At 71.3% G+C, this 224,889-nt stretch carries 212 protein-coding genes, 1 rRNA gene, 2 pseudogenes and 1 riboswitch (1 of these 216 only partly in view); of the genes and pseudogenes, 128 read left to right on the top strand and 87 right to left on the bottom strand.

All coding sequences use genetic code 11. The annotated features are described in order from the left end of the window. The 3 genes from ACIQJT_RS13570 to ACIQJT_RS13560 form a co-directional block, all read left to right on the top strand. On the top strand, positions 1-334 hold the 3' portion of the coding sequence (locus ACIQJT_RS13570; RefSeq protein WP_365451604.1) for a uridine kinase. It extends 299 nt beyond the left edge of the window; only the last 334 of its 633 coding nucleotides appear in the window; the start codon falls outside the window, past its left edge; the stop codon is at positions 332-334. Then, entirely contained in the window at positions 322-498 is a 177-nt protein-coding gene (locus tag ACIQJT_RS13565; RefSeq protein ID WP_402642971.1) for a hypothetical protein, read from the top strand. Before ACIQJT_RS13570 ends, ACIQJT_RS13565 begins: the two co-directional genes overlap by 13 nt. Before the next feature lie 61 nt (positions 499-559). Beyond that, on the top strand, positions 560-991 hold the full coding sequence (locus ACIQJT_RS13560) for a CBS domain-containing protein (protein WP_053853404.1): 432 nt from the start codon (positions 560-562) through the stop codon (positions 989-991). 34 nt (positions 992-1,025) lie between these two features. On the opposite strand, the gene ACIQJT_RS13555 is transcribed toward ACIQJT_RS13560, so the two are convergent. Then, the gene (locus tag ACIQJT_RS13555; RefSeq protein WP_402642967.1) at positions 1,026-2,153 is read right to left on the bottom strand and encodes a magnesium and cobalt transport protein CorA; all 1,128 of its coding nucleotides are present in this window, start codon (positions 2,151-2,153) and stop codon (positions 1,026-1,028) included. 250 nt (positions 2,154-2,403) lie between these two features. Between ACIQJT_RS13555 and ACIQJT_RS13550 the strand changes: the two genes are divergently transcribed. Further along, the gene (locus tag ACIQJT_RS13550) at positions 2,404-3,198 is read left to right on the top strand and encodes a methyltransferase domain-containing protein (protein ID WP_402642965.1); all 795 of its coding nucleotides are present in this window, start codon (positions 2,404-2,406) and stop codon (positions 3,196-3,198) included. A gap of 543 nt (positions 3,199-3,741) precedes the next feature. Here the strand turns inward: ACIQJT_RS13550 and ACIQJT_RS13545 are convergent. Then, complete coding sequence (locus ACIQJT_RS13545; RefSeq protein ID WP_402642962.1) at positions 3,742-4,680, bottom strand: carbohydrate kinase family protein; 939 nt, start codon at positions 4,678-4,680, stop codon at positions 3,742-3,744. After that, on the bottom strand, positions 4,677-5,585 hold the full coding sequence (locus tag ACIQJT_RS13540; RefSeq protein WP_402643702.1) for a pseudouridine-5'-phosphate glycosidase: 909 nt from the start codon (positions 5,583-5,585) through the stop codon (positions 4,677-4,679). Before ACIQJT_RS13540 ends, ACIQJT_RS13545 begins: the two co-directional genes overlap by 4 nt. 99 nt (positions 5,586-5,684) lie before the next feature. Here ACIQJT_RS13540 and ACIQJT_RS13535 point away from each other — a divergent pair, with 99 nt between their 5' ends. Then, positions 5,685-6,113 (top strand): VOC family protein, encoded by a 429-nt coding sequence (locus tag ACIQJT_RS13535; RefSeq protein ID WP_402642960.1) that lies wholly within the window; start codon positions 5,685-5,687, stop codon positions 6,111-6,113. Positions 6,114-6,318: 205 nt separating this feature from the next. Here ACIQJT_RS13535 and ACIQJT_RS13530 read toward each other — a convergent pair whose 3' ends face one another. Both ACIQJT_RS13530 and ACIQJT_RS13525 read right to left on the bottom strand, forming a co-directional pair. After that, on the bottom strand, positions 6,319-6,873 hold the full coding sequence (locus ACIQJT_RS13530) for a methylated-DNA--[protein]-cysteine S-methyltransferase (RefSeq protein WP_365451614.1): 555 nt from the start codon (positions 6,871-6,873) through the stop codon (positions 6,319-6,321). A gap of 56 nt (positions 6,874-6,929) precedes the next feature. Next, positions 6,930-7,799 (bottom strand): glycerophosphodiester phosphodiesterase, encoded by an 870-nt coding sequence (locus ACIQJT_RS13525; RefSeq protein WP_402642958.1) that lies wholly within the window; start codon positions 7,797-7,799, stop codon positions 6,930-6,932. Between the two features lie 280 nt (positions 7,800-8,079). On the opposite strand from ACIQJT_RS13525, the gene ACIQJT_RS13520 reads away from it, so the two are divergent. The 7 genes from ACIQJT_RS13520 (at position 8,080) to ACIQJT_RS13490 (ending at position 17,240) form a co-directional block, all read left to right on the top strand. Next, a complete protein-coding gene (locus ACIQJT_RS13520; protein ID WP_402642956.1) occupies positions 8,080-8,949 on the top strand; it encodes an MHYT domain-containing protein in 870 nt (289 codons plus the stop codon). A 500-nt stretch (positions 8,950-9,449) separates the two neighbouring features. Further along, a complete protein-coding gene (gene uvrB / locus ACIQJT_RS13515; protein ID WP_402642953.1) occupies positions 9,450-11,585 on the top strand; it encodes an excinuclease ABC subunit UvrB in 2,136 nt (711 codons plus the stop codon). A 130-nt stretch (positions 11,586-11,715) separates the two neighbouring features. Beyond that, on the top strand, positions 11,716-12,294 hold the full coding sequence (locus ACIQJT_RS13510; protein WP_053853069.1) for a TerD family protein: 579 nt from the start codon (positions 11,716-11,718) through the stop codon (positions 12,292-12,294). A gap of 52 nt (positions 12,295-12,346) precedes the next feature. After that, positions 12,347-14,443 carry a TerD family protein gene (locus ACIQJT_RS13505; RefSeq protein WP_402642950.1) on the top strand — a complete coding sequence of 699 codons (2,097 nt, stop codon included), beginning with the start codon at positions 12,347-12,349 and terminating at the stop codon, positions 14,441-14,443. Between the two features lie 227 nt (positions 14,444-14,670). Then, positions 14,671-15,672 (top strand): TerC family protein, encoded by a 1,002-nt coding sequence (locus ACIQJT_RS13500; protein WP_365451624.1) that lies wholly within the window; start codon positions 14,671-14,673, stop codon positions 15,670-15,672. A gap of 130 nt (positions 15,673-15,802) precedes the next feature. Continuing rightward, positions 15,803-16,105 (top strand): hypothetical protein, encoded by a 303-nt coding sequence (locus ACIQJT_RS13495; protein ID WP_402642947.1) that lies wholly within the window; start codon positions 15,803-15,805, stop codon positions 16,103-16,105. A gap of 10 nt (positions 16,106-16,115) precedes the next feature. Then, complete coding sequence (locus ACIQJT_RS13490) at positions 16,116-17,240, top strand: calcium:proton antiporter (RefSeq protein ID WP_402642944.1); 1,125 nt, start codon at positions 16,116-16,118, stop codon at positions 17,238-17,240. Here the strand turns inward: ACIQJT_RS13490 and ACIQJT_RS13485 are convergent. Further along, positions 17,230-18,516 carry an MFS transporter gene (locus ACIQJT_RS13485; protein WP_402642942.1) on the bottom strand — a complete coding sequence of 429 codons (1,287 nt, stop codon included), beginning with the start codon at positions 18,514-18,516 and terminating at the stop codon, positions 17,230-17,232. The genes ACIQJT_RS13490 and ACIQJT_RS13485 overlap by 11 nt on opposite strands. A 95-nt stretch (positions 18,517-18,611) precedes the next feature. Further along, positions 18,612-19,658 (bottom strand): S66 peptidase family protein, encoded by a 1,047-nt coding sequence (locus ACIQJT_RS13480; RefSeq protein ID WP_402642938.1) that lies wholly within the window; start codon positions 19,656-19,658, stop codon positions 18,612-18,614. A gap of 83 nt (positions 19,659-19,741) precedes the next feature. Here ACIQJT_RS13480 and aroQ point away from each other — a divergent pair, with 83 nt between their 5' ends. After that, positions 19,742-20,215, top strand: a complete 474-nt coding sequence (aroQ, locus tag ACIQJT_RS13475) for a type II 3-dehydroquinate dehydratase (RefSeq protein WP_365451631.1) — start codon at positions 19,742-19,744, stop codon at positions 20,213-20,215. A 44-nt stretch (positions 20,216-20,259) separates the two neighbouring features. Here aroQ and ACIQJT_RS13470 read toward each other — a convergent pair whose 3' ends face one another. The 5 genes from ACIQJT_RS13470 to ACIQJT_RS13450 form a co-directional block, all read right to left on the bottom strand. After that, the gene (locus tag ACIQJT_RS13470) at positions 20,260-21,018 is read right to left on the bottom strand and encodes an amino acid ABC transporter ATP-binding protein (RefSeq protein ID WP_402642935.1); all 759 of its coding nucleotides are present in this window, start codon (positions 21,016-21,018) and stop codon (positions 20,260-20,262) included. Next, entirely contained in the window at positions 21,015-21,905 is an 891-nt protein-coding gene (locus ACIQJT_RS13465; protein ID WP_365451635.1) for an amino acid ABC transporter permease, read from the bottom strand. The genes ACIQJT_RS13470 and ACIQJT_RS13465 overlap by 4 nt, the downstream gene beginning before the upstream one ends. After that, positions 21,902-22,786, bottom strand: coding sequence for an ABC transporter substrate-binding protein (locus tag ACIQJT_RS13460; protein WP_365451637.1), 885 nt, complete (start codon positions 22,784-22,786; stop codon positions 21,902-21,904). The genes ACIQJT_RS13465 and ACIQJT_RS13460 overlap by 4 nt, the downstream gene beginning before the upstream one ends. 290 nt (positions 22,787-23,076) lie before the next feature. Further along, positions 23,077-23,733 (bottom strand): MBL fold metallo-hydrolase, encoded by a 657-nt coding sequence (locus ACIQJT_RS13455; RefSeq protein WP_402642931.1) that lies wholly within the window; start codon positions 23,731-23,733, stop codon positions 23,077-23,079. A gap of 9 nt (positions 23,734-23,742) precedes the next feature. Further along, positions 23,743-24,429 (bottom strand): maleylpyruvate isomerase family mycothiol-dependent enzyme, encoded by a 687-nt coding sequence (locus ACIQJT_RS13450; protein WP_402642928.1) that lies wholly within the window; start codon positions 24,427-24,429, stop codon positions 23,743-23,745. 228 nt (positions 24,430-24,657) lie between these two features. On the opposite strand from ACIQJT_RS13450, the gene uvrA reads away from it, so the two are divergent. After that, positions 24,658-27,696, top strand: a complete 3,039-nt coding sequence (uvrA, locus tag ACIQJT_RS13445) for an excinuclease ABC subunit UvrA (protein WP_402642925.1) — start codon at positions 24,658-24,660, stop codon at positions 27,694-27,696. A gap of 63 nt (positions 27,697-27,759) precedes the next feature. On the opposite strand, the gene ACIQJT_RS13440 is transcribed toward uvrA, so the two are convergent. The 3 genes from ACIQJT_RS13440 to ACIQJT_RS13430 form a co-directional block, all read right to left on the bottom strand. Continuing rightward, complete coding sequence (locus ACIQJT_RS13440; RefSeq protein ID WP_402642922.1) at positions 27,760-28,671, bottom strand: carbohydrate kinase; 912 nt, start codon at positions 28,669-28,671, stop codon at positions 27,760-27,762. Between the two features lie 62 nt (positions 28,672-28,733). Then, on the bottom strand, positions 28,734-29,846 hold the full coding sequence (locus tag ACIQJT_RS13435; protein ID WP_402642919.1) for a LacI family DNA-binding transcriptional regulator: 1,113 nt from the start codon (positions 29,844-29,846) through the stop codon (positions 28,734-28,736). 137 nt (positions 29,847-29,983) lie between these two features. Further along, a complete protein-coding gene (locus tag ACIQJT_RS13430; protein WP_402642916.1) occupies positions 29,984-30,940 on the bottom strand; it encodes a hypothetical protein in 957 nt (318 codons plus the stop codon). A 391-nt stretch (positions 30,941-31,331) separates the two neighbouring features. Here ACIQJT_RS13430 and uvrC point away from each other — a divergent pair, with 391 nt between their 5' ends. From uvrC to pgi, 11 genes are all read left to right on the top strand, one after another. Beyond that, positions 31,332-33,437, top strand: a complete 2,106-nt coding sequence (gene uvrC, locus ACIQJT_RS13425) for an excinuclease ABC subunit UvrC (protein WP_365462386.1) — start codon at positions 31,332-31,334, stop codon at positions 33,435-33,437. Next, complete coding sequence (rapZ, locus tag ACIQJT_RS13420; protein ID WP_365462384.1) at positions 33,434-34,393, top strand: RNase adapter RapZ; 960 nt, start codon at positions 33,434-33,436, stop codon at positions 34,391-34,393. Before uvrC ends, rapZ begins: the two co-directional genes overlap by 4 nt. After that, entirely contained in the window at positions 34,390-35,457 is a 1,068-nt protein-coding gene (gene yvcK / locus ACIQJT_RS13415; RefSeq protein ID WP_053847424.1) for a uridine diphosphate-N-acetylglucosamine-binding protein YvcK, read from the top strand. Before rapZ ends, yvcK begins: the two co-directional genes overlap by 4 nt. Continuing rightward, a complete protein-coding gene (whiA, locus tag ACIQJT_RS13410) occupies positions 35,448-36,437 on the top strand; it encodes a DNA-binding protein WhiA (RefSeq protein ID WP_031057649.1) in 990 nt (329 codons plus the stop codon). The genes yvcK and whiA overlap by 10 nt, the downstream gene beginning before the upstream one ends. Positions 36,438-36,613: 176 nt before the next feature. Continuing rightward, the gene (locus ACIQJT_RS13405; RefSeq protein ID WP_402642912.1) at positions 36,614-39,565 is read left to right on the top strand and encodes a M14 family zinc carboxypeptidase; all 2,952 of its coding nucleotides are present in this window, start codon (positions 36,614-36,616) and stop codon (positions 39,563-39,565) included. A 213-nt stretch (positions 39,566-39,778) separates the two neighbouring features. Next, a complete protein-coding gene (gap, locus tag ACIQJT_RS13400) occupies positions 39,779-40,786 on the top strand; it encodes a type I glyceraldehyde-3-phosphate dehydrogenase (protein WP_053847426.1) in 1,008 nt (335 codons plus the stop codon). A 125-nt stretch (positions 40,787-40,911) separates the two neighbouring features. Continuing rightward, a complete protein-coding gene (locus ACIQJT_RS13395; protein ID WP_402642909.1) occupies positions 40,912-42,123 on the top strand; it encodes a phosphoglycerate kinase in 1,212 nt (403 codons plus the stop codon). Positions 42,124-42,129: 6 nt separating this feature from the next. After that, complete coding sequence (tpiA, locus tag ACIQJT_RS13390) at positions 42,130-42,906, top strand: triose-phosphate isomerase (protein ID WP_053847428.1); 777 nt, start codon at positions 42,130-42,132, stop codon at positions 42,904-42,906. Between the two features lie 103 nt (positions 42,907-43,009). After that, complete coding sequence (gene secG, locus ACIQJT_RS13385) at positions 43,010-43,240, top strand: preprotein translocase subunit SecG (protein ID WP_053847429.1); 231 nt, start codon at positions 43,010-43,012, stop codon at positions 43,238-43,240. A gap of 214 nt (positions 43,241-43,454) precedes the next feature. Beyond that, the gene (locus tag ACIQJT_RS13380; RefSeq protein ID WP_003976875.1) at positions 43,455-43,790 is read left to right on the top strand and encodes an RNA polymerase-binding protein RbpA; all 336 of its coding nucleotides are present in this window, start codon (positions 43,455-43,457) and stop codon (positions 43,788-43,790) included. A 266-nt stretch (positions 43,791-44,056) separates the two neighbouring features. Further along, on the top strand, positions 44,057-45,712 hold the full coding sequence (pgi, locus tag ACIQJT_RS13375; RefSeq protein ID WP_365462377.1) for a glucose-6-phosphate isomerase: 1,656 nt from the start codon (positions 44,057-44,059) through the stop codon (positions 45,710-45,712). Between the two features lie 72 nt (positions 45,713-45,784). On the opposite strand, the gene pgl is transcribed toward pgi, so the two are convergent. From pgl to tkt, 5 genes are read right to left on the bottom strand one after another with little or no spacing between them, the layout of a single operon-like run. Beyond that, a complete protein-coding gene (gene pgl, locus ACIQJT_RS13370) occupies positions 45,785-46,567 on the bottom strand; it encodes a 6-phosphogluconolactonase (protein WP_402642906.1) in 783 nt (260 codons plus the stop codon). Beyond that, the gene (gene opcA, locus ACIQJT_RS13365) at positions 46,564-47,691 is read right to left on the bottom strand and encodes a glucose-6-phosphate dehydrogenase assembly protein OpcA (RefSeq protein WP_402642903.1); all 1,128 of its coding nucleotides are present in this window, start codon (positions 47,689-47,691) and stop codon (positions 46,564-46,566) included. The genes pgl and opcA overlap by 4 nt, the downstream gene beginning before the upstream one ends. After that, on the bottom strand, positions 47,688-49,211 hold the full coding sequence (zwf, locus tag ACIQJT_RS13360; protein ID WP_053847433.1) for a glucose-6-phosphate dehydrogenase: 1,524 nt from the start codon (positions 49,209-49,211) through the stop codon (positions 47,688-47,690). The genes opcA and zwf overlap by 4 nt, the downstream gene beginning before the upstream one ends. 3 nt (positions 49,212-49,214) lie before the next feature. Beyond that, a complete protein-coding gene (tal, locus tag ACIQJT_RS13355; RefSeq protein ID WP_365462371.1) occupies positions 49,215-50,333 on the bottom strand; it encodes a transaldolase in 1,119 nt (372 codons plus the stop codon). Positions 50,334-50,366: 33 nt separating this feature from the next. After that, positions 50,367-52,469, bottom strand: coding sequence for a transketolase (gene tkt, locus ACIQJT_RS13350; RefSeq protein ID WP_365462369.1), 2,103 nt, complete (start codon positions 52,467-52,469; stop codon positions 50,367-50,369). A 354-nt stretch (positions 52,470-52,823) separates the two neighbouring features. On the opposite strand from tkt, the gene ACIQJT_RS13345 reads away from it, so the two are divergent. From ACIQJT_RS13345 to ACIQJT_RS13330, 4 genes are all read left to right on the top strand, one after another. Further along, the gene (locus ACIQJT_RS13345) at positions 52,824-53,777 is read left to right on the top strand and encodes a heme o synthase (protein WP_356585889.1); all 954 of its coding nucleotides are present in this window, start codon (positions 52,824-52,826) and stop codon (positions 53,775-53,777) included. A gap of 44 nt (positions 53,778-53,821) precedes the next feature. Then, a complete protein-coding gene (locus ACIQJT_RS13340) occupies positions 53,822-54,154 on the top strand; it encodes a hypothetical protein (RefSeq protein ID WP_365462367.1) in 333 nt (110 codons plus the stop codon). 104 nt (positions 54,155-54,258) lie between these two features. Then, entirely contained in the window at positions 54,259-55,365 is a 1,107-nt protein-coding gene (locus ACIQJT_RS13335) for an amidohydrolase family protein (protein WP_053847438.1), read from the top strand. Between the two features lie 18 nt (positions 55,366-55,383). After that, positions 55,384-56,097 carry a nucleotidyltransferase domain-containing protein gene (locus tag ACIQJT_RS13330; RefSeq protein ID WP_402642897.1) on the top strand — a complete coding sequence of 238 codons (714 nt, stop codon included), beginning with the start codon at positions 55,384-55,386 and terminating at the stop codon, positions 56,095-56,097. Here the strand turns inward: ACIQJT_RS13330 and ACIQJT_RS13325 are convergent. From ACIQJT_RS13325 to ACIQJT_RS13310, 4 genes are all read right to left on the bottom strand, one after another. After that, positions 56,055-57,074, bottom strand: coding sequence for a heme A synthase (locus tag ACIQJT_RS13325; RefSeq protein ID WP_402642894.1), 1,020 nt, complete (start codon positions 57,072-57,074; stop codon positions 56,055-56,057). The two genes, ACIQJT_RS13330 and ACIQJT_RS13325, sit on opposite strands and share 43 nt — an antisense overlap. Before the next feature lie 49 nt (positions 57,075-57,123). Continuing rightward, positions 57,124-57,894, bottom strand: coding sequence for an ABC transporter permease (locus ACIQJT_RS13320; protein ID WP_402642892.1), 771 nt, complete (start codon positions 57,892-57,894; stop codon positions 57,124-57,126). Next, positions 57,891-58,814, bottom strand: coding sequence for an ABC transporter ATP-binding protein (locus tag ACIQJT_RS13315; RefSeq protein WP_365462360.1), 924 nt, complete (start codon positions 58,812-58,814; stop codon positions 57,891-57,893). The genes ACIQJT_RS13320 and ACIQJT_RS13315 overlap by 4 nt, the downstream gene beginning before the upstream one ends. Positions 58,815-59,105: 291 nt before the next feature. After that, positions 59,106-59,960 (bottom strand): aminoglycoside N(3)-acetyltransferase, encoded by an 855-nt coding sequence (locus tag ACIQJT_RS13310; protein ID WP_402642889.1) that lies wholly within the window; start codon positions 59,958-59,960, stop codon positions 59,106-59,108. Between the two features lie 161 nt (positions 59,961-60,121). Between ACIQJT_RS13310 and ACIQJT_RS13305 the strand changes: the two genes are divergently transcribed. From ACIQJT_RS13305 to ACIQJT_RS13270, 8 genes are read left to right on the top strand one after another with little or no spacing between them, the layout of a single operon-like run. Then, positions 60,122-60,865, top strand: a complete 744-nt coding sequence (locus tag ACIQJT_RS13305) for a metalloregulator ArsR/SmtB family transcription factor (protein ID WP_053847443.1) — start codon at positions 60,122-60,124, stop codon at positions 60,863-60,865. After that, positions 60,862-62,283 (top strand): Fe-S cluster assembly protein SufB, encoded by a 1,422-nt coding sequence (gene sufB, locus ACIQJT_RS13300; protein ID WP_280852203.1) that lies wholly within the window; start codon positions 60,862-60,864, stop codon positions 62,281-62,283. Before ACIQJT_RS13305 ends, sufB begins: the two co-directional genes overlap by 4 nt. 56 nt (positions 62,284-62,339) lie before the next feature. Continuing rightward, on the top strand, positions 62,340-63,521 hold the full coding sequence (sufD, locus tag ACIQJT_RS13295) for a Fe-S cluster assembly protein SufD (protein WP_365462354.1): 1,182 nt from the start codon (positions 62,340-62,342) through the stop codon (positions 63,519-63,521). Next, positions 63,521-63,841: a non-heme iron oxygenase ferredoxin subunit gene (locus tag ACIQJT_RS13290; protein WP_053847446.1), complete on the top strand. Its 321-nt coding sequence runs from the start codon at positions 63,521-63,523 to the stop codon at positions 63,839-63,841. Before sufD ends, ACIQJT_RS13290 begins: the two co-directional genes overlap by 1 nt. 7 nt (positions 63,842-63,848) lie before the next feature. Beyond that, positions 63,849-64,613 (top strand): Fe-S cluster assembly ATPase SufC, encoded by a 765-nt coding sequence (gene sufC / locus ACIQJT_RS13285; RefSeq protein ID WP_359029635.1) that lies wholly within the window; start codon positions 63,849-63,851, stop codon positions 64,611-64,613. Next, positions 64,610-65,866, top strand: coding sequence for a cysteine desulfurase (locus ACIQJT_RS13280; RefSeq protein WP_402642884.1), 1,257 nt, complete (start codon positions 64,610-64,612; stop codon positions 65,864-65,866). The genes sufC and ACIQJT_RS13280 overlap by 4 nt, the downstream gene beginning before the upstream one ends. A gap of 17 nt (positions 65,867-65,883) precedes the next feature. Beyond that, on the top strand, positions 65,884-66,354 hold the full coding sequence (gene sufU / locus ACIQJT_RS13275) for a Fe-S cluster assembly sulfur transfer protein SufU (RefSeq protein ID WP_053847449.1): 471 nt from the start codon (positions 65,884-65,886) through the stop codon (positions 66,352-66,354). Beyond that, a complete protein-coding gene (locus ACIQJT_RS13270; protein ID WP_037708299.1) occupies positions 66,351-66,683 on the top strand; it encodes a metal-sulfur cluster assembly factor in 333 nt (110 codons plus the stop codon). Before sufU ends, ACIQJT_RS13270 begins: the two co-directional genes overlap by 4 nt. A gap of 66 nt (positions 66,684-66,749) precedes the next feature. On the opposite strand, the gene ACIQJT_RS13265 is transcribed toward ACIQJT_RS13270, so the two are convergent. Continuing rightward, positions 66,750-67,565 carry an AbfB domain-containing protein gene (locus tag ACIQJT_RS13265; protein ID WP_402642881.1) on the bottom strand — a complete coding sequence of 272 codons (816 nt, stop codon included), beginning with the start codon at positions 67,563-67,565 and terminating at the stop codon, positions 66,750-66,752. A gap of 335 nt (positions 67,566-67,900) precedes the next feature. Here ACIQJT_RS13265 and ACIQJT_RS13260 point away from each other — a divergent pair, with 335 nt between their 5' ends. The 6 genes from ACIQJT_RS13260 to ACIQJT_RS13235 all read left to right on the top strand — a co-directional run bounded on the left by ACIQJT_RS13260 (position 67,901) and on the right by ACIQJT_RS13235 (position 72,591). Further along, complete coding sequence (locus ACIQJT_RS13260) at positions 67,901-68,221, top strand: DMT family transporter (RefSeq protein ID WP_402642878.1); 321 nt, start codon at positions 67,901-67,903, stop codon at positions 68,219-68,221. After that, positions 68,221-68,766, top strand: a complete 546-nt coding sequence (locus ACIQJT_RS13255) for a TetR/AcrR family transcriptional regulator (protein ID WP_402642876.1) — start codon at positions 68,221-68,223, stop codon at positions 68,764-68,766. The genes ACIQJT_RS13260 and ACIQJT_RS13255 overlap by 1 nt, the downstream gene beginning before the upstream one ends. 581 nt (positions 68,767-69,347) lie before the next feature. After that, positions 69,348-70,337 carry a 2,3,4,5-tetrahydropyridine-2,6-dicarboxylate N-succinyltransferase gene (dapD, locus tag ACIQJT_RS13250; protein ID WP_365462344.1) on the top strand — a complete coding sequence of 330 codons (990 nt, stop codon included), beginning with the start codon at positions 69,348-69,350 and terminating at the stop codon, positions 70,335-70,337. A gap of 114 nt (positions 70,338-70,451) precedes the next feature. After that, positions 70,452-70,667 (top strand): hypothetical protein, encoded by a 216-nt coding sequence (locus ACIQJT_RS13245; protein WP_402642873.1) that lies wholly within the window; start codon positions 70,452-70,454, stop codon positions 70,665-70,667. Between the two features lie 143 nt (positions 70,668-70,810). Next, the gene (locus tag ACIQJT_RS13240) at positions 70,811-71,380 is read left to right on the top strand and encodes a SigE family RNA polymerase sigma factor (protein ID WP_365462340.1); all 570 of its coding nucleotides are present in this window, start codon (positions 70,811-70,813) and stop codon (positions 71,378-71,380) included. Beyond that, complete coding sequence (locus tag ACIQJT_RS13235) at positions 71,377-72,591, top strand: WD40 repeat domain-containing protein (RefSeq protein WP_402642871.1); 1,215 nt, start codon at positions 71,377-71,379, stop codon at positions 72,589-72,591. Before ACIQJT_RS13240 ends, ACIQJT_RS13235 begins: the two co-directional genes overlap by 4 nt. Here the strand turns inward: ACIQJT_RS13235 and dapA are convergent, their stop codons facing one another. Continuing rightward, complete coding sequence (gene dapA / locus ACIQJT_RS13230; RefSeq protein WP_365462336.1) at positions 72,592-73,485, bottom strand: 4-hydroxy-tetrahydrodipicolinate synthase; 894 nt, start codon at positions 73,483-73,485, stop codon at positions 72,592-72,594. A 152-nt stretch (positions 73,486-73,637) separates the two neighbouring features. Here dapA and ACIQJT_RS13225 point away from each other — a divergent pair, with 152 nt between their 5' ends. Genes ACIQJT_RS13225 through ACIQJT_RS13210 form a run of 4 tightly spaced genes read left to right on the top strand, consistent with a single transcriptional unit; the run spans position 73,638 to position 75,430 of the window. Then, positions 73,638-73,766, top strand: coding sequence for a hypothetical protein (locus tag ACIQJT_RS13225; protein WP_272920813.1), 129 nt, complete (start codon positions 73,638-73,640; stop codon positions 73,764-73,766). Continuing rightward, entirely contained in the window at positions 73,763-74,458 is a 696-nt protein-coding gene (locus ACIQJT_RS13220) for a hypothetical protein (RefSeq protein ID WP_365462334.1), read from the top strand. The genes ACIQJT_RS13225 and ACIQJT_RS13220 overlap by 4 nt, the downstream gene beginning before the upstream one ends. A 52-nt stretch (positions 74,459-74,510) precedes the next feature. Further along, complete coding sequence (locus ACIQJT_RS13215; RefSeq protein ID WP_053852730.1) at positions 74,511-74,930, top strand: phage holin family protein; 420 nt, start codon at positions 74,511-74,513, stop codon at positions 74,928-74,930. Then, the gene (locus ACIQJT_RS13210) at positions 74,927-75,430 is read left to right on the top strand and encodes a DUF3618 domain-containing protein (protein WP_365462332.1); all 504 of its coding nucleotides are present in this window, start codon (positions 74,927-74,929) and stop codon (positions 75,428-75,430) included. Before ACIQJT_RS13215 ends, ACIQJT_RS13210 begins: the two co-directional genes overlap by 4 nt. 246 nt (positions 75,431-75,676) lie before the next feature. Here the strand turns inward: ACIQJT_RS13210 and ACIQJT_RS13205 are convergent, their stop codons facing one another. After that, positions 75,677-76,660 carry a YihY/virulence factor BrkB family protein gene (locus ACIQJT_RS13205; protein WP_365462330.1) on the bottom strand — a complete coding sequence of 328 codons (984 nt, stop codon included), beginning with the start codon at positions 76,658-76,660 and terminating at the stop codon, positions 75,677-75,679. Positions 76,661-76,775: 115 nt separating this feature from the next. On the opposite strand from ACIQJT_RS13205, the gene ACIQJT_RS13200 reads away from it, so the two are divergent. The 3 genes from ACIQJT_RS13200 to ACIQJT_RS13190 all read left to right on the top strand — a co-directional run bounded on the left by ACIQJT_RS13200 (position 76,776) and on the right by ACIQJT_RS13190 (position 78,889). Further along, complete coding sequence (locus ACIQJT_RS13200) at positions 76,776-77,474, top strand: antibiotic biosynthesis monooxygenase (RefSeq protein WP_402642866.1); 699 nt, start codon at positions 76,776-76,778, stop codon at positions 77,472-77,474. Between the two features lie 62 nt (positions 77,475-77,536). Next, on the top strand, positions 77,537-78,151 hold the full coding sequence (locus ACIQJT_RS13195; RefSeq protein WP_365462326.1) for a helix-turn-helix domain-containing protein: 615 nt from the start codon (positions 77,537-77,539) through the stop codon (positions 78,149-78,151). A gap of 3 nt (positions 78,152-78,154) precedes the next feature. Further along, the gene (locus tag ACIQJT_RS13190; RefSeq protein WP_402642864.1) at positions 78,155-78,889 is read left to right on the top strand and encodes an SRPBCC domain-containing protein; all 735 of its coding nucleotides are present in this window, start codon (positions 78,155-78,157) and stop codon (positions 78,887-78,889) included. A 10-nt stretch (positions 78,890-78,899) separates the two neighbouring features. Here the strand turns inward: ACIQJT_RS13190 and ACIQJT_RS13185 are convergent, their stop codons facing one another. Further along, complete coding sequence (locus ACIQJT_RS13185) at positions 78,900-80,723, bottom strand: endonuclease/exonuclease/phosphatase family protein (protein WP_402642861.1); 1,824 nt, start codon at positions 80,721-80,723, stop codon at positions 78,900-78,902. A gap of 292 nt (positions 80,724-81,015) precedes the next feature. On the opposite strand from ACIQJT_RS13185, the gene ACIQJT_RS13180 reads away from it, so the two are divergent. From ACIQJT_RS13180 to ACIQJT_RS13160, 5 genes are all read left to right on the top strand, one after another. Beyond that, complete coding sequence (locus tag ACIQJT_RS13180; protein WP_402642859.1) at positions 81,016-82,449, top strand: hypothetical protein; 1,434 nt, start codon at positions 81,016-81,018, stop codon at positions 82,447-82,449. Between the two features lie 220 nt (positions 82,450-82,669). Beyond that, positions 82,670-84,115 (top strand): alkaline phosphatase PhoX, encoded by a 1,446-nt coding sequence (locus ACIQJT_RS13175; protein ID WP_402642856.1) that lies wholly within the window; start codon positions 82,670-82,672, stop codon positions 84,113-84,115. Between the two features lie 451 nt (positions 84,116-84,566). Continuing rightward, complete coding sequence (locus ACIQJT_RS13170) at positions 84,567-86,147, top strand: TROVE domain-containing protein (RefSeq protein ID WP_402642853.1); 1,581 nt, start codon at positions 84,567-84,569, stop codon at positions 86,145-86,147. Positions 86,148-86,239: 92 nt separating this feature from the next. Continuing rightward, positions 86,240-86,887 carry a GntR family transcriptional regulator gene (locus ACIQJT_RS13165; RefSeq protein WP_365462314.1) on the top strand — a complete coding sequence of 216 codons (648 nt, stop codon included), beginning with the start codon at positions 86,240-86,242 and terminating at the stop codon, positions 86,885-86,887. Between the two features lie 29 nt (positions 86,888-86,916). After that, complete coding sequence (locus tag ACIQJT_RS13160) at positions 86,917-87,933, top strand: 1-aminocyclopropane-1-carboxylate deaminase (protein ID WP_402642850.1); 1,017 nt, start codon at positions 86,917-86,919, stop codon at positions 87,931-87,933. A 76-nt stretch (positions 87,934-88,009) separates the two neighbouring features. On the opposite strand, the gene ACIQJT_RS13155 is transcribed toward ACIQJT_RS13160, so the two are convergent. From ACIQJT_RS13155 to ACIQJT_RS13125, 7 genes are all read right to left on the bottom strand, one after another. Continuing rightward, entirely contained in the window at positions 88,010-89,230 is a 1,221-nt protein-coding gene (locus tag ACIQJT_RS13155) for a TerD family protein (RefSeq protein WP_402643699.1), read from the bottom strand. Between the two features lie 52 nt (positions 89,231-89,282). Then, on the bottom strand, positions 89,283-90,272 hold the full coding sequence (locus tag ACIQJT_RS13150; protein ID WP_365462310.1) for a zinc-dependent alcohol dehydrogenase family protein: 990 nt from the start codon (positions 90,270-90,272) through the stop codon (positions 89,283-89,285). After that, the gene (locus ACIQJT_RS13145) at positions 90,269-91,108 is read right to left on the bottom strand and encodes a carbohydrate ABC transporter permease (RefSeq protein ID WP_280852232.1); all 840 of its coding nucleotides are present in this window, start codon (positions 91,106-91,108) and stop codon (positions 90,269-90,271) included. The genes ACIQJT_RS13150 and ACIQJT_RS13145 overlap by 4 nt, the downstream gene beginning before the upstream one ends. After that, positions 91,105-92,043, bottom strand: coding sequence for a carbohydrate ABC transporter permease (locus ACIQJT_RS13140; protein WP_402642845.1), 939 nt, complete (start codon positions 92,041-92,043; stop codon positions 91,105-91,107). The genes ACIQJT_RS13145 and ACIQJT_RS13140 overlap by 4 nt, the downstream gene beginning before the upstream one ends. Then, complete coding sequence (locus tag ACIQJT_RS13135; protein WP_365462306.1) at positions 92,040-93,413, bottom strand: sugar ABC transporter substrate-binding protein; 1,374 nt, start codon at positions 93,411-93,413, stop codon at positions 92,040-92,042. Before ACIQJT_RS13135 ends, ACIQJT_RS13140 begins: the two co-directional genes overlap by 4 nt. A 76-nt stretch (positions 93,414-93,489) precedes the next feature. Continuing rightward, positions 93,490-94,257 carry a DeoR/GlpR family DNA-binding transcription regulator gene (locus ACIQJT_RS13130; protein WP_053852744.1) on the bottom strand — a complete coding sequence of 256 codons (768 nt, stop codon included), beginning with the start codon at positions 94,255-94,257 and terminating at the stop codon, positions 93,490-93,492. Positions 94,258-94,563: 306 nt separating this feature from the next. Next, entirely contained in the window at positions 94,564-95,373 is an 810-nt protein-coding gene (locus ACIQJT_RS13125; RefSeq protein ID WP_365462304.1) for an NAD(P)-dependent oxidoreductase, read from the bottom strand. 154 nt (positions 95,374-95,527) lie between these two features. Between ACIQJT_RS13125 and ACIQJT_RS13120 the strand changes: the two genes are divergently transcribed. Then, a complete protein-coding gene (locus ACIQJT_RS13120; RefSeq protein ID WP_365462302.1) occupies positions 95,528-96,469 on the top strand; it encodes a 5-dehydro-4-deoxyglucarate dehydratase in 942 nt (313 codons plus the stop codon). Continuing rightward, entirely contained in the window at positions 96,466-97,626 is a 1,161-nt protein-coding gene (locus tag ACIQJT_RS13115; RefSeq protein WP_402642839.1) for a hypothetical protein, read from the top strand. The genes ACIQJT_RS13120 and ACIQJT_RS13115 overlap by 4 nt, the downstream gene beginning before the upstream one ends. Here ACIQJT_RS13115 and ACIQJT_RS13110 read toward each other — a convergent pair. Beyond that, positions 97,563-98,765 carry an MFS transporter gene (locus tag ACIQJT_RS13110; protein WP_402642836.1) on the bottom strand — a complete coding sequence of 401 codons (1,203 nt, stop codon included), beginning with the start codon at positions 98,763-98,765 and terminating at the stop codon, positions 97,563-97,565. The genes ACIQJT_RS13115 and ACIQJT_RS13110 overlap by 64 nt on opposite strands. Positions 98,766-98,891: 126 nt before the next feature. Between ACIQJT_RS13110 and ACIQJT_RS13105 the strand changes: the two genes are divergently transcribed. From ACIQJT_RS13105 to ACIQJT_RS13005, 21 genes and pseudogenes are all read left to right on the top strand, one after another. Then, on the top strand, positions 98,892-99,476 hold the full coding sequence (locus ACIQJT_RS13105; RefSeq protein ID WP_365462296.1) for a TIGR03086 family metal-binding protein: 585 nt from the start codon (positions 98,892-98,894) through the stop codon (positions 99,474-99,476). Between the two features lie 28 nt (positions 99,477-99,504). Next, a pseudogene (locus ACIQJT_RS13100) lies at positions 99,505-99,606 on the top strand (MBL fold metallo-hydrolase); the annotation flags it as partial. Positions 99,607-99,697: 91 nt separating this feature from the next. Next, a pseudogene (locus ACIQJT_RS13095) lies at positions 99,698-99,942 on the top strand (MBL fold metallo-hydrolase); the annotation flags it as partial. 214 nt (positions 99,943-100,156) lie between these two features. After that, the gene (locus ACIQJT_RS13090) at positions 100,157-100,813 is read left to right on the top strand and encodes a GntR family transcriptional regulator (RefSeq protein ID WP_365462292.1); all 657 of its coding nucleotides are present in this window, start codon (positions 100,157-100,159) and stop codon (positions 100,811-100,813) included. After that, positions 100,810-101,721, top strand: a complete 912-nt coding sequence (locus ACIQJT_RS13085) for a dihydrodipicolinate synthase family protein (protein ID WP_365462290.1) — start codon at positions 100,810-100,812, stop codon at positions 101,719-101,721. The genes ACIQJT_RS13090 and ACIQJT_RS13085 overlap by 4 nt, the downstream gene beginning before the upstream one ends. After that, positions 101,718-103,448, top strand: coding sequence for an L-arabinonate dehydratase (araD, locus tag ACIQJT_RS13080; RefSeq protein WP_402642832.1), 1,731 nt, complete (start codon positions 101,718-101,720; stop codon positions 103,446-103,448). Before ACIQJT_RS13085 ends, araD begins: the two co-directional genes overlap by 4 nt. Before the next feature lie 149 nt (positions 103,449-103,597). Next, positions 103,598-104,533 carry a sugar ABC transporter permease gene (locus ACIQJT_RS13075; protein WP_365462286.1) on the top strand — a complete coding sequence of 312 codons (936 nt, stop codon included), beginning with the start codon at positions 103,598-103,600 and terminating at the stop codon, positions 104,531-104,533. Further along, positions 104,530-105,426, top strand: coding sequence for a carbohydrate ABC transporter permease (locus tag ACIQJT_RS13070; protein WP_402642830.1), 897 nt, complete (start codon positions 104,530-104,532; stop codon positions 105,424-105,426). Before ACIQJT_RS13075 ends, ACIQJT_RS13070 begins: the two co-directional genes overlap by 4 nt. Before the next feature lie 352 nt (positions 105,427-105,778). Beyond that, complete coding sequence (locus ACIQJT_RS13065; protein WP_402642827.1) at positions 105,779-106,138, top strand: hypothetical protein; 360 nt, start codon at positions 105,779-105,781, stop codon at positions 106,136-106,138. Then, positions 106,135-107,307: a Gfo/Idh/MocA family protein gene (locus ACIQJT_RS13060; protein ID WP_402642824.1), complete on the top strand. Its 1,173-nt coding sequence runs from the start codon at positions 106,135-106,137 to the stop codon at positions 107,305-107,307. The genes ACIQJT_RS13065 and ACIQJT_RS13060 overlap by 4 nt, the downstream gene beginning before the upstream one ends. Beyond that, positions 107,304-108,149 carry a PmoA family protein gene (locus ACIQJT_RS13055; RefSeq protein ID WP_402642821.1) on the top strand — a complete coding sequence of 282 codons (846 nt, stop codon included), beginning with the start codon at positions 107,304-107,306 and terminating at the stop codon, positions 108,147-108,149. Before ACIQJT_RS13060 ends, ACIQJT_RS13055 begins: the two co-directional genes overlap by 4 nt. Beyond that, on the top strand, positions 108,146-109,672 hold the full coding sequence (locus ACIQJT_RS13050) for a family 43 glycosylhydrolase (RefSeq protein WP_365462276.1): 1,527 nt from the start codon (positions 108,146-108,148) through the stop codon (positions 109,670-109,672). Before ACIQJT_RS13055 ends, ACIQJT_RS13050 begins: the two co-directional genes overlap by 4 nt. Before the next feature lie 33 nt (positions 109,673-109,705). Next, positions 109,706-111,700 (top strand): pectinesterase family protein, encoded by a 1,995-nt coding sequence (locus ACIQJT_RS13045; protein ID WP_402642817.1) that lies wholly within the window; start codon positions 109,706-109,708, stop codon positions 111,698-111,700. A gap of 56 nt (positions 111,701-111,756) precedes the next feature. Next, positions 111,757-113,100, top strand: a complete 1,344-nt coding sequence (locus tag ACIQJT_RS13040; RefSeq protein WP_365462272.1) for a sugar ABC transporter substrate-binding protein — start codon at positions 111,757-111,759, stop codon at positions 113,098-113,100. A 93-nt stretch (positions 113,101-113,193) separates the two neighbouring features. Beyond that, positions 113,194-113,988, top strand: a complete 795-nt coding sequence (locus ACIQJT_RS13035; protein ID WP_402642814.1) for a rhamnogalacturonan acetylesterase — start codon at positions 113,194-113,196, stop codon at positions 113,986-113,988. A 35-nt stretch (positions 113,989-114,023) separates the two neighbouring features. After that, on the top strand, positions 114,024-115,343 hold the full coding sequence (locus ACIQJT_RS13030; protein ID WP_402642812.1) for a polysaccharide lyase family 1 protein: 1,320 nt from the start codon (positions 114,024-114,026) through the stop codon (positions 115,341-115,343). Positions 115,344-115,758: 415 nt separating this feature from the next. Next, complete coding sequence (locus ACIQJT_RS13025) at positions 115,759-116,889, top strand: pectinesterase family protein (RefSeq protein WP_402642809.1); 1,131 nt, start codon at positions 115,759-115,761, stop codon at positions 116,887-116,889. Between the two features lies 1 nt (position 116,890). Next, on the top strand, positions 116,891-117,919 hold the full coding sequence (locus ACIQJT_RS13020) for a pectinesterase family protein (RefSeq protein WP_402642806.1): 1,029 nt from the start codon (positions 116,891-116,893) through the stop codon (positions 117,917-117,919). Beyond that, positions 117,906-119,063: a dienelactone hydrolase family protein gene (locus ACIQJT_RS13015; protein ID WP_402642804.1), complete on the top strand. Its 1,158-nt coding sequence runs from the start codon at positions 117,906-117,908 to the stop codon at positions 119,061-119,063. Before ACIQJT_RS13020 ends, ACIQJT_RS13015 begins: the two co-directional genes overlap by 14 nt. A 38-nt stretch (positions 119,064-119,101) precedes the next feature. Further along, the gene (locus ACIQJT_RS13010) at positions 119,102-120,214 is read left to right on the top strand and encodes a chondroitinase-B domain-containing protein (protein ID WP_402642801.1); all 1,113 of its coding nucleotides are present in this window, start codon (positions 119,102-119,104) and stop codon (positions 120,212-120,214) included. Positions 120,215-120,291: 77 nt separating this feature from the next. Continuing rightward, positions 120,292-121,089, top strand: a complete 798-nt coding sequence (locus ACIQJT_RS13005) for an HAD family acid phosphatase (RefSeq protein ID WP_402642798.1) — start codon at positions 120,292-120,294, stop codon at positions 121,087-121,089. A 316-nt stretch (positions 121,090-121,405) separates the two neighbouring features. Here the strand turns inward: ACIQJT_RS13005 and ACIQJT_RS13000 are convergent, their stop codons facing one another. Together ACIQJT_RS13000 and ACIQJT_RS12995 are read right to left on the bottom strand one after the other, a co-directional pair. After that, on the bottom strand, positions 121,406-122,260 hold the full coding sequence (locus ACIQJT_RS13000) for a hypothetical protein (protein ID WP_402642796.1): 855 nt from the start codon (positions 122,258-122,260) through the stop codon (positions 121,406-121,408). After that, positions 122,257-122,823, bottom strand: a complete 567-nt coding sequence (locus tag ACIQJT_RS12995) for a SigE family RNA polymerase sigma factor (protein WP_402642793.1) — start codon at positions 122,821-122,823, stop codon at positions 122,257-122,259. The genes ACIQJT_RS13000 and ACIQJT_RS12995 overlap by 4 nt, the downstream gene beginning before the upstream one ends. 236 nt (positions 122,824-123,059) lie before the next feature. On the opposite strand from ACIQJT_RS12995, the gene ACIQJT_RS12990 reads away from it, so the two are divergent. Beyond that, the gene (locus ACIQJT_RS12990; RefSeq protein ID WP_402642791.1) at positions 123,060-124,463 is read left to right on the top strand and encodes an NCS2 family permease; all 1,404 of its coding nucleotides are present in this window, start codon (positions 123,060-123,062) and stop codon (positions 124,461-124,463) included. A gap of 13 nt (positions 124,464-124,476) precedes the next feature. Here the strand turns inward: ACIQJT_RS12990 and ACIQJT_RS12985 are convergent, their stop codons facing one another. The 3 genes from ACIQJT_RS12985 to ACIQJT_RS12975 form a co-directional block, all read right to left on the bottom strand. After that, a complete protein-coding gene (locus tag ACIQJT_RS12985; RefSeq protein WP_402642788.1) occupies positions 124,477-125,928 on the bottom strand; it encodes a peptidoglycan D,D-transpeptidase FtsI family protein in 1,452 nt (483 codons plus the stop codon). Positions 125,929-126,012: 84 nt separating this feature from the next. Beyond that, the gene (locus ACIQJT_RS12980; protein ID WP_365462248.1) at positions 126,013-126,483 is read right to left on the bottom strand and encodes a GNAT family N-acetyltransferase; all 471 of its coding nucleotides are present in this window, start codon (positions 126,481-126,483) and stop codon (positions 126,013-126,015) included. A 191-nt stretch (positions 126,484-126,674) separates the two neighbouring features. Then, a complete protein-coding gene (locus ACIQJT_RS12975; protein WP_007381154.1) occupies positions 126,675-127,448 on the bottom strand; it encodes an IclR family transcriptional regulator in 774 nt (257 codons plus the stop codon). Positions 127,449-127,569: 121 nt separating this feature from the next. Between ACIQJT_RS12975 and ACIQJT_RS12970 the strand changes: the two genes are divergently transcribed. The 6 genes from ACIQJT_RS12970 to ACIQJT_RS12945 all read left to right on the top strand — a co-directional run bounded on the left by ACIQJT_RS12970 (position 127,570) and on the right by ACIQJT_RS12945 (position 133,513). Beyond that, entirely contained in the window at positions 127,570-129,099 is a 1,530-nt protein-coding gene (locus tag ACIQJT_RS12970; protein WP_365462246.1) for an aldehyde dehydrogenase (NADP(+)), read from the top strand. 104 nt (positions 129,100-129,203) lie between these two features. Beyond that, positions 129,204-129,812: a DUF1349 domain-containing protein gene (locus ACIQJT_RS12965; protein WP_365462244.1), complete on the top strand. Its 609-nt coding sequence runs from the start codon at positions 129,204-129,206 to the stop codon at positions 129,810-129,812. 99 nt (positions 129,813-129,911) lie between these two features. Continuing rightward, positions 129,912-130,637: a DsbA family oxidoreductase gene (locus tag ACIQJT_RS12960; RefSeq protein ID WP_402642785.1), complete on the top strand. Its 726-nt coding sequence runs from the start codon at positions 129,912-129,914 to the stop codon at positions 130,635-130,637. 97 nt (positions 130,638-130,734) lie between these two features. After that, a complete protein-coding gene (locus tag ACIQJT_RS12955) occupies positions 130,735-131,787 on the top strand; it encodes an aminotransferase class V-fold PLP-dependent enzyme (protein WP_402642782.1) in 1,053 nt (350 codons plus the stop codon). A gap of 57 nt (positions 131,788-131,844) precedes the next feature. Next, positions 131,845-132,480: a sigma-70 family RNA polymerase sigma factor gene (locus ACIQJT_RS12950; protein ID WP_365462238.1), complete on the top strand. Its 636-nt coding sequence runs from the start codon at positions 131,845-131,847 to the stop codon at positions 132,478-132,480. 34 nt (positions 132,481-132,514) lie between these two features. Then, the gene (locus ACIQJT_RS12945; protein ID WP_402642779.1) at positions 132,515-133,513 is read left to right on the top strand and encodes a maleylpyruvate isomerase family mycothiol-dependent enzyme; all 999 of its coding nucleotides are present in this window, start codon (positions 132,515-132,517) and stop codon (positions 133,511-133,513) included. A gap of 16 nt (positions 133,514-133,529) precedes the next feature. On the opposite strand, the gene thpD is transcribed toward ACIQJT_RS12945, so the two are convergent. The 5 genes from thpD to ACIQJT_RS12920 all read right to left on the bottom strand — a co-directional run bounded on the left by thpD (position 133,530) and on the right by ACIQJT_RS12920 (position 138,147). Further along, positions 133,530-134,426 carry an ectoine hydroxylase gene (gene thpD, locus ACIQJT_RS12940; protein WP_402642777.1) on the bottom strand — a complete coding sequence of 299 codons (897 nt, stop codon included), beginning with the start codon at positions 134,424-134,426 and terminating at the stop codon, positions 133,530-133,532. 4 nt (positions 134,427-134,430) lie between these two features. After that, positions 134,431-134,835, bottom strand: coding sequence for an ectoine synthase (locus ACIQJT_RS12935; protein WP_365462232.1), 405 nt, complete (start codon positions 134,833-134,835; stop codon positions 134,431-134,433). Positions 134,836-134,880: 45 nt separating this feature from the next. Then, complete coding sequence (ectB, locus tag ACIQJT_RS12930) at positions 134,881-136,152, bottom strand: diaminobutyrate--2-oxoglutarate transaminase (RefSeq protein WP_402642774.1); 1,272 nt, start codon at positions 136,150-136,152, stop codon at positions 134,881-134,883. A 30-nt stretch (positions 136,153-136,182) separates the two neighbouring features. After that, a complete protein-coding gene (gene ectA / locus ACIQJT_RS12925; RefSeq protein ID WP_365462228.1) occupies positions 136,183-136,710 on the bottom strand; it encodes a diaminobutyrate acetyltransferase in 528 nt (175 codons plus the stop codon). Between the two features lie 306 nt (positions 136,711-137,016). Next, positions 137,017-138,147, bottom strand: a complete 1,131-nt coding sequence (locus ACIQJT_RS12920; RefSeq protein ID WP_402643696.1) for an aminotransferase class V-fold PLP-dependent enzyme — start codon at positions 138,145-138,147, stop codon at positions 137,017-137,019. Between the two features lie 175 nt (positions 138,148-138,322). Between ACIQJT_RS12920 and ACIQJT_RS12915 the strand changes: the two genes are divergently transcribed. The 6 genes from ACIQJT_RS12915 to ACIQJT_RS12890 all read left to right on the top strand — a co-directional run bounded on the left by ACIQJT_RS12915 (position 138,323) and on the right by ACIQJT_RS12890 (position 143,813). Next, a complete protein-coding gene (locus ACIQJT_RS12915; protein WP_402642770.1) occupies positions 138,323-139,174 on the top strand; it encodes a transporter substrate-binding domain-containing protein in 852 nt (283 codons plus the stop codon). Continuing rightward, positions 139,171-140,004: an amino acid ABC transporter permease gene (locus ACIQJT_RS12910; RefSeq protein WP_365462224.1), complete on the top strand. Its 834-nt coding sequence runs from the start codon at positions 139,171-139,173 to the stop codon at positions 140,002-140,004. The genes ACIQJT_RS12915 and ACIQJT_RS12910 overlap by 4 nt, the downstream gene beginning before the upstream one ends. Further along, positions 140,001-140,789 carry an amino acid ABC transporter ATP-binding protein gene (locus ACIQJT_RS12905; RefSeq protein WP_402642768.1) on the top strand — a complete coding sequence of 263 codons (789 nt, stop codon included), beginning with the start codon at positions 140,001-140,003 and terminating at the stop codon, positions 140,787-140,789. Before ACIQJT_RS12910 ends, ACIQJT_RS12905 begins: the two co-directional genes overlap by 4 nt. A gap of 83 nt (positions 140,790-140,872) precedes the next feature. Next, a complete protein-coding gene (locus tag ACIQJT_RS12900; protein ID WP_402642765.1) occupies positions 140,873-141,664 on the top strand; it encodes a PIG-L deacetylase family protein in 792 nt (263 codons plus the stop codon). 24 nt (positions 141,665-141,688) lie between these two features. After that, on the top strand, positions 141,689-142,780 hold the full coding sequence (locus tag ACIQJT_RS12895; protein WP_402642763.1) for an amidohydrolase family protein: 1,092 nt from the start codon (positions 141,689-141,691) through the stop codon (positions 142,778-142,780). Positions 142,781-142,916: 136 nt separating this feature from the next. Further along, positions 142,917-143,813, top strand: a complete 897-nt coding sequence (locus ACIQJT_RS12890; protein ID WP_402642761.1) for an SCO1860 family LAETG-anchored protein — start codon at positions 142,917-142,919, stop codon at positions 143,811-143,813. Between the two features lie 154 nt (positions 143,814-143,967). On the opposite strand, the gene cobC is transcribed toward ACIQJT_RS12890, so the two are convergent. From cobC to cobM, 6 genes are read right to left on the bottom strand one after another with little or no spacing between them, the layout of a single operon-like run. Then, positions 143,968-145,047 (bottom strand): Rv2231c family pyridoxal phosphate-dependent protein CobC, encoded by a 1,080-nt coding sequence (gene cobC, locus ACIQJT_RS12885; protein WP_402642758.1) that lies wholly within the window; start codon positions 145,045-145,047, stop codon positions 143,968-143,970. Continuing rightward, on the bottom strand, positions 145,037-145,954 hold the full coding sequence (locus tag ACIQJT_RS12880) for a sirohydrochlorin chelatase (protein ID WP_402642755.1): 918 nt from the start codon (positions 145,952-145,954) through the stop codon (positions 145,037-145,039). Before ACIQJT_RS12880 ends, cobC begins: the two co-directional genes overlap by 11 nt. Beyond that, positions 145,951-146,541, bottom strand: a complete 591-nt coding sequence (locus tag ACIQJT_RS12875; protein ID WP_365462211.1) for a precorrin-8X methylmutase — start codon at positions 146,539-146,541, stop codon at positions 145,951-145,953. The genes ACIQJT_RS12880 and ACIQJT_RS12875 overlap by 4 nt, the downstream gene beginning before the upstream one ends. Continuing rightward, on the bottom strand, positions 146,538-148,229 hold the full coding sequence (gene cobJ / locus ACIQJT_RS12870; RefSeq protein ID WP_402642752.1) for a precorrin-3B C(17)-methyltransferase: 1,692 nt from the start codon (positions 148,227-148,229) through the stop codon (positions 146,538-146,540). Before cobJ ends, ACIQJT_RS12875 begins: the two co-directional genes overlap by 4 nt. After that, positions 148,226-149,518 carry a precorrin-6y C5,15-methyltransferase (decarboxylating) subunit CbiE gene (gene cbiE / locus ACIQJT_RS12865; RefSeq protein ID WP_402642751.1) on the bottom strand — a complete coding sequence of 431 codons (1,293 nt, stop codon included), beginning with the start codon at positions 149,516-149,518 and terminating at the stop codon, positions 148,226-148,228. The genes cobJ and cbiE overlap by 4 nt, the downstream gene beginning before the upstream one ends. Next, a complete protein-coding gene (gene cobM / locus ACIQJT_RS12860; protein ID WP_402642749.1) occupies positions 149,515-150,336 on the bottom strand; it encodes a precorrin-4 C(11)-methyltransferase in 822 nt (273 codons plus the stop codon). Before cobM ends, cbiE begins: the two co-directional genes overlap by 4 nt. Before the next feature lie 106 nt (positions 150,337-150,442). Between cobM and ACIQJT_RS12855 the strand changes: the two genes are divergently transcribed. Further along, complete coding sequence (locus ACIQJT_RS12855) at positions 150,443-151,171, top strand: ZIP family metal transporter (protein WP_365462203.1); 729 nt, start codon at positions 150,443-150,445, stop codon at positions 151,169-151,171. A 26-nt stretch (positions 151,172-151,197) separates the two neighbouring features. On the opposite strand, the gene cobI is transcribed toward ACIQJT_RS12855, so the two are convergent. From cobI to ACIQJT_RS12805, 10 genes are all read right to left on the bottom strand, one after another. After that, a complete protein-coding gene (gene cobI / locus ACIQJT_RS12850; RefSeq protein ID WP_402642747.1) occupies positions 151,198-151,950 on the bottom strand; it encodes a precorrin-2 C(20)-methyltransferase in 753 nt (250 codons plus the stop codon). Further along, positions 151,947-153,431, bottom strand: a complete 1,485-nt coding sequence (locus tag ACIQJT_RS12845; RefSeq protein ID WP_402642744.1) for a cobyrinate a,c-diamide synthase — start codon at positions 153,429-153,431, stop codon at positions 151,947-151,949. The genes cobI and ACIQJT_RS12845 overlap by 4 nt, the downstream gene beginning before the upstream one ends. Positions 153,432-153,438: 7 nt before the next feature. Continuing rightward, positions 153,439-154,038 carry a cob(I)yrinic acid a,c-diamide adenosyltransferase gene (gene cobO / locus ACIQJT_RS12840; protein WP_402642742.1) on the bottom strand — a complete coding sequence of 200 codons (600 nt, stop codon included), beginning with the start codon at positions 154,036-154,038 and terminating at the stop codon, positions 153,439-153,441. Beyond that, positions 154,038-156,032, bottom strand: a complete 1,995-nt coding sequence (locus tag ACIQJT_RS12835; protein WP_402642739.1) for a putative cobaltochelatase — start codon at positions 156,030-156,032, stop codon at positions 154,038-154,040. Before ACIQJT_RS12835 ends, cobO begins: the two co-directional genes overlap by 1 nt. After that, entirely contained in the window at positions 156,029-159,685 is a 3,657-nt protein-coding gene (cobN, locus tag ACIQJT_RS12830; protein WP_402642737.1) for a cobaltochelatase subunit CobN, read from the bottom strand. Before cobN ends, ACIQJT_RS12835 begins: the two co-directional genes overlap by 4 nt. After that, complete coding sequence (locus ACIQJT_RS12825) at positions 159,682-161,193, bottom strand: cobyric acid synthase (RefSeq protein ID WP_402642735.1); 1,512 nt, start codon at positions 161,191-161,193, stop codon at positions 159,682-159,684. The genes cobN and ACIQJT_RS12825 overlap by 4 nt, the downstream gene beginning before the upstream one ends. Then, positions 161,190-162,131, bottom strand: a complete 942-nt coding sequence (locus ACIQJT_RS12820; protein ID WP_402642733.1) for a cobalamin biosynthesis protein — start codon at positions 162,129-162,131, stop codon at positions 161,190-161,192. Before ACIQJT_RS12820 ends, ACIQJT_RS12825 begins: the two co-directional genes overlap by 4 nt. Before the next feature lie 97 nt (positions 162,132-162,228). After that, a riboswitch (cobalamin riboswitch) is annotated at positions 162,229-162,372 on the bottom strand. Between the two features lie 130 nt (positions 162,373-162,502). Continuing rightward, a complete protein-coding gene (locus ACIQJT_RS12815; protein ID WP_402642730.1) occupies positions 162,503-162,724 on the bottom strand; it encodes a hypothetical protein in 222 nt (73 codons plus the stop codon). A 26-nt stretch (positions 162,725-162,750) separates the two neighbouring features. Next, positions 162,751-163,989 (bottom strand): anion permease, encoded by a 1,239-nt coding sequence (locus ACIQJT_RS12810; RefSeq protein WP_402642728.1) that lies wholly within the window; start codon positions 163,987-163,989, stop codon positions 162,751-162,753. Between the two features lie 153 nt (positions 163,990-164,142). Continuing rightward, complete coding sequence (locus ACIQJT_RS12805) at positions 164,143-164,871, bottom strand: lysozyme (protein WP_402642725.1); 729 nt, start codon at positions 164,869-164,871, stop codon at positions 164,143-164,145. Positions 164,872-165,018: 147 nt separating this feature from the next. Between ACIQJT_RS12805 and ACIQJT_RS12800 the strand changes: the two genes are divergently transcribed. The 3 genes from ACIQJT_RS12800 (at position 165,019) to ACIQJT_RS12790 (ending at position 168,790) form a co-directional block, all read left to right on the top strand. After that, entirely contained in the window at positions 165,019-165,714 is a 696-nt protein-coding gene (locus tag ACIQJT_RS12800; protein WP_365462181.1) for a class II aldolase/adducin family protein, read from the top strand. Between the two features lie 345 nt (positions 165,715-166,059). Continuing rightward, a complete protein-coding gene (locus ACIQJT_RS12795; protein ID WP_365465386.1) occupies positions 166,060-167,235 on the top strand; it encodes an alpha/beta hydrolase in 1,176 nt (391 codons plus the stop codon). Between the two features lie 157 nt (positions 167,236-167,392). Continuing rightward, complete coding sequence (locus ACIQJT_RS12790; protein WP_365465383.1) at positions 167,393-168,790, top strand: hypothetical protein; 1,398 nt, start codon at positions 167,393-167,395, stop codon at positions 168,788-168,790. A gap of 1 nt (position 168,791) precedes the next feature. Here the strand turns inward: ACIQJT_RS12790 and ACIQJT_RS12785 are convergent, their stop codons facing one another. Both ACIQJT_RS12785 and ACIQJT_RS12780 read right to left on the bottom strand, forming a co-directional pair. Further along, positions 168,792-169,205 carry a VOC family protein gene (locus ACIQJT_RS12785; protein WP_365465380.1) on the bottom strand — a complete coding sequence of 138 codons (414 nt, stop codon included), beginning with the start codon at positions 169,203-169,205 and terminating at the stop codon, positions 168,792-168,794. Between the two features lie 96 nt (positions 169,206-169,301). Further along, complete coding sequence (locus ACIQJT_RS12780; RefSeq protein WP_402642722.1) at positions 169,302-170,192, bottom strand: neutral zinc metallopeptidase; 891 nt, start codon at positions 170,190-170,192, stop codon at positions 169,302-169,304. A 267-nt stretch (positions 170,193-170,459) separates the two neighbouring features. Here ACIQJT_RS12780 and ACIQJT_RS12775 point away from each other — a divergent pair, with 267 nt between their 5' ends. From ACIQJT_RS12775 to ACIQJT_RS12765, 3 genes are all read left to right on the top strand, one after another. After that, on the top strand, positions 170,460-172,058 hold the full coding sequence (locus tag ACIQJT_RS12775) for an ABC-F family ATP-binding cassette domain-containing protein (RefSeq protein ID WP_053849807.1): 1,599 nt from the start codon (positions 170,460-170,462) through the stop codon (positions 172,056-172,058). A 352-nt stretch (positions 172,059-172,410) separates the two neighbouring features. Then, entirely contained in the window at positions 172,411-172,632 is a 222-nt protein-coding gene (locus ACIQJT_RS12770; protein WP_004002281.1) for a helix-turn-helix domain-containing protein, read from the top strand. Positions 172,633-172,762: 130 nt separating this feature from the next. Further along, on the top strand, positions 172,763-173,575 hold the full coding sequence (locus ACIQJT_RS12765) for an enoyl-CoA hydratase/isomerase family protein (RefSeq protein ID WP_365465374.1): 813 nt from the start codon (positions 172,763-172,765) through the stop codon (positions 173,573-173,575). Here ACIQJT_RS12765 and ACIQJT_RS12760 read toward each other — a convergent pair. After that, positions 173,572-174,288, bottom strand: coding sequence for a nucleopolyhedrovirus P10 family protein (locus ACIQJT_RS12760; RefSeq protein WP_365465371.1), 717 nt, complete (start codon positions 174,286-174,288; stop codon positions 173,572-173,574). The genes ACIQJT_RS12765 and ACIQJT_RS12760 overlap by 4 nt on opposite strands. 86 nt (positions 174,289-174,374) lie before the next feature. On the opposite strand from ACIQJT_RS12760, the gene ACIQJT_RS12755 reads away from it, so the two are divergent. The 5 genes from ACIQJT_RS12755 to amaP are packed head-to-tail and all read left to right on the top strand — an operon-like array spanning position 174,375 to position 176,714. Next, the gene (locus tag ACIQJT_RS12755) at positions 174,375-174,833 is read left to right on the top strand and encodes an Asp23/Gls24 family envelope stress response protein (RefSeq protein ID WP_365465369.1); all 459 of its coding nucleotides are present in this window, start codon (positions 174,375-174,377) and stop codon (positions 174,831-174,833) included. A 36-nt stretch (positions 174,834-174,869) separates the two neighbouring features. Continuing rightward, the gene (locus tag ACIQJT_RS12750) at positions 174,870-175,055 is read left to right on the top strand and encodes a hypothetical protein (RefSeq protein ID WP_053849811.1); all 186 of its coding nucleotides are present in this window, start codon (positions 174,870-174,872) and stop codon (positions 175,053-175,055) included. Next, entirely contained in the window at positions 175,052-175,450 is a 399-nt protein-coding gene (locus ACIQJT_RS12745) for a hypothetical protein (RefSeq protein WP_365465365.1), read from the top strand. The genes ACIQJT_RS12750 and ACIQJT_RS12745 overlap by 4 nt, the downstream gene beginning before the upstream one ends. Further along, positions 175,447-176,130, top strand: a complete 684-nt coding sequence (locus ACIQJT_RS12740) for a DUF6286 domain-containing protein (RefSeq protein WP_402642717.1) — start codon at positions 175,447-175,449, stop codon at positions 176,128-176,130. The genes ACIQJT_RS12745 and ACIQJT_RS12740 overlap by 4 nt, the downstream gene beginning before the upstream one ends. Positions 176,131-176,135: 5 nt before the next feature. Beyond that, on the top strand, positions 176,136-176,714 hold the full coding sequence (gene amaP, locus ACIQJT_RS12735) for an alkaline shock response membrane anchor protein AmaP (protein ID WP_402642714.1): 579 nt from the start codon (positions 176,136-176,138) through the stop codon (positions 176,712-176,714). 16 nt (positions 176,715-176,730) lie between these two features. Here amaP and ACIQJT_RS12730 read toward each other — a convergent pair whose 3' ends face one another. From ACIQJT_RS12730 to ACIQJT_RS12720, 3 genes are all read right to left on the bottom strand, one after another. After that, complete coding sequence (locus ACIQJT_RS12730) at positions 176,731-177,486, bottom strand: SDR family oxidoreductase (protein ID WP_365465357.1); 756 nt, start codon at positions 177,484-177,486, stop codon at positions 176,731-176,733. 5 nt (positions 177,487-177,491) lie between these two features. Continuing rightward, positions 177,492-179,276 carry a glycoside hydrolase family 15 protein gene (locus ACIQJT_RS12725; protein WP_402642710.1) on the bottom strand — a complete coding sequence of 595 codons (1,785 nt, stop codon included), beginning with the start codon at positions 179,274-179,276 and terminating at the stop codon, positions 177,492-177,494. 224 nt (positions 179,277-179,500) lie between these two features. Beyond that, on the bottom strand, positions 179,501-180,298 hold the full coding sequence (locus ACIQJT_RS12720; protein WP_365465351.1) for an SURF1 family protein: 798 nt from the start codon (positions 180,296-180,298) through the stop codon (positions 179,501-179,503). A 127-nt stretch (positions 180,299-180,425) separates the two neighbouring features. Between ACIQJT_RS12720 and ACIQJT_RS12715 the strand changes: the two genes are divergently transcribed. After that, positions 180,426-180,674: a hypothetical protein gene (locus tag ACIQJT_RS12715; protein ID WP_356585642.1), complete on the top strand. Its 249-nt coding sequence runs from the start codon at positions 180,426-180,428 to the stop codon at positions 180,672-180,674. 276 nt (positions 180,675-180,950) lie between these two features. On the opposite strand, the gene ACIQJT_RS12710 is transcribed toward ACIQJT_RS12715, so the two are convergent. After that, complete coding sequence (locus ACIQJT_RS12710) at positions 180,951-181,934, bottom strand: DEDDh family exonuclease (RefSeq protein ID WP_365465348.1); 984 nt, start codon at positions 181,932-181,934, stop codon at positions 180,951-180,953. A gap of 88 nt (positions 181,935-182,022) precedes the next feature. On the opposite strand from ACIQJT_RS12710, the gene ACIQJT_RS12705 reads away from it, so the two are divergent. The 4 genes from ACIQJT_RS12705 to ACIQJT_RS12690 all read left to right on the top strand — a co-directional run bounded on the left by ACIQJT_RS12705 (position 182,023) and on the right by ACIQJT_RS12690 (position 185,658). Then, on the top strand, positions 182,023-182,751 hold the full coding sequence (locus tag ACIQJT_RS12705) for a VIT family protein (RefSeq protein WP_402642706.1): 729 nt from the start codon (positions 182,023-182,025) through the stop codon (positions 182,749-182,751). A 187-nt stretch (positions 182,752-182,938) separates the two neighbouring features. Beyond that, a complete protein-coding gene (locus ACIQJT_RS12700) occupies positions 182,939-183,853 on the top strand; it encodes a sterol desaturase family protein (protein ID WP_402642703.1) in 915 nt (304 codons plus the stop codon). After that, positions 183,850-184,578 (top strand): lysoplasmalogenase, encoded by a 729-nt coding sequence (locus ACIQJT_RS12695; RefSeq protein WP_402642701.1) that lies wholly within the window; start codon positions 183,850-183,852, stop codon positions 184,576-184,578. The genes ACIQJT_RS12700 and ACIQJT_RS12695 overlap by 4 nt, the downstream gene beginning before the upstream one ends. A 36-nt stretch (positions 184,579-184,614) precedes the next feature. Beyond that, positions 184,615-185,658, top strand: a complete 1,044-nt coding sequence (locus ACIQJT_RS12690; RefSeq protein ID WP_365465339.1) for a zinc-dependent alcohol dehydrogenase family protein — start codon at positions 184,615-184,617, stop codon at positions 185,656-185,658. Positions 185,659-185,739: 81 nt separating this feature from the next. Here ACIQJT_RS12690 and ACIQJT_RS12685 read toward each other — a convergent pair whose 3' ends face one another. From ACIQJT_RS12685 to ACIQJT_RS12675, 3 genes are all read right to left on the bottom strand, one after another. Then, on the bottom strand, positions 185,740-187,077 hold the full coding sequence (locus ACIQJT_RS12685) for a CoA transferase (RefSeq protein ID WP_402642697.1): 1,338 nt from the start codon (positions 187,075-187,077) through the stop codon (positions 185,740-185,742). 61 nt (positions 187,078-187,138) lie between these two features. Beyond that, complete coding sequence (locus ACIQJT_RS12680) at positions 187,139-188,701, bottom strand: S8 family peptidase (RefSeq protein ID WP_402642695.1); 1,563 nt, start codon at positions 188,699-188,701, stop codon at positions 187,139-187,141. Between the two features lie 83 nt (positions 188,702-188,784). Continuing rightward, the gene (locus ACIQJT_RS12675) at positions 188,785-190,323 is read right to left on the bottom strand and encodes a S8 family peptidase (RefSeq protein ID WP_402642693.1); all 1,539 of its coding nucleotides are present in this window, start codon (positions 190,321-190,323) and stop codon (positions 188,785-188,787) included. Between the two features lie 252 nt (positions 190,324-190,575). Here ACIQJT_RS12675 and ACIQJT_RS12670 point away from each other — a divergent pair, with 252 nt between their 5' ends. From ACIQJT_RS12670 to moaA, 3 genes are all read left to right on the top strand, one after another. Further along, positions 190,576-190,932, top strand: a complete 357-nt coding sequence (locus ACIQJT_RS12670) for a DUF485 domain-containing protein (RefSeq protein ID WP_365465328.1) — start codon at positions 190,576-190,578, stop codon at positions 190,930-190,932. Continuing rightward, positions 190,929-192,548 carry a cation acetate symporter gene (locus ACIQJT_RS12665; protein ID WP_053851422.1) on the top strand — a complete coding sequence of 540 codons (1,620 nt, stop codon included), beginning with the start codon at positions 190,929-190,931 and terminating at the stop codon, positions 192,546-192,548. Before ACIQJT_RS12670 ends, ACIQJT_RS12665 begins: the two co-directional genes overlap by 4 nt. 155 nt (positions 192,549-192,703) lie before the next feature. Further along, a complete protein-coding gene (gene moaA, locus ACIQJT_RS12660) occupies positions 192,704-193,693 on the top strand; it encodes a GTP 3',8-cyclase MoaA (protein WP_365465325.1) in 990 nt (329 codons plus the stop codon). 14 nt (positions 193,694-193,707) lie between these two features. On the opposite strand, the gene ACIQJT_RS12655 is transcribed toward moaA, so the two are convergent. After that, positions 193,708-193,926, bottom strand: coding sequence for a hypothetical protein (locus tag ACIQJT_RS12655; RefSeq protein WP_053851424.1), 219 nt, complete (start codon positions 193,924-193,926; stop codon positions 193,708-193,710). Positions 193,927-194,117: 191 nt separating this feature from the next. Beyond that, positions 194,118-194,516, bottom strand: a complete 399-nt coding sequence (locus ACIQJT_RS12650; protein WP_365465322.1) for a DUF3099 domain-containing protein — start codon at positions 194,514-194,516, stop codon at positions 194,118-194,120. Between the two features lie 245 nt (positions 194,517-194,761). Here ACIQJT_RS12650 and ACIQJT_RS12645 point away from each other — a divergent pair, with 245 nt between their 5' ends. Next, entirely contained in the window at positions 194,762-195,040 is a 279-nt protein-coding gene (locus ACIQJT_RS12645) for a GlsB/YeaQ/YmgE family stress response membrane protein (protein ID WP_365465319.1), read from the top strand. A 62-nt stretch (positions 195,041-195,102) separates the two neighbouring features. Here the strand turns inward: ACIQJT_RS12645 and tyrS are convergent, their stop codons facing one another. From tyrS to ACIQJT_RS12630, 3 genes are read right to left on the bottom strand one after another with little or no spacing between them, the layout of a single operon-like run. Further along, positions 195,103-196,371 (bottom strand): tyrosine--tRNA ligase, encoded by a 1,269-nt coding sequence (gene tyrS / locus ACIQJT_RS12640; protein WP_402642687.1) that lies wholly within the window; start codon positions 196,369-196,371, stop codon positions 195,103-195,105. Between the two features lie 57 nt (positions 196,372-196,428). Beyond that, a complete protein-coding gene (locus tag ACIQJT_RS12635) occupies positions 196,429-197,823 on the bottom strand; it encodes a metallopeptidase TldD-related protein (protein WP_402642684.1) in 1,395 nt (464 codons plus the stop codon). Continuing rightward, positions 197,820-199,343: a TldD/PmbA family protein gene (locus ACIQJT_RS12630; protein WP_402642680.1), complete on the bottom strand. Its 1,524-nt coding sequence runs from the start codon at positions 199,341-199,343 to the stop codon at positions 197,820-197,822. Before ACIQJT_RS12630 ends, ACIQJT_RS12635 begins: the two co-directional genes overlap by 4 nt. Positions 199,344-199,591: 248 nt before the next feature. Here ACIQJT_RS12630 and fabG point away from each other — a divergent pair, with 248 nt between their 5' ends. From fabG to ACIQJT_RS12615, 3 genes are all read left to right on the top strand, one after another. Next, the gene (gene fabG / locus ACIQJT_RS12625) at positions 199,592-200,311 is read left to right on the top strand and encodes a 3-oxoacyl-[acyl-carrier-protein] reductase (RefSeq protein WP_053851429.1); all 720 of its coding nucleotides are present in this window, start codon (positions 199,592-199,594) and stop codon (positions 200,309-200,311) included. Positions 200,312-200,316: 5 nt separating this feature from the next. After that, the gene (gene fabI, locus ACIQJT_RS12620) at positions 200,317-201,084 is read left to right on the top strand and encodes an enoyl-ACP reductase FabI (protein ID WP_053851430.1); all 768 of its coding nucleotides are present in this window, start codon (positions 200,317-200,319) and stop codon (positions 201,082-201,084) included. A 151-nt stretch (positions 201,085-201,235) separates the two neighbouring features. Further along, a complete protein-coding gene (locus tag ACIQJT_RS12615) occupies positions 201,236-201,589 on the top strand; it encodes a hypothetical protein (protein ID WP_365465304.1) in 354 nt (117 codons plus the stop codon). Here the strand turns inward: ACIQJT_RS12615 and ACIQJT_RS12610 are convergent. Continuing rightward, positions 201,564-202,259 carry a FadR/GntR family transcriptional regulator gene (locus ACIQJT_RS12610; protein WP_053851432.1) on the bottom strand — a complete coding sequence of 232 codons (696 nt, stop codon included), beginning with the start codon at positions 202,257-202,259 and terminating at the stop codon, positions 201,564-201,566. The genes ACIQJT_RS12615 and ACIQJT_RS12610 overlap by 26 nt on opposite strands. 70 nt (positions 202,260-202,329) lie before the next feature. Here ACIQJT_RS12610 and ACIQJT_RS12605 point away from each other — a divergent pair, with 70 nt between their 5' ends. The 4 genes from ACIQJT_RS12605 to ACIQJT_RS12590 all read left to right on the top strand — a co-directional run bounded on the left by ACIQJT_RS12605 (position 202,330) and on the right by ACIQJT_RS12590 (position 204,831). Beyond that, on the top strand, positions 202,330-203,667 hold the full coding sequence (locus ACIQJT_RS12605; RefSeq protein ID WP_402642674.1) for a CynX/NimT family MFS transporter: 1,338 nt from the start codon (positions 202,330-202,332) through the stop codon (positions 203,665-203,667). A gap of 48 nt (positions 203,668-203,715) precedes the next feature. Continuing rightward, positions 203,716-203,832 (top strand): SGM_5486 family transporter-associated protein, encoded by a 117-nt coding sequence (locus ACIQJT_RS12600; protein ID WP_086724758.1) that lies wholly within the window; start codon positions 203,716-203,718, stop codon positions 203,830-203,832. Positions 203,833-204,040: 208 nt separating this feature from the next. Beyond that, positions 204,041-204,247, top strand: a complete 207-nt coding sequence (locus ACIQJT_RS12595) for a hypothetical protein (protein WP_365465294.1) — start codon at positions 204,041-204,043, stop codon at positions 204,245-204,247. A gap of 65 nt (positions 204,248-204,312) precedes the next feature. Next, complete coding sequence (locus ACIQJT_RS12590) at positions 204,313-204,831, top strand: SixA phosphatase family protein (RefSeq protein WP_402642670.1); 519 nt, start codon at positions 204,313-204,315, stop codon at positions 204,829-204,831. 82 nt (positions 204,832-204,913) lie between these two features. On the opposite strand, the gene serB is transcribed toward ACIQJT_RS12590, so the two are convergent. Together serB and ACIQJT_RS12580 are read right to left on the bottom strand one after the other, a co-directional pair. After that, the gene (serB, locus tag ACIQJT_RS12585; RefSeq protein ID WP_053852658.1) at positions 204,914-206,128 is read right to left on the bottom strand and encodes a phosphoserine phosphatase SerB; all 1,215 of its coding nucleotides are present in this window, start codon (positions 206,126-206,128) and stop codon (positions 204,914-204,916) included. Between the two features lie 429 nt (positions 206,129-206,557). Continuing rightward, positions 206,558-208,897: a streptophobe family protein gene (locus ACIQJT_RS12580; RefSeq protein WP_402642667.1), complete on the bottom strand. Its 2,340-nt coding sequence runs from the start codon at positions 208,895-208,897 to the stop codon at positions 206,558-206,560. Positions 208,898-209,135: 238 nt separating this feature from the next. Between ACIQJT_RS12580 and ACIQJT_RS12575 the strand changes: the two genes are divergently transcribed. After that, positions 209,136-211,742 carry an FHA domain-containing protein gene (locus ACIQJT_RS12575; protein ID WP_402642665.1) on the top strand — a complete coding sequence of 869 codons (2,607 nt, stop codon included), beginning with the start codon at positions 209,136-209,138 and terminating at the stop codon, positions 211,740-211,742. Between the two features lie 75 nt (positions 211,743-211,817). Here the strand turns inward: ACIQJT_RS12575 and ACIQJT_RS12570 are convergent, their stop codons facing one another. From ACIQJT_RS12570 to ACIQJT_RS12560, 3 genes are all read right to left on the bottom strand, one after another. Then, positions 211,818-212,567, bottom strand: a complete 750-nt coding sequence (locus ACIQJT_RS12570) for a transglycosylase SLT domain-containing protein (RefSeq protein WP_402642663.1) — start codon at positions 212,565-212,567, stop codon at positions 211,818-211,820. 299 nt (positions 212,568-212,866) lie between these two features. Beyond that, positions 212,867-213,943 (bottom strand): S-adenosylmethionine:tRNA ribosyltransferase-isomerase, encoded by a 1,077-nt coding sequence (locus ACIQJT_RS12565; RefSeq protein ID WP_402642660.1) that lies wholly within the window; start codon positions 213,941-213,943, stop codon positions 212,867-212,869. Continuing rightward, entirely contained in the window at positions 213,940-214,635 is a 696-nt protein-coding gene (locus ACIQJT_RS12560) for an SDR family NAD(P)-dependent oxidoreductase (RefSeq protein ID WP_402642658.1), read from the bottom strand. The genes ACIQJT_RS12565 and ACIQJT_RS12560 overlap by 4 nt, the downstream gene beginning before the upstream one ends. Positions 214,636-214,821: 186 nt before the next feature. On the opposite strand from ACIQJT_RS12560, the gene ACIQJT_RS12555 reads away from it, so the two are divergent. From ACIQJT_RS12555 to chpE, 3 genes are all read left to right on the top strand, one after another. After that, positions 214,822-215,967, top strand: coding sequence for a GAF domain-containing sensor histidine kinase (locus tag ACIQJT_RS12555; RefSeq protein WP_365465273.1), 1,146 nt, complete (start codon positions 214,822-214,824; stop codon positions 215,965-215,967). Then, a complete protein-coding gene (locus ACIQJT_RS12550; protein ID WP_402642654.1) occupies positions 215,960-216,601 on the top strand; it encodes a response regulator in 642 nt (213 codons plus the stop codon). Before ACIQJT_RS12555 ends, ACIQJT_RS12550 begins: the two co-directional genes overlap by 8 nt. 156 nt (positions 216,602-216,757) lie before the next feature. Then, positions 216,758-217,003 carry a chaplin ChpE gene (chpE, locus tag ACIQJT_RS12545; protein ID WP_031060399.1) on the top strand — a complete coding sequence of 82 codons (246 nt, stop codon included), beginning with the start codon at positions 216,758-216,760 and terminating at the stop codon, positions 217,001-217,003. Between the two features lie 855 nt (positions 217,004-217,858). On the opposite strand, the gene ACIQJT_RS12540 is transcribed toward chpE, so the two are convergent. Next, complete coding sequence (locus ACIQJT_RS12540) at positions 217,859-218,647, bottom strand: hypothetical protein (protein WP_402642652.1); 789 nt, start codon at positions 218,645-218,647, stop codon at positions 217,859-217,861. Between the two features lie 140 nt (positions 218,648-218,787). Between ACIQJT_RS12540 and ACIQJT_RS12535 the strand changes: the two genes are divergently transcribed. The 3 genes from ACIQJT_RS12535 (at position 218,788) to ACIQJT_RS12525 (ending at position 221,180) form a co-directional block, all read left to right on the top strand. Further along, entirely contained in the window at positions 218,788-219,585 is a 798-nt protein-coding gene (locus ACIQJT_RS12535) for an ABC transporter ATP-binding protein (RefSeq protein ID WP_053850429.1), read from the top strand. A 94-nt stretch (positions 219,586-219,679) separates the two neighbouring features. Continuing rightward, positions 219,680-220,111 carry an NfeD family protein gene (locus ACIQJT_RS12530; protein WP_365465264.1) on the top strand — a complete coding sequence of 144 codons (432 nt, stop codon included), beginning with the start codon at positions 219,680-219,682 and terminating at the stop codon, positions 220,109-220,111. Positions 220,112-220,241: 130 nt separating this feature from the next. Continuing rightward, positions 220,242-221,180, top strand: a complete 939-nt coding sequence (locus ACIQJT_RS12525; RefSeq protein ID WP_053850431.1) for an SPFH domain-containing protein — start codon at positions 220,242-220,244, stop codon at positions 221,178-221,180. A gap of 134 nt (positions 221,181-221,314) precedes the next feature. Here ACIQJT_RS12525 and ACIQJT_RS12520 read toward each other — a convergent pair whose 3' ends face one another. From ACIQJT_RS12520 to ACIQJT_RS12510, 3 genes are all read right to left on the bottom strand, one after another. After that, positions 221,315-221,821, bottom strand: coding sequence for an HNH endonuclease (locus ACIQJT_RS12520; RefSeq protein ID WP_365465261.1), 507 nt, complete (start codon positions 221,819-221,821; stop codon positions 221,315-221,317). Between the two features lie 151 nt (positions 221,822-221,972). Then, the gene (locus ACIQJT_RS12515) at positions 221,973-222,512 is read right to left on the bottom strand and encodes a YbhB/YbcL family Raf kinase inhibitor-like protein (protein WP_365465258.1); all 540 of its coding nucleotides are present in this window, start codon (positions 222,510-222,512) and stop codon (positions 221,973-221,975) included. A 43-nt stretch (positions 222,513-222,555) separates the two neighbouring features. Further along, positions 222,556-223,338: a sporulation protein gene (locus tag ACIQJT_RS12510; RefSeq protein WP_053850433.1), complete on the bottom strand. Its 783-nt coding sequence runs from the start codon at positions 223,336-223,338 to the stop codon at positions 222,556-222,558. Positions 223,339-223,479: 141 nt separating this feature from the next. Between ACIQJT_RS12510 and ACIQJT_RS12505 the strand changes: the two genes are divergently transcribed. Together ACIQJT_RS12505 and ACIQJT_RS12500 are read left to right on the top strand one after the other, a co-directional pair. Further along, a complete protein-coding gene (locus tag ACIQJT_RS12505) occupies positions 223,480-224,121 on the top strand; it encodes a DNA-3-methyladenine glycosylase (protein ID WP_402642646.1) in 642 nt (213 codons plus the stop codon). 492 nt (positions 224,122-224,613) lie between these two features. Continuing rightward, positions 224,614-224,889: ribosomal RNA gene (locus ACIQJT_RS12500) — 16S ribosomal RNA — on the top strand; the annotation flags it as partial.

Genomic DNA, 224,889 nt, shown 5'->3' with positions numbered 1-224,889 from the left:
GGTCTTCGGCCCCCTCGAACCCGGCGGCGACGGACGAGTCCTGCCCGACCTGTGGGACCCGGTCACCGACCGCGCCACCCGCAGTCCCTACGTCCACCTCCCGCCCGGCGGCGTCCTGTTGCTCCACGGCCCCCTCCTGCTGCGTCACTGGTTCCCCTTCGACCTGACCGTCCACGTCCTCCTCTCCGAGGGCGCCCTCCGTCGCCGGACCCCCGAGCCCGACCACTGGACCCTCCCCGCCTACCAGCGCTACGGCGACGAGACCGACCCGGCGGGCACGGCCGACGTCCTCGTCCGCGCCGACGACCCCCGCCACCCGGCGTGGAACGGCTGACCCGGCACGCCCTGCCGATCCGCCGCTTCGGGCTGATCCGGCTGATCCGGCTGATCCGGCGGATCCTGGCGATCCCAGGGCGGTGGTGCCGCCGCTGCCCGGACCCGGCCGCCGCTACCGCCGGGTTCCGGGTGCGGGCCCCCTCCGGCGCGGCGAGAATGTAGGGCGCCGGGACTTGCGGTGCCGCCCGCGCCGCGCCGGCCGTCCGGCACCGGGAGGTACTCCATGACCACCGCCGGAGACATCATGCATCGGGGTGCCCAGTGGATCCCCGCCCACGAGACCCTCGACCGCGCCGCCCAGTTGATGCGTGAACTCGGCGTCGGAGCCCTGCCCATCAGCGACGCGAACGAACGGCTGTGCGGCATCCTCACCGACCGCGACATCGTCATCGGCTGTGTGGCCGTCGGCCGCGACCCGGCCGAGGTCACCGCCGGCGAGATGGCCCAGGGCACGCCCCGCTGGATCGACGCGGGCGCCGACGTGACCGACGTCCTCCACGAGATGCAGGAGCACCGGATCCGCAGGCTCCCCGTCATCGAGAACAAGCGCCTGGTGGGCATGATCAGCGAGTCCGACCTGGCCCGGCACCTGACGGACGAGCAGATCGCCGGCTGGGCCGAGAGCGTCTACGCGCGCTCCTCGACCACCCACTGACCCGTTCACGGCCCCGTCCCCCGTACGCCCCGGGTCACAGCCAGCCGTTGCGCCGGAAGCCGCGGTACAGGACACCGCAGCCGACGGCTATCACGCCTATGACCAACGGGTAGCCGAACGTCCAGTGCAGCTCCGGCATGTGGTCGAAGTTCATGCCGTACACCCCGCAGACCATCGTCGGGACGGCGATCACCGCGGCCCAGGCCGTGATCTTCCGCATGTCCTCGTTCTGCGCGACCGTCACCTGCGCGAGATGCGCCTGGAGGATCGAGTTGAGCAGCTCGTCGAACGCGGCGATCTGCTCCTTGGCGCGCAGCAGATGGTCTGCGACGTCCCGGAAGTACGCCTGTATCTCCGGGGCGATGACGTGGATCGGCCGGGCGGACAGCTCCTCCAGCGGGCGGCTGAGCGGGGCCACCGCCCGCTTCAGCTCCAGGAGTTCACGCTTGAGCTGGTAGATGCGGCCCGGATCGACCCGCGCGCCGTTGTCCGCGAACACCGCCGTCTCGACCAGGTCGATGTCCGACTGGATGGAATCGGTGACGTCCAGATAGTCGTCGACCACATGGTCCGCGATCGCGTGCAGCACCGCGGCCGGACCCTTGGCGAGCTGCGCGGGATCGGACTCCAGCTCCTCGCGCAGCGGGCCCAGTGACCCGTGGCTGCCGTGCCGCACCGTGATCACGAAGTCCTCGCCGACGAACACCATGATCTCGCCGGTGTTGACCACCTCACTGGTCGCCGTGAGCTCCTCGTGCTCGACGTAGCAGACCGTCTTGAACACCGCGAACAGCGTCTCGCCGTAGCGCTCCACCTTCGGGCGCTGATGGGCCTCGACCGCGTCCTCGACGGCCAGCGGATGCAGGTCGAAGAGGTCCGCGATGCCCTCGAACTCGATGTCCGACGGCTCGTGCAGACCGAGCCAGACGAACCCGTCACGGCTCCTGCGCACCCGCTCCACGGTGTCGACCAGGTCGCCGTCGACGGGGATACGGGCCCCCTCCTTGTACGTCACGCAGTTGACCACCGAGGTGCCCAGCGGGGAGCGGGCGTGATGGCTGAGGTCGACGCGCGGACGCCGCCGGGCCAGCCGGGCCACCTTGCGCAGGCCGCCGACCCTGCCGAGGCTCGTGACCTTTCGCAGATTCCCTGCCATGGACATCTGGATCTCCTCGTGTGGATCTCCGTGTGACGCGCTTCTGCGTCCTGGCGCGCCAGTTTGCCAGGTCGGCGCAAGCGCCGGGTGAGCCTGTGGACAGGGGTGGTTCCGCTTGGTTCCCGCCTGTGGAAAACCGGTGGAAAACCGTCGCGCCGGCTGCCGGGCCGCGCACCCGGTGGACGGACCGCGGCGCTCTCCTCGTGAAGCCGCGTCGTCCGTTTCGGACAAGCCCGACGACTGGGATCATCGCGGCATGACACGAACCGACGGGTATCTCCTCGACAACCGGCAGGCGGAGGCGGCAGAGCGCTTCGACGCCTTCGCCACCCTCTTCGACCCCACGACCTTCCGGCACCTCGAAGGATTCGGCATCGGATCCGGCTGGCGCTGCTGGGAGGTCGGCGCGGGCGGCACTTCCGTGGTGTCCTGGCTGGCGAAGAAGGTCGGCCCGACCGGGAAGGTCGTCGCGACGGACATCGACACCACCCTTCTCGCCGCGGCGGCCCGCCCGCCGGTGGACGTACGCGTCCACGACGTGAGTGCCGAGGAACCCCCCGGGGACGGCTTCGACCTGGTGCACGCCCGGCTCGTCCTGGTCCATGTGCCGGACCGGGAACGGGCCTTGCGGTCGATGATCAAGGCGCTGCGTCCCGGCGGACGCCTCCTGCTGGAGGACGCCGACCCCGCCCTGCAACCCCTGACCTGCCCCGACGAGCACGGCCCCGAGCAACAGCTCGCCAACCGGCTGCGCCAGGGCTTTCGCCGACTGCTCGCCGACCGCGGCGCAGACCTCTGTTACGGCCGCACGCTCCCGCGCCTGCTGCGCGAGGCCGGTCTGCGTCAGGTGGCCGCCGACGCGTACTTCCCGCTCGCCTCGCCGGCCTGCGCCGCTCTGGAGTCCGCCACCATCCGCCAGATCCGCGCCCAGTTGGTCACGGCGGGCCTCGCCACGGACGAGGACATCGACCGTCACCTCGCCAACGTCGCCACCGGCACGATGGATCTGGCCACGGCACCGATGATCTCGGCATGGGGGCGCAAGGCGTAGCGGGGGAGCGGGAGTCGGCCATGGGTGCCGGTGACCGGCTGGAGCTCGAAGGCACATCCGCCGGCCCGGCTCGATCACTGACCGGCTTGCAGTCCAGCGCCGGCAGCCGACAGACCGACCGCCCGTCAGGCCGACCCCGCCCGCCACGAACCGGCCCTCGGTCCCACCCTGCCAGCCAGGGAGGGGCTGTCAGTCCGGTGCCGTCGGCTCGGCGGCCGACTGTCACCCCGCCGCCGGCGACCCACCGACCAGCCGTCGGGCCGATTCCGCGCGTTTGCTGACCGGCAGGCGGTCCGACAGAGGTTGCCGCACCTGTGAGGCCGTCGGGCGAACGGTGGCCATCGGGGCCGACGCGGACCGGCAGCAGCCCACTCCCGTCCGCTGACCGACCCCGGCCGGGTGACAGCCCGGCCGCGAACCTAATGCCGCCCGCGCACTGTCCGACCGCCCTGCCGCGAAACCGACGCCCCCGCCACCGCCCGGCCGCGCCCGCCTTCCCCCACTCGTCAACTCGGCGACACCGACCCCTCGATCACCCACCCCTCATTCCGGCGCCGGTGGTCTCCCGCCCACCCGTTCCACCGCCAGCGCGCCCGCCCGGCATCCTTCCGCTGCTGCCTCCTCGGGCGTCGCGCCAGCCAGCAGAGACGCGAGGAACGCGCCCGTGAAGGCGTCACCCGCCCCCGTGGTGTCCCGGGGCGTCGCCGCCACGGCGGGCACGTGGGCGTACACGGCTCCGGACCGGGCGAGCAGCGCACCCTCTGCCCCCTGCTTCGCCACCACCAGTGGGAAGAGGCGGCTCAACTCGCCTGCCGCGTCCGCCAAGTCGGACAAACCGGTGAGCAGACACGCCTCGTCCCGGCTCGGCAGCAGGACGTCCACCCCCTCGACCAGGGAGAGGAAACGGTCTGCTCCCACTTCCCGGAGGAAGCCCGCCGACGCCGGGTCGAGGCTGACCTGCACTCCACGCGCGCGCGCCGACTTCACGGCCACCGCCACCAGCGCCCGGCTGGGCTCCGAGAACAGCAGGTAGCCCGACACGTGCAGCCTCGTCACCCCGCCGAGCAGCGCGTCCGACCAGTCGCCCGGCTCCAGCCGCAGTGTCGCGCCGCTGTCGGTGAGAAACGTCCGCTCGGCGGCCTCTCCGTTGTCCACGAGGCAGATCACCGTCCCGGTCGGCGCCTTCGGATCGACGACCAGGCGGGGCCGCACTCCGCATGCGGCCAACTCCCGCTCGTGCCAGGCGGCCGAGTCCGCGCCCACCCGCCCCAGCAGCCGCACCTCCGCACCGCCCCCACAGGCGGCCCAGCAGGCCACATTGGCCCCCGCCCCGCCCGGCACCGTACGGATCGCGGCGGCGGTGTCCGTGCCGGTGGCGAGCGGCCCCCGATACCGGGCGACGACGTCCGTGATGACGTCCCCGACGACCAGGAGCCCGCCGCCCCGGGCGGCCGCGGCCTGACCGAGCCCGTCCGTCGTCACGCCCCGGCCCGGGCGGCCGCGATGCGCGCCGCCAGCCGTACATTGCCCCGCACCGCCGCCAGATTGGCGCTCAGGGAGGCGCCGTCGGTGTGCCGCACCAGGTGGTCCAGCAGGAACGGCGTGACCCCCTGACCGGTGACTCCCGCCTCCTCGCAGGCCTGGAGCGCTTCCGCGAGCACGCGCGCGTGCAGCTCGGGATCCAGTTGCTCCTCCTCGGGCACCGGGTTGGCGACGATCAGTGCCGAGCCGGGCGCGCCGAGCGCTTCACGCGCGCGCATGACCTGCGCCACCTGCTCGGGGGTGTCCAGCCGCCACTCCACCGGGAAGCCGGAGTCGGACAGGTAGAAGCCGGGGAAGCGGTCCGTGCCGTAACCGGCGACCGCGACCCCCAGCGTCTCCAGCCGCTGGAGCGTCGCGGGCACGTCCAGGATGGACTTCACGCCCGCGCACACCACGGTGATCGCCGTACGGGCCAGCAGGCCGAGGTCGGCCGACTCGTCCTGGGTCGTCGTCCACTCCCGGTGCACCCCGCCGAGCCCGCCCGTGGCGAACACCTCGACCCCGGCCAGCGCCGCGAGCTGGGCCGTGGCCGACACCGTGGTCGCCCCGCTCACCCCGGCGGCCACCGCGAGCGGCAGATCCCGGTGCCCCAGCTTGCGGATCCCGTCCTCGTTCGCGACCCGCTCCAACTGCTGCTTGTCCAGGCCGACATGGGGCCGCCCGTCCAGCACGGCGATCGTCGCCGGTACGGCCCCCTCCTGCCGTACGACGTCCTCCAGCTCCAGCGCCACCTGCAGATTGCGGGGACGCGGCAGACCGTGCGCGATGATCGTGGACTCCAGAGCCACCACGGGTCGACGCGCGTCGATCGCCTCGCGCACCTCTTCGGACACCACCAGCACCACGGGCCTGCCTCCTGTCATTCGGTTCTCCCTCATCTCTGGCGGGCGGCGGGGCAGGCCAAACCCTTGCGAGCCGTGGCGGAGGACACCAGCCTTGGGTGCATGACGGACAACTCGATACGTCTCGACCATGTCGTCCTGTGGGTGAGCGACCCGGTGGCATCGGCGGACTTCTACGAGAAGACCCTGGGCACGGAACCCGTGCGGCTCACCGACTTCGCCGCGGGAGTGGTGTCCTTCCCCTCCGTACGGCTCAACGACGAGACCATCCTCGACCTCATGCCGCTCACCCTGGCGTCCGGCATGAAAATGGTCCCCGGCGCTGCCGAAAGCGCGGGACACCCCGTCAACCATGTCTGCCTGGCCATGCCGGCCGCCGAGTTCGAGACACTCCGTGCCCGCCTGGAGGAACGCTCCGTGCCCGTCTCGGACGTCTCCCACGACTCCTTCGGCGCCCGTGGAATGGCCCGGCGCAGCTTCTACTTCCGCGACCCTGACGGCAATGTCTTCGAGGCGCGTCACTACGACTGACCGCGCCAGGGGCCACGCGCGCACGTGCCGCGCGGCCCCCTCGCTCGCGGAGTCAGACCGGCCGTACGCAGTTCAACGGCCGTACGCGTTCAGCGCCCCGTGCGGGTCGGGCATGTGCTTGCGGCTCGCCCCGGTCGATCACCGTCGCTTCGGACCGCCTCGGGGCGCCGGACGGGACCGCCTCGGAAACGCGGACGGGACCGCCTCAGAACAGCGGCTCGGGCAGCACACCCTCCAGCGCGAGCAGTCGCCGCTTGGTCTCCAGACCGCCGCCGAAGCCCCCGATGCCGCCGTCGCTCTCGACGACCCGGTGGCAGGGCACGACGACCGGCAGCGGGTTGGAGCCCATGGCCATCCCGACGGCCTGTGCGGCACCCGGCTGGCCGACCCGCCCGGCCAGCTCGCCGTACCCCACGACCTGGCCGAACCGCACGCCGGACGCCAGCTCGCGCAGCACCTGCCGGTTGAAGCCGGAGATCAGCGACCAGTCCAGGGGCAGCTCGAAATCGTGCCGCTCGCCCGCGAAATAGGCCTCGACCTGGCGTATCGCCTCGGCCAGGAGCGGTGAGCCGGGCGCCTCGACGGGCTCGGTGCCCAGCCGGGACGCGAGCCGCTCCAGTGCCTTGTCGCGGACCGGGTCGGTGGCGTGGAAGACCACGTTGACCAGACCCTCGTCGGTCGCGGCCAGCAGCAGCGGGCCGATCTCCGTGCCGACGACGGCCCACACGAGCCGCTGCTCGTCCTGCCCATGGCTGTTCATGCCACCACCGTACGATCCGGCACTGACAACATCCGCTGACCTGCACGAACGGCCCGCTAGCCGGACAGTGCGTCCCGCACCACGTCCGGCTTGTCGGTGATGATGCCGTCGACGCCGTACCCGGCGACCCTGCGCGCGGCCTCCACGGTGTTGACGGTCCATGTTGAGACCTCCAGCGGTTTGCCGTGCGGACCGGTGAAGGCGTGGACGGCGGAGACATAGGCCGTGGAGACGGTGGTGTACGACGGGTTGATCTGGTCCACGAAGGGCGCGTATGTGTGCAGGTCCGCCACGGACGGCGTGCCGAGGAAACCGGTCCTCACCGCGGGCTCGAGGTCGTGGACGGTCCGCAGACTGGCCGCGCTGAAACTCTGCACGACCAGCCGGCCCCGGTGCTTCCGGTCGAGCCACCCCTCGTTGGCCAGAAGCTTGAGGGTCTCCCGCTCGATGCCCGGGTACAGCTCCGGGTTCTTGAGTTCGAGGAGCAGTTTCTGATGGTGGAGATCGATGCGGTGCACATACTGCTCCAGCGTCGGCACGCGCGCGCCCGCGTAGGCGGCACCGAACCAGCTGCCCGCGTCAAGCCGGGCGATCTCGGCGGCCGTGAAGTCCTTCACCTTCCAGGGTGCCCGCCCGGGGAAGACCTGCTCCACGTCGGTGGTGCGCTGGAGGCTGTCGTCGTGGAGGACGACGAGTTCGCCGTCCTTGGTGCGCTGGACGTCGTTCTCGACCCAGACGGCGCCGAGCCTGGCGGCCTTGTCGACCGCGGCCAGGGTGTTCTCGGGGGCGTGGGCGGAACCGCCCCGGTGGGCGATGACCGTGGGGGGTGTGCCGTCCTCGACGGCCCGGACGTCGGTGGCGGGAAGCAGGAGGGCGGCGGTCCCCAGGAGCGCGGTGGTCAGGGCGGCTGCGGCGCGCGCGTGCATACGTACTCCTCGCGTCGGGCGATCACGTACAGCACAACTCTGACAGCACTGGGTCAACGGCAACGGGGTACAGAATGGACACATCCTGAACGGGCGTGTCCCGAGACCGCTCACTGGTGCCGCACAACTGGGGCAAGGGCGTGTTTCTTTGCCGGAAAATCGTTCGACCATTCCGGTGGCAGTCATACTCTCTGCCTCGGCCCTGACCGTTCGGTCAGCGCTGGGAAGGGGCACTTTTCAGGGAATTCCAGGACGTAAGAGGGCGGAAGGGCAGCCGCACATGCAAGGCACGGTCGACGGATTCAGCTACGGACTCGTCACACCGCTGGTGGCCTACCTCATGGCCTGTCTCGGCGGTGCCCTCGGCCTGCGTTGCACCACCAGATCCATGCTGGTCAGCAGATCCTGGCGACCCGGCTGGCTGGCTCTCGGCTCGACCGCGATCGGCTCCGGCATCTGGACCATGCACTTCGTCGCCATGATGGGGTTCAAGGTCGAGCAGGCGCCGATCCACTACGACAGGTCCATCACGTTCGCGAGCCTTGCCGTCGCCATCGTCATGGTGGGCATCGGGGTCTTCATCGTCGGATACCGGGGCGCGACCGGCACCCCCCTGATGACCGGCGGTGCCGTCACCGGGCTCGGCATCGCCTCGATGCACTACATGGGTATGGCCGGCATGCGCCTGAACGGGCAACTGGAGTACAACACGGTCACCGTCGCCATCTCCGTGGTCATAGCCGTCGTCGCCGCCACCGCAGCCCTGTGGGCCGCCGGGCAGGTCAGGGGATTCCTGTGGAGCGTGGGCGCCAGCCTCGTCATGGGTCTCGCTGTCACGGGCATGCACTACACCGGCATGGCCGCCCTCAGTGTCCATCTGCACAACACGTCCGCGCCGGTCTCCGGTGACTCGCCCGCGTCCCTGCTCGCGCCGATGATGATCGGCCCGCTGGCCTTCCTGCTGCTCGCGGGTGTCGTCGTGATGTTCGATCCGCTGATGGTCATGGGCAAGCCCGTGTGGTCCCCCACCGAGAACAAGCCCGGCGTCCCCGCCCGCGAGGTGGTCCACCACCCCCCGGCCCGCCGCCCGTCGCTCCGCCCCCACCGCAACACCCACCACCACGACTCCCGCACTCCCCAGAACCGCTGACCCCCAGTACCGCTGCCCTCCCGGGACGACCGCCCCCTCTCGCAGCCTGGCCCACCGCTTGCCCTGCCTCTGCCGGCACCCACCGGCCTTGCCTCGTTGCCAGGCCGACAGGCTGCCGCGGCCCCCCGGCCCCGCCCGGCCCGTAAGCCGCCGGCTTCGGCGTGCGCCGCTGTGCATCCCCCAGCTCCGCCCGCCGCCGTTCCGCTCCGCCCGCGCATCGCTCCTGCCGCAGCGGACCGCCCGCCCGACGCCACGTACAGGACCGTCAGCGCGACCGGGGCACCCCCGCGAGCTGGAACAACACCGGCGCCATCAGCGAGTCATCGCCCAGGACGTACACCGCGATCCGCGCCCCGAAGTTGCCCCCTTCGCGGTCCGTCGACTCCGCCGGGCCCGGCCCCAGCCCTGAGCCCCCCGCCCCCAGTCCCCACCCCCCCCCGCCATCGCCCCGAACCCCTGATCCGACCGCGTTGTCAGTGGGGAGTCGTACCGTGGACTCCATGCGGCCCGTTTCCCACATCGAACGTACGGTGGCGCCCTTCGAGGTCGTCAGCCCCTACCAGCCCAGCGGCGACCAGCCCGCGGCGATCGCCGAGCTGGCCAAGCGCATCGAGGCAGGTGAGAAGGACGTCGTCCTGCTCGGCGCGACCGGCACCGGAAAGTCCGCCACCACCGCGTGGATGATCGAGAAGCTCCAGCGCCCCACCCTCGTCATGGCCCCGAACAAGACGCTGGCCGCCCAGCTCGCGAACGAGTTCCGGGAGCTGCTGCCGAACAACGCCGTCGAGTACTTCGTCTCGTACTACGACTACTACCAGCCCGAGGCCTACGTCCCGCAGTCGGACACCTACATCGAGAAGGACTCCTCGATCAACGAGGAGGTCGAGCGGCTGCGCCACTCCGCGACCAACTCACTGCTCACCCGCCGCGACGTCGTCGTGGTCGCCTCCGTCTCCTGCATCTATGGCCTCGGTACCCCCCAGGAGTACGTGGACCGCATGGTCCCCCTCAGGGTCGGCGACGAGATCGACCGCGACCAGCTCCTGCGCCGCTTCGTGGACATCCAGTACACGCGCAACGACCTGGCCTTCAGCCGGGGCACCTTCCGCGTCCGCGGCGACACCATCGAGATCTTCCCGGTCTACGAGGAGCTCGCCGTCCGTATCGAGATGTTCGGCGACGAGATCGAGGCCCTCTCGACGCTCCACCCGCTCACCGGCGAGATCATCAGCGACGACGAACAGCTCTACGTCTTCCCTGCCTCCCACTACGTCGCGGGCCCCGAGCGCATGGAGCGGGCCGTCAACGACATCGAGAAGGAGCTCGGGGAGCGCCTGGCCGAACTGGAGAAGCAGGGCAAGCTCCTGGAGGCCCAGCGCCTGAGGATGCGCACCACCTACGACCTGGAGATGCTCCGCCAGATCGGCTCCTGCTCCGGCGTGGAGAACTACTCGATGCACTTCGACGGCCGCCTGCCCGGCTCCCCGCCGAACACCCTGCTGGACTACTTCCCGGACGACTTCCTGCTCGTCATCGACGAGTCGCACGTCACCGTGCCCCAGATCGGCGCGATGTACGAGGGCGACGCCTCCCGCAAGCGCACCCTCGTCGACCACGGCTTCCGCCTCCCGTCCGCCCTGGACAACCGCCCCTTGAAGTGGGAGGAGTTCACGGAGCGCATCGGCCAGACCGTCTACCTGTCGGCCACGCCCGGCAAGTACGAGCTCTCGCGCGGGAACGGCTTCGTCGAGCAGATCATCCGCCCCACCGGCCTGGTCGACCCCGAGGTCGTCGTCAAGCCCACCGAGGGCCAGATCGACGACCTCGTGCACGAGATCCGCACCCGCACCGAGAAGGACGAGCGTGTCCTGGTCACCACGCTCACCAAGAAGATGGCCGAGGACCTCACCGACTACTTCCTGGAGCTCGGCATCCAGGTCCGCTATCTCCACAGCGACGTCGACACCCTGCGCCGCGTGGAGCTGCTGCGCGAGCTGCGCTCCGGCGAGTTCGACGTCCTGGTCGGCATCAACCTCCTCCGGGAGGGCCTCGACCTGCCCGAGGTCTCCCTGGTCGCGATCCTCGACGCCGACAAGGAGGGCTTCCTGCGCTCCGGCACCTCCCTGATCCAGACCATCGGCCGTGCCGCGCGCAATGTCTCCGGCCAGGTCCACATGTACGCCGACAAGATCACCCCGGCGATGGAGAAGGCCATCGAGGAGACCAACCGCCGCCGGGAGAAGCAGGTCGCGTACAACAAGGAGCGGGGCATCGACCCCCAGCCGCTGCGCAAGAAGATCAACGACATCGTCGCGCAGATCGCCCGCGAGGACGTGGACACCGAGCAGCTGCTCGGCTCCGGCTACCGCAAGAGCAAGGACGGCAAACCGGCCAAGGCCCCCGTGCCCGCCCTCGGCGGCAAGGCGGCCGGCACCAAGGCCGCCAAGGGCAGGGCCAAGGAGACCGTCCCGACCGACCGTCCCGCCGCCGAACTCGCCGAGCAGATCGAGGAGATGACGGCCCGCATGCGTGCCGCCGCCGCGGACCTCCAGTTCGAGATCGCGGCCCGGCTGCGCGACGAGGTCTCCGAGATGAAGAAGGAGCTGAGGCAGATGAAGGAGGCGGGCCTGGCCTGAGCGCAACGCGGTGTGTTGCAAGACCGACACAAAGTGCGCTTCGGGGTGCGTCACCGTCAGCGGCCCTGCGTAGGGTTCTGGACAACCGCGGGGGCCGCGGCAACAGGGGACAGTGAGAGGGGTTCGGCGCGTGACCGTCAACATGACCAAGGGTCAGGCCATCAGTCTGCAGAAGAACGACGGAGGCAGCCTGACCGCGGTGCGCATGGGCCTCGGCTGGCAGGCGGCTCCCCGGCGCGGCCTGTTCGGCTCGCGCACGCGGGAGGTCGACCTGGACGCCTCCGCCGTCCTGTTCGCGGACAAGCAGCCCGTCGACGTCGTCTTCTTCCGCCACCTGGTGAGCGACGACGGTTCGGTCAAGCACACCGGTGACAACCTGGTCGGCGGCGTCGGCCAGGGCGGGGACGACGAGGCGATCCTCGTCGACCTCTCCCGCGTCCCGGTCCACATCGACCAGATCGTCTTCACCGTGAACTCCTTCACGGGCCAGACCTTCCAGGAGGTGCAGAACGCCTTCTGCCGGCTGGTCGACGAGACCAACGGCGACGAGCTCGCCCGCTACACGCTCGCAGGCGGCGGCGCCTACACCGCCCAGATCATGGCGAAGGTGCACCGGGCGGGTTCGGGGTGGAGCATGACGGCCCTCGGCACCCCGGCCAACGGCCGCACCTTCCAGGACCTGATGCCGGCGATCCTGCCGCACCTGTAACCGGCCCGCCGAGCGGCATCCGACCGACACCACGACACGGGGGGAGAAGGCGATGACGGCGGAGCTGGTGCGGGGGCAGAACCACCCGCTCTCCCAGGCCCGACTCGAGATCCGGATCGCGGCCGGCACGCCGGTCGTGGCCGGAGCCACGCTCGGCGACGAGCAGGGCCGGGTGCACGGCGTCGAATGGGTGCTGCACCCGGGCGCGCCCACCCTGCCGGGGCTGGAGGTCTCCCGGCAGGCGGCCGCCGACCACCGCCTCGCGGTCGACCTCGGCGCGGTGCCCGAGGCCGTCCACCGGGTCCATGTGCTGCTCGCCCTGCCCGCGGCGGGCGGCCCCGTGCGCTTCGGTGCCGTCGCCGCCCCCTTCGTCGCGGTCACCGGCCTGGACGGCACCGAGCTCGCCAGCTACACCCTCACCGGCCTGGACGCCGAGTCGGCGGTCGTCGCGCTGGAGCTCTACCGTCACCAGGGCGCCTGGAAGGTACGCGCCGTGGGGCAGGGCTACGCCGGCGGCCTCGCCGAACTCCTCGCCGACCAGGGACTTCCCCAGGCCCAGCAGCTCGCCCACGACATCCACGAGGCCGTGGCCCGGGGTCTGGCCCGCGCGGTGCCGATGCCACCTCCGCTCACGGCGGACGGCGACCGCACCCGGCAGACGGCCACCCCGGCGCCGGCCCCCGACCAGGGAGCACCCGCGGCCCAGGGCGGCCCCGGCGCCGTACCACCGCAGTCACCGCCCCCGAGCAGTGGCAGTACGCAGCCGCTGTCGCCGTTCGGCACACAGCCCCCGAGCGGCGGTCCGGTGCCCGGCACACCGCAGCCCGCCTCCCCCTACGGTGCTCAGGGCACCCCGGCGGCAGGCGCGCCGCAGCAGGGAGCTGCCCCGGGCCCCGCGGACACCACCGCCCAGCAGCCAGGCGTGGGTGGCCCGATCGACTACAGCCACCCCCGACGGCAGACCACCGCCCCGCCGCCGCCCCCGCCCGTCGCACCGCCCGCCCAGCCGGGGCAGCCCGCGCAGCCCGTCGCCGGTGACGCCACCGGCTGGTCCATGGAGGAGCGCCTCTACAACCAGGTGTGGGGCATGTTCGAGGACCTGGCCCGCTCCACGGCCGCTTACCGCAGTGCCGTGGACTTCGCGGACTCGCGCATGGAGAAGGAGCTGGACGCGGCCCTCGCCGACCCGCGCAGCCGGATCGGCGGGCAGGGCGACGCCGCACGGGAGGCGGCCCGCGCCAAGCACGCCCAGCTCGTCGAACAGGCCCGCGCGGCCTACGACCGGGATCTCGGCCAGCTCACCGCCGAGTCGGACGTGGTCGAACCCGCCCTGCCACCGGCGTACGCCCGCTGGGACAACCCGGTCTGGCACGGCTACCGGGTGCCGTTCGAGGTGCCCATGGCCGTGCGCCTGGGCGACCTGCATCTGCCCGAGTGCGCCGAACTGCGCATCCCGATGCTCGTCCGGCTGCCCCTGGAGCGCGGACTGTGGATCGACAGCGGGGCCGCCGGATCCCTCGACGGCTCGTTCCTCGACTCCCACGAACTGCACCGCCTCGCCATGGACACGGCCGTGGCGCTCGCGGCCCGCCTCCTCGCCGTCCACCCGGCCGGGGACTACACCCTGCACGTCATCGACCCGGCAGGCTCGGGATCGCAGGCGCTCGCCCCGCTGGTGTGGTCCGGCGTGCTCGCCGCCCCGCCCGCCGTCGGCGCCGCCGGCGTGACGGACGTCCTGGCCCGGCTCACCGAGCGCGTCGACCTCGTGCAGATGGCGGTGCGCGGCGGCGCGGCCGACGCCCTCCCGCCCGGCCTCGACACCGCCGAGCAGCTCCTGATCGTCAACGACTTCCCGCACGGTTTCGACGACCGTGCCGTGACCCGGCTCCGCTACCTCGCGGACGAGGGTCCGTCCGTCGGCGTCCACCTGATGATGGTCGCGGACCGTGAGCAGGCCTCCGGGTACGGCCCGCTCCTCGACCCCCTGTGGCGCTCGCTCATGCGGCTGACGCCGGTGCCCGACGACCACCTCGCCGACCCCTGGGTCGGCCATGCCTGGACCTACGAACCGCCGCTCCCGCCCCCCGGCAGCCAGGTGCTCCAGCAGGTCCTGAACCAGGTCGCCGAGGCTCGTACCAAGTACACGTAAAGCCTGCCCCACCAGGGATTTTGACCTCTCTTTTGCCAATTGCTTTACCTTTCCTTGGTGATTGGGGTACGGTTGGTGGCACGGAGGGGAGTACTCCCTGTCGACTGCGGCGTACCCGTCAATACGGATCAGGCCTGATCCCGGGGCGTCGGCCCACCGTGGGTGGAAGAGACCTCCGGCAGCGCGACGACGCTGGTTACTTGCCGTTACGTATTGCCGGAGGAACTGTGGATGTTTCCATGACCCTGTGGGTCCTGACGATCGTGGGCCTCGCCGCCCTCATCGCGGTCGACTTCTTCATCGGCCGCAAGCCGCACGACGTGTCGATCAAGGAAGCCGGTATCTGGACGGTCGTCTGGATCGCCCTGGCCGGTCTCTTCGGTCTCGGTCTGATGCTCTTCGCCGGCGGTCAGCCCGCCGGTGAGTTCTTCGCGGGCTTCATCACCGAGAAGTCCCTGAGCGTGGACAACCTCTTCGTCTTCGTCCTGATCATGGCGAAGTTCGCGGTGCCCTCGCAGTACCAGCAGCGGGTCCTTCTCGTCGGCGTCCTCATAGCCCTGGTGCTCCGCGCGATCTTCATCGCGGCCGGTGCCGCGATCATCGCCAGCTTCTCCTGGGTGTTCTACATCTTCGGCGCCTTCCTGATCTGGACCGCCTGGAAGCTCATCCAGGAGGCCCGGGCGGACGAGGAGGACGAGGAGTTCGAGGAGAACAAGCTCCTCAAGGCCGCCGAGCGCAGGTTCGGCGTGGCCGACCGCTACCACGGCACCAAGCTGTGGATCGTGGAGAACGGCAAGCGGGTCATGACGCCGATGCTGGTCGTCATGCTCGCGATCGGCTCCACCGACGTGCTGTTCGCCCTCGACTCGATCCCCGCGATCTTCGGCCTGACCCAGGACCCGTACATCGTCTTCACCGCCAACGCGTTCGCCCTGATGGGCCTGCGCCAGCTCTACTTCCTCATCGGCGGTCTGCTGAAGAAGCTGGTCCACCTCAGCTACGGCCTGTCGATCATCCTGGGCTTCATCGGTGTCAAGCTGGTGCTGCACGCCCTGCACGAGTCCGGGGTGCACGTCCCCGAGATCAGCATCCCGGTCTCGCTCGGCGTGATCTGCTCGGTCCTGATCGTGACCACCGTCACCAGCCTGATGGCCTCCAGGAAGCAGGCTGAGGCCGAGGCGGCGCAGGCGAGGAGCGAAGGCACTCCGAAGGACAGCATCGAAGCCTGACCGCGGCCGACGTAGGAAGAACCACCACCGGGAGCGGCGCGCGGCGAATTGCCCGGTACCGCTCCCGGTGCTTGTTTTGTTCCAGAGCGCGTTCCCCGGCCCGGGGGCGCCGCGGCCGGCTGGAGACACCATGAAGTTCGTGCAGATCATCGGCTTCGAGACCGAGCGCCTGGACGAGATGCGGCAGCTGATGGAGGAGGCCGGACAGCGCAGCGCGGGCGGGACGGGCGGCCCGACCCACCGCATGCTCCTGAAGGACCGGGACAGGCCCAACCACTATCTGGCCCTGATCGAGTTCGACTCGTACGACGAGGCCATGCGCAACAGCGACGCCCCCGAGACCGGCAGACTCGCGGAGCAGCTGGGTGCGCTGACCATCGGCGACCGTGTCTACACCAACTGCGACGTCCTGGAATCCGGTGCGATCGAATAGTCCCGGCGCAATGCGCGGCCCGCGCGCCGCGGCGACGATCGCTCGGCTCAGGTCGCTCACCACGAGCTGGACGTCCGTCGTGCCGGTGCTCGCGGTCGTCCTGCTGGCCTTCACCTGGGGCCGCGACCTGCCCGGGGCGGTCGTCGTGCTGGTCACCCTGGTACTCGCCGGGGCCGTACTGGCCGCGGTGCACCACGCCGAGGTGGTCGCCCACCGGGTCGGCGAACCGTTCGGCTCGCTCGTCCTCGCCGTCGCCGTCACGATCATCGAGGTGGCCCTGATCGTCACCCTGATGGTGGACGGCGGCGACAAGAGCGCGACCCTGGCCAGGGACACGGTCTTCGCGGCCGTGATGATCACCTGCAACGGCATCGTCGGCATCTGCCTGCTCGTGGCCTCACTGCGGCACGGCACCGCCGTCTTCAACCCCGAGGGCACCGGCGCCGCCCTCGCCACGGTCGCCACCCTGGCGACGCTGAGCCTGGTGCTGCCGACGTTCACGACGAGCAAACCCGGCCCGGAGTTCTCCGCCACCCAGCTCACCTTCGCCGCGCTGTCCTCGCTGATCCTGTACGGGCTGTTCGTGGCGACCCAGACCGTACGGCACCGCGACTACTTCCTCCCGATCACCCGCCAGGGCGAGGTGATCACCGTCGACGACCATGCGCACGCGCCCACCGCCCACGCCGCGCTGATCAGCCTGGGCCTGCTGGGCCTGGCCCTGATCGGGGTGGTCGGACTGGCCAAGGGCGTCTCGCCCACCATCGAGTCCGGGGTGGCCAAGGCAGGCCTGCCGCATGCCGTCGTCGGCGTGATCATCGCCCTGCTGGTGCTGCTCCCGGAGACCATCGCCGCACTGCGCTCCGCGCGCCGCGACCGTGTGCAGACCAGCCTCAATCTCGCCCTCGGCTCCGCCATGGCGAGCATCGGCCTGACCATCCCTGCGGTCGCCCTCGCCTCCGTCTGGCTCTCCGGCCCGCTCGTCCTCGGCCTCGGCGCCACCCACATGGTGCTGCTGGCCCTGACGGTGGTGGTCAGCTCCCTGACGGTGGTTCCCGGCCGGGCCACACCGCTCCAGGGCGGTGTCCACCTGGTGGTGTTCGCCGCCTACCTGGAACTGGCGATCAACCCGTGACGGGCCGGTCCAGAGCGGGCTCCGCGCCGGCCACCGGCACCGGCCGCGTCTCGGGCAGCAACGCGAAACACCCCAGGCTGAGCAGCGCGATCCCGGTCAGATACGCGCCCACACCCCACGGCACCCGCCCGCCGTGCTCCACCAGAGCGGTCGCCACGATCGGCGTGAGCGCACCCCCGACCACCCCGCCGAGGTTGTAGCCGACCGCGGCTCCCGTGCAGCGCACCCGCGGCTCGTACAGCTCGGGCAAATAGGCGGCGATCACCGCGAACATGGTGATGAACGAGATCATCGCGCCCAGGAAGCCGAGGAACATCCACAGCGGCTCCCCGATCGCCAGCAGCGCCACCATCGGGAACATCCACAGCGCGGCCGCCGCACATCCCGCGAGACACAGCGGCCGCCGCCCGTACCGGTCCCCGAGCAGCGCCGCCACCGGTGTGAGCGCGCCCTTCACCAGCACCGCGGCCATGATGCAGGTCAGCATGACGGTACGGCTCACCCCGAGCCGCTCGGTCCCGTAGGCGAGGGACCATGTCGTCACGGCGTAGAAGATCGCGTACCCGACCGCGAGCGCGCCTGCCGTCAGCAGGACGAGCCTCCCGTGCTCGCGCACCACCACGGCGAGCGGCACGCGCGCGTGGTCGTCGATCTCCAGGAATCCGGGGCTCTCCGGGAGCGCCGAGCGCAGCCACAGCCCGACCGCCGCCAGCACCCCGGCCGCCCAGAACGGCACCCGCCAGCCCCACGCGGCGAACTGCGCCTCGGACAGCGAGGCCGACAGCGCCAGCACCACCCCGTTGGCGAGCAGAAAGCCCAGCGCGGGCCCCACCTGCGGGAAGCTCGTCCACAGCCCGCGCCGTTCGGCCGGCGCGTGCTCCGCGGTCAGCAGCACGGCCCCGCCCCACTCCCCGCCCAGCCCGAGTCCCTGCAGGAAGCGCAGCACCAGGAGCAGCAGCGGGGCGGCCGCACCGATCGTGTCGTACGTCGGCACGCACCCGACCGCGACCGTGGCGGCGCCGGTGAGCAGCAGCGAGGCCACGAGGACCGGCCGCCGCCCGTGCCGGTCACCGATGTGCCCGAACAGCACCGAGCCGAGCGGCCGCGCGACGAACCCCACCCCGAAGGTCCCGAACGCGGCCAGCGTCCCCGCGACCGACGAGAAGGTCGGGAAGAACAGCGGCCCCAGGATCAGCGCCGCGGCCGTCCCGTAGACGAAGAAGTCGTAGAACTCGATGGCCGTCCCGGCGAGCGAGGCGGCCGCGAGCCGCGGCATGGAGGGCGTCCTCACGGTGCGTACGTCGTGCATGTCGCGTCAACTACCCACAGTGATCGCGGGTTACGGGGGCGTGCGGGCGCGCACGGGAGTGATCAGTACGTGACGGTGATGCGCCGGGCGGGACCGTCGACACGGACGAGACCGCCGTAGGGGATGACGAGTTGGGGATCGGTGTGTCCGAAGTCCACATCGAAGACGATGGTGGTGTTGGGGGCATATACGTTCATGGCGCGCAGGACGGCCTCGCGCTGGTCGGCGGAGTAACGATCCGCCTCCTCGGGGCTGTGGGGGCGCTCGAAGGACCACGTCTTGGGTCGGCCCCACAGCAGTGCGGAGAAGCGCTGGAGCAGTCCGCGCTCGCCCATGTTCCGCAGGGTGCGGAAGACCTCGACGTCGCTCGGCATCTCCTCCGAGGTCTCCAGGAGCAGCACCCCGCCGTCGTACACGCTCGGGTCGCGCGCGATCTCGCGGTCGGCCATCAGCAGCCAGCCCAGGATCTCCAGGCAGCCGCCCCAACTGCGGCCCTCCACCACCTGGTCGGCGTTCACCCAGGTCCAGCCGTTGCCGGGGCGGGTCTCCGGTTCGGTGTCGAAAGTGGCGGGGTCCGCCCAGTCGCGGTCGACGTCCCGCCAGCGGGCGGCGGGCGCGAGGTCGTAGGCGCCGGAGGTGAACAGGGCCGCCCGCAGCGAGTCGGCGGTCAGCGCGCTCATGGCCACCGGCCGCCCCAGCGCGGTCATCACGGTCGCGCCGTGGTAACCCACGATCCCGGTGTTGTACAGGTGGGCGAGCAGGTTCGTGTTGTCGCTCATCCCGAAGAACGGCTTCGGGTTCGCCCGGATCAACTCCCGGTCCAGGTACGGCAGCACGGTGATCTGGTCGTCACCGCCGATGGACGCCATGACCGCCCTGACGCTCGGGTCGGCGAACGCGGCGTGGATGTCGTCGGCGCGCTGCTGGGGCGTCGAGCCCATCCTGCGGGTCGAGGGATACTCCACCGGCTCCAGCCTGTACTCCGCGCGGAGCCGCTCGAGTCCCAGCTCGTAGGGGCGCGGGAAGAGCCCCGGCAGACCGGCACCGGGGGAGATGACGGCTATGCGGTCGCCGGGTAAGGGCTTGGGCGGGTAGGAGATCGTCGTCATGCCCGGAGGGTACGGGCCGCACTGTGCGCGGCGCACCGTGATAAACCGAGTCCGAGCAGCCCTCTTCACCGACCGGAGGAACCGTGCCCCGCACCCTGGCCAACGCCCCGATCATGATCCTCAACGGCCCCAACCTGAACCTGCTCGGGCAGCGGCAGCCGGAGATCTACGGCAGGGACACCCTCGCCGACGTCGAGGCGCTGTGCGCCAAGGCGGCCGCCGCGCACGGCGGCACGGTGGACTTCCGGCAGTCCAACCACGAGGGCGAACTGGTCGACTGGATCCACGAGGCGCGGCTGAACCACTGCGGGATCGTCATCAACCCCGGCGCCTACTCGCACACCTCGGTCGCGATCCTGGACGCCCTCAACACCTGTGACGGGCTGCCGGTGCTGGAAGTGCACATCTCCAACATCCACCAGCGCGAGTCCTTCCGGCACCACTCCTACGTCTCGCTGCGCGCGGACGGGGTCATCGCGGGCTGCGGGGTGCAGGGGTACGTGTTCGGTGTGGAGCGTGTCGCGGCGCTGGCGGGACCGGCCCGGGCCGAGGCGTAGCGCGGTAACAGACGCTCGCAATGGCGGGCGCCCCTTACACCCGTCTACAGCCGGCCCGCCTCCACGATCCGCCGCAGGAAGCGCCGGGTCCGCTCCCGTTGCGGGTCGCCGAAGATCTGCTCGGCGGTCCCGCGCTCCAGCACCACACCTCCGTCCAGGAAACAGACCTGGTCGGCGACCTCCCGCGCGAAGCCCATCTCGTGCGTGGCGAGCACCATGGTCATACCGTCGCCCTTCAGGTCCCGCACGACGTTCAGCACCTCGCCCACCAGCTCCGGATCGAGGGCCGCGGTGATCTCGTCGAGCAGCAGCAGACGGGGACGTACGGCGAGGGCCCGCACGATCGCCACCCGCTGCTGCTGACCGCCGCTGAGCCGGTCCGGGTACTCGCCGGCCTTCCCGCCGAGCCCGAGCCGCTCCAGCAGCTCACGGGCGTGCTCCTCGGCCTCCGCGCGGGCCACGCCGTGCACCCGGCGCGGGGCGAGCGTGATGTTCTCCAGCACGGTCATGTGCGGGAAGAGGTTGTACGCCTGGAAGACCACGCCGATACGGCGCCGTACCGCGTCCTGGTCGACGCGCGGGTCGGTGATCTCCTCGCCGTCCAGCCAGATGGCGCCGTCGTCGATCTCCTCCAGGAGGTTGGCGCAGCGCAGCAGCGTCGACTTGCCGGACCCCGAGGCGCCGATCAGCGCGGTCACCGTGTGCGGTGCGACCTCCAGGTCGACGTCCCGCAGCACGATCGAGCCGCCGAAGGTCTTGCGGACGGACTCCATCCGCAGCACAGGTCCGTCTGCGTCGCTCATGCGATTCCTCCCTGGGCCCGCCGGCGGTCCATCCGAGCCGTCACCCAGTCCGTGAAGCGGGTCATCGGGATGGTCAGCGCCACGAACACCAGGCCCGCGACGATGTACGGCGTGTAGTTGAGGCTCCGGCCGACGATGATGTCGGCGGCCCGTACGGCGTCGATCGCGCCCCCGATCGACACCAGACCGGTGTCCTTCTGGAGGGACACGAGGTCGTTCAGCAGGGGCGGCACCTGGCGGCGCACCGCCTGCGGCAGCACCACGTACCGCAGCGCCTGCCGGTTGGAGAGGCCGAGCGAGCGGGCCGCGGCGCGCTGCGAGGGGTGCACGGACTCGATGCCGGCGCGGAACACCTCGGCCACGTACGCCGAGTACGTCAGCGTGAGCGCCGTGCCGCCCAGCCACACCGGGTCGACCGTCACGCCCTGGAGCCGCAGCGCCGGCACGCCGAGGACGACGATCATGAGGTTGATGATGAGCGGGAGGCCGCGGAAGAAGTCCGTGTAGGCGGCGGCCAGGACGCGCAGCGGGAAGAACACCGGGCCGCGCAGTGTGCGGGCGATGGCGATGAGCATCCCGAGGACCAGGACGGCCGCGCCGCAGACGAACAGCAGCCGGACGTTCAGCCAGAGCCCTTCGAGGACCTTCGGGAACGCCTCGCGCGCGTACTGCCCGCTGAAGAACGTCTCCTTGGTGCGCGGCCAGCCGGGCGCGTTGACGACGACCAGGTAGAGGACGACGGCGGTGACCAGGGTCGAGACGGCGGCGATCGCCGTGGCGCGGCGGGAGCGGGCCCGCTTGAGAGCCTCCCGCTCGATCCGCCGCTGCGACGGCGCGTACGAGTCGCCCGCGTCCTCCGGGCCGGCCTCGTCCTTGGTGAGCGTCACTTGAGGACCGGGGCGTCGACGGCGTCCGACAGCCACTGCTGCTCCAGCTTGCCGAGCGTGCCGTCCTTGCGCAGGGCGTCCACGGCGGCCGTCACGCAGGACGTGAGCGCGCTGCCCTTGTCGAGCACGAGCCCGAACTGCTCCGGTGTGCCGCCCTGGTTCTCGAACTGTCCGACGATCGTGCCGTCCGTGACCTCGGCCGCGGTGATGTAGAAGGCGGTGGGCAGGTCGACGACGATCGCGTCCACCTGCTTGTTCTCCAGGGCGGACTTGGCCTGGTCGTTCTTGGCGTACGCGGCCGCCTCCCGCGTCGGCTTCACCACGTCCTGGATGTAGTTCAGGCTCGTCGTGCCGACCTGGGCGCCCAGCTTGAGGCCCTTCAGGTCCGCGATGCTCGTCGCTTTGGCGGCCTTGGTGCCCTTGAGCGCGATGACGGCCTGGCGCACGTCGTAGTAGCCGGACGAGAAGTCCACGGCCTTCTTGCGCTCGGCGCTGATCGACACCTGGTTGATGTCGAAGTCGAAGGTCTTCTCTCCGGGGGCGAAAGCCTTGTTGAAGGGGACGCTCTGCCAGACCACGGCGCTCTTGTCATAGCCGAGCTGCTTCGCCACGGCGTACGCGACCGCGGACTCGAAGCCCTTGCCGTTCGCGGGCTTGTCGTCCTTGAACCAGGGCTCGTAGGCCGGTTCGTCGGTCGCGATCGTCAGCTTGCCGGAGGTCTTGGTGGCCAGCTCGCCCTTGGCACAGGTGGTTCCGGTGGACCCCGAGGCCTTGGCGTTCGCGTCGTCGTCGGACTGCGGAGCACAGCCGACAGCGGTGGCGAGAAGGGCTATCGATGCCGCGGCGACGGCGCGGCGCAGAGCGCGAGGGGCAGGGTGCATGGCGGGAGAGTGGCAGTCCACTGTCCCGTTTGTCGAGGTCACGACGGCAATCGTCCGCATATTGGGAACGGGTGTTGCATTCCTGTGAACAGTTTTCGGACAGGTTGCCGGGGCCGCCGGTCGAGGGCGGGGATGAAAGACCGGCGGCCCGTACCGCGCAGGAGCCGTCATCCTGTGCGGGGCTGCTCCCAGTTGACTGCGCAACCGAGTGCGCCGGGAGCGCGTGCGTGACACCGGCGCGTGCGAAGAGTTCACACGGGGCGCGCAATGTCTCTTGCGCGCCCCGTAGTTCACCACCCCCGAGCGCGCCACTCCGGCAGCTGCGGCCGCTCCGCGCCCAGCGTCGTGTCGTTGCCGTGCCCCGGATACACCCAGGTCTCGTCCGGCAGTACGTCGAAGATCTTCGTCTCGACGTCATGGATCAGACTGGCGAACGCCTCAGGGTTCTTGCGGGTGTTGCCCACACCTCCCGGGAACAGGCAGTCCCCGGTGAACACATGGGGATGCCCGTGCGGGTCGTCGTAGACGAGGGCGATCGAGCCCGGCGTGTGGCCGACCAGGCGGCGTGCGGTCAACTCGACCTGGCCGACGCGGATGACGTCGCCGTCGTCGACCAGGACGTCGGTGGGCACGGGGATGCCCTCGGCGTCGTCCCGGCCGGCGTACGTACGCGCGCGCGTGGCCGCGACGACCGCCTCGAGTGCCTGCCAGTGGTCGCCGTGCCGGTGCGTGGTGACGACGGACGCGATGCCGTCGTCACCGATCATGCCCAGCAGGGTGTCCGCCTCGTTGGCGGCGTCGATCAGCAGTTGCTCGTCGGTGGCCCGGCAGCGCAGCAGATAGGCGTTGTTGTCCATCGGGCCGACCGCGATCTTGGTGATCATCAGGTCCTTGAGCTCGTGCACGTCGGCGGCGCCGCCGACCGTCACCTGTCCGCTGTACGTCATGGCGGCAGCCTATAGCGGGGGCAGTGAGGGGAGGGCGCCGCCGTGGACCGTCAGTGCCGAGCCGTCGCGGCGGCCGGCGAGCCAGCCGAGCAGGTCGGCCCGGGGGCCGGTGACGACGAGCACGGGCTCCCCGGCGCCGCCCGTCGGGATCCGGCGGCCGTCGTCCTCCTCGATCACGAGCGCGGGCACGTCGGGAAGGCCCCGGAACCGCTCCGTCAGGAAGTCGATCTCGCGCCGCGTGAAGTCCTCGGGAAGGTCCTCCAGCTCGTACCCGATCCCGAGGTCCACGTGGTGCAGCTCCACCTCGACCCACCGCCGGAACGGCACCCGGGACGCGGAGTCGGTGACTCCGTTGCGCAGCTCGACCGTGCGCGACCAGTCGGCCGGTTCGGCCCCGGCCTTCTGGAAGCGGGCGGCGCTCTCGCGGAGGTCGGCGAGCTGGACGTCGAGGGGGCGCGGGGCGTCGCGCTCGATGTCGGCGTCGCGCGCTTCCGCGGAGGGGTACATGGGCCGGCCCTCCAGGACGTTCACCAGGGCGTCGGCGTTGCGGGAGAGGTGCGCGAGGACGTGGCCGCGGCTCCAGCCCGGCAGCCGTGACGACTCGGTCACGTCCGCGTTGTCCATCCCGGCGGCTGCGGTCAGCAGCCGCTCGGTCGCACCCCGTACAGACTCCAGGTCATGAGCGTGATCAATCATGCTGCTGACCCTAGTGCCGCCACACCTTCGGGTGAAGGTGGTGAAGGAGTGCCGTAAATCGAATGCGCGTGCTATATGGTCGGGTGCGGCGTCGGGCATGCTGGAAGGCCGGGGATTGTTACGCAACCGGGAATCCGACCGGCGTTGTCAGTGGCTCCCCCTAGTCTGAGAAAGCACGGGGGCCCCGCCCCTGTCACTCCTCTCAAGCCAAGAAAGGTGCGGACCGGCGTGGCCGACCGTCTCATCGTCCGTGGCGCGCGCGAGCACAACCTGAAGAACGTCTCGCTCGACCTGCCTCGCGACTCGCTCATCGTCTTCACGGGCCTGTCCGGGTCGGGCAAGTCCTCCCTGGCCTTCGACACCATCTTCGCCGAGGGCCAGCGGCGCTACGTGGAGTCGCTCTCCTCGTACGCCCGCCAGTTCCTCGGCCAGATGGACAAGCCCGACGTCGACTTCATCGAGGGCCTGTCGCCCGCGGTCTCCATCGACCAGAAGTCGACCTCGCGCAACCCGCGCTCGACGGTCGGCACCATCACCGAGGTCTACGACTACCTGCGTCTGCTCTTCGCGCGCATTGGCAAGCCGCACTGCCCCGAGTGCGGCCGCCCGATCTCGCGCCAGTCGCCGCAGGCCATCGTCGACCGGGTCCTGGAGCTGCCGGAGGGGAGCCGCTTCCAGGTGCTGTCGCCGCTGGTGCGGGAGCGCAAGGGAGAGTTCGTCGATCTCTTCGCCGACCTCCAGACCAAGGGCTACAGCCGCGCGCGCGTGGACGGCGAGACCGTCCAGCTCTCCAACCCGCCCACGCTGAAGAAGCAGGAGAAGCACACCATCGAGGTGGTCATCGACCGCCTCACGGTGAAGGACTCCGCCAAGCGCCGGCTCACCGACTCCGTGGAGACCGCCCTCGGGCTGTCCGGCGGCATGGTCGTGCTCGACTTCGTCGACCTGCCCGAGGACGACCCCGAGCGCGAGCGGATGTTCTCGGAGCACCTGTACTGCCCGTACGACGACCTGTCCTTCGAGGAGCTGGAGCCCCGGTCCTTCTCCTTCAACTCGCCCTTCGGCGCGTGCCCCGAGTGCACCGGCATCGGCACCCGTATGGAGGTCGACCCGGAGCTGATCGTCCCCGACGAGGACAAGTCCCTCGACGAGGGCGCCATCCACCCCTGGTCGCACGGGCACACCAAGGACTACTTCGGACGGCTGATCGGCGCCCTCGCGGACGCGCTCGGGTTCCGCACGGACATCCCCTTCGCGGGACTGCCGCAGCGCGCCAAGAAGGCCCTGCTCTACGGCCACAAGACGCAGATCGAGGTCCGCTACCGCAACCGGTACGGCCGCGAGCGGGTCTACACCACCCCGTTCGAAGGGGCCGTCCCCTTCGTCAAGCGCCGGCACAGCGAGTCCGAGAGCGACGCCAGCCGCGAGCGCTTCGAGGGCTACATGCGCGAGGTGCCCTGTCCCACCTGCGAGGGCACCCGGCTCAAGCCGCTCGTCCTCGCGGTCACGGTCATGGGCAAGTCGATCGCCGAGGTCTCCGGCATGTCCATCAGCGACTGCGCGGACTTCCTGGGCGAGCTGAAGCTCAGCGCCCGTGACAAGAAGATCGCCGAGCGCGTCCTCAAGGAGGTCAACGAGCGGCTGAAGTTCCTGGTCGACGTCGGCCTGGACTACCTCTCGCTGAACCGCGCGGCCGGCACCCTGTCCGGCGGCGAGGCCCAGCGCATCCGCCTGGCCACCCAGATCGGCTCCGGACTCGTCGGCGTCCTGTACGTCCTCGACGAGCCGTCCATCGGCCTGCACCAGCGCGACAACCACCGGCTGATCGAGACCCTGGTCCGGCTGCGCGACATGGGCAACACGCTCATCGTCGTCGAGCACGACGAGGACACCATCAAGGTCGCCGACTGGATCGTCGACATCGGCCCCGGCGCGGGCGAGCACGGCGGCAAGGTCGTGCACAGCGGCTCCCTGAAGGAGCTGCTCGCCAACGCCGAGTCGGAGACGGGCCAGTACCTGTCGGGCAGGAAGGCCATCCCGCTGCCCGACATCCGCCGGCCCCTCGACCCGTCCCGGCAGCTCACGGTGCACGGGGCCCGTGAGAACAACCTCCAGGACATCGACGTGTCCTTCCCGCTGGGTGTGTTCACCGCGGTCACCGGTGTCTCGGGCTCCGGCAAGTCGACCCTGGTCAACGACATCCTGTACACGCACCTGGCGCGCGAGCTCAACGGCGCGAGGAGCGTCCCGGGCCGGCACACGCGCGTGGACGGCGACGACCTCGTCGACAAGGTCGTGCACGTCGACCAGTCGCCCATCGGCCGCACCCCGCGGTCGAACCCGGCGACCTACACCGGCGTCTTCGACCACGTCCGCAAGCTGTTCGCCGAGACCACCGAGGCGAAGGTCCGCGGCTACATGCCCGGCCGCTTCTCCTTCAACGTCAAGGGCGGCCGCTGCGAGAACTGCGCGGGCGACGGCACCATCAAGATCGAAATGAACTTCCTCCCGGACGTCTACGTCCCGTGCGAGGTCTGCCACGGCGCCCGCTACAACCGGGAGACCCTGGAGGTCCACTACAAGGGCAAGTCCATCGCCGACGTCCTGAACATGCCGATCGAGGAGGCGACGGAGTTCTTCGACGCCGTCCCCGCGATCGCCCGCCACCTCAACACCCTCAAGGACGTCGGCCTCGGCTACGTCCGCCTCGGCCAGGCCGCCACCACCCTGTCCGGTGGTGAGGCCCAGCGCGTGAAGCTCGCCAGCGAGCTCCAGAAGCGGTCCACCGGCCGTACGGTCTACGTCCTCGACGAGCCGACCACCGGTCTGCACTTCGAGGACATCAGCAAGCTGCTGAAGGTCCTGTCCGGCCTGGTCGACAAGGGCAACACCGTCATCGTCATCGAGCACAACCTCGACGTGATCAAGACGGCCGACTGGATCATCGACATGGGCCCCGAGGGCGGCGCGGGCGGCGGACTTGTCGTCGCCGAGGGCACCCCGGAGGAGGTCGCCGGAGTTCCGGCGAGCCACACCGGCAAGTTCCTCAGGGAGATCCTCGGTGCCGACCGGATCAGCGACGGGACCTCGGTGAAGGCCCCGCGCAAGGCACCGGCCAGGAAGACGGCCGCGGCGAAGAAGACGGTCGCGGCCAAGTCGACGGCGAGGAAGACGGCGACGGCCAGGACGACGGCGGCGAAGAAGGCCGCCGGAGCCACCGAGAAGGCCACTGGCGCCAAGAAGACGGCCCGGGCCCGCAAGGCCTGAGCCGGACAGACGGAGCGAGCGGTGTCCCGCGGGGCACCGCTCGCTCCGTCACCAGCCCCGCCCCTACAGTTCGCCCAGTTCGGACGCGTACGGCGGCTGCGCCCCGGAGCGTGAGCAGGTGATCGCCGCCGCGCGCGCCGCGAACCTCAGCAGCCGGGTCCAGTCCTCGGCGCCCAGATCCGCGAGCGCCTCCGGGGACAGCGCGTCGAGGCCGGCCAGGCCGTGCAGCAGGGCCGCGTTCACGGTGTCGCCCGCGCCGATCGTGTCCACGACGTCGACCTTCTCGCCCGGCACCGGCAGCACCGTCCCGTCCCGGGTGAACACGGTCAGCCCGTCACCGCCGTGGGTGACCACGACGGCCGCGGGCCCCGCGGCGAGCCATTCCTGCGGGGTGCCGCCCAGCCACAGCGCGTCCTCCTCGGAGAGCTTGAGCAGTGACACCGACGGCAGCCAGTTCTTGAACCGGGCCCGGTAGGCGTCCGCGTCGGTGATCAGCCCGGCCCGGATGTTCGGGTCGAGCGCGGTGAACACACCCTGTGCGGCCGCGGTCCGCATCAGCTCCTCGTAGGCGCTCGCGCCCGGTTCCAGGACGAGCGAACAGGTGCCGAAGGACACCGCCCGCGTGCCGGCGGGGAGTCGGGCGGGGGCGGCGAACAGGCGGTCGGCGGTGCCGTCGACGTAGAAGGAGTAGGCGGCCGAGCCGGTGGTGTCGATCGTGGCGACGGCCAGGGTGGTGGGTTCGCTGCCGCGCTGCACGGCGGACACGTCCACCCCCGCCTCCCGGAGGCCGTCGAGCAGGGCCTCGCCGAAGGCGTCCAGAGAGGTGCGGGAGCAGAAGGCGGTGGGGGAGCCGAGCCGGCCGAGGGCCACGGCGGTGTTGTAGGGGCCGCCGCCGAGCGCCGGCTTGAGAGCCGCGAGGGCACCGGTGCCCTGCGGGACCAGATCGATCAGGGCCTCACCGGCGACGACGATCACGAAACGGGTCCTTTCTGGAACTGCGACGGCAGGGAGGGCTGAGCGTGCGTGGGCTGAGGAGGTCAAGGGCGTCGGGAGGCATCGGCGAGCGGGCCAGCCCGACGGGACCGCGAGGTCCCCGCCGCCCCCTCCCCGGAGTCGGGGCAGCCGCACGACGAGCGGTGCACGAACGTGCAGTCGAGGCGCACGGTCCGGGCGGGCCGGTCCGGCTCGTCGAGGCGTTCCAGGAGGACCCGGACCGCCTGGGCGCCGATCTCCCTGCTGGGCTGGGCGATCGCGGTGAGCCGGGGCGAGAACAGATCGGCCCAGGCGAAGTCGTCGAAGCAGCACAGGGCCAGGTCGTCCGGTACGGAGAGACCGTGCGCGCGCAGAGCCCGCAGGGTGCCGATGGTCATCGCGTTGTTGGCGGTGACGAGGGCGGTGGGTGGGGTGTCCAGGGCGAGCAGGGCGGCCGTGGCCCGTTCGGCCCCGGCCGACGCGGAGTCGCCGTGGACGAGCAGGTCGTCGTCGTGGGGGAGGCGGGCGGCGGTGAGGCCCTGCCGGTATCCGGCGATCCGTTCGGCGGTGGTGCTCAGCCCGGGCAGGCCGGCCACCAGGCCGATGCGCCGGTGGCCGAGTCCGGCGAGATGGGTGACCAGCCGGGCCATCGGCTCGGTGTTCTCGGCACAGACCTGGTCGAAGCGCCGGAGGCCGTTCTCCGGGACACCGCCCACCCCGCCGCCCGAACCGTCGATCACCCGGTCCAGGAACACCGTCGGTACCTGGTGGCGGCCGAGGTAGGAGAGCAGCTCGCGCGGGTCCGGCGAGGGCGCGACGATCATGCCGTCCACCCGCCTCTCGTGCAGGAGCTGGACGACCTTGTGCTCGTGGTCGGGGTCGTCGTGCGGATCGGCGATGAGCAGGCTGTAGCCGTGTTCCAGCGCGCCCGCCTCGACGCCCTGGAGGATCTCGGTGAAGTACGGGTTGCTGATCGCCGACACCGCGAGCCCGATGGAACGGGTGCGGGAGGTCACCAGCGAACGGGCCAGGGTGTTGGGCGTGTAACCGAGCTCGTCGACGGCGTCCAGCACCGCCTGGCGGGTGTGGGGCAGGACCGGGCGGGTGCCGTTGAGGACGTGCGAGACGGTCGCCACGGACACTCCCGCACTGCGGGCCACGTCGGCCATGGTCGGCACGGTCTCCCCTTCCGGAACGGCGTGCGGGGCACCCGGACGTCGAGGGCCCACGGCCGGGAAGGTATCCCATCCGGCGGCTCGCGTAAACGCTTGCGCAAACGTTTACGTGCCGAGGTGGACCCGACATGTCGTCCCGCTCACTCCCACTCCCACCCGATCCCCACGACCCCCGACCGCACCCGCGGCTCGACCAGGTGCACCGAGTGGTGGAGGCCGGTGAGGGACAGGTCCCGGCGGCCGCTGCGGGGCGCGGCAGGGGAGTGCTGGGCGAAGCGGTGGCAGCGCAGCGGCAGGGCGTTGCCGTCGAACCGGACCTGGAGCGCGTACTGCCCGCCGGGGGCACCGAAGCCGCGGACGTACTCGCGCGAGACCCCGCCCGTGCCGTCCTCGACGGCGTAGCGGAACAGGAAGGTGTCCCCGGCCCGCAGCCGGGCGTCGAGGAGCAGCTCGGCCACCAGCACCCCGGTGTCGTGGTGCGAACGGACGCGCCCCGTGCGGCAGTTCTCCAGGGCGTGGACGGTCATGTGCTCCGGCGCGCACCCCGGGTCGCCGTGGTGGACGGCGAGGAAGCGGTCGACGCCCTCGCGGTGGGCGCGCACGATGTGGTGGGACTCCAGGCCGCGCAGCTCGCGGCGCGCGCCGATGTCTATGCGCTCGTGGTGGCCGAGGGTGTGCAGCCCCGCGTCGGGCGGCGAGTCCAGCTCTCCCAGCAGCTGTCCGAGGACGTCTGAGGCCGCGAGGAACGAGCGGTAGGAGCGGGCCGCGGGCCGCTCGGCGGCCGACCGGTCGTCGTCCTCCGCGAGCAGCCTGATCAGCGACTCCTCCGGCAGTTGCAGGATCTCCTCCAGCGCGCGTACGGCCCGCAGCGACTCCGGACGCTGCGGGCGCCGTGCGCCCTGCTGCCAGTAGCTCAGGCTGGTGACACCGACCTTGACCCCGTAGCGCGACAGATGGTGCTGCACGCGCTGGAGCGGCAGCCCCCGCGCGGCGATCGCCGCGCGCAGCGCGACGTGGAAGGGGCCGCCCCGCAGGGCCGAGTCCAGTTCCGCGCCGGCGACGCTCAGGTCGTCCGCGTGCTGTGTGGCGTGCGGCATGCAGGGGCCTTTCTGTACAGGTCCGGCCGGCTGGTCAGGCCGTCCGCGAGGGTGTGTCGGGGCCGTCCGTGGCAGGCCGGGGGAGGCTTCACATCCGTACGCCGTCGTTCCCGGCCCCGAGTTCCCCCGCATTGAAGCGTGTTGACCAATTCCCGACAACACCTGCCGCCGAACGGTGGTGCACTCCCGGCCGGTCGGCGGCCCGCCCGCGCACTCGGCGCCGTCCTCCAGCGCGTGCCTCCGGGCCACCGAGGGCACCGCAGGGGAACACGTGCGGTGCTGACGTTCCCGGAGTGACACATCACACCGTGAGATCGACGGCCCCTTCCGTCGGCCGGTCGTCGTCCACAGGCTCACCGGAGTGTCAGCCCACGCCAGTAGGGTGTGAGACATGGCCGACCCCTCCAGCTACCGCCCCAAACCAGGGGAGATCCCTGACACTCCCGGGGTGTACAGGTTCCGCGACGAGCACCGCCGGGTGATCTACGTCGGAAAGGCGAAGAGCCTGCGTCAGCGCCTGGCGAACTACTTCCAGGACCTGGCGAGCCTGCACCCCCGCACCCGCACGATGGTGACCACGGCCGCGTCCGTGGAGTGGACGGTGGTGTCCACGGAGGTCGAGGCCCTGCAACTGGAGTACTCCTGGATCAAGGAGTTCGACCCCCGGTTCAACGTCAAGTACCGCGACGACAAGAGCTACCCGTACCTCGCCGTGACGATGAACGAGGAGTTCCCGCGCGTGCAGGTGATGCGCGGCCACAAACGCAAGGGCGTGCGGTACTTCGGGCCGTACGGGCACGCGTGGGCGATCCGCGACACCGTCGACCTCCTGCTGCGCGTCTTCCCCGTCCGCACCTGCTCCGCCGGCGTCTTCAAGAACGCCGCCCGCACCGGCCGCCCCTGCCTCCTCGGCTACATCGGCAAGTGCTCGGCGCCCTGCGTCGACCGCGTCTCCGCCGAGGAACACCGCGACCTGGCCGAGGACTTCTGCGACTTCATGGCGGGCCGCACCGGGACCTACATCCGCCGTCTGGAGCAGCAGATGGCGGACGCGGCCGAGGAGATGGAGTACGAGCGGGCGGCCCGCCTGCGCGACGACATCGGGGCCCTGAAGAAGGCCATGGAGAAGAGCGCCGTCGTGCTCGCCGACGCGACCGACGCCGACCTGATCGCGGTCGCCGAGGACGAGCTGGAGGCCGCCGTCCAGATCTTCCACGTCCGCGGCGGACGCGTCCGCGGCCAGCGCGGCTGGGTCACCGACAAGGTCGAGGAGATCACCACCGGCGCCCTCGTCGAACACGCCCTCCAGCAGCTCTACGGCGAGGAGAAGGGCGACGCGGTCCCCAAGGAGGTCCTCGTCCCGGCCCTGCCCGAGCCGGTCGAGCCCGTCCAGGAGTGGCTCGCCGGGCGCCGCGGGTCGGGCGTCTCGCTGCGCATCCCGCAGCGCGGCGACAAGAAGGCCCTCATGGAGACCGTGCAGCGCAACGCCCAGCAGGCGCTCGTCCTCCACAAGACCAAGCGCGCCTCCGACCTGACCACGCGCTCGCGTGCCCTGGAGGAGATCGCCGAGGCCCTCGACCTGGACAGCGCCCCGCTCAGGATCGAGTGCTACGACATCTCCCACCTCCAGGGCGACGACGTGGTCGCGTCCATGGTCGTCTTCGAGGACGGGCTCCAGCGCAAGAGCGAGTACCGCCGCTTCCAGATCAAGGGCTTCGCCGGCCAGGACGACGTCCGGTCCATGCACGAGGTGATCTCCCGCCGGTTCAGGCGGTACCTGGCGGAGAAGGAGAAGACCGGCGAGTGGGTGGACGACGCCTCCCAGGCCGGCCTCAAGGACGCCTCCGGCAACGACCTCCCGGCCGTCCCCGGGACCGGCGCCGACGGCGCCCCCGGCCTCAAGGAGGACGACGGCCGCCCCAAGAAGTTCGCCTACCCGCCCCAGCTCGTCGTGGTCGACGGCGGACAGCCCCAGGTGGCCGCCGCCAAGAGGGCCCTGGACGAGCTCGGCATCGACGACATCGCCGTCTGCGGCCTCGCCAAGCGCCTGGAGGAGGTCTGGCTGCCGGGGGAGGACGACCCGGTCGTGCTGCCCCGCACCAGCGAAGGCCTGTACCTTCTCCAGCGGGTCCGTGACGAGGCCCACCGCTTCGCGATCACCTACCAGCGCACCAAGCGGTCCCAGCGTTTCCGGTCGAGCCCGCTCGACGACGTCCCCGGCCTCGGGGACACGCGCAAGCAGGCCCTGCTGAAACACTTCGGTTCCCTGAAGAAACTACGATCCGCCACCATCGACCAGATCTGCGAGGTCCCCGGCATAGGCCGCAAGACGGCCGAGACGATCGCCGTGGCCCTCGCCCAGGCGGCCCCGGCCGCGCCCGCCGTCAACACGGCGACTGGAGAGATCATGGATGACGAGGAACCCGTCACCACGGGTTCCGGTGGGGGCCCCGTGACGGCGGGCGCCCCGGACGAACGACGGGGGCAGGAGACATGAATGTGAACGAGCACGAAGAACGACAGGACCAGGGCGGAGAAGACGCACAGGTGAGCACGGGCGCGACCCTCGACACGGCGGGAGTCCCGGAGGCCGCCATCCCCGAGCTGGTGATCATCTCCGGGATGTCCGGCGCCGGCCGCTCCACCGCCGCCAAGTGTCTGGAGGACCTCGGTTGGTTCGTCGTCGACAACCTCCCGCCCGCCCTGATCCCCACCATGGTGGAGCTCGGCGCCCGCTCCCAGGGCAACGTCGCCCGGATCGCGGTGGTCGTGGACGTCCGCGGCCGGCGCTTCTTCGACAACCTCCGCGAGTCCCTCGCCGACCTGGAGGCCAAGCACGTCACCCGGCGGATCGTCTTCCTGGAGTCCTCCGACGAGGCCCTGGTGCGCCGCTTCGAGTCCGTGCGCCGCCCGCACCCCCTCCAGGGCGACGGCCGGATCGTCGACGGCATCGACGCCGAGCGCGAGCTCCTGCGCGAGCTGCGCGGCGACGCCGACCTGGTCATCGACACCTCCAGCCTCAACGTGCACGAGCTGCGCGCCAAGATGGACGCCCAGTTCGCCGGTGAGGAGGAGCCCGAACTCCGTGCCACCGTGATGTCCTTCGGCTTCAAGTACGGCCTCCCCGTCGACGCCGACCTGGTCGCGGACATGCGGTTCCTGCCCAACCCGCACTGGGTCCCGGAGCTGCGCCCCTTCACCGGCCTCAACGAGGAGGTGTCGGCGTACGTCTTCAACCAGCCCGGCGCCAAGGAGTTCCTCGACCGCTACGCCGAGCTGCTGCGCCTCATCGCGGCCGGCTACCGCCGCGAGGGCAAGCGGTACGTGACCATCGCCATCGGCTGCACCGGCGGCAAGCACCGCTCGGTCGCCACGTCGGAGAAGCTCGCCGCGCGCCTCGCGGCCGAGGGTGTGGAGACGGTGGTCGTACACCGGGACATGGGACGGGAATGACCGCACGTAGTCCGCGGCTGAGCAGGCTGCGCCGGGCCGTTCCCGAAGGGCGGGCGGCCCGCCCCGCCGAGGCCCGCGGGGCCCGGCCCCGCCGGCGCGGTGCCCAGCCCAAGGTGGTCGCGCTCGGCGGCGGCATGGGCCTGTCCGCCTCGCTCGCCGCCCTGCGCCGGATCACCGGCGACCTCACCGCCGTCGTCACCGTGGCCGACGACGGCGGCTCCAGCGGGCGCCTGCGCGACGAGCTGGGCGTCCTGCCGCCCGGCGACCTGCGCAAGGCGCTGGCCGCGCTGTGCGGCGACGACGACTGGGGCCAGACCTGGGCCCGGGTCATCCAGCACCGCTTCCAGTCCAAGGGCGACCTGCACGAACACGCGGTCGGCAATCTGCTGATCGTCGCCCTGTGGGAGCAGCTCGGCGACCACGTCCAGGCCCTGGACCTGGTCGGCAGGCTCCTGGGCGCCCATGGCCGGGTGCTGCCCATGTCCGCCGTACCCCTGGAGCTCCAGGCCCTGGTCAAGGGACACGACCCGGAGCGGCCCGAGGACGTGGACACCGTACGGGGACAGGCGACCGTGGCGCTGACCCCGGGCGAGGTGCAGTCGGTGCACCTGGTGCCGCACGACCCGCCCGCGGTCCCCGAGGCGGTCGAGGCGGTCCGGGACGCGGACTGGGTGGTCCTCGGCCCCGGCTCGTGGTTCTCCTCGGTCATCCCGCACCTGCTCGTGCCCGAACTGCTGGACGCGCTCACGCAGACGAAGGCGCGCCGGGTACTCTCCCTGAACCTCGCACCGCAGCCGGGAGAAACCGATGGCTTCTCCCCGCAGCGTCATTTGGAGGTTTTGGGACGACACGCCCCTAAACTCGCCCTGGACGTGGTGCTGGCCGACCAGGCCGCCGTGCCCGACCGCGACTCACTGACCGATGCCGCCAAGCGGTTCGGCGCCGCGGTCGAGCTGGCGCCGGTGGCCCGGCCCGACGGAACCCCGAGGCATGACCCGGAGCTGTTGGCAGCCGCGTACGACCGTATTTTTCGGATGCATGGAAGGATCGGCCCATGGCGATGACGGCAGCGGTGAAGGACGAGATCTCCCGGCTCCCCGTCACCCGGACCTGCTGCAGAAAGGCGGAGGTCTCCGCCATTCTGCGGTTCGCCGGCGGCCTCCACCTGGTGAGCGGGCGCATTGTGATCGAGGCGGAGCTGGACACCGCGATGGCGGCCCGCCGCCTCAAGCGGGACATCCTGGAGATCTTCGGCCACAGCTCCGAACTGATCGTGATGGCTCCGGGCGGGCTGCGCCGCGGCTCGCGCTACGTCGTCCGGGTCGTCGCCGGCGGTGACCAGCTGGCCCGCCAGACCGGCCTGGTCGACGGCCGGGGCCGACCGATCCGGGGCCTGCCCCCGCAGGTCGTCTCGGGTGCCACCTGTGACGCCGAGGCCGCCTGGCGCGGGGCCTTCCTGGCGCACGGCTCGCTCACCGAGCCCGGCCGCTCCTCCTCCCTGGAGGTGACCTGCCCGGGCCCGGAGGCCGCGCTCGCGCTGGTCGGCGCCGCCCGCCGCCTGTCGATCGCCGCCAAGGCCCGCGAGGTGCGCGGCGTGGACCGCGTGGTCGTCCGCGACGGTGACGCGATCGGCGCCCTGCTCACCCGTCTGGGTGCCCACGAGTCGGTGCTCGCCTGGGAGGAGCGCCGGATGCGCCGCGAGGTGCGGGCCACGGCGAACCGGCTCGCCAACTTCGACGACGCCAACCTCCGCCGCTCCGCGCGCGCGGCCGTCGCCGCCGGCGCGCGGGTCCAGCGGGCCCTGGAGATCCTCGCCGACGACGTGCCCGAGCACCTCGCGGCCGCCGGACGGCTGCGCATGGAGCACAAGCAGGCCTCGCTGGAGGAGCTGGGCGCGCTCGCCGACCCGCCGCTGACCAAGGACGCCGTCGCCGGCCGTATCCGCCGGCTGCTCGCGATGGCCGACAAGCGCGCCTCCGACCTCGGCATCCCGGGCACCGAGTCCAGCATCACCGAGGAGATGGCCGACAACCTCGTCGGCTGACCGCTCCTCACCCGACCACGCCTCACCTGACCGCTCCTCACCGCGCCGGTGCCGACGCCCGCTTGGGCCGTCGGCGCCGGCGTTTACGTATCCGTGAGGCGCCCTTGACTGGATCATGAACTGTCATGAGCCTGGCATCTGTTCGCTGCTGTGGCGGACCACCGCAAGGGGGGCTCATGAGACGAAGAGCGAGACCGATCCTCGCTGTTGGCGCGCTCCTGCTCGGCGGCGCGGGCATCGCACCCGTCGCCCATGCCGCGCAGAGCGCCGGTTCTCCTGATCCGAACGAAGTCAAGGTCTTCCGCGCCGAGGTCACCAGCGGGCAGGTACCCCTGCTGCTGGCGGCCGGGCAGGACGGCCACGAACTGAGCGAGCAGGTGCCCGCGAAGGGCACCGCGACCGTCGAGGTCTACCTCACCGACCAGGAGGCGGAGAAGCTCGAGGCGAAGGGTGTCGAGCTCACCGAGCACACCCTGACCGCCCAGGCCGAGGCCCGCGTGGACAAGGCGGCCGAGGGGGTGTTCCGGCCCTACAGCGGAAGCGGCGGGCTCAGGGAGGAACTCCTCGCCACCGCACGCGCCAACCCCGGTCTCACCAAGGTCGTCTCCATCGGCAGGACGGTCAACGGCAAGGACATCCTCGCCCTCAAGCTCACCAAGAACGCGAAGAAGTCCAAGGACGGCGCCAAACCCTCCGTCCTCTACATGTCCAACCAGCACGCGCGCGAGTGGATCACGCCGGAGATGACACGGCGGCTGCTCCACCACTACGTCGACAACTACCAGCGCGACAAGCGCATCAGGAAGATCGTCGACTCCACCGAACTGTGGTTCGTCCTGTCGGCCAACCCCGACGGCTACGACTACACCTTCCAGAGCGAAGACAACCGCCTGTGGCGCAAGAACCTGCGCGACAACAACGGCGACGGCACGATCCGCGTGGGCGACGGCGTCGACCTCAACCGCAACTTCTCCTACAAGTGGGGCTACGACAACGAGGGTTCGTCCCCCAACCCCACCAGCGAGACCTATCGCGGCCCGGCCCCGGCCTCGGAACCCGAGACCAAGGCCCTGGACGCCTTCGAGAAGCGGATCGGCTTCACCTACGGCATCAACTACCACTCCGCGGCCGAACTCCTCCTCTACGGCGTCGGCTGGCAGGTGGCCACCGACACGCCCGACGACGTCCTCTACAAGGCGCTCGCCGGCACCCCGGAGAACTCCGCGATCCCCGGCTACCGCCCGCAGGTCTCCTCGGAGCTGTACACCACCAACGGCGAGGCGGACGGCCACGCGTCGAACGTCAACGGCCTGGCGATGTTCACCCCTGAGATGTCGACCTGCCAGACGGCCTCGGACCTCGACCCGAACGACCAGTGGAACGCGGCCGACTGCCAGTCGGTCTTCAACTTCCCGGACGACGAAAAGCTGATCCAGCAGGAGTTCGAGAAGAACATCCCCTTCGCGCTCTCCGTCGCCGAGTCCGCGGCCCGGCCCGACCAGCCGAAGTCCTCGCTCGGTCTGAAGGCCGCCGACTTCACCCCGAAGACGTTCACCACGTCCTACGCGCGCGGCGCCGACCAGGAGGTCTCCGTCGTCGTACGCAGGTCGGTGCGCGACAAGGAGCTCAAGTACCGCGTCAACGGCGGCCGTACGCACGACCGGGACCTCAGGGCCTGGAAGGGCGGCGAGACCTACGGCGGTGAGGACAACCTCTACTTCGACGAGTACCGGGCGAAAGTCGAGGACGCCGATCCGGGCGACAAGGTCGAGGTCTGGTTCACCGGCCGGGCGAGGAGCGGAAAGCCCGTCTCCAGCGCGCACTTCACGTACACCGTGGCCGAACGGCCCCGTGCGGACGTGCTCGTGGTCGCCGAGGAAGGCGCGACCGCCGCACAGGCGCAGACGTACGTGGACGCGCTGAAGGCGGCCGGCCGCAAGGCGATCGTCTGGAACGTGGCCACCCAGGGTGCGCCCGACGCGCTCGGGGTGCTGGACCACTTCACGTCGGTCGTCCACTACACGGGCGCGGCCGTCCCGGGCAATCCCACCCAGCTCCAGCTGCGCGCCTTCCTCAACGAGGGCGGCAAGCTGATCGAGGCGGGCGAGCGGGCCGGCGGCAGCGTCGACCTGGGCGGCGGCACGCTGTCCAACGACTTCAGCCAGTACTACCTGGGCGCCTACACCCGCACGACCCTGCCGGGCGCCACCGCCTTCCAGGGCACCGGCAAGCTCACCGGGACCGCCGGCGCCCTCGGTGCCGCCCCCGGCAACCCGCTGGACGCGGCCGGCTCCTTCAGCGTCACCTCGGACAACCTGCCCGTGGCGACCTTCCCGCAGTTCGCGAGCGCGGGAGCGGGCACCTACCCGGGCACGCCCAACCCGTACGGCCCGTACGCGGGCGCCTTCATGGCGGCCGTCACGCACAGCGACTACGCCTGGAACCGCCTCACCCGCACGATCGACCTCACCCAGGTGACCGCCGCGCAGGCGCCCGCGCTGCGCACCCGGCTGCTGTGGGACACCGAGGAGGGCTACGACCACGCCGTCCTGGAGGCGCACACCGCCGGGGCGGACGACTGGACCACGCTCCCCGAGAAGAACGGCGCCACCAGCACCGCGGTGCCCGCCGAGTGCGGGGCCGGGTTCTTCATCGCGGCCCACCCCGCGCTCAAGCGGTATCTGACGCAGGGGACCGACGGCTGCACGGCCACCGGCACCAGCGGCCGGTGGAACAGCCTCACCGGGGCGTCGGCCGGCTGGCAGGAGGTCTCCTTCGACCTCTCCGCGTACGCCGGCAAGAAGGTCGAGATCTCTCTCAGCTACATCACCGACCCGGGCTCCGGCGGGCGCGGTGTCCTCGCGGACGACGCCTCCGTGGTCGTCGGCGGCCAGGCCACCGAGACCGAGGGCTTCGAGACCTCGCTCGGTGCCTGGAGCGTGCCCGGTCCGCCCGCGGGCAGTCCCGCGGTCGTGAAGGACTGGGGGCGCGCCGGAGAGCTGTTCAAGACGTACGGCGCGGTCACCACGGACGACACCGTGCTGCTGGGCTTCGGCCTGGAGCACGTCACCGCGGCGGCCGACCGCACGGCCCTGATCCGCAAGGCACTGGCGGCCGTCGGCGGGTGAACCCCCGGTGACCCGGAGCAGTGGTTCCGGGTGACCGGAGCTTTCGGTCCGGGGCGGTCCGTACCCCTACTGGCGGGTACGGACCGCCTGCCCGTGTATGCGGCATCTCGATGTCACTCCGAAAGCCTCAGGGAGGTAGGGTCGGGGGTGGTCGGGGACATCCCATACAGCTCGCCGGTCTCACAACCGGCGTACCAACGAGGAGATCGGTTCGTGACGATCCGCGTAGGCATCAACGGCTTTGGCCGCATCGGTCGTAACTACTTCCGCGCGCTGCTGGAGCAGGGTGCTGACATCGAGATCGTGGCTGTCAACGACCTGGGTGACACCGCGACCACCGCGCACCTGCTGAAGTACGACACCATCCTGGGCCGCCTCAAGGCCGAGGTGTCGCACACCGCCGACACGATCACCGTCGACGGTCACACCATCAAGGTGCTGTCCGAGCGCAACCCCGCCGACATCCCGTGGGGCGAGCTGGGCGTCGACATCGTCGTCGAGTCGACCGGCATCTTCACGAAGAAGGCCGACGCCGAGAAGCACATCGCCGGCGGCGCCAAGAAGGTCCTCATCTCGGCTCCGGCCAAGGACGAGGACATCACCATCGTGATGGGCGTCAACGAGAACAAGTACGACGCGGCCAACCACCACGTCATCTCGAACGCCTCCTGCACCACCAACTGCGTGGCGCCGATGGCCAAGGTTCTCGACGAGAACTTCGGCATCGTCAAGGGCCTGATGACCACGGTCCACGCGTACACGAACGACCAGCGCATCCTTGACTTCCCGCACAAGGACCTGCGCCGCGCCCGTGCCGCCGCCGAGAACATCATCCCGACCACCACGGGTGCCGCCAAGGCCACCGCGCTGGTGCTGCCGCAGCTCAAGGGCAAGCTGGACGGCATCGCGATGCGCGTCCCGGTCCCGACGGGCTCGGCCACCGACCTCGTCGTGGAGCTGTCCCGCGAGGTCACCAAGGACGAGGTCAACGCCGCGTTCAAGAAGGCCTCCGAGGGCGAGCTCCAGGGCTACCTGACCTACACCGAGGACGAGATCGTCTCCTCGGACATCGTCAGCGACCCGTCGTCCTGCACCTTCGACTCCTCCCTGACCATGGTCCAGGAGGGCACGACGGTCAAGATCCTCGGCTGGTACGACAACGAGTGGGGCTACTCCAACCGCCTCGTCGACCTCACGGTCTTCGTCGGCAACCAGCTCTGATCCACAGAGCAGGCACCTTGACATGAGAGCAGGGCCCGGGCGGCGCAGGGACGCGCCGTGCGGGCCCTGACTCACGTGCTGAACAGCCCTCGTACGATCAGAGCACCCTCACCAGGAGTTCCCTCATGAAGACGATCGACGAACTTCTCGCCGAAGGCGTGGACGGCAAGCGGGTCTTCGTCCGCGCCGACCTCAACGTGCCGCTCGCCGACGGCCGCATCACCGACGACGGCCGCATCCGCGCCGTCCTGCCCACCGTCAAGGCCCTCGCGGACGCGGGCGCCAAGGTGGTCGTGGCCTCCCACCTGGGCCGCCCCAAGGGCGCCCCGGACCCGGCCTTCTCCCTGCTCCCGGCCGCCGAGCGGCTCGGCGAACTCCTGGACGCCCCCGTGGCCTTCGCCCAGGACACCGTCGGCCCCGCCGCGCACGACGCGGTGAACGGCCTCCAGCCCGGCCAGGTCGCCGTGATCGAGAACCTGCGCTTCAACGCCGGCGAGACCTCCAAGGACGACACCGAGCGCGGCGAGTTCGCGGACCGGCTGGCAGCCCTCGCGGACGTCTACGTCGGCGACGGCTTCGGCGCGGTGCACCGCAAGCACGCCTCGGTCTTCGACCTCCCGGCCCGGCTGCCGCACTACGCCGGCTACCTCATCGCCACCGAGGTCGGCGTCCTGAAGAAGCTCACCGACGACGTCCAGCGGCCCTACGTGGTCGTGCTCGGCGGCGCCAAGGTCTCCGACAAGCTCGCCGTCATCGACGAGCTGCTCGGCAAGGCCGACCGCATCCTCATCGGCGGCGGCATGGCCTTCACCTTCCTCAAGGCCAAGGGCCACGAGGTCGGCGCCTCCCTGCTCCAGGAGGACCAGATCCCGGCGGTCCTGGAGTACATCGAGCGCGCCGAGAAGACCGGTGTCGAGCTGGTCCTGCCGGTCGACGCCGTGGTCGCCCCGGCGTTCCCGGACCTGAAGACCAAGGCCCCGGCCGACGCCACCACCGTCGCCGCCGACGCCATCCCGTCCGACCGGATGGGCCTGGACATCGGCCCGGCGTCCGGCAAGCTGTACGCCTCGAAGATCACCGACGCCGCCACCGTCTTCTGGAACGGCCCGATGGGCGTCTTCGAGCACCCCGAGTTCGCCGAGGGCACCAAGTCGGTCGCCCAGGCTCTCCTCGACTCCTCGGCCTTCACGGTCGTCGGCGGCGGCGACTCCGCCGCGGCCGTCCGCATCCTGGGCTTCGACGAGAACGCGTTCGGACACATCTCGACCGGTGGCGGCGCCTCCCTCGAATACCTCGAGGGCAAGACGCTCCCCGGCCTCGCCGCACTGGAGGACTGACCCCGCATGACCACTCGCACGCCGATCATGGCGGGTAACTGGAAGATGAACCTCAACCACCTCGAGGCCATCGCACACGTCCAGAAGCTCGCCTTCGCCCTCGCCGACAAGGACTACGAGGCCGTCGAGGTCGCCGTCCTGCCGCCCTTCACCGACCTGCGTTCCGTGCAGACCCTGGTCGACGGCGACAAGCTCAGGATCAAGTACGGCGCCCAGGACCTCTCGGCGCACGACTCGGGCGCCTACACCGGTGAGATCTCCGGCTCGATGCTGGCCAAGCTGAAGTGCACGTACGTGGCGATCGGCCACTCCGAGCGCCGCCAGTACCACGCCGAGACCGACGAGATCGTCAACGCCAAGGTCAAGGCCGCCTACAAGCACGGCCTGACCCCGATCCTGTGCGTCGGCGAGGAGCTGGAGGTCCGTGACGCGGGCAACCACGTCTCCCACACCCTCGCCCAGGTCGAGGGCGGCCTCAAGGACGTCCCCGCCGAGCAGGCCGAGTCCGTCGTCATCGCCTACGAGCCCGTCTGGGCCATCGGCACCGGCAAGGTGTGCGGCGCCGAGGACGCCCAGGAGGTCTGCGCCGCCATCCGCGCCAAGGTCGCCGAGCTGTACACCCAGGAGCTGGCCGACAAGGTCCGCATTCAGTACGGCGGCTCCGTCAAGGCCGGCAACGTCGCCGAGATCATGGCGCAGGCCGACATCGACGGCGCCCTGGTCGGCGGTGCCTCGCTGGACGCCGACGAGTTCGTCAAGATCGTGCGCTTCCGGGACCAGTAAGTAGGCCCTGGCGGCGATCCGTCGTACCCTTGCGGGGGCATGGCCCTGAAGGCCGTGCCCCCGTCGTTCATCCGAATCCGAGAGAGTTGGTCCAGCCGTGGTTTTGGGGTTCTCGATCGCCCTGATCGTCTTCAGCGGGCTGCTGATGCTGCTGGTGCTGATGCACAAGGGGAAGGGCGGCGGCCTCTCCGACATGTTCGGTGGCGGCATGCAGTCGTCCGTCGGTGGTTCCTCGGTCGCCGAGCGCAACCTCGACCGCATCACCGTGGTGATCGGTCTGCTGTGGTTCGCGTGCATTGTCGTACTCGGTCTTCTCATGAAGACGAACAACTGAGCGGCCACGCCCCACACAGCACGTCCATTCCGCACGTAAGGCCCCATGTTCGGTACGCGCACCTGAGCGCGGCCTATCATGGGGCTTGCGTCTAGGTGTGGGGGCTGTAACTCCAATCACTGGACGCGCGTTGGGCCTTACGTAGACTGAGGCGCTCGCAACGAAGCGACACGTCGACTCGCTTCGCGGCACCATCACGCAGGGAGTTACGACCGTGGCAAGTGGCAACGCGATCCGAGGTAGCCGGGTCGGGGCGGGGCCGATGGGCGAGGCCGAGCGGGGCGAGTCCGCGCCCCGTCTGCGCATCTCCTTCTGGTGCTCCAACGGGCACGAGACGCAGCCCAGCTTCGCCAGCGACGCGCAGGTCCCCGAAACCTGGGACTGCCCGCGCTGCGGCTTCCCCGCCGGACAGGACCGGGACAACCCGCCGGACCCGCCGCGCACCGAGCCGTACAAGACGCATCTCGCGTACGTACGGGAGCGGCGCAGCGACGCGGACGGCGAGGCGATCCTCGCCGAGGCGCTCGCCAAGCTGCGGGGCGAGATCTAGAAGTCGAGAACCGGCCGGGTACCGAGGGGTGCCTGGCCGGAGCCGTTTCACGGCCGTGCGGGGCCTGCGTGCCCTCCACGGCCGGTGCAGGGCTGCCCTGTTCGCAGCCGCCTTCTCCGTGCTGTCCGCCGTGCCGCTGACACCCGTGCCCCGTGCGCACGTACCTGTGGGTGGGCGGGGCGCCGAGGCCCGCACGGCTCGCGGCCCGCGTTGATCAACTACGTTGGAACCGCTGGGACAGGCACGAAAGAAGGCTGAAGTCGGACATGAACGCAGACGGCCGTACCAGGCTCAACCGGACGCCCGAGTGGACCGCGCTGACCGAGCACCGCGAGGAGCTCGGCGAGGTGCGGCTCAGGGAGCTGTTCGCCGCCGATCCCGGGCGCGGCACCGGGTACACACTGCGGGTCGGTGACCTGTACGTCGACTACTCCAAGCACCTGGTCACCGACGAGACGCTGCGACTGCTGCGCGAACTCGCCGTCGCCACCGACGTCTTCGGCCTGCGGGACGCCATGTTCCGCGGGGAGCGGATCAACCTCACCGAGGACCGGGCCGTGCTGCACACCGCCCTGCGCGCCCCGCGCGACGCGGTGATCGAGGTCGACGGGGAGAACGTCGTCCCGCGGGTGCACGCCGTGCTCGACAGGATGAGCGACTTCGCGAACCGGGTCCGCTCCGGCGAGTGGACCGGCCACACCGGCAGGCGCATCAAGAACGTCGTCAACATCGGCATCGGCGGCTCCGACCTCGGCCCCGCGATGGCGTACGAGGTGCTGCGCGGCTTCACCGACCGCGACCTCACCGTCCGCTTCGTGTCGAACGTCGACGGCGCCGACCTGCACGAGGCCACCCGCGACCTGGACGCCGCCGAGACCCTGTTCGTCATCGCGTCCAAGACGTTCACCACGATCGAGACGATCACCAACGCGACCTCGGCCCGCGCGTGGCTGCTCGGCGAGCTGAAGGCCGGCCAGGAAGCCGTGGCGAAGCACTTCGTGGCGCTGTCGACCAACGCCGCGAAGGTCTCGGACTTCGGCATCGACACGGCCAACATGTTCGAGTTCTGGGACTGGGTCGGCGGCCGCTACTCCTACGACTCCGCGATCGGCCTCTCCCTGATGATCGCCATCGGGCCCGACCGCTTCCGCGAGATGCTCGACGGCTTCCACCTCGTCGACGAGCACTTCCGCACCGCCCCGGCCGAGTCCAACGTGCCTCTGCTGCTGGGCCTGTTGGGCATCTGGTACGGCAACTTCCACGGCGCCCAGTCGCATGCCGTGCTGCCGTACAGCCACTACCTGTCCCGGTTCACCGCCTACCTCCAGCAGCTCGACATGGAGTCCAACGGCAAGTCCGTGGACCGTGACGGACGGCCCGTGGAGTGGCAGACCGGGCCGGTGGTGTGGGGCACGCCCGGCACCAACGGGCAGCACGCCTACTACCAGTTGATCCACCAGGGCACGAAGCTGATCCCGGCGGACTTCATCGGCTTCGCCGAGCCGGTCGCCGAGCTCCCCGACGGACTCAGGGCCCAGCACGACCTGCTCATGGCGAACTTCTTCGCCCAGACCCAGGCGCTGGCGTTCGGCAAGACCGCGGACGAGGTGCGCGCGGAGGGGGTGGCCGAGGAACTCGTCCCGCACAGGACGTTCCGCGGCAACCACCCGACGACCACGATCCTCGCGAAGGAGCTCACCCCGTCCGTCCTCGGCCAGCTCATCGCGCTCTACGAGCACAAGGTGTTCGTCCAGGGCGCGGTCTGGAACATCGACTCCTTCGACCAGTGGGGCGTCGAGCTCGGCAAGGTCCTCGCCAAGCGCGTCGAACCCGCCCTCACGGAGGGTGCCGACGTACCGGGTCTTGACGCGTCCACCAAGGCCCTGGTGTCGACGTACCGGGAGCTGCGCGGACGGCAGTGACGCGCAGCCGACAACACCGACGCCGGGCCCCCAGGAGGGACCCGGCGTCGACCGCCGTACGTAGGGCGGGTGTTACGGCGTGGCCGGCGGATACAGCGACCTCGGCAGCTGGGAGGCCGCCGCCGAGTCCAGGAGCCACAGGGTGCGGGCCCGGCCCCGGGCTCCCGCCGCCGGGGCCTGGACCTCGCCCGCGCCGGACAGGGCGATCGCCGCGGCCTGTGCCTTGTCCTCGCCTGCCGCCAGGAGCCAGACCTCGCGGGCCGCGCGGATCGCGGGCAGCGTCAACGACACCCGGGTCGGCGGCGGCTTCGGCGCGCCGTGAACGCCGACCACCGTGCGCTCGGTCTCCCGTACCGCGGGGAGTTCCGGGAACAGGGAGGCCACGTGGGTGTCCGGGCCGACGCCCAGCATCAGGACGTCGAAGGTCGGCACCGCGCCGTGGTTCTCGGGGCCGGCCGCGCGGGCCAGCTCCTCGGCGTAGGCGGCCGCCGCGGCCTCCACGTCGTCGCCGTGCGGGCCGTCCGACGCGGGCATGGCGTGCACGCGCTTCGGGTCCAGTGGTACGGAGTCGAGCAGGGCCTCGCGAGCCTGGGTGACATTGCGCTCCGGGTCGCCCTCGGGCAGGAAGCGTTCGTCACCCCACCACAGGTCCAGGCGGCCCCAGTCGATCGCGTCCCGGGCGGGCGCCGCGGCCAGGGCGGCGAGCAGGCCGTTGCCGTTGCGGCCGCCGGTGAGGACCACCGACGCCGAGCCCCGGGAGGCCTGCGCGTCCACGATCTTGGTGATCAGACGGGCCGCGGCGGCCTGCGCCATCAGTTCCTTGTCGTGGTGCACGACGAGCTGCGGAGTGCTCACTTCGCCGCCTTCCCGCCGCCGGACAGACCGGAGGGGACCGGCTTCAGCGATTCCGGTGCCGACTCCTGCGGCCCTTGCGCCCCGGGAGCTTCCGCAGCGCCCTCGACAGGGGCCTCGGAGACGGGCTCTCCTTTGGCGTCGGAACCCTCGCCCCCTTTGGCGTCCGAACCGTCGTCACCCGCTTGCGGGAAGGGCGCCGACGGGTTCAGCCGGTCCACGCCGAAGCGCAGCGCGGAGGCGTACGTGTCGTCCGGGTCCAGCCTGCGCAGCTCCTCCGCGATCAGCTCGGCCGTGTCCCGGCGCTTGAGCGCCACCGCACGGTCGGGCTGCCCCTGGATGGAGAGCGTGGCGAGCGAGCCGTCCGCACGGTCCAGGACGATCGGACCGCTGTCCGTGTGCATGCGGACCGCCGTCAGGCCGGGGCCGTTGGACAGGGACCGCTTCACCGGCACGTCCAGCCGGTCCGCCAGCCACATCGCCAGCAGCTCGCAGCTCGGGTTGAACTCCTCGCCCTCCACCTCGACGGCCTCGACCTTGCAGGTGACCTGGTCGAGCGCGGCGGCCAGCATCGAGCGCCACGGGGTGATCCGGGTCCAGGACAGGTCGGTGTCGCCCGGCGTGTAGGTGTCGGCGCGCGCCGTCAGCTCGCGCACCGGCTGCTCGGAGGAGTAGGTGTCGGTGACCCGCCGCTGGCCGAGCGCCCCGAGCGGGTCCCCGGCCGGGTCGAGCGGCGCGTCCACCGGCCACCAGACGACGACCGGCGCGTCCGGCAGCAGCAGCGGAAGGACCACCGACTGGGCGTGGTCGACGACCTCGCCGTACAGCCGCAGGACGACCGTCTCGCCGGTGCCCGCGTCCGCGCCCACCCGTACCTCGGCGTCGAGGCGGGACTGGGTGCGGTCGCGGGGACTGCGCGACACCCGCTTGATGACCACCAGCGTGCGCGAGGGGTGCTCGCGGGACGCGTCGTTGGCGGCCTTGAGGGCGTCGTAGGCGTTCTCCTCGTCCGTGACGATGACCAGCGTGAGCACCATGCCGACGGCCGGTGTGCCGATGGCGCGGCGCCCCTTGACCAGGGCCTTGTTGATCTTGCTGGCCGTGGTGTCCGTGAGGTCTATCTTCATGGCCGGCGCCAGCTCCGTCCCTCTCGTGCGAGCATTTCGTCCGCCTCGACCGGGCCCCAGGTACCGGAGGGGTACTGGGCGGGCCTGCCGTGCGTGTCCCAGTACTCCTCGATCGGGTCGAGGATCTTCCAGGACAGCTCGACCTCCTCCGTGCGGGGGAAGAGGTTGGAGTCGCCGAGCAGGACGTCGAGGATCAGGCGCTCGTACGCCTCGGGCGAGGACTCCGTGAACGACTCGCCGTAGGCGAAGTCCATGGACACGTCCCGGATCTCCATCGAGGTGCCCGGCACCTTGGAGCCGAAGCGGACGGTGACGCCCTCGTCCGGCTGGACCCGGATGACGATGGCGTTGGAGCCGAGCTCCTCGGTGGCCGTCGTGTCGAAGGGGGAGTGCGGGGCCCGCTGGAAGACCACCGCGATCTCGGTGACCCGGCGGCCCAGCCGCTTGCCGGTGCGCAGGTAGAACGGCACGCCGGCCCAGCGGCGGTTGTCGATCTCCACCTTGATGGCCGCGTACGTGTCGGTCTTGGACTGGGGGTCGATGCCGTCCTCTTCGAGGTAGCCGACCGCCTTCGCGCCGCCCTGCCAGCCCGCCGCGTACTGCCCGCGCACGGTGTCCCGGCCCAGGTCCTTCGGCAGCTTCACCGCGCCGAGCACCTTGGTCTTCTCCGCGGCCAGCGCGTCCGCGTCGAAGGAGGCCGGCTCCTCCATGGCGGTGAGCGCCATCAGCTGGAGCAGGTGGTTCTGGATGACGTCACGGGCGGCGCCGATGCCGTCGTAGTAGCCGGCCCGGCCGCCGATGCCGATGTCCTCGGCCATGGTGATCTGCACGTGGTCCACGAAGGACCGGTTCCAGATCGGCTCGAACATCGTGTTGGCGAAGCGCAGCGCCAGGATGTTCTGGACGGTCTCCTTGCCCAGGTAGTGGTCGATGCGGAAGACCTGGTCCGGGGCGAAGACCTCCTCGACGGTCGCGTTGAGCTCCTCGGCCGACTTGAGGTCGTGGCCGAAGGGCTTCTCGATGACCGCACGCCGCCAGGAGCCGCCCGACTGGTCGGCCAGCCGGTGCTTCTTCAGCTGCTGGATGACCACGGGGAAGGCGGACGGCGGCACGGACAGGTAGAAGGCGAAGTTGCCGCCGGTGCCCTGTGCCTTGTCGAGTTCGTCGATGGTGTCGCGCAGCCGCTCGAACGAGTCGTCGTCGTCGAAGGTGCCCTGGACGAAGCGCATCCCCTGGATGAGCTGCTGCCAGACCTCCTCGCGGAACGGCGTGCGGGCGTGTTCCTTGACGGCGTCGTGGACGACCTCGGCGAAGTCCTCGTTCTCCCAGTCCCGCCGGGCGAAGCCGACCAGTGAGAAGCCCGGCGGCAGCAGACCTCGGTTCGCGAGGTCGTACACGGCGGGCATGAGCTTCTTTCGTGACAAATCGCCCGTGACGCCGAAGATGACCAGGCCCGACGGCCCCGCGATACGCGGGAGCCGTCGGTCGGCGGGGTCACGCAGCGGGTTGCTGCTCGACAAGATCTAGCCCTCCGAGGGTGCGAGGCGCTGAAGCTCCGCCTCGGTCGACTTGAGCAGGTCGTTCCAGGACGCCTCGAACTTCTCGACGCCCTCTTCCTCCAGCAGCTGGACCACCTCGTCGTACGAGATCCCGAGCTTCTCGACGGCGTCGAGATCGGCACGGGCCTGCTCGTACGTGCCGGCGATCGCGTTGCCGCGGATCTCGCCGCTCTCCTCGGTCGCCTGGAGCGTGGCCTCCGGCATGGTGTTCACCGTGTTCGGCGCCACCAGCTCGTCGACGTACAGGGTGGCCTTGTAGGCCTTGTCCTTGACGCCGGTCGAGGCCCACAGCGGACGCTGCTTGTTCGCGCCGGCCTTCTCCAGCTTCGCCCAGCGCTCGCCGGAGAAGATCTCCTCGTACGCCTGGTAGGCGAGGCGCGCGTTGGCCACGCCGGCCTTGCCGCGGGCGGCCTTGGCCTCGTCGGTGCCGAGGGCGTCGATGCGCTTGTCGATCTCGGTGTCCACGCGGGACACGAAGAAGGACGCCACGGAGTGGATCTGCGACAGGTCCAGACCCCGCTCCTTGGCCTTCTCCAGGCCGGCCAGGTAGGCGTCCATGACCTCGCGGTAGCGCTCGAGCGAGAAGATCAGTGTGACGTTGACGCTGATCCCGAGGCCGATCACTTCGGTGATGGCCGGGATGCCCGCGCGGGTGGCGGGGATCTTGATGAGGGTGTTGGGGCGGTCGACGAGCCAGGCGAGCTGCTTGGCCTCGGCGACGGTCGCCTTCTCGTTGTGCGCCAGGCGCGGGTCGACCTCGATCGACACGCGGCCGTCCTGGCCGCCCGTCGCGTCGAAGACCGGGCGCAGGATGTCGGCGGCGTCGCGGACGTCCGCCGTGGTGATCATGCGGATGGCCTCTTCGACCGTGACCTTGCGGAAGGCGAGGTCGGAGAGCTGCTGGTCGTAGCCGTCGCCCTCGGAGATCGCCTTCTGGAAGATCGAGGGGTTGGTGGTGACGCCCACGACGTGCTGCTGGTCGATCAGCTCGGCGAGGTTGCCGGACGTGATCCGCTTGCGCGACAGGTCGTCCAGCCAGATCGCGACGCCTTCCTCGGAGAGGCGCTTGAGTGCGTCTGTCATGGAATTACATCTCCTACGTGTCGTATGTGAGCGTCAGCGCTGGGCGGCGGCGAGAGATTCCCGCGCCTTGGCGGCCACGTTCTCGCCGGTGAAGCCGAACTCCTGGAAGAGGACCTTGCCGTCCGCGGAAGCGCCGAAGTGCTCCAGGGAAACGATGCGGCCGGCGTCCCCGACGTACTTGTGCCAGGTCAGACCGATACCCGCCTCGACCGCGACACGGGCCCTCACGGACGGGGGCAGGACGCTGTCCCGGTACCCCTGGTCCTGCTCCTCGAACCACTCCACGCACGGCATGGAGACGACACGCGTCGGCACGCCCTCGGCCTGGAGCTGCTCACGCGCCTCTACCGCCACGTGCACCTCGGAACCGGTGGCGATCAGGATGACCTCCGGCTCCGTGTTCTGCCCGTCCGAGCCCTCGGCCTCGAACAGCACGTAACCGCCCTTGACCGCGTCCTCGTTGGGCTCGTACGTCGGCACGCCCTGACGGGTCAGCGCCAGTCCGTGCGGGGCGCCCTTGCCGAACTCCTTGGTCCAGCGGCCGAGGATCTCGCGCCAGGCGATCGCGGTCTCGTTGGCGTCGGCCGGGCGGACCACGTTCAATCCGGGGATCGCGCGCAGCGAGGCCAGGTGCTCGACCGGCTGGTGGGTCGGGCCGTCCTCGCCCAGACCGATGGAGTCGTGCGTCCACACGTACGTCACCGGCAGGTGCATCAGGGCCGAGAGCCGCACGGCGTTGCGCATGTAGTCGGAGAACACCAGGAAGGTGCCGCCGTAGATCCGCGTGTTGCCGTGCAGGGCGATGCCGTTCATCTCCGCGGCCATGGAGTGCTCGCGGATGCCGAAGTGGATCGTGCGGCCGTACGGGTCGGCCTCCGGCAGCGGGTTGTCCGCCGGGAGGAAGGAGCTGTTCTTGTCGATCGTGGTGTTGTTCGAGCCGGCGAGGTCGGCGGAGCCGCCCCACAGCTCGGGGATCACCGCGCCGAGCGCCTGGAGGACCTTGCCGGACGCGGCACGCGTGGCGACGCCCTTGCCGGGCTCGAAGACGGGGATCGCCGACTCCCAGTCCTTGGGCAGCTCGCCCGCGGCGACACGCTCGTACACGGCCGCGCGCTCCGGGTTGTTGCTGCGCCACTCCTGGAAGGACTTCTCCCACTCGGCGCGGGCCTGCCGGCCGCGCTCCAGCGCCTGGCGGGTGTGGCCGATGACCTCCTCGGAGACCTCGAAGGACTGCTCCGGGTCGAAGCCGAGGACCCGCTTGGTGGCCGCGACCTCGTCGTCGCCGAGCGCCGAGCCGTGCGCGGCCTCGGTGTTCTGCGCGTTGGGGGCGGGCCAGGCGATGATCGAGCGCATCGCGATGAAGGACGGCTTGTCGGTGACCGCCTTGGCCTTCTGGATCGCCTCGAAGATCGCGACCGGGTCGAGGTCGCCGTTGGCCTGCGGCTCGACACGCTGGACGTGCCAGCCGTACGCCTCGTAGCGCTTGACGGTGTCCTCGGAGACGGCCGTCTCGGTGTCGCCCTCGATCGAGATGTGGTTGTCGTCCCACAGCAGGATCAGGTTGCCGAGCTTCTGGTGGCCGGCCATCGAGGACGCCTCGGCGGAGATGCCCTCCTGGAGGCAGCCGTCACCGGCGATGGCGAAGACGAAGTGGTCGAAGGGGGAGGTGCCCTCGGGGGCCTCGGGGTCGAACAGACCGCGCTCGTAGCGGGCGGCCATCGCCATGCCCACCGCGTTGGCGACACCCTGGCCGAGCGGACCGGTGGTGGTCTCGACGCCCTTGGTGTGGCCGTACTCCGGGTGGCCCGGGGTCTTGGAGCCCCAGGTGCGGAAGGACTTGAGGTCGTCCAGCTCCAGGCCGAAGCCGGCCAGGTAGAGCTGGGTGTAGAGGGTCAGGGACGAGTGGCCGGCGGACAGCACGAAGCGGTCGCGCCCGACCCAGTCGGGGTCGGCCGGGTCGTGCCGCATCACCTTCTGGAAGAGGGTGTAGGCGGCGGGAGCCAGGCTCATCGCCGTACCCGGATGGCCGTTTCCGACCTTCTGTACGGCGTCGGCGGCCAGGACGCGGGCGGTGTCGACGGCCCGCTGGTCCAACTCGGTCCACTCGAGGTCTGTGGTGGTCGGCTTGGTGCTCACCCTGGGTCAGGGCTCCTCTCCACATGTCACGCATGTCGAAATGCCGGTGCACGGGACGCCCGGCCGTTGTCGAGCCTACCCCCGCAAGTACGTGCGTTTTTTCGAGTCATTCCAGACTGCCGGGCCTTCCGGGGATCCGCCTCCCGACCGGCCCGGAGCGCACTTGGCAACTGAATACGCAAGCGCTCGTCCGAGTGCTCAACCGAGTGGGACGGAGCTCTTCCGGGGGTGTCCGCGGACACGACCCGACCCCCGCGGATATCGGGGTATGGGCAACGTCTACAGTGGCGTGGTACGCGCGAGCCTTTACCGGGACTTCACACGGCTGAGGCTTGCTGGGATGTCTCTGTAGGGGTGTGCGTGACGGCCGTCGAATCCCGTCCAGCCGGTGTGCTGGGGGAGAGCAAGAGCTCGAGTCACCGGCCGTTCGGGGCCCGGGTCAAGGCGTTCGTGGCGCTGACCAAGCCGCGGATCATCGAGCTGCTGCTCATCACCACCGTTCCGGTGATGTTCCTGGCGCAGCAGGGCGTGCCGGACCTGAAGCTGGTCCTGCTGACCTGTGTCGGCGGCTATCTGTCCGCGGGCGGCGCCAACGCGCTCAACATGTACATCGACCGCGACATCGACGCGCTCATGGACCGCACCTCGCAGCGTCCCCTGGTGACCGGCATGGTGTCGCCGCGCGAGTGCCTGGCCTTCGGCATCACGCTGGCGGTCGTGTCGACCCTGCTGTTCGGCCTCACCGTCAACTGGCTGTCCGCCTGGCTGTCGCTCGGAGCGCTGCTCTTCTACGTCGTCGTCTACACGATGATCCTCAAGCGGCGTACCTCGCAGAACATCGTGTGGGGCGGCATCGCCGGCTGTCTGCCGGTCCTGATCGGCTGGTCGTCGGTCACGAACTCCATGTCGTGGGCCCCGGTCGTCCTCTTCCTCGTCATGTTCTTCTGGACGCCGCCGCACTACTGGCCGCTGTCCATGAAGGTCCGTGAGGACTACGCGCGCGTGGGCGTGCCGATGCTGCCGGTCGTCGCCTCCAACAAGGTCGTCGCCAAGCAGATCGTCATCTACAGCTGGGTGATGGTCGCGGTCTCGCTGCTGCTGACCCCGCTCGGCTACACCGGCTGGTTCTACACGGCGGTCGCACTCCTCGCGGGCGGCTTCTGGCTGTGGGAGGCGCACGGCCTGCAGAACCGGGCCAAGGCGGAGGTGACGGGCGCGAAGCTCAAGGAGATGCGGCTGTTCCACTGGTCGATCACCTATGTGTCGATCCTCTTCCTCGCGGTGGCGGTCGACCCCTTCCTGAGGTAAGGGTCACGTCGCCGTCCCCTCTACTCGTCGGTAGCATCCTGGTCATGGCAGACACGCAGCAGGTTGACGCGAAGGCCGAGCGCAAGGTCGCCCGGCTCGCCAGGCGGATCAGCGCCTTCTCCAAGGAGCACGGCGGCGCCGAGGGCCAGCTCGCCAACATCGGCGAGCGCGGCACCCGGATCGTCCTCGTCGGCGAGGACGGCGGCTGGGGCGACCTGGTGGCCCCCTCGTACGAGATCGCCGAGAAGGCCGTCGAGAAGTCCGGCCTCACCGTGCACGAGGAGTTCGACGGCGAGTTCGCGGCCAAGGTGAAGACCGGGCCGTACGAGTGGAGCCGGATGGCGGGCATCCAGGTCGGCGGTCCCTCGAACGGCTGAGATCCGTCGGCCTTCCCCCCGGGGTGTGCGACACCAACACCTGAAGCCCGGTTCACCCGTTAGGACCTGTGAGAGCGACACGGTCCACGACACGGGGAGCCCGGATGATCGAAACGCCGTCCCTCGTGGACCAGTACTGCCACGGCGTACTGAGGACGGAGCTGGGTCTCGGCACCTTCGAGGCCCAGCTCGCCCGCACCGAGGGGCCGCCCGCCCCGGGGACCACGCTGTTCGACACCCAGACCGGTTTCGCCGTACGGCGCTGGTGCCCGCCCCTGCTCGGCCTGGAACCGCACTGCCCGCCCGCCCGCTATCTGGCCCGGCGCCGTGAGCTCGGGGTGCTGGAGGCGGGCCGCAGGCTGCTGCGCGGCAGCGGCATCACCACCTACCTCATCGACACCGGACTGCCCGGCGACCTCACAGGACCCACCGAGCTGGCCTCCGCCGCATCCGCGGAGACCCGCGAGATCGTCCGCCTGGAGCTCCTCGCCGAACAGGTCGCCGACACCTCGGGCACCGTCGAGTCCTTCCTCGCCAACCTCGCCGAGTCGGTGCACGGAGCCGCCGCGAACGCCGTCGCCTTCACCTCGGTGGCGGGCGTACGGCACGGGCTCGCGCTCGCACCCGAGCCGCCCGGGCCCGGAGAGGTGCGGGGCGCGGCGGGCCGCTGGCTGGCGGGCCGCCGGGTGGGCGGCGAGCTGTCCGACCCCGTGCTCCTGCGGCACCTGCTGTGGATCGCGGCCGCCTCCGGCCTGCCCCTCCAACTGCACGCCGGGCTCGGCGAACCGGGACTGCGCATCGACCGCACCGACCCCGTCCTGCTCACCGACTTCGTGCGCGCCACCGCGGGTCTCGGCACCGACATCGTCCTGCTGCACAGCTACCCCTACCACCGGCACGCCGCCCATCTCGCAGGTGTCTTCCCGCACGTCTACACCGACTCGGGCGCCGCCCTCGTGCGGACCGGCGCCCGCGCGGCGACCGTCCTCGCGGAGATCCTGGAACTGGCACCCTTCGGCAAGATCGTCTTCTCCAGCGGGGCCCACAGCCTGCCCGAACTGCATGTGGTGGGGGCCCGCCTGTTCCGTGAGGCGCTGGCCCGGGTGCTGGGCGGCTGGGTCGCCGAGGGGGCCTGGTCGCTGGCGGACGCCCAGCGGGTGGCCGGGCTGATCGCGGCGGGGAACGCGCGCAGGGTGTACGGGCTGGAGTGAGCTGTACAGGATGGGCCCATGCAGACCGACGCCTTGCTGGACCGCTTCCTCGCCGACCTGGCTCCGCTCGCCCCCGTCGCCGTGTGGGCCCACGGCTCACTGGCCGGCGGCGACTACCAGGAGGGCCGCAGCGACCTGGACCTGATCGCCGTGCTCCCCTCGGTCACGCCCCGCACGGTGTGGCGGCTGGCGAAGCTGCACGCGCGACTGCGGGCCGAGCCGCTGTCCGCGCAGCTCCACTGCACCTATCTGACGCCGTCGGCCGACCTGGACCGCCGGCACCTCACCTGGGCCCACGAGGAGCTGTTCAGGCGGCCGGTCTCCCCGGTGACCCGGCGCGAACTGCACTCCTTCGGGCGGGTGCTGCACGGGAAGCCGCCCGCGGACCTGCTGGAGCCGGTCCCGGACCGGGAACTGACCGACTTCGTGATCCGTGACCAGCGTGACTTCTGGCGGCCGGCCCTCGACAACGCGGCGCTGTGGCACCGGGACGTGTGGGTCGACCTGGGGCTGCTGACGTTCGCCCGCGCGACCGTGACCGTGCGCGAGGGCCGGCTGATCTCGAAGCGCGAGGCGCTGGACCTGCTGCCCAGGCTCGGGGCGCCCGAGGAGGTCGTCGCGGACGTGCGGGGGCGCCGCTACGGCACACCGGGGCCCGCGGTGGCGAACAGGGCGGAGCTGACCCGCGGCTACCTGGGCCCGGCGATCGACGAGCTGGTGGCCGCGTACTGAGCCGGCACCTCGGGCAGCTCGTCCTCGGGCCGCTCCCGCAGGGCCAGCAGGACACGCAGCACGCCGATCCACACCAGGGCCGAGCCGAGCATGTGCAGGCCGACCAGGAACTCGGGCAGGTCGGTGAAGTACTGGACGTAACCGATGACGCCCTGGGAGAGGAGGATCAGGAAGAGGTCGCGGGTGCGGTGCAGGGGGCCCCTGGGGGCGTCGACCGCCTTGAGGATGAACCACAGGGCGAAGGTCAGCGACACCACGATCCAGGCCAGGACCGCGTGCACCTTGCTCACGGTCTCCCAGTCCAGCGGCATCCGCTCGACCTCGCTGGAGTCACCGGCGTGCGGTCCGGCGCCCGTCACCACGGTGCCGACGAGGATCAGCAGGGCGGCGGCCGCGACCATGAACCACACGAGCTGCTGCACCGGCTTGCCGACCAGCGGGCGGGGTGCCGTGTCGCCCTCGCGGGTGCGCTGCCACATCACCGCGGCGACCGTGATCAGGGCCGTCGTCGCCACGAAGTGGGCCGCGACCGTGTACGGGTTGAGGCCGACCAGGACGACGATGCCGCCGAGGATCGCGTTGCTCATCACGATCCAGAACTGCGCCCAGCCCAGCCGGGTCAGGCTGCGCCGGCGCGGCTTCTCGCTGCGGGCCGCGACGATGGCCCAGCCGACGGCCGCGCACAGCACGTACGTCAGCATCCGGTTGCCGAACTCGATCGCTCCGTGGAAACCCATCGCGCTGGTCGCGGTCAGCGAGTCGTCCGTGCACTTGGGCCACGTCGGGCACCCGAGTCCCGACCCGGTCAGCCGCACCGCCCCGCCGGTGACCACGATGACCACCGCCATGACGAGCGCGGAGAGAGCGGCCCGCTGAACCGTCCGGGGGTTCGGGGTCCAGCGTGCGGCGATGAAGGCGAGCGGGTTGCGGACGGCCGCTACGGCGTCGGCGCGGGTCAGGTTCGGCACGCCTTCCATCGTAGGGGGCCCGCTTGTGCACGCTTTCACGAGGGCCCCGGTCCCGTGCCTACTCCCAGCGGAAGAAGCGCCCCGCGGCGGCCAGACCGGCCGCGGCCCACACCGCGAGGATCCCCAGGTCGCCCCAGGGAATCCCGGCGCCGTGCTGGAGCACGTCCCGCAGGCCGTCCGACAGGGCCGTGATCGGGAGCAGGCTCAGGATGTCCTGGGTGGCCGGGGAGAACTGGTCCAGCGGGACGATGACCCCGCCGAAGACCAGGAGGAGCAGGAAGACCAGGTTGGCCGCGGCCAGGGTGGCCTCCGCCTTGAGGGTGCCGGCCATGAGGAGGCCCAGGCCCGAGAAGGCCGCGGTGCCGAGGATCAGGAGCAGGAGGACCGTGAAGGGGTTTCCCTGCGGAGACCAGCCCAGGGCGAAGGCGATCACCGTCAGCAGGATCACCTGGAGGATCTCCGTCACCAGGACCGACGCCGTCTTCGCCGTCATCAGGGCCCAGCGGGGGAGCGGGGAGGACGCCAGGCGCTTCAGGACGCCGTAGCGGCGTTCGAAGCCGGTCGCGATGGCCTGGCCCGTGAAGGCCGTCGACATGACCGCGAGGGCCAGGACGCCGGGGGTCAGGAAGTCCACCGCCTTGTCCGTGCCGGTGTCGATGATGTCCACCGAGCTGAACAGGACCAGCACGAGGGTGGGGATCACCACCGTCAGCAGGAGCTGCTCGCCGTTGCGCAGGAGCATCTTCGTCTCCAGGACCGCCTGGGTCGCGATCATGCGTCCCAGGGGCGCCGCGCCCGGCTTCGGGGTGTACATGCCGGTGGCGGTCACGCGCGCAGCTCCTTGCCGGTCAGCTCCAAGAACACGTCTTCCAGGGTGTGGCGTTCCACCGAGATCTTCTCCGGCATCACGCCGTGCTGGGCGCACCAGGACGTCACCGTGGCCAGCAGTTGCGGGTTCACCTTGCCGACCACCCGGTAGGAGCCGGGGGTCAGCTCGGCCGCCGTGCAGTCGGCGGGGAGGGCCTTGAGGAGGGAGCCGACGTCCAGACCGGGGCGGCCGGTGAAGCGCAGGGTGTTCTCCGCGCCGCCGCGGCACAGCTCCTCGGGGCTGCCCTGGGCGATGACCCGGCCGCCGTCGATGATCGCCACGTCGTCGGCGAGCTGCTCGGCCTCGTCCATGTAGTGCGTGGTCAGGACGACCGAGACGCCGTCCGCGCGCAGGTCGCGGACCAGGTCCCAGGTGGCGCGGCGGGCCTGCGGGTCGAGGCCGGCGGTCGGCTCGTCCAGGAACACCAGTTCCGGGCGGCCCACCACGGCCATGGCGAGGGCCAGGCGCTGCTGCTGGCCGCCCGACAGCCTGCGGTACGTCGTCCGGCCGCAGCTCTCCAGACCCAGGCGCTCGATCAGCGCGTCCACGTCCAGCGGGTGCGCGTGCAGTTTCGCCATGTGGCGGAGCATCTCGTCGGCCCGGGCGCCCGAGTACACGCCCCCGGACTGGAGCATCACGCCGATCCGGGGGTGCAGCTCACGGGCCTGGCGCACCGGGTCGAGGCCCAGGACCCGGACCGTGCCGGAGTCCGGCCTGCGGTAGCCCTCGCAGGTCTCCACGGTCGTCGTCTTGCCCGCGCCGTTGGGCCCGAGTACGGCGGTCACGCCCGCGCGGGTCACCAGGTCGAGGCCGTCCACGGCGGTCTTCGTGCCGTACCGCTTCACCAGGGCGTGGACCTGGACCACGGGCTCACTTCGCATGGGCCCGAGTCTAGGTTCGCCGTGCGCCACGCAGACGGGCGGGTGCAGGATCTCCACCGGCGGGAGGATTTCCGGGCCGCCCGGTGATTCAGGCCCGTCACCGGGTTTCGGATGCCGACCGGGCGACTTCGAGACGGCTCGCGGTCCTGGGGACAGGTCCTGGTGTCTTCGGTACCGGTCCGGGCGTCCCGGAGACGGGCCCCGGGATCTCGGGACCGGCCCGGGGCCTTCCGATTCGGTGCGAGATCTCCGAGTCGGCTCGGTGGGGTCGGCCGGGGCGTCAGAACCGGTTCAGTCGGTTCCCAGGCCCTCCCGGGTGCGCCCGAGTCCCTCCCGCGCCGCGAGCGGGACCTCCTCCTCCCGCGAGCGGTGCAGCGGCAGCCAGCGCTCCGCGTACCGCACGGCGTCGGCCACCGGGAACAGCCGGGCGTCGGCGGCGCCCACCCTTCCCCGTACCACGACACCGCTGTCCCGCTCGAAGTCGTGCCCGAGTTCGTCGAAGCGGTCCGAGGTGATCGAGACCTCCGTGACCACCTCCCAGCCGTCCGGTCCCGGGCGGCCGACCTTCATCAGCGGGGCGGGGACGCGGTACTCGGCGAGATGGAAGCTCGTGCAGGTGTCGTAGCCCGCGCCGAGGAGCAGCACGCGCGCGTGGAGGGCCTCCAGCCTGGCCAGGGGGCTGCGCTCGCCCAGGCGGCAGTCGGGGGCGTGGCCGTCCAGCACCGCACGCGCGCGGGGGCCTGTCGCCGCGAAGGAGGTCTGCGGGTGCGCGCTGCGCAGGGCGCCGGGCCAGGTGCGGACGGTCTCGGGGATGACGCCGACCCCGCGCGAGGGCGTGACGAGGGGGTCGTAGGCGGGCATGGTCGCCCGGATCGTGTCCCACCACTCCTCGGGCACCGGGGGGTTGCTCCACACCGCCGGGTCCGAGAGGTCGCCGGTCTGGGTGGGGACCACGAGCGTGCCGTCCGGGCCGAGGGCGTCCAGGAGTCCCTGGACCACCGCGACCGGGCCTCCGCAGACCCAGCCGAGGGAGCTCAGGGAGGAGTGCACGAGCAGGGTCTCGCCGCTGGTGACACCCAGCTCGCGCAGTTGCCCGGCGAGGGTGTCGCGCGTGACAAGTGGGCCGGTGGGAGGTGGTGTCGGCATGGTTCGGGAGTGTCCCTGACAGGACCACCGGACGCCACCGGTTTGATCGATCAAAGATCGTTTTCCCAGGTCAGGTTAGGGGTGCCTAAGTGACGCAGGGCACCGTCCGTCGGAGCGGACGCGGCTTGCCCGGTCCTGAGGAATTACGCAACAATGGCGTTGTGAAAAACGTCGGCGAGGCTCGGGAGACCCCCACGGGGGCCCCTCAGGAGGAGCTCGCGACCGGTGAGCGGTCCACCCGCAACCGCGTCGCGCGATCCATCCTGGACCACGGCCCGTCGACCGTCGCCGAGCTGGCCGGACGGCTGGGGCTCACCCAGGCGGCCGTACGACGCCACCTGGACGCGCTGGTGGCCGACGAGGTGGTCGAGGCGCGCGAGCAGCGGGTCTACGGCGCGCGGACGCGCGGCCGTCCCGCCAAGGTCTTCGCGCTCACCGACTGCGGCCGGGACGCCTTCGACCAGTCCTACGACAAGCTCGCCGCGGACGCCCTGCGCTGGATCCAGGAGCGCTTCGGCGGGGACGAGGCGGTCGTCGCCTTCGCGCGCGCGAGGATCGCCGCGCAGGCCGAGGTCTACCGCAAGGCCGTCGAGTCCGCCGCCCCCGAGGAGCGCACCGAAGCCCTGGCCAAGGCCCTGAGCGCGGACGGGTACGCTGCTACGGCGCGCAGCGCACCGGTCGGCGAGCAGCTCTGCCAGCACCACTGCCCGGTGGCCCACGTCGCGGAGAAGTTCCCCCAGCTCTGTGAGGCGGAGACCGAGATCTTCTCCCAGCTGCTGGGAACCCATGTCCAGCGACTGGCGACCATCGCGCACGGCGACGGCGTCTGCACGACGTTCATCCCCAAGATTTCCCACACCACTCATCACGCATCTGCAAGCACGGCCGGGAGGAACCCCGCATGACTCTCCCCACGGAGACTGCCCACCCTGAGCTCGAGGGCCTGGGCAAGTACGAATACGGCTGGGCCGACTCCGACGAAGCCGGCGCCTCTGCGAAGCGCGGTCTGAGCGAGGAAGTCGTGCGCGACATCTCCGCGAAGAAGAACGAGCCGGAGTGGATGACCAAGCTCCGGCTCAAGGGTCTGCGCCTCTTCGACAAGAAGCCCATGCCGAACTGGGGCTCGGACCTGTCGGGCATCGACTTCGACAACATCAAGTACTTCGTGCGCTCCACGGAGAAGCAGGCGGAGTCCTGGGAGGACCTGCCCGAGGACATCAAGAACACGTACGACAAGCTCGGCATCCCCGAGGCGGAGAAGCAGCGCCTCGTCGCCGGTGTCGCGGCCCAGTACGAGTCCGAGGTCGTCTACCACCAGATCCGCGAGGACCTGGAGGAGCAGGGCGTCATCTTCCTCGACACCGACACCGCCCTGAAGGAGCACCCCGAGCTCTTCAAGGAGTACTTCGGCACCGTCATCCCGGTCGGCGACAACAAGTTCGCGTCGCTGAACACCGCGGTGTGGTCCGGCGGTTCCTTCATCTACGTGCCGAAGGGCGTGCACGTGGAGATCCCGCTCCAGGCCTACTTCCGGATCAACACCGAGAACATGGGCCAGTTCGAGCGGACGCTGATCATCGTCGACGAGGACGCCTACGTCCACTACGTCGAGGGCTGCACGGCCCCGATCTACAAGTCGGACTCCCTGCACTCCGCGGTCGTCGAGATCATCGTGAAGAAGGGCGCCCGCTGCCGCTACACGACCATCCAGAACTGGTCGAACAACGTCTACAACCTGGTCACCAAGCGCGCCGTGGCGTACGAGGGCGCGACCATGGAGTGGATCGACGGCAACATCGGCTCCAAGGTCACCATGAAGTACCCGGCCGTCTACCTGATGGGTGAGCACGCCAAGGGCGAGACCCTGTCCATCGCCTTCGCGGGCGAGGGCCAGCACCAGGACGCCGGCTCCAAGATGGTCCACATGGCGCCGAACACCTCCTCCAACATCGTCTCCAAGTCGGTGGCTCGCGGCGGCGGCCGTACGTCCTACCGCGGTCTCGTCGAGATCGGCGAGGGCGCGCACGGCTCCAAGTCGAACGTGCTGTGCGACGCGCTGCTCGTCGACACCATCTCCCGCTCCGACACGTACCCCTACGTGGACGTCCGCGAGGACGACGTGTCCATGGGCCACGAGGCGACCGTCTCCAAGGTCTCCGAGGACCAGCTCTTCTACCTGATGAGCCGTGGTCTCTCCGAGTTCGAGGCGATGGCCATGATCGTGCGCGGCTTCGTCGAGCCCATCGCGAAGGAGCTGCCGATGGAGTACGCCCTCGAACTCAACCGGCTGATCGAGCTGCAGATGGAAGGCGCGGTCGGCTGACCCGCCTCCTGAAGCCCGAAGATTTCTTGACGTAGGAAGAGAGCAGACCGACAGCCATGGCTGAGGCTCAGAACATCCCCGTGGGCTCCACCACCGCGGGCCAGATCGCGGTGGCCGCCGAGTCGACCGTCGCCACGCGCATGAGCGCGCCCCCGTCCTTCGACGTCGCGGACTTCCCGGTCCCGCACGGCCGCGAGGAGGAGTGGCGGTTCACCCCGCTGGAGCGCCTGCGCGGGCTGCACGACGGCACCGCGGTCGCCACCGGCGCGGGCGTGACGGTGGACGTGCAGGCCCCCGAGGGCGTCACCGTCGAGACCGTCGGCCGTGACGACGCCCGGATCGGCAGGGCGGGCACCCCGGTGGACCGCGTCGCCGCCCAGGCGTACTCGTCGTTCGAGAAGGCCGGCGTGGTCACCGTCCCCAAGGAGACGGTCCTCACCGAGCCGATCCGCATCGCCGTGCACGGCGAGGGCGGGGTCCGCTTCGGCCACCAGGTCATCGAGCTCGGAGCCTTCGCCGAGGCCGTCGTCGTCATCGACCACACCGGTGACGCGGTGCTCGCCGCCAACGTCGACTACATCCTGGGCGACGGCGCCAAGCTGACCGTCGTCTCCGTCCAGGACTGGGACGACAAGGCCGTGCACGTGGCCCAGCACAACGCGCTGGTCGGCCGGGACGCGTCCTTCAAGTCGGTCGTCGTCACCTTCGGCGGCGATCTCGTACGGCTGCACCCGCGCGTGTCCTACGCCGGCACCGGCGGCGAGGCCGAGCTGTTCGGGCTGTACTTCACGGACCAGGGCCAGCACCAGGAGCACCGCCTCCTGGTCGACCACAACACCCCGCACTGCAAGTCCAACGTCGTCTACAAGGGCGCGCTCCAGGGCGACGCGGCGCACGCCGTGTGGATCGGCGACGTGCTCATCGAGGCCAAGGCCGAGGGCACCGACACCTACGAGATGAACCGGAACCTCGTCCTCACCGACGGCGCCCGGGTCGACTCCGTGCCGAACCTGGAGATCGAGACCGGCGAGATCGTCGGCGCCGGCCACGCCTCCGCGACCGGCCGCTTCGACGACGAGCAGCTCTTCTACCTGATGGCCCGCGGCATCCCCGCCGACGAGGCCCGGCGTCTGGTGGTCCGCGGCTTCTTCGCCGAACTGGTCCAGCAGATCGGTGTCGACGACATCGAGGAGCGCCTTCTCGTGAAGATCGACGAGGAGCTGGAGGCCACCGTCTGATGGCCGCCTTCGTACGCGCCTGCGGGCTGAGCGAGCTGGAGGAGGACACCCCGAAGCGGGTGGAACTCGACGGCACGCCGGTCTCGGTCGTGCGGACCGAGGGGGAGGTGTTCGCCATCCACGACATCTGCTCCCACGCCAACGTCTCGCTCTCCGAGGGCGAGGTGGAGGACTGCCAGATCGAGTGCTGGCTGCACGGCTCCAGCTTCGACCTGCGCACCGGCAAACCGTCCGGCCTTCCCGCGACACGCCCCGTCCCCGTATACCCCGTAAAGATCGAAGGGGACGACGTGCTCGTCTCCCTCACCCAGGAGTCCTGAGGCACCCATGGCAACGCTTGAAATCCGAGACCTGCACGTCACCGTCGAGGCCGACAACGCCACGAAGGAGATCCTCAAGGGTGTCGACCTGACCGTGAAGCAGGGCGAGACGCACGCCATCATGGGCCCCAACGGCTCCGGCAAGTCGACGCTCGCCTACTCCCTCGCGGGTCACCCCAAGTACACGATCACCGGCGGCACCGTCACCCTAGACGGCGAGGACGTCCTGGAGATGGAGGTCGACGAGCGCGCCCGCGCCGGCCTGTTCCTCGCGATGCAGTACCCGGTCGAGGTCCCGGGTGTCTCCGTGTCGAACTTCCTGCGCACCTCCGCCACCGCCATCCGCGGCGAGGCCCCCAAGCTGCGCACCTGGGTGAAGGAGGTCAAGGAGGCCATGGAGCGCCTCCACATGGACTCCTCCTTCGCCGAGCGCAACGTCAACGAGGGCTTCTCCGGCGGCGAGAAGAAGCGCCACGAGATCCTCCAGCTCGAACTGCTCAAGCCGAAGATCGCGATCCTCGACGAGACGGACTCCGGCCTCGACGTCGACGCGCTGCGGGTCGTCTCCGAGGGCGTCAACCGCGTCCGCGAGACCGGCGAGGTCGGCACCCTGCTGATCACGCACTACACGCGCATCCTGCGCTACATCAAGCCCGACTTCGTCCACGTCTTCTCCGGTGGCCGGATCGTCGAGTCCGGCGGCGCCGAGCTCGCCGACAAGCTGGAGAACGAGGGCTACGAGGCATACACGAAGGGTGGCGTATCCGCGTGACACAGCTGCCGGGCCTCCTCGACACCGAGGCGATCCGCAAGGACTTCCCGATCCTGGACCGTCTGGTCCACGACGACCGGAAGCTCGTGTACCTGGACAACGCGGCGACCTCGCAGAAGCCGCGCCAGGTACTGGACGCCCTGAGCGAGTACTACGAGCGCTACAACGCCAACGTCCACCGCGGTGTGCATGTGCTCGCCGAGGAGGCCACGGCGCTGTACGAGGGCGCGCGCGACAAGGTCGCCGAGTTCATCAACGCGCCCTCGCGCGACGAGGTGATCTTCACCAAGAACGCCTCCGAGTCGCTCAACCTCGTGGCCAACATGCTGGGCTGGGCCGACGAGCCCTACCGCGTGGACTCCGAGACCGAGATCGTCATCACGGAGATGGAGCACCACTCCAACATCGTGCCGTGGCAGCTGCTCGCGCAGCGCACGGGTGCGAAGCTGAAGTGGTTCGGGCTGACCGACGACGGCCGACTCGACCTCTCCAACATCGACGAGGTCATCACGGAGAAGACGAAGATCGTCTCCTTCGTGCTGGTCTCCAACATCCTGGGTACGGTCAACCCGGTCGAGGCGATCATCCGCCGCGCGCAGGAGGTCGGCGCGCTGGTCTGCATCGACGCCTCGCAGGCCGCCCCGCACATGCCGGTGGACGTGCAGGCGCTCCAGGCCGACTTCGTGGCCTTCACCGGCCACAAGATGTGCGGCCCGACGGGCATCGGCGTGCTCTGGGGCCGGCAGGAACTCCTTGAGGACCTGCCCCCGTTCCTCGGCGGCGGCGAGATGATCGAGACCGTGTCGATGCACTCGTCGACGTACGCTCCCGCGCCGCACAAGTTCGAGGCGGGCACCCCGCCGATCGCGCAGGCGGTCGGTCTGGGCGCGGCGATCGACTACCTGAACTCGATCGGCATGGACAAGATCCTCGCCCATGAGCACGCGATCACCGAGTACGCGGTGAAGCGCCTCACGGAGGTCCCCGACCTCAGGATCATCGGCCCGGCCACGGCCGAGGACCGGGGCGCGGCGATCTCCTTCACGCTCGGCGACATCCACCCGCACGACGTGGGCCAGGTCCTCGACGAGCAGGGCATCGCGGTCCGGGTCGGCCACCACTGCGCGCGGCCGGTCTGCCTGCGGTACGGAATTCCCGCGACCACGCGAGCGTCGTTCTATCTGTACTCCACTCCGGCCGAGATCGACGCACTGATCGAGGGCCTGGAGCACGTACGGAACTTCTTCGGCTGACGGGAACGGGCTATCGCATGAAGCTGGACTCGATGTACCAGGAAGTCATCCTGGACCACTACAAGCACCCGCACGGGCGTGGTCTGAGGGATGGCGACGCCGAGGTGCACCACGTGAACCCGACGTGCGGCGACGAGATCACCCTCCGCGTGAAGTACGACGGCACGAGGATCGAGGACGTCTCCTACGAGGGGCAGGGCTGCTCGATCAGCCAGGCCAGCGCGTCCGTCCTGAACGACCTGCTGGTCGGCAAGGACCTGGCCCAGGCGCAGCGGATCCAGGAGACCTTCCTGGAGCTGATGCAGTCCAAGGGCCGGATCGAGCCGGACGACGCGATGGAGGAGGTGCTGGAGGACGCGGTCGCGTTCGCCGGTGTCTCCAAGTACCCGGCCCGGGTCAAGTGCGCCCTCCTCAGCTGGATGGCGTGGAAGGACGCGACGGCCCAGGCGATGGACGCCGGAGCCGACGCCGAAAGGAAGACGGCATGAGCGAGACCGTTGAGATGAAGCCGGCCTCGGAGGAAGAGATCCGCGAGGCGCTGTACGACGTCGTCGACCCCGAACTGGGCATCGACGTCGTCAACCTGGGCCTGATCTACGGCATCCACATCGACGACGCGAACATCGCGACCCTCGACATGACCCTGACCTCGGCGGCCTGTCCGCTGACCGACGTCATCGAGGACCAGGCCAAGTCCGCCACGGACGGCCTCGTCAGCGAGCTGCGCATCAACTGGGTGTGGATGCCGCCGTGGGGCCCGGACAAGATCACGGACGACGGACGCGAGCAGTTGCGGGCGCTCGGGTTCAACGTCTGAGAGACGTGCGGACGGCAAAGCGGCGGCACCTTCGGGTGCCGCCGCTTCCGTGTGTCCGGACGCGGCTCAGGCCAGGCCGCCCACGAGCTGGAACGACGAGTCCGACAGGTACTGCGAGTCGTACTCGAAGCGCTCCAGACGGATCACGAAGTTCCTGTGGCGGAGGAAGGAGCCGGGGTAGTTCACCGACTCCAGCATCTTGGCGCCCGAGTAGGCGGCGTCCCGGGGGCAGAACGTCGCGTCCTGCTCGAAGAGGGAGGAGCCGTCGTCGCGGTCGGCCCGCAGGACGAAGGAGCGGTGGCGCAGGTATCGGCCGTCCTGGGTGGCGAACGAGTAACAGGAGCCGTCCGCCAGGCCCTTGACCTGCTTGAAGGTGGCGTCCTCGCGGGCCTGGGCACCGCTGACCGGGTCCAGGCCCACATAGCCGTCGTCCACGTGCCAGTAGCGGTCGGGGTAGTTGACCGAGCGGACCGAGCGGTAGGCCGCGGGGGGCCGCGGCTTCGACGAACTCGCCCTGGTCGCCGTGGACTTGGGCGGCTTCGGACTCGCCGTGACCGTGACGGTGGGGTCGGCGCCCTGCTGCCGGGGGCTGCCGGGGGTGGGGGACACCGACGAGAGGCCGCTGTCGCCGCGCGGGGCGACGGTCGTCGCGGGCTGCGAGGAGAACGAGATCAGGCCGGACCCCTCGGCCCGCGCGGTCCTCGACGGCTCATCGGCCGGGTGGTCCGTCGCGGCTATCACCGCCACACAGGCGACGATCGTGGCCACCGCCAGCGCCCCGGCGAGATAGAGCCGTCGGGTGCCTGGTGTGCGGGAGGTGTCCAACGTCCAGCCGTTCTCCCAGGGGCGGTCCTGAGGCGGCCGGGACTTGTCTTCGGGCATGCGCTGTTCCTCCGGCGCGGCGCGAGGCGACGTGCCGCTGCTGTGGTGGCGCGGTATGTGAAAGGTGAACCACAAGTGGTTCCGGAGGGAACAGTAGTGGTTACCGGGGGTTGTGAGCAGCCCTTTGAAGCGGCTGGTTTCCACAATTCCGGCGCGGTGGGATGACGGCTTCGTCTCCTCCGGCGGCGGCCGTGGAGCGGGTGGTCACGTCTGCACCGCCTTGTCCTGGATCACCGGGAGCGGGGAACTGCGGACGCCGTGGCCCGGGGGTGGGCCTGGTGACGCGGCGGCCACGGGGCCGTCCCGTGGGGCGGCCGTTATGTACGCTCGTACACATGGGATACCTGCTGCTCGCCGGAGCCATCGCCGCCGAGGTCGGAGCGACCACGGCCATGAAGTACACAGAGGGCTTCAGCCGGCTCGGGCCCTCGCTGCTGACCGTGCTCGGATACGTCCTGTCCTTCCTGCTGCTCGCCCAGACGCTGAAGACGGTGTCGGTCGGCACCGCCTACGCGATCTGGGCCGGTGCGGGCACCGCGGCCATCGCCACCATCGGGATGGTCTTCCTCGGGGAGGGCATGACGGCCACCAAAGCCGCCGGGATCGCGCTGATCATCGTGGGTGTCGTGGTGCTGAACCTAGGCGGGGCGCACTGATGGCCCGCAGGCACGACCCCGAGCGCCGGCAGCGGATCATCGACGCGGCCATCCGGGTCGTCGGGGCGAAGGGGCTCGCCGGGCTGAGCCACCGCAGCGCCGCCGCCGAGGCCGACGTACCGCTCGGGTCGACGACGTACCACTTCCAGAGCCTCGACGAGCTGATGGTCGCCGCGTTGCGCCAGGCCAGCGAGGGCTTCGCCAAGGCGGTCGCGGCGCACGGCGTCCTGGACGACCCGGGCGGTGACCTGGCCGCCGGCCTCGCCCGCGTCCTCGGCGACTGGCTCGCCGGCGACCGCACCGGCGTCGAGCTGGAGTACGAGCTCTACCTCGCCGCCCTGCGTCGCCCGGCCCTGCGTCCGGTCGCCGCCGAATGGGCCGACGAGCTCGCCGAGGGCCTCAGCCGCCGTACGGACCGGGTCACGGCACGAGCGCTGGTCGCGCTGATGGACGGGATCTGTCTCCAGGTGCTGCTGACGGGGGCGCCGTACGACGAGGACTACGCGCGGGAGGTGTTGGCGCGGGTGATCCCGCAGGAGACGTAGGCGAGGCCGGCTCGCCTCCGGCCGGCCCGGGGCGGGCGGCGACGGCGGCCGGCCGGGGTGCGCACGCGCCGCGGGGAGTGCGGCAACCCACCAACCGAGAGGTCGCACGGGTTGGCGTTTCACGTCCCGTGCCGGGGCCGTGCATTGCCCACACGCGCTGTGCATGGGTTCGTGTCCCGCGCCCCGTGTCGGGGCCGCCCATTACCCGGGACGTCTCGCGCACGGGTGCGTGTTTCACGCCCCGCGCCGGGGCCGCCCATCACCCGAGACGCGCTGTGCATGGGTTGGCGTTTCACGTCCCGTGTCGGGGCCGCCCATCGCCCGAGACGTCTCGCCGTACGGGTTCACGTTTCACGCCCCGCGCCGGGGCCGCCCATCACCCGAGCCTGCGCACGGGTTCGTGTTTCACGCGGCGACGGCGGCCGGCCGGGGTGCGCACGTGCTGCGGGGGAGTGCGGCCGCCCATCACCCGAGCCTGCGCACGGGTCCGTGTCTCGCGCCCCGCGCCGGGTTCGCCCATCACCCGAGACGTCCCGTGTACGGGTTCGCGTCCCGCGGCCTGTGCCGGTTAGGTTTCCCTCATGACCGACACGACTGCTCCGCGCACCACCGGCGCCATCGCCGCAGGCCTCGCCACCGTCGCCGCCGACGGAACCGTTCTCGACACCTGGTTCCCCGCTCCCGAGCTCTCCGCCGAACCCGGCCCGGCCGGCACCGAGCGGCTCTCCGCCGACCGGGCCGTGGAACTGCTCGGCGACGGCGCCGCCAAGGCCGTCGGCCCGGACGCCCGCCGCGGCGTCGAGGTGATCGCGGTCCGCACGGTCATCGCCTCCCTCGACGACAAGCCGCTCGACACCCACGACGCCTACCTGCGGCTGCACCTGCTCTCGCACCGCCTGGTCCGGCCGCACGGCCTGAGCCTGGACGGCATCTTCGGTCTCCTGCCCAACGTCGCCTGGACCTCGCTCGGCCCGGTCGCCGTCGACGACATCGAGAAGGTGCGCCTCAACGCCCGCGCCGAGGGCCTGCACCTCGCGGTGACGAGCGTCGACAAGTTCCCGCGCATGACGGACTACGTGGCCCCCAAGGGCGTCCGCATCGCCGACGCCGACCGGGTCCGCCTCGGCGCGCACCTCGCCGCGGGCACCACCGTGATGCACGAGGGCTTCGTCAACTTCAACGCGGGCACGCTCGGCACGTCGATGGTCGAGGGCCGGATCTCCGCCGGTGTCGTGATCGGCGACGGCTCGGACATCGGCGGCGGCGCCTCCACCATGGGCACGCTCTCCGGCGGCGGCAACGTCCGCATCACCATCGGCGAGCGCTGCCTGATCGGCGCCGAGGCGGGCGTCGGCATCGCGCTCGGCGACGAGTGCGTCGTCGAGGCCGGCCTCTACGTCACCGCCGGCACCCGGGTCACCATGCCCGACGGCCAGATCGTCAAGGCCCGCGAGCTGAGCGGCGCCTCGAACATCCTCTTCCGCCGCAACTCGGTCACCGGCACGGTCGAGGCCCGCCCGAACAACGCGGTCTGGGGCGGCCTCAACGACGTCCTGCACAGCCACAACTGAGCCCCCGAAGATCACGTACGGGTTGCTCGGCGTGACCTCGGGGGCGATTCGGCAGATGAACGGGTGGACGCAGAGTCCGATCAGATGCCGGGACGACGAACGAGGGGCCGAGCGATGAGGAACGTACGGACGAGGGCCGTGAAGGGCGGACTGGCCGTGCTGGCCGTGACGTGTCTGCTGCCCGCGGGCAGCGCACACGCCGACGAGACCAACACCGCCTCCCACAACGGCCCCCGGGTCGGCCTGGTCAACATCGGCCAGGTGGACGACCCGATGGAGGACGTCCTGGAGCACCTGCTGCTGATCGGCGACGGGTACTCCTGGAACTGATCCGGGTGACGTGAGTCGCCGTGGAGGACGCATGTCCTTCACGGCGACTTTTTTCGTGGAGGTGGCATAGCGGTGGCCGCCCGCCCGCGTCACAAGGGGCGGAGGGGCGGCGCACAGGCGTCGTCGGGGAAGAGAAGGTGACGATGAATGCCGAAGGGCTGGAGAGTTTCCGGGACTTCGTGGACAGCAGGTCGTCCGCCCTGCTGAGGACCGCGGTGCTGCTGTGCGGAGGGGACCGGCACGCCGGTGAGGACCTGCTGCAGAACGCCCTGGTGAAGGCGGCCGGTCGCTGGCAGAAGATCGACGAGCCGGAGGCCTATGTACGGCAGGTCCTCTACCGTCAGCAGGTCAGCCGCTGGCGGCTGAAGTGGCCCGGCCGGGAGGTCAGCGTCGCCGAGCCGCCCGAACCGCCGGGCACCGGCGAGCCCGGCGCCGACACCGCCGCCGCGGCCGAACTGCGGCTCGTGATGCGCGAGGCCCTGTCCCGGCTCACCGCGCGCCAGCGCACCGTCCTGGTGCTGCGCTACTTCGAGGACCTGCCCGAGGCCGACGTGGCCCGGCTGCTGGGCTGCTCGGTCGGCACCGTGCGCTCGACCACCCACCGTTCGCTGGCCCGGCTGCGCCGGCTGGCTCCCGAACTGGCCGCCCTCGGGCCCGCGGAGGCCGAGCGGTCCGCCGCCCGTGACTACTCGCCCGTGGAGGTGCGTCCGTGAACGTCGACGACATGGTGCGCGACGCCCTGCGCGAGCAGGCCGCAGAACAGCCCCCGGCGGCCGGGGGATTCGCCGACCGGGTGCTCGCCGTCCGGCGCCGCCGCCGCAGCCGCAGGATCGTGGCCGCCGCCGTGACCGCTGTGGTGGTGGCCGTCGGACTGGCGGTGCCGCTGCTGGACTCCGGGAAGGAGGACGTACGGCCCTCGGGCGGCATCGTGACCCCGAAGAAGGTCGAGTCCCACCCCGACCAGTCGCCGCCGCGCGAGAGGATCTCCGTCGGGGGGACGACGCTGGCCGGGTACTTCGTCCCGAGGACGGTGAGGAAGAGCGCGGACACCGCCGTCCTCGAGCGCACCTACTTCCTGCTGAACCCGAAGACCGGCACGTACGCCAGGACCGCGGACTGGTCCTGGGTCGCTGTCGCCCCCGGCGGGAAGACCGCAGCCGTCCTCGAACGCGACCTGCCGACCGCCCGGATCGGCCTGCTCGATCTCACCAGCGGCAGGGTCGAGCGGTGGATCGAGGTCGACCACCGAGTCGGTGGGGTCACCTTCTCCCGCGACGGCCGCAAGCTGGTCGCGACGACGTACAACCAGAACCCAGACCGGCTGGTCAAGATCGAGGGCGACCCCGACTGGAACCAGCCGCGGACGTTCAGCCGCACCGGCTACTTCGTCCTCGACGTGGCCTCCGGGGACGGTGCCTGGACCGAGATCAAGCTCACGGGCGACGCCAAGAACCCGGTGGGCCGCCCCATGCTCAACAGTCGCCAGGACTTCGCCCTCACCGACGACGGCAAATATGTCTGGGAGGGCCGCTTCACGGCACCGGGCTACGTGTTCTATGACCTCTCGGGCAAGAAGGTCGCCGTGCCCGCGGGGTACCGGTACCTGACGTGGTCCGTCGACGCGGGCAGGTCCCCGGACGGCAGGCTCGTGGCCGGCCCCTTCGCGGGTCGGAAGTGGAAGACCTCCTCCTTCGTCTTCGACGCCAGGACCGGTGCGCCCACCGAGGTCCGCGGACAGCGACTGCTCGCCTGGGTGGGCGACAAGCAGCTCATCGCCTGGGACATCGGAAAGGGCGACAGGAACGAGTTCCACAACAGGCTCGTGCTGGTCACCCTCGGCAGCGACAAGGAGGTCCCGCTCAGCGGCTTCCGCGAGGGCGACGACGACGCCGGACGCTGGGAGCCGCTCTTCGCCCAGCCCTGATCAGGCGGCCACGAGGCGTTCGTACTCCGCCAGCAGCCCGTCGGCCGTCCTGCGGTCGGCGGGCCGCAGCGGGGCGCGGACCGGGCCCGCCGGCAGGCCGAGGGCGTGGAGGAGGGCCTTGGCGGTGACCGTGCCGGGCAGGCCCGCCGACATCATCGCCTCGATCAGCGGCGTGGCCCGTTGCTGGAGGCGGGCGGACACGGGGGTGTCGCCCGCCTCGAACAGGTCGAGGATCGCCCGGAGCCGGCCCGGGACCACATTGGCCACCGTGCTGACGTAACCCGCTCCGCCCACCGCGTACAGGGCGAGGATGTGCTCGTCGCAGCCCGCGTAGTAGGCCAGCTCCGTGCGGTCCAGGACCTTCTGGGCGCCGAGGAAGTCGTAGGAACAGTCCTTGACCGCGACGATCCGGGGGTGCTCGGCGAGCCGGATCATGGTCTCCGGTTCGATGCGGGTGCCGGTGCGGCCCGGGATGTCGTAGAGCATGACGGGCAGTCCGCAGGCGTCCGCGATCTCCCGGAAGTGGGCCTCCAGCGCGTCCTGCGGCGGCCTGCTGTAGTACGGGCTGACCACCAGCACCCCGTCCGCTCCCGCCCCTTCGGCGGCGCGGGCCAGCTCCACGGTGTGCCGGGTGTCGAAGGTGCCCACCCCCGCCACCACCGAGGCCCGTCCGTCCACCGCCTCCCGCACCGCCCTCACCAGCGCGGACTTCTCCGCGTCCGTGGTGGTCGGCGACTCACCCGTCGTGCCGGACAGGACGAGCCCGTCGCAGCCCTCCGTCACCAGGTGGTCGGCGAGCGTCTGCGCGCCGTCGAGGTCGAGGGCACCGGCCTCGTCGAAGGGCGTGATCATGGCGCAGAGGGCGCGGCCGAAGGGCGGGGCGGCATGGGTCATAAGCGTAGTCTCGACACGCTAACCGTGAAGCTCCACTTAATTCTCCTACGAGATATCACTAAGGGATGCTGCGAGAAGGCGGTATGTCCAAATCGGGCCCGCATGGGTCACCATGGTCAGGACGGTGCACGACCCCTGGTCCTGGAGGCGTCATGAAGCTCGGCAAGGCACTCGCCACCGGAGTCGCGGAAGAGCGGCCGGAGATCCACGAGGAAGAGCTCGAACTCCCCGAGGAGATCAAGGAACTGAAGGTCCCCGAAGAGGTTCCGGCGGCCCGATGAGGCTGCGGCTTCCGGAGGAACGCCCCGCGGAGCCGCCGACCGGATACAAGATCGCCCACCCGGTGCTGTCCCAGGACGGCACCCGGGCCGGGTTCACCGGTGTGTCGCTCGGCGGCGCGCTGCCGTACGGGGTCCTGGCCGACGCGTCCTGCGTCTACGGCCTGCGGCACCGGGCACCGAACCGCCGCTGCGACTGCGGCTTCCACTGCGTGCACGACCGCGCGGCGGCCGAGGCACTGCTGTGCACGGCCGAGCACCGCACGGCCGTCCTGCTCGACGTCCTGGTCCTCGGCCGCTACCTGCGTTTCGAGCGCGGATTCCGCTACGCCCGCCAGCGGGTGCGGACCGCGACCGTCGGACCCTGCGCCTGCGGCACGGTCGCGGCGGCGCTCGCCGACGCCGACTGGGGCCGGCCCGGCTGGCGGGCCCTGGCCCCCTCCTGCGCGGGCTGCCTGCGCGGACGTACGGCCGTCTCGCTCGCCGGATTCGCCCGGCTGGCCGGGGAGGGGCTGCGGGTGGTGGCACGGCCGGCCGCCGTCCCCGCAGCCGGTGACGCCGGTCTGCCCGAGGGGCTCGGGGTGCCCGAACTCGCCGCCGAGGCAGCCCTGTTGCAGGCCCGGCTCGACTGGTTCCAGAGCCAGTTGGCCCGGCTCGGGCAGCACGGCCCGGACGACGGTCCGCGGTCGGGGTAGCGGGAGCCGGGCCGGGTACCCGGGTGTTCCGACCGAGAGGAGGCGGAACACCGTGACCGGAACCACGGCGCCCAGGCCGGCGCACGACGGACATCACTCGGTGGGCGAACTCGTCGGACAGGCCACGGAGCAGGTCTCGCGGCTGGTGCGGCAGGAAGTCGCCCTCGCGAAGGAAGAACTGGCCGAGAAGGGCCGGCGGGCGGGTAAGGGCGGCGGGCTGCTGGGCGCCGCCGGTGCCTTCGCCTACGCGGGACTGCTCGCGCTGGCCGGGACGGGCATCGCCGCGCTCGCGCTGGTGCTGTCGGTGTGGGCCGCGGCGCTGATCGTGACGGCTGTGCTGTTCGTGATCGCGGGGGTGCTCGCCGCCACCGGCCGCGCCCAGCTCCGCCGTGCCGCGCCCCCGACGCCCGAGGAGGCCCTCGGCAGCGTCAAGGCGGACGTCGAGGAGATCAGGGAAAGGGCGCACCGATGACGGACAGGACGGGCGGCGAGCCCCATGCGACGGGGGCCAAGGGGCCCGATGAGCTGCGGCGGCAGATCGAGCGGACCCGTAGTGAACTCGGTGACACCGTTGAGGAGTTGGCAGGGAAGATGGACGTCAAGGGCCGCGCGCGGGCTCGCGCGGCGGATCTCAGGGACAAGGCCGGCGCGATGACCGTGCAGCTTCGCAGCAGCGCGGCGCAGGCCGGGCACACCGTGCACGACAAGGCCACGCAGGCCGGACACCTGGTCCAGGACCGGGCCACGCAGGCCGGTCACAAGGTCCAGGACCGGACGCAGCGGGCGGGCCGGCTCACCCAGGGCAAGGCCTCTCGGACGGGTGCCGCGCTGGAACGCAGGGCGCAGCACAGCGTGCCCCAGCCGGCCCGGCCCCTGGTCATGGCGGCGGTACGGCATCCGCGGCCGGTGCTGATCGTGGGCGCGGCCCTGGCCGCGATCGTCGTCGTCTCGTGGCGGTACCCGAAGAAGTAGCCGCGCCACCTCGCAGCCCGGACGCGGGCGGCACCCGGAAGCACGGGTGCCGCCCGCGTCCGCGTGTGCCGCCCGCCTGTGCGCGGGCCGCCCGTTCTTGGGTGTGCTGCCCGCTCTTGCGTGGGTCGCCCGTCCTTGGGTGTGTCACCCGCCTGTACGTGGGCCGCCCGGTCCTCGCGTGTGTCACCCGCCTCTGCGCGGGCCGCCCGTCCCTGACTGTGCTGTCCGTCCTTGCGCGGGCCGCCCTCAGGCGCGTCCCTTCCCCCGGGCCGCCGCCCGCAGCCTCGGCGGCCACTTCCGGGTGTCGCGGGGCTCCACGTAGGGCTCCTCCGTCGGCTCGGCCGCACCGGAGGCGATCGCCCGCTCCCGGGCCAGCTCCGCGTCGAACTCCAGGCCCAGCAGGATCGCCAGGTTCGTCAGCCAGAGCCACACCAGGAAGACGATGGCACCGGCGAGGGCACCGTACGTCCGGTTGTAGGAGGCGAAGTTGGCGGCGTAGACGGCGAAGCCCGCGGAGGCGGCGAGCCAGACCAGGGTGGCGATGACACTGCCGGGGGAGACCCAACGGAAGCCGCGTCCGCGGACGTTGGGGGCGGCCCAGTACAGCAGACCGATCATCACGACGACCAGGAGCAGCAGCACCGGCCACTTGGCCACGCCCCAGATCGCGATGGCCGCGTCCCCGAACCCCACCGCCCGGCCCGCCCGTTCGGCCAGCGGACCCGTGAACACCACGATCAGCGCGCTCGCCGCCAGCATCAGCATCAACGTCACGGTCAGCGCCAGGCGCAGCGGTGTCAGCTTCCACACCGGCCGCCCCTCGGGAAGGTCGTACACCGCGTTGGATGCACGGATGAACGCGGCGACGTACCCGGAGGCGGACCACAGCGCGGCGAGCAGGCCGAGGACCGCGAGGACGCTGCCGGTGCCGCCGCTGTCGCCGAGCTGGACGACCGCGTCCCGCAGGATGTCCCGGGCCGGACCCGGCGCGAGGTCCCCGATGTTGTCCAGGATCTTGTCCGTGGCGCGCTGCCCCACCACACCCAGCAGGGAGACCATCACCAGCAGGGCGGGGAACAGCGACAGGACGCCGTAGTACGTCAACGCCGCCGCGCGGTCGGCCAGTTCGTCGTCCAGCAACTCCTTCGCCGTACGTCCCAGCACCGCGCGCCAGGCTCGCGCGGGCAACCTGGCGGGTCGTCGCGGCTGGTCGTCCGCCTGCTCGTCCATGTCCTGGCGGGTCTCCCGAAACCACCGCCCCAACCGCCGACTTGACCTCAATCCTGGTTGAGGTCGGAGGCTGGCCGGCGAACACGTCGACCAGCGAACCGAGGAGGCCTCGCGCATGACCCGCCGTACCGACGTCCATCCCGACCCCGCCCGGCCCGGAGTGGGAGCGTCCCTGTTCAGCACCTGGCGGGTGGGCAACCCGCTGCGCCAGCGGCAGACCGTCGAGGCCGTCGCCGCCGCCTGGGAACGCCGGCCGTGGCCCGCCGACGGACTGCTCGCCTACCACGTCTACACCGGACACGACACCGCGAGCCTGCTGCACTACTCGCAGTGGACCGACGAGCAGGCGTACGAGGCCTTCGCGCGGACGCAGCGGCTGGAGCGCGTCGACGAGATCGACACCGCCGTGCCCCACATCGAACGGCTCGGGCTCGGCCGCTACCGGCACCACCGCAGCGTCGTCCGGGAGGGGGAGCGGCGGGTTCCGGGCTGCATAGTCGTCGTCGACATCGAGTTCGACGGTCCCGACCCCGACCGGCAGCGGGCCTGGGTGGACGCCGTCCTCGACGCGCTGGCGCACGAACCGAACCCGCACCCCGGCGGCATCGGCGCGCACTTCCACCTCAGCACCGACGGCACCCGCGTCCTCAACTACGCCGAGTGGGAGAGCGCCCAGGCCCACCTCGAGGCGCTCGCCGCTCCGGGGAACGGCATCGGATCGGCCACGGACCGCTGGGAGCGCGTGCAGACCTGGCCGGGACTGAAGAGCAGCGTGGTCAGCCGGTACGACCACGTCCTCGGCCTGCTTCCGTGACAACCACCACCGAAAACTTCGATCGTCTGGACAAAAAAAGTTTTCGGTGAGACGGTGGACCCATGCTGGACGTCACCGTGATCGAGGACCCCGAGGCCGCAGCCGTCTCGCTGGACCCCATAAGGGCGCGGCTGCTGGCCGAGCTGGCGGCCGGCCCCGCGTCGGCCGCCATGCTGGCCGGCCAGGTCGGACTGCCCCGCCAGAAGGTGAACTACCACCTCAAGGCGCTGGAGCGGCACGGCCTGGTCGAACTCGCGGGTGAGCGCCGCAAGGGAAACGTCACCGAACGCCTGATGCGGGCGACCGCGGCCTCGTACGTGATCTCGCCGCTCGCCCTCGCCTCCGTGCAGCCCGACCCCGACCGCTTCCGCGATCAGCTCTCCGCGCGCTGGCTGCTGGCGCTCGGGGCCCGGCTGGTGCGGGACGTCGGGCAGTTGATCACCGGGGCGGCCAAGGCCCGCAAACGGCTGGCGACCTACGCGCTGGACGGCGAGGTGCGCTTCGCCTCGGCCGCCGAACGAGCGGCGTTCATCGAGGAGTTGACGGCCGGGATCACCGAGCTGATCCGCAGGTACGACGCCCCGGACGCCGAGGGCGGACGGGATCACCGGATCGTCGTGGCGGTCCATCCGACGCTCAAGCAGAGCGAGCCCACCGAGCAGACCGAGTTGGAGTAGATCATGTCCAAGGAGTTCGAGATCGCCCGCGAGTTCGAGGTCGACGCCACCCCGGAGCAGGTGTGGGAGGCGATCACCACCGGAACCGGCGGCTACCTGTGGCCGATGGAGCCGCCCGAGCCCCGCGTCGGCGGCACCGGCCCCTTCGGGTCCAAGGTCGTCGCCTGGGACCCGCCGCACCGCTACACCAACCGCGTCGAGGACGTCGAGGGCATCTCCCAGCAGACCCTCAACCAGCTCGACTACACAGTGGAACCCCGGGACGAGGGCCGGCGGGCCTGGGTGCGCTACGTCCACAGCGGGATCTTCGTCGACGACTGGGACAACCAGTACGACGGCGCCGCCAAGCACACCGACTTCTACCTGCACACCCTGCGCGAGTACCTGACCCACTTCGCGCCCCGCCCGGCCGCCTTCGCGACCTTCGACGGACCCGAGGCGTCCAAGGTGCCGGACGCCCTGGCCGTCGTGGGACGGGCGCTCGGTGTCGGCGAGGACGTGACCGCGGGCACCCGCGTGACGGTCCACGGCCCCGACACCTTCGAGGCCGTGGTCGACTTCCGCAACGCCTACTTCATCGGACTGCGCACCGACCGGGGCATGACCCGCGTCTTCGGGCGCAACCACTGGGGCCACCCGGTCGGCATCTCCCTGCACGACTTCACCCCCGACTCCGACATCAAGGAGTGCGAGAACGAGTGGCAGGCCTGGCTGAACGGCGTGTTCGACCAGGCCTGACCGCCGCCGGTCACGGCTTGAAGCGCAGCACCTGCGGGTCGTGGTCGCTGATCTGGTCGTTGAACTCCGAGTTGATGTGCACGCTGTCGTACTCGAAGTCGCAGCCGCGCCGGATCGACGGGCTCACCAGGATCTGGTCCAGGACCTGCTGGTTGCCCTGGTAGTCGTAGGTGTAACGCTCGCTCCTGGGCAGCGACTTGATCGCCGACCACAGCTCGCCGTCACCCTCGAGGATCTTCGCCGTGTCGGAGAACTCGAAGTCGTTGATGTCGCCGAGGGCGATGACGTCCGCGTTCTTCTGGGTGTCGAGGATGTCCTTGACGAAGGCGTTGACCAGGGTCGCCTGCCGGTGGCGCTGGATCTCCGAGCTGCGCGGCACCGGCTGGACCGCCGAGGTCAGACCGTAGTCGCCGCCCTTGGAGTTGAAGTGGTTGGCGATCACGAAGACCGTGCGGCCGCGGAAGACGAACTCCCCGGCCAGCGGCTTGCGGCTGGACTTCCAGGCCTCGTCCGTGGGGGCGATGCGCCCCGGGGAGACCGTGAGCTGCGCCTTGCCGTGGACGCGGGTGACCCCGGCCGCCGTGGTGGCGTCGCCGCCCGCGCGGTCGGTGAAGGAGACCCGCTCCGGGTTGAAGAGGAACACCTGGCGGATGTTGCCGCCCGGCTCGCCGCCGTCGGTGTCGTCGGCCGGGTCGATCGAGCGCCAGTCGTACCGCGGGCCGCCCGCCGCGACGATCGCGTCGATCAGCTTGGTCACCGTCACGTCGGCGGCGGTCGTGCCGTCGTCCTTGGCGCCGTCGTTGTCCTGGATCTCCTCCAGGGACACGATGTCGGGCGACTTCAGGTTGTTCACGATCGCGGAGGCGTGCTCCTCGAAGGTGGCGTCGGACGGGTCGAGGTTCTCGACGTTGTACGTGGCGACCGCGAGCTCGCCGTTCTTCTGCTTCTGCGTGGTCTCGCGCGCGAGACCGGCGCTCTTCAGTGTGCCGATCTCGTTGGCGACGAGCGTGTAGCCCCCGAACTGGTTGTAGTCCAGCGGGCCCGCGGTGGAGCCGGTGAGCACGTCACCGACGTTCGCGACGGGGAAGGCGGAGGTCGCGCCGAGCGACTGGATCTGGAGCCGGCCGGTGTTCTGCGCGTCGTAGGAGCCGTAGAGCGTGCCACCGCGGCGGGTGGCGTTCTCGCGCGGCTTCACCGTGACCCACAGCTCGGTGTACGGGTCCGTCGCGCCGACCACGCGGGTGTCGGCGACCTCGACGTTCATGCCCTCCAGGGACTCGTAGTAGTCCAGGGCGTACTTCCTCGGCTCCAGCGTCAGGCCGTTGATCGAGCTGCCCGCGGCGGGGTCGCCCGCCGGGACGTACGCGGCCGGCACCGACTTCGCGTCGATCACCGTGGCGGCCGGCACCGCGTTGCCGCTGGAGAGGACCGTGACGGTCGGCTTGGTGAGCTCGGTCACCGACTGGTTGCCGCTCGACGTGCCGCCCGGGACGTACTCCGAGACCGTGCCGGTGACGGTGACGGCGTCACCGACGGCGACCTTCGGGGCGGAGCTGGTGAAGACGAAGACGCCCTCGCTGGTGGCCGGATCGGCGTCCGGGTTCGGGTCCTGGATCCAGAACCCCTTGGAGGAGCCGTAGGTGCGCACGCCGGTGACGATTCCGGCCACATCGGCGACCTTCTGACCGGCGTACGGGGATATCCGGGTCGCGCCCTGGATGTCGTGGATGCTCACGGTGGCCGCGTGCGCGGGCGAGACGAGGGTGACGGTGGAGGCCGCCGACAGGGCGGCGACGGTGAGCGCGGCGAGACGCGCGGACTTCTTGCTCGGCAACGGGATCCCTCCGGGGACGAACGTAGGCGCCGGGACGAGGGTGAACGTGGAACGGTGGGAGCCGCGACCTGTGGGGGCGGTTGCGACGCGCGTAGAAAATACCGTGCGCAAAAATACAGTGAACAGGTGTCCGCCGGATTTCTACGCGCGTCAATCTCCTGCCTGGTCAGGCCACTTGTCAAGGTTTCAGCCATGTACGGACCCTGTCGGGGAGATGAACCGGGCGGCATAGGTGGATATCCGTCTACGCTGAGCGGCTGAGTGGCACGACGCGTCCTAGGAGAACCAGCCGATGTCAGACAGCTCCCCCCTGCCGCCGGTGCGGCTGCACCCCGAAGCGGAGCTGGCGCGGGACGCCCTGTCCACGCCGTTGCTCGCCCGGGCCGCCCGGCTCGCCCGCTGGGCCGGCGAGGACACGCGGGTGGACGCCGGGGGCGGACTCGTCGAGGAGCTGCTGCCCGCGGCCGCCGCACACCTCGGCCTGACCGGCGACGACGCCGCGGCCCACGCGAGCGAGGCCTGGCGGATCGCCGTCGACACCGGGCTGGTCGAGATCGTCGACGAGGAGGAGGGCACGGTCGCCCCGGGCGCGGACCTGGCCCTGCTGTCCGGCTCCCCGCACGACGTGCTCGGCGTGTGGCTGACGGCGCTGGAGACGGCGCTGGCCGACGCGAGCGTGCCGGATCTGGACGACCTGGTCGACGCCGTGTCCGCGGAGGACGGTGACGGGCAGATCGACTTCGCCTCCCTGGACTGGGACCCCGAGGCCGAGCAGGAGTTCCTCGACGGGGTGCTCGGCAACCTCTACCTGCTCACGGTCAGCGAGGACGGCCCCGGCGACGGGCCCGTGCCGCTGCCCGCCCTCGCGGCGTCGATGATCGTGCCGAGCGACATGGGCGAGCCCACCAACGACGTCCTTGAACAGGTGTCCGACGCGATGATGCGGCTGGACGACCAGTTCCGTTTCCTGGAGCCGGCCGGGATCGTCGAGTACCAGCCCGTCGACGAGGCGCTGATGGCCGACGCCGACGAGGAGCCCGCCGCGGCCGTCGACGAGACCGACGTCTCCCGGTACGGCATGGTGCGGCTCACCCCGCTCGGACTGTACGGGCTGCGGTCCCGGCTGCTGGAGGCGGGAATCGCCGCACCGGCCGTCGGCGACCTCGCCGACAAGGGCGCGGACGCGCTGCTCGACGGGACCGCCGCGTTCCCGCCCTCGGCCGCCCAGGCCGAGACCGAGCAGTGGCTGGACCGGCGTGAACCGCTGGCCGCCGCGCGGGAACTGCTGGCGGCGGCCCGGGGGAGCGACCCGGGGGCCCCGCTGCGCAGGCTGCGCTGCCAGCAGGCTCTGTCGCTGGTCGGCCCGGTCGCCGAACCCGCGCTGCGGGAGGTCCTCGACGACCCCGAGCTGGGCGGGCTCGCCCGGGTCTGGCTGGTCGAGCGGGGGTTCGGGGACGTGCCCGCGCCTTCCGAGGACATGGTGTTCTGGCTGACCGTCGACACGATCGCCGCACAACTGGCCGCCGAGGGGAACTCCGAGGAGCTCCAAGGGCTGGTGGAGGGGCTGGCCCAACAGCACGGCGGCTTCTTCGCGGCGGCCTGGAAGGTCGACCATCCCGCCACGGCGGACGTGCTGGAGGCGATGGGACGGTTGCACCCCGACAAGAAGGTGGCCAAGGAGGCCCGGAAGGCCGCGTTCAAGGCGCGTTCGCAGCAGGGGGGCTGAGGTTCTCCTCGCGGGTGCGGGCGGGTTGAGGCTGGTCGCGCCCGCACATCGACACCGCCCCGGCCCCTGAAAGCCCTCCCATCAACCCGCGTTGATTCATCAAAGCTGCTCCACGGAGTCCTCTCGCAGTTCAACTCGTGTTCAGACATGGGCGAGACGGTTGCGCCGATTCGAGGTCCGCCACCCTCCACGGCGTTCACCCACCGTCTCAGGAGACACCATGTCGCTCACCCGCAGGGACTTTGCCGCGAAGACCGCGCTCACCGGAGCCGGTGTCGCGCTGGCGGGCACGGTCGGCGCCCTCGCCACCGCACCCAACGCGCTCGCCGCCACCGACGTCGAGAGCGAGGGCGCGCAGACCGCGGGCGCCCACCACGGAGTCGGCTACGGGCCCCTGATCCCCGACCCCGACGGCATCCTCGCGCTGCCCGCCGGGTTCAGGTACGAGGTCGTCACCTACAGCGGGAGGACCAAGCTGGAGTCGGGCGAGTTCACCCCCTCCAACCACGACGGCACGGCCACCTTCCGCGGCCCCCGCGGCGCGACCCTCCTGGTCAACAACCACGAGCTCAAGGGCCCGCGTGCCAACTGGCCCCACCCGGTGCCGCTCACCGAGGGCCTCGTCTACGACCCCGCCGCCTCCGGTGGCTGCACGGTCGTCGAGGTCCACCACGGGCACGTCGCCGAGTGGGTCGGCATCGCCGGCACCTCCACCAACTGCGCGGGCGGCACCACTCCTTGGGGCACCTGGCTCACCGGCGAGGAGACCGAGGACAAGGCCGGCCAGAACGGCATGACCAAGGACCACGGCTACATCTTCGAGGTCGACCCCGAGGACCGCCGCGCCAACCGCGACCCCAAGCCCGTCAAGGCGTTCGGCCGGTACGCCCACGAGGCGGTCGTCATCGACCCCAGGCACGGCCACGCCTACCTGACCGAGGACGCCTCCGGCCCCAACGGCCTGCTCTACCGCTGGACTCCGCCGGCGGGCTTCCACCACGGCCGCGGCAAGCTGCGCACCCTCGCCGACAACGCGGGTGTACTTCAGGCCTTCAAGTGCTTCGACTCCGGCGGCAAGTTCGTCGACGACCTCTCCCGCGCCACGAAGATCGGCACGGTGTACGGCGTCGACTGGGTCGACGTGCCCGACCGCGACGCCCGGACGGTCTCCGTGCGCAAGCAGTTCACCGACGGCCAGGTCACCCGCGCCCGCAAGCTCGAGGGCATGTGGTGGGGCGACGGCGGCGCGTACGTCGTCTCCTCGTACGCCCGTGAGGAGAGCCCCGTCCAGCACGACGGCCAGGTCTGGTTCTACGACCCCAAGCGCCGCACGCTGACCCTGAAGGTTCTTCTCGGCGTCAACCCCGACCCCTCGGTCGACGGCGCCTTCGACGGCCCCGACAACATCACCGTCTCCCCGTACGGCGGCCTCGTCATCGCCGAGGACGGCGAGGGCGTCCAGCACCTGTTCGGCGCCACCGAGAGCGGCCGCACCTACCCGATCGCCCGCAACGAACTCAACATCGGCACCGAGGAGGAGCCGGAGTACAGCGAGTTCACCGGCGTCACGTTCTCGCCCGACGGAAAGACGCTGTACGCCAACATCCAGACGCCGGGCATCATGCTGGCGATCACGGGACCCTGGAAGCGGCAGAAGCGCGGCTGAGTTTAATTCGCTCGCCGGGCCCGCGGCACGCCTCCTAGAGTGATGAACGTCCAGGTGCGAAGGCAGGACCTACTTCCACTCATAATGGGGCGGCCGCGGGTTCGAGTCCCGCCACCGGTACAACTCGCCGGTGTAGCTCAGGGGTCAGAGCACCTATGTCGGTTCCGCCGATCTGAACTCTGGACACGACAACTTCATGCACCTCCCGGTGCGAGAGGACATGATCTCGGGAGGCGCGGCTCATGGTGGGTGCCCGGTGCGCAGACAGCGGATACTTCGGGAACTGATGAGGGAAACCCTCGTGCGGGTTCGAATCCCGTCATCGACGCAAGGTCGGTGTGGCGGAACGGAAGACGCGCCAGTTATAAGCACCGCAGTCGACTTCGACCTCGGGCACCCTCCTTTTGCCGCGCCTCCCTCCGAAACAGCAATGAATTCGGGGGAATTCACCATGGCGCGATTCAACAAGAAGGCCGCACGGGCCCGTCCCACGTCCCGGGTCACCTCGACGGGACGCATTCTGCGGACCTACGAGGGCGGCCTCGGCCATGAGCGGGACGCGCGCTCCGAGCTCTTTCTGCTCGCGGTCTCGAACTTCGTCTCCCAGCAGACCTTCTACGAGTCCGGCGCGGACCGCGACGACCGGTTCGCCGCGCTCGTACGGCAGCTCGCCGTCACCGACTCCGCCTGGACCGCCGGGCTGCTCGGCTGGCTGCGCGGCGAGGGCAACCTGCGCACCGCCTCGCTCGTGGGCGCCGCCGAGTACGTGAAGGCGCGCCTCGACGCGGGCGTCACCGACGGCCCCTCGAACCGGCAGGTCGTGGCCTCCGTGCTCCAGCGGGCCGACGAACCCGGCGAGTTCCTCGGGTACTGGACGGCCCAGTACGGCCGCAACATTCCCCAGCCCGTCAAGCGCGGGATCGCCGACGCCGTACGGCGGCTCTACAGCGGCAAGTCGCTGCTGAAGTACGACACCGCGTCCAAGGGCTACCGCTTCGGCGACATCCTCAACCTGGTGCACGCGACCCCGGACCCGGACAAGCCGTGGCAGGGCGAGCTGTTCCGGTACGCCCTCGACCGCCGGCACCACCCGGACACGGCCGTGCCGCCCGCCTCGAACCGGATCCTGACCGCGCACCGCGAGCTGATGGCACTGCCGGCGGCACAGCGGCGTGCCGTCGTCACGTCCGCGGGCGGGGCCGAGCGACTGGCCGCGGCCGGGATCACGTGGGAGGCGCTGGCGGGCTGGCTCCAGGGCCCGATGGACAGGGCGGCCTGGGAGGCCGTGATCCCGTCCATGGGCGCGATGGCACTCGTCAGGAACCTCCGGAACTTCGACGAGGCGGGGGTGTCGGACGAGGTCGCCGCACAGGTGGCGGCGAGGATCAGCGACCCGGCGGAGGTCGTACGGTCGCGGCAGTTCCCCTTCCGGTACCTCGCCGCGTACCAGCACGCGCCCTCGCTGCGCTGGGCATACCCGTTGGAGCAGGCGCTCGGTCACTCGCTGGCCAACGTGCCCGCGCTGCCGGGCCGCACCCTGGTGCTCGTCGACCGCTCGGGCTCGATGTGGGCGCGGCTGTCCGACCGCTCGCGGCTCAACCGGGCCGACGCGGCGGCGATCTTCGGTACGGCGCTCGCGCTGCGGGCGGAGGACGCGGACCTCGTCGAGTTCGGCACCACGAACCGGCGTCTGTCGTTCGGCAGGGGCGAGTCGGTACTGAAGATCCTCGGCCGCTTCGGCGACCTGGGCGGCACCGACACCACGTCGGCGGTCCGCGCGCACTACCGGGGCCAGGACCGGGTGCTGATCGTCACCGACGAGCAGTACACGTACCACCACCGCGGCGGCCCGACCGAGCAGGTCCCGGCCGACGTGCCGGTCTACACCTGGAACCTCGCCGGTCACCGGGCGGGCCACGGCCCCTCCGGCACCGGCAACCGCCACACCTTCGGGGGCCTCTCGGACGCGGCCTTCCGGATGGTCCCGCTGCTCGAGGCGGCCCGGGACGCCGACTGGCCCTGGGCGGCCTGAGCCCCGAGCGTGGCCCGCACCTCACGGGGGTGCGGGCCACACCCGTGCCCGGACCCTTGCCGCGCCGTCAGGTGACATCTAACATTTCAGTTGTGAAGGCCATACGACCGCTCACCCGCACCCTCCTCCGGGACCAGGCCTACGTCTCCATCCGGGACGCCATCGTGGCCGGAGAGATCGAGCCCGGGGCGGTCGTGCGGGACGCCGATCTCGCCGAGCGGCTCGGACTGTCCCGGGCGCCCGTGCGGGAGGCCTTCGCGCGGCTGGTCGACGAGGGGCTGCTGGAGAGCAAGCCGCAGAGCTACACCCGGGTCACCCAGGTCGTCGCCGCCGAGGTGCGGGACGCCGCGGCCGTGGTCGGGGCCATGCACGAACTGGTCACACGGGTCGCCGTGCCACGGCTGTTCGCCGCCGACATCGAGACCATGCGCGCGGCCAACGCACGCTTCGCGGCCGCCGTCACCGCCGGGGACGTCGACGAGGCTCTGCGCGCCGACGACGACCTGCACGACGTCCTGGTCCGGGTCAGCGGCAACCGCGCGGCCGCCGCCACCGCCGCCCGCTACACCCCCCTCATCCGCCGCCTCGAACGCCGGCGCTTCGGCGAGGGCGGCACCTGCCGTTCGGCCGGGCTGCACGACCGGCTGATCGAGGCCTGCGCGGCCGGTGACGTGGACGGGGCGGTCCGGGTCACCGCGGAGATCTGGCGGGGACTGGCCGAACTTGCCGACAGCGACTGAGCCCTCAGCGACCCACCCGGGAGGACCCCATGCCCCTTTCGTCCTACGACCGTTACCCGCTCCTCTTCGGGCCGTCCCCCGTCCACCGCCTGGAACGCCTGACCGCGCACCTCGGCGGGGCCGCGCTGTGGGCCAAGCGCGAGGACTGCAACTCCCCGATCGCGTACGGCGGCAACAAGACCCGCAAGCTGGAGTACCTGGTCGCGGACGCGCTCGCGAAGGGCTGCGACACCCTCGTCTCGATCGGCGGCGTCCAGTCCAACCACACCCGCCAGGTCGCGGCCTGCGCCGCCCGGGCCGGGCTCAAGTGCGTGCTGGTGCAGGAGAGCTGGGTGGACTGGCCGGACGCCGTGTACGACAAGGTCGGCAACATCCTGATCAGCCGGCTCGCCGGGGCCGACGTACGCCTGGTGAAGGCCGGGTTCGGGATCGGGTTCAAGGAGAGCTGGGAGCAGGCGCTCCGGGATGTCGAGGAGGCGGGCGGCAAGCCGTACGCCATCCCGGCCGGGGCCTCCGACCATCCGCTCGGCGGTCTCGGCTTCGCCGCGTGGGCGTACGAAGTCGCCGACCAGGAGCGGGAGTTGGGCGTCTTCTTCGACACCGTCGTGGTCTGCTCGGTGACCGGGTCCACACAGGCCGGCATGGTCGCCGGGTTCCGGGCGCTGGAGGAGGCGGGCGGGCGGCCCCGACGGGTCCTCGGCATCGACGCCTCGGCCGCGCCCGTCACGACCCGGGAGCAGATCGCGCGGATCGCCCACCGCACCGGGCAGCTCATCGGCGTGCGGAGGGAGTTGACCGAGGAGGACGTGGAGCTGGACGAGCGCTACCACGCGGGCGTCTACGGCATCCCCGACGAGACCACGCTGGAGGCGATGCGCCTCGCCGCCCGCACCGAGGGGATGGTCACCGACCCGGTGTACGAGGGCAAGTCCATGGCGGGGATGGTCGACCTGGTCCGGCGCGGGGAGATCGGCGCGGACTCGACGGTGCTCTACGCCCACCTCGGCGGGCAGCCGGCGCTCAACGGGTACAGCGCGCTGTTCTAGCCGGGGGACGGGCGGCGACCGCCCAGGGGCGCGGGGAGCTGTGCGAACAGCTCCCCCTCGGCCCCTCGCCCACCGGCTACAGCGCCTGGGCCGCCGGCTTCACCATGCCCCGCACCGTGCGGGACTTCACGAAGTCGCCCATCGCCGTCATCTCCCACTCGCCGGAGAACTGCTTGATCAGCTTGGCCATCATCACGCCGGTCTGCGCCTCCGCGTTGGTGAGGTCGAAGCGGACCAGCTCCTCCCCGCTTCCGGCGTCGATGAGGCGGCAGTACGCCTTGGCGACCTCCGTGAACTTCTGGCCGGAGAAGGAGTTGACCGTGAAGACCAGACCGGTGACCTCCTGGGGGAGCCGGCCGAGGTCCACGACGATCACCTCGTCGTCACCGCCGCCCTCGCCCGTGAGGTTGTCACCGGAGTGCTTGATCGCGCCGCCGACGATGGACAGCTTGCCGAAGTAGCAGCTGTCGATGTGGTTGCGCTGCGGGCCGTAGGCGATGACGGAGGCGTCGAGGTCGATGTCCTTGCCGCGGTACGCCGGCTCCCAGCCGAGGCCCATCTTGACCTGGGAGAGCAGCGGCCGTCCGCCCTTGACCAGGGAGACGGTCTGGTTCTTCTGGAGGCTGACCCGGCCCTTGTCGAGGTTGATCTTCCCGGCGCCGGGAGCGGGCGGCGCGGGCGGGGCCGGAGGAGCGGCGGGCGCCGGCGGCGCGGCGAGCCGGGGGTCCATGGCCGGGGCGGGCGGGGCGGGCGGCGGAGTCTGCACGGTCGGCGTGACCGGCGGTGCCACCGGCGCCGGGGCGGGTTCCTCCACCGTCACGCCGAAGTCCGTCGCGATCCCGGCCAGGCCGTTGGCGTACCCCTGGCCCACCGCACGGGCCTTCCAGGCGCCGTTGCGCAGGTAGATCTCCACGACCACCAGTGCGGTCTCGGTGCCGAGCTGCGGCGGGGTGAAGGTGGCCAGCTCGCTGTTGTCGTCCGCGTTGCGGATCGTGGCCGTCGGTTCGATGCCCTGGAAGGTCTGGCCCGCGGCGTCCGGGCTCGCGGTGACGACGATCTTCTCGATGCCGGGGGGCAGGGCGGCGGTGTCGACGCTGATCGCGTCAGGCGCCGTACCGCCGCCCGACCGGTAGGTGACCCCCGGTCCCGTCGGCTGGTTGTAGAAGATGAAGTCGTCGTCGGAGCGCACCTTGCCGTCGGCGGTGAGCAGCAGGCCCGATACGTCGAGCCGCACCGGGGCGGAGACGTCCACCGTCACTCGGGCGACGGGGAGGGGGATGTTCGAGCCGGGGGTCATAGCTGTCATGCCCGGTGAACGAGCGAGCGCGCTTTACCGTTCCCTTAATCTTCTACGGCACCACCACGATCTTGCGGCCCACCCCCGACGCGAACTGCTCCAGCGCCTCGGGGTAGCGGTCCAGCGGCAGCCGGTCGCTGATGAAGACGTCGGGGTCCAGGACCCCGGTCGCGAACAGCTCCGCCGCGCGTTCGAAGCTGTGCAGGACCGCCATGGAGCCGGTGATGGTGATCTCCTGGTTGTAGATGCGGTACGGGTCGATCGTCACCCGTGTCGCGTAGTCGGCCACGCCGAACTGGAGGAAGGTGCCGGCCTTGGCCACCCGGTCCAGGCCGTCCTGGATCGCCGCCGCGTTGCCCGTCGCGTCGATCACCAGGTCCCAGCCCTGCGGGCGGTCCAGCTCGTCCGCGTTCCCGGCCGAGGCCGAGACGCCGAGCTTGCGGGCGGTCTCCAGGCGGGCCGGGTTCACGTCGACCACGTCCACGCTCGCCGCGCCGGTCCGCTTGGCCAGCTCCAGCATCATCAGGCCCATGGTTCCCGAGCCGTAGATCAGCACATGGGCGCCCAGCCGGGACCGGAGGACGTCGTACCCGCGGATCGCACAGGACAGCGGCTCCACCAGCGCGGCGTCCTGCGTGCGGACGTGTTCCGGCAGCCGTACGCAGTTGGCGACCGGGGCGACGGCGAACTGGGCCGCGCCCCCCGCCGTGGTCACACCGATCGCGGCCCAGCGTTCGCAGAGGTTGTTGTGGCCCGTACGGCAGTAGCGGCACTCGTGGCAGTACAGGGACGGGTCCACCGCCACCCGGTCGCCGACCGCGAGCTCGGTGACCTGGGTGCCGACGCCGACCACCTCGCCCGCGAACTCGTGGCCGGGCACGATCGGCAGCTTCGGGGCGAACTCGCCCTGGAGGATGTGCAGGTCGGTGCCGCACAGGCCGCACGCGGCGACCTCGACGACGACCTCGCGCGGCCCGGGCGTCGGGTCGGGGACCTCGGCGACGACGGCACGGCCCACGGACTCGATGACGGCGGCCTTCATTTCACGGCTCCCAGCGACAGGCCCTGGACCAGTTTGTCCTGGGCGGCGAACCCCGCGGCGAGCACCGGCAGGGAGATGACGAGCGACGCGGCGCACACCTTCGCCAGGAACAGGCCCTGGCTGGTGATGAAGCCGGTCAGGAAGACGGGGGCGGTCTCGGCGACCACGCCGGTGAGCACCCGCGCGAAGAGCAGCTCGTTCCAGCTGAAGATGAAGCAGATCAGGGCCGTGGCCGCGATGCCCGGCAGGGCGATGGGGGCGACCACGCGCGCGAGGATCGTCGGGAGCCGCGCGCCGTCCACCCTCGCCGCCTCGATCACCGCGACCGGGACCTCGGCGAGGAAGGACTGCATCATCCAGACCGCGATCGGCAGGTTCATCGACGTGTAGAGGATGACCAGCAGCCAGATGTTGTCGAGCATGTCGGTGTTCTTCGCGAACAGGTAGATGGGCAGCAGGCCCGCCACCACCGGCAGCATCTTCGTGGACAGGAAGAAGAACAGGACGTCCGTCCACTTCTTGACCGGCCGGATGGAGAGCGCGTACGCCGCCGGCAGGGCCAGGAGCAGCACGAAGAGGGTCGAGGCCAGTGAGGCGACGGTCGAGTTGATGAGCGCGGGCCAGGGGCTCGCGCCGCCGCCCGTGCCGAAGAACTCGCGGTAGCCGTCCAGGGTGAGGGCGGCGCCGAAGGAGGGCGGGTTGGTGGCCGCGTCCGACTCCGAGTGGAAGGACGTCAGGGCCATCCAGGCGATCGGCAGGAAGAAGACGATGCCCACCAGCCAGGCCACCAGGCCCAGCCCGAGTCCCTTGCGTTTCACGGCGATGGTGCTGCTCATGCGCGGCCGGCCTCCTCACGGAACAGGGACGACACCACGCGCAGGGCGAAGGTCGCGATGATGATCGAGCCGATGACGACCAGGACGCCGGCGGCCGAGGCGAGGCCGTTCTCGTGGGCCTGGTAGAAGCTCTGGTAGACGGTGTAGGGCAGGTTGGCGGTCCCGAGGCCGCCGGAGGTGATGGTGAAGACCGCGTCGAAGTTCTGGACGATGTAGATCGAGCCCAGCAGGGCGCCGAGTTCGAGATAGCGGCGCAGGTGCGGGAGGGTCAGGTACCGGAAGATCTGCCAGTCGCTCGCGCCGTCCACCCGCGCGGCCTCCATCTGCTGCTGGTCGCGGCTCTGGAGGCCGGCCAGCAGGATGAGCATCATGAACGGGGTCCACTGCCAGACCAGGGAGGCCTCGACCGCGAGCAGCGGGGTGTTGGAGATCCAGTCCGGCTGTGGGCCGCCCACATAGCGCAACAGCCCGTTCAGCAGGCCGTATTCAGGGTTGTAGAGCACGTGCTTCCAGAGCAGGGCCGCTGCCACCGGGACCACCAGGAAGGGGGCGATCAGCAGGGTGCGGACCACGCCCCGGCCCTTGAAGCGGCGGTCGAGGAGCAGGGCCAGGAGGAGTCCGAGGACCAGGCTGACCAGGACCACCGTGACCGTCAGCAGGATCGTCGTCCACACCGAGTGGCGCAGGTCCGCGTCGGTGAGGACCTCCTGGTAGTTGTCGACTCCGGTGAAGTGGCGGGCCTTGGGATAGAGGGAGTTCCAGTCGAAGAACGAGATCACCACCGTGGCCACGAAGGGCAGTTGGGTGACCACGATCATGAAGACCAGGGCGGGGAGCAGGGGGGCTCGGGTGGCCCAGGCGCGCAGTCGGTTCGAGGGCCGGCGCGCGGTGCTCACGGGGGTGGTGGCCGGCGGGGCCATGGTCGTGGCGGTCATCGTCCCTCGTACTCCTCGGAGATCTTCTCGGCGATCCGCTGGGACTTCTTCAGGGCCGACTCGACGGACTGGCGTCCGGCGATGGCCGCGCTGATCTCCTGGGAGACCCTGGTGCCGAGGTCGGTGAACTCGGGGATGCCGACGAACTGGATGCCGGGCGCGGGGCGCGGCTGCACACCCGGGTCGTTGGGCCGGGCCTGCTCGATGGCCTGCTTGGTCATCTCCTGGAAGGCGGCGGCCTCCTTGGCGTAGGCCGGATTGGTGTACGTCGAGGCCCGCTTGCCGGCCGGGACGTTGGACCAGCCGATCTGCTCGCCCACCAGCTGCTCGTACTGTTTGCTGGAGGCCCAGGAGACGAACTTCCACGCCTTGTCCGGGTTGCGGGAGGCGTCCTGGATGCCCCAGGCCCAGGTGTAGAGCCAGCCGGAGGACTCCGTCTTCTCCACGGGGGCGGGGGCGTAGCCCACCTTGCCCTTGACCGGGGAGCCCTTCGCCTCCAGGGAACCGGCCGCCGAGGTGGCGTCGTACCACATGGCGACCTTGCCCTGGGTCATGTTGTTGAGGCACTCGGCGAACCCGGACTGGGCGGCGCCGGACTCGCCGTGCTCGCGCACGAGGTCGACGTAGAACTTCGTGGCCTGCTCGAAGGCGGGCGAGTCGAGCCGGGCCTTCCAGCCCTTGTCGAACCAGGTGCCGCCGAAGGTGTTCACGACCGTGGTGAGGGGTGCCATGACCTCGCCCCAGCCCGGCAGGCCGCGCAGGCAGATGCCCTTCATGCCGGGCTCGGCCCCGTCGGCCTTCGCCGCCAGGTCCGCCACCTGCCGCCAGGTGGGACGGGCCGGCATCGTCAGGCCCTTCTGCTCGAAGACGTCCTTGCGGTACATCAGGAAGGACGACTCGCCGTAGAAGGGCTGGCCGTAGAGCTTGCCGTCGTCACCGGTCAGCGACTGGCGCATCGGAGCCAGGACGTCCTTCTCGTCGTACGAGGGGTCCTTGGCCACGTACGAGTCCATCTCGTGCAGCCAGCCGTTGCGGGCGTAGATCGGGATCTCGTAGTTGGACAGGGTCGCCACGTCGTACTGGCCGGCCTGGTTGGCGAAGTCCTGGCTGATCTTGTCGCGGACGTCGTTCTCGGGCAGGACGGTGAAGTTGACCTTGATCCCGGTCTCCTTGGTGAAGTGGGCCCTGGTCAGCTTCTGCAACTCGGTCATCTGGGGGTTGTTGACCATCAGGACGTTGATGGCGTCACCGCCCGACCCCGCCCCGCCCGCGCCGACCCAGCAGCCGGACAGCAGCGGGGCGAGCAGCGTCCCTGCGGCGGCCATGGCGAGCGTGGCTCGCGGTGGCCGTCGTCGGCTCTGGGTTCGCATGGATCGCTCCTGGACATAGGGGGATATAAGGGGCACCACTGGTCGTCGGTGGCCCGTGGAGGTGTCGGTTCGAGATTCAGGCCCTGATGACCTGCGGGCCCAGCAGGGAGTACCGGTGTGCCTCCGAGGCGGGCAGCAGCGTGCTCGTCACGATCGCCTCCAGCGCGCCGATCTCCGCGAAGCGGCAGAAGCTGACCGCGCCGAACTTGGTGTGCACGCCCGCGAACACCGTGCGGCGTGCCGCACGGATCGCCTGTGCCTTGACCTCGCTGACCGCCGGGTCGGGGGTGGTGAGCCCGTGTTCGCGGGAGATGCCGTTGGCGCCGATGTAGGCGAGGTCGAGGACGAAGCCGGCCAGCATCCTGGTCGTCCAGTGGTCGACGGTCGCCAGGGTGCCGGGGCGGACCCGGCCGCCGAGCAGCAGGACGGAGGTGTTCTCGGCCCCGGCGAGTGCGCCGGCGACCGGGAGGGACGCGGTGACCACGGTCAGCGGCCGGTCCCGGGGCAGGGCTTCGGCGATGAGCTGCGGGGTGAAGCCCTCGTCGACGAAGACCGTCTCGGCGTCCCCGAGCAGCTCGGCGGCGGCGGCCGCGACCCTGCGTTTCTCGGGCACGTGGCTGGTGGCGCGGAAGGCGAGCGTGGTCTCGAAGCCGGCGCTCTCCACGGGGTAGGCGCCGCCGTGCGTACGGCGGACCAGGCCGTGGTCCTCCAGGGCGCGGAGGTCTCTGCGCACCGTCTCCTTGGCGACGCCGAGTTGTGCGGCCAGGGTATTGACGTCCACGGCGCCTGTGGTGCGGGCGGCACGAACGATCTCCCGCTGGCGTTCTTCCGCGGTTCTGGTCATTCGGTCACCCGCTTTCCTGTCGTGCGCTGCCCGTTCGGGCGTCTGCAGGAAGTTGTACAGCGGGCGGGGTGTGGTGACCAGGTCTGTTGCTCGGGTGATAGTGACCGCGTGTGCCCGTTCGGGCGGAGCGCGCCTCCTGGTTCGGGTGGTTCGGTCGTACGGCGGCTGCCGGTGCGTTGTGGCTGGTCGCGCGGTTCCCCGCGCCCCTGGGGGTGCCGCTTCGCGCCTGCCCCCCACCTTGTTTGTCGTGCCCGGAACGACTGAGGGCGGGCCCGTTCTGTGCCCGCCCGTCCGTGCGTCGGTGTCTCAGTACGGCCAGATCGGCGGGTCCGTCACGAACTGGCCGCCCAGGTAGGCGTGTGCCTCGTTGCCCTCCTGGAGTTCGCCCTGTTCGGCGATGAGCTTCTCCGCGTAGGGCTCGGAGTCGTCCTGAGGCTCGTAGCCGAGGGCCCGCGCGGTGGTCAGGTCCCACCACAGGCGGGTGTTGGCGGAGGAGCCGTAGACCACGGTGTGGCCGACGTCCTCGGCGGTCAGGGCCGCGTGGAAGAGGCGGGCGCCGTCGGCGGGGCTCATCCACACCGAGAGCATCCGCACGCTGGTGGGCTCGGCGAAGCAGGAGCCGATGCGCACGGAGACCGTCTCCAGGCCGTGCCGGTCCCAGTAGAGCTGTGCGAGGTCCTCGCCGAAGGACTTGGACAGGCCGTAGAAGGTGTCCGGGCGGCGCGGGGTGTCGACCGGGATGAGCGGGTCGCCGTCCCGCGGCCGGGGGGTGTAGCCGACGGCGTGGTTGGAGGAGGCGAAGACGATCCGTCCGACGCCCTCCGCGTGCGCGGCCTCGTACAGGTTGTACGTGCCCTCGATGTTCGCCTTGAGGATCTTCTCGAAGGGGGCTTCCAGGGAGATGCCCGCGAGGTGGATGATCGCGTCGACGCCCCGTACGGCCTCGCGCACCGCGTCCTTGTCGGCGAGGTCGGCGACGACCGCGTCCGGCTCGCCCTCCACGGGCCGCAGATCGAGCAGGCGCAGTTCGTACCCGTAGCCCGGGAGCAGATCCCGCATCAGGGTGCCGAGCCCGCCGGCGGCACCGGTGAGCAGAACGGTACGGGGAGCGGGCATCCGCAAGTCTCCTTGAACGGGCTCATGAGTACGGTATTCACATGCGTGGACAAGTTAGGGATCGTTTCTTGACTTCGTCAAGGGTGGCGCGAGTCGTGTTCATAAATATAAACTCTGATCAGTATTCTGCATGCCACTTTAGGGAGAGCCTGTGATGCCGTCCGCCGACCTCGCCCACCGACTCGGCATCCCCAGCGGGCCGCTGTTCTTCCCCGTCACCGCCTACGGCCCCGACGGATCCCCCGACCTCGCCGTGTACCGCGCGCACGTACGCCGAGGCGTGGACGCCGGGGCCGCGGCCGTGTTCGCCTGCTGCGGCACCGGGGAGTTCCACGCGCTCACGCCCGAGGAGTTCGAGCAGTGCGTCCGGGCGGCCGTCGAGGAGACGGCGGGGCGCGTACCCGTGGTCGCGGGCGCCGGGTACGGCACCGCGCTCGCCGTCCGGTACGCGCGGCTCGCCGAGGCGGCCGGGGCCGACGGACTGCTCGCCATGCCGCCCTACCTCGTCGTGGCCGGGCAGGAGGGACTGCTGCGGCACTACCGCGAGGTGGCCGCCGCGACCGCGCTGCCGGTGATCGTCTACCAGCGCGACAACGCCGTCTTCACCCCGGAATCCGTCGTCGAACTGGCCCGTACCGAGGGCGTCATCGGCCTCAAGGACGGCCTCGGCGACCTCGACCTGATGCAGCGGACCGTCAGCGCCGTACGCACCGAGGTGCCCGGCGACTTCCTCTACTTCAACGGACTGCCGACCGCCGAGCAGACCCAGCTCGCCTACCAGGCCATCGGCGTCCCCCTGTACTCCTCCGCCGTCTTCTGCTTCGCCCCCGAGATCGCCCTCGCCTTCCACCGCGCCCTCGCCGACGGCGACCGGGCGACGGCCGACCGTCTGCTCGACGGCTTCTACCGGCCCTTCGTCGAACTGCGCGCGCAGGGCCGCGGGTACGCCGTCTCCCTGGTCAAGGCCGCCGTCCGGATGCGCGGCCTCGACGTGGGAGAGGTCCGCCCGCCGCTGCACGAGCCGGGCGCGGACCATGTGAAGCAGCTCGCGGAGATCATCGAGCGCGGGTACGCGCTCCTGGAGGAGGCACAGTGAAGGCGTCGGCGTTCGTCTACCCCTGGGACGTCAACGGGGACCCGGAGGCCGCGGCCCGCATCGCCGGGCTCGGCGTGCGGCAGGCGACCCTCGCCTCCGCCTACCACTCCACGCGCGCGCTGACCCCCCGCCACCCGCGCCACCGCATCGTCACCGCCGAGCACGCCGCCGTCCTGTACCCGACGGACGCGCGCTGGGAAGGGCGGGACCTGCGTCCGTACGCGGCCGGTGACTGGGCGCCGGGCGACGCCTTCGGAGCGGCCTGTGCCGAGCTCTCCGGGGCCGGTCTGGAGGTGCACACCTGGGTCGTCCTCGCGCACAACTCCCGCCTGGGCGCCGAGCACCCGGACACCTCCGTCGTCAACGCCTACGGCGACCGCTACCCGTGGGCCCCGTGCATCGCACAGCCCGCCACGCGCGCGTACCTCGTCGACCTCGCCGTGGAGGCGGCCGTGCGCCCGGGCGCGGCCGGCACCGAACTGGAGTCCCTCGGCTGGTACGGCCTCCAGCACCTGCACGCCCACGACAAGACCGGCGGGGTCCCGCTCGGTGACGCCGGGACGTACCTCATGGCGCTCTGCTTCTGCGGGACGTGCCGCGAGGGGTACGGCGAACAGGGGCAGGACGCCGACGCGCTCGCCGCCGCCGTCCGCGCCGCGCTGGAGCCGCTGTGGCGGGGCGCGCCGGACGACGGCGGCTGGGCCGGCGTCGAGAAGCTCCTGGGCGCCGAGCGGGCGGCGGCCACGCGCGCGTGGCGGGACGAGACCGCCCGCACGCTCCAGGAGAGCGCGGTCCGGGCCGTTCGCTCGGCCGCCCCCGAGGGTTTTCAGATCCTGCTGCACGCCGACCCCGTGACGTACCACGTCGGCGCCAACGCGGGTGTCGACCCCGAGCACGTCCTGTCCGTCGCCGACGGGGTCGTCGTGCCCTGCGCGGGCGGGCCCGACCTGCTCACGCCCTTCGCCGGGATCCGCGAAGGCGCGGTCGTCGCCGCCAACTTCCCCGTGGTGTCGGGCATGGGCGGCAGCCCGGGCACGCTCGCGGCGGACGTGGCCCGCGCGCGCGAGGCCGGGGCGAGCGAAGTCCGGCTGTATCACGCCGGGTTGGCGTCGGACGGCGACCTGGACGCGATCCGCTCGGCCCTGGCCCGCCTCTGAAGCAGCGGGACCGACGAGGCCAGCCACACCACGCCCATGACGGCCGACAGCGGCCGCTGGTCGACCGGTTCGACCAGGGCCGCGCCCACCGCGAGACCGAGCACGTTCGGGGCGAACACCAGGGTGTTGGCGGTGGCGACCGCACGGCCCAGCAGCGCGTCCGGGGTCTCGCGCTGCACGGCGGTGAGCGCGGCGACCAGCACACAGGGCAGGCCCAAGCCGACGGCCGCGCTGCACACCAGGGCCAGCGGGTCGGACGGGACCGCCCGCAGCCCGGCGGCCACGGCGGTCAGGACGATGCCGTACACGGCGAACCGGCGGCCGCCCAGCCGGCGCAGGGCGGGTCCGGAGAGCAGCCCCACCGCCACCGAACCGGCGCCCTGCACGGCGTACAGCGCCCCGGCGTACGCGGGGGAGTGGCCGAGTCCGTCGATCACGGCGTACATCAGCGCGCCGTTGACCCCCGCGCACAGCATGGTGCCGGCGCCCGCCAGGATCAGGGGGCGGAGCGCGGGGTGGGCCCAGATGTGGCGCGCGCCTTCGACGAACGGGGTGCGCCGGGACGGCCCGGGTTCGTCCTCCCGGACACGCAGGCCGCGGTACAGGAGTGCGGCGAGTACGAACGTGGTCGCGTCCAGCAGGGCCACCGCCGGGCCGCCCCAGAGGGCGTAGAGGCCCGCTCCGGCCAGGGGCGCCACCAGTTTCATGCCCTCGTTGACCGCCGTCCGCAGCCCGTTGAAGTCGCCGAGCAGGGACGGGGCGACCGCGCCGGCGACCAGGGCCGACTCCGCCGCGTCGAGGACGACGCCCGTCGTGCCGTACACGAGGAGGACCGCGAGGACGACCGCGACCCGTTCGGTGAGCAGGACCGGCAGCAGGGCCGCCATCAGCAGGTTGCCGCCGATCAGCAGCGGCTTGCGGCGGATCCGGTCGGCGATCGTGCCGAGCAGCGGGCCCGCCAGGGTCGGCAGCCACATCGCGAGCATGGACAGCGCGGCGAGGCCGTCCGAGCCGGTGAGGTCCTTGACCCAGACGCCGGACACCAGCCACAGGGCCGAGGTGCCGAAACCGGAGACGAGCACTCCGGTGAGACAGAGCCTGGCGTCGCGGTCGTGGAGCACCGCCCATGTCTTCGTCATGCCTGCCCATCGTGCGTCTAAGGCCCCCGCGACGGGATGGGGCAGCTTCCCTAGAACGCGGGCGATGAGTTTTCGCGGCGGCGGCGGTCCACCCCTCACCACACCGTGAACCCTGAGGAGCCCCGCATGACCGTCCCGCCGCTGGACCTCGGACCGCAGACCCGCGTCATCGCCCTGCTGGCCGAGGGCGTCACCGACGAGCAGCTGGGGAACGCCACGCCGTGTCCCGAGTACGCGGTGCGCAACCTGCTCGGCCACCTGCTCGGTCTCTCCGCCGCCTTCCGCGACGCCGCCCGCAAGGACCTCGGCGCCACCACCGACACCCCGCCGACCGACTCCCTCCCGGACGTCGGCCCCGGCTGGCGCGAGGAGCTCCCCAAGGTCCTCGACGAGCTCGCCGCGGCCTGGCGCGACCCGGCCGCCTGGACCGGCATGACCCGCGCGGGCGGTGTCGACCTGCCCGCCGAGGTCGCGGCCGCCGTCGCCGTCGACGAACTGGTCGTCCACGGCTGGGACCTGGCCATGGCCACCGGCCAGCCGTACGACCCGGACCCCGCCGCGCTCCGGGCGACGTACGACTTCCTCCAGGCGTCCGCCGACGACCCGAGCCGGGACGCCATCTTCGGCCCGATCGTCCCGGTGCCCCAGGAGGCACCGCTGCTGGAGAGGGCCCTGGGCCTGAGCGGGCGGAACCCGGGCTGGACGCCGTAGACGCCGGGGCCACCGTGCCGCCCCTCAGCCGGTGTGGGTGGACGCCGGACCCGGCACCTTCGCGGAGTTGCAGCGGCACACGGATGCCTCCCGGCTGACGGCGATCCGGATCTCCCGCCTGCACGCGGACCTTCCCCAGTCTCGACTGCGCTCGACCGGGCGGTGCCCCCGTTCTTCGGGCCTAGGCGAAGGCGTAGACGGCGGCGAGGGGATCGGCGACGACCTTCCACCCCCTGTACGACGGCCACGAGACCCGGCACTGGCACCTGCGGCCGGCCGCGCGGGCCGTCGTGCACGACACCGAGGCGTACGGTCTGCGCGCCGAGTGCGCCGGACGCGTCCTCGCCCACTCGGGGGCAGCGGACCCCGCGCCGCCCTGATCGAACTCGCCGTCGAGTCGGACGTGTTCCTGTGCGAGGCGGACATCGACCGGCATCGCGAAGGCGAACAGGTTCATCTGACCCCCTAGGACGCCGGACGCGCGCGGCCGCCGCCTTCGTGGGCGCCACCCGGCTCGTCCGACGCGGCCGCGGCGCAACGTCGACTTCCTCTGCCGGAAGCATTGACGAAACAACACCGTCCTCTTACCTTCAACGCGTCGTACTTCGTACGTCATATATGAGACGCGATATGCGAGATCAGATACGCAAGATCCGATACGCGAGATCCGAGAGGCGCGCATGACCTCTGTGCCCACGCCGATCCCCTCCCGCACGCAGTACGTGCTGGAGGAGATCAAACGCCGCATCCTCACCGGGCGCCTGACGCCTGGTCAGGCCCTGGTGGAGACCGAACTCGCCGCCCAGTTCGGGGTGTCCAAGACCCCGGTGCGCGAGGCGCTCAAGACCCTGGCCGGGACCGGGCTCGTCGTGATGAGCCAGTACAAGGGCGTCACGGTGCGCATGGTGGACGCGGACATGGCGCGCGAGGTCTACGACGTCCGGCTGCTCCTCGAACCCGAGGCGCTCAAGCGGTCCGTACGGCGCGGGGCGTCCCTGGAGGCCGCGCGGGACGCCCTCACCCGGGCCGACGACGCCACCGACACCGCCGAACGCTCCCTCGCCAACCGGGAGTTCCACCGCGCCCTCTACCTGCCCTGCGGCAATCCGCTGCTCGGCCGGATGCTCGACGAGGTCCGCGACCAGGCCGCCCTGGTCTCCGCCGTCGCCTGGGCCGCCTCGCCCTCCTGGGACCGGGAGGCGGGGGAGCACCGGGAGATCCTGCGGCTCGCCCTGGCCGGCGACGCGGACGGCGCGGCCCGCGCCCTGCACGCCCACATCGCGTCCTTCGTGGAACGAGCGTTCCCCGGAGTGCTGGACCAGGAAGGCCAGGAATGAGCAGCGAGAGCTTCGAGACCCAGCGGGCGGCCCTGGCCGACGTGGTGGCGATCCCGGTGACCCCGTTCGCCGAGGACGGCAGCGTCGACCAGGACACCCACCGGGCCCTGCTGCGCCGGCTGCTCGACGGAGGGATCACCACCCTCACCCCCAACGGGAACACCGGCGAGTTCTACGCCCTCAGCCCCGAGGAGCGCCGCCTGGTCACGGAGTTGACCGTCGAGGAGGCAGGGGACCGGGCGAACGTCCTCGTCGGCGTCGGCCACGACGTCCCCACCGCCGTCGCCTCCGCCCGGCACGCCAGGGAACTCGGCGTGGGCATGGTCATGGTCCACCAGCCCGTCCACCCGTACGTCTCGCAGGGTGGCTGGATCGACTACCACCGGGCGATCGCCTCGGCCGTCCCGGAGCTGGGGGTCGTCCCGTACATCCGCAACGCCCAGCTCGGCGGCGACCGCCTCGCCGAACTCGCCGACGCCTGCCCCAACGTGATCGGCGTGAAGTACGCCGTGCCGGACGCGGCCAGGTTCGCCGCCTTCGCCCGGGACGCGGGACTGGAACGCTTCGTGTGGGTCGCCGGGCTCGCCGAGCCCTACGCCCCCTCCTACTTCTCGGCGGGCGCCACCGGCTTCACCTCCGGGCTCGTGAACGTCGCCCCGGCCGTCTCGCTGAACATGATCGAAGCGCTTCGGTCCGGTGACTACCCGGCCGCCATGAAGATCTGGGAGCAGATCCGCCGCTTCGAGGAGCTCCGGGCCGCGAACGGCTCCGCCGACAATGTCACCGTCGTCAAGGAGGCCCTCGCCTCCCTCGGCCTGTGCCGCCGCGAAGTGCGCCCGCCCAGCCGTGAGTTGCCCCCGAGCGAGCGCGCCGAGGTCGCCGCGATAGCCGCCGGGTGGTCGATATGACCGACAGGAAGCGTCCCGAAGAGCTCAGAAGCCACCAGTGGTACGGCACCGAGGGCCAGTTGCGCACCTGGTCGCACAACGCCCGGATGCGCCAGCTCGGTTACGAGGCCGAGGAGTACCGGGGCCGGCCGGTGATCGCCGTCCTCAACACCTGGTCCGACATCAACCCCTGCCACGTCCACCTGCGCGAGCGCGCCGAGGCGGTCAAGCGGGGAGTGTGGCAGGCGGGCGGCTTCCCGCTGGAGTTCCCGGTCGCCACCCTCTCCGAGACCTACCAGAAGCCGACCCCGATGCTCTACCGCAACCTCCTCGCCATGGAGACGGAGGAGCTGCTGCGGTCGTACCCGATCGACGCGGCGGTGCTGCTCGGCGGCTGCGACAAGTCGACGCCCGCGCTGCTCATGGGTGCGGCCTCCGCCGACGTCACCTCGGTGTTCGTGCCCGCGGGGCCGATGCTGCCGGGGCACTGGCGCGGGGAGACCCTCGGCTCCGGCACCGACATGTGGAAGTACTGGGACGAGCACCGCGCGGGCAACCTGACCGACTGCGAACTGCGGGAACTCCAGGGCGGGTTGGCGCGCTCCCCGGGGCACTGCATGACCATGGGGACCGCGTCCACGATGACCGCGGCGGCGGAGACCCTGGGCATGACCCTGCCGGGTGCCTCCTCGATTCCCGCCGTGGACTCCGCGCACGAGCGGATGGCCGCGGCGTCCGGGCGCCGCGCGGTCGAGCTCGCCTGGACCGGGCTCAGGCCGTCCGAGATCCTCACCCGCGAGGCCTTCGAGGACGCCGTCACCACCGTGCTCGGGCTCGGCGGCTCCACCAACGCGGTCATCCACCTGATCGCGATGGCCGGACGGTGCCGGGTCCCGCTCACCCTCGACGACTTCGACCGCATCGCACGGACCGTGCCGGTGCTGGCGAACGTCCGGCCCGGCGGACAGACGTACCTGATGGAGGACTTCCACTTCGCCGGCGGTCTGCCCGCCTTCCTCTCCCGGATCACCGACCTGCTCCACCTGGACCGGCCGACCGTCAACGGCACCCTGGGCGAGCAGATCGCGGGGGCCGTCGTCCACGACGACGACGTCATCCGCACCCGGGAGAACCCGGTCGCCGGCGAGGGCGGGGTCGCCGTCCTGCGCGGCAACCTCTGCCCGGACGGTGCCGTCATCAAGCACATCTCCGCCGAGCCGCACCTGCTCAAGCACACCGGGCCCGCGGTCGTCTTCGACGACTACAAGACCATGCAACGCACCATCGACGACCCGGCGCTGAACATCACCGCCGACAGCGTCCTGGTGCTGCGCAACGCCGGCCCCAAGGGCGGACCCGGCATGCCCGAGTACGGCATGCTGCCCATCCCCGACCATCTGCTCAAGCAGGGCGTGCGGGACATGGTCCGCATCTCCGACGCCCGGATGAGCGGGACGAGTTACGGCGCGTGCGTCCTCCATGTGGCTCCGGAGTCGTACGTCGGCGGCCCGCTGGCCCTGGTCCGCACGGGTGACTCGATCACCCTGGACGTCGAGGCACGAACCCTCCGACTCGACGTGGACGACGAGGAGTTGGAGCGCAGGAGGGCGGAGTGGACGCCCCCGCCCACCCGCTACGAGCGCGGCTACGGCGCCCTCTACAACGACCAGATCACCCAGGCGGACACCGGCTGCGACTTCGAGTTCCTGGCCAGGCAAGGCAAGGTCCCCGACCCGTATGCAGGGTGACTGCTCCCACCCTTAGGGGCGCGGGGAACCGCGCGACCGGCCACAACGCACCCGCACCCGCCACTCAACAGCAAGTGGCACCCGACGCACAGCGAGAAAGCGCTTACCGCACCACGTACGCAAGCCGCACCGAGAACGGAGACCCTGTCATGGCCCAAGCCGCAGCCGTGGCGAAACCGCCGGCGCCACCCCGGCGACGCCATGCCTCCGCCACGCCGCGCAGGCTGCCGTACCTGCTGATCGCACCGGCCGCCCTGCTGATGCTGGGCTTCATCGCCTACCCGGTCATCAGCGTCTTCTACTACAGCCTGCAGAACTACAACCCCACCAAGCCGTGGCGCAACGGCTACGCGGGCCTCGACAACTTCGTCCACATCTTCACCGAGGACCCGCAGTTCTGGGACACGCTGACCTTCAGCGCCAAGTGGGTCCTCGTCGAGGTCGGACTCCAGCTCCTGTTCGGCCTCGCGCTCGCACTGATCGTCAACCAGACCTTCGTGGGCAGGGCGATGGGCCGCGCGCTCGTCTTCTCCCCATGGGCCGTCTCCGGCGTGCTGACCTCCGCGATCTGGGTGCTGCTCTACAACTCCCAGACCGGCATCACCCGTTACCTCGCCGACATGGGCATCGGCTCCTACGGGACGAGCTGGCTCTCGGACACCTCCACCGTGTTCTCGGCGGCGGTCGTCGCCGACCTGTGGCGCGGTGTCCCCTTCTTCGCGATCCTCATCCTCGCCGACCTCCAGTCCGTCTCGAAGGACCTGTACGAGGCCGCCGAGGTCGACGGGGCCAGCCGCGTCAAGCAGTTCTGGCACATCACGCTGCCCCACCTGAAGGACGCGATCATCCTGTCCACACTGCTGCGCGCCGTGTGGGAGTTCAACAACGTCGACCTGCTCTACACCCTGACCGGCGGCGGACCGGCGGGGGAGACGACCACCCTCCCGCTGTACATCGCCAACACCAGCGTCGACGCCCACAACTTCGGCTACGCGTCCGCCCTGACCACGGTCGCGTTCGTGATCCTGCTCTTCTGCTCGATGGTGTACCTGCGGCTGAGCAAGTTCGGAGGCGGTTCCAAGTGATCACCAAGGAGGCCACGGAGGTCGCCCCCGCCCCGGTGCGCGAGGCGCCGGAACCGGTCCGCCCGGCGAAGCACCGCCGTTCCTGGGACGAGGTCCCGCGCTGGCACATCTACCTGCCGCTGTCGGTCTACCTCGTCTTCACGCTCATCCCCTTCTACTGGATCCTGCTCTTCGCGCTCCGCCCGGCCGGCTCGACCTCGCTCGTGCCCTGGCCGATCACCTTCGACCACTTCGAGAAGGTGTGGACGGAGCGGGCCTTCGGCACCTACTTCGAGAACAGCGTGTACGTCGGGCTTGCCACCCTGGTGATGACGACCCTCGTCGCCCTGGCCGGCGGCTACGCCCTCGCCCGGTTCGACTTCAAGGTGAAGAACGCGTTCATGCTGGCGCTGCTGTGCTCGCAGTTCGTGCCGGGCGCGTTGCTCCTGGTGCCGCTGTTCGAGATCTTCGCCGAGCTGAAGATGATCAACTCGCTGGGCAGCGTCATCATCGCCGAGACCGTCTTCCAGCTGCCGCTGTCGATGATCCTGATCAGCAACTTCATCAAGAACGTGCCGTACTCCCTGGAGGAGGCGGCCTGGGTCGACGGCTGCAACCGGCTGACGGCGTTCCGGATCGTCGTCCTGCCCCTTCTCCGCCCCGGCCTGATCGCCGTCGGCTCCTTCGCCTTCGTGCACTCCTGGAACCACTTCCTGTTCGCCCTGATGTTCCTCAACAACCAGGACAAGCAGACGATCCCGGTCGGCCTCAACACCCTGATGAGCGCCGACAGCGTCGACCTCGGCGCACTGGCCGCCGGCGGCATCATCGCCGCGGTACCCGTGGTGATCGTGTTCGCCTTCATCCAGAAGTGGCTGATCACGGGCTTCAGCGCGGGGGCGGTGAAGGGATGAGGCTCCGTCGGATCAGCGGAACGTGTGCGCCGGCCGCCCCGGTGACCGCCGGTGACCGCCACGACCACGCGGTCGGCCACGGGACCGCGCCCGGCCGGACCGGCTTCCGGGGCCAGTGCCCCGAGCAGAGCGGACAGCATCTCGGGGTCCCGGCTTCGACCAGCGGGCCGGCGGTGGCCTTCGGCGGTGCCCGTGGGATCAGGGGTCGGACCGCGGAGGTCTCCGCGCGGTGCGGGGTCCGTGCGCGGGCCGGGGCGGCCCACGCCGGTCGAGTAGTCGTGGCGGCCGACGTGGGCCCGATGCCCTTGCGGCGAGCCGGGGCCGCCGAGCGCGACAAGGCGGTGACGGCGAAGTGAGACTCCGTCGGATCGCCATGGCCGGCCTGGTACTGGGTCTGGTGGGTGTCGCCGTCCGAGCCGAGGGACGTGCCGTCGGCCGCGTCCTGCTGGGGCTGGGCGATGCCCGGGTGCCGGAGGCGAGGGGCGTGTCCGTCGCCCCTGGTTCCGGTGCGGGGTCGCTCCACCGGAACGGCACCCCCGCCGACGGCAGTCCCCTGGACCCGCTCGCCGTCCACAGCGCCCGCGACGCCGGCAGCGAGCGCGGCCTCACGGCGGACGTCGGCCGGACGCCTACCCTGCACACAAAGATCGACAGCGGCGACGCGGCCGACCGGCAGGTGGCGCGCGGCGCGGGCGCAGGGAGGATCCCATGAACACCGAGAAGACCACGGGCACCGTGGACATCGTCCTGGCGGGCGCGCGCGGCCACGGCCGCTGGCACCTGGAGAACATCCGCCGCCTCCAGGACAAGGGGATCGTGCGGCTGGCGGGGATCTGCGAGCTGACCCCGCTGACCGGCGAGGAGATCCCCGAGGGGCTGGGCACGCCCGAGCAGTCCGCCGACTTCGGCGCGCTCCTCGACTCCACCGGCGCCCGGATCGCGGTGATCTGCACCCCGATCCCGACCCACACCGACCTGGCGCTCGAAGCCGCCCGCCGAGGCGTGCACATCCTGCTGGAGAAGCCCCCGGCACCGTCGTACGCGGAGTTCCGCCGCATGGCCGACGGGGTCGCCGCGGCCGGGGTCGCCTGCCAGATCGGCTTCCAGTCGCTGGGCTCGCACGCGGTGCCCGCCATCCGCGAGCTGGTCGAGGAGGGCGCGATCGGCGAGGTGACCGGGATCGGCGGGGCCGGTGCCTGGGCGCGTGCCGAGGCGTACTACCGGCGGGCGCCCTGGGCCGGCAAGCGGCAGATGAACGGCGTCGACGTGATCGACGGCGTGCTGACCAACCCCCTCGCCCACGCCGTCGCCACCGCACTCGCCCTGAACGGCACCACCCGGGCCGAGGACGTCACCCGGATCGAGACCGAGCTCCTGCGCGCCAACGACATCGAGTCCGACGACACCTCCTGCGTCCGCGTCACCACCGCGAACGGCCGCACGGTGACCGTCGCCGCGACCCTGTGCGCCGAGGACCCGGACGAGCCGTACGTCGTCGTGCACGGCAGCCACGGCCGGATCACCTACTGGTACAAGCAGGACCGGGTGCTGCTCCAGCGGGCCGGGCACGGCCCCGAGGAGTACGAGTACGGCCGCACCGACCTGCTGGAGAACCTGGCCGACCACCTCACCGACGGCGACGAGCTGCTGGTGGTCCCGGAGGTGACGGGCGCCTTCATGAAGGTCGTCGAGGCGATCCGGCTGGCCCCGGACCCCACCCCGCTCCCGGCCGGCGCCTGGCACCTGCTCCCCGACGAGGACCGCCGCGTCGTCCCCGGCATCGACGGACTCGTCGCGGCCGCCGCCGACAACCTCGCCCTCTACTCCGAGCTGGGCGCCGACTGGGCCCGGCCACACGAAGCGAACGAGGTGAGCACATGACGACCCCCGATTCCCCGGTCCTGCGTGTCGCGGGCCGCCCGGTCGGCCGCTACGTCACCCGGCCCGAGCTGCCCGCCCGGCTCTCCCCGCGCCCCTATCTGCACCCGGTCACCACCCTGGCCGGCACGGCTGTCACCGAGCTCAGCCCGGCCGACCACGTCCACCACCTCGGCGTCGGTGTCGCCGTTCCCGACGTCGAGGGGCACAACTTCTGGGGCGGGCGCACCTACGTCCGCGACCACGGCCCGACCGAGCTCGACGACCACGGTGCCCAGCGCCACCACTCCTTCCAGCTCCGCGACCCGGACGGCTTCGTGGAGGAACTGCGCTGGGTCGCCGCGGGGACGGAGCTGCTGCGCGAGCGCCGTACCGTCGCCGCCACCGAACTGACCGGTGCCGCCTGGGCGTTGGACTTCACCTTCTCCCTCACCAACGTCACCCGTGCTCCCCTTTCGATCGGCAGCCCGGCCACCAACGGCCGCCCGGGCGCGGCCTACGGCGGCTTCTTCTGGCGGGCCCGCAAGGAGCCGCACGCCCCGGACGTCTTCACCGTCGACCGCGAGGGGGAGGAGGCGGTCCACGGCACCCGCGCCGACTGGGTGGCCCTCTCCGGAGCCGGCTGGACCCTGGTCTTCGCGGGGGCCACCGACCGGACCCGCCGCGATCCGTGGTTCGTGCGCGCCGACGAGTACCCGGGGGTGGGCTCCTCGCTCGCCCACGAGGCGAGGCTGCCCGTCCCGCCCGGGGAGACCGTCGTACGGCGGATCGTGACCGTCGTCGCCGACGGACGCCTGGCCCGGCTGGAAGCGGCCGCACTGGTACGGAAGGCGGTCAGCCAGTGACGCCCACGAAGACGGACCCGCCGACGACGTACACGAACCCGGTCCTGAACGCCGACTGGTCCGACCCCGACGTCATCCGGGTCGGCGACGACTTCTACCTCACCGCCTCCAGCTTCGGACGCGTCCCCGGCCTGCCGCTGCTGCACTCCCGCGACCTGGTCAACTGGACCCTGATCGGCCACGCCCTCGAACGCCTGGAACCGGCCGGGGAGTTCGCCGGGCCGCGGCACGACTGCGGGGTCTGGGCGCCGTCCCTCCGCTACCACGACGAACGGTTCTGGATCTTCTGGGGCGACCCCGACCAGGGCATCTTCCAGGTCAACGCCCCCGGGATCAGGGGCCCTTGGACCCGGCCGCACCTGGTCAAGTCCGGCAAGGGCCTGATCGACCCGTGCCCGCTGTGGGACGAGGAGACCGGCGAGGCCTATCTGGTGCACGCCTGGGCCAAGTCCCGCTCCGGCGTCAAGAACCGCCTCACCGGGCACCGGATGGACCTCGACGGCCGTGAACTCCTCGACGAGGGCAAGGTGATCGTCGACGGCGACCGGATCCCGGGCTGGTTCACCCTCGAAGGCCCCAAGCTCTACCGGCACGACGGCTGGTTCTGGATCCTCGCTCCCGCCGGCGGAGTGGAGACGGGCTGGCAGGGCGCCTTCCGCTCGCGCGGGTTCTTCGGCCCGTACGAGGAGCGGATCGTCCTGGAGCAGAAGGACACCGACGTCAACGGCCCCCACCAGGGCGGCTGGGTGCGCACCCCGTCCGGCCAGGACTGGTTCCTGCACTTCCAGCAGAAGGGGGCCTACGGCAGGGTCGTCCACCTCCAGCCGATGCGCTGGGGCGCCGACGGCTGGCCGGTGCTCGGCGAGGACGGCGCCCCCGTCGCCGTGCACGCGCGGCCGGATCTGCCGCCGCAACCGGACGCGGCGCCCGCCACCGACGACGACTTCCCCGGTGGACGCTTCGGCCGTCAGTGGCAGTGGACCGCCAACCCGCAGCCCGGCTGGGCCACCCACCACTCGGCTGACGGACTGCGGCTGACCTGCGTCCGCTCGGCCGACGCGCACGACCTGCGCAGACTGCCGAACGTCCTCACCCAGCGGCTGCCCGGCACGCCCTCCATCGTCGAGGTCGAGCTGGAGCTGCACAGTGCGGAGCCGGGGGCGCGCGCGGGACTCGCCGTCCTCGGGGACGCCTTCGGCTGGATCGGACTTCAGCGCGGGGCCGACGGCGAGGTCCACCTCGTGCACCGGTTCGCGGAGGGCGTCGCCGAGGAGGAGCGGGACGCCGACCGTCCGCGACCGGCTCCCGCCGCGAAGGCGCGGCTGCGGATCGAGATCGGCGCGGGCGCCCGCTGCCGGTTCTTCCACGACCTCGGCGACGGCCCGCAGCCCTCCGGGCCCGTCTTCGCCGCCACCCCCTGGCGCTGGGTCGGAGCCCTGCTCGGCCTGTTCGCCCTGGCGCCCGTCGGCGGAGGGCACGCCGGCACGGCAACCTTCTCGCATTTCAGGATCGACCACCTGTAACGCACCTGCCCCGTAGGCCTGTTGGGAGCCGCAATGACGCAGCACCTCCGTAGCAAGCGCTTGCAGAGACCGGGATCCGGCAAGGTCCTGGCCGCTGTGCTCGGCCTGGTGGCCGCGCTGAGCCTCGGGACGATCGGGCGGGCCGAGGCCGCCACGGTCGACAGGGCCCCGGCCGACCAGGTCCGCGCCGACCGCTGGAGCGACCGGGCCCACGGCTTCGCCTCCCTTGCCGGCGGCACCACCGGAGGGGCCGGCGGCAGGGTCGTCACGGTCACCGACCAGGCCGCGCTGGCCGCCTACGCGGCCGCCGAGGAGCCGTACGTCATACGGGTCTCGGGTGCCATAGCCGTCGAGCCCTTCGGCTCGGACATCGTCGTGGCCTCGAACAAGACGATCATCGGCGTCGGCGGCACCGGCGAGATCGTCCACGGCGAACTGCACCTGAACCCCGGCACGCACAACGTGATCATCCGCAACCTGACCATCCGCGACTCGTACGTCGAGGGCGACTGGGACGGCAAGACGACCGACTTCGACGCGATCCAGATGGACACCGCCGACCACGTCTGGATCGACCACAACCGCTTCGAGCACATGGGCGACGGGCTGCTCGACATCCGCAAGGACAGCCAGTACGTCACCGTCTCGTACAACCAGTTCCGCAGCCACAACAAGGCGTTCGGGATCGGCTGGACGACCGACGTGCTCACCCAGATCACCGTCGACCACAACTGGTTCACCGGGACCAAGCAGCGCAACCCGTCCGCCGACAACTGCGCCTACGCCCACCTCTACAACAACTACCTCTCGGCGCAGGTGGCCGACGGGGACCCGGTGTGGACGTACGGGAACTGGTCGCGCGGCCGGACCAGGATGGTCATCGAGAACAGTTACTACGACGGAATCCAGCATCCCTACCAGGCCGACGCCACCGCCGAGTTGGTGCAGCGCGGGTCGATCCTGCGGAACACGACCGGACGGACCGACGCCCGGGGTACGGCGTTCGACCCGCGGTCCTTCTACGACTACCGGCTGGACCCGGCCGCCGCCGTGCCCGCGCTGGTGTCCCGCTTCTCCGGCCCGCAGCAGCGGATCGGGGTGACCCTGCACGTTCCCGGCCACTACCCGACCGTGCAGGCCGCGGTGGACGCCGTGCCCGACGGCAACTCCGTGCCGGTGACGATCGCCGTCGCGCCGGGCACCTACCGGGCCAAGGTGTACATCCCGGCGACCAAGCCGAAGATCGTGCTCCAGGGGACCGGGCAGGACCGGTCCGACACCGTCATCGTCCACGACACCCCCGCCGAGTACGGCGGTTCGACGGGCAGCGCGACGGTACGGATCGCCGCGAACGACGTCACCGCCCGCCACCTCACCTTCAGCAACGACTTCGACGAGGCCGCGGTCGAGCTGAAGGGCGAGCAGGCCCTCGCCATGAAGACGACCGGCGACCGGATCGTCTTCGAGGACACCGCCTTCCTGGGCAACCAGGACACCCTGATGACCGACAGCCCCAGGCTGGACGTGATCAGCCGGGTCTACATCCGCGACTCGTACATCGAGGGCGATGTCGACTTCGTCTACGGCCGGGCGACGACGGTGATCGACAGGTCCGTGATCCGGGCACTGAGCCGCGGCTCGGACTCCAACAACGGGTACATCACGGCCGCCTCGACCTGGACGGGCAACCCGTACGGGTTCCTGATCACCCGGTCGAATGTCGTCAGCGACGCCCCGGACCGGACCTTCCACCTGGGCCGGCCGTGGCACCCCGGCGGTGAACCCGCCGCGGTGGCCCAGGTGCTGATCCGCGACACCGACCTCCCGGCCGCCGTGAAGGCCTCGCCGTGGACCGACATGAGCGGCTTCTCGTGGAAGGACGCCCGGTTCGCCGAGTACCGCAACCACGGTCCGGGCGCGGCCCCGAGCGCCGACCGGCCGCAGCTCGCCGCCGCCGAGGCGAGGACGTACACCGTCACGGACTACCTCAGGGGCACGGACGACTGGGCACCCCACGCCCGCCACTGACTTCCCCCCACGACGTCACATCTCCGCTGGAATCAGAAGAAGAAGAGAGCCGATCAATGAAGATCAGTATCCGCAGAAGCAGGCGCGCTGCCGCAGCCGTCGCCCTCGGGTCCGTCCTGGCGCTGACCGCCACCGCCTGCGGTGACGACGGCAGCGGCGCCGGCGGCGACAAGGGCGACGAGGGCAGCGGCAAGGGCAGGATCGTCTTCTGGGACAACAACGGCGGTGTGCGCACCGACATCTGGAAGGAGATCATCGCCGACTTCCACAAGGCGAACCCGGACATCAAGGTCGAGTACGTCGGCATCGCGTCCACCGAGTACCAGTCCAAGGTCGACACCGCCATCCAGGGCGGCGGTCTGCCGGACGTCGGCGGTGTCGGCGCCGCCATGCTCGCCGGGTTCGCAGCGCAGAACGCCCTGGAGCCGCTGGACGACCGGCTCGCCGACTCCTCGCTGAGCGGCAAGCTCAACGAGGACATGGTCGCCTCGCTGAAGGCGGCCGGGGGCGGCGACGGAACCCTGTACTCGATCCCGACCTCCGCCAACAACGGTGTGCTGTATTACCGGACCGACCTGTTCAAGAAGGCCGGACTGGACGAGCCGACGACCTGGGACAAGTTCTACGAGGCCGCCGAGAAGCTCACCGACGCCAAGAAGAACGAGTTCGGCTACACCATCCGGGGCGGTGCCGGGTCCATCGCGCAGGCCCTCGACGCGATGTACGGGCAGAGCGGGATCACCTCGTTCTGGAACGGCGACAAGACCACGGTCAACGACCCGAAGAACGTGGCGGCGCTGGAGAAGTACGCGGCGCTGTACAAGAAGGACACCCCCGCGGCCGACCTCAACAACGACTTCACCAAGATGGTCGCGCAGTGGGACTCCGGCACCATCGGCATGCTGAACCACAACCTGGGCTCGTACCAGGACCATGTGAAGGCGCTCGGCGTCGAGAAGTTCCGGGGCATCCCGCAGCCGATCGGGTCCGCCGGCAAGCGGGTCCAGGTGTCCAACCCCGTCGACGGGCTCGGCGTGTTCAAGAGCTCGAAGAACAAGGACGCCGCGTGGAAGTTCGTCGAGTTCGCGCTCTCGCACGCGGAGAACTCGAAGTTCAACAAGGCCGCCGGGCAGGTGCCGGCCAACAACGAGGCCGCGAAGGACGCGTGGGTCTCCGAGGCGGAGCCGACGAAGCTGGCCGCCGCCGCGCTGACCGACGGTTCCACGTCGATCGTCCAGCTGCCGTACTACCTGCCTGACTGGAACACCATCTCCAAGGCCGACAACGAGCCGAACTTCCAGAAGGTGCTGCTCGGGGACATGAGCGCGAAGGACTTCCTGGACACCATGGCCGACCAGCTGAACAAGGCCCAGGCCGAATGGAAGGAACAGAACGGCTGAGATCTCGGGTGGTTCCGATCGTGGGGAACTGCGGGTCCGTCGTGGCCGGTCGCGCAGTTCCCCGCGCCCCTGGGGAAGAGAGGCTGACCTGTAATGGCACTAACCCGTAGACAAGTCACCGTGGCGGCGATCGCCGCCGGTCCCGTCGCTTTCGGCGCAACCGGTACCGCCCAGGCCGGAGAACGGCGGACCCTGTACATCGCCGGCGACTCCACCGCCGCCCAGAAATACTCCGACGCCGCCCCCGAGACCGGCTGGGGAATGGCCCTGCCCTTCTTCCTGCGCAAGGACCTTTCCGTCGCCAACCACGCCGTGAACGGACGGAGTTCGAAGTCCTTCGTCGACGAGGGCCGGCTCGACGCGATCCTCGCACTGATCGGGCCCGGTGACCTCCTCCTCGTCCAGTTCGGGCACAACGACGAGAAGACCGCCGATCCGACCCGCTACACCGAGCCCTGGTCGACGTACCAGGACTACCTGCGGCGGTACGTCGACGGCGCCCGCGCGAAGGGTGCCCGGCCGGTGCTCGCCACCTCCGTGGAGCGGCGGAAGTTCGACGCGAGCGGCAACGCCGTGCCGACGCACGGCGAGTACCCCGCGGCGATGCGGGCGCTCGCCCAGCAGGAGGGCGTCGCGCTGCTCGACATCCAGGCGCTGTCGCTCGCCCTGTGGCAGCGACTCGGCGCCGAGGAGACCAAGAAGTACTTCAACTGGACCGCGACCGAGCAGGACAACACGCACTTCAACCCGCCCGGTGCCATCGCGGTGGCGCGTCTGCTCGCCCGTGAGCTGCTGCGGCACCGCGTGCTGGTGCCCCGGGACGTGCGCCGGCTGGACACCGCGGTCCCGGAGTCCTGGATCACCTGGCCGTCGCCGGCCACCGTCTGACCCCTTCTTCTCCGCAGTCGAAAGAGAGCCGCACAATGAACGCACAGATATGGCATGGGCATGTCATAACAAAGGTCCTGGCCGTGGCGGGCTGCACCGCCCTCGTCCTCGCGGCCACCGGCACCACCGCCCAGGCCAGGGCCCATGACACGGCCCGCGAGACCCTCCCCGCCGGGGACGGCTGGGCCTCCGAGGGCACCGGCACCACGGGAGGCGCGGCCGCCGACGCCGCCCATGTGTACACCGTCACCGACTGGGCCGGCTTCAAGGCCGCCCTCGCCGCGGGCGGGACCGCGCCGAGGATCATCAAGGTGAAGGGGACCATCGACGCCGTCTCCGAGGGCTGCGACTCCCTGGCCGCACCCGGATACGACTTCGACGCCTACCTGGCGAAGTACTCCCCGGAGGCCTGGGGCCTGGACACCGACCTGAGCGCCGAGCCGGACGACAGCCCCGAGGGCCTGCGCCGCGCCTCCGCCGCCAACCAGGACCAGACCATCAAGGCCAACGTGCCCGCCAACACCACCATCATCGGGGTCGGCAGGAACGCAGGGTTCAAGGGCGCGAGCCTCCAGATCAAGGCCGTCGACAACGTCATCGTCCGCAACCTCACCTTCGAGAGCCCCGTCGACTGCTTCCCGCAGTGGGACCCGACGGACGGCTCCACCGGCAACTGGAACTCCGAGTACGACACCGCCGTCGTCTACGGCTCCACCCACGTCTGGCTGGACCACAACACCTTCACCGACGGCAGCCATCCGGACAGCGCGGCCCCGACCTACTTCGGGATGCTGTACCAGCAGCACGACGGCGAGCTGGACATCGTCCGGGGCGCCAACCACGTCACCGCCTCCTGGAACGTCTTCACCGAGCACGACAAGACGATCCTGATCGGCAACAGCGACAGCGAGTCCACGGCGGCCGGGGACCGGGGCAAGCTCAAGGTCACCTTCCACCACAACCTGTTCTCGAACCTGGTCGAGCGCGCACCCCGCGTGCGCTTCGGACAGGTCGACTCCTACAACAACCACTTCGTGGCGGGCGACGACTACTCCTACAGCTTCGGCATCGGCAAGGAGTCCCAGCTCGTCGCCGAGCACAACGCGTTCACGCTGCCCGAGGGGATCAGCGCGGCCAAGGTGCTCAAGCGGTGGAACGTCTCCCCGCTCACCGCCACCGACAACTACGTCAACGGAAAGCGCACCGACCTGATCGCCGTCCACAACGCCGAGATCCCCGCCGAGACCCTGGAGTCCGGCGCGGGCTGGACACCCACCCTGCGCACCGAGGTCGACCCCGCCAAGAGGATTCCGGGCATCGTCGGCCGAGGCGCGGGCGCCGGCCGCGTCTGCTGACACCGGCCCCTTCCGGCCGGCTGGACCTGCCGGCGCCGGTTCTGTCGAGCGGCCCGGGCCGGGCACGCCGGTTCCGCCGAGCGGCTGGGCTCCCCGGCAGGGCTCGTTCGGCCGCCCGGACCCGCCGGCAAGGTCCCGTTCCACCGGGCGGTCCCGCTGACGCCGGTCCGCCCGACGGGTCCGCCCGCCGGCGCCGGCCACTTCGACCGACCGGGCCGCTCGAAGGGTCCGCCCGCCGGCGCCGGCAACTTCGACCGGCCGGTCCGCCGGCCCCGGCACCGTCGACAGACCCGCGTCCGGCGGTACCCACCCCCTGACCGGCCGGGGCGGAATCCAGCGGCCGCCCCGGCCACCCACCGCAACCCCCCACGCGAGGCACCCCACCCCCGAAGCCGCGTCCCCAAGGAGCACCCGCATGTCCTCGCACCACACGCAACTCCCCCTGACCAGAAGGGGGTTCCTGCTCGCGAGCACCGGAGCCGCAGCCGCGCTCGCGCTCACGGCGGGCCCCGCGACGGCCGCCCCGGCCAGGCGCCCGTTCGGACGCTTCGGGTCACCGTCCGCCCGCCTCACCCCGCGGACGCTGTACGTCGACCCGGAGGGCCGCGGCGACCACACCACCGTCAAGGACGCCGTGGCCGCCGCCACCGGCAGCGGCCGGACCCTGGTCCTCGCCCCCGGCACCTACCGGGAGACCGTCGCGGTCGACGCCACCCGCACCGAGGCCACCTGGATCGGCGCCTCCGAGGACCCCCGGGACGTCGTGATCGTGTACGACAACGCGGCCGGCACCCCCAAGCCCGGCGGCGGCACCTACGGCACCACCGGATCCGCGACCACAACGGTCCAGGCCGACGGCTTCACCGCCCGCTGGATCACCTTCGCCAACGACTGGCTGCGCGCCGACCACCCCGGCATCACCGGCACCCAGGCGGTCGCCCTCAAGGTGCAGGGCGACCGCTCCGCCTTCCACCACTGCCGCTTCCTCGGCCACCAGGACACCCTCTACGCCGACTCGATCGCCCTGACCTCCTTCGCCCGCCAGTACTTCGCGCACTGCTACGTCGAGGGGGACGTCGACTTCGTCTTCGGGCGTGCCACGGCGGTCCACGAGCACTGCCACTTCCGGACCCTGAACCGGACCGACCTGGCGGCGGCGCCGTACGGGTTCGTCTTCGCGCCCTCCACGGCGGGCGCCAACCCGCGCGGGCACCTGGTGACGCACAGCCGGGTCTCCAGCGAGGCCCCGGACGCCGCCTACAAGCTGGCCCGTCCGTGGGTACCGAGCTCCGACACCACGGCCCGTCCGTCGCTCGTGGTGCGGGACACCCGGCTCGGCCCCGGCATCGACGCCGTCGCCCCCTACACCAACATGTCGGACGCCTTCCCCTGGCAGAACCAGCGCTTCGCCGAGTACCGCAACAGCGGGCCCGGAGCCCGGATCGCCGTCCCGGAGAACCGGCCCCAGCTCACCCGCGAACAGGCCGCGTCCGCGACCCGGGAGACCTGGCTCGGCGACTGGCGGCCGTGGAAGGAGGTGTGCTGAGATGCGCAGAAGGACCTTCCTGGCCGCCGGTGCGGGACTGGTCGCCGCGGCGGCCGCTCCGGCCCACGCCGACGCCCGCCGGGTGCTCCACGTCCGTCCCGGTGACTCCGTGCAGGCCGCCGTGGAGACGGTCACCGGCCCCGGCTGGACGATCGTCGTGCACCCGGGCACCTATCGCGAGGTCGTCGACGTCCCGGCGGACAAGGCGGAGTTGACCCTGCGTGGGGCGAGCCGTGACCCGCGTGCCACCGTCATCGTGTACGACAACGCCAACGGCACCCGAAAACCGGACGGTTCCGGCACCTACGGCACCGCGGGCTCGGCCACCTTCACCTCCGCGGCCCCCGGCCTCACCGTCCGCGACCTCACCCTCGCCAACGACTGGTTGCGCGCCGACCACCCCGACATCACCGGCACCCAGGCGGTCGCCGCGTACACCTACGGCGACCGCACCCGCTTCGAGAACGTGCGGCTCCTGGCCCACCAGGACACCCTCTTCGTCGACACGACCTCGCTCGCCTCCTTCGACCGGCAGTACTTCCGCCGCTGCCGGATCGAGGGAGACGTCGACTTCGTCTTCGGCAGGGCCACCGCCGTCTTCGACGAGTGCCACTTCCACACCCTCCAGCGGGACGTGACCTTCACACCCAAGGGCATGGTCTTCGCCCCCTCCACGGCCCGCGCCAACCCGTACGGCATCCTCGCGGTCCGCTCCCGGATCACCTCCGGCGCCGAGGACGGGGCGTACAAGCTGGCCCGGCCCTGGGTGCCGTCGTACGAGACGACCGCCTGGCCCTCCCTCGTCGTGCGGGACTCCTGGATCGGGCCGGGGATCGACCCGGTGACGCCCTACACCGACATGCGCGAGGCCTACCCCTGGCAGAGCATGCGCTTCCGGGAGTACGCCAACTCCGGTCCCGGCGCGGTCGTCTCCGTCCCGGACAACCGGCCGCAGCTCACCGCCGCCGAGGCCGCGGCGCACACCCCGCGCACCTACCTCGGAGACTGGAGGCCCTATGCGTGCCGGTGACCCGCTCGGGCGGCGGGCGTTCGTGGTGGGCGCCGGAGCGGCCGCGCTGGCCGGGGGAGCGGTGGGCCCCGCGCGGGCCGGGGTCGTGGACGGCCCGCTGCCCGACTTCCACCCGGCGCTCAAGGCCGCGCTGACCTTCCCGCTGGCCTGGGGGAACTCGCCGGTCCGTGACTTCCGCGCCTGGCGGCGGGCCGCTCGCGCCAAGGTCGAGGAGCACCTCCTGGTCGACCGCGAGGACGGCACGCCGTACGCCCCCGCGTTCACCGGGCGCACCCAAGGAGAGGGCTACACAAGGGAGTTGGTCACCCTCTCCCTCACCCGGTACGAACGGGTGCGTGCCGCCCTGCTCACCCCGCACGGCCCCGGCCCGTTCCCCGCCGTGCTGCTGCTCCACGACCACGGGGCGAAGTTCGACATCGGCAAGGAGAAGCTGGTCCGGCCCTGGTACGACGACACCCGGCTCGCCTCCGCGCGGACGTGGGCCGACAAGTACTTCAGCGGCCGGTTCGTCGGCGACGAGCTGGCCCGGCGCGGCTATGTCGTGCTGTGCGCGGACGCGCTCGGCTGGGGCGACCGCGGACCGGTCACCTACGACCAGCAGCAGGCCCTGGCGAGCAACTTCTACCACCTGGGCTCCTCGCTCGCCGGGCTCATGGCCCGCGAGGACGCCCGCGCCGCCGAGTTCCTCGCCGGGCTGAAGAGGGTGGACGCCGGCAGGGTCGCCGCCGTCGGGTTCTCCATGGGCGCCTACCGCGCCTGGCAGACCGCCGCGCTGACCGACTCCGTCCGGGCCACGGCGTCCGTCTGCTGGATGACCGGCCTCAAGGAAATGATGGTGCCCGGCAACAACACCCTGCGCGGGCAGTCCAGTTACTACATGCTCCACCCGGGACTGCCCCGGTTCCTCGACTTCCCCGACGTGGCGGGCATCGCCGCCCCCAGGCCGATGCTCTTCTTCGACGGCGGCCTCGACCCGCTGTTCCCCGCCGACGGCGTCCGCGTGGCGTACGACAAGCTGCGCGCCGTCTGGCGGTCCCGCCACGCCGAGGAGCGGTTGCACCTCAGGACCTGGCCCGAGCTCGGCCATGTCTTCGTCGACCGCATGCAGGACGAGGTCGTCGACTGGCTCGACGCCGTCCTGTGAACCGTCCCCCCACCCGCACCCGAAGGGACTCGCTCCCCATGTCTCGTCGTACCGCTCTCCTCGCCACGGCGGTCCTCGCCCTCGGCTCGGGCCTGGCCGTCCTCCCCACCCAGGCGCAGGCCGCGACCGTGGTCGTCAGCAACGCGACCGACCTGTCCAACGCCGTCAAGAACGCCACCGCCGGCACGGTGATCCAGGTCCGCGGCGGCACCTACCACCCGACGGCCACCCTCCAGTCCACGGCCAACGGCACCTCCGCCGCGCCGATCACGCTCACCGCGTACGGCTCGGAGACCGTGAAGATCGACGGTTCCTCCCTGCCCGCCGGCGCGTGGATCTTCAAACTGACCGCGGACTACTGGAACGTCTCCAACCTGACCTTCCAGAACTCCCCGGACAGCGCGGTCGTCTGCACGTCCTGCACCGGCACCGACTGGAACAACATCAAGACCCTCAACGGCGGCGACTCCGGTTTCACGCTCACCGGCGACGGGACCGTCGACAACACCGTCAGGAACATCGACTCCTACGGCAACTACGACGCCGCGAACCACGGCGAGAACGCCGACGGCATCGCCGTGAAGTTCGGCTCCGGCACCGGCAATCTCATCACCGGGGCCCGTCTCTACAACAACGCGGACGACGGGATCGACTACTGGTCCTTCTCCTCGCCGGTCACCGTCGAGCACACCTGGTCCTTCGGCAACGGCGTCAACCGCTGGTCCGACTCCGCCTTCGCGGGCGACGGCAACGGATACAAGCTGGGCGGCGACGGCGAGGTCGTCGCGCACGTCGTGAACAACTCCGCGGCCTGGGGCAACGCCGGCAACGGCTTCACCGAGAACTCCAACACCGGTGCCGTCGTCATCAACCGCACCACCGCCTACGCCAACGGCAAGTGGGGCTACTACTTCGCCACCGGCTCCGCCAAGCTCGGCAAGAACCTCGCCGTGAGCAACGGCAGCGGCTCGGTCAGCAAGGGCTCCAAGGTCACCTCGTCCGGCAACAACTGGGACAGCGGGGTCAGCACGCCCGCCTTCAGGTCGACGGACGCCTCGACGACGTACAACGCCCGCGGCACCGGCGGCACCCTGCCCGCCACCACGTTCCTGACCACGGGCAGCACGACCATCGGCGCGACGATGAACTAGCACGTTCGGGGCGCTTGACCCGTTTTTTACCGGGCGGGTCTCGCGCCCGACATGGTGACGCGCGTAGAACGTCTGTCATGCATAAGCCATTGCGTATCGCAGCCGTCACCGCGGCGTGTGCCGTCGCCGCCGGCGCCCTCTACGGCGCCGGCGCGGCCACCGCCGGCCAGTCCACGGCGAACTCCACGCACGAGCCCTACAACATCGGGCTGCTGGTCAAGGACATCGACACCTACTACGGCACCACGGCCGACGCGAACGGTGTCTACCAGGCGTCGCCCACCAGCCCCTACGCCAAGGACCTGGCGTCCATCGACAGGGCGGCGCGCAAGTACATCGACCAGGCCGCCCGCAAGGCGCACCACAAGGGCGAGAAGCCGGCCGTCGTCTTCGACATCGACGACACGCTGCTGCTCAGCCTCGACTACGAGAAGCGCTACAACTACACGTACGACGCCACCAGTTGGGCCGACTACGTGAACCGGGCCGACCGCCCGGCCGTCTTCGGCAGCCCCGAGCTCGTGCGGTACGCCGAGAAGAAGGGCGTCGAGGTCTTCTACAACTCCGGTCTCAGCGAGGCGCAGCGCTCGGCCGCGGTCGAGAACCTGAAGAAGGTCGGCGCCGACGTGAACCTCGACACCGACCACGTGTTCCTCAAGGACAAGGCGAACCCGCCGTCCTACCTGAGCGCCTGCGCCACACCGGGCACCTGGACCTGCACCACCGTGCAGTACAAGTCCGGCACCCGCGCGCACATCGAGAAGGACCTCGGGTACGAGATCATCGCCAACTTCGGCGACCAGTACTCGGACCTGGAGGGCGGCTACGCCGACAGGACCTACAAGCTCCCGAACCCGACGTACTTCGTGAGTTAGTCCCGCACCGGCCGCGAGCCAGAACGACGAAACGCCCCGCCCGTCGTCACGGGCGGGGCGTTCCTCGTGCCGGCCCGAGGGGGGCTCCAGCCGGCAGCTGCCGGCCGAGGGGGGCTCAGGCCGGCAGGTCTGTGCACTACTAGGGACGTCGAAGGTGACCGAATGGTTGTTCCCCTGGCGTGAACTCCTGGTGTGAGAGAGCTTGTTGGGCTGCCCGGGAGCCGGACCGGTGCCGACCGTGCACCCCTTGGTCGCCGCCGACGGGGAAAGGGTTGCCGCGCCACGGTGACGCTCGCGGTGCGGCCACGGCGACGGCCTACGAGTCCCCTTCGTCCGCGGACCCGGCGTCCCGCGCCGCGAAGTCGCCCCGCACGGCGAGCTCCCCGGACTTCGCGGTCGCCGCCGCCGTGTACCGGTCGTCCTTCGCGTCCCGGCCGCCGCGCTCGTGGTTGTACTGCCCGGCGAACACCCACTCGCCCTTCGGGACCGTACGCCCGGCCTTGAGCACCCAGGTGTAGACGAGGAAACCGTCCCGCTCGGCGACCGTCAGCGTGAAGTCGTCCTCGGGCAGCGAGCGCCAGGCGCCGGCGTCGGTGACACCGCCGGTCTGCGCGATCCGCAACTCGACCGTGAGCGAGGTCAGTTGCTCGGAGGTCCTGAAGGTCAGATTGCTCTGCGCCCAGAACTCGTTGCTGTGCGGGTCCACCGAGCCGTCCGACCACAGCGGGCCGTCCTCGACGCCGGGCGCCCGCACTCCGGCGGACGGACCCGGGGTGCCCGAAGGCGTGGCGCTCGGCTTCCCGGTCCGGTGGGCCGGGGTCCTGCTCGGGGCCGGATCGGCCGGCGGGGCGGGCGGACGGCTCGTCGCGTCGGGCGAAGGAGAGGGCGTGCCCGTGGCGGCGGCCGACTTCCGCACAGGCGGCTCGTCCTTCACCGCGGACGCCACCGCGTACCCGCCGAGGCCCAGCACGCAGGCGACCGCGGCCGTGGCGCTCACCACCCGCACCCAGCCGTACACCGGCGGCCGGGTCGCCCGGTGGCCGGGGCGGGCCTCCTCGGCCATACCGCGCTCGATCCGGGCGAGGATCCGCTCGCGGTCCGGTTCGTGGGCCTCGGCCGCGCCCTGCAGTTGGGCGCGCAGTTCGCCGTGCACGTCCCGCCGCATGGTCATCGGTCCCTTCCTCCGGCGTCACCGGTGCGCGCCATCGCCGCGTGCACCCTCAGCGGAGCGTTCTGAGGGCCGAGCAGCCGCTGCAACTCGGCCATCCCCTTGGAGGTCTGGCTCTTCACCGTACCGACCGACACACCCAGGGCCAGCGCGGTGTCCTTCTCGGAGAGGTCGAACGCGTGCCGCAGCACGACACACGCCCGTTTGCGGAACGGCAGTCTGCGCAGCGCCTCCTGGACGTCGACCGCACCCGCCACGTCGGGGTTCTCGACCTTCTCCTCGCGCTGGGACCAGAACAGGGCGACGCGCCGGCGTTCGCGGACCGCGCTGCGGATGCGGGTGCGGGCGAGGTTGGCGACCACTCCACGGGCGTAGGCCACCGGGTGGTCGGCCGCGCGCACCCGGTCCCAGCGGTGCCACAGGGCCAGCAGGGCGTCCGCCGCCAGGTCGTCGGCGGCGTCCGCCTCGCCCGTCAACAGAGCGGCGAGCCGGGACAGTTCGGCGTAATGGCGTTCGAAGAAGGCATGGAACTCCACGGAGGCGGCGTCGTCGACGACTGTGCCCACGGGCTCCCTCTCCCTTGTGTGTCATGTGAATGACATGTGATCGTCCGGGGGTGGCCGGGCGGAGATCCGGAAGCCTAGCAGCGATCCAGCAAGCGCTCTCATACGGGTCTTCGAACGATGGATGACGGGCCGGACCCCAAATCCGTAACACGGAGAAAACCTGGGACGCGTTCACCACGGGAACAATCCAGCCAGCATCCGCACACCGATCAGTCAGGCACCGAGGAGCAGCGAGCATGTCCGTCGACCGGTACTTCAGGATCTCCGAACGGGGATCCACCTTCGCCCGTGAGATACGCGGCGGCTTCGCCACCTTCTTCACGATGGCCTACATCCTCGTCCTGAATCCCATCATCCTCGGCAGCGCGAAGGACAAGTTCGGGCACCAGTTGGATGCGGTCCAGCTGACCACCGCGACGGCTCTGGTGGCCGCGGTCATGACGGTCATCATGGGCGTGGGCGGAAACCTGCCCCTCGCGCTCGCCGCCGGGCTCGGACTGAACGCGGTCGTCGCCTTCCAGATCGCCCCGCTGATGAGCTGGGACGACGCGATGGGACTGGTCGTCCTGGAGGGGCTGCTGATCTGCGTGCTGGTGGTGACCGGTCTGCGGGAGGCGGTCATGCACGCCATTCCGCAACCGCTCAAGCAGGCGATCAGTGTCGGCATCGGCCTGTTCATCGCGTTCATCGGCTTCGTCGACGCCGGCTTCGTGAGCCGCATCCCGGACGCCGCGAACACCACCGTGCCGGTTCAGCTCGGGGGCAGCGGCGCGCTCACCGGCTGGCCCATCCTCGTCTTCTGCCTCGGGGTGCTGCTGACGATCGGACTGCTCGCACGCAAGGTCAAGGGCGCGATCCTGATCAGCATCGTGACCATGACGGTCCTCGCGATGATCATCAACTCGGTCGCCGACATCAAGACCTGGGGGCTGACCACCCCGCAGTGGCCCGACAAGGTCGTCGACACCCCCGACTTCGGACTGATCGGCCACTTCAGCCTGTTCGGCTCCTTCAGCGCCCCCGGCGTCGGGGTCGTCACGGTCGTGCTGCTGATCTTCACGCTGATCCTGTCCGACTTCTTCGACACGATGGGCACGGTCGTCGGGATCAGCGCGGAGGCGGGACTCCTCGACGAGGAGGGCAAGGTGCCCCACCTCGGCCGGGTCCTGCTGATCGACGGGGCGGCGGCGGTGGCCGGCGGTGCCGCGTCGGCCTCTTCCGCCACGTCGTACATCGAGTCGGCGGCGGGCGTCGGCGAGGGCTCGCGCACCGGGTTCTCGAACCTGATCACCGGCGGGATGTTCGCCCTGGCGCTCTTCCTCACCCCGCTGCTGACCATCGTCCCGCTCCAGGCCGCCGCGCCCGCGCTGGTCGCTGTCGGCTTCCTGATGATGACCCAGGTCAAGCACATCGACTGGGAGCGCTACGACATCGCGATCCCGGCGTTCCTGACCATCGCCGTGATGCCGTTCACCTACTCGATCACCAACGGCATCGGGGCCGGCTTCCTCGCCTACGTCGTGATCAAGGTGGTGCTCGGGAAGGCCAAGGAGATCCACTGGCTGCTGTGGGCCGCCTCGGCGCTGTTCCTCGTGTACTTCGCTATCGACCCGATCGAGCAGGTGCTCGGGGCCAAGTGACCACCGCGAGGGCTCAGTTCCTCAGGGCCGCCTCCATCATGGCCTTGGCCACGGGGGCGGCCAGTCCGTTGCCGCTTACCTCCGAGCGGGCCGCGTCCGACTGCTCCACGACCACCGCCACGGCGACCTCCTTGCCGTCGGCCTTCCCGTAGGACGTGAACCAGGCGTACGGCGTCTTGCTGTTGTTCTCGCCGTGCTGGGCCGTGCCCGTCTTGCCGCCCACCGTCACGCCGTCGATCCGGGCATTGGTGCCGGTGCCGTCCGTGATCACCGACTGCATCGCCGACCGGAGCTGCTCCGCCGTGTCCGAGCTGACGACCTGTTGCGTGGTGGCCTCGTCGTCGTAGTTCTTCAGGACGTCGCCGCCGTGGTTCGTGATCGTCGACACCATGTGCGGCGAGACCAGCTTGCCGCCGTTGGCTATGGCCGCCGAGACCATGGCCATCTGGAGGGGGGTGGCCGTGACGTCGAACTGGCCGATACCGGTCAGGGCCGTGGACGACTTGTCCATGCCGGAGGGGTAGACGCTGGTGTAGGCCCGCACCGGCACGTCCTGCTCGTCGTCGTTGAAGCCGAACTTCTCCGCCATCGCGCGCACCTTGTCCTGGCCGAGGTCGACGGCCATCTTCGCGAAGACGGTGTTGCAGGAGTACTCCAGCGCGACCCGGATCGAGGCGTTCTCGCAGGGCGCCGAGGAGTTCTCGTTGCCCAGCGGGGTCACGGTGCCCGGCAGGGTGTACGGGTCGGGGCTGACGGTCTTCTCGTCCACCGAGGAGTACAGGCCGTCCTCCAGCGCCGCTGCCGCCACCACCAGCTTGAAGGTCGAACCCGGCGGCAGCGGCTGCCGCAGCGCGCGGTTGGTGAGCGGCTTGTCAGGGTCCGCGGTGAGCCGCTTCCAGGCCGTGCCCGCGGTGTTGGCGTCCGTCAGCGAGGACGGGTCGTACGACGGCGTCGACACGACCGCCAGGATCCTGCCGGTCGTCGGGTCGATCGCGACGGCCGCGCCCTTCTTGTCGCCGAGCGCGTCGTAGGCCGCCTTCTGCACGGACGGGTCGATCGTCGTGATCACATCACCGGGCTCGGCCCGTTGGTTGGTGACGGTGTCCATGACGGTCTTCAGCCGGCTGTCCGTGCCGTTGAGGAGGTCGGCGTAGATGCCCTCCAGCTGGGTCGGGGCGTAGGCCTGCGAGGCGTAGCCCGTCACCGCCGCGTACAGCCTGCCGTCCGTGTACGTCCGCTTGTACGCGAGGTCGCTGTCCTTCGTCCTCGCGGAACCCGTCACGGCCTTTCCGGCCACGATGATGTTCCCGAGCGGCGAGGAGTACGTCTCGATCGCGTTCCGCCGGTTGTCCTTGTCGTCCGCTAGTGCCTGGCCCTCGTAGAACTGCACCCAGGTCGCCCGGATCAGCAGAGCGAACACCAGGAGCAGCGCGAAGACCGATGCGCGCCTGATCGTCTTGTTCATCCCACCGGGAAGACGATCAGGCGGGAGCGAATCGTTCCCATGCGTCCGCTTTTCTCATCGGACGTTCATCTGCGGCGGCCGGTCTCACGCGTCCAGCGCGAGCACGAACTCGTCGATCTCCGCACCGCGCGCGTGGGCGTACCCGGACGCCCGGGCGGTCACCCGGAACCCGCACTTCTCCAGGACCCGCAGCGAACCGGTGTTGTCGGCGGCGGCGCGGGCGTACAGGGGACGCTCGGGCACCTGGGCGACCAGCTCGCGCAGGGCCGCCGTGGCGATGCCGCGGCCCCAGTAGGCGCGGTCGACCCAGTACGTCACCTCGCGCTCGCCCGGCTCGCCGTAGACCGCCGCGCTGCCCACCACGTCACCGTCCGCCAGGATCGTGCGGTGCACGGCGTCGGTGGCGCGGATGCGTTCCCAGTGGGCGTCGAAGGCGTCCCGGTCGGCCGGGTCCTTCGGGGTGAAGGCCGCCATGTGCAGGGCCTCGGGGTCGTTCATCTGCCGGAAGAAGACCGGCAGATCGCTGTCGTGGACTTCGCGGAGAACGATCTGCATGCCCCGCAGCCTAGGGCCTGGCGGGCGGGTCGGGGGCGGGCGGTCATCGGGTGCGGCTCGGTGGGGGCAGGCGTCCTTGCGGCGACACGGCGGAGCCGCACGTCGACACGGCCCTCACTCTCTGGAGGCATGCGGCGGCCCGTCGCGGTGGGGCGGGGGCGTGGGCAGCGCGCGGGTGCGGGGCCCGGGGCTCAGAGCCTGCGGGTGGCCAGGGTCAGCCGGTCCCGGGCGTCGAACAGCGCGTCCTTCACCATCTGCTCGTGCGCCGGGGTCAGCCGCGCCACCGGCACCGAGCAGCTGATCGCGTCCCGCGCGGGCGTGCGGTAGGGGATCGCCACGCCGAAGCAGCGCAGCCCGAGCGTGTTCTCCTCGCGGTCCACGGAGAAGCCCTGCTCCCGGATCTGGTGCAGCTCCTCGATGAGCTTCTCGCGGTCGGTGATGGTGTGCTCGGTGAGCGCCGGCAGGGTCTCCGGCAGCATCTTGCGGACCTGCTCGTCGGAGTAGGTGCTCAGCAGCGCCTTGCCCAGGGAGGTGGAGTGCGCCGGGAGGCGGCGGCCGACCCGGGTGAAGGGGCGCAGGTAGTGCTGCGACTGACGGGTGGCCAGGTACACGACGTTGGTGCCGTCGAGGCGGGCGAGGTGGATGGTCTCGGTGGTGTCGTCGGAGAGCCGGTCCAGGGTCGGACGGGCCGCCGCGACCACCTCGTCGCCGTCGATGTAGGAGGTGCCGACGAGCAGCGCCCGCACCCCGATGCCGTACCGGGTGCCGGTCGCGTCGGTCTCCACCCAGCCCAGCTCGACAAGTGTGCGCAGCAGCATGTAGAGACTTGACTTGGGGTATCCGACGGCCTCCTGGACCGCCGCGAGGGAGTGCATGCCGGGACGTCCGGCGAAGTATTCGAGCAGTTCAACCGTCCGCACCGCGGACTTGACCTGTGACCCGCCGCCCGTCTCGCCAGCCGACATCGCCCTTGACCCCTTCGTTCGACGGGAAATAGTCTCCAACAGCATATTCACCATCAGGGACAGCGTTCAGTATATCGAACGGACCCGGTGGATGACCCAGATACACGTGGAGGGACCCGCGGTGGCAGCAGCACCAGTCTGGAGTGTCGACCCCCGAACCGGGAAGCAGCGCGAGCAGGTTGCGGTGGAGGCCACAGCCCAGGAGGTGGACGCCGCCGTCCGCGCCGCGTACGACGCGCGCGCGTCCCTCGCCGACCGCACCGTCCGCGCGGCCTTCCTGCGCACCGCCGCCGACAAGCTGGAGGAGTCCAAGGAGCACCTCGTCGAGGCCGCTGACGCCGAGACCGCGCTCGGCCCGGTCCGGCTGACCGGCGAGCTCGCCCGCACCTGCTACCAACTGCGGGCCTTCGCCGACATCGTCGACGAGGGAGAGTTCCTCGGTGTCGTGATCAACCACCCCGACGACACCGCGACCCCGCCGATCCCGGACCTGCGCCGCTACAAGGTGCCGCTGGGCGTCGTCGCCGTCTACTCGGCCTCGAACTTCCCCTTCGCCTTCTCGGTCGCGGGCGGCGACACCGCGAGCGCCCTGGCGGCCGGCAACCCGGTCGTCGTCAAGGCCCACCCCGACCACCCGGGCCTGTCCGAGCTGGTCGCGTCCGTGCTGCGCCGGGCCGCCGACGAGCACGGCATCCCCGCGGGCGTGCTCGGTCTCGTGCACGGCTTCGACGCCGGCATCGAGCTGATCAAGCACCCGCTGATCGCCGCCGCGGGCTTCACCGGGTCCGTGAAGGGCGGCCGCGCCCTGTTCGACGCGGCGGCCGCGCGTCCGGTGCCGATCCCGTTCCACGGCGAGCTGGGCTCCCTGAACCCAGTCGTCGTCACGGAGGAGGCCGCGGCCGAGCGCGCGGAGGCCATCGGCGCCGGGCTCGCGGGCTCCATGACCCTCGGTGTCGGCCAGTTCTGCGTGAAGCCGGGTCTGGTCCTCGTGCCGTCCGGCGCGGCGGGCGACGGCCTCGTGAAGTCCCTGACCGACGCCGTCAGCGACACCGACGCGGGCGTCCTCCTCGACCACCGCATGCGGGACAACTTCGTCGCCGGGGTCGCCGAGCGCGCGCAGCTCCCCGAGGTCGAGTCGCCGGTGACGCCCGGCGCGGGCGGCGAGCACACGGTCAGCGCGGGCTTCCTCACGGTGCCGGCGGAGAAGCTCGCCACCGAGGGGGCGTACGACCTGCTCCTGGAGGAGTGCTTCGGCCCGGTGACCGTGGTGGTCCGCTACGACGACGACGAGCAGGCGCGGACGGTGCTGTCCCGGCTGCCCGGCAACCTCACGGCGACCGTCCACCTGTCCACCGCGGAGGCGGCCGGCCAGGGACGCGGCGCGGAGATCCTCGCGGAGCTGACGCCGCTGGCCGGGCGGGTGCTGGTCAACGGCTGGCCGACCGGTGTCGCGGTGGCCCCGGCCCAGCACCACGGGGGTCCCTACCCGGCGACCACGTCCACGTCGACGTCCGTGGGCGGCACGGCGATCGAGCGCTGGCTGCGGCCCGTCGCCTACCAGAACGCTCCGGAGGCACTCCTGCCTCCGGAACTGCGGGACGAGAACCCGCTCGGGCTGCCCCGTCGGTTCAACGGCCGGCTGGAGCGATAGCGCCGAAGGGGCGCGGGCCGTCCGCGGGGTGCCGGTCGTGGGTGGCCGGTCCCGCAGTTCCCCGCGCCCCTGAGGACGGCCACCGGACCTGAAACAATCGTGCGATGGACGTCGAACTCCCCGAACTGCCTTTCGTTCTGCGCACCTACGGCCCCGACGGGCACTGGCTCCACGAGGACGGCATCCTCTCCGGCTGGGCCGGACCGCGGCAGGACCGCTTCGTGCCGCCCACCGGGGAGTCCCTGGACCCGGCAGCCGACGCCCCGCGTCTGCTCGGTGCCCCCGAGGGCGACTTCCAGCTCATAGCCCGCGTCACCGTCGGCTTCAACGCATCGTTCGACGCGGGCGTGCTGTACGTCCACGTCGGCGAGCGGGCCTGGGCCAAGCTCTGCCTGGAGAACTCCCCGGACGTGCCCACCGTCTGCACGGTGGTCACCCGGGGCCACTCCGACGACTGCAACTCCTTCACCGTGGACGGGACCTCGGTGTGGCTGCGGGTCAGCCGCACCGGCCGCGCCTTCGCCTTCCACGCCTCCCGCGACGGCAGGCGCTGGACCTTCGTCCGCCTCTTCACCCTGGGCGACGAGAAGGAGACCGGCGCGGCCCTGGTCGGCTTCATGGCGCAGTCGCCGATGGGGGAGGGGTGCGTCGTGACCTACGACCACATCGAGTTCAGGCCGGAGTGGCCGGCGGACCTGCGCGACGGCGGGTGAGACCGGCTCCCCGACGGGAATGCGACCCTCTGCTTGAACGTTCATCCAAGCAGGCGGAGGGAGTCTCCGTCGCCGTCCGAGCTGGAGAGAGCCGTACACATGCGCGTCGAGATCTGGAGCGACATCGCCTGCCCCTGGTGCTACGTGGGCAAGGCCCGCTTCGAGAAGGCGCTGGAGGCCTTCCCGCACCGTGACGCGGTCGAGGTGGTCCACCGGTCGTTCGAGCTGGATCCCGGGCGGGCCAAGGACGACGTCCAGCCGGTCCTCGCCATGCTCAGCAAGAAGTACGGCATGAGCGAGGCGCAGGCCCAGGCCGGCGAGGAGAACCTCGGCGCCCAGGCCGCCGCCGAGGGCCTCGCCTACCGGACCCGGGACCGCGACCACGGCAACACCTTCGACCTGCACCGCCTCCTCCACCTCGCCAAGGAGCACGGCAGGCAGGACGAGCTGATCCAGATCTTCTACCGGGCCAACTTCGCCGAGGAGCGGTCCCTGTTCACCGAGGGCGACGAGCGCCTCGTCGAGCTCGCCGTGGAGGCCGGCCTGGACGCCGGCGAGGTCCGCAGGGTCCTCGCCGACCCCACCGCCTACGCCGACGAGGTCCGCGCCGACGAACGCGAGGCAGCCGAGCTCGGCGCCAACGGCGTCCCCTTCTTCGTCCTGGACCGCACGTACGGCGTCTCCGGCGCCCAGCCCGCCGAGGTCTTCACCCAGGCCCTCACCAAGGCCTGGGGCGACCGCTCCCCGCTGAAGCTGATCGACCAGGGCGGGGCCGGCGCGGAGGCGTGCGGCCCCGACGGGTGCGCGGTACCCCAGCAGGGCTGAGAACGCGCAGGTCGGGGCGGACGTATAAGCGTTCCTTGGCGACACCACGTAGAAAATCGCAATGGACCGGGAGGTCTCGCGGCCCCACAGTGGACCCATGGAGACCTTCGAGAGCCTCGTCCGTGCCGAGTTCGCCCCGAAGAACACCTTCCTCAACACCGCGAGCAGCGGCCTGCTCCCCGCCCGCACCGTGAGCGCCCTCCAGGAGGCCGCGCTGATCCGGGCGGAGGGCCGGCCGCTGGACCCGCTGTTCGAGGACGTGGAGGCGGCCCGGGCCGCGTTCGCCGCACTCGCCGGCGTCCCGGTCGCCCGGGTCGCGGCGGGCGCGTCCGTGTCCACCCACTCCGGCCTGGTCGCCGCCTCGCTGCCGCCGGGCGCCGAGGTGCTCACCGCCGAGGACGACTTCACCTCCGTCGTGAACCCCTTCCACACCCGCGGCGACCTCAAGGTGCGCGCCGTGCCGCTGGAACGGCTCGCCGGCTCCGTCCGCCCCGGCACCGCCCTCGTCGCCGTCAGCGCCGCCCAGTCCGCCGACGGCCGGATCGCCGACCTGCCCGCCCTGCGGGAGGCGGCGAAGACCCACGGCGCCCGCACCTACGTCGACTTCTCGCAGGCCGCGGGCTGGCTCCCGGTGGACGCGGAGTCGTACGACTACACCGTCTCCACCACCTTCAAGTGGCTGCTCGGCCCGCACGGCGCGGCCTTCCTCGTCGTGCCGGAGGACTTCGGAGACCTGAGGCCGGTGCTCGCCGGCTGGGTCGCGGGGGAGAACCCCTGGGACAGCTGCTACGGCCCCGTCGCCGAACTGGCCCACTCCGCCCGGCGGTTCGACGTCAGCCCGGCCCTGTTCACCTACGCGGGCACCCGCCGCTCCCTCGAACTCCTGGCGGAGCTCGGTGTGGACGCCGTGCGCGCCCACGACCTCGCCCTCGCCGACCGCTTCCGCGCCGGACTCGCCGCCCTCGGCCACGAACCGCTGCCGGCCCCCGGTTCGCCGATCGTGTCCGTGCCCCGACTCGGCGGCCGGCAGCCCGAGTTGAGCGCTGCGGGCATCGAGGTGTCCAACCGCGCCGGCAACCTGCGCGCCTCCTTCCACCTCTACAACACGGCGGCGGATGTCGACCGGCTTCTGGACGCCCTGTCGGGCTGAACCGCTGGCGCCGCGCCGCCCGGGACGCTAGGAAGGGCACCAAGGGGTGGTGGTGCCGTGGAGTCCACGGACGGGACGACGTCCGTGCAGCGATCCGCAGACGCGGAGCTGCACCGGCGGCTGGTGTACGGCGACGAGTCCGCGCTGGCCGAGGCGTACGGGGCGTACGGCGGGCTGGTGCGGGCGGTCGCCCTGCGCGTGACCCGCAGCAGGGGCGCGGCCGAGGACGTCGCGCAGGAGGTCTTCGCCCACCTGTGGAGCAGGCCGTACGCCTTCGACGCGGCCCGGGGCAGCCTGCGCACCTGGCTGTCGGTACTGGCCCACCGGCGGGCCGTGGACTGGGTGCGCAGCGAGGCCCGGCACCGCAAGGACGTCCGCGCCGACGACCTCGCCCTGCACGGCATCCCGGACGCCTCTCCCGGCCCCGCCGAGGCGGTCGTCGACCGGGAGCGCGCCCTTCTGCTGCACACCGCCCTCGCCGAACTCCCGGAGCCCCAGCGGGAGGTGGTGCACCTCGCCTACTTCGCGGGCCGCACCTACCGGCAGGCCGCCGTCGAGCTCGGCATCCCCGAGGGCACCGCGAAGACCCGGCTGCGCACCGCGCTGCGCGCCCTGGCGGATACCTTGGCGGACCCACCCGACCCGCCCGATCCACCCGACCCGCCCGGCCCGGCGTGGGAGAAGGGCGCATGATGGCGGCAGGGGAACACAGGGAAGGGGGCGAGCGGTGACCGATCACGACGACGTGCGCGACCTGCTGGCCGCCTGGGCCTGCGGCGCCCTGGAACCTGCCGAGGAGCGGCTGGTCGCCCCGCACCTGACCGAGTGCGAGAGCTGCGCGGCGGAGGCGGAGCGCCTGCGCGCGGCCGTACGTCTGCTGGACGGGCCGCCGCCCGACGGGCCGCCGCCCGCCCTCGACACCGTCCTTGCCGGCGCCCTCCGCGCCCGCCCCGCCCCGGCCCGCGTGGCCCGGCACGCCGCCCCCTACGCGGCCGCGGTCGCCGGGTTCGAGGCGCTGCTGCCCGAGCTGGAGGGCCGCTGGTCCACCCCCGTCGTCCACGACTGGGACGTGCACGCCACCGTCGCCCATCTGCTCGCCGCCGACGAACACCTGGCCCTGCGGCTCGGGATCGACGCCCGGGTGCCGGGTGCACGGATCGACGAGGACGCGGACTGGACGCAGGCATGGGAGCGGCGTACCGCCGAGGTGATCGCCCACGAGTACGGCCGCACGCCCGGGGAGACCGTCGCCGACTGGTCCGCGCAGGCGGCCGCGCTGCTCGGCACCGCGCACGCCCGCGACCCCGAACTCGCCGCCCGGACCACGCTGTCGATGGGCATCAGGCTGCCGGCCACCGAGCACTTCCTGGTGCGTGCCTTCGAGACGTGGATCCACACCGGCGACATCGGCCGTGCCCTGGGCCTGGCCGTGCCGCCGCCGCCCGAGGAGCACCTGGGGCGGCTGGTCGGGCTGGCCGTCCGCGTCCTGGGCGGGGCCCTGGGGGCCGAGGCGCCGCCGGTGCTGTTCGCGGTCCGGGGCGGCGAGCAGTGGGTCCTCGGTTCGCAGAGCGATCCCGTGACCGCCGAACTCACCCTGGACCCGGTGGACTTCTGCCTGCTCGTCGGCGGCCGGCAGGAGCCGGACAGCGTCCCCCGGGAAACGACGGGCGACGCGGCCGCCGTACGGAACGTACTGGAGCGGGCCGCGTCGCTGTCGTGGCTGTGAGGATCAGCTCACCGGATCACTTCACCGGGGTGAAGTCCCGGGCGCCGATGAACTCGGGACGCCGGATCGGGGCCGCGAACGGCTCCACGGCCTCGTTCTCCACGCTGTTGAACACGATGAACACGTTGCTGCGCGGGAACGGCGTGATGTTGTCGCCGGAGCCGTGCATGGCGTTGCAGTCGAACCAGGTCGCCGAACCGGCCTTGCCGGTGAACAGCTTGATGCCGTACTCCGAGGCCATCGCCGTCAGCGCCTCGTCCGAGGGCGTGCCCGCGTCCTGCATCTGGAGGGACTTCTTGTAGTTGTCCTTCGGGGTCTCACCCGCGCACCCGAGGAAGGTCTTGTGCGAGCCGGGCATGATCATGAGCCCGCCGTTGGTGTCGTAGTTCTCGGTCAGCGCGATCGAGACGGACACCGTGCGCATGTTGGGCAGGCCGTCCTCGGCGTGCCAGGTCTCGAAGTCGGAGTGCCAGTAGAAGCCGCTGGCCCCGAAACCGGGCTTGACGTTGATCCGCGACTGGTGGACGTAGACGTCCGAGCCGAGGATCTGCCGGGCCCGGCCGACCACCCGCTCGTCGCGCACGAGGTTCGCGAACACCTCGCTGATCCTGTGCACCTCGAAGACCGAGCGGATCTCCTTGGACTTCGGCTCGATGATCGAGCGCTCGTCCGCGCGGATCTCCGGGTCGGTGATCAGCCGCTCCAACTCGCGCTGGTAGACGGGGACTTCGTCCGGGCCGATGAGCTGGTCGACGGCGAGGAAGCCGTCGCGCTCGAACGCCTCCAGGTCGGCCGTGGCGATCGGTCCCGGCGTGCCGGGCGCCGACCAGACGACCGGGTCCTTGCGCGGGACGGACACCTCGGTGGCGCCGCGGCTGGGGTAGAGGTCGGTGACGGTGGTCATGGTGGTCATGCGGTCACACCTCCTCGGGTTCGGTGAGCAGCGGGTAGACGCCGTTCTCGTCGTGGTCCTCCCGGCCGGTCACGGGCGGGTTGAACACACAGATGCAGCGGAAGTCCTCCTTGACCCGCAGTGTGTGCCGCTCGTGACCGTCCAGGAGGTACATGGTCCCGGGCGTGATCGAGTGCGTCTGCCCGCTCTCGTGGTCGGTCAGCTCGGCCTCGCCCTCGACGCAGACGACGGCCTCGACGTGGTTCGCGTACCACATCGACGTCTCCGTGCCCGCGTACAGGATCGTCTCGTGCAGCGAGAAGCCGACCCGCTCCTTGGCGAGCACGATGCGTTTGCTCTCCCAGGTGCCGGACGCCGCCTTCACGTGCCGGTCGGTGCCTTCGATGTCCTTGAACGAACGGACGATCACGGTATTGCGATGCCTCCTAGTTGGACGGTCTGCTGAGCCGGATGCTCAGACGGTTTCCCGGACGGCGCGGGCGAGGACGCTGAGCCCCTCGTCCAGTTCGTCCGGGGTGATCGTGAGCGCCGGAAGCAGCTTCACGACCTCGCTCTCGGGGCCCGACGTCTCGATGAGCAGCCCGAGTTCGAAGGCCCGGTGCGCCACCTTCCCGGCGCGCGCCTTGTCGTGGAACTCCAGGCCCCACACCAGCCCGCGGCCGCGGTACTCCTTGATGTCGGCCAGGTTCTCCTCGGTGATGGAGATCAGGCCCTGCTCGACCTGCTCGCCGCGCTGCCGGGTCTGCTTCTCCATCGCGGAACCGTCCGCCCAGTACTGCTCCAGGGCGGCGGTGGCCGTGACGAAGGCCGGGTTGTTGCCGCGGAAGGTGCCGTTGTGCTCGCCCGGCTCCCAGATGTCCAGCTCCGGCTTGAACAGGCACAGGGACATGGGGAGGCCGTAGCCGCTGATGGACTTGGAGACGGTGACGATGTCCGGCGTGATGCCCGCCTCCTCGAACGAGAAGAAGGCGCCGGTCCGTCCGCAGCCCATCTGGATGTCGTCGACGATGAGCAGCATGTCCTGCCGCTCGCACAGCGCGGCGAGCGCCTGGAGCCACTCCTTGCGGGCCACGTTGATGCCGCCCTCGCCCTGCACGGTCTCCACGATCACGGCGGCCGGCTTGTTGAGGCCGGACCCCTGGTCCTCCAGGAGCCGCTCGAACCACAGGAAGTCCTCGACGGTGCCGTCGAAGTAGTTGTCGAACGGCATCGGGGTGCCGTGCACCAGCGGGATGCCGGCGCCGGCCCGCTTGAAGGCGTTGCCGGTCACGGCCAGCGACCCGAGGGACATGCCGTGGAAGGCGTTGGTGAAGGAGACGATCGCCTCGCGGCCCTTGACCTTCCGGGCCAGCTTGAGCGCCGACTCCACGGCGTTGGTGCCCGTCGGGCCCGGGAACATGACCTTGTACGGCAGGTCGCGCGGGCGCAGCACCAGGTCCTGGAAGGTCTGGAGGAAGGTGCGCTTGGCGGTGGTCGACATGTCGAGGCCGTGCGTGACGCCGTCACGCTCCAGGTAGTCGATCAACGCCCGTTTCAGCACGGGGTTGTTGTGGCCGTAGTTCAGCGAACCGGCGCCGGCGAAGAAGTCCAGGTACGCGTGGCCGTCCTCGTCGTACATGCGGCTGCCCTGCGCGCGGTCGAAGACGGTGGGCCAGCCGCGGCAGTAGCTGCGCACCTCGGACTCGAGGGTCTCGAAGACGCTGAGGTCGGGCTGGGTGATGGTCACGACGAATCGCTCCTCGGGGTGCGTGGGGGGTCAGGCGGAGAGGGAGGGGGAGCCGGGGGAGAGGGGCCCGATCCGGTAGAGGACCTCGGGGTCGTGCGGCCCGTCGGGGAACAGGCCCGTGTCGAACAGCACCTCGCGCTCCAGACGGGCGCCACGGCGTTCGGCGAACGACGTGAACAGCCGCTCGGAGGCGGTGTTGCCCGGCGTGATGGTGGTCTCGACGGTCGTCAGCCCGCGCTCGGCGGTGAGCCGTGCGGTCAGTCCGTCGAGCAGGGCGGCGGCGAGACCGCGGCCGCGGTGGGCCGAGTCCACCGCCACCTGCCAGACGAGGAGGGTGTCGGGCCGGTCCGGGCGGACGTACCCGGTGACGAAGCCGATCGCCTCCCCGTGCTCGTTCCGTGCCACCGCCGACGTGGCGGCGAAGTCACGACACCACAGCAGATAGCTGTACGACGAGTTCAGGTCGAGGACCTCGGAGTCGCGGGCGATCCGCCACAGTGCGGCTCCGTCCGCGACCGTCGGCCGGTCGATTTGCAGGTCTGCTTGTGCGGCAGTCATGCGAATTGAATTTACCGAGCGAAATTCAAAATTGCATCGCCGGACGGGGTTACGTACGGGCGCCTCGTGTGTTATCGCGCGGGCGCGCACCGACGCGCAAGGCGTGACCGTTATGTATGGTTACGACCAGCAAATAAAGGGCAAATTGATCATCGTGTGTAACGCGTCACAAGCAGGTGACCCCCGCGGAATCTCCCCGAAATCGGCCCGTTCGCGTTCGCAGAATCTTTGCGTTTAGCCCGAGAGAAAGCGGGCAGAAGAATACGGGAAGCTATTCTCGATAAAGCCCGGAATTGTCTTTATGAATTATGCACCGGTACCGCGCGCATTCATCGTCCGGTCGAACGTCTCCTCGGCCGACCGCAGCGCTCCCGCCACATCGACCGCGAGCCCTTTCTCGGTCAGCGCCGCCCCCAGCGCGGCCAGGCTCGCCCGGACGGCCCCGGAGCTCGCCTCCGCGCCGTAGTGGTTGACCCGGACCATCTCCGCCGCCAGGGCGCCCCCGCCCGCGGCCAGGGGCAGCGCGGGGTCGGACGACAGTGCCCGGGCGACGAGCTCGGAGGCCACCACGCCGGAGAGGGAGCGCAGGGTCGTGGCCACGGGTGCGGCCTCGTGGTCCTCGTGCACGTAGGGCTCAAGACCGCCGCCCAGTGCCCGCGCCCCCGTCCGGGTCGCCGCCGCGGCCGCCCGGTGCCGGGCCATCACCGTCTCCGGCCCGTCCGCCTCGATCCGCTCGACGCACGCCTCCAGCGCCAGCATCTCCAGCTGCGCCGGGGCGTGCAGCAGGGCCTTGCGGCCGCCGTCGATCCAGCGCTCCTTCCAGTCGAGGAGGGAGAGGTACGACCGGCGCGGCGCCGCCGGGTTCGCCGCCATCCGCGCCCACGCCCGCTCGCTCACCGACACCGCCGAGACGCCCGCGGGACCGCCCATCGCCTTCTGGGCCCCGATCACGCACAGGTCCACGCCCCACACGTCCGGCAGCACCGGCTCGGCGCCCACGGAGGCGACCGCGTCCAGGTAGAAGAGGGCACCCTGCCGCCGTACCACCTCCGCGATCTCCGCGACCGGGTTGGTGTTGCCGGTCGCCGCCTCCGCGTGCACCAGCGACACGAAGTCGATCGCCGGGTGCTCCTCGAAGGCCGCGGCGATCCGCTCGGCGGTCACCGCCGTGTGGAACGGCACGGCGAGGTCGATCACGGTCGCGCCGCAGTCCCGCAGCCAGTCCCCGAAGGTCTGCCCGTACGGGCCGGTGATGACGTTCAGCGCGGTCGTGCCCGGACCCGCGGTCCCCCGGATCGCCCCCTCCAGCGGCAGCAGCGCCTCGCCCTGCATGATCACGACGTCCTGCTCGGTGCGCAGCAGCCGGGCCACACGGTCCTCGATCGAGGCGAACCGCGCCGCGTCGAGCGGGGCCAGGTCCAGGAAGGGGTGCGTCACGACGGTGCTCTCTTCGCTCACTGGGGTAGACGTGAACGAGCGTAACCGTTCCCGATCAACCCCCGACCACCGGCGACTTCTTAGGCTGAACGGCCTCGCGACCATCGGTTTGGTTTGAGGCACTCAAACCTTTCCTTATAATCGGAACCCTCAGTTCCCCCACAGGAGGCCTCCCGTGAACACCCTCTCCGGGCGCCGGACCCGCGTCCTGGCCGCCACCACCGCGACGGCCGGGCTCCTGCTCGTCGCTGCCTGCACCTCCAGCGACGACGGCGGCAGCGGTTCGAAGACCGCCGCGGGCGGGGTCCAACTGGTCAAGGGCGGACAGCTCACCACCTGCACCCACCTGCCCTACCCGCCGTTCCAGTCGGAGATCGACGGCAAGGTCCAGGGCTTCGACGTCTCGCTCATCGACCTGGTCGCCAAGGACCTGGGCGTGAAGCAGGAGATCCTCGACACCCCCTTCGAGAACTTCAAGACCGGCGCCTTCCTCAACTCCGGCGAGTGCGACCTGGCCGCGGCCGGCATGACCATCACCGAGGAGCGCAAGAAGAACGTCGACTTCTCGGACCCCTACTTCGACGCCACCCAGGCCCTCCTGGTCGCCAAGGGCAGCGGCATCTCCTCGCTCGCCGACGCCAAGGCGAAGAAGGTCAAGCTCGGCGCCCAGGCCCAGACCACCGGCGAGGACTACGTCAAGAGCCAGGGCTTCGACCCGGTCTCCTTCGAGTCCTCCGACGCCGTCCTCAACGGCCTGCGCTCCGGCCAGGTCAAGGCCGTCGTCATCGACTACCCGGTCGTCCAGGGCTGGCTCAAGGACAAGGCGAACGCCGACGCCTTCCAGGTCGCCGACAACATCAACACCGGTGAGCAGTACGGCTTCACGGTGAAGAAGGGCAACACCAAGCTGCGGGACGCCATCAACAAGGCGCTCGCGGACGCCAAGGCGGACGGCACCTACAAGAAGCTCTACGAGAAGTGGATCGGCCCGTACGACGAGTCGGTCGCCTCTCCCGCCGCCTCATGACCGCGGCGGACGCGCAACTCCAGCCTCGCAAGAAGGGCCTGACCCGGCGTCAGAAGCGCAGCCTGTCCCGTGGCGTGCAGTACGCCGTCTTCGTCGCCGCCGTGATCGCCTTCGCCCTCTCGGCGGACTGGGGGCGGCTGAAGAACCAGTTCGCGCAGGCGGACATCGCCGACCAGATGTTCCCCGAGGTCATCACGCTGGCGCTGAAGAACACCGTGCTCTACACGGTGTCCGGCTTCGTCGTCGGGCTCGTCCTCGGCATGGTCATCGCGCTGATGCGGCTGTCGTCGGTGGGCCCGTACCGCTGGTTCGCCGGTGTCTACATCGAGATCTTCCGCGGGCTGCCCGCGCTGCTGATCTTCATCTTCATCGGCGTGGCGGTACCGCTCGCGTTCCCCGGCACGGAGATCGTCGGCGGCACCTACGGCAAGGTCGCCCTCGCGCTCGGCCTGGTGGCCGCCGCCTACATGGCGGAGACGATCCGCGCGGGCATCCAGGCCGTGCCCAAGGGGCAGATGGAGGCGGCCCGTTCGCTGGGCTTCTCACCGGCCCGCGCGATGGTCTCGATCATCATCCCGCAGGCGTTCCGGATCATCCTCCCGCCGCTGACCAACGAACTCGTCCTGCTCTTCAAGGACTCCTCCCTGGTGCTGTTCCTCGGCGTCACCCTGGAGGAGCGCGAACTGTCCAAGTACGGCCGCGACCTGGCCAGTACGACCGCCAACTCCACGCCGATCCTCGTCGCAGGGCTGTGCTACCTGCTGGTGACGATCCCGCTCGGGTTCGTGGTCCGCCGTATGGAGGCCAAGGCCCAGGAGGCCGTGAAATGACCGTTGAGGCGAGCCGGCCGGAGATCGAAGTACGCGGTCTGCACAAGTCGTTCGGCACCAACGAGGTCCTCAAGGGCATCGACCTGGAGATCGGCCAGGGCGAGGTCGTCTGTGTCATCGGCCCCTCGGGCTCGGGCAAGTCGACGCTGCTGCGGTGCGTGAACCTCCTGGAGGAGCCCACCAAGGGGCAGGTCTTCGTCGGCGGCACCGAACTCACCGACCCCGACGTCGACATCGACGCCGTACGCCGCCGTATCGGCATGGTGTTCCAGCAGTTCAACCTGTTCCCGCACCTCACGGTCACCGAGAACCTCACCCTGCCGCAGCGCAGGGTCCTGCGACGCGGCAAGGCGGAGGCCGCGAAAGTGGCCGCCGAGAACCTGGAGCGGGTGGGCCTCGCCGAGAAGGCGGACGCCTACCCCGCCTCCCTGTCCGGCGGACAGCAGCAGCGCGTCGCCATCGCCCGGTCCCTGTCCATGGGCCCCGAGGTGATGCTCTTCGACGAGCCGACCTCGGCCCTCGACCCGGAGCTCGTGGGCGACGTGCTCGCGGTCATGCGGATGCTGGCCCGGGAGGGCATGACGATGATGGTCGTCACCCATGAGATGACGTTCGCCCGCGAGGTCGCCGACCGGGTCGTCTTCATGGACGGCGGAGTGATCGTCGAGGACGGCGCCCCGGCCCGGGTCATCGGCGCTCCCCGCCATGAGCGCACCCGCCACTTCCTGTCCCGGCTCCTCGACCCGGCGATGGCCGACGTGGAGAACGTGGAGGACCAGGCGTAGGACGAGGGCAGGGGCGGCGGGGCGGTCGAAAGGGGCATACGCGCCTCTGTCCCGCCGAGCCCGACAACCGCCATCATTCGGGCATGACGACTCTCGACGACACGAGCGGATCCGGCGCGGGCGGCACGCTTCCCCCGCTGCCGGAGGACTGGGAGTGCTGCCTGGCCGTGGCCGCGCACCCGGACGACATCGAGTACGGGACGGCCTCCGCGGTGGCCCGCTGGACGACCCAGGGCAAGCGGGTCACCTATCTGCTGGCCACCCGCGGCGAGGCGGGTATCGACGGGCTGCACCCGGAGCAGGCGGGCCCGCTGCGCGAGGGCGAGGAACGGGCGGGCGCGCGCGAAGTGGGCGTGGACACGGTGGAGTTCCTCGACCACCGGGACGGCATGATCGAGGAGGGGCCGGCCCTGCGCCGCGACATCGTGCGCGCGATCCGGCGGCACCGGCCCGAGGTCGTGGTGACCGGGGCGTACACCGTGCGGATGGTCGCCGGGGTGGTCAACCAGGCCGACCACCGCGTGGTGGGCCTGGCCGCGCTCGACGCGGCACGCGACGCCGGCAACCGCTGGATCTTCCCCGAACTCGCCGACGAGGGCCTCGAACCCTGGGGCGGGGTCCGCTTCGTGGCCGTCGCCGGCACCGACCGGCCCACCCACGGCGTGGACGTCACCGGCGAACCCCTGGAGCGGGGCATCGCCTCCCTCGCCGCGCACGCCGAGTACACCAAGGGCCTCGGCGCGGGCGCCTTCGAACCGCGCCCGTTCCTGACCTGGGCGGCCCGCCGGGGCGGCCCCGCCCTCGGTGTCGAGGCGGCGGTCCTCTTCGACGTCCACCAGCTCGCCTTCGAGGGACCACCGCCCTGGGAGCAGTGACCCCGGGCTGGCTAGGGTGCGGTCATGAACGATCGCACGGTGCTGCACGTGAAGGGCCGGATCCTGGCCGGCCCCGAGGACGTCCGGGACGAACTGTGGGTGGTCGACGGGCGGATCTCCTACGACCGTCCCGTCGCCGCCCGTGACGTCCGCACGGTGCCGGGCTGGGTGCTGCCCGGCCTGGTCGACGCGCACTGCCATGTGGGCCTCGGCGCGCACGGGCCGGTCGACCGGGACGTGGCCGAGAAGCAGGCGCTGGCCGACCGCGAGGCCGGCACCCTGCTGATCCGCGACGCCGGCTCGCCCTCCGACACCCGCTGGGTGGACGACCGCGAGGACCTCCCGAAGATCATCAGGGCGGGCCGGCACATCGCCCGCACCCGCCGCTACATCAGGAACTACGCCTGGGAGATCGAACCCGAGGACCTCGTCGCGTACGTCGCCCAGGAGGCCCGCCGGGGGGACGGCTGGGTCAAGCTGGTAGGCGACTGGATCGACCGCGAGGTGGGCGACCTGGCGCCCAGCTGGCCGCGGGAGGCGGTCGAGGCGGCCATCGCGGAGGCCCACCGGCTCGGCGCCCGCGTCACCGCGCACTGCTTCGCCGAGAACTCCCTGCCGGACCTGGTGGAGGCGGGCATCGACTGCGTCGAACACGCGACGGGCCTCACGGACGACCTGATCCCGCTGTTCGCCGAACGAGGCGTCGCGATCGTCCCCACCCTCGTCAACATCGCGACCTTCCCCGAGCTGGCGGCCGGCGGCGAGTCCAAGTTCCCCCGCTGGTCCGCCCACATGCGCCGGCTCCACGCCCGCCGCTACGACACCGTCCGGAACGCCTACGACGCCGGCATCCCGGTCTACGTCGGCACGGACGCGGGCGGCACCCTCCCGCACGGCCTGGTCGCGGCGGAGGTCGCGGAACTGGTGAAGGCCGGAATCCCCGCGCTGGACGCGCTGTCGGCGACCACGTGGGGCGCCCGGGAGTGGCTGGGGCGGCCGGGACTGGAGGAGGGGGCCGCGGCCGACCTCGTGGTGTACGCACAGGACCCCCGCGCGGACGTACGCGTGCTGGCCGACCCGGTCCAGGTCGTGCTGAACGGCCGGGTCGTGCAGTAGGAAGGCGAACGCACGCGCGAAAGCGGGCACGGGTGCGCCACGATCGTGTGAACTCCCGTGGGAACGCTGTCGAACGAGGAGCGGTGCGACATCCTTTCGAGGTCCCGAGCCAGTCCTCTCTGGGGGTCCCACCACCTTGAACAGCACGAACTTCCGCATGCCCGCACGCCGTCTCGCCGCCGTGGCGGCGGCCGGCGTCCTCGCCGCCGGTCCCGCGGCGCTGGCCGGCGCGGGCGCCGCGCACGCGACCGGCGACCAGGGGCGCGCGAGCGCCGTCGTCCTGCGCACCGGGCTGGACGTCAGCCTGCTCCACAAGAGCGTCGACGTCCCGCTCGCGGTCACCCTCAACGAGGTCCAGGCGCCCCGCAGCGCCCGGCAGACCACGCTGACGGCGACGTTGGACGGCGTGGACGGGGGCCGGCCGTTCAGCGTGCTCGCCGCGGAGGCCGCCGACGCCGGGGCGACGGTCACCGACGGGAAGGCCGAGGCGTCCACCCGACTCACCCACGCCCGGCTCCACGTCCCCGGCCTGCCGCTGCTGTCCCTCATCGAGCTCGAGGGCGTCACCTCCCGGGCGACCTGCGAGGCGGGCCGGACCCCGACCGCCTCCTCGAACCTCCTGGGCGCGGTCACGGTGCTCGGCAAGAAGGTCACGGTGACCGCGGGCGGCCCGACCGACGTCGAGGTGCCCGGGGTCGGCGAGGTCCGCCTCGACCTGTCGAAGAACGTGACCACCTCGCGCACCGCCGCCGCCACCGCGCTCGAACTCACCGTGTCCGTCGACCCGTTGAAGCTGGGCGTCGCCCAGGTCGAGGGAACCGTGACCCTCGCCGAGGCGACCTGCGAGGCACCCCCCGCCCCCGCCGCGCCGGAGCCCCCCGCGGACGACGTCAAGCCCCAGGGCGGCCCCGCCGAGGAGGCGGGCCTCGCCGAGACGGGCGGCAGCTCGGTCACGCCGTACCTGACGGCCGGCGCCCTCACGCTGCTCGTGGCGGGCGCCGGAGCGGTGGCGGTGGCCCGCCGCCGGGGCTGACCGGGTCTCGGCCGCGGTGCCGGTCGGCGGAGGCCGGCGACCGCCCCCGAGGCCCCCTCGGTCTCCACAGCCACCTCGCCCTGCGGCGGGGCGCAGGTCACCCCCGCCGCCCCGGGCGGCACCGTCGAGATCCGCTTCTCCGACGGCGCCCGCCTCAGCCCTGGGCCAGCGTCACCGCCTGGTCCAGGGCCTGGAGGAAGGAGTTGACGGTGGCCCGGTCCCGCACCGCGAACCGCAGCCACTCCTCGCCGAGCCCTGGGAACGTGTCCCCGCGCCGCACCGCGAACCCCAGGTCGCGCAGATGCCGTCGTACCTCGGCGGCCCGCGGCAGGCGTACGAGGACGAAGGGGCCCTCGGCCGGTTCCACCACCCGGAGTCCGTCCGGGGCGAACTCCCGCAGCCCGGCGACCAGATGGGCCCGGTCGGTGGCGACACGGTGGGCCGCGTGGGCCGCCTCCACCAGTGCCCGCGGCTCCATGCACGCCTCGGCCGCCGCGAGAGCCGGGCTGGACACCGGCCACAGCGGCTGGGCCCGTTCCAGTGCGGCCACGGTCCCCGGGGTGGCGAGGACGTAACCGATGCGGAGCCCGGCCAGACCCCACGTCTTGGTCAGGCTCCGCAGGACCACGAGTCCGGGCACGTCCGTCCGCCCGGCGAGTGCCTCGCGCTCACCCGGCACCGCGTCCAGGAACGCCTCGTCCACCACCAGCGTGCGCCCGGGGCGGGCCAGCGCGGCGATCGTGGCCGCGGGATGCAGGACCGACGTGGGATTGGTCGGGTTGCCCACGATCACCAGGTCGGCGTCCTCGGGAACGGCCGCCGCGTCGAGCCGGAAGCCGTCCTCCTCCCGCAGCAGCACCCTCTCGACCGCGTGCCCGGCGTCCCGCAGGGCCGCCTCCGGCTCGGTGAACTGCGGGTGCACCACCGCCGGGTGACGGAACGTCAGAGCCCGGGCGAGCAGCACGAACGCCTCGGCGGCCCCGGCCGTCAGCAGCACCCGCTCCACGGGCACCTCGTGCCGGGCCGCCACCGCCGCCCGCGCCGCACGCCCGTCGGGGTAGGCGGCCAGCCCGGTCAGCGAGCCGGCGATCCGCTCCCGCAGCCAGGCCGGGGGAGTGTCCGCGCGGACGTTCACCGCGAGGTCCGTGAGCCGCGCACCGCCGTCCCGCACCTCGGCGTCGCCGTGGTGCCGCAGGTCGTGACCCTCCCCGCTGCGGGTGCTGTCAGTGCGCATGGGAGTGGGAGCCGTGGTGGTGATGGTGGCCGTCGTCGTCCGGGTGGAAGTGCGGCTGCTGCGCCTGGCCCACCTTGTCCTCGAAGCCCGGCAGCGCGATGCGGTACACGCACGAGTCGCAGTTCATCCGCAGATCGCCCTTGACGGCCTCCTCGTACCGCTCCATCACCAGGTCGAGGAGCTCCGGCTCCGGACCGATGACGTCCGCGGACCGCACCTCCACCTCCGGGTGCGCGGCCGCCCAGCCCTCGGTCTGCTGCCTGACCCGGTCCGGCAGGATCCCGGTGAACAGGAAGTAGGGCAGCACGACGATCCTGCGCGCCCCCAGCGCCGCACACCGGTCGAGCCCGCTCGGCACGTCCGGCGCCGCCAGCGACACGAACGCCGTCTCCACGCCCGCGTATCCACGCCCCTCCCACAGCAGCCGGGCCGCCTTGTACACCTCGGCGTTGGCGTCCGGGTCGGTGGAGCCCCGGCCGACGAGCAGCACGGTCACGTCCGCCCGGTCCAGCGGGGTCCGCCCCCCGTCGGCGCCCAGCACCTCGTCCAGGCGCCGCTCCAGGACGTTCAGCAGCGCCGGGTGCGGGCCCAGGGGGCGGCCGTAGGTGTACGAGATCCCGGGGTGGCGCTCCTTCTCGCGGGACAGCGCCGCCGGGATGTCGCCCTTGGCGTGTCCGGCGGACACCAGCATCAGGGGCACGGCCGCGAACCGGCGGACCCCGCGCTCCACCAGTTCGGCCACCGCGTCGCCCAGCGGCGGCGGGGACAGCTCGATGAAGCCGCCCGCGACGGGCAGTTCGGGGTGGCGGGCCCCGAGCTCCCGGACGAAGTCGCGGAACGCCTCGGCCCCGGCATCGTCCCGGGTGCCATGACCGGCGATGAGCAGGGCGGGCGGCGGGGTGGTCACGATGTCTCCTCAGAGGGGTGAGTGGGGTGGTACAGCAGGGCGTTGAGCGCGGCGGAGGCCACCGCCGAACCGCCCTTCTCGGACACGTTGCTCACGGCGGGCAGTCCGCTCTCGCGCAACGCGGCCTTGGACTCGACCGCGCCGACGAAGCCGACGGGCAGTCCGATGACGAGCGCCGGGTCCGCGTCCAGGGTCAGCAACTCCTCCAGCGCGGTGGGGGCGTTGCCGATGACCCAGATCGCGCCCGCGCCGACCTGCTCGTGGGCGAGCCGGATCGCGTGGGCCGAACGGGTCAGCCCGGGACCCGGCTTCGCGTCCCGCAGCCGGCAGACGGTCTCCCGCCGGGTGATCCCGGCCGCGACCATCTCCACGTCGGTGACGACGGGCGCGCCGGCGTGCAGCGCGGCATGGGCCTTCTCCAACTCGCCCTCGTCCATGACGAGATCGGTGGCGTACTCCAGATCGGCGGCGGAGTGGACGACCCGCTCCACGACCGCCCGGGTCAGCGGCGGGAGGTGCGTGGTGTCCAGGCGGGCACGCATCCGCCGGTAGGACTCCACCTCGATCGGGTGGACGACACGGTTCACTTCGAGCCCTCCTCCGACGTCTGCCAGCGGTAGCCGCGCGGGGTCACCATGCGCCCCGCGATGTCACGGGTCGCCGTGTTGCCCACGGTCACGACCGTCATCATGTCGACCGTCGCCGGGGCGAGGGCCTCCAGTGTCGTGAGCCGGACGGACTCGTCCGGCCGCGACGCGTTCCGTACGACCCCGACCGGCGTGGCCGGCTGCCGGTGCTCGGCGAGGATCGCGAGCGCCTTGGGCAGCTGCCAGTCCCGGCCCCGGGAGCGGGGGTTGTAAAAGGTGACCACGATGTCCGCCTCGGCCGCCGCGCGCACCCGCCGCTCGATGACCTCCCACGGGGTGTGCAGGTCGGACAGGCTGATGGACACGTGGTCGTGCCCCAGCGGGGCGCCGAGGATCGCGGCCGCCGCGAGGGCCGCGGTCACCCCGGGGACCCCGATCACGTCGATGTCGTCGGAGGCCTCGGCGAGCGCGGGGGAGGCCATGGCGTACACGCCGGCGTCCCCGCTGCCGATGAGCGCGACCGCCTGCCCCTTGCGGGCCTCCTCGACGGCCGTGCGCGCCCGCTCCTCCTCGGCCCCCAGGCCCGACTCCAGGACCCGGGTCCCGGGCCGCAGCAGATCGCGGATCTGGTCGACGTACTGGTCGAGCCCGACCAGCACCGAGGCCCGCTGGAGCTCCGCCTTCGCGCGGGGCGTCAGGAGGTCCCGGGCGCCGGGACCCAGTCCCACGACCGCGAGCCGGCCGCGCACGGGACGCCGTACGACCGCGCAGGTCGCCATGGCGGGGGAGGCCGCGGACTTGCGCTTGGGGACGAGGAGTTCACCGCCGCCGAGCAGCGCGGCGGCCTCCGCGACCGACGGCGTGCCCACGGCGGTCAGCGGCGCGTCCGACGGGTTGGGCACCTCGACGGCGGCCAGCTCCTCGGCCGGGTGGGTCACCAGGGGCACGCCGAGCCGCTCGGCCGCCGCGACGATCCCCGGCTCCCCGGCCTTGGCGTCCACGGTGGCCAGCGCGGCGACACTGCGGGGAGACAGCCCGGCCTCCCGCAGCGACCCCTCGATCAGCTCCAGCACCTCCTCGGCGGGCGCGCCCTTGGAGGCGCCCACCCCGACCACGAGCGTGGGCGGACGCAGCACGACCTCCTGCCCGGAGAGCTCGACCAGCCGGTCCGTGACCCGGACGCCGTACGCCCCTTCCGAGGAGACCGGCAGCGCGGGCAGCGGCCAGCCCGACTCGTTGTGCAGGGTGACGGATTCCCCGTCGAGCAGGGCCCGCGACACGGCCGCCACCGCGCCCTCCACCGGCAGCCCGAGCGTGTCCAGGCCCGGCACCCCCACCGCGTCGGTCGCCGTCGTCACCACGGGCTGGGCGCCGAGCAACTCCCCGACCTCATGGGCGAGTTCATTGGCGCCGCCACCGTGCCCGCCGACCAGGGACACGGCGAACCGGCCGCCCTCGTCGACGCACACCACACCCGGGTCGGACGCCTTGTCGCCGAGCAGCGGCGCGACCAGGCGGACGACCGCCCCCGTGGCCAGGAAGCACACGAGCTGCTCGCACTCCGCGAACGCCCGCCGTACGGCGTCCCCCACGGGTCCGTCGTACACGCGCGTGCGGTCCGGCCAGGCCGCGGCCAGCCGGTCGCGTGCCGCCGCCCCCGCCGCGGTGGCGGAAATAAGGCCGATCACTGAGCAACTCCCTCTCGGTACACGGGGTTTCTGACGCCCCACAGCAGGAAAACCGGATTGGTCGCCGCGAGCCGGGTCACGTCCCCGGGCAGCGGCGCCAGCCGGGACGACTGGAGCAGTACACCGTCGCAGTCCAGCCCGGCTTCGGTGAGCGCCGCGCGCACGGCCGGCACCCGGTCCAGCGCGGCCATCGCCACGACCACGCTCCGCCGGGCCCGGCGGGCACAGGCGGCGACGATGCCGGGCAGTTCGCGCCCGCCGCCACCGACGAACACGGCGTCGGGATCGTCCAGTCCGGCGAGCGCGTCCGGCGCGGGCCCGTGCACGACCTGTACGTCGACCCCGTGCGCGGCCGCGTTGGCACGGATCCGCTCGATTCCGTCCGCGGCCTTCTCCACCGCGACGACGGCGGCACCGAGCCGCGCGCACTCCACGGCCACGGACCCGGACCCCGCACCGACGTCCCAGACCAGATCCCCGAGCCGGGGCCCCAGCCGCGCGAGCGCGAGCGCCCGCACCTCGAACTTGGTGATCATGGAGTCGCGATGGTCGAACTCGCCTTCCTCCAGGGCCCATCGGGAGGGGGCCGGGGCAGGTCCGGCGACGGTGCGCACGGCACCGAGAGCCCGCCGCTCGTCAAGGCAGAGGACGACACTCACGGCCGTACCCCAGTCGCGGGCGGCGGCTTCAGAAGGGGTGACGCGCTCGACTCGTTCGTCGCGGGTACCGAGCGCAGAGGCGACGAGGAGTACGCGGTGCAAAGGCGCGGGGAACTGCGCGACCGGCCCAGACGGCGCCGCAGCCGCCCGACCGCCTTCTCCGGCACCCCCCAGCGCGGCCCCCAACTCCGCAGGCCCCGCCCCCGGCCCCGTGAGGACCGCGACTTTCGGCCGAGCCCGGCACACGTTCACCGCCGTCCGCAGATCCCGCCCGTGCGCGCTCACCACCACCGCGTCGTCCCACGGCACCCCCACCCGGGCGAACGCGGCGGCCACGGAGGACACCCCGGGACGGACGTCCAGCGCGGCCGGCCCGAACCGCTCCGCCAGCACCCGCACGATCCCGAAGAACCCGGGGTCGCCCGAGGCCAGCACGACGACCCGGCTGCCCTTGTCGTGGTGCCGTTCGATGACGTCCAGCGCCGGAGCCAGAGGTCCGAGGACGACCCGCTCGGCGTCCGCGGGGACCGCCGCGGCGTCCAGGTGCCGCCGCCCGCCCACGACCAGCTCGGCCCCGGCCAGCGACTCCGCGGGCGCCGCGCCCGTCCCCGTACCCACGACCGTGATCACGTGCCGGCGCCCTTCGCCGCCCGCAGCGCCCGCCGGGCCTCCGGGTCGGCCTTGCGGTACCCGTGGAAGTGGCCGGGGTGGTAGAGGTGCGAGCGGGTGCCCTCGGCGTCCAGCGCCGGGCCGACCAGGAACAGCGTGTGCTTCCACAGCTTGTGCTCCTTGACGGTCTCCTCCAGCGTCCCGATCGTGCAGCGCACGACCAGTTCCTCCGGCCAGGTCGCCTGGTAGGCGACCACGACCGGCGTGGACGTCGGATAGCCGCCCTCCAGCAGCTCCCGCACCAACTGCCCGCTGCGGGCCGCCGACAGGAAGATCGCCATGGTGGTGCCGTGCTTGGCGAACTCCCGGACCTCCTCGCCGGGCGGCATCGGCGTCTTGCCGCCGCCGAGCCGGGTGAGCACCACGGACTGCGCGACCTCGGGGATGGTCAGCTCGCGCTGTGCGAGCGCGGCGACCGCCGAGAAGGCGGAGACGCCGGGCACGACCTCGGTGGCGATGCCGATCCGGGCGCACCGGTCGAGCTGCTCCTGCGTGCCGCCCCACAGGGCGGGGTCCCCGGAGTGGATGCGGGCCACCCGGAGCCCCTCCTCGCGGGCCCGCTCGTACACGGCGACCACGTCCTCCAGCGACATGGTCGCCGAGTCGAGGATCTCCGCGCCCTCACGCGCGTGCTCGAGGACCTCCGCCTGCACCAGGCTCGCGGCCCAGATCACGACGTCGGCCTCGGCGATGGCGCGCGCGGCCCGGAACGTCAGCAGATCGGCGGCGCCGGGGCCGGCACCGACGAAGGTCACCTTGCCGGTGGGGGCATCGGCCATGGAAATCGGTCCTCTCATCACAAAAGGTCGGGAAAAGGTCTTACGGCCGCGGTCGGCGCGGTGGCCGGATGTGCGCGAACGGGGGTTGATCGGATACCAAGGCCCTATGGCGGTCTTCGTCGCGCTCGGCGCGTTCCTGATGACGCTGGCCGGCGGCTGGACGGCACAGCGGGTGACCGACCGCCGCCATCTGGTCCTCGGCCTGGCCGGCGGACTGATGCTCGGCGTGGTCGGCCTGGACCTGCTGCCGGAGGCGCTGCACGCGGCCGGCGACGAGGTCTTCGGCGTACCCGCGGCCCTGCTCCTGTTCGTGGCCGGCTTCCTGCTGGCCCATCTGGTGGAACGCCTGCTGGCCGCCCGCCAGGCCGCGCACGGCGCCGGGGAGCACGACGGGCGGGTGCCCGAGGTCGGCCTCACGGCGGCGGCCGCGATGGTCGGCCACAGCGCCATGGACGGCGTGGCGATCGGCGCCGCCTTCCAGGTGGGCGGCGGCATGGGCACGGCCGTGGCGCTCGCCGTGGTGGCCCACGACTTCGCGGACGGCTTCAACACGTACACGATCACGAGCCTGTACGGGAACGCCCGCCGCAGAGCGCTGACCATGCTCTTCGCCGATGCGGCGGCCCCGGTGCTGGGCGCGGCCTCGACGTCGTTCGTGACCATCCCGGAGGGCCTGCTCGGCGGCTATCTCGGTCTCTTCGGCGGCGCGCTCCTCTATCTCGCGGCCGCGGAGATCCTCCCCGAGGCCCACCACGAACACCCCGCCCGCTCGACCCTGCTGTGCACGGTCGCGGGCGCCGGCTTCATCTGGCTGGTGGTGGGGCTGGCCGGCTGACCGGGCCGCCGCTCCTCCGACGGGCCTCACAACTTGCCGCCCCGGGTGCCGTCCCGCCGCGCGGGCGCGATCAGGGTGGAGAGGTACGGCAGGGGAACCCCGTCGAGCTCGGCGGCCGACCGGATGGACTCGCCCTCCAGCCCCAGCGCGGAACCCCATACCGCGTCCTCGATCCGCCCGGTCTCCCGGAGCGCCTCGGCCACCTCGGCGGCCTGCCGCCCGAACTTGTACGCCACGACCGTCCCGGGCCCGGCGAGCGCGTCCTTGAGCACGGCCGAACCGGCCGTCACGGGCACGAGCGTGAGCGGCTCGGTGCCCTCGGTCAGCACGGCCCCGGAACGCGCCGCGAGATCCTGCATGGCGGTGATGCCGGGCACGGTCTCGACGACGACGCCGGGAACGAGCGCCCCGATGGTGTGGGCGAGATAGGTGAAGGTGGAGTAGACGTTGGGGTCGCCGATGGTCGCGAAGGCGACGGACGCGTGCGCGGCGAGCAGCTGCGCCACCCGCTCCCCGGCCGCGTCCCACGCGGCCTCGCGCCGGCCGTGATCGGTGCGCTCGTTGAGGGCGAAGACGACCCGTACGACCTTCTCCTGCGGCACGTAGTGCAGCACGGTCGCCTCCGCCCGGCCGGGTTCACCGCCGTCCTTCCCGTCAGGCGCGGCCATCACCGGTACGACGACCACGTCGGCGGCGCGCAGGGCGTTGACCCCCTTGACGGTCACCAGCTCCGGATCCCCGGGCCCGACCCCGACCCCGATCAACCTGCTGCTGCTCATGACGTCCGGCACCTCTCCACGAACCGACGGGCGACACCGGGCTCGGACGCCCAGTGCGTGTGCAGGTAACTCGCGTGCACACCACGCTCCACAAAGCCCTCCAGCCGCCGCCGGGGCACCCGCACACCCCAGGCCGCCGCGTCCCCCGCCCCCGGCTCCACCACGGTCCGGTGGAACTCGTGTCCGCGCATCCGCGTCCCGGCGACGGCCAGCGAACTGTCGCTGACGGCCACGGCGTCGCGGTACCCGAGCGTGAGCTTCTCCGTCATCCGTGCCGACGCGTCGAGCACACCGCACATGGGCTGCCCGTCCAGCTCCCGGCACAGATACAGCAGCCCGGCGCACTCGGCGGCGACGGGAGCGCCGGTCTCTGCGAGGGCGGAGACGGCTTTGCGGAGGGGTTCGTTGGCGGACAGGTCGGCGGCGTAGACCTCGGGGAACCCGCCCCCGATGACCAACCCGCTCGTCCCGTCCGGCAGTTGCTCGTCGCGCAGGGGGTCGAAGACGACGACCTCAGCTCCGGCCGCGGTGAGCAGCTCGGAGTGCTCGGCGTAGGAGAAGGTGAAGGCGGGACCGCCGGCGACAGCGACGACGGGAGTGCGCGGCTGCGGGCCCGGTGGGGGCTGGTCGCGCAGTTCCCGGCGCCCCTGAGTCGCCGACCTGGTCGCTGCTTTCAGCCCGTCCGGCGTTTGAGGACGAGGCCTTTCGGGCCGATGGGGGTCTGGGGGCGCAGCCCCCAGGACCTCAGCCGCGTCCCAGGCCGCACAGGACAACGCACCGGCACCCCGAGCCAGCGCCATCAGCCCCTCGAGATCACACCCGGCACGCACCTGCTCCGCCATCGCCGCGACGGAGTCGACCGCATCCGCCCGCCGCTCGGCCACCGGCACCAACCCCAGGTGCCGGGACGGCGTGTCCACCTGTTCCACCCGCCGCAGCACCCCGAACACCGGCACCCCGGAGGACTCCAACGCCTCCCGCAGCAACGCCTCGTGCCGGTCGGAGGCGACCTTGTTGAGGATCACGCCCCCGACCCGCACCTCCGGGTCCCACGAAGCGAACCCGTGCACCAGCGCGGCCACGGACCGGGACTGCGACGAGGCGTCGACGACCAGCACCACGGGAGCCCGCAGCAGCTTGGCGACATGGGCGGTGGACGCCAGTTCACCCTCGCCCGCGGCTCCGTCGAACATCCCCATCACCCCCTCGACGACGGCGATGTCGGCCCCCCGCGCCCCGTGCAGGAACAGCGGAGCCACCAGCTCAGGACCGCACAGGTACGCGTCGAGGTTCCGCCCCACCCGTCCGCTCGCGAGCGCGTGGTACCCGGGGTCGATGTAGTCCGGTCCGACCTTGTGCGGGGACACGGCGAGCCCCCGCGCGGCGAACGCGGCCATCAGCCCCGTGGCGACGGTGGTCTTGCCGCTGCCCGAGGAGGGCGCGGCGACGACCAGCCGGGGGACGGAGGACGAGGAAGTCACGACGACATCACCACTCGATGCCCCTCTGGCCCTTCTGTCCCGCGTCCATCGGGTGCTTGACCTTGGACATGTCGGTGACGAGATCGGCGAAGTCGACGAGTTTCCCGGGCGCGTTCCGCCCGGTGATCACGACATGCTGGGTACCCGGCCGGCTCCGCAGCACCTCCACGACCTCGTCCGTGTCGACCCAGCCCCAGTGCATCGGGTAGGCGAACTCGTCGAGCACGTACAGCTTGTACGTCTCGGCGGCGAGGTCCCGCTTGACCTGCTCCCAGCCCTCCCGGGCCTTCTCCTCGTTGTCCATCTGGGCATCACGCTGCACCCAGGACCAGCCCTCGCCCATCTTGTGCCAGTCGACGGACCCGCCCTCCCCGGACGCCCCGAGCACCCGCAGCGCGTTCTCCTCGCCGACCTTCCACTTCGCCGACTTGACGAACTGGAACACCCCGATGGGCCACCCCTGGTTCCAGGCCCGCAGCGCGAGCCCGAAGGCGGCGGTGGACTTGCCCTTGCCGATCCCGGTGTGCACGACGACCAGCGGCCGGTTCCGGCGCTGCCGGGTCGTCAGGCCGTCGTCCGGCACCACACTCGGCTGTCCCTGCGGCATTACGCGGCCCTCCTCTGTACGTCCTTCACCAGTCCGGCGATCGAGTCGGCCCGCAACTCGTCCAGCGTCACCGCGGTACCCGCCAGTTCACCGGCGAGCTGCCCGGCGAGCCCCAGCCGTACCGGCCCGGACTCGCAGTCCACGACCACCGAGGCGATCCCCTCCGCGGCGAACAGCCGGGCCGCCCGCCCCGCGAGCGCGACCGGCTCGGGCCCTCCGGTGGCCCTGCCGTCCGTCACCACGACGACCAGCGCCCGCCGCGCCGGGTCCCGCAGCCGCTCCACCCGCAGCACCTCGTGCGCCCGCAGCAGCCCGGCCGCGAGCGGGGTGCGCCCGCCCGTCGGCAGCGTCTCCAGCCGGGCCGCCGCCGCGTCCACCGACGACGTCGGCGGCAACGCGACCTCCGCCGCCGACCCCCGGAACGTCACAAGACCCACCTTGTCCCGCCGCTGGTACGCGTCGAGGAGCAGCGACAGCACCGCCCCCTTGACCGCGCTCATCCGCTGCCGCGCCGCCATCGACCCCGAGGCGTCGACGACGAACAGCACGAGATTGCCCTCGCGCCCCTCACGCGTGGCCTGCCGCAGGTCGTCGCGCCGGACGACGAGACCGCGCCCCGAGCGCCCACGGGCCCGCTGGTGCGGGGCGGCCGCCTGCACGGTGGCCGCCAGGTGCAGCTTGGTGAGCGCCCCGCGGGGCCGCCGCGCCCCGGTCGTCCGCCCGTGCTCGGTCCGCGCCCGCGACCGCCGCCCGGCGACGCCGTCCCCGAGTCCGGGAACGCTCAGCGCCTTCGTGCGGAACGGCTCGGAGGCCCGTGCGGCGGCCTGCTCCCCGGCACCGGCCCCGGACGCCTGCGGCTCGCCGTCCTCACCGGCCTCCGGCTGAGCGCCGGACCCACCCCCGTCGGACTGCGGCCCGTCCGACGACGGCGGCTGCCCACCACCCCCACCGGGCCCGTCCGGATCGGGGTCCTCGTCGCCCTCGCCGCTGAACTCCTCCAGCGTCTCGTCGAGCTTGTCCTCGTCGAGCCCCGGCGCGTCGAAGGGGTTACGGCGCCTGCGGTGCGGCAGCGCCAGCAGCGCGGCCTGCCGCACGTCCTCCGCGAGCACATCGGTCCGCCCGGCCCAAGCGGCTAGCGCGGTCGCGGTCCGGGCCATCACGATGTCGGCCCGCATGCCGTCTACCTCGAACGCGGCACAGGTCGCCGCGATCTGCCGCAGCGCCCCGTCACCCAGCCGCACCGACGGCAGCAACTCCCGCGCGGCGACGATCCGTTGCCGTACGGCAGCCTCCTCGTCCGCCCAGCGTGCGGCGAAACCGGCCGGGTCGTCGTCGTGGGCGAGCCGTCGCCGTACGACCTCCACCCGCTGGTCCGGCTCCCGGGAGGCCGCGACCTCGACGGTCAGCCCGAACCGGTCGAGCAACTGCGGCCGCAGCTCGCCCTCTTCGGGGTTCATGGTGCCGACCAGCAGGAACTTCGAGGCGTGCCGCACGGAGACGCCCTCGCGCTCGACGTACGACGCCCCCATCGCGGCCGCGTCGAGGAGGAGGTCGACGAGGTGGTCGTGGAGGAGGTTGACCTCGTCGACGTAGAGGATCCCGCGGTGCGCGTCGGCGAGGAGTCCCGGCTCGAAGGCCTTCACGCCCTCCGCGAGCGCCCGCTCGATGTCGAGGGCGCCGACGAGCCGGTCCTCGGAGGCGCCGACGGGGAGTTCGACCATGCGGGACGGCCGGGAGGTGCCCGGTCCCGGCTCGTGCGGTCCGTCCGGGCAGGCGGGGTCCGGAGCGGCCGGGTCGCAGGAGAACCGGCAGCCGGGGACGACGGCGACCTCGGGCAGCAGCGCCGACAGGGCGCGGACCGCCGTCGACTTGGCGGTGCCCTTCTCGCCGCGCACCAGCACGCCGCCGACCTGCGGCGAGACGGCGTTCAGCAGCAGCGCGAGCCGCAGGTCGTCCTGGCCGACGACGGCCGTGAACGGAAACGGGGTACTCACTTCTCGTCACCCTCCAAGTCGCCCTCGAGCTCCAGGTACGTGGCCCGCAGCCGCTCCAGCGTGTCCGCGTCCGGCTCGGCCCACAGTCCGCGGTCGGCGGCCTCCAGGAGCCGTTCCGTGATGCCCCGCAGGGCCCACGGGTTGGACTTCTTCATGAAGTCCCGGTTCTCGGCGTCGAAGACGTACTCCGCGCTGAGCTTCTCGTACATCCAGTCGTCGACCACGCCGGCCGTGGCGTCGTAGCCGAAGAGGTAGTCGACGGTCGCCGCCATCTCGAAGGCGCCCTTGTAGCCGTGCCGCCGCATGGCGGCCATCCAGCGCGGGTTGACCACCCGGGCCCGGAAGACCCGGTGGGTCTCCTCGCCGAGCGTGCGGGTCCTGACCTGGTCCGGCGTGGCCGAATCGCCCACGTAGGCCTCGGGGTTGGCGCCCGTGAGGTGGCGGACCATGGCGACCATGCCGCCGTGGTACTGGAAGTAGTCGTCGGCGTCGACCAGGTCGTGCTCACGGGTGTCGACGTTCTTCGCGGCCACGTTGATCCGCTTGAACGCGGTCTCCATGTCCCCGCGCGCCGCCCGCCCGTCGAGGCCGCGCCCGTAGGCGTAGCCGCCCCACACCGCGTACACCTCGGCGAGGTCGGCGTCCGAGCGCCAGTTGCGGGCGTCGATCAGGGGCAGCAGTCCGGCACCGTACGCCCCCGGCTTGGACCCGAAGATCCGGGCCGTCGCGCGCCGCCGGTCACCGTGCTCGACGGTGTCCTCGTCGGCGTGGGCGCGCACGTAGTTGGACTCGGCGGGCTCGTCCAGCTCCGCCACCTTCCGTACGGCGTCGTCGATCAGGCCGACCACGTGCGGGAACGCGTCCCGGAAGAACCCGGAGATCCGGACGGTGACGTCGATGCGCGGCCGCCCGAGCTCCTCCAGGGGGATCACCTCGAAGCCCGTGACCCGCCTCGACGCCTCGTCCCACACCGGCCGGCAGCCCAGCAGCGCCAGGATCTCCGCGATGTCGTCACCCTGCGTGCGCATCGCGGACGTGCCCCAGACCGTGAGGCCCACGGACTTCGGGTACTCACCGGTGTCGGCCAGGTACCGCTGCACCAGCGAGTCGGCGAGCGACTGACCGACCTCCCAACTCAGCCGGGACGGGATGGCCTTGGGGTCGACGGAGTAGAAGTTGCGGCCGGTCGGCAGGACGTTGACCAGGCCGCGGGTCGGGGACCCCGAGGGGCCCGCCGGGACGTAACCGCCGTCCAGGGCCTTGAGGATGTGGCCGATCTCGTCGGTCGTGCGGGCGAGGCGGGGCACGACCTCGGTGCAGGCGAACTCCAGCACGGCGACGGCCTCGGGGAGTTCGGTGCCGAGCACGTCACGGACGAGCCCCGGCACGGCCGCCGCGTCCCAGTCCCGCGCCTCCATCCCCTCCGCGACCCGCCGGCACAGCTGCTCCAGCAGGTCGATCGCGTCGGCGGCGGTACGGGAAGGACCCTCGACGAGATCCGACAGCTCGACCGGCACCTTCACCGGGGCGCCCGGCTCGGCGAGCAACTCCTTCTCGCTGAGCCCGAAATGGGCCGCGAAGGAAGCCCGCAGCCCCGGCAGCGCGTTCGCCTGCCCGCCCCACACCTGCGAGGCGCGCAGCACGGCCAGCACCAGGTTGACCCGGGCCTCGTCGACCGGCCCGCCACCGAGGACGTGCAGGCCGTCCCGGATCTGCACGTCCTTGATCTCGCACAGATAGCCGTCGATGTGCATGACGAACTCGTCGAACGCCTCGTCGTCCGGCTGCTCGTCGACGTGCAGGTCGTGGTGGAGCTCGGCCGCCTTGACCAGCGTCCAGATCTGCGCCCGTACGGCCGGGGCCTTCGTCGGGTCGAGGTCGGAGACGAGCGCGTACTCGTCGAGCAGCTGCTCCAGCTTGGCGAGGTCGCCGTAGGTGTCGGCCCGCGCCATCGGCGGCACCAGGTGGTCGACGACGGTGGCGTGCCCGCGCCGCTTGGCCTGGGTGCCCTCGCCGGGGTCGTTGACGATGAACGGGTAGATCAGGGGGAGTTCACCGAGAACGGCGTCCGGTGCGCAACCGCCACTGAGCCCCAGCCCCTTGCCGGGCAGCCACTCCATTGTGCCGTGCTTGCCCATGTGGACGATGGCGTCGGCGCCGAAGCTGTTCTCCAGCCACCGGTAGGCCGCCATGTAGTGGTGCGACGGCGGCATGTCCGGGTCGTGGTAGATCGCGATCGGGTTCTCCCCGAAGCCGCGCGGCGGCTGGATCATCACGACGACGTTCCCGAACTGGAGGGAGGCCAGCACGATGTCGTCCCCGTCGACGTACAGCGAGCCCGGCGGCTCACCCCACGCGTCCACCATGGCCCGACGCAGCTCCGGGTCCAGCCGGTCGAACCACGCCTGATAGTCGGCGAGCGGCACCCGGGCGGGCGCGGAGGCCAACTGGTCCTCGGTCAGCCACTCGACGTCGTGACCACCGGCCTCGATGAGCCGGTGGATCAACTCGTCGCCGCCGGACGGGTATTCGGTGAGCGAGTACCCGGCGTCCCTGAGCGCGTCCAGCACCTGGATCGCCGAGGCGGGGGTGTCCAGCCCCACCGCGTTGCCCACCCGCGAGTGCTTCGTCGGATACGCGGTGAAGACCAGCGCCAGCTTCTTCTCGGCGTTCGGCTTGTGCCGCAGCTTCGCGTGCCGTACGACGATCCCGGCGACCCGCGCGGCCCGCTCCGGATCGGCCACATAGACCGGGACGTCGTCGGGGCCCTGCTCCTTGAAGGAGAACGGCACGGTGATCAGCCGCCCGTCGAACTCCGGGATCGCGACCTGCATGGCCGCGTCCATGGGGGAGAGGGCGGCATCGGACTCGTCCCAGGCCGCGCGGGACGACGTAAGGCAGAGTCCTTGCAGCACGGGCACGTCGAGGTCGGCCAGCGCCCCGATGTCCCAGGCCTCCTCGTCACCGCCCGCCGAGGCCTGCGAGGCGTGGGTGCCGCCGGCGGCGAGGACGGTGGCGACGAGGGCGTCGGCCCCGGCGAGGATCTCGTAGAGCCCGGGGTCGGCCCCGCGCAGTGAACCGCAGTACACGGGAAGGGCGTTGGCGCCCTTCGCCTCGATCGCCTCGCACAGGGTGTCCACGAAGGCGGTGTTGCCGCTCAGTTCGTGCGCCCGGTAGAAGAGCACACCGACGGTGGGACGGCCTGCCACCACGGCACGGTCACCGTGGACGCCGTACTCCGGCATCTTGCGTGGCTCGACGAACCCCTCACCGGTCAGCAGCACGGTGTCGGACAGGAACCGGGCGAGTTCCTCCAGGTTCGCGGGCCCGCCCTCGACGAGGTACCTGAGCGCCTCCGCCACGACACCGGCCGGCACGGACGACTCGGCCATCAACTCGGCGTCGGGCACGCTCTCGCCGCCCAGCAGCACGGTCGGGACGCCCGAGGCCTTCAGAACGGCCAGCCCGTCCTCCCAGGCGCGCTTGCCGCCCAGCAGCCGTACGACGGCGATGTCCGCCCCGTCGAGGAGCGCGGGCAGCTCGCCCTCGACATCCACGCGGGTCGGGTTGCCGATCCGGTAGGAGGCACCCGTGGCGGCCCGGGCCGCCAACAGGTCCGTGTCGGCGGTCGACAACAACAACACTGTGCTCATGCGGGCGCTCCCGGTGGAATGAAAGGCAGTCCTTGCGGCGCGCCGGACTCGATGAGCCGCCACAGCGCGTCCGTGTCCGCGTGCTGTTCGATCAGGTCGCCGAGCCGGTCGAGCTGCTCCTCGCGCAGCCCGGCGAACGAGGTGTCGGGGGCCGGTACGAACCGGCGGCCCGCGGCGGCCGCCACCTCCCGCAGGAAGGCCCGCCGGAAGCCGTCCGACTCCAGCGAGCCGTGCCAGTGCGTGCCCCAGGTCTGGCCGACGCGGCAGCCGTCCAGGAAGGGGACGCCTCCGGTGACGTCGGCGACCCCGTGATGGATCTCGTAGCCCTCGACCCGCTCGCCGAGGGCTTCCCCCTCCGGCCGGGTGAGGGTCTTCTCCCGTGCGAACCGCACCCGCACGGGCAGCACGCCGAGTCCGTCGACCGCGCCGGCGCGCGATTCGACCTCGTCCTCGATGTGCTCGCCGAGGATCTGGAAACCGCCGCAGATCCCGAGGACGGGCCGCTGTTCGGCGACCCGGCGCCGCAGCGCGTCGGCGAGCCCCCGCTCGTGCAGCCACTCCAGCGCGCGGACGGTCCCGCGGGTCCCCGGGATGACGACGAGGTCGGCGTCGGCCAGTTCCTCGGGCCGGTCGACGAACCGCACCACGACACCCGGTTCGGCGGCCAGGGCGTCGACGTCGGTGAAGTTGGACATGAGCGGGATGGCGCAGACGGCTACCCGCAGCACGTCCTCGCCCACCGGAGGGCTCACCGCGGACTCCCGGACCGACCCGCGCAGCGAGACGCGCAGTCCGTCCTCCTCGTCGATGCCGAGACCGTGCCGGAAGGGCAGCACGCCGTAGGTGTGCCGCCCGGTCAGCCCGTGGAGCATGTCCAGTCCCGGCTCCAGCAGCGAGACGTCCCCCCGGAACTTGTTCACCAGGAACCCGGCGACGAGTGCCTGATCCTCGGGACTGAGCAGCGCGACGGTCCCGAAGAAGGAGGCGAAGACCCCACCGCGGTCGATGTCCCCGACGACAAGCACCGGAATGCGGGCATTGCGGGCGATCCCCATGTTGACGATGTCGGTCCGCCGGAGGTTGATCTCGGCCGGACTCCCGGCCCCCTCACAGATCACCGCGTCATACGTGCCCCGCAGCTCGGCGAGACAGTCGAGCACGGTTCCCAGGAGCTTCTGCTGCCGCCCCCCGTGGTACCCGCGGGCGCTCAGCTCGCCGACCGGCTTCCCGAGCAGCACGACCTGACTGCTCTGCTCGCCACCGGGCTTGAGCAGCACGGGGTTCATCAGCGCGGTCGGCTCGATCCGGCAGGCCTGCGCCTGCATGGCCTGGGCCCGCCCGATCTCGGCGCCCTCCCGCGTCACGAACGAGTTGAGGGACATGTTCTGCGCCTTGAACGGCGCGACCTTCACCCCCTGCCGCACCAGCCACCGGCAGATCCCGGCCGTGACGACACTCTTGCCGGCGTCGGAGGTGGTACCGGCGACGAGAAGTCCTCCGCCCGTCATGCGCTGCGCCCCTTCACGAAGGCCCGCGCGGCGACACCGACGCCGAGCGCGAGCAGCCCGACGCGCCGCGACAGCCGCGCCGCGCGCTCGATGTCGTACGGGGCGACGGCCCGCCCCTCCCCGTGCAGCACCGGCCGGTGCTCGACCCGCCCCGCGTACGACAATGTCCCCCCGAGCCGGACGCCCAGCGCCCCCGCGAACGAGGCTTCCACGGGCCCGGCGTTGGGACTCGGATGCCGGTGCGCGTCCTTGCGCCAGGCCGCGACGGCACCCCGGGGATCGTCCCCGGCGAGAGCGGCGAGTACGGCGGTCAGCCGCGCCCCCGGCCATCCGGCGAGGTCGTCGAGCCGGGCGGAGGCCCACCCGAAACGCCGGTACCGGGACGACTTGTGCCCCACCATGGCGTCCAGCGTGTTCACGGCCCGGAACCCGAGCAGCCCCGGCACCCCGCCGACGGCTCCCCACACCAGGGCGCCCACGACGGCGTCGGAGGTGTTCTCGGCGACGGACTCCACGACCGCGCGGGCGATCCCGTCGGCGTCCAGGGCCTGCGGGTCGCGCCCGCACAGATGGGGCAGCCGGTCCCGGGCCGCCTCGACGTCCCCGGCCTCCAGCGCGCGCCCGATGCCCCGGGCCTCCCGCACCAGCGAAGTCCCGCCCACGACGGCCCAGGTGGCGGCGCCGGTGAGGGCGACGGAGGCGGCACGGGAGGGACGTACGGCATGCTCCGCGGCGGCGCCGAGCGCCACCGCGCCTCCCACGCACACGGCGGTGTGCAGTGCGCCCCACCCCCGGTGGTCCCGCCACAGCACCCGCTCCACGGCCCCGGCGGCCCGCCCGAACGCGGCGACCGGGTGCCCGCGACGGGGATCGCCGAGCAGGAGGTCACCGATCAGGCCGGCGGCGGCGCCGTACGCGAAAACGCGATCGGCTCGCATCGGGTCAGCCGATCGCGGGGTCGTTCAGGTGCCTGGTACTGCTGGTCGATCGGCAGGCGAGCATCGCGTCATGTCCTCACTCAGGGTGTCCACGCCCTGGTTCGACGAGTCCGGCGGCGAGAGTTCCTGGCTCCCGGGGGTGTCTACCCCGGTGACAGTGGCGGGACCGCGCCGGATTCGCACCGGCTTCCTCTCCTGCCGCCGTATATGGCTCCGGCAGTCCACCACGGGCCTTCAAGACCCGTCAACTTGCTGTTGACCTGCGGCGGGGGAGTGTGCAGAACCCCACACCGCCGGTCACGGAAGACGGCCGGGCGGGCACGGAAACCGAGGTTCCGTGCCCGCCCGGCCGTCGAGTGACGGGAGTGCCGTCAGGCCACGATCAGATGGATCCCGTAGGCCACCGCAGCCGCGCACGCCGCGAAGCAGGCGTAGGCGCCGGTGACCGCGAGGATCGCCGAGCCGCCCTGGGCCGTGGCCCGCTCCTGGCGGGAGAGGCCCATGATGCCGAGGGTGAACAGGGCCACGAGGCCCACGGTGACGACGAGGCTGACGCCGAAGACGGAGCCGAGTGCTTCCCAGTCGATCTGCATGGTGAGGCTTCCTTAGTACTGCGGGCTCAGACGGCGGCCGGCGGGGCTGCCGGTTCCGTCGTGGCGGGCGGGGCCGGGATCGTGGCGGTGAGTTCCTCGGCCACGGGGCCCGCGGGCGGCGGGATCACGGCGGCGATCGCCGTGGTCACCACGCCGGCCGGCTCGTCGGTCTCGTTGACGTTCGACGCGTCCACGACCTCGCGCCGCGAGATCTTCCAGATCGCCGCGCTGGAGGCGACGAGGAAGACCGCCACGATCGCCGTGCCCCAGTCACCGAGGTCGGTGACCGACTCGGCCAGGGCACCCACCAGGGCCGCCGCCGGCAGCGTCAGCCCCCAGGCCACGAACATCCGGGTGGCCGTGGACCACCGCACGACCCCGCCCTTGCGGCCGAGGCCCGCGCCCATCACCGAACCGGAGACGGAGTGCGTGGTGGAGAGGGAGAAGCCGAGGTGGGAGGAGGCCAGGATGACGGTGGCCGCGCTGGTCTGGGCGGCGAAGCCCTGCTGCGGCTGGAGGTCGGTCAGGCCCTTGCCCATGGTGCGGATGATGCGCCAGCCGCCGAGGTAGGTGCCGAGCGCGATGGCCAGACCCGCGGAGAGGATGACCCAGGTGGGCGGGTCGGAGTCGGGGGCGACGGCGCCGCCGGCGACCAGGGCGAGGGTGATGATGCCCATCGTCTTCTGCGCGTCGTTGGTGCCGTGGGCGAGCGAGACCAGGCCGGCCGAGGCGATCTGGCCGGTGCGGTAGCCCTTCGCGGCGGCCTTGCCGTCGGCCTTCTTGCCCAGCGAGTAGGAGAGCCGGGTGGCCAGCATGGCGGCGACGCCCGCGACGATCGGCGCGGCGACCGCCGGGATCAGGACCTTGGTGACGAGCGCGTCGCCGTGCACCGCGCCGAAGCCGGCCGAGGCGATGGTGGCGCCGATCAGACCGCCCATGAGGGCGTGCGAGGAGCTGGAGGGCAGTCCCACCAGCCAGGTCAGCAGGTTCCAGAGGATCGCGCCGACCAGGGCGGCGAAGATGACCTCGGGACGGATGCCGGTCTCGTCGACGAGACCCTTGGAGATCGTGTTGGCGACCTCCACCGAGAGGAAGGCGCCCACAAGGTTCAGCACGGCGGACATGGCCACCGCGACCTTGGGCTTGAGCGCACCGGTCGAGATGGTGGTGGCCATCGCGTTGGCGGTGTCGTGAAAACCGTTCGTGAAATCGAACGCGAGTGCGGTGACGACCACAATCGCGAGGATCAGCGAGAAGTTTTCCATTTACCCAGGCAATCGTTCGAGGTCATTGGCATGTTGAAGGTAAGTAACCTGGATGAACGGAAGGTGAACTGAGGCGGGCCGCATGGTGACCGGAATCTTCGGCTATGGCTTTGCCGAACCCCGCGGCCCCCGTGCGCCCCAGGCGCCCCATGGCTAGGCCCCGGCGGCGAACCTCTTCAGCTGCCGCGCCGACCCGTTGAAGAGATTCTGGTCACCCGGCAGGCTGCCGCTGTTGTCGTACTGCCAGATGGTCCAGTAGGACCACCCGCCGGGCAGCGCGCCCGGGTCCGACCCGTAGCGTGCCATCCACAACGCGTGATCCCCGGCGAAGGCGCCGCTGCCGCCCGTGCAGGCGTTCCACCAGTGGGCGGTCGTGTAGATCACCGGCCGGCGACCGGTGAGCCGCTCGACCTCCTCGCTGAACGACCGGATCCAGCCGACCATCCTCGCCCTGCTCAGGCCGTAGCACTTGTGCTTCCTGTCGTACGGGTTGTACTCGACGTCCAGCGCGGGCGGCAGCGTCCAGCCGTCCGCCGACCAGGCGCCGCCGTTGCGCACGAAGTACGCGGCCTGCGCCCTGCCCGACGACCTGTCCGGCAGCGCGAAGTGGTACGCCCCGCGGATGATGCCCGCCTCGCGCGCCCCGTTGTACTGCTGTCCGAAGCGCGGGTTGCGGTAGTCGGTCGACTCGGTCGCCTTGACGTACACGAACCGGGCGCCCTTGGCTCTGGCCTTCCGCCAGTCGACGTTCTTCTGGTGCGAGGAGACGTCGTGCCCCCTGGGCAGGTCCGCCGCCGGGGCGGGCGACCCGGCGAGCGCCACGCCTCCGACGGCGAGCAGGACCAGGGCAAGGGCCAGGGCGTTCCTGCGGTCACGGGCCATGTGTCCCCCGAAATGGCGTCGTGTGCGACAAAGTCCAGAGGCTACTGGAAGATCGTCGAATTACGGTCCATTCCCGGCCAAGCCGCACAAGAGGGGCGAAGCCCCGGCCCCGCGACGGCCCGGCGCCCCGGCTGGCAGGATCACGGCATGGCTGAGCGAGGGCAGGATCAAGAGGGACGGAACGGCACGCGAGAGGTGCGGCCCGAGGAGGCGGACGCCTGGGGCGAGTTGGTCGACACGGCCCGCCGTACGGTCACCGACGGACTGGTCGTCGGCACCTCCGGCAACGTCTCGGTACGCGTCGGGGACACGGTCCTGGTCACCCCCTCGGGCGTCCCCTACGACCGCCTCACGCCGGACGACGTGACGGGAGTCGACCTGCGGGGCCGCCAAACCCTCGGCACCCTGGTGCCGACGAGCGAACTCCCCATGCACCTGGCGGTCTACGGCAGCACCGACGCCCGCGCGGTCGTCCACACCCACGCGGTGCACGCCACGGCCGTCTCCACGCTCGTGCCCGAGCTCCCCACGATCCACTACATGACCAGCGCGCTCGGCGGCCCCGTCCGGGTCGCCCCCTACGCCACCTACGGCACCGCCGAGTTGGCCGAGAACATGCTCCGCGCCCTCGCCGGCCGCTCCGCCTGCCTCCTCCAGAACCACGGCACGATCACCTACGGCAGCACCCTCGCCCAGGCCTACGACCGCACGGCCCAACTCGAGTGGATGTGCCACCTGTGGCTGACGGCCCGCTCGGTCCCGGACCTGACCCCGAACCTCCTGACGGAGGAACAGCTCGCGGAAGTGGGGGAGCGGTTGCGGGGGTACGGGCAGCGGCCGTAAGGGGTGCTCGGTGGCGCCCCTGGTGGGCCATGTGGACGCTCGTGCGGCCGCGTACGGCGGTGAGGGGACGGGGTGGGGGGTGTCCGCCCGCAGCGGCCGGCGTCCGTCACCGAGCCCTGCTCAAGAGACCGAGCCGCCGGACCGAGGACGGACACCTCCCACCCCGGCCCCGCCCCCAAACCGCACCGCACGCGCTACACAAGCCCCCACCGGAGCCGGGCAGGCCGCCGCAGGCATCAGGGGCGCGGGGAACTGCGCAAAAACGCCCGCCCCCACCAACCCGCACCCGCCCCCAAAACGACCGCCCACTGGCCCCAACCCCCATCCCCCGCGACACTGAAAAGCGTGCGCACTGTCAAAGCGACGGCCGCCGCCGTCACCGCAGCCCTGGCCGCCGGCGCCGCCGGAATCGTCGCCGGGCGGATCGCCAGCGACGCCGGACTGAAGGCGCCCGCGGGCCGCCCCCTGCCCGGCGAACCCCGGCTCACCGTCCACTCCACCGCCGCCGGCCGCATCACCCTCACGCGCGACCTCGCCACCCTCCGCCCCGGCACCTACGGCCTGGCAGGCGACGCCTCCCACGCCGTCGTGGGGCCCGTGCTCGCCGCGGAACCGCACTCCGCCGACACCGTCGTCCGCCGACTGGAGCGCGTCACCCACGGCACCCTGGCACCCGGCGACAAGGTGTGGCTCACCCCGAACGCGTACGTCGGCGACCCGGGGTCGGCCCTCGGCCTCGACCACACCGACGTCGAGATCCCTGGCGAACTCGGCGCCCTGCCCGCCTGGTTCGTCCCCGGAGTGCGCGACACCTGGGTCATCGCGGTGCACGGCCTCGGCACGACCCGCGAACACGCCCTGAACGTCATGGAGTTCCTGCACCGCCACCGCTTCCCGGTCCTCGCGCCGGTCCACCGCGGCGACGTCGGCGCCCCCCGCCCGCCGGACGGCCTGAACCACTTCGGCGAGACCGAGTGGCGCGACCTGGACGCGGCGATGCGCTACGCCGTCAGCAACGGCGCCCGCCAACTCGTGCTGCACGGCTGGTCCACCGGCGCCACGATGGCCCTGCGCGCCGCCGCCCGCTCGGGTGTGCGCGACCGCGTCAAGGGGCTCGTGCTGGACTCCCCGGTGCTCAGCTGGGAGCTGACCCTGCGTGCCCTCGCCGCGGCCCGCCGCACCCCCGGCGTCCTCCTCCCGCTCGCGGTGCGCGCGGCCCAGGGCCGCACCGGCCTGCCCAGCGGCCACTCCGGCCTGTACGCCGACCGCACCGTCCCCTACGTCGACCACGCGGACCGCACCGACGACACGGGCCCCGGCGTATCCCCGCCGCCGACCCTGCTCATCCACGGCCCCGACGACACGATCGCCCCCTGGGACCTCTCCCGCCGGCTCGCCGACGCCCACCCCGACCGGATCGCCCTCCACACGGTCCGTCAGGCCCCCCACGCGGCGATGTGGAACGCCGACCCGAGCGGCTACGAAGAGGCACTGCGCCGTTTCCTCACCCCGCTGATGTGACCTCAGGGCGCCCCGGTCCCGCAGCTTCCGTTTAAGCCCGTACCACTGGCCTGATCTCGGCGTATGCCCCTCCGCGCGGCCCCGCCGCGGGACCCGCCCGGGTCCCGCGGCGGCATTCCGTTTGGGTTTTCGGACCGTCAACCGGAAGACTGCACCCGTGACGTCCCGTATCCCGCGCGACTCCAGGCTTCGACTCGTCCGCCCGCGACCCCTGGCCGCCGCCCCCACAGCCGTGAACCAACGGCGCCCACGGCGCCCCGCGCCCCGCCCCCCGGAGGGCACACCGGCCCCCGCGGAACTGGCCAGAATGGCGCGCACCGGTCTTGCCGCCGCGGCCCGCGTCGCACACTGGGCCGACGGTGCCCTGGGACCCGGTCGGGACGGCGCGGGCTCCGACGGCAGTGGCACGCTCTCCGACGAGACCGCCGCCCGCGCGGCCGCGGACCTCGGCCTGACCGCGGCCCAGGTCCGCGCCGACTGGGACACCGCCCGCCTCGCCGGCCTCGTCGAGGTGCACGGGGACAACGCCCGCCCGGGCTGGCGGCTGCGCGCCTGGGACCGCGACGACAGTGCCGTCCTGCGCGGCTGGGTCGCCCTCTTCGACGCCTGGTCGCTCGCCTTCCCGGAGCCCGCCGACCGGGAGCCCGCCGCCGTCGCCGAGGTCGTCTCGGCCATGCCCCAGGTACTCTCCTTCCTCCAGTTGTCCGCCGGTCCCGTCCCCGTCGAGCAGCTCCTGGACCTCCTGGAGCAGCGGGTCACCGAACTGCGCACCGAGCGCTGCGAGATCCCCTACGGCCCGCAGCCGGAGCCCGTGGAGGAGCCCGAGACGGCCGACGCGCCGCTCGCCCCGCTTCTCGACTGGGCCCTGCGTGCCCTCGCCTCCGTCGGCGCCCTGACCTACGGCGACGGCCAGGCCACCCTCACCCCGCTCGGCAGCTGGGCGGTGTGGGTCAAGCTGGAGCAGATCTGCGTCGCCGCCCAGAGCCCCGCCGGCAACATCGAGGTCGCCGCCGAGGAGATGCTGCGCGGCTGCGCCCAGCTCCGCCCCAACGCGGCCCGCGCCGAGTACCGCGCGTGGCTCGCCGCCCGCCCCGTCGGCAGTGCCGTCACCGAGCTCCTCGGGGCCGCCCGCGGGGACGACGCCCTGCTGCGCGGCCTGGCCTTCGAGGCGCTGCGGGTGGTCGGCGCCCCCGCCGAGCCCGACGTCCGCGCGGTGGCCGACGAGCCCACCCTGCGGCCGTACGCCCTGCTGTGGCTGGCCGAGCACGACGGGATCGACCCGGAGGACGCCCACGAGGTCCTCACCCGCGAGGAGGCCACCTGGCTGTGGGTCGACACGGCTGCCGCCGTCGCGGACCACGGCGAGGCCCCCATGCTGGTGCGGCACCTGGAGTCCGCCCTCCAGCCGACGGTGCCCCAACTGCTCGACGAGGTACGGGCCGTGGGCCATCCGCGCACCGTGCAGGTCCTGGTCGCGCTCGCCGCCGCGCACCCCGACCCGGCGCTCGCCAAGGCCGTCCGCCGCGCCGCCTTCCAGGTGCACACCGGCGGCTGAGTCAGGTGCGGGTCTGCGGGGCGTACGTCCCGAAGCTCCACACATTGCCCTCGGCGTCCCGGGCCATGTAGTCCCGCGAGCCGTAGTCCTGGTCCGTCGGGGGCATCAGGATCTCCGCGCCGTGCTCCACGGCGCGGCGGTGATGCGCGTCGACGTCGTCCACGACGACGTACACCCCGGCCGGGCCCGCGTCCTTCATCAGCTTGTCGTAGGCGCTGCCGGTGCCCTTGGAGCCGAGCATCACCACGCCGTCGCCCTGCGCGAGCTCGGCGTGCGTCACCAGGCCGTCCTCGCCCTCGTACACCGCGAGCTCGGTGAAGCCGAAGGCCTCCGTGAGCTGCTTGACCGCAGCCTTCGCGTCCGCGTACAGCAGTGCCGGGCAGATGCTCGGGCGTCCACCGCCGGTCCCCGTCATGCCGATCACTCCCTTGTGACCAAAAAGCCGGACATCGATCCGTGGACCAGTCTCGCAGCGACCACTGACAGCCGCCCCCGCACCGGACACCGGCCGTCACCGGAACGTGTCGCACCGCTCCAGCTCGCCGCTCCGGTACCCCTCGCGGAACCACTGCTGCCGCTGCTGCGCCGACCCGTGGGTCCACGACTCCGGTGTCACCCGGCCCTGGAACCGCTCCTGGATCCGGTCGTCGCCCACGGCCGCCGCCGCGTCCAGGCCGTCGGCGATGTCCGCGTCGGTCAGGCTCGTGATGAGCGGGCGGCCCGTCGACTCGTCCTTCGTGGTGGTCGCGTGGCGCGCCCACACCCCGGCGTAGCAGTCCGCCTGGAGCTCCACCCGCACCGCGTTGCTGCCGGCGCCGGTGCGCCCGTCCTGCGACCGGCTCAGCGTGCCCATGAGGTCCTGCACGTGATGGCCGTACTCGTGCGCCACCACATACGCCTGCGCGAACGGCCCGCCGGAGGCCCCGAACTTCGAGCGCAGCTCGTCGAAGAACCCGAGGTCCAGATAGACCTTCCGGTCGCCCGGGCAGTAGAACGGCCCGACCGCCGAGGTCGCCGAGCCGCACGCGGTGCCGACCCGGTCGCCGAAGAGGACGGTGGGGGAGGGGGTGTAGGTGGCGCCGCGCCGCTCGAACTCCTGGTCCCAGTAGTCCTGCACGCTGTTCACCACGGCCACCGTCCGGCAGTCGTCGCGGGTGTTCGCGTCCTGCCCGGTCCGGCAGCTCCGCTCGACCTCGGCGAGGCCGGAGGCCGTGGCCGCGGGCTGTCCGCCGCTGTCGGTGAGCCCGAGCTGGTCCGGGCCGACACCGAGGAAGAGACCGAGGAGCAGCACCACCAGCCCCCCGATGCCACCGCCGATGGTCGCCTTCCCGCCCGGGATGCGACTGCCGCGCACGTCCTGCACCTCGGAGGTGTCCAACCTGGCGTCGTCGTCGAACTGCATGCGGACACCGCCCTCTGCGCTCACCGGTCCCCCGCAAGGCATCCTCGCCCGGCGGCCCCTCCCCGGCCTCGGACACGCGACCGAACGAGGGACGGCGACGGGACCGACCGGATACCCGGAGCGAGACCAACCGAACACCCGAACCCAGAAAAAGTGCTTGCACGCCCCCGTTAGACTTGGCCCATGGCCATTCTCCTCGCGCATTAGACGGCGGGAACGTCCTCAGCCGCCCATCCGTCAATCCCGAATCCGCCCTGGAGTCTGTCCGTGATCTCCGCCTCCGGTATCGAGCTGCGCGCCGGCGCCCGAGTCCTCATCGAGTCCGCCACCTTCCGAGTCGCCAAGGGCGACCGCATCGGCCTGGTCGGCCGCAACGGCGCGGGCAAGACCACCCTCACCAAGTGCCTGGCCGGCGAGGGCATCCCGGCCGCGGGCCAGATCACCCGCTCCGGCGAGGTCGGCTACCTCCCCCAGGACCCCCGCACCGGCGACCTCGACGTGCTCGCCCGCGACCGCATCCTCTCCGCGCGCGGCCTGGACGTCCTGCTGAAGAAGATGCGCGACAACGAACAGCGCATCGCCAACGGCCAGGGCGCCACCCGCGAGAAGGCGCTGCGGCAGTACGAGCGCCAGGAGACGGAGTTCCTCACCAAGGGCGGGTACGCCGCCGAGGCCGAGGCGGCCACCATCGCCGCCGCGCTGAACCTCCCCGACCGGGTCCTCGGCCAGCCCCTGCACACCCTCTCGGGTGGTCAGCGCCGCCGTATCGAGCTGGCCCGGATCCTGTTCTCGGACGCCGACACCCTGCTCCTCGACGAGCCGACCAACCACCTCGACGCCGACTCGATCGTCTGGCTGCGCGACTACCTCAAGACGTACCGCGGCGGCTTCATCGTGATCTCCCACGACGTCGACCTGGTCGAGACGGTCGTCAACAAGGTGTTCTACCTGGACGCCAACCGCGCCCAGATCGACGTCTACAACATGGGCTGGAAGCTCTACCAGCAGCAGCGGGAGGCCGACGAGAAGCGCAGGAAGCGCGAGCGGCAGAACGCCGAGAAGAAGGCCGCGGCCCTGCACTCGCAGGCCGACAAGATGCGCGCCAAGGCCACCAAGACGGTCGCCGCGCAGAACATGGCCAGGCGCGCCGACAAGCTCCTCTCCGGCCTCGAAGCGGTCCGGCAGCAGGACAAGGTCGCCAAGCTGCGCTTCCCCGAGCCCGCGCCCTGCGGCAAGACCCCGCTGATGGCGGAGGGCCTGTCGAAGTCGTACGGCTCGCTGGAGATCTTCACCGACGTCGACCTGGCCATCGACAAGGGCTCCCGCGTGGTCATCCTGGGCCTCAACGGCGCGGGCAAGACCACCCTGCTGCGCCTGCTCGCCGGCACCGAGCAGCCCGACACCGGCGCGGTCGTGCCCGGCCACGGCCTCAAGCTCGGCTACTACGCCCAGGAGCACGAGACCCTCGACCCGGAGCGCACGGTCCTGGAGAACATGCGCTCGGCGGCCCCCGACCTCGACCTCGTCGAGGTGCGCAAGACGCTCGGTTCGTTCCTGTTCTCCGGTGACGACGTCGACAAGCCGGCCGGGGTCCTCTCCGGCGGTGAGAAGACCCGCCTCGCGCTCGCCACCCTGGTCGTCTCCTCGGCGAACGTCCTGCTCCTCGACGAGCCCACCAACAACCTCGACCCGGCCAGCCGTGAGGAGATCCTCGGCGCGCTGCGCACCTACAAGGGCGCGGTCGTGCTGGTCACCCACGACGAGGGCGCCGTCGAGGCGCTCCAGCCGGAGCGGATCATCCTGCTGCCGGACGGCGTCGAGGACCTGTGGGGCGCGGACTACGCGGATCTCGTCGCCCTCGCCTGACCGTCGCCGCCGCTTGATCGAATGCGTGATCAACGGCGTATGGATCATTCGGCCCACCGGTGATCCATCATCTGTGTGAGATCTCCTCGTACCGAGGTGTGTCCTACATCGATTTCGCGGCCGAGCCCTTCATCGACAAGGGCTCGGCCGTCGTGCGTCTCTGACCTGGCACTTCACAAAGGAACCCGTTCGGCGGTACGAACGCGCCCGTGTGGAATCAGGGATTCCATATGTGGGGACGCGCTCCTGTCGTCAAAACCATGTCTCACGGACCTTGCCGAATGGGTGGCCATGAACGCCCGGAGGGGTGATCATGAGAGAACCAGAGCGCACTTCCCATGAGGAGGCACGGGTGGCCGAGACTCTGAAGAAGGGCAGCCGGGTGACCGGCGCCGCGCGCGACAAGCTCGCGGCAGACCTGAAGAAGAAGTACGACTCCGGTGCGAGCATTCGGGCACTGGCCGAGGAAACCGGCCGCTCGTATGGCTTCGTGCATCGGATGCTCAGCGAATCGGGCGTCACGCTTCGTGGGCGTGGCGGAGCGACGCGGGGCAAGAAGGCCGCTTCGTCCTGAACCGGGCGGCTCATCGTCTTCGATGGTGACCACCCGGTCGGTCGGCCGACTGGCCGGGTGGTTACTGTGCAGTCACTTAGCTGTGCCGTCCCGCGGCACGGAGGATGACCGCACCCATCGGAGGCGCCCCATGGCGACGTCCGGCCAGGATGGCCAGGAACTCGTTCCCCTGCTCGACAAGGACGGCGTACGGCTCACCGTCGAGGACACCCTCGCCACGGTGACGCTGACCAACCCCGCCAAGCGCAACGCCCAGAGCCCGGCTCTGTGGCGGGCGCTCGCCGAGGCCGGCCGGCTGGTGCCGGGCTCCGTCCGGGTCGTGGTGCTGCGTGGCGAGGGCAAGTCCTTCTCCGCCGGACTCGACCGGCAGATGTTCACGCCCGAGGGGATCGAGGGCGAGCCGTCGTTCGTCGACCTGGCCCGCAGTGGTGACGCCGAACTCGACGCCGCCATCGCGGAGTTCCAGGAGGGCTTCACCTGGTGGCGGCGCAGCGACCTCGTGTCCATCGCCGCCGTGCAGGGCCATGCCATCGGCGCGGGCTTCCAGCTCGCCCTCGCCTGTGACCTGCGGGTCGTCGCCGACGACGTGCAGTTCGCCATGCGCGAGACCAGCCTCGGCCTGGTCCCCGACCTCACCGGCACCCACCCTCTGGTGGGTCTCGTCGGATACGCCCGGGCGCTGGAGATCTGCGCCACCGGGCGCTTCGTCCTGGCCGAGGAGGCCGTGAGCACCGGCCTCGCCAACATCGCCGTACCCCTCGACCAGCTCGACGGAGCGGTCAGCGACCTCGCGGCCGCCCTCCTGTCCGCCCCCCGCGACGCGGTCATCGAGACCAAGGCGCTGCTGCGCGGCGCCCAGGACCGGACCTACGACGAGCAGCGCGGCGCCGAGCGCGCGGCCCAGGCACGCCGGCTGCGGGACCTCGCCGGAGTGGGCGACTAAACCGCCACGGCCGTCACCAGCACGGCCACCGTCGGACCGTCCGGCAGCGCCGCTCCCACGGCGGCGCGGACCTCCCGGGCCACGTCGAGGGCCCGGCGGTCCGCGCCCACCGCCAGTTCGACGCGGACATGGCGGCGCGGCAGCGAACCGGCCCCGGTCTCCCGGTCCTCGACGTGCACCGGCCGTCCCAGCACCCCGGTCAGCCGGTCCACCCCGGGCACCGCCAGCGCGGCGACCCCGGCGAGGGTCTCGTCACCCGGCCCCGCCTCGGCCGGACGCGGCGGCTCGGACGCCCGTACGGCGGAACGCTCCGCGTCCTCCTCCAGCAGGGCCGTCACCCGCAGGTCCACCTCGACCAGCTCCAGCCCCAGCCGCCCGGCCGCCGCCCCCGCGAGCGCGCCGCGCAGCCGCTCCGCCGTCACCGGCAGCGGCTGGGCCGGCACGGCCTCGAACTCCGCCGCCAGCCGCAGCGGCCCGGGCGGCAGCGCACTCGGAGGCGCCGGTACGGCGGACTCGTACGTCTCCTCCGGACGGGCGAGCCCGATCCGCACCGCGCCCAGCCGCACATTCCGCAGGTCACCGGCCGCCGCCCGCAGCACCTCCCGGGCCGCCTCCTCGGAGATCCACGCGCCGTCACGCGGCCCGCCCAGCGGCAGCAGCCTGCCGAGCCCGAGCTGCTGCCGCACCGTCCGTGCCCACTGCTCCGCCGTCATTCCTCCAGCCTGCCGCATCTCCGGCGCGCGTTCGCGCAACCGCGCTTACGGTGGTCGAAGGAGGACGACCGAAAGGGGTGACGGCGATGACCGAGACGACGCAGAACACCGAAGTGGAGTCGCAGGCGCGCAAGACCGTCAAGCGCGGCGGCGGCGACCCGGCGACCCGTGGGCGGACCACCATCGCCGACGGTGTCGTGGAGAAGATCGCCGGGCTCGCGGCACGGGACGTCCTCGGCGTCCACGCCATGGGCAGCGGACTGAGCCGCACCTTCGGGGCCGTACGGGACCGGGTGCCCGGCGGTTCGAAGTCCGCGACCCGCGGGGTCAAGGCCGAGGTCGGCGAGGTGCAGACTGCGCTCGACCTGGAGATCGTCGTCGACTACGGCGTCTCCATCGCGGACGTGGCCAAGGACGTACGGGAGAACGTCGTGACCGCGGTGGAACGGATGACCGGTCTCGAGGTCGTCGAGGTCAACATCGCGGTGAGCGACGTGAAGCTGCCCGACGAGGAGGACGAGGAGCCGGAGCCCCGGATCCAGTAGTCGCACTCAGCCCCAGGGACCTTGAGGGAGCGCACGATGAGCATGGCCGTGGTCGGTTTGATCGCCGGCATGGCGTTGGGCTTCGCGGGATATTTCGGCGGGTTCGGCGCCTTCCTGCTGGTGGCGGCGCTGGGCGCCATCGGCTTCGTCGTCGGCCGGTTCCTGGAAGGGGACCTGGAGATCGGCGACTTCTTCCGCACCCGTGACGACCGGCGGAGATGACGTCCGTGAGCAGTACGGCCGGTGCGGCGGACGAACTCCGCAGACCCCTGACCGCGACCGCCGTTCCCCCCGGCGACCGCGGGGCCACGAGGATCGCCGACCGGGTGGTGGCGAAGGTCGCAGGACAGGCGGCCCGTGAGGCGCTCGGGGACCTCCCCGCCGAGGCCGAGCCCCCCTACGCCACCGTCGCCGTCCACCACGAGGTGGCCCGCATCCGCATGCACCTCGAACTCGGCTATCCCGGTGACATCGGCAGGCGTTGCCGCGAGGTGCGTCAGCAAGTGGTCGAGCGGGTAGTCGCGTTGGTGGGAATGGAGGTGTCGGAGGTCGCGGTCCAGGTGGAGCGGCTGTACCCGGCACAGGCGCAGGGCGCGGCACAGGGGAGGACGCGATGAGCGAGCCCCAGGGCTCCGAGGGCACCACACAACGACTGCCGGTCATCGAACGGGCGGAACCGGACCGGCGCGACGACTCCGCGGCGACCGCCGGGTACGGACCACCGGCCGTCCCGGAGGCCGGGACGGCCGGCGGCGCACACCGCTTCTGGTCGGCGCGCCGGGTGCCGGCCGGTCTCGTCGCCCTGCTGCTCCTGCTCCTCGCGGGGATCTTCCTGTACGACATCGCGGCCGTCCGGGCCCACCGGCCGGCCATGCACTGGCGCCGCACGCTCTCCGAGCAGCTCGCCACCCGCCCCCTGGACGACACCTGGGTCCTGGTCGGCGCCGGTGCGGCCGCCGCTCTGGGCCTGTGGCTGCTGGTCCTGGCCCTCACACCGGGGTTGCGCGGTCTCCTGCCGATGAGCCGCACCCACCCCGACGTCCGCGCGGGTCTCCACCGGGACGCGGCCGCCATGGTCCTGCGCGACCGGGCCATGGAGGTGGCCGGCGTCCAGTCCGCACGCGTACGGGTGAGGCGGCGGAAGGCCGACGTCCGCGCGGTCTCCCACTTCCGGGAACTGGACGACGTGCGCGCCGACCTCGACGCGAGCCTCGGCGAGGCGGTCAGGGGACTGGGCCTGGCCCGGCCCCCCGCCCTGTCGGTGCACGTGGCGCGGAGCACCGGGAAGAAGGGCTGAGGCCGATGCAGAGGACCGTCAACCGTGTACTGATCGGCCTGGTGGGCCTGGTCCTGCTCGTCGTCGGCGGCTCGGTGCTCGCCGTGGGCCTCGGCCTCGACCCGCCCTCCTGGTGGATCCACGACGGCAAGAAGGACGTCCTGCTGAGCGACGCGGAGCGCACCCGCTGGGACGGCGAGGGCTGGTGGTGGCCCGCGGTCATCGCCGCACTGGCGCTCGTGGTGCTCCTGACCCTGTGGTGGCTGACGGCGGTCCTGCGCAGGCGCCGGCTCACGGAGGTGCGCGTCAACACCGGCGACGGCGAGGGCGCGCTCCTGAGGGGCCGGGCCCTGGAGGGCGTCCTGATGAGCGACGCGGGGCAGTTGGACGGCGTACAGCGGGCCCAGGCGCGTCTCAAAGGCCGCCCGGACGCCCCGGAGACCCACGTACACCTCCACCTGGAACCGCACGTGGACCCCGGAACGACCCTGCACCACCTGACGGCGGAGTCCCTGGCGCACGCCCGCAATTCGGCGGGCCTCGACTCACTACCGGCCGAGGTCCGCATGACCGCCGTCAAACACAAGGCGGAGAGGGTGAGTTGAGAAACCCGGGGGCGCCTCAGAACCCGTGCCGCATGCCCCCGTCGACGGGCAGCATGACCCCGGTCAGATAGGAGGCGGCGGGCGACAGGAAGAACGCCGCCGCCCGCCCGAACTCCTCCGGCGTCCCGTACCGGCGCAGCGGAATCCGGGACTCGTTGGCGGCCCGGGTGGCCTCGGGATCGGCCGACATCGCGTCGAGTTCGCGCACGCGGTCCGTGTCGATGCGCGACGGAAGCAGACCGACGACCCGGATGCCGCGCGGTCCGAGTTCGTCCGCGAGTGACTTCGCGAACCCGGCGAGACCGGGCCGCAGGCCGTTCGAGATGGTCAGGCCGGGAATCGGCTCGTGCACCGACGCCGACAGCACGAAGCCGATCACGCCTCCGTCCTCCAGCTCCGCCGCGGCCGCCCGGGCCAGCCGGACCGCGCCCAGGAACACCGACTCGAACGCGGCCTGCCACTGCTCGTCCGTGTTGTCGGCGACGAAACCGGGCGGGGGCCCGCCGACACTGATGAGCACGCCGTCGAAGCCGCCGAAGTGCTCACGCGCGGCGGCGATCAGCCGCTCGGGCGCCGACGGATCGGCGTTGTCGACGGCAACGCCCACGGCGTTCGGCCCCAACTCCGCGGCCGCGGCGAGCGCACGCTCCTCGTCCCGGCCGGTCACCACGACCTTCGCCCCGTCCGCGACCAGCTCACGCGCGGCCGCGTTGCCGAGCCCACGGGTCGCTCCGGTGACGACGTACACACGGTCCTTCAGTCCAAGATCCATGGCCCCTATCCTGCCTCCTCGCCCCCGAACAGAGTGAGGGCGGTGTTCACCAGACCGATGTGGCTGAACGCCTGCGGGAAGTTGCCGAGCTGGGCGCCGGCCACCGGGTCGTACTCCTCGGACAGCAGCCCCACGTCGTTGGCGAGGCCCAGCAGGCGGTCGAAGAGGTCCCGCGCCTCCTGCCCGCGACCGGTCATGTGGAGCGCGTCGGCGAGCCAGAACGAGCACACCACGAACGTGCCCTCGCCGCCGGGCAGCCCGTCCACGGGGGTCTCCTCGGCGCTGTACCGCCGTACCAGCCCGTCGTGGTCCAGCTCCGCGCGGATCGCGTCGACGGTGCCGACGACACGGGGGTCGTCCGCCGGCAGGAAGCCGGTGCGCGGGATCAGCAGCAGGGACGCGTCGAGTTCGCGTGAGCCGTAGTACTGGGTGAAGGTGTTGCGGTCGGGGTCGTAGCCCTTCTCGCACACCTCGCGGTGCACCTCCTCGCGCAGCGCGCGCCAGCCCTCCAGGTCGCCGGTCAGATCCGGGAAGGCCTCCAGGGTGCGCACCGCGCGGTCGGCGGCCACCCACACCATGACCTTCGAGTGGACGAAGTCGCGGCGGCCGCCGCGCACCTCCCAGATCCCCTCGTCCGGCTGCCGCCACGAGGACCGCAGGAAGTCCAGCAGGACCCTTTGCAGGGACCACATGTGCGACCTCGCGGGCAGGCCCGCCTGCCGGGCCAGCGACAGCGAGTCCATGACCTCGCCGTACACGTCGAGCTGGAGCTGTTTCACGGCCTCGTTGCCGATGCGCACCGGCCGGGAGCCGCCGAAGCCGGACAGCCACGGCAGCTCGAACTCGGGCAACCGCCGCTCGCCCGCGACGCCGTACATGATCTGGAGGTCCGCCGGGTCGCCGGCGACCGCGCGCAGCAGCCAGTTCCGCCATGCCTCGGCCTCCTCCAGATAGCCGCACTGCACCAGGGCGGCCAGGGTGAGGGTGGAGTCGCGCAGCCAGCAGTAGCGGTAGTCCCAGTTGCGCACCCCGCCCATCTCCTCCGGCAGCGAGGTGGTGGCCGCGGCCACGATGCCTCCGGTCGGCCGGTAGGTGAGCGCCTTCAGGGTGATCAGCGAGCGGACCACGGCGTCCCGGTGCGGACCGTCGTAGCGGCAGCGCGCCGCCCACGCCTGCCAGTCGGCCACGCTGCTCTCCAGCGCCTCGAAGGGGTCGGTCAGCGGGGGGCGCGGCTCGTGCGAGGGGTGCCAGGTCAGGACGAACGCGACCTTCTCACCGGCCTCCACCGTGAACTCGGAGTGCGTGCCGAAGTGTTCGCCCCAGGTGCGCACCTCGGGCACGCTGCGCAGCCACGTCGAGTCGGGTCCCGCGACGGCCACCCGGTGCCCGTCGGACCTGCGCACCCACGGCACGACCGAGCCGTACTCGAAGCGCAGCCGGAGCGTGCTGCGCACGGTGACCCGGCCGCGCAGCCCCTCCACGATCCGTACGACGTCGGGGGCCACGTCACGCTGCGGCATCAGGTCGGTGACCCGCACGGCACCCTCGTCGGTCTCCCACTCGGTGTCCAGGACGAGGGTGCCGGGGCGGTAGGCGCGCCTCGTGCACCGGTCCGCGCCCTCGGGGGCGATCCGCCAGTGGCCGTTCTCCTCGTCCCCGAGCAGCCGGGCGAAGCAGGCCGCCGAGTCGAAGCGGGGCAGGCACAGCCAGTCCACGGAGCCGTCCATGCCGACCAGGGCGGCGGTCTGTTCGTCGCCGATGAGGGCGTAGTCCTCGATACGGGGGTGCACGCAGTGCGGTTTCCCTGGCGGTCGGGCGGGCAATCAGGGGTGGGGCCGGGGGAGTGACGCCGCCGGGCCGCGCCAGCGGGGGTGCTCGCCGACGCTGCGGGCGCCGGCGGTGACCTGCGAGGGTGGCTGCGGATGCCGTGAGCGGGCGCTGCCGGGCGCGCCGGCGGTGACCTGCGCCGATGGCCGCGGAGTCCGTGCGCGCCGGTGCTGCTGTCGCCCGCCGGTCACACCGCCGCGGGCTCCGCCTTCGTCGCGGCTTCCCGGTCCGCCTTCTCGCGGCGGTCGCGCAGTTCACGCCGGACCAGGACGACCCACCCGATCGGCACGCCCACGGAGAACAGCCACCACTGGATGGCGTAGGCGTAGTTCAGTGCGGCGTCCTCCTTGCCGGGGTCGGCGCCGATCAGTTCCGGGCTGCCGCCCTTCGGCTCGGGGGCCGTCTGGGCGATGTAGCCGCCGAGCACCGTGGCGCCCAGCCGCTCGGCCTCCTGCTCGCTGTTGATCAGCATGATCTGCCGGTCCGGGAGCCCCTTGAGGTTCTTGATGCCGCTCGCCGCGGTCGTCTCGTCGGGCATCAGCCGCCCGGTGACGGTGATCTCGCCCTTCGGGGGTGCGGGGATCCTGGGGAACGCGGTCTGGCTGGGACCGTTGGCGGGGATCCAGCCCCGGTTGACCAGCAGCACCTTGCCGTCGTCGAGGACGAAGGGGGTCAGGACGTGGTAGCCGACCTCGTCGTCGGAGTTGGTGCGGCGCCGGACGACGACCTCGTCGGAGGTGTCGAAGCGACCCTTCGCGGTGACGCTGCGGTACCGGTCGTGGGTGGTGACCGTGTGTCCGGGCGAGGTCATCCGCTCCACGGGCACCGGCTCGGCGGACAGCGCCTCGGAGACGAGCCGGTTGCGGGCGGTGCGCTCCTCGTAGCGGTGCATCTGCCAGATGCCCAGCCTGATCATCGTGGGGATGAGGAGGAGGGCGACCAGCGTGAGGATCACCCACTGCCGGGACAACAGGAAGCGGTACACCCCACGACCGTACAACTCGGACGGCCGGATGCTCGCACAGGGGTGTGCTCAGGCCCCGCGGACCGGGCCCACCCGATGGAGCGCTGCCGGCTTGCGGGTGCCGACCGGGCGCCTGACGATTCGGCTTATGACACGTTGCGAAGTGTGTGGGAACGACTACGAGCTCGCGTTCACCGTCGAGACCAAGGACGGGGCCCGCCACGTCTTCGACTCGTTCGCCTGCGCGATCCACCGCATGGCCCCCATCTGCGAGCACTGCCGGGTGCAGATCATCGGCCAGGGCGTCGAGGTGGACGGCCACTGGTTCTGCGGCGCGCACTGTGCCCGTGCGGAGGGCAAGGTCGGCATCGTGGACAAGATCGGCTCCGCTGTGTGACCCCCGCGCGCTGCCGGGTCCGCATCGGGCGCGCGGCCGCCCCGGCCCGCGCTCCGGCTGGTCCGTGTGCGGGCACGCCGCGTCTCGCACCCGGGGTGTGCCTCGGCCGCCGTCCGCCCGCCGGCGGGCGGCGCGACCCTGACGTCCGGTCTTCGCGAACGGCTGCCCACGACGAGCGGACCACTGCACCAGGCGCCATCTGGGGGCGGAGGTCAGGCCGGGCAGACCGGACGGCATCGCCCTTCCCGCGACCGACCCGGCACCGGGTGCGCGCGGTCACTGCTCCGACGCCGGCTCCACGTCCCGCAGGAGCTGCCCGAAGGCGGCCTCGTCGACGACCGGCGTGCCGAACTGCCGGGCCTTGACCACCTTGGACGTGCCCGAGTCCGGGTCGTTGGTGACGAGCAGACTGGTCAGCCGGGAGATGCTGGTGGCGACGTGCAGCCCGGCCTCGATCGCCCTGTCCTCCAAGAGGTCGCGCTCGGTCGAGGTGTCCCCGGAAAAGGCGATCCGCATGCCCTGTTTGAGGGGTTTGCCGTCCTCGTACCGCCCCGGGTTGGGGTAGGGGCACGCGGGCCGCTTGCGCGCGGGCCGCCAACTGGTCGCCCGGTAACCGCCGTAGCCCGCCGACTGCCGGGGCACCGCCCGGTCCGTCCACTCGGTCAGCGGCCGGCACTCGTGCAACGGCAGCCGCACGCTGCGCGCGGCGGCCGCCCGCAGGCTCGGCCGGAACGCCTCCGCGAGCACGCGCGCGTCGTCGAGAGCATGGTGCGCCCGCTGCTGTACGACGCCGAAGTGGGCCGCCAGCGACTCCAGTTTGTGGTTGGGCAGCGGCAGGCCGAGCTCCTTCGACAGGACGATGGTGCACAGCCGCTGCGTCACCGGCGCCACCCGGCCCGCGCGGGCGTACTCGCGGGCGATCATCTGCCAGTCGAAGACGGCGTTGTGCGCGACGAGCACGCGGCCGTCGAGCCGGGCCGAGAACTCGTCGGCGATGTCCTGGAAGAGCGGGGCGCCTTCGAGGGCCTCGCTCGTCAGCCCGTGGATCCACACCGGGCCCGGGTCGCGCTCCGGATTGACCAGCGTGTACCAGTGGTCCTCGACCTCGCCGCGGGCGTCAAGTCGGTAGACGGCCGCGGAGATTATCCGGTCGTCGCGGGCCAGGCCGGTGGTCTCCACGTCGACGACCGCGTATCCCTGCGGATACGCGGCCGGCCACGCTGTGGGGGAGGACGCTGCGGTCGTCTGGTCTTCGAGCATGGTTCACGAGGATACGGGCCACGACTGACAGTCCCTCACGGCGGAGTCGGTACGCGGCTCGCGGGGAGCGGGGTGCGATCCTCCGGGGATGACCGAAGAGGGTGTGGGTGGACCGGCGCACGGCGAGGCGCACGGCGGCGGGCTCGGCGCCCGGCTCAACTGGCTGCGCGCGGCCGTCCTGGGCGCCAACGACGGCATCGTCTCCACGGCGGGTCTCGTCGTCGGCGTGGCCGGCGCGACGAGCGACCGCGCGGCATTGCTGACGGCGGGTCTGGCGGGCCTGCTGGCCGGCTCGATGTCCATGGCGGCCGGGGAGTATGTGTCCGTGTCGACCCAGCGCGACTCCGAGATGGCCGCGTTGGCCCTGGAGAAGCGGGAGCTGCGCGAACAGCCGGAGGCGGAGCTGGAGGAGTTGACGGAGCTTCTGGAGGGCCGGGGCCTGTCCCGCGACGTGGCCCGCGAGGCGGCGGAACAACTCACGGAACGGGACGCACTGCGGGCGCACGCACGCGTGGAGCTCGGCATCGACCCGGACGAACTGACCAACCCCTGGCACGCGGCCTGGGCGAGCTTCCTGGCGTTCACGGCGGGGGCGTTGCTGCCGCTGCTCGCCATCGTGCTGCCCCCGGCGGGGTGGCGGGTGCCGGTGACCGTCGTGTCGGTGGTGGCGGCGCTGGTGCTGACCGGGTGGAGCAGCGCGCGACTGGGGGCGGCGGCCGCGGGACGGGCGGTGGTGCGGAACGTCGGAGGCGGCGTACTGGCGATGGGGGTCACCTACGCGGTGGGGGTGCTTCTGGGGGCTGCGGGGGTCGGTTGACGCGCCGGCGCGACAGCCGGCTGCCCACTGTCGGCTCAGCCGTCCTTCCCCGGCCCCGTCGTCTCCCGTCCGCATCGCCGCTCACTGCCCCTTGGCGGAGATCGCCAAGAAGCAAGCGCGTACCACCGGTCATACTTGTCGGTAACAACGTCTAGCCGTGCCCGACCGGCGGTTCTACGGTGCACGCATGCCCAACCTCCCCGACGTCGTGGTCTGGTCCATACCCGCCTTCGTGCTGCTCACCGTCATCGAGATGATCAGCGTCCGTATCCATCCCGACGAGGACGCGGCCGGGTACGAGACGAAGGACGCCGCCACCAGCCTGGGCATGGGACTCGGCAGTCTCTTCTTCGACTTCCTGTGGAAGATCCCGATCGTCGCCATTTACACGGCCCTCTACGAGTTGACCCCGCTCCGCGTCCCCGTCCTGTGGTGGACGGTCCCCCTGATGCTGCTCGGGCAGGACTTCTTCTACTACTGGTCCCACCGCGGCCACCACGTCATCCGCATCCTGTGGGCCTGTCACGTCGTCCACCACTCCAGCCGGAAGTTCAACCTCACCACCGCGCTGCGCCAGCCCTGGACGAGCCTGACCGTCTGGCCGTTCTACGTCCCCCTCGTCGCCGTCGGCGTCCACCCGGCCGCGCTCGCCTTCTGCTCCTCCGCGAACCTCGTCTACCAGTTCTGGATCCACACCGAACGCATCGACAAGATGCCCCGCTGGTTCGAGTTCGTCTTCAACACCCCGTCCCACCACCGCGTCCACCACGCCTCCCAGGGCGGCTACCTGGACCGCAACTTCGGCGGGATCCTCATCGTCTGGGACCGGCTTTTCGGCTCGTTCGTCGCCGAGACCGAACGGCCCGTCTACGGGTTGACCAAGAACATCAACACGTTCAACCCGATCAGGGTGGCCACGCACGAGTACGTGGCGATCGCCAAGGACGTCAAGAACGCCCGGAGTTGGCGTGAGCGGGCCGGGCGGGTGTTCGGCGGGCCGGGCTGGCAGCCGACACCGGAACCGGCCACCACGCCGACACGGGAACCGGGCCCGACGACCACAGCGGAACCGGCTCCGGCCGAAGGAAGCGCGGCCGCGTGAGAGGCCGCCCCGGGCGGTGGGCGTCCACGGCTCCTGCCGGGAGGTCCCCCCGCACGCGTGCCGCCGCCCTCCTGCTCGCCTGCCTCGTCGCCGTCACCCTCACCGACCTCGTCTCCCTTGCCGTCGGCCTCGACGCCGGCCACACCGTCGCCAAGCCCCTGCTCATGCCGCTCCTCGCCGCCTGGGCAGGGGTCAGCGGCGCACCACGCCTCCTCGTCGCCGCGCTCCTGTGCGGCTGGGGCGGCGACGTCCTGCTGCTGTCCGACAGCGACCCGGCCTTCCTCGCCGGCATGGCCTCGTTCGCCGCCGGCCACGTCTGCTACCTCGTGCTGTTCGTGCGGCACGGCACGCCACGCACGCGTGTCCTTCTCCCGGCCCCCGCCTACGCCCTCTCCCTCGTCACCCTGGTCGCGCTCCTGTGGCCGGACCTGCCGGCGGCCCTCCGCGTCCCCGTCGCCGGCTACAGCACCCTGCTCGTGGCGATGGCGTACACCGCCGCCCGGCTCGGCCCCGCCACCGGACTCGGCGGTGCGCTCTTCGTCCTCTCGGACACCCTCATCGCCACCGGCGTCGCCGACTGGCCCCAGCTCCCACGACCCGACTTCTGGATCATGCTCACGTACATCGCCGCTCAGTTCCTGCTGGCCGGCGGCGTACGACGAGCGCTCGAAGCGCGCCCGGGGCCCCTGGCGACGTACGGTGAGATGCGCTCGACCACCCCCTGAGCGCCGTCACGACCCCGCACGAGAAGGACCCTCGCCATGCGCGCCACCACCATCCACGCCCCCTACGACATGCGCGTGGAGGACGTGCCCGAGCCCGTGGTGCAACTGCCCACCGACGCCGTGCTGCGGGTGCTGCGCGCCTGCATCTGCGGCAGCGACCTGTGGGCCTACCGCGGCGAGGCGGCCCGGCAGCCGGGGCAGCGGATCGGCCACGAGTTCCTCGGCGTCGTCGAGGAGACCGGGTCCGAGGTCCGCACCCTCAAGCGGGGCGACCTCGTCGTAGCCCCCTTCATGTGGTCCGACGGCGTCTGCGACTACTGCCGCGAGGGCCTGACCACCTCCTGCGAGCACGGCGGATTCTGGGGTTCCGTCGGCTACGACGGCGGCCAGGGCGAGGCCGTCCGCGTCCCCTACGCCGACGGCACCCTCGTACGGCTGCCCAAGGAGGCGGCCTCCGACGACCGCCTGCTGTCGTCCCTGCTGACCCTCTCCGACGTGCTGGGCACGGGCCACCACGCGGCCCTCGGCGCCGGAGCCCGCCCGGGCGCCACGGTCGCCGTCGTCGGCGACGGAGCCGTCGGACTGTGCGCGGTGCTCGCCGCCAGGCGGCTGGGCGCCGAACGGATCATCGCCCTGGGCCGTCACCAGGTCCGCACCGACATCGCCCGCCGCTTCGGCGCCACCGACGTGGTCGCCGAGCGCGGGGACGCGGCCGTCGAAGCCGTCCGCGAACTCACCCGCGGCCAGGGCGCGCACGCCGTCGTGGAGGCCGTCGGCACCGAGCAGTCCATGCGCACGGCGGTCAACATCACCCGGGACGGCGGCGCCATCGGCTTCGTCGGCGTCCCGCACGGCAGCGGCACCGGTCTCGACCTCGGTGTCATGTTCGACCGGAACATCGCCCTGCGCGGCGGTGTCGCGCCGGTCCGGGCCTACATCCCCGAACTGCTCCCCGACGTCCTGGACGGCACCGTCGACGCCTCACCGGTCTTCGACATGACCGTCCGCCTGGAGGGCGTCCCCGACGGCTACAAGGCGATGGACGAGCGCACCGCGCTCAAGGTGCTCGTCACCAACTAGCCGACACCAACCAGCCGTCGGCAAGGTGGTACGGCATTCCACCCATACGCGTCCTGGGTGCCGCCGTCGGTCCGGGCGCGCTCAGTGCCAGCGCGCGGCGTCCGTCCCCCATGGCCCCGGCGGCCGGTGCCAGTCCACGGGGCCGCCCTCGAAGGACACCGGGGACAGGGCGTACCGCAGCCGTCCGAGCGCGCTGTCCCTCTCCGCCAGCCAGGGCCCGGGACCGTCGTAGGGGCCGCCCTCGCCGTCCTCCGGGACCGCGCCCGTGCCGTCCGTGCCGTCCACGCCGTCCGTCAGCCACTGGGCCGTCCGTGCGAGCGCCAGCCGCACGAACCGGCTCCCGCCGTCGGACGCCTGCTCGTCCAGGGCCCGCAGCACGGCCGCCGCGAGCAGGTAGCCCGTCCCGTGGTCGAGGGCCTGCGCGGGCAGCGTGCCCGGCCGCTCCGCCGATCCCTCCAGCACCGCGATCCCGGTGGCCGCCTGCACGAGGCTGTCGAAGCCCCGCCGCTCACGCCACGGCCCGTAGGCGCCCCACGCCGACAACTGGGCGACGACCACGCCGGGCCGCCGTTCCGCCAGGGCCTCGGCGGACAGTCCGAACCGGTCCAGCGCGCCCGGCCGGTACCCGGTGACGACCACGTCCGCCGCGCCGAGCAGCTCCTCGAAGGTCTGCCGGTCGCCGGCCAGGTCGAGCGTCGCCGACCGCTTCCCGAGGCCGGTGTCGGCGTGCTGGTCCGGCAGTTCGGGAAGCCCGGGCGCGTCCAGGCGCAGGACGTCCGCGCCGAGCAGGGCGAGCGTGCGGGTGGCGACCGGGCCCGCGAGCACCCGGGTCAGGTCCAGGACGCGCAGACCGGCGGCCGGCAGCAGGGGAGAGGTGCCGACAGGGGCGAACGCACGCGCGCGTGCCGAGTCCAGCCGTCCCCGTTCGACCAGGGGTCGTTTCGCCACCTCGGCCGCCTGCGGATGCGCGGCCCACTGCGCGGGGGAGCGCAGGGCGACGGCGAGACCCCCGGCCGCGTACACGGCTTCCTCGACGTCCAGGGCGGACCGCTCGGCCAGCGCCGCCTCGACGGCGGCCACGTCCTCCGGCACCCCCAGCGCGTCGAGCAGCCGGGCCCGGTGGTGCGGGTAGTTGGCGTGTGTCCGCACCCACCCGTCCGCCGTCCGCCAGAACCGGGACAGCGGTGCGAAGCCGACCGGCGCGCGGCCGTCGACCAGCAGGTGACGCTCGCTCCGGAACGCGGTGGCGACCGCTCCGTCGTCCACGAGCACCGACGGCACCTCGGCGAGCCCGGCCCGGCGCGCCCCCAGTTCGGCGGCGGCCAGTGCGCACTCACCCACACAGGCTCGCGCCAGGTCCGGCACGGGAAGGCGCCACCGAGGGACGCCCTCCCGCACCACGAACTTGATTGCAGTCATGACTGCACTATGCAGTATTGACTGAATCAATATGTGGACGACCCTTGATCGTCCCGTGCCGCTACTTCGTGACCGCGTCCAGCGCGTCCACCGTGCCCCAGCCGTAGAAGCCGTTGCGGTTCTTGGAGCCCTCGCACACCGCGTCGACCTTGCCGTCGCTGTTGATGTCGTAGGGGTCCGTGCACGGCGTGGCGTCGGCCTCGGCGTACAGCAGCGCCTTCACCAGGGCCGGCGGGGCGTACGGGTGCGTCGACTTGATCAGGGCGGCCACGGCCGCGGCGTGCGGCGAGGCCATCGACGTACCGGCCATGTAGCCCCACTTGCCGCCGGGCAGCGTGCCCAGGATCAGGCCGCTGGTCGCGGGCGGCGCGGGCGTCTGGTAGGCCGTCGAGTCACCGCCGGGCGCGGCGACGTCGATGACACCCAGGCCGTAGTTGGAGAAGGACGACTTGATGCCCTTGGCGCCGGTCGCCGCGACCGTCACGACACCCGGGAGCTGGGTCGGTATGTCGAAGCACTCCGACGGGTCGATCACCCGCTCCGAGGGCGTGCCGTCGTTCGGCGAGACCGGGTCGGTGATCTCGTCGGCCGCGAGGTCGTAGTTCTCGTTGCCGGCCGCGGCGACGTTGACCACGCCCCGCTTCTCCGCGTACCGCGAGGCCCGGGTGACCGCCTCGACGAGGGCCTTCTGGTCCGGGTCGTCGGTGCAGTTGAAGTACCACGGGTCGGTGTAATAGCTGTTGTTGGTGACGTCGACGCCGTGCGTGGCCGCCCACATGAAGCCGCAGACCACGGCCTCCGTGTAGAAGTAGCCGGCGGTGGTCGACACCTTGATGCCCGCGACCTTCACCCCGGGCGCCACACCCGTCATGCCGACGCCGTTCTTGGCGGCCGCGATCTCACCGGCCACGTGCGTGCCGTGCGGGCTCTCCTCGGCGCTCGGCCGCCACGCCCCGTCGGCGGTGTCCGGCTTGCCCGTCACGCAGTTGACCGAGGCGGCCCGGTCGAAGTTCGGCGCGAGGTCGGGGTGGGTGTCGTCCACACCGGTGTCGATCACGGCGACGGTCACCTTGCTGCTGCCGAGCGACTTCTCGTGCGCCTTGTCCGCCTTGATGGCCGGCAGGTCCCACTGCAAGGACTCCAGGGGGTCCTGGCCGGCGTCGGCGGCGGCCTGCGCGGCGGACATCTGCGCCGAGCTGAGCGCCTTCGGCGTCCCCTCGTCGGTCGTCGACTGCGCCGGCAGCGGTGCGTTGCGCGTGTTGCCCGCCGACTCGACCCCGCGGACCTTGCGGACGGTCTTCGCGAAGTCGGGGTTCGACGAGTGGACGACGATCACGCCGATCTGGTCGTACGACGTCACGATCGTGCCGCCGGCCTTCGCGATGGCCTTCTTCACCTGAGTCGAAGGACCGTGCCCGGGGCGGACGTTGACGACGTAGCTGAGCGCCGTCCCGTCCGTGGCGGTGGAGGCGAGGACGTCGCTGACGGCACCGGTGGCCTCGGCGCCGGTGCCGGACAGGCCGGTGGCGGACGCCGTGGCGGGCAGGAACGCCATGGCCGTGGCGATGGCCATGCCGAGCGGGATCGCGATCGTGCGCCGGTAGCGAGGGTGGAGCCCAGTCATGATGAGAATCTCTCCAGTTCGTTCTCGGTACAAGCGGTCCGTGCGGGTGGTGCCGGGTCGGGCGAAGTGTCGGGGCGGGCGGGTCACTTGACCGCGCGCAGCGCGTTGACGATGCCGAAGCCGTAGAACCCGTTGACCCGGGTGCCGCCCTCGCACACCGCGTCCTGCGTCCCGTCCCCGTCCTGGTCGTAGGAGGCCGGGCAGCTCGTGGCGTCCGCCTGCGCCTTCAGCAGCGCCTGCAACTGGGCAGGGCTCGCCTTGGGGTGCGTCGACTTCAGCAGCGCGGCGACGCCCGCGGCGTGCGGCGAGGCCATCGAGGTGCCCTGGAGGAAGCCGTACTCGCCGTTCGGCATGGTCGACAGGATGCGGCCGTTCTGCGAGGGCGTGTCCGGGATCTGGTACAGCCGGTCGCCGCCCGGGGCCGCGACGTCGATGACGCCCTTGCCGTAGGAGGAGTAGTACGACTTGAGGTTCTTGACGCCCGTCGCGCTGACCGTGACGACACCCGGGAGCTGCGTCGGCACGTCGAAGCACTCGTGCGGGTCGACGGTCCGCGGCACGGCCGTCGAGTCGTCGGGGCTCGAGTCGTCGACGATCGCGTGGGAGTCCAGGTCGTCGTTGGAGTTGCCCGCCGACGCCAGGCTGAGCGTGCCCTTCTTCTGGGCGTACAGCTGCGCCCTGTTGACCGCGTCAACAATGGCCCGCTGATCTGGATCGTCCATGCAGTTGTACAGCCATGGATCAACGTAGTAGCTGTTGTTCGTGATCTCGACGCCGTGGTCCGCCGCGAACACGAACGCGCACACGACGCTCTCGGGGTAGAAGAGCCCGTTGTTCCGGTCGGTCACGTTGATGGCCGACACCTTCACGCCGGGCGCGACCCCGGCCACGCCGATGCCGTTGCGGGCCGCGGCGATCTCACCGGCCACGTGCGTGCCGTGGTAGTCGTCCGCGGTGTACGGCCGCCAGGCGCCCGGGGTGGTGTCCGGGACACCGCCGTCGCAGTTCGCCGACTGCGAGGCGGAGAAGTTCGGCGCGAGGTCGGGGTGGGTGTCGTCGACGCCGGTGTCGATCACGGCGACGGTCACCCTGCGGCTGCCCGGGTTGATCTCGGCGGCCTTGTCGGCGCCTATCGCCCGCAGGTCCCACTGGTCGGCCTCGAGGGGCTCGCTGTCCGGCGTGGCGGCCGAGGCCCGGGCGACCTTCGCGGCCTGCGCGTCCGACAGGACGTGGGCCGCGCCCTCCTCCGTCGTGCCCGCGGGGGCCAGCGGCGCGGTGCGGGTGGCGCCGGCCGACTGCACCCCGCGCACCTTGCGGATCTTCTGGGCGAAGTCCGGCGCGGAGGAGTGGACGACGATCACGCCGATCTTCTCGTACGCGATCACGACGGTGCCGCCGGCCGTCGGTATCGCCTTCTTCACCGCCGCGATCGTGCGGTGGTCCAGCTTGGTGTTGACGACGTAGGACAGGTTCGTCGCGTCCGCTGCCTGCGCCGCGGGCTCCGCGGCGGGGGCGGCCGAGGCCGCCGCGGGCAGCAGGCCGAGCGAGGCCGTGAGGGACAGCACGACCGGAACGGCGAGCGCGAGGCTGCGTCTCGAACGTCTGGAACGCGGCTGGGACATGGGGTCTCCACATCATCCGGAAACGAAACCGGCCCGAGACACAGGTGTCGCTCGGGCAGGTACATGACGGGTGGTGCAGGCCGAAGCTATCTCCCGAAGTCGCTGGCCAGCAATGACTTCCCCAAGGTGAGTTCGGAAAGAAGCAAAGCGAGTTGAACCGCTGCCAGCGCGGCGCCGTGACCTTGAACAGGGAACGCGAGGACACTCGCCCCCGATCCCCGTCACAACCGCACCCGCACGCGAGGAGAGTCCGTGGCCACCGACGCACCGCCACCCTCGAAAGAGACGCACAAACTCCCCACCACCGAGGAGTTCACCGAGGTGCAGGAGAGCGCGGAGTTCGGTGAACTGCGCCGCTCCTACCGCTCCTTCGCCTTTCCGCTGACCGTCGGCTTCATCGCCTGGTACCTGCTGTACGTCCTGCTGTCCAACTACGCGGGCGACTTCATGGGCACCAAGCTCTTCGGCAACATCAACGTGGCCCTCGCCCTGGGCCTCGCGCAGTTCCTGACCACGTTCCTCATCGCCTGGTGGTACTCGCGCGTGGCCGCCGCCAAGTTCGACCCCAAGGCCGAGGCGATCAAGTCCCGGATGGAGGGCGGCGCATGAGCCCCGCGATCACCCTGGCGGCCGGCGAGGCCAGCGAGCACCGGCCGCTGATCATCAGCCTCTTCGCGGTCTTCGTCGTCGCGACCCTGGTCATCACGGTCTGGGCCGGACGCCAGACCAAGGACGCCTCCGACTTCTACGCGGGCGGCCGCCAGTTCACCGGTTTCCAGAACGGCCTCGCCGTCTCCGGCGACTACATGTCCGCCGCGTCCTTCCTCGGCATCGCGGGCGCCATCGCCCTCTTCGGCTACGACGGCTTCCTGTACTCCATCGGCTTCCTGGTCGCCTGGCTCGTCGCCCTGCTCCTGGTCGCCGAACCGCTGCGCAACTCCGGCCGCTACACGATGGGCGACGTCCTCGCGTACCGGATGCGCCAGCGCCCGGTCCGTACCGCGGCCGGCACCTCCACCATCGTCGTCTCGATCTTCTACCTGCTGGCCCAGATGGCGGGCGCGGGTGTCCTGGTCTCGCTGCTGCTCGGCATCACCAGCGACGGCGGCAAGATCGGCATCGTCGCCCTGGTCGGCGTCCTGATGATCGTGTACGTCACCATCGGCGGCATGAAGGGCACCACCTGGGTCCAGATGGTCAAGGCGGTCCTCCTGATCGCGGGCGCCCTGCTGCTGACCTTCCTGGTGCTGCTGAAGTTCGACTTCAACGTCTCCGACCTGCTGGGCTCCGCCGCCGACAACAGCGGCAAGGGCGCGGCCTTCCTGGAGCCGGGCCTGAAGTACGGCGCCACGGGCACCACCAAGCTGGACTTCATCTCGCTCGGCATCGCCCTGGTCCTCGGCACCGCCGGGCTGCCGCACATCCTGATCCGCTTCTACACGGTGCCCACCGCCAAGGCCGCCCGTAAGTCGGTCATCTGGGCCATCGGCCTCATCGGCGCCTTCTACCTGATGACCCTCGCCCTCGGCTTCGGCGCGGCGGCCCTCATCAAGCCCGACGAGATCATCGCCTCCAACAAGGCGGGCAACACGGCGGCGCCCCTGCTGGCACTGCATCTGGGCGGCGTCGACTCCAACTGGGGCGCGATCCTGCTGGCCACCATCTCGGCGGTCGCCTTCGCCACCATCCTCGCGGTCGTCGCCGGCCTCACCCTGGCCTCGTCGTCGTCCTTCGCGCACGACATCTACGCCAACGTCATCAAGCGCGGTCAGGCCACCGAGAAGCAGGAGATGAGCGCGGCCCGCTGGGCCACCGTCGGCATCGGCGCCGTCTCCATCCTGCTGGGCGCCCTCGCCCGCGACCTCAACGTCGCCGGCCTGGTCGCCCTCGCCTTCGCGGTCGCCGCCTCGGCGAACCTGCCCACGATCATCTACAGCCTCTTCTGGAAGCGGTTCACCACCTCCGGAGCCCTGTGGTCGATCTACGGCGGCCTCGTCACGGCGGTCGGCCTGGTGCTGTTCTCGCCGGTCGTCTCCGGCAAGCCCACCTCGATGTTCCCGGACGTCGACTTCCACTGGTTCCCGCTGGAGAACCCGGGCCTCATCTCGATCCCGGTCGGCTTCCTGCTCGGCATCATCGGCACCTACCTCTCCAAGGAGGAGCCGGACAAGGGCAAGTACGCGGAGCTGGAGGTCCGGTCCCTGACCGGCACCGGCGCCCACTGACGCACCCTCTGGAGCGGCCGCGTCGTAGATCCCTACGAAGCGGCCGCTTCGCACGTCGTGGGATCGGGCACTGTCGTTGTCAGTGACGTCACGTAGGCTCACAAGTGACGGAACCGATGGCTCGGGACTGATCCGCGACGAGGGAGGGGGCCCACGTGCTCATCGACACCTATGGCCGGCAGGCCACCGACCTGCGCGTCTCGCTGACCGACCGCTGCAATCTGCGGTGCACGTACTGCATGCCGGAAGAGGGCCTGCAGTGGCTGGCCAAGCCCGATCTGCTCACCGACGACGAGATCGTCCGCCTGATCGACATCGCCGTCACCTCCCTCGGCATCGAGGAGGTCCGTTTCACCGGCGGTGAGCCCCTGCTGCGCCCCGGCCTCGTCGGCATCGTCGAGCGCGTCGCGGCCCTGGACCCGCGCCCCCAGATGTCCCTCACCACCAACGGCATCGGCCTCAAGCGCACGGCGAAGGCCCTGAAGGCGGCGGGCCTGGACCGGGTCAACGTCTCCCTGGACACCCTGCGCCCGGACGTCTTCAAGACGCTCACCCGCCGCGACCGCCACCAGGACGTCCTGGACGGCCTCGACGCCGCCCGCGAGGCGGGCCTGACCCCGGTCAAGGTCAACTCCGTCCTCATGCCCGGGCTCAACGACGACGAGGCCCCCGACCTCCTGGCCTGGGCGGTGGAGCACGACTACGAACTGCGCTTCATCGAGCAGATGCCCCTGGACGCCCAACACGGCTGGAAGCGCGACGGCATGATCACCGCGGGGGACATCCTGACCTCCCTGCGCACCCGCTTCGACCTCACCGAGGAGGGGGCGGAGAAGCGCGGATCGGCCCCCGCGGAGCGCTGGATCGTGGACGGCGGCCCTCATGTCGTCGGCGTCATCGCCTCGGTCACCCGCCCGTTCTGCGCGGCCTGCGACCGCACCCGGCTCACGGCCGACGGCCAGATACGCACCTGCCTGTTCGCCCGCGAGGAGACAGACCTGCGCGCGGCCCTGCGCTCCGACGCAGGCGACGAGGAGATCGCCCGGATCTGGCGCGAGGCGATGTGGGGCAAGAAGGCGGGCGCGGGCCTCGACGACCCGACCTTCGTCCAGCCGGACCGGCCGATGTCCGCGATCGGCGGCTAGGCCCGATCGACCGGCTAGGCCCCTTCGGGCGCCCGCCAGTCCTCGAGCTTCACGACGTCCTTGAGGAAGCCCCGCACCCCGAGGAACTGCGACAGGTGCTCCCGGTGCTCCTCACAGGCCAGCCACGTCTTCCGGCGCTCCGGCGTGTGGATCTTCGGGTTGTTCCATGCGAGCACCCACACGGCGTCGACGCGGCAGCCCTTCGCGGAGCAGATCGGGGTCTCGTCACTCACGGATTTCGTCTCACAAGCGGGGTGGAAAAGGCGACGCCGAGCAGCCACGGGGGGAGCTGCCCGGCGTCGGTCTGTCGCTCCGACGGGGGATGCGGAGCGCGTACGAAGTATGTCACGGGTAACCCTTGGCCCGGCACTGGAACAACATGATTGATCTGAGCTTTTCTTGAGCTTGGTGCGGGCAGGACCCGTCACGTCCGCTCGCGCGGTTCCCCCCGGGCACCCGGCGCGGCACCGCCCGCACCGCCTTCCGGCACGGGTTCCGCGGCAGCGTCCTCGCCCCGCGGCGGCATGATCATCGGCCGGACCGGGACGGTCACGAAGGTCGACGGCAGCGAGGGCGCGTTCTCCCGCCCCGCGTTGGCGATGACGACGGCGATATAAGGCAGAACCGCCCCCAGCACCAGCGCCACGATCGCGACGTGCCGCTCGACGTTCCACAGTGTGGCCGCGAGCACCACCGACAGCGTACGGACCGTCATCGAGATGACGTACCTGCGCTGACGTCCGCGCACGTCCTCCTGGAGGCTCGTCCGGGCGCCGGTGATCCGGAACACCTGGGCGCCGCCGCCGGCATGCTGCTTCCGCATCACATTCCACCATCCGCCCGCATCGGACTTCTCCGGCCCCGTATCCGCTCCGCACCCGGTTGAGGCACCGGGCCCGGACTGCTTCCACGGTACGCCGCGCCTGCGCCGCCTACGAGACCGGGGCACCTGCCGCCGGGGCCGGCCGGCTCACCCCCGGCACGTACAGCCGTACCCGACATGCGGCGTAGTGCCGACGGACCGACACTGGCCGTAATGCTCACGTAGAGCCGTACGAGGAGGCAGCCATGGGCTGGTTGTGGGCGATCATCGTGGGATTCGTGCTGGGCCTGATCGCGAAGGCGATCATCCCCGGCAAGCAGCACAGTCCCCTGTGGCTGACGACCATCTTCGGCATGCTCGGCGCCATCGCCGGCAACGCCATGGCGCGCGGGTTCGGCGTGGACGAGACCCCCGGCATCGACTGGAGCCGCCACGTCTTCCAGCTCATCGCCGCGATCATCATCGTCGCCGTCGGAGACATGCTCTACATGGCGACGCTGGGCAAGAGGAAACGGCGCATCTGACAGCCGTACGACGAAGGGGGCGCCCTCCGCGAGGAGAGCGCCCCGTTCTGACGTGCCAGGAACTACGCGGACGTCACCTCGACCGCGGCCAGGTTCTTCTTGCCCCGGCGCAGCACCAGCCATCGTCCGTGCAGCAGGTCCTCCGGAGCGGGGACGGCGTCCTCAGCGGTGATCTTCACGTTGTTCACGTAGGCGCCGCCCTCCTTGACCGTCCTGCGGGCAGCCGACTTGCTGGCGACCAGTCCGGTCTCGGCCAGCATGTCGACGACCTGCGCCAACCGGTCGACCTTGATGTGCGGCAGCTCCGAGAGGGCCGCGGACAGGGTCCTGGCGTCCAGCTCCGCCAGCTCACCCTGCCCGAAGAGCGCCTTCGAAGCGGCGATCACCGCGGCCGTCTGGTCCGCGCCGTGCACCAGCGTCGTCAGCTCCTCCGCCAGCGCCCGCTGTGCGGCCCGGGCCTGCGGCCGCTCCTCGGTCTGCTTCTCCAGCTCCTCCAGCTCCTCACGGGACCTGAAGGACAGGATGCGCATGTACGTCGAGATGTCCCGGTCGTCCACGTTCAGCCAGAACTGGTAGAACGCGTACGGCGTCGTCATCTCCGGGTCCAGCCAGACGGCGCCGCCCTCGGTCTTGCCGAACTTGGTGCCGTCCGCCTTGACCATCAGCGGTGTCGCCAGACAGTGCACCGAGGCGTCGGGCTCCAGGCGGTGGATCAGGTCCAGACCCGCCGTGAGGTTGCCCCACTGGTCGCTGCCGCCCTGCTGGAGCGTGCAGCCGTACCGCCGGTACAGCTCCAGGAAGTCCATGCCCTGGAGGAGCTGGTAGCTGAACTCCGTGTAGCTGATGCCCTCCTGGGACTCCAGGCGCCGGGCGACCGAGTCCTTGGTGAGCATCTTGTTGACGCGGAAGTGCTTGCCGATGTCCCGCAGGAACTCGATGGCCGACATCCCGGCCGTCCAGTCCAGGTTGTTCACCATCACCGCGGCGTTCTCGCCCTCGAAGGACAGGAACGGCTCGATCTGCGCGCGCAGCCGGCTCACCCAGTTCGCGACCGTCTCCGGGTCGTTCAGCGTGCGCTCGGCCGTGGGGCGCGGGTCGCCGATCTGACCGGTCGCCCCGCCCACCAGCGCCAGCGGTCGCAGGCCCGCCTGCTGGAGCCGGCGCATGGTGAGGACCTGCACCAGGTGGCCGACGTGCAGGCTGGCCGCCGTGGGGTCGAAACCGCAATAGAACGTGACGGGACCGTCCGCGAGCGCCTTGCGCAAAGCGTCCTCGTCAGTGGACAGGGCCCACAGCCCCCGCCACTTCAGCTCGTCGACGATGTCCGTCACGGTTCTCGTATCTCCTCGAAAGGTCCTCGGGCAGTCGGGTGACTGTCGGCTACGAGGTTATACGCCCTGACTGACAGAACTCATATTGAAATCCGGCACCCGCAGCGCCGGCATCGCGGCCCTGGTGAAGTAGTCGCTCCACTCCCGGGGCAGCGTCTTCTCGGTCCGCCCCGCCTCCGTGGCCCGCCCCAGCAGCCCGACCGGCGACTCGTTGAACCGGAAGTTGTTGACCTCGCCGGTCACCTCGCCGTTCTCGACCAGGTACACCCCGTCCCGGGTCAGCCCGGTGAGCAGCAGCGTGGCCGGGTCGACCTCCCGGATGTACCAGAGGCAGGTCAGCAGCAGCCCGCGCGTGGTGTTCGCGACCATCTCCTCCAGGGAGCGGTCCGAGCCCCCGTCGAGGATGAGGTTGCCGGCGGCCGGGGCGACGGGCAGCCCGGTCAGGCCGGCGCCATGCCGGGTCGTCATCAGATGCGCCAGCTCGCCGTCACGAATCCAGTCGGTGGCCGCGACCGGCAGACCGTTGTCGAACACCGACTGGTCGCCCCCGGAGGAGTGCGCGACGACGAAGGGCGCGGACTCCAGGCCCGGCTCGTTCGGGTCGCTGCGCAGCGTCAGCGGCAGGTCGGTCAGCTTCTCGCCGACCCGGGTGCCGCCGCCCGGCTTGGAGAACACCGTCCGGCCCTCGGCCGCGTCCCGCCCGGACGCCGACCACAACTGGTAGATCAACAGGTCCGCGACCGCGGTCGGCGGCAGCAGCGTCTCGTACCGCCCCGCGGGCAGATCGACGCGCCGCTCGGCCCATCCCAGACGTACGGCGAGCTCGGCGTCCAGCGCCGCCGGGTCGACGTCCTTGAAGTCCCGCGTGGAGCGTCCGGCCCAGGCCGAGCGGGTCCGGTCCGGCGACTTGGCGTTCAGCTCCAGCGTGCCGTTGGGCTGGTCGTGGCGCAGCCGCAGCCCCGTGGACGTGCCCAGGTACGTCGACACCAGCTCGTGGTTGGCGAAGCCGTACAGCTCGCGGCCGCCCGCACGCGCGCGTGCGAAGGACTCGCCGAGCGCCGGCGCGAAGTCGGCGAAGACGGCCGAGGAGGTCTCGGCGGGCGCGTCCGTGAAGTCGGGGGACTCCGGTACGCCCGTGACCAGCGGCTGGGCGTCCTCGGCGGGCCCGGCGCCCCGCGCGGCGGCCTCGGCGGCCCGCACCAGCGGCTCCAGCTCGTCCGCGGTCACCGCGGACCGGGAGACCACCCCGGAGGCGGTGCCCTCCTTGCCGTCGACGGTCGCGACGACGGTGAGCGTGCGCCCGCGCGTGACGCCGTTCGTGGTGAGCGCGTTGCCCGCCCAGCGCAGGTTGGCGGTCGACTGCTCGTCGGCGATCACCACGCAGCCGTCCGCCCGCGACAGCGCGAGGGCCCGCTCGACGATCTCGTGCGGCTTGTTGGTGCGGGCGCTCATCGACCGGCCTCCTGCGTGGTGTTGAGGATGTTGACGCCCTTGAAGAGGGCCGAGGGGCAGCCGTGCGACACGGCGGCGACCTGGCCCGGCTGGGCCTTGCCGCAGTTGAAGGCGCCACCGAGGACATAGGTCTGCGGGCCGCCCACCGCGGCCATCGAGCCCCAGAAGTCGGTGGTGGTCGCCTGGTAGGCGACGTCCCGCAACTGCCCGGTGATCCGTCCGTTCTCGATCCTGAAGAACCGCTGGCCGGTGAACTGGAAGTTGTAGCGCTGCATGTCGATCGACCAGGACCGGTCACCGACGACGTAGATGCCGCGGTCCACGCTGCCGATGAGGTCCTCCGTCGACATGCCCGCGGGGTCCGGCTGGAGCGACACGTTGGCCATGCGCTGCACCGGGACGTGCGCGGGGGAGTCGGCGTAGGCGCACCCGTTGGACCGCTCGAAGCCGGTCAGTCTCGCGATCCGCCGGTCGAGCTGGTAGCCGACGAGGGTGCCGTCCTTCACCAGGTCCCAGGACTGGCCGGCGACGCCCTCGTCGTCGTAGCCGATGGTCGCGAGGCCGTGCTCGGCGGTGCGGTCACCGGTGACGTTCATCAGCTCGGAGCCGTAGCGCAGCTTGCCGAGCTGGTCGAAGGTGGCGAAGGAGGTGCCGGCGTAGGCGGCCTCGTAGCCGAGCGCGCGGTCCAGCTCGGTGGCGTGGCCGATGGACTCGTGGATGGTCAGCCAGAGGTTGGACGGGTCGACGACGAGGTCGTACAGGCCGGCCTCGACGCTGGGCGCGCGCATCTTCTCGGCGAGCAGCTCGGGGATCTGCTCCAGCTCGCTCTCCCAGTCCCAGCCGGTGCCCGTGAGGTACTCCCAGCCGCGACCGACCGGCGGCGCGAGGGTCCGCATGGAGTCGAACTCGCCGCTGGACTCGTCGACCGACACGGCTGTCAGGGACGGGTGCAGCCGGACCCGCTGCTGTGTGGTCACCGTGCCCGCGGTGTCGGCGTAGAACTTGTTCTCGTGCACGGTGAGCAGCGAGGCGTCGACGTGGTTGACCCCGTTCGCCCGCAACAGCCGCGCGCTCCAGTCCGCGAGCAGCGCGGCCTTCTCCTCGTCGGGCACCGAGAACGGGTCGATCTCGTACGACGAGATCCACGTACGGTCGGAGTGCACCGGCTCGTCGGCCAGCTCCACCCGCTCGTCCGACCCGGCCGCGCGGATCACCTGGGCGGAGAGCTTCGCCATGGCCACGGCCTGCGAGGCGACCCTGGCGGCGGCGTCCATCGTCAGGTCCACGCCCGACGCGAAGCCCCAGGTGCCGCCGTGCACGACCCGCACCGCGTACCCGAGGTCGGTGGTGTCCGAGGACCCGGCGGGCTTGGCGTCCCTGAGCCGCCAGGACGCGCTGCGCACCCGCTCGAACCGGAAGTCCGCGTGCTCGGCGCCGAGCGCACGCGCGCGTGCCAGCGCGGCGTCGGCGAGGGCACGTAGGGGAAGCGCTGTGAAGGCTTCGTCGATGGTATGAGGCACCTGGGTCTCTTCCTGTCGGCATGAGGGTGGGCGACGACAGCCCCGATCATGTCGCGGCGACCCGTGTGCGGACCACACGTTTGTGCCCGCTGTCGGCATCTTTCTGTAGGGACCCGACAGCGAGTCCCGTAAGCCACTGTCGGTGCCCGAATGTCCTCCGGCGGGAGCGGCCCGATAGGTTTTCCGAGAAGCCGCCTGTCATCGAGGTGTCCGGGCGGGTGTGTCAGACCAAGGGAAAGGGTGATCCGTTGAGCCGCTCGGTTCTCGTCACCGGAGGCAACCGGGGCATCGGCCTCGCCATCGCCCGCGCGTTCGCCGAAGCCGGCGACAAGGTCGCCATCACGTACCGCTCGGGTGAGCCGCCGGCCGCCCTGACGGAACTGGGCTGCCTGGCCGTCAAGTGCGACATCACCGACACCGAGCAGGTGGAGCAGGCCTACAAGGAGATCGAGGCCCAGCACGGCCCGGTCGAGGTCCTGATCGCCAACGCCGGCATCACCAAGGACCAGCTCCTGATGCGCATGTCCGAGGAGGACTTCACCTCGGTCGTCGACACCAACCTCACCGGCACCTTCCGCGTGGTCAAGCGCGCCAACCGCGGCATGCTGCGCGCCAAGAAGGGCCGGGTCGTCCTGATCTCCTCGGTCGTCGGCCTCTACGGCGGCCCCGGCCAGGCCAACTACGCCGCCTCCAAGGCCGCCCTGGTCGGCTTCGCCCGCTCGCTCGCGCGTGAGCTGGGCTCGCGCAACCTCACCTTCAACGTCGTCGCGCCCGGCTTCGTCGACACCGACATGACCAAGGTGCTCACCGACGAGCAGCGTGAGGCCATCGTGAAACAGGTGCCGCTCGGTCGTTACGCGCAGCCCGAGGAGGTCGCCGCGACGGTGCGGTTCCTCGCCTCGGACGACGCCTCGTACATCACTGGAGCCGTCATCCCCGTTGACGGCGGACTGGGAATGGGTCACTGAACACCATGAGCGGAATTCTCGAGGGCAAGCGCGTCCTGATCACCGGTGTGCTGATGGAGTCCTCCATCGCCTTCCACGCCGCGAAGCTGGCCCAGGAGCAGGGCGCGGAGATCATCCTGACCGCGTTCCCGCGGCCCACGCTGACCGAGCGCATCGCCAGGAAGCTTCCCAAGCCCACCAAGGTCATCGAGCTCGACGTGACCAACGACGAGCACCTCGGCCGGCTGGCCGACGTCGTCGGCGAGGAGCTCGGCGGCCTCGACGGTGTCGTGCACTCCATCGGCTTCGCGCCCCAGGACGCGCTCGGCGGCAACTTCCTGAACACGCCGTTCGAGTCCGTGGCCACCGCCATGCACGTCTCGGCGTACTCCCTGAAGTCGCTGACCATGGCCTGCCTGCCGCTGATGCAGAACGGCGGCTCGGTCGTCGGCCTGACCTTCGACGCGCAGTACGCGTGGCCGCAGTACGACTGGATGGGCCCGGCGAAGGCCGCCCTGGAGGCCACCAGCCGCTACATCGCCCGTGACCTGGGCAAGCAGAACATCCGCTGCAACCTGATCTCCGCGGGCCCGATCGGCTCCATGGCCGCCAAGTCCATCCCGGGCTTCAGCGACCTGGCCGCGGTCTGGGACGACCGTTCCCCGCTGGAGTGGGACCTCAAGGACCCGGAGCCGGCCGGCAAGGGCATCGTGGCCCTGCTGAGCGACTGGTTCCCGAAGACCACGGGCGAGATCATCCACGTGGACGGCGGCCTGCACGCCATCGGCGCCTGATTCCCTACGTCGTCGACGCCCCGTTCCCCCCTGGGAGCGGGGCGTCCCCCGTTCGGCCTACCAGGCCGGGCGCGCACGGCCGGCAACTGGGCACCCTGGATTACGCGTTCACCCGTGATTCCCTCCCCAGCACGGCCGAGGAGGTCCCCTTGTGCGCCTGTCCCGCAGTCTGGCCTCAGCGACCGCAGCCGTCTGTCTCGTGATGTCCCTGTCGTACGAAGCGATGTCGCACGCACGCGCGGAAGAGCCCGGAGCCGCTCCCTCGGAGCTGTTCGGTGCCTCCTGCCGCAGCAGGATCACCGGCTCCCGGGTGACCGCCTACTGCCACAACCCCTATCCGCGCACCGACGGCGTCCGCCTGCACATCGAGTGCGACCGCTGGTGGGACCTCGACACCGACGGCCCCGAGGTCGAGGCCGGGCCCGCGCAGACCGTGCGGCTGACCGGCCGGTGCTGGAAAGAGGTCCGCTCGGTGTGGGTCAGCCACCGGAAGCTGGCGCGCTGAACCGTCCCGGACGGCACAGGAACGGGTAGCCGGCCGCCTCCCCGGCGGCCGCCGCCGCGTCGCCCGCGCGGATCGCGTCCACGAGCCGCGTGTGGTCCATGTACGTCTCCGGCGTCAGCTCCTCGCCGACGTCCTCGCGCAGCCAGTCCCGCAGCACCTCGCCGAGGTCCGCGTACATCTCGGTCATCACGTCGTTGTGCGAGGCGGCCACCACGGCCAGGTGGAAGGTGGAGTCCGCCGTCACGAAGGCCTCCGCGTCGCCCGACGCCCAGGCCTCCTCGCGCCGCGCCAGGAGCCCGTCGAGCTGCCTGAGGTCCTTCTCGGTGCGCCGCTCGGCGGCCAGCCGGGCCGCGGACGACTCCAGGGTGGAGCGCAGCTCGGCGACGTGCCGGGGGTCCGCGTCGGCGAACCTGCGGTGCATCACGCCCGCCAGCTCGCTGGTCGCCACGACGTACGTCCCCGAGCCCTGGCGGATGTCCAGCAGGCCGTTGTGCGCGAGCGCGCGGACGGCCTCGCGGACCGTGTTGCGGGCCACCCCGAGCTGCTCGACCAGCTCCGGCTCGGTCGGGATCCGGGAGCCGACCGGCCACTCGCCCGAGGTGATCTGGTTGCGCAGCGCGGCGATGACCTGCTCGGACAGCGCCGAACGGCGGGGATGGCTCAGGGGCATGGCACACCTTCGCAAGGGCGGGACGACGGAGGGCGCCCCGGGGATGGACAACCAATCATCCCATGATTCTATGATGGGCGTCATGGCAAGCGAGGAAACCCGGACAGTGAAGCCCACCGCCGCCCCCACCCCTCCCGACGGGGGACCCCTGGCGGCCGCCCCGCGCGCGTGGGCGGTGCGCCTGGTCGTCGTCGGCATCGTGCTGTCCGCCCTCAACCTCCGCCCCGCCATCACCAGCCTCGGCGCCCTCCTCGAAGAGGTGCGCGACGGGCTCGGCATGAGCGGCAGCGTGGCCGGCCTGCTCACCTCGGTGCCCCCGCTGTGCTTCGCCGTCTTCGGTGTCACGGCCCCCCGCCTGGCCCGTCGCTTCGGTGCCGGCGCGGTGGTCTGCGCGGGCATGGTCGCCATCACCACGGGCCTGCTCATACGGCCGTACACGGGTTCCACGGCCGGCTTCCTGGCCGCCAGCGCCCTCGCCCTCATGGGGATCGCCGTCAGCAACGTCCTGATGCCGGTCATCGTCAAGCGCTGGTTCCCGGACCGGGTCGGCTCCATGACCGGCCTGTACTCGATGGCCCTGGCCCTCGGCACCTCCGCCGCGGCCGCCGTGACCGTCCCGGTGACCGAGGCGCTGGGCGGGAGCTGGCAGTCCGGGCTGACCGTGTGGGCGGTCCTCGCCGCGGCCGCCGTGGTGCCGTGGATCCCGCTCGTGCGCGACCGCGGGCCCGCGCCGACCGAGCCGAAGGTGGTCCAGAACGTCCACACGCGCGTGGAGGGCGCCGGACCCGTCCGGCACGTGCACGCGCGGCAGGAGCACCCGCCGCTGCGGATCACCCGCAGCCGGACCGCCTGGGCGCTCGCCGTCTTCTTCGGGCTCCAGGCCACCGCCGCCTACATCACCATGGGCTGGATGGCGCAGATCTTCCGGGACGCGGGCGTGCCCGCGAGCACCGCCGGGCTGCTGCTGGCCGTCACGATGGTCATGGGCGTCCCGCTCGCCTTCGTCATCCCGCGCGTGGCCACCCGCCTGCCGCACCAGGGCCCCATCGTCATCGCGCTCGGCGTCTGCGGTCTCGCCGGGTACGCGGGCCTTTACCTCGCCCCCGCCTCCGGCGCCTGGGCCTGGGCCGTCCTGCTCGGCATCTCCAACTGCGCCTTCCCGCTGGCCCTCACCATGGTCGGGATGCGCGCCAGGACCGGCGCGGGCGTCGCCCAGCTCTCCGCGTTCGCGCAGAGCACCGGCTATCTGATCTCCATCCCGGGACCGCTCCTGGTGGGCGTGCTCTACCAGCACAGCGGCGGCTGGGGCCTGCCCATCGCGCTCATGATCGGCCTGATGCTCCCGCAGATGGCGGTCGGCGTGCTAGCGGGCCGCGACCGTACGGTGGAGGAAGAGGCCGCCCGCTGAATCCCCCCTGGCAACGTTGGTAAGAGACCGGGGTGCGAGACTGGCCGCATGCCAGTGCTCGATCCGAACCCCCAGAACGGCCAGAAGAAGATGCTGCTGGTCTTCGGCTCCTTCTTCGCCATCTTCGTCGTCATCGCGATCATCGCCACGATCGCCTCGCCCTGACCCCGGCCACCCGCTCCCCGGCACTCCCCGGCCCGACGGCGGGGTGATGGCGGGGCGGTGGTGGGGTTAACCCCACATCCCCTAGGGGGCGAGTGTCAGGGTCAACTGGGTGGATCACCGGATGGGTTGAGGGCCGCCGGTTCCGTACCTTCGAGATGTGGCCGCGAGCTGCGGATCACGGAGGACTCGAAGACCAGCGGAGGCACTCATGTCGGCCCCTACGCAGACCCCGCCCCACCCGGCGTCCAGGGGTGGCGTCGACATCCGGCTGCCCTGGTGGGCCCTCGCACTGCCCACGCTCGCCTTCGTGGTGCTGCTGGCCCTCATCCTCAATCCCGCCGACGCGCACGCGGCCTCCGGCGACCCCCTCGTCACCCGGTTCCTGGAGCGCGTACAGCAGCTCATAACGCGCTGAGCACCCACGAAGCCGCCCGTCAACTCCCTGCGCCTCGTGGCCTGTTTCATGCGAAGCTGGATCCCATGAGCGTCGCAGATCCCCGCAGGATTGTCCTTTTCCGGCATGCGAAAGCCGACTGGCCGCAGGTGACCGACCACGAGCGGCCGCTCGCCGACCGGGGCCGACTAGATGCAGCGGAAGCCGGACGACGGCTGGTCGACTCCGGCATCCCCTTGGACCTGGCCCTCTGCTCGACCGCGACCCGGACCCGTGAGACCTGGAAGCTCGCCGTGCAGGAGTTCCCGCACCGGCCGAAAACGGTCTACGAGGAGCGGATCTACGAGGCCTCGCCCGGCGAGCTGATCGCCGTGCTGAACGAGACCCCGGACGACGTTCACAACGCCGTCCTGATCGGCCACAACCCGGGGATCCAGGGCCTCGCCGACGTCCTCGCCGGCGCCTCCGAAGGGGACGCGCGCCAGCGGATGAGCAGCCGCGGCTTCCCGGCCGCCGCCTTCGCCGTCCTGTCGTTCAGCGGGCCCTGGAAGTCCCTGGAGCCCGGTGTGGCCACCCTGGTCGACTACTGGGCGCCGTCCGACTGACGACACACGTCCTCCCGCACGTGAGACACGGCAGGGCCCGGCATCGCCACGGTGCCGGGCCCTGCCGATCCGTCGCCGGAGGTCAGTCCTCCTCGTGCGCGTCCGCCGCCTCGACCTCTTCGCGGGTGACGCCCAGCAGGTACAGCACGGTGTCGAGGAAGGGCACGTTCACCGCGGTGTGCGCGGCCTCCCGCACCACCGGCTTGGCGTTGAAGGCGACCCCGAGCCCGGCCGCGTTGAGCATGTCCAGGTCATTGGCGCCGTCGCCGATCGCCACCGTCTGGGACAGCGGCACCCCCGCCTCGGCGGCGAACCGGCGCAGCAGCCGCGCCTTTCCCGCCCGGTCCACGATCTCCCCGACGACCCGGCCCGTCAGCTTCCCGTCGACGATCTCCAGGGTGTTCGCCTGGGCGAAGTCCAGCCCCAGCCGGTCCTGAAGGTCGTCCGTGACCTGGGTGAAGCCTCCCGAGACGACACCGACCTGGAAGCCGAGCCGCTTCAGCGTGCGGATCAGGGTGCGCGCGCCCGGCGTCAGCCGCACCTCGGAGCGCACCTTGTCGACGACCGAGGCGTCCAGCCCCTCCAGCAGCGCCACACGCGCGTGCAGGGACTGCTCGAAGTCCAGTTCGCCGCGCATCGCGGCAGCGGTCACCTCGGCGACCTCGTCCTCGCAGCCGGCGTGCGCGGCGAAGAGCTCGATCACCTCGTCCTGGATGAGCGTGGAGTCCACGTCCATGACGACGAGCCGCTGGGCCCGGCGGTGCAGACCGGCGGCCACGACGGCCACGTCCACGCCGAGCTTGCCGGCGTCCGTCACCAGGGCGGTGCGCAGCGCCTCGGTCTCCACGCCGGACACCGCGAACTCGACGGCCGTGACGGGGTACTTGGCCAGCCGGAAGATGCGGTCGATGTTCCCGCCCGCCTTGGCGATCTTGGCGGCGATCGCGGCGGTGGCCTCCGCGGTGAGCGGGTGACCGAGCACGGTGACCAGGGAACGTCCGAGCCCTCGCGGCCGGTTGTCGCCGAGACCGGAGATGATCTCCGCCTGCATCTTGATCGACTCGGCCCAGCTGTGGACGGTCGCCCGCAGATCGCCCTCCAGCGTGCGGGGCGGCGCGGTCACGAGCGCGCACAGCACCATCCGGCCACGCGTGACGACCTGCTCGATGTCGACCACGTCGACGGAGTAGGCGGCGAGGGTGTCGAAGAGGCCGGCCGTGATGCCCGGCCTGTCCTTCCCGAAGATCTTGACGAGAAGGGTGGGGACGTCGGAGGACGAGGTCTGCTCAGCGCTCATGGTGTTCCCACCGTATCCGGCACCCAGTGCCTTCTGCTCCCGTGGTCCGTCTGACGGACACGGAACACTCGGTGTCGAGCGGGTGGCGAGCCTCTTACGGACGGGACACGGGGGCGTTGCGGCGGTGAGCCGGGGGCGTGGTTCGGGCTCCGCGTCTTCTGAGCTACCCGCGCCTGCCGCGCCTGCCGTGTCTTCTGAGCTACCCGCGCCTGCCGCGTCTTCTGCGGCTCCTACGCCTGCCGCACGTGCCACGTCTTCTGCAGCTCCCGCGCCCACCGCGTCTCCCGCGCCCGCCGCGGCTCGCACGCCTGCCGCGGCTCGCACGCCTGCCGCGCCTCCTGCGTCTGCCGCACCTGCCGCGTCCCCTGCGGCTCCCGCGCCTGCCGCGTCACCCGCGCGTGCCCCGGCTCCCACGGCTCCCGCCCCGGATCAGCGTCGTCCCTTCGGCTTCCCCGGCTTCCCCGGCGGAGGCGGGGGCGGTGGGGGAGGAGGCGGTGGTGGCGACTGCCGGCCCTGGTCCTCGGCGGACGGCCGCCGGGCGCCGGGCCGCCCGGAAGGTCGCTGCGGGGAGCGAGGGGGCGGGTCGATCGGGCGGGCCACGGTCGGGGCGCCGTAGACGTTGTCGTCGCCGGGGTGAGGCGGCGTCGCGTCGGGGGACCGGGAACTCCCGCCGGGAGCCCCGCCCCCGCGCTCGCCCGCCGCCTCCTGACCTGCCCCTCTGTCGTCAGCAGGCCGCGCAGCCTCCGGCCCCAGCAACTCGCCGGGCACCCGCAGATAGGGGTTCGTGTACGGATTGGGCGGCCGATACGGCGTGCCGGGCACATAGGGCCCGGCCTCCCCGCGGTGCGGCTGTGCCTCCGCGCCGGGCGCTCCGGCCTGACCGGGGTGTGCGCCGGCGTCCCCGCCCGGCGCGGCGGCACCGCTTGCCGGCCGAGCCCCACTGTGGGGCCACCGGCTCCGACCGGCCTCCGCCCTGCCCTGCGACCAGGCTTCCCCGCTCCGACGTTCCGCCTCAGCACCGGTCCACCCCGGCGGGCCCTCGTCGTAGGACCTTCCTCCGCCTTCAGAGGACCTCGACACGTCGTCGTACGAGCCACCCGCCCGCTCGGATCCCACGGAACCGCCCCCAGAAGCCCCGGCTCCGCCCCGGTAGCCCCCGGCCTCTCCCCGAAGCGGCCGTGCCTCACCTTCGCGCACGCCACTCCCGTGAGCAGCACTCCCGCCGGGGTAGACCCCGCGTTCGCCCCCGTGAGCCCCGCCCCCGCCTGCGTACGGCCCCACCCCGACCGCACCCTCACCCGCATACCCGGGCCGCCCGGCACCCCCGCCTCCCGGCGCCCCCACCCCTGAACCCGCTCCGGAACCGCTCACCCCGTCACCCCGTGCCAAGCCCGCGACCCCGGACCCCGCCGCCCCCGTCGCCCGTGCCAGCACCGCCCCGGCGGCCCCCGCCGCCGCTCCCCACAGCGCCCCGAGCAGGGCCGCCATGCCCAGTTGCCCCCGCAGCACGACCCCCGCGCCGAACGCGTCGAAGCCCAGTACCGACAGTGAGGCATCCACCGAGACCTCCGTCAGCCAGGCGAGAAGTGGCAGCGCCAACGCGGTCGCGACTCCCAGCCGCACCGCACACCGCCCCGCGAAACCACCCGCACCCGCCCCTTCCACCGGCGTGCGGACAGCGGTGAGCACCCCCGCCAGCAGCATCATCAGCGCCGCCCCGACCCCCAGCAGCCACACCCGCCCGTCCAGCTCCGCCAGCCGTCCCAAGGTCACCGACCGGTCGGAGTCCGAGGCGAGCAGCCGGTCCAGGGGGTCGGGGAGGAAGTTCTTGAGGACGCCCGTGGCCCGGCCGTCGAAGGGGACGAACAGGCCGACGGGGATGCCCAGCCACACCCCGTTCGGCGCCCCGAGCAGTGCCGCTCCGGCGATCCTCTTGGGATGGTCGTCGCCGATCGCCGCGTACACCGCCGCCGAGAGCCCCGCGGCCACCGCGACCAGCACCACCGTCACCAGGGCGGACGCGGCCGGCCGTACGACCCGGTGCACCGCCTCCCAGCCGCGCGGCAAGGGCGTACGACGGGACGCCAGCAGCGCGACCAGCAGGATCCCGGCCGACCAGCCGAGCCCGCCGAGCAGGGTCGGCGCGGTGTCCACCGTGAACCCGACCGCGGCCTTCGCGTCGACGAGGTCGCCGATCCGGTCGGGCAGCAGTCCGCCGATGTCCCCGACGTCCCCCAGCCCCGGGATGTCGAGTCCGCCGGCCCCGCCCGCGCCGGGCAGCTCGTCGAGCCCGAGCGCACCCCCGTCGATCGTGATGACGTCGTGTCCGGCCCAGGCCAGCCCGCCCATCATCGCCGTGAACAGCGCGACCACGGAGCCCGCGCGGGCGAGGAGTTCGGAGGGCGCGAGCACCGGCCCGGCCGCCCGCAGGGACCGCAGGAAGAACCAGGACAAAAGCACCGCACCGACCAGGCTGACGCCCAGTGGCGTGATCTCGATGGCCGTCGCCGTCTGCGCCCCCGTCAGACCGAACGCGGACACGTCCCCGGAAGGCGTCACCGAACCACCCGCCGCAAGGGCCACAACAGCCGCGGTCATCGGGCCCAGCGAGGCCGCGGAATCGGCCTCCAGCAGATGCAGGCCGAGCGCCGCCGTACCCGCCATGCCGATCAACGCCCAGCTCACAGCGGCCAGCGCGGACAGCAGGATGTCTCCCCACGGCAGCCGCACGCCGTGCTGCGTGGTCTCGACGCCCATCGACGCACTCATGGCAGACCCCCCGATCCGCGGCACGGCCGAGACCGCGCTTGTCCCCCTCGCGTGGATTACCCACTCTCCGGGTCGGTTTCAACCCCGTCAACGGAACCGGCCGAAGCGTACGAACGTGGTGTTCTCGGGGCTCGACTTTCGGTCAGGAGGGGATCCTGAAATAGTTCCCGACGATGTTCGACATCCCTACACTCCCTGTGACGGGGGCAATTCGGGGGACTACTCAGTGGGGCTTGGAGTGCCGGAACTCGTACTGGAAGCGAATGGCCGTACCTGGACGCTCGATCCGTCCAGGCCGTACAGCCTTGGACGCGATCCGCAGGGGGACATCGTGTTCGACGACGCCAGGGTGTCCTGGCGTCACGCCACGATTCGCTGGGGCGGGAGCAGTTGGGTCATCGAGGACCACAGCAGCACCAACGGCACGTTCGTGCACGGTCAGCGGATCCACCAGACGGAGATCGGCCCCGGCACGGCCGTCCACCTCGGCAACGCGAGCGACGGCCCGCTGCTGAGCCTCTCCGGAACCGCCGCCCCGGCAGCACAGCCGCAGCCCGGCCGGCAGTCGTACGCCGCACAGAGCGCCAACCCCGCCTGGGCCCAGCAGACTCCGCAGCAGACACCCCCGCAGTCCCGGCAGCAGACGCCTCAGCGGTCACCGCAGCAGGCCTCGCAGTCGGGCTGGCCACAGCCCCAGCAACAGCCTCGGCAACAGCCGCAGCCGTACGCGAACCAGCCGGTGCAGAAGTTCCCGCAGCAGCACGGCCCGGGCCACGGCGCCGGCTCCGGCGTGGGCGCGGACGCTCCGCCGGTCTACGGCGACCGCAGCCCCACCACGTTCCACCAGTTCACCATCGGCCGCATCATGCGCATCGGCCGCGCCCTGGAGAACGACCTGGTCGTCTCCGACCTCCAGGTCTCCCGCAACCACGCCGAGTTCCACTCGATGCCCGACGGCCGCATGGAGATCCGCGACCTGGGCTCCCACAACGGCACGTACGTCAACGGCCAGCCGATCCCCAAGGGCGGCTCCACCCTGCTCGGCCCGAGCGACATCGTCGGCGTCGGCCACTCCACGTTCCGGATCGTCGGCGACCGGCTCGAGGAGTTCGTCGACACCGGTGAGGTGACGTTCTCCGCCCGCCACCTGACGGTCACCGTCGACGGCGGCAAGCAGATCCTCAAGGACGTCTCCTTCGGCGTCCCGGAGAAGTCCCTGATCGCGGTCATCGGACCGTCCGGTTCCGGCAAATCGACCCTGCTCAAGGCGCTCACCGGCTACCGGCCCGCCGACCAGGGCGACGTCCTCTACGACAACCGCAACCTCTACAAGCAGTTCGCCGAGCTGCGCCAGCGCATCGGTCTGGTCCCGCAGGACGACATCCTGCACAAGGAGCTGACCGTCAAGAAGGCCCTCAAGTACGCGGCGAAACTCCGCTTCCCCGCCGACACCACGGCACAGGAGCGCGAGAACCGCATAGACGAGGTGCTGCGCGAGCTGAAGCTCGACATCCACAAGGAGAAGAAGGTCACCTCCCTCTCCGGCGGCCAGCGCAAGCGCGTCTCGGTGGCACTTGAGCTGCTCACCAAGCCGTCCCTGATCTTCCTCGACGAGCCGACCTCCGGCCTCGACCCGGGCATGGACCGCGACGTCATGCAGCTGCTGCGCGGCCTCGCCGACGACGGCCGTACGGTCCTCGTGGTCACCCATTCCGTGGCCGAGCTGGCCCTGTGCGACAAGCTCCTCGTGATGGCCCCGGGCGGCGCGGTCGCCTACTTCGGCCCGCCCGAGGAGGCGCTGAACTTCTTCGGCTACGACACCTGGGCCGACGTCTTCTCGGCCTTCGAGAACTACCGCGACTACGACTGGGCCGGCCGCTGGAAGGGCTCGCAGCACTACCAGATGTACGCCGCGGACATAGACGCCGTTGCGCCGCAGTCCGTACAGACGCCTCCGATGCAGGGCATGAAACCGCCCAAGCCGCAGCGCTGGGCGGGTCAGTTCGGGACACTCGTGCGCCGCTACGTGTCGGTCATCGCGTCCGACAAGGGCTTCCTGGCCCTGACGGTGATCCTGCCGCTGGTCCTCGGCGCGGTGAGCCTGCTCATCGACTTCGGCGACAACCTGCTGCCCAAGCCGGTCGACCCCAGGACCAAGCAGCCCGAGCCGAACAGCACGGCCACCACCGTCCTGCTGATCCTCGCGGTCGGCGCCTGCTTCGCCGGCGCGGCCAACTCCGTCCGCGAGCTGATCAAGGAACGGGTCATCTACGAGCGGGAGCGCGCCACCGGTCTGTCCCGCTCGGCGTACCTGATGTCGAAGGTCGTCGTACTCGGCGTGATCACCGTCCTCCAGGGGCTGATGGTCGGCGTCATCGGCTTCGCCAGCCGCGGACTGCCGAAGGAGGGCCTGGTCCTCGGGAGCGCCACCCTCGCGGAGCTGTGCCTGCCGATCATGGGGCTCGGGTTCACCTCGATGATGTTCGGGCTGATCATCTCCGCGCTCGTGAGGACGTCCGAGAAGACCATGCCGCTGCTGGTCATGTTCGCGATCGTCCAGGTCGTCTTCACCGGCTGCCTGTTCACCCTGCACGGCACCGTCGGCGTCAACGAGCTCTCGTACTTGATGCCGTCGCGCTGGGCGGTCGCCGCCGCGGGCGCCACGCTGGACTTCAACCAGGTCAACCCGCCCGTCAAACCGGGCGACACGACCGATCCGCTGTGGAACCACGCGGTCAGCACCTGGGGCCTCGACGTGGTCGCCCTGATCGCCCTCGGCATCGTCTGCGGCTTCCTCGTCTCCCGCTTCCTGCGCCGCCACGAGCCCGAGGTCATGCGCAAGTGATCACCGCCGTACGACGGCGAAGGGCGGCACCCCGAGGGGGTGCCGCCCTTGTGCGCGGGAGAGGTCCGCGTGGCCTCAGTACGCGCTGTTCACGTTGTCCATCGAGCCGTACCTGTGGGCCGCGTAGTTCGCGGCGGCGGTGATGTTGGCGACCGGGTCGTAGATGTTCCAGGACGTGCCCGCGACGTGGTAGGCCTGGAACGTCGGCGGGATGACCTGGAGCAGCCCCTTCGAGGGGATGCCGTTGATGGCGTTGATGTCCCAGTTGTTGATCGCGTTCGGGTTGCCCGAGGACTCCCGCATGATGTTGCGGTACAGGCCGTTGTAGCTGCCCGGGATGCCCTTGGCCCGCATGATGGCCAGGGACTCCTTGATCCAGCCGTCCAGGTTGTTCGCGTAGCTCTTCTTGGGCGCGGCGGCCTTGATCTTGGCGCGGTGCGCGGCGCGGCTCGCGGCCTCCTTGGCCTTGCGCGCCTGCGCGGCCTTCTTGGCGGCGGCGGCCGCGGCGGCCCTCTTCTTCGCGGCGGCGGCCGCCTTGGCCTTCGCCTCGGCCTGCGCCTTCGCCTTCGCCTCGGCGGCCTTGTTCTGCAGCGCCTTGGCGGCGAGCTGCTCCTTGACGTCCGCCTGGAGGCCCTTGAGCTCCTCGGAGGTGTACTTCACGGGAGCCGAGTAGCTCGCCGCCTCGGAGGTGGTGGTCTCCGCGTTGCCCGGAACCGCGCTGAAGGCGACGGCGGCTGCGCCGAGCGTGGCGACTCCGGCGACGGCGATCTTGTGGCGCTTGGTCAGCGCGCGACTGTGACCTCGGGTGAAAGGGTTCTTGGGCATGCGGGATTGACCTCTTCGAATAGCGCGGAGGTCGCTCGCTGTCCGGCGGGGGACACGGGTGCTTCCGGCACAAACGCCGCGGGGCGGAACCCGCGGCGCTGAGCGACGTTGGCCATTCTTAGCTGGCGCAAAACACCCGGGCAAAGGTGTGACATACGACCCCGGATAGTGGACCGGGAAGGGCAAAACGGGACAGACTGGAATGTCTGCCCCGTTCATGGGGGAGGGCTTTGCCTCCTATTTCACTTAGTACGTGATGTGCGCCCTATGTGCGGGCTCACATCGTCCGCACAGCCTTCTCACCAGCAGTTGCGTGAGCAATGCTCTGCGTGAGGGCCCTCCTGCGGAAGCAGGAGATGCACGTCGCCGAACTCGTGCCACAGGTAGCGCCGGCGCAGGGCCTCCTCGTAGCCGCGGTCGATCGCCGCCCGCCCCGCGACCGCCTCCAGCATCAGCAGGTGCGAGGCCTCCGGCTCGTGCAGCCCGGTCAGCAGCCCGTCCACCACCCGCACCCCGCGCTCGGGGGTCACGACGAGGTCCGTCCATCCCGCACGCGCGCGTACGACCCCGTCGGCCCCGGCCGCCGACTCCACGGCCCGCACGGCCGTCGTCCCGACGGCGACGACCCTGCCGTCCCCCGCCTTCACTGCGTTGATCAACCGGGCGGAAGCTTCCGGCACCGAGAACCGCTCGGGATACGGCGGCTCGTGCGCCTCCGCCGAGGCCACCCCCGTGTGCAGCGTGACGGGCGCGAACTGCACACCCCGGCTCACCAGCTCCGCCACCAGCCGCGCGGTGAAGGGCCGCGCCGCGCTGGGCATCTCCGCACTGCCCGAACCGTCGGGCGACGGCAGCGCGAACACCGTCTGGTAGACGGACAGCGGCTGGTCCCGCTCCGTGTAGGAGTACCGAATGGGCCGCCCGTGCTCCCGCAGCAACCCGGTCACCTCGCCGCCGTACACGCGCGCCCACCACAGACGCTCGCTCACCGCCTCCTCCAAAACCAGCCGCCCGCCGCCGGGCAGCCGCACCTCCGTCCCCGCGGGCCCGCCCGTACGCGCACGCGTGGTGCCCTTCCCGTCCGGGTCCCGCAGCTCGACCGCCCACCGTCCGTCGTCCCCGCGCGTGGAGAAGTGCACCACCACACGCGCGTGCCCGATCCGCCCGTCGACGGCGGCGGCCAGCGTGGGGGAGGTGTTCACGACGAGCAGGTCCCCGGCCCGCAGCAGCCGCGGAAGCTCACCGAACGAGTGGTGCGACACCGCCGTCCCCCGCGACACCAGCAGACGTACGGCGTCCCGGTCGAGCCCCGGCCCGCGCTGCTCGGCGGGCACCCGCGCGGACAGCTCCCCGGGCACGCGCACGGTGAGTGTCATCGCCCCTCCAGCAGCGACGGAGCCCCGTACCGGCCGCTCACCGGCCGCTCGTCCAGCAACCGCAGAAACGCCGGCACCACACTCGCCGGCTCCGGCCGCGGCTCCTCGTCCTCCGGTACGGCCGCCGCGTACAGGTCGGTCGCCATGTCCCCGGGATCGACGGCCCACACCCGCAGCTGCGGCTCCTCCTCGGCCAGCACCGCCGCGAGGTGGTCCAGGGCGGCCTTGGAGGCCCCGTAGCCGCCCCACGTCTCGTACGCCTCGGCGGCGGCGTCCGAACTGACCGCGATCACCGTGCCCGCCTCCGCGGCCCGCAACAGCGGCAGCGCCTCCTGGACCAGGCCCAGCGCGGCCACGAAGTTCACCTCCAGTGCCCGGCGCAGCCCGTCCAGCGGCAGCTCCTCGAGACGCGTCAGCGGCTCGGCGCCCAGCGCGCTCGCGTTGTGCACCAGCAGATCGACACCGCCGAGCCGCCAGGCCGCCGCCACCAGCTCCGCGCGGTGCGCCGGATCCGTGACGTCCCCGGGCAGGGCCGTCACCCGGGTCCCGTGCCCCGCGAGCGCGGCCGCCGTCTCCTTCAGGACCTCCGCCGTCCTCGCGTCGAGCACCAGGTCCCAGCCCCGCGCGGCCAGCGCCTCGGCGAGCGCCCGCCCCAGCCCCTTCGAGGCCCCCGTGATGATCGCTACTGGCATGACATCCGTCCCCTCGTCCTCCACGCCTCCTGATCGGCGTGCCCACAACGTAGGAACGCCGCCCTCCCGGCCGCCTCGGACGCGGGCCGCAATGCCACGAGGCCCTTCGCCCTAGGTCGTCCGCCCCAGCCGGGGGCCGTCCCAGGCCCGATCCGCGCTGTCACACCCCGCCCGTACTCTGAGGACATGAGTCAAGGCCCCCGGTCCGGCCTCGCCGCGGTGAGTTCCGCGCTGCTGGCCATGAGCAGGCACCTCGAGGTGCGCGACGTCCTCAAGACGATCGTCGCCTCGGCCCGCGAGCTGCTCGACGCGCAGTACGCCGCCCTCGGCGTCCCGGACGACCACGGAGGCTTCGCCCAGTTCGTGGTCGACGGCGTCAGCGACGCCCAGTGGAAGGCCATCGGCCCGCTCCCGCGCCAGCACGGCATCCTCGCCGCGATGCTCCACGAGGCCACGCCCGAGCGCCTCGCCGACGTCCGCAAGGACCCCCGCTTCGAGGGCTGGCCGTCCGCCCACCCCGACCTGGTCGACTTCCTGGGCCTGCCGATCCGCGACGGCGACGAGGTCATCGGCGCACTCTTCCTGGCCAACAAGAACTGCCCCAAGCCGCAGGGCGGTTGCGGATTCACCGAGGAGGACGAGGAACTCCTCTCGATCCTCGCCCAGCACGCCGCGATCGCCCTCACCAACGCCCGCCTCTACGAACGCAGCCGCGAGCTGACCATCGCCGAGGAGCGCTCCCGCCTCGCCCACGAACTGCACGACGCGGTCAGCCAGAAGCTGTTCTCCCTGCGCCTGACCGCCCAGGCCGCCGCCGCCCTCGTCGACCGCGACCCGTCCCGGGCCAAGGGCGAGCTGCACCAGGTGGCCGTGCTCGCCGCCGAGGCCGCCGACGAACTGCGCGCCGCCGTGGTCGAGTTGCGCCCCGCCGCGCTGGACGAGGACGGCCTGACCGCCACCCTGCGCACCCAGGTCCAGGTCCTGGACCGCGCCCACACCGCGCGCGTGACCTTCGCCGCCCACAACTTCCGCGCACTGCCGGCCGCCCAGGAGGAGGCCGTGCTCCGCGTCGCCCAGGAGGCCCTGCACAACGCGCTGCGGCACTCCGGAGCCGCCCATGTCGACGTGACACTGGACCGGCGCGGCAGCGGAGCCGTCCTGCGGGTCACGGACGACGGCAGCGGCTTCGAACCGAAGGCGGTCCGCCGAGCCGGCCGTCACCTCGGCCTGGTCTCCATGCGGGACCGCACCAGCGGGGTCGGCGGCACGCTGACCGTGGAATCGGCGCCCGGCAAGGGCACCACCATCGAGATGGAGGTCCCCGGTGGCTGACGCGATCAAGGTCCTGCTCGTCGACGACCACCAGGTCGTCCGCCGGGGACTGCGCACCTTCCTCGAAGTGCAGGACGACATCGAGGTCGTGGGCGAGGCCGCCGACGGCGCCGAGGGCGTCGCGCGCGCCGAGGAACTGAAACCCGACATCGTCCTCATGGACGTCAAGATGCCGGGCATGGACGGCATCGACGCCCTGCGCAGGCTCCGCGAACTGAACAACCCCGCGCGCGTGCTGATCGTCACCAGCTTCACCGAACAGCGCACGGTGGTCCCGGCCCTGCGCGCTGGGGCCGCCGGCTACGTCTACAAGGACGTCGACCCCGACGCCCTCGCCGGCGCCATCCGCTCCGTCCACGCCGGGCACATCCTGCTCCAACCGGAGGTCGCGGGCGTTCTGTTGTCCCAGGAGGAGAACAACACCGGGCCGGGCAGGGGAGGTTCGCTGACCGAGCGGGAGCGCGAGGTGCTCGGGCTGATAGCGGACGGCCGCTCCAACCGGGAGATCGCCCGTGTGCTGGTCCTCTCCGAGAAGACCGTCAAGACGCACGTCTCGAACATCCTGATGAAACTCGACCTGGCGGACCGGACGCAGGCGGCCCTGTGGGCGGTTCGTCACGGAGTGGCCGGTTGATCCGTCCGGCGCACGGCAATACGGAGGGTTCCGCTCCGGAGTGAGATTCATACCGTCGTGGGAATGTCCCCCGAATGGCGCATCCTTCGGGGAGCCCCGCCGTTCTCCAGTGCGTGCTGCGGCGACTGCCGCGGCAATCGCTAGGAGGGCTTAGAAGTGAAGAACCTGAAGAAGGCAGCGGCTGTGACGATGGTGGCCGGCGGACTGATCGCCGCCGGCGCCGGTATGGCCTCCGCCACCGACGGCTCGCACGCCGACGGCAAGGCCGTGGGCTCGCCCGGCGTCGTCTCGGGCAACCTCGTCCAGGCCCCGGTGCACATCCCGGTGAACGCGGTCGGCAACAGCGTGAACGTCATCGGCGTGCTGAACCCCGCCTTCGGCAACCTCGGCCTCAACCACTGACGTTCCCCCGCCGAGCGGGCAGTGACTTCGGCCTCCCGGGCGCGCCACGCACCCGGGAGGCCGGTCCGTCCGCCAGCGGAAACGCCAGGACCCGGCCCAGCAACCACCCAGCCAGCGAGGCACGGGGCAGCCGGGCCATCAAGCGCCGGGGCTGCGGGGCCGCAGAGTCCCCGGACCACCGAACCGTCGGTCCCCTGAGAATGCTGGTCCGCTGGGGCCGACGGGCCGACGGGTGACTAGGGCAGCTGAGCCGCCGGGCCGACGAGACGCTGGGGGCCATCAAGCCGCCGAGTTGCCGGGCCGCTGAATCGCTGGGGCCGCCGAACCGACGGACCGCTGGGGCCGTCGAGCCACTGATTCGTCGAGGCTTCTGAACCGCTGGGGCCGATGGGCCGCCGAGTTGCCGGGCCGTTGCTCTGCTAGGGCGCCGAGCCGACGGGCTGGCGGACCTCCGGGGCCGACGAGCCGGGGCCGTCGAGCTGCCAAGTTGCTGAGCCGAGGGGCCGCCGGACCACCGGGCCGGCGAGTTGCCGGGTTGTCGAATCACCGAGGCCGCTGGACCGCTTCGCCGTCGAACCGCCAGGGCCGTCGAACCACCAAGGCGCCGGGCCGCCGAACCGTCGAGGCCGCTGAACCACCGAGGTCGCCGGACCGCTTCCGGTCGAACCGCCGGAACCGCCGGGCCGATGAGCCGCCGACTTGCCAGGCCGCCGCACCGCTGAACCGCTGAACCGCCGAACAGCCCAACCACCGAGGGCGCTGAACCACTGGGGCCACGAACCACCGAGGCCACCGATCACCCCGCCCTCAAGCACCCGCCCCCAGATCACCCCACCCCCACACCACCCCCACCCGTCACCGCCCCCCGCGCTCCAACTCCTCCACGTACGCGTTGTAGGCGGCCACCTGCGCCCGCCGCCCCGTCCGCTCCACCGGCCGCAACGCCTCCACCCGGGCCCGCATCTCGGCCGAGCTCACCGCACCCCCGTGCCCGTTCTCATAGGCCAGCGACACCAGCAGCCCCACCCGCTGGGCGAGCTCCAACACCCGAACCGCCCGGGGCGGATACCCCGGCGCCAGCACCTCCCGCCCCCGCTCGGCCCGAGCCCGGTACGCCCCGAGCGCCGCCTCCGCCACCGGTCCCGACGCGGCCACGTCCAGCCGTGACAACACCTCCGTCGCCTCCCGAAGGGCCTCCGCGAGCTCCCGCTCGGCCTCTCCCAGCGAGGGGACGTCCGCCGGCGGAGCCTCCCGCACCGGCAGCACCTGCCACACCACCTCGACATGCACATCACCCGCGGGCCCGGCCTCGTACACCTCCGGCACCAGACCCAGCGCGGCACCGTGACAGACCACCGCCTCCTCCGCCTCCAGCGCCCGCGCGTTGAACTCCGGCGGACCGCTCAGCCCCAGCGGATGCCCGGGCGCGGGCAGCGCGACCCGCAGCCCCTTCACACCGAGTGACCGCAGCCGCCCCAGCGCCAGCGTGAGACCGACGGCAGCCGGCTCATCCGGCAGCCCCTCGACCCGGTGCACGGCATCGTCGGCGACGATCGCCAGCACGGCGTCATCAGGTGAGACAAGTCCGGCCAAAAGGCCGTTTCCCCAAGCGGCAAGGCGTCCAGAGCGCGGTTCCGAGAGCATGCCCCCAGCCTAAGGACCGGACCGCTGGACGGGAGCGGCCGACCGGTGGCGTAGATTTCATCGAGGGCTGCGCCCAAAAGCGCGCACGCGCCAGCCGAGACGCCGACACCGGTCACACTGCAAGGGGAGACAACGCGCTCATGAGCGATGTTCTGGAGCTTCAGGACGTATCCGTGGTCCGCGAGGACCGGGCTCTGGTGGACCAGGTCTCCTGGTCGGTCAAGGAGGGCGAGCGCTGGGTCATCCTCGGCCCCAACGGCGCCGGCAAGACCACGCTCCTGAACCTCGCCTCCAGCTACCTCTACCCCAGCAAGGGCACGGCCACCATCCTCGGCGAGACCCTCGGCAAGCCCGGCACCGACGTCTTCGAACTGCGCCCCCGCATCGGCATGGCCGGCATCGCCATGGCCGACAAGCTCCCCAAGCGCCAGACCGTCCTGGAGACCGTGCTCACGGCGGCGTACGGCATGACCGCCGGCTGGCAGGAGGAGTACGAGGACATCGACGAGCAGCGCGCCCGCGCCTTCCTCGACCGCCTCGGCATGAGCGACTACCTGGACCGCAAGTTCGGCACCCTCTCCGAGGGCGAGCGCAAGCGCACCCTCATCGCCCGCGCGCTGATGACCGACCCGGAGCTCCTCCTCCTCGACGAGCCCGCCGCAGGGCTCGACCTCGGCGGCCGCGAGGACCTGGTCCGCCGCCTCGGCCGGCTCGCCCGCGACCCGATCGCCCCCTCGATGCTGATGGTCACCCACCACGTCGAGGAGATCGCCCCCGGCTTCACCCACGTCCTCATGATCCGCCAGGGCAAGGTGCTGGCCGCGGGCCCCCTGGAGCTCGAACTCACCTCCCGCAACCTCTCCATGTGCTTCGGCCTCCCCCTTGTCGTCGAGCAGGTCGGCGACCGCTGGACCGCGCAGGGCCTGCCGCTGTCGTGATCACGTGAAGTCCCCGCGAAAACAAGGGTAAGAAGCCCCTCCCCACCCCATCGCGCCCTGTCCGCGGCGGTACCCCCGGACCTACCATGACCATGTGAACGACATCGACGCATGGGTGTGGTGGCTCGTCGGCGCGGCTGCGCTTGGAATCCCGCTCGTGGTGACCGCGATGCCGGAGTTCGGCATGCTCGCGGCGGGCGCCGTCGCCGCCGCGGTGGCGGCCGGACTCGGCGGTGACGTCGTCGTCCAGGTACTCGTCTTCGCCGTGGTCTCGGTGGCCCTCATCGCCGTCGTACGGCCCATCGCGACCCGGCACCGCTCTCAGCGGCCCCAACTCGTCACGGGAGTCGACGCGTTGAAGGGCAGACAGGCCGTCGTCCTGGAGCGTGTCGACAGCACGGGCGGCCGGATCAAGCTCGCCGGAGAGGTCTGGTCGGCCCGCGCTCTCGACACCGGCCGTGCCTACGAAGCAGGCCAGCAAGTGGATGTCGTGGACATCGAGGGAGCGACCGCGATCATCATGTGACCTCGCAGGATGCAACTGAACCGAACGCACCACGAGTTGCACGACGGTCTGTCAGACTCGACCAGCAAGATCTTCAACAACCATAAGATCTTCCGAAAACGCCGAGGCGGAGAAGGGCACGGGGAGCACGATGGAACCGGTCATCATCGTCTTGATCATTCTGGTGGTGTTGGTCTTCATCGCCCTGATCAAGACGATCCAGGTCATCCCACAGGCCAGTGCGGCCATCGTGGAGCGCTTCGGCCGCTACACGCGGACCCTCAACGCGGGACTCAACATCGTCGTCCCGTTCATCGACACCATCCGCAACCGCATCGACCTGCGTGAACAGGTCGTGCCCTTCCCTCCCCAGCCGGTGATCACCCAGGACAACCTGGTCGTGAACATCGACACCGTCATCTACTACCAGGTGACCGACGCCCGCGCCGCGACCTACGAGGTCGCCAGCTACATCCAGGCGATCGAGCAGCTCACGGTGACCACGCTGCGCAACATCATCGGCGGCATGGACCTGGAGCGGACCCTGACCTCCCGCGAGGAGATCAACGCCGCCCTGCGCGGCGTCCTCGACGAGGCCACCGGCAAGTGGGGCATCCGCGTCAACCGCGTCGAGCTCAAGGCGATCGAACCGCCCACCTCCATCCAGGACTCGATGGAGAAGCAGATGCGCGCCGACCGTGACAAGCGCGCCGCGATCCTCACCGCCGAAGGTACGCGCCAGGCGGCGATCCTCACGGCCGAGGGTGAGAAGCAGTCCCAGATCCTGCGCGCCGAGGGTGAGGCCAAGGCCGCCGCCCTGCGCGCCGAAGGCGAGGCCCAGGCGGTCCGCACGGTCTTCGAGGCGATCCACGCCGGAGACCCGGACCAGAAGCTCCTCTCCTACCAGTACCTCCAGATGCTCCCGAAGATCGCCGAGGGCGACGCCAACAAGCTCTGGATCGTCCCCAGCGAAATCGGCGACGCCCTCAAGGGCCTCTCCGGAGCCATGGGCAACTTCGGCGGCATGGGCGGCGGTTCGAACGGCGGCAACACCGGCTCGGAACGCCGCGAAACCCCGAAGATCGACTGACGCAGGCACTTCCGTACGACAACGAGGCCCGCCTTCTCAACGAAGGCGGGCCTCGACGTACCCAGGGGCGCGGGGAACTGCGCGACAAGCCACAACGAACCCGCACCCGCACCCGAACCGATCCCGGCAGACGACTAGGCGGCCTCTCCAGCGAGCCACTCCGGCAGCGCAGAGAAGTCCTCGTGCCCCAACGACAACAGCATCGCATCCGCAGGAGTCGGCTCGAACGGCTCCCGCAGCAACGGCATCCCCGCCTCCGCCGGAGTCCGGTTCGCCTTGCGGTGGTTGTCCTCCGCGCAGGAGGCCACCGTGTTCAGCCAGGTGTCCTGACCACCCTGCGACCGCGGCACCACGTGGTCCACGGTCGTCGCCCGCCGCCCGCAGTACGCGCACCTGTGCCGGTCACGCACCAGAACACCCCGCCGGGACCACGGGGCTTGTCTTCGGAAGGGCACCCGCACGTACCTGCACAGCCTGATCACCCGGGGCGCCGGTATGTCGACCGCGGCTCCGCGCATGCGCAGTTCGGGGTGGGACTGCTCGACGACGGCCTTGTCCTGCAGCACCAGAACGACGGCCCGGTTCAACGTCACCGTCGACAGCGGCTCGAAGCTCGCGTTCAGTACCAGCGTGTCCCGCATGTCAGCCCACCTCCCATGTGCACCGTCCCACCCCCTGGCGGGCTTGGGCTTGGATCAACTCTGGCCGGGCACGCCGAGATGGACAACGCAATAAAAAGTGCCCGCCTCTGATCAATTCCAAGACCAGAGGCGGGCAAACGCTCCATGAACGTCAGTCTTCGGCGGGCACCTCGTACTCACCGATCAGCTGGGCGCGCGCGATCGTGTGGAAGCGCAGGTTGAAGCCCACATAGGCGGGAGAGGCGTCGGAATCCGGCCCGAGCTTCTCCTGGTCCACGGCGTACACGGTGAACACGTACCGGTGCGGCCCGTCCCCGGCCGGCGGAGCGGCCCCACCGAAGTCCTTGGACCCGTAGTCGTTGCGCACCTGTACGGCGCCCTCCGGCAGCCCCTCGAACTTGCCGCTGCCCGCGCCGACCGGCAGCTCGGTCACCGAGACCGGGATGTCGAACACGACCCAGTGCCAGAACCCGCTGCCCGTGGGCGCGTCGGGGTCGTAGCAGGTCACGGCGAAGCTCTTGGCCTCCGGCGGGAAGCCCTCCCAGCGCAGGTGCGGAGAGGTGTTGCCGGCCGCGTAGACCTGAGCGTCCTTGAGCGTGCCGCCCTCCTGCACGTCCTCGCTCGTCAGCGTGAACGACGGGACGGGCGGATGGAAGTCATGGGGGAGCGGCCGCCGCTTGAGCTCGGTCACCTCGGTACCTCCTGGTCGATTACCGGAATCAGCAGCTCCGAGCCTAGAACCAGTTGCGCTTGCTGCCGACTTCGGACAGCCACTGGTTGAGGTACCCGGCCCAGTCGGTGCTCTGGTAGTCGTGCAGCCCCACCTGGAAGGAGCGGAAGGTGTCACTGCCCTCGCTGAACAGACCCGGCTTCTTGTCCATCTCCAGCACCACGTCCATCGCGTGGCCGTCCGCGACGAAGCTCAGCTCGACCTGGTTGAGCCCGCGGTACTGCTGCGGCGGGAAGAACTCGATCTCCTGGTAGAACGGCAGCTGCTGGCGCGTCCCGCGGATGTGGCCGCGCTCCAGGTCCGCGTTCTTGAAGCGGAAACCGAGCTGCATGAACGCGTCCAGGATCGCCTTCTGCGCCGGCAGCGGGTGCACGTTGACGGGATCGAGGTCACCGGAGTCCACGGCACGCGCGATCGCCAGCTCGGTCGTCACGCCGACGTTCATACCGCGCAGCGCCTGACCGTCGATCATCGTGATCGGCGTCTCCCAGGGGATCTCCAGACCGAACGGCACTGCGTGCACCGCGCCCGCCTGGAGCGTGAAGGCACCGCCGAGCGAGACCTTCGTGAACTCGATGTCCTGCTTGTACTCCTGGTCGCCGCTCTCGACCTCGACCTTGGCCTGGAGCCCGACCGACAGCCCCTCGATCTCCTGGTCGACGGACCCGCCCTGGATCCGCACCTCGCCCTGGACGACACCACCGGGGACGACGTTGACCTCGGTCAGCACCGTCTCCACCGAAGCCCCACCGGCCCCCAGGCTCGCGAGCAGCTTCTTGAACGCCATGTCTCTCCTCTTAGAACGCGCGGATTCCTGATCCCTACAAACGCGATCCGGCCGTGGTCGGTTCCGCGCCATCACCCTGGCAAGCGGACGGACCCTTGACCACCCCTTGGCACACACCCGTCTGGACTACGCTCGTACGCCATGATCACGCCCCCGGACCGTACGCCACTGCCCCGAGAGTTCTTCGACCGGCCCGTACTGGAGGTCGCCCCCGACCTCCTCGGCCGCCTCCTCGTCCGCACCACCCCGGACGGTCCGATCGTGCTCCGCATCACAGAGGTCGAGGCCTACGACGGCCAGAACGACCCCGGCTCCCACGCCTATCGCGGCCGCACGGCCCGCAACGACGTGATGTTCGGTCCGCCCGGCCACGTGTACGTCTACTTCACCTACGGCATGTGGTTCTGCATGAACCTCGTGTGCGGGGAGGAGGGCCGCGCGAGCGCCGTCCTGCTCCGAGCCGGCGAGATCCTCGAAGGCGTCGAGCTGGCCCGCAAACGTCGACTCTCGGCCCGGAACGACAAGGAACTGGCCAAAGGACCGGCCCGCCTGGCAACGGCTCTGGGTGTGGACCGCGCCCTGGACGGTACGGACGCCTGCGCCCCGGACGAGACCCCGCTGAGGGTGCTCACCGGCACCCCGGTCGCCTCCGACCAGGTACTCAACGGTCCGCGGACCGGGGTGGCCGGCGAAGGAGGCGTGCACCCCTGGCGGTTCTGGGTCGCCAACGACCCGACGGTGAGCCCCTATCGCGCTCATGCCCCGAGGCGGCGCTCAAGTTGACTCGCTCTTGGAAGATGCGTAATGTGGCCCAAGCCGCTTGACCCGGTTACGGCGATCGCCAGCAGCCGAGAGCGGCCAAACCACTACCTACGACATCCCCTCAGCGGGGGCGATTTCGGCGTGCCCGCACGCCCGAATTCGAACTCGCGGAACTCGATTATGAGTTGCCGAGGGAATGGGCTAACGTAGTGAATGTCGAAAGGCCCCGCCGACAGGGAATCAGGCCCGAAAGGATCTGATAGAGTCGGAAACGCAAGACCGAAGGGAAAAGCCCGGAGGAAAGCCCGAGAGGGTGAGTACAAAGGAAGCGTCCGTTCCTTGAGAACTCAACAGCGTGCCAAAAATCAACGCCAGATATGTTGATACCCCGTCTCTCTCATTCGAGAGGGCGAGGTTCCTTTGAAGAAAACACAGCGAGGACGCTGAGAATCACCGCCTTATTCCGGTGGTGGTTCCGCTCTCGTGATGTGCGAACCGGATATCCGGTAAACATTCACGGAGAGTTTGATCCTGGCTCAGGACGAACGCTGGCGGCGTGCTTAACACATGCAAGTCGAACGATGAACCACTTCGGTGGGGATTAGTGGCGAACGGGTGAGTAACACGTGGGCAATCTGCCCTTCACTCTGGGACAAGCCCTGGAAACGGGGTCTAATACCGGATACCACTCTTACAGGCATCTGTGAGGGTTGAAAGCTCCGGCGGTGAAGGATGAGCCCGCGGCCTATCAGCTTGTTGGTGAGGTAACGGCTCACCAAGGCGACGACG

The organism is Streptomyces sp. NPDC091972 (assembly GCF_044756385.1).
Lineage (GTDB): Bacteria > Actinomycetota > Actinomycetes > Streptomycetales > Streptomycetaceae > Streptomyces.
This window is presented reverse-complemented; position numbering and strand designations above follow the sequence as displayed.

Bases quoted from the DNA above. Each gene is read 5' to 3' on its own strand.
- ACIQJT_RS12785 (WP_365465380.1), bottom strand. From the start codon at position 169,205: ATGACGGGGACCGGCGGTGGACGCCCGAGCATCTGCCCGGCACTGCTG.
- ACIQJT_RS13480 (WP_402642938.1), bottom strand. From the start codon at position 19,658: ATGACGACGATCTCCTACCCGCCCAAGCCCTTACCCGGCGACCGCATA.
- ectA (WP_365462228.1), bottom strand. From the start codon at position 136,710: ATGACTGCCGCACAAGCAGACCTGCAAATCGACCGGCCGACGGTCGCG.
- ACIQJT_RS12815 (WP_402642730.1), bottom strand. From the start codon at position 162,724: ATGCAGATCGACTGGGAAGCACTCGGCTCCGTCTTCGGCGTCAGCCTC.
- cobO (WP_402642742.1), bottom strand. From the start codon at position 154,038: ATGCCGCAGGGACAGCCGAGTGTGGTGCCGGACGACGGCCTGACGACC.
- ACIQJT_RS12895 (WP_402642763.1), top strand. From the start codon at position 141,689: ATGAACGATCGCACGGTGCTGCACGTGAAGGGCCGGATCCTGGCCGGC.
- ACIQJT_RS12555 (WP_365465273.1), top strand. From the start codon at position 214,822: ATGAGTCAAGGCCCCCGGTCCGGCCTCGCCGCGGTGAGTTCCGCGCTG.
- ACIQJT_RS13260 (WP_402642878.1), top strand. From the start codon at position 67,901: ATGGGATACCTGCTGCTCGCCGGAGCCATCGCCGCCGAGGTCGGAGCG.
- ACIQJT_RS12750 (WP_053849811.1), top strand. From the start codon at position 174,870: ATGAGCATGGCCGTGGTCGGTTTGATCGCCGGCATGGCGTTGGGCTTC.
- ACIQJT_RS12535 (WP_053850429.1), top strand. From the start codon at position 218,788: ATGAGCGATGTTCTGGAGCTTCAGGACGTATCCGTGGTCCGCGAGGAC.
- ACIQJT_RS12910 (WP_365462224.1), top strand. From the start codon at position 139,171: ATGACCGCGGCGGACGCGCAACTCCAGCCTCGCAAGAAGGGCCTGACC.
- cobM (WP_402642749.1), bottom strand. From the start codon at position 150,336: ATGGCCGATGCCCCCACCGGCAAGGTGACCTTCGTCGGTGCCGGCCCC.
- ACIQJT_RS13240 (WP_365462340.1), top strand. From the start codon at position 70,811: ATGAATGCCGAAGGGCTGGAGAGTTTCCGGGACTTCGTGGACAGCAGG.
- ACIQJT_RS13430 (WP_402642916.1), bottom strand. From the start codon at position 30,940: ATGCCGCACGCCACACAGCACGCGGACGACCTGAGCGTCGCCGGCGCG.
- ACIQJT_RS12540 (WP_402642652.1), bottom strand. From the start codon at position 218,647: ATGCTCTCGGAACCGCGCTCTGGACGCCTTGCCGCTTGGGGAAACGGC.
- ACIQJT_RS12980 (WP_365462248.1), bottom strand. From the start codon at position 126,483: ATGCAGATCGTTCTCCGCGAAGTCCACGACAGCGATCTGCCGGTCTTC.
- ACIQJT_RS12600 (WP_086724758.1), top strand. From the start codon at position 203,716: ATGCCAGTGCTCGATCCGAACCCCCAGAACGGCCAGAAGAAGATGCTG.
- ACIQJT_RS13555 (WP_402642967.1), bottom strand. From the start codon at position 2,153: ATGTCCATGGCAGGGAATCTGCGAAAGGTCACGAGCCTCGGCAGGGTC.
- cobN (WP_402642737.1), bottom strand. From the start codon at position 159,685: ATGAGCACAGTGTTGTTGTTGTCGACCGCCGACACGGACCTGTTGGCG.
- ACIQJT_RS13075 (WP_365462286.1), top strand. From the start codon at position 103,598: ATGGCCCAAGCCGCAGCCGTGGCGAAACCGCCGGCGCCACCCCGGCGA.
- ACIQJT_RS12680 (WP_402642695.1), bottom strand. From the start codon at position 188,701: ATGACTGGGCTCCACCCTCGCTACCGGCGCACGATCGCGATCCCGCTC.
- ACIQJT_RS12710 (WP_365465348.1), bottom strand. From the start codon at position 181,934: ATGCTCGAAGACCAGACGACCGCAGCGTCCTCCCCCACAGCGTGGCCG.
- ACIQJT_RS13340 (WP_365462367.1), top strand. From the start codon at position 53,822: ATGGCAGACACGCAGCAGGTTGACGCGAAGGCCGAGCGCAAGGTCGCC.
- ACIQJT_RS12755 (WP_365465369.1), top strand. From the start codon at position 174,375: ATGACCGAGACGACGCAGAACACCGAAGTGGAGTCGCAGGCGCGCAAG.
- ACIQJT_RS13010 (WP_402642801.1), top strand. From the start codon at position 119,102: ATGTCTCGTCGTACCGCTCTCCTCGCCACGGCGGTCCTCGCCCTCGGC.
- ACIQJT_RS13200 (WP_402642866.1), top strand. From the start codon at position 76,776: ATGACCCGCCGTACCGACGTCCATCCCGACCCCGCCCGGCCCGGAGTG.
- ACIQJT_RS13110 (WP_402642836.1), bottom strand. From the start codon at position 98,765: ATGACGAAGACATGGGCGGTGCTCCACGACCGCGACGCCAGGCTCTGT.
- dapD (WP_365462344.1), top strand. From the start codon at position 69,348: ATGACCGACACGACTGCTCCGCGCACCACCGGCGCCATCGCCGCAGGC.
- ACIQJT_RS13485 (WP_402642942.1), bottom strand. From the start codon at position 18,516: ATGCCGCGGCTCGCGGCCGCCTCGCTCGCCGGGACGGCCATCGAGTTC.
- uvrC (WP_365462386.1), top strand. From the start codon at position 31,332: ATGGCCGACCCCTCCAGCTACCGCCCCAAACCAGGGGAGATCCCTGAC.
- ACIQJT_RS12705 (WP_402642706.1), top strand. From the start codon at position 182,023: ATGACCGAAGAGGGTGTGGGTGGACCGGCGCACGGCGAGGCGCACGGC.
- ACIQJT_RS13470 (WP_402642935.1), bottom strand. From the start codon at position 21,018: ATGAGCGACGCAGACGGACCTGTGCTGCGGATGGAGTCCGTCCGCAAG.
- uvrB (WP_402642953.1), top strand. From the start codon at position 9,450: ATGCGGCCCGTTTCCCACATCGAACGTACGGTGGCGCCCTTCGAGGTC.
- ACIQJT_RS13025 (WP_402642809.1), top strand. From the start codon at position 115,759: ATGTCCTCGCACCACACGCAACTCCCCCTGACCAGAAGGGGGTTCCTG.
- ACIQJT_RS13120 (WP_365462302.1), top strand. From the start codon at position 95,528: ATGCCGTCCGCCGACCTCGCCCACCGACTCGGCATCCCCAGCGGGCCG.
- cobC (WP_402642758.1), bottom strand. From the start codon at position 145,047: ATGCGCACTGACAGCACCCGCAGCGGGGAGGGTCACGACCTGCGGCAC.
- ACIQJT_RS13290 (WP_053847446.1), top strand. From the start codon at position 63,521: ATGGCCGCCTTCGTACGCGCCTGCGGGCTGAGCGAGCTGGAGGAGGAC.
- ACIQJT_RS13460 (WP_365451637.1), bottom strand. From the start codon at position 22,786: ATGCACCCTGCCCCTCGCGCTCTGCGCCGCGCCGTCGCCGCGGCATCG.
- sufB (WP_280852203.1), top strand. From the start codon at position 60,862: ATGACTCTCCCCACGGAGACTGCCCACCCTGAGCTCGAGGGCCTGGGC.
- yvcK (WP_053847424.1), top strand. From the start codon at position 34,390: ATGACCGCACGTAGTCCGCGGCTGAGCAGGCTGCGCCGGGCCGTTCCC.
- ACIQJT_RS12595 (WP_365465294.1), top strand. From the start codon at position 204,041: ATGTCGGCCCCTACGCAGACCCCGCCCCACCCGGCGTCCAGGGGTGGC.
- fabI (WP_053851430.1), top strand. From the start codon at position 200,317: ATGAGCGGAATTCTCGAGGGCAAGCGCGTCCTGATCACCGGTGTGCTG.
- ACIQJT_RS13035 (WP_402642814.1), top strand. From the start codon at position 113,194: ATGGCACTAACCCGTAGACAAGTCACCGTGGCGGCGATCGCCGCCGGT.
- ACIQJT_RS13160 (WP_402642850.1), top strand. From the start codon at position 86,917: ATGCCCCTTTCGTCCTACGACCGTTACCCGCTCCTCTTCGGGCCGTCC.
- ACIQJT_RS12900 (WP_402642765.1), top strand. From the start codon at position 140,873: ATGACGACTCTCGACGACACGAGCGGATCCGGCGCGGGCGGCACGCTT.
- ACIQJT_RS12825 (WP_402642735.1), bottom strand. From the start codon at position 161,193: ATGACGGGCGGAGGACTTCTCGTCGCCGGTACCACCTCCGACGCCGGC.
- ACIQJT_RS12740 (WP_402642717.1), top strand. From the start codon at position 175,447: ATGAGCGAGCCCCAGGGCTCCGAGGGCACCACACAACGACTGCCGGTC.
- ACIQJT_RS12715 (WP_356585642.1), top strand. From the start codon at position 180,426: ATGACACGTTGCGAAGTGTGTGGGAACGACTACGAGCTCGCGTTCACC.
- sufC (WP_359029635.1), top strand. From the start codon at position 63,849: ATGGCAACGCTTGAAATCCGAGACCTGCACGTCACCGTCGAGGCCGAC.
- ACIQJT_RS13190 (WP_402642864.1), top strand. From the start codon at position 78,155: ATGTCCAAGGAGTTCGAGATCGCCCGCGAGTTCGAGGTCGACGCCACC.
- dapA (WP_365462336.1), bottom strand. From the start codon at position 73,485: ATGACCCATGCCGCCCCGCCCTTCGGCCGCGCCCTCTGCGCCATGATC.
- ACIQJT_RS13530 (WP_365451614.1), bottom strand. From the start codon at position 6,873: ATGAACAGCCATGGGCAGGACGAGCAGCGGCTCGTGTGGGCCGTCGTC.
- ACIQJT_RS13180 (WP_402642859.1), top strand. From the start codon at position 81,016: ATGTCAGACAGCTCCCCCCTGCCGCCGGTGCGGCTGCACCCCGAAGCG.
- ACIQJT_RS12990 (WP_402642791.1), top strand. From the start codon at position 123,060: ATGTCCGTCGACCGGTACTTCAGGATCTCCGAACGGGGATCCACCTTC.
- tal (WP_365462371.1), bottom strand. From the start codon at position 50,333: ATGACAGACGCACTCAAGCGCCTCTCCGAGGAAGGCGTCGCGATCTGG.
- ACIQJT_RS12650 (WP_365465322.1), bottom strand. From the start codon at position 194,516: ATGCGGAAGCAGCATGCCGGCGGCGGCGCCCAGGTGTTCCGGATCACC.
- ACIQJT_RS13525 (WP_402642958.1), bottom strand. From the start codon at position 7,799: ATGCACGCGCGCGCCGCAGCCGCCCTGACCACCGCGCTCCTGGGGACC.
- ACIQJT_RS13405 (WP_402642912.1), top strand. From the start codon at position 36,614: ATGAGACGAAGAGCGAGACCGATCCTCGCTGTTGGCGCGCTCCTGCTC.
- ACIQJT_RS13155 (WP_402643699.1), bottom strand. From the start codon at position 89,230: ATGACCCCCGGCTCGAACATCCCCCTCCCCGTCGCCCGAGTGACGGTG.
- ACIQJT_RS13030 (WP_402642812.1), top strand. From the start codon at position 114,024: ATGAACGCACAGATATGGCATGGGCATGTCATAACAAAGGTCCTGGCC.
- ACIQJT_RS13210 (WP_365462332.1), top strand. From the start codon at position 74,927: ATGACGGACAGGACGGGCGGCGAGCCCCATGCGACGGGGGCCAAGGGG.
- ACIQJT_RS13550 (WP_402642965.1), top strand. From the start codon at position 2,404: ATGACACGAACCGACGGGTATCTCCTCGACAACCGGCAGGCGGAGGCG.
- ACIQJT_RS13505 (WP_402642950.1), top strand. From the start codon at position 12,347: ATGACGGCGGAGCTGGTGCGGGGGCAGAACCACCCGCTCTCCCAGGCC.
- ACIQJT_RS13310 (WP_402642889.1), bottom strand. From the start codon at position 59,960: ATGCCGACACCACCTCCCACCGGCCCACTTGTCACGCGCGACACCCTC.
- ACIQJT_RS13015 (WP_402642804.1), top strand. From the start codon at position 117,906: ATGCGTGCCGGTGACCCGCTCGGGCGGCGGGCGTTCGTGGTGGGCGCC.
- ACIQJT_RS13490 (WP_402642944.1), top strand. From the start codon at position 16,116: ATGCGCGGCCCGCGCGCCGCGGCGACGATCGCTCGGCTCAGGTCGCTC.
- ACIQJT_RS12765 (WP_365465374.1), top strand. From the start codon at position 172,763: ATGGCGACGTCCGGCCAGGATGGCCAGGAACTCGTTCCCCTGCTCGAC.
- ACIQJT_RS13085 (WP_365462290.1), top strand. From the start codon at position 100,810: ATGAGCAGCGAGAGCTTCGAGACCCAGCGGGCGGCCCTGGCCGACGTG.
- ACIQJT_RS12635 (WP_402642684.1), bottom strand. From the start codon at position 197,823: ATGAGCGCCCGCACCAACAAGCCGCACGAGATCGTCGAGCGGGCCCTC.
- opcA (WP_402642903.1), bottom strand. From the start codon at position 47,691: ATGAAGATAGACCTCACGGACACCACGGCCAGCAAGATCAACAAGGCC.
- tpiA (WP_053847428.1), top strand. From the start codon at position 42,130: ATGACCACTCGCACGCCGATCATGGCGGGTAACTGGAAGATGAACCTC.
- ACIQJT_RS12965 (WP_365462244.1), top strand. From the start codon at position 129,204: ATGGACGTCGAACTCCCCGAACTGCCTTTCGTTCTGCGCACCTACGGC.
- ACIQJT_RS13395 (WP_402642909.1), top strand. From the start codon at position 40,912: ATGAAGACGATCGACGAACTTCTCGCCGAAGGCGTGGACGGCAAGCGG.
- ACIQJT_RS13335 (WP_053847438.1), top strand. From the start codon at position 54,259: ATGATCGAAACGCCGTCCCTCGTGGACCAGTACTGCCACGGCGTACTG.
- ACIQJT_RS12780 (WP_402642722.1), bottom strand. From the start codon at position 170,192: ATGCAGTTCGACGACGACGCCAGGTTGGACACCTCCGAGGTGCAGGAC.
- ACIQJT_RS13450 (WP_402642928.1), bottom strand. From the start codon at position 24,429: ATGATTGATCACGCTCATGACCTGGAGTCTGTACGGGGTGCGACCGAG.
- ACIQJT_RS12520 (WP_365465261.1), bottom strand. From the start codon at position 221,821: ATGCGGGACACGCTGGTACTGAACGCGAGCTTCGAGCCGCTGTCGACG.
- ACIQJT_RS12645 (WP_365465319.1), top strand. From the start codon at position 194,762: ATGGGCTGGTTGTGGGCGATCATCGTGGGATTCGTGCTGGGCCTGATC.
- ACIQJT_RS12745 (WP_365465365.1), top strand. From the start codon at position 175,052: ATGACGTCCGTGAGCAGTACGGCCGGTGCGGCGGACGAACTCCGCAGA.
- ACIQJT_RS13560 (WP_053853404.1), top strand. From the start codon at position 560: ATGACCACCGCCGGAGACATCATGCATCGGGGTGCCCAGTGGATCCCC.
- ACIQJT_RS12510 (WP_053850433.1), bottom strand. From the start codon at position 223,338: ATGGCGTTCAAGAAGCTGCTCGCGAGCCTGGGGGCCGGTGGGGCTTCG.
- ACIQJT_RS12960 (WP_402642785.1), top strand. From the start codon at position 129,912: ATGCGCGTCGAGATCTGGAGCGACATCGCCTGCCCCTGGTGCTACGTG.
- araD (WP_402642832.1), top strand. From the start codon at position 101,718: ATGACCGACAGGAAGCGTCCCGAAGAGCTCAGAAGCCACCAGTGGTAC.
- pgi (WP_365462377.1), top strand. From the start codon at position 44,057: ATGAACGCAGACGGCCGTACCAGGCTCAACCGGACGCCCGAGTGGACC.
- ACIQJT_RS12800 (WP_365462181.1), top strand. From the start codon at position 165,019: ATGGCTGAGCGAGGGCAGGATCAAGAGGGACGGAACGGCACGCGAGAG.
- ACIQJT_RS12665 (WP_053851422.1), top strand. From the start codon at position 190,929: ATGAGCCCCGCGATCACCCTGGCGGCCGGCGAGGCCAGCGAGCACCGG.
- ACIQJT_RS12730 (WP_365465357.1), bottom strand. From the start codon at position 177,486: ATGGATCTTGGACTGAAGGACCGTGTGTACGTCGTCACCGGAGCGACC.
- ACIQJT_RS13105 (WP_365462296.1), top strand. From the start codon at position 98,892: ATGACCGTCCCGCCGCTGGACCTCGGACCGCAGACCCGCGTCATCGCC.
- ACIQJT_RS12855 (WP_365462203.1), top strand. From the start codon at position 150,443: ATGGCGGTCTTCGTCGCGCTCGGCGCGTTCCTGATGACGCTGGCCGGC.
- ACIQJT_RS13270 (WP_037708299.1), top strand. From the start codon at position 66,351: ATGAGCGAGACCGTTGAGATGAAGCCGGCCTCGGAGGAAGAGATCCGC.
- sufU (WP_053847449.1), top strand. From the start codon at position 65,884: ATGAAGCTGGACTCGATGTACCAGGAAGTCATCCTGGACCACTACAAG.
- ACIQJT_RS12560 (WP_402642658.1), bottom strand. From the start codon at position 214,635: ATGCCAGTAGCGATCATCACGGGGGCCTCGAAGGGGCTGGGGCGGGCG.
- ACIQJT_RS13520 (WP_402642956.1), top strand. From the start codon at position 8,080: ATGCAAGGCACGGTCGACGGATTCAGCTACGGACTCGTCACACCGCTG.
- ACIQJT_RS13225 (WP_272920813.1), top strand. From the start codon at position 73,638: ATGAAGCTCGGCAAGGCACTCGCCACCGGAGTCGCGGAAGAGCGGCCG.
- ACIQJT_RS13130 (WP_053852744.1), bottom strand. From the start codon at position 94,257: ATGACCAGAACCGCGGAAGAACGCCAGCGGGAGATCGTTCGTGCCGCC.
- ACIQJT_RS12525 (WP_053850431.1), top strand. From the start codon at position 220,242: ATGGAACCGGTCATCATCGTCTTGATCATTCTGGTGGTGTTGGTCTTC.
- ACIQJT_RS13325 (WP_402642894.1), bottom strand. From the start codon at position 57,074: ATGGAAGGCGTGCCGAACCTGACCCGCGCCGACGCCGTAGCGGCCGTC.
- rapZ (WP_365462384.1), top strand. From the start codon at position 33,434: ATGAATGTGAACGAGCACGAAGAACGACAGGACCAGGGCGGAGAAGAC.
- ACIQJT_RS13135 (WP_365462306.1), bottom strand. From the start codon at position 93,413: ATGCGAACCCAGAGCCGACGACGGCCACCGCGAGCCACGCTCGCCATG.
- ACIQJT_RS12700 (WP_402642703.1), top strand. From the start codon at position 182,939: ATGCCCAACCTCCCCGACGTCGTGGTCTGGTCCATACCCGCCTTCGTG.
- cobI (WP_402642747.1), bottom strand. From the start codon at position 151,950: ATGAGCAGCAGCAGGTTGATCGGGGTCGGGGTCGGGCCCGGGGATCCG.
- ACIQJT_RS12975 (WP_007381154.1), bottom strand. From the start codon at position 127,448: ATGTCGGCTGGCGAGACGGGCGGCGGGTCACAGGTCAAGTCCGCGGTG.
- ACIQJT_RS12805 (WP_402642725.1), bottom strand. From the start codon at position 164,871: ATGGCCCGTGACCGCAGGAACGCCCTGGCCCTTGCCCTGGTCCTGCTC.
- ACIQJT_RS13020 (WP_402642806.1), top strand. From the start codon at position 116,891: ATGCGCAGAAGGACCTTCCTGGCCGCCGGTGCGGGACTGGTCGCCGCG.
- ACIQJT_RS12605 (WP_402642674.1), top strand. From the start codon at position 202,330: ATGATGGGCGTCATGGCAAGCGAGGAAACCCGGACAGTGAAGCCCACC.
- ACIQJT_RS12685 (WP_402642697.1), bottom strand. From the start codon at position 187,077: ATGACTGCAATCAAGTTCGTGGTGCGGGAGGGCGTCCCTCGGTGGCGC.
- sufD (WP_365462354.1), top strand. From the start codon at position 62,340: ATGGCTGAGGCTCAGAACATCCCCGTGGGCTCCACCACCGCGGGCCAG.
- thpD (WP_402642777.1), bottom strand. From the start codon at position 134,426: ATGACCACCATGACCACCGTCACCGACCTCTACCCCAGCCGCGGCGCC.
- ACIQJT_RS13005 (WP_402642798.1), top strand. From the start codon at position 120,292: ATGCATAAGCCATTGCGTATCGCAGCCGTCACCGCGGCGTGTGCCGTC.
- ACIQJT_RS13150 (WP_365462310.1), bottom strand. From the start codon at position 90,272: ATGAAGGCCGCCGTCATCGAGTCCGTGGGCCGTGCCGTCGTCGCCGAG.
- ACIQJT_RS12590 (WP_402642670.1), top strand. From the start codon at position 204,313: ATGAGCGTCGCAGATCCCCGCAGGATTGTCCTTTTCCGGCATGCGAAA.
- ACIQJT_RS13055 (WP_402642821.1), top strand. From the start codon at position 107,304: ATGACGACCCCCGATTCCCCGGTCCTGCGTGTCGCGGGCCGCCCGGTC.
- ACIQJT_RS12820 (WP_402642733.1), bottom strand. From the start codon at position 162,131: ATGCGAGCCGATCGCGTTTTCGCGTACGGCGCCGCCGCCGGCCTGATC.
- ACIQJT_RS13330 (WP_402642897.1), top strand. From the start codon at position 55,384: ATGCAGACCGACGCCTTGCTGGACCGCTTCCTCGCCGACCTGGCTCCG.
- ACIQJT_RS12505 (WP_402642646.1), top strand. From the start codon at position 223,480: ATGATCACGCCCCCGGACCGTACGCCACTGCCCCGAGAGTTCTTCGAC.
- whiA (WP_031057649.1), top strand. From the start codon at position 35,448: ATGGCGATGACGGCAGCGGTGAAGGACGAGATCTCCCGGCTCCCCGTC.
- ACIQJT_RS13000 (WP_402642796.1), bottom strand. From the start codon at position 122,260: ATGACCATGCGGCGGGACGTGCACGGCGAACTGCGCGCCCAACTGCAG.
- ACIQJT_RS12905 (WP_402642768.1), top strand. From the start codon at position 140,001: ATGACCGTTGAGGCGAGCCGGCCGGAGATCGAAGTACGCGGTCTGCAC.
- ACIQJT_RS12760 (WP_365465371.1), bottom strand. From the start codon at position 174,288: ATGACGGCGGAGCAGTGGGCACGGACGGTGCGGCAGCAGCTCGGGCTC.
- ACIQJT_RS13145 (WP_280852232.1), bottom strand. From the start codon at position 91,108: ATGAGCAGCACCATCGCCGTGAAACGCAAGGGACTCGGGCTGGGCCTG.
- ACIQJT_RS13125 (WP_365462304.1), bottom strand. From the start codon at position 95,373: ATGCCCGCTCCCCGTACCGTTCTGCTCACCGGTGCCGCCGGCGGGCTC.
- serB (WP_053852658.1), bottom strand. From the start codon at position 206,128: ATGAGCGCTGAGCAGACCTCGTCCTCCGACGTCCCCACCCTTCTCGTC.
- ACIQJT_RS13255 (WP_402642876.1), top strand. From the start codon at position 68,221: ATGGCCCGCAGGCACGACCCCGAGCGCCGGCAGCGGATCATCGACGCG.
- ACIQJT_RS13455 (WP_402642931.1), bottom strand. From the start codon at position 23,733: ATGACGTACAGCGGACAGGTGACGGTCGGCGGCGCCGCCGACGTGCAC.
- ACIQJT_RS13205 (WP_365462330.1), bottom strand. From the start codon at position 76,660: ATGGACGAGCAGGCGGACGACCAGCCGCGACGACCCGCCAGGTTGCCC.
- ACIQJT_RS13060 (WP_402642824.1), top strand. From the start codon at position 106,135: ATGAACACCGAGAAGACCACGGGCACCGTGGACATCGTCCTGGCGGGC.
- ACIQJT_RS12675 (WP_402642693.1), bottom strand. From the start codon at position 190,323: ATGTCCCAGCCGCGTTCCAGACGTTCGAGACGCAGCCTCGCGCTCGCC.
- ACIQJT_RS13045 (WP_402642817.1), top strand. From the start codon at position 109,706: ATGACGCAGCACCTCCGTAGCAAGCGCTTGCAGAGACCGGGATCCGGC.
- ACIQJT_RS13495 (WP_402642947.1), top strand. From the start codon at position 15,803: ATGAAGTTCGTGCAGATCATCGGCTTCGAGACCGAGCGCCTGGACGAG.
- ACIQJT_RS13170 (WP_402642853.1), top strand. From the start codon at position 84,567: ATGGCGCGATTCAACAAGAAGGCCGCACGGGCCCGTCCCACGTCCCGG.
- ACIQJT_RS12955 (WP_402642782.1), top strand. From the start codon at position 130,735: ATGGAGACCTTCGAGAGCCTCGTCCGTGCCGAGTTCGCCCCGAAGAAC.
- ACIQJT_RS12570 (WP_402642663.1), bottom strand. From the start codon at position 212,567: ATGCCCAAGAACCCTTTCACCCGAGGTCACAGTCGCGCGCTGACCAAG.
- ACIQJT_RS13265 (WP_402642881.1), bottom strand. From the start codon at position 67,565: ATGCCCGAAGACAAGTCCCGGCCGCCTCAGGACCGCCCCTGGGAGAAC.
- ACIQJT_RS13535 (WP_402642960.1), top strand. From the start codon at position 5,685: ATGACGGACAACTCGATACGTCTCGACCATGTCGTCCTGTGGGTGAGC.
- ACIQJT_RS13315 (WP_365462360.1), bottom strand. From the start codon at position 58,814: ATGCGAAGTGAGCCCGTGGTCCAGGTCCACGCCCTGGTGAAGCGGTAC.
- ACIQJT_RS13220 (WP_365462334.1), top strand. From the start codon at position 73,763: ATGAGGCTGCGGCTTCCGGAGGAACGCCCCGCGGAGCCGCCGACCGGA.
- ACIQJT_RS12610 (WP_053851432.1), bottom strand. From the start codon at position 202,259: ATGCCCCTGAGCCATCCCCGCCGTTCGGCGCTGTCCGAGCAGGTCATC.
- ACIQJT_RS13175 (WP_402642856.1), top strand. From the start codon at position 82,670: ATGTCGCTCACCCGCAGGGACTTTGCCGCGAAGACCGCGCTCACCGGA.
- ACIQJT_RS13140 (WP_402642845.1), bottom strand. From the start codon at position 92,043: ATGACCGCCACGACCATGGCCCCGCCGGCCACCACCCCCGTGAGCACC.
- ACIQJT_RS13195 (WP_365462326.1), top strand. From the start codon at position 77,537: ATGCTGGACGTCACCGTGATCGAGGACCCCGAGGCCGCAGCCGTCTCG.
- ACIQJT_RS13245 (WP_402642873.1), top strand. From the start codon at position 70,452: ATGAGGAACGTACGGACGAGGGCCGTGAAGGGCGGACTGGCCGTGCTG.
- ACIQJT_RS12580 (WP_402642667.1), bottom strand. From the start codon at position 208,897: ATGAGTGCGTCGATGGGCGTCGAGACCACGCAGCACGGCGTGCGGCTG.
- ACIQJT_RS12985 (WP_402642788.1), bottom strand. From the start codon at position 125,928: ATGAACAAGACGATCAGGCGCGCATCGGTCTTCGCGCTGCTCCTGGTG.
- ACIQJT_RS12810 (WP_402642728.1), bottom strand. From the start codon at position 163,989: ATGGAAAACTTCTCGCTGATCCTCGCGATTGTGGTCGTCACCGCACTC.
- ACIQJT_RS12690 (WP_365465339.1), top strand. From the start codon at position 184,615: ATGCGCGCCACCACCATCCACGCCCCCTACGACATGCGCGTGGAGGAC.
- ACIQJT_RS12565 (WP_402642660.1), bottom strand. From the start codon at position 213,943: ATGACACTCACCGTGCGCGTGCCCGGGGAGCTGTCCGCGCGGGTGCCC.
- ACIQJT_RS13090 (WP_365462292.1), top strand. From the start codon at position 100,157: ATGACCTCTGTGCCCACGCCGATCCCCTCCCGCACGCAGTACGTGCTG.
- ACIQJT_RS13040 (WP_365462272.1), top strand. From the start codon at position 111,757: ATGAAGATCAGTATCCGCAGAAGCAGGCGCGCTGCCGCAGCCGTCGCC.
- amaP (WP_402642714.1), top strand. From the start codon at position 176,136: ATGCAGAGGACCGTCAACCGTGTACTGATCGGCCTGGTGGGCCTGGTC.